This is a genomic window from Corynebacterium sp. BF-R-2, assembly GCF_024586525.1.
Classification (GTDB): domain Bacteria; phylum Actinomycetota; class Actinomycetes; order Mycobacteriales; family Mycobacteriaceae; genus Corynebacterium; species Corynebacterium singulare.
This window is the reverse complement of the sequence record NZ_JAMFTP010000003.1, coordinates 1-208,503: the sequence shown is the minus strand read 5'-3', so window position 1 is coordinate 208,503 and position 208,503 is coordinate 1. Positions and strand designations below refer to the sequence as shown.

Here is a 208,503-nt window from a genome sequence, read left to right as displayed (position 1 = left end):
GTCGATCGGATTAAAGGCCCGGCCGCTGGCCCCGACAAGGCCAGCTGCCCGGCCCTACCACCTAGTCGGAATCCAGCCCTACCACCGTTCCGCAACACCCCTACCAACAAGCCGCTCTCAGCACTTTGAACACCGAGGAACCCAGTTAGTTAAAAAGTTTTTCAATTTTCGGGAACCGAGAAACCATCGCCTCCGACTACTAGTGCAGTTGATATCAGCGCCTGTCCATCGCCCCTACTGAGCGTCCCGCGAACGTTTAGCAGGGGCCCTTTACCCCTAGACCCTGAAAGAGCACTACATATGAGTCGGACGGCTCTGCGATCCTTCATTCAGCGCATTCACTTTTATGGCGGCATGTTCGTCGGCCCCTTCATCCTCATCGCGGCCCTGACCGGCTGTCTTTATGCCGTGGCACCTTCCCTGGAGAAGGTGGTGTACCGCGACGTCATGACCGTTCCGGCGGTCGAGCACCCCGTGAGCTTGGAGGAGCAAATCCAGGCCGCACAGCACAAGCACCCAGACATGCCAGTCACGCAGGTATGGCCAGCCACGACACCGACAGATTCCACGCGCGTTCTGGTGTCCGATGACAGCATCGATGAGAGCCTCCAGCGCACCGTCTTCATCGACCCCGCAACCGCCAAGGTCATAGGGGACTACCCCACTTACTCCGGTCTGGGTGAGATGCCGCTGCGCCGCTGGATTTCCTCCCTGCACGAAAGCTTCCACCTGGGCAAGGTGGGTAAGCTCTACTCCGAGCTGGCCGCCTCCTGGCTGTGGGTCATGGCTTGCGGCGGGCTCTACATGTGGTGGATTCGCCGCCGCCCCAAGAACAAGGCAACCGCGAAGTCCACACCACAGCAGCCGAAGCGCTCCGCACGCTCGAAGGCTACGCGCCTACACTCCACCATCGGAGCCTGGATATTTATCGGTCTCATTGGTCTTTCCGCCACCGGTATCACGTGGTCGCAGCTGGCCGGCGACAATGTCAACTCCCTCGTGGAACGTATGCACTGGAAAGCCACCCCCATCGAGACCACCGTGCCCGGTACAACCCCCGAAGCACATGAGCACACCGGACACGAAGGTCATGAGGGACATGGCGGCCATGCGGGAGGGGCGTCGGAAAGCGCTGGCGTGGCTGCTGAAGCTGAGCGAGTCCTCCGCACCGGCCGTGCCGAAGGCCTCACCGGTCCGCTGCGCCTGTACCCACCGGAAGACGCCCACTCCGCCTGGCAGGTCAGCGAACGCTGGGTCGAGTGGCGCACAACCTCCGACGAGGTGTCCGTCGACGGCTCCACCGGTGAGGTCATCGACCGCCAGCCCTTCTCCAGCCTGCCGTTGTTTAGCAAGCTCAGCAGCTGGGGAATCTACCTGCACACGGGCATCATGTTCGGCCTGCCGCTGCAGATTGCATTGTTCGCGCTGGGGCTGGCTATCGCCGCCCTCGTGATCTTGGGCTATTACATGTGGTTCAAGCGCCGCCCACGCTTTGTTCCAACATCACACTTCTCCTGGGCCACCACGGCACTAGGTGCGCTGTTCGCAGCCACCGTCGGTGTCTTCCTGCCGCTGCTGGGTATCACGTTGGCCGCGTTCCTCGTTCTTGATGTCATCCTTATACATCGCAAGCCAGCGTCACGACACAGCGATTTAGTGAAAACCGTCACACGAGTGGGGTAGATTGGTCACTTATGACTAACCCACTTTTGAGCCCTTCCCCGCTGCCCTACCAACTGCCGCCCTTCGCGGACATCACCGTCGAGCACTACCGCCCGGCCTTCGACGAGGCGCTAGCGCGTCACCGCGCGGAAATCGCCGCCATCACCGACAACCCCGCCGACCCCACATGGGAGAATACCGTCGAGGCCCTCGAGCGCTCCGGCCAAGACTTGGACCGCGTCATGGCTGTCTTCGGCAACCTCTCCGGCACAGACGTCACAGAGGAGATGGAGGATATCGCTGCCGAGCTCTACCCGCGCCTCGCCGCGCACTATGACGCGATGTACCAGAACGAGGTGCTCTACGCGCGCATCAAGGAGGCAACGCCGCTTGCCGACGACCCCGAGGGCCACCACCTCCACGACCACCTCCTGCGCACCTTCAAACGCAAGGGAGCCGACCTCGACGCTGCCGGCAAGGCCCGCCTGTCCGAGATCAACCAGCGCCTGTCCGCGCTCTCGGAGGAATTTGGCCGCAACCTCATGGCGTCCACGCGCGAGCGCGCGGTGTCCTTCACCGAAGAAGAGCTGGAGGGCCTGCCCGCCGAGCGCATCGCCTCCGCCAAGGCCGATGCCGAAGCACTCGGACGCGACGGCTTTGTCATCCCACTGGAGCTGCCCACCGTCCAGTCGGAGCTCAGCCGCTTGGCACGGGAGGATGCGAGGGGGAGGTTGTATGGGGCGTCGGCAAGCAGGGGCTCTGAGAACAACATCCCGGGGCTCATCGAGGCCGTGCAGCTGCGCTCCGAGCGCGCCGAGCTTTTGGGATACGCCACACATGCCGACTACGTCATCGCTGAAGAGACCGCCGCGACTGCCGACGCCGCCCACTCCATGCTCCACGACCTCGCCCCCGCCGCCGCAGCCAACGCAGCCGGTGAACAGAAACTCCTCGCCGAAGAAGCCGAGCTCAACGGCCAAGGCTTCACCGCCGCCGACTGGCCCTATTGGGAATCCAAGGTCCGCGCCCGCGACTTCTCCCTCGATGAAGAGGAACTGCGCACGTACTTCCCCCTCGACCAGGTCCTGGAAAAAGGCGTCTTCGCCGCCGCCGAGCGCCTCTACGGCATCACCGTGACCCCGCGCGATGACCTCGACGGCTACGCGGAGGGCGTCCGCGTGTGGGAGGTGATTGACGGAAACGTCAATCACGGGGAAAAGGGGATTGGTCTCCTCCTCACCGACTACTTTGGCCGACCCACCAAGCGCGGTGGCGCCTGGATGAGCGAGTTCGTCGGCCAGTCCGGGCTGCTGGAGCGCAAGCCGGTCATTGTTAACGTCATGGGCATCACCAAGCCCGCCGACGGTTCGCAGCCGCTGCTCAGCATGGACGAGGTGCGCACCGTCTTCCACGAGTTCGGTCACGCTCTGCATGGCCTGCTTTCCGACGTCCGCTACCCCACCTTCGCCGGCACCAACGTCCCCCGTGACTGGGTGGAGTTCCCCTCGCAGATCAACGAGAACTGGGCCCTCGATCCTCAGTTGGTCAAGGAGTACGCGCGCCACGTAGAGACCGGCGAGCCCATCCCCGACGAGCTGCTCGATGCCATCACCGCGGCTTCCGAGTTCGGCCAAGGTTTTGCCACCACGGAGTACCTGGGTGCTTCCATCATCGACTTAGCCTGGCATTCGCTCAGCGCCGCCGAGGCCGCCAAGCTGGAGGCGACCCCGGAGGCTGTCGCCGAGTTCGAGGCTGAGGCTCTGCGCGCGGCTGGTTTGGACAACCCGCTCATCGCTCCGCGCTACCGGTCGACGTACTTTAATCACATCTTTGCGGGTGGTTATTCCGCGGGCTACTACTCCTATCTCTGGGCCGAGGCTCTCGACGCCGACGGTTTCGAATGGTTCAAGGAGCAGTCGGATATGCGCGCGGCAGGCCAGAAGTTCCGCGAGGTCATCCTGTCAAAGGGAGCCTCCCGCGACTTCACCGAGGCTTACCGCGAGTTCCGCGGCCGCGACAAGGATGTCACACCGCTGCTCAAGCGCCGCGGTCTGGCGGGCGCTTAGTCGGGACTAGTTATCCACAGTTTTCGCCACCGGCGGTAGCTAGCCCTTGTTGGCTCGGTGGAGCGCTTTTAGGCTGAGGTTCATGAGAGTTCAGACCTTCTTCGCCGCACTCGGCCGGGCCATTGACTTGGTGGCCGAGTGCGCGGGCCTGTCTGAATCCGACCTGGTTTCCTTCGGTGCCACGCCTGCCGACGCCTCCCTCCTCCTCTCCCTCCACCACACCTACTTCGGACACACTAACTCCACCCGCAAGCAGCGCATTGCCGCCGACGCCGCCCGCCGCCGCGGGCATGGCCTAGTGACCTTGCAACGCATCGAGTCTTTCGTGGCCAAAGTCCGGGACCACAATAAGGCTTGGGACCTGCGCGTGGAGCTGTGCCAGACCAGTGCGGAGCTGGTGGACAACGTTGCCCGCAAGCGCCTGCGCGAGATGCGTAAGCCCCGCACGTATGCCGAGCGCGCGAAGATTACCCAGCACGATAATGGCCTTGCCACGCTGACCGTGACGGCAGATTCACGCGAGCTTACGGACCTGTTTAAGGGCATCGACCAAGAGCGCCCCGGCGCGAGCTTCTTAGAACAACTCGAAGGCGGCGGCGTGAAAACTGAGGTGACTGCTATGGCGGTCATGCAGCTTGATGACTACGCCGAGCTGCTCAAGGGCAACACTGAGAAGGATGGCGAGGAATTTATCGTCCGCACCACCGATGGTGCGACGATGACCGGTTCGCAGTTAGTCGAGCAAGTCATGCTGGATAAAGGCATCATTGTGGCGGTCAGCCGCGAACACGGCCCGCTCGATGTCTTCCGTTCGCAGCGTTTCGCCACCGAGAAACAGCGCCTTGCGCTGGCCGCGGAGAATCCCTGCTGCGCGTGGAAGGGCTGCAAGGTGCCCTTCGAGAAGTGCCAGATTCACCATATTGTGGCCTGGGCCCGCGGCGGGCCGACCAACATCCTCAACCTGGTGCCGCTCTGCCCGTACCACAACGGCGTCAACGACGACGACCCCGATTCCCCGCCTACGCGCGGTCGGATGGATCGCATCGGTGGGCGCACCGCGTGGCTGCCGCCTTACGACGCCTCCCCCGTCTTCACCAGCCCCTTCAACTAACCCTCCCACCGCTCAACGCCGACGCCCCCGCAGGAACCTTCTCCTGACGGGGACATCGGCGCGCGTGATGAAAGCGGACGCGTTTGACCTGGGCGTGTTTACTCTGGGCTTGATCAAGTAGAACTAAGTCAAGCTGGGCTGGGTCAAGTTGGGCTTGGTTAGCCGGCGTTGCGCAGCGCGGTGGCTAGACCGTTCATCGTGACCTGGATGGTCTTGGACACGAGGAACTGGTCATCGCCGCGCCGGTAGCGGCGCAGCAGCTCGAGCTGGACCGCGTTGAGCGGCAGCAGGTACGGGTAGCGGCGCTTGAGCGAGCGCGCCTGGCGCTGGTTCTCACTAACCAGGTCCGCGTTGCCGGTAACCGTGAGATATACCTCGCGGGTGCGCTCGAATTCCTCCGAGATGAGGGCAAAAATGCGGTCGGCGGTGGCTTTATCATCGACGAGGTTGGCGTACAGGCGCGCCAGCTGCATCTCCGCCTTCGCCATGACCTGGGCCATGTTGGCGAACACGGATCGGAAGAAGGGCCATGTGCGATAGAGCTCGCGCAGTTCCTCCCAGCGTGCCTCCTCGTCACCCGTAACCCCGTCGCCCGCAACCTCGCCGTTAGCCGCTGTGCTGTCGCCGCCGGTGTTAGCAGCGCCTTGAGACACCCATGAGGTCACCGCACTGCCCACGCCGAACCATCCCGGAATGTTCGTGCGGGACTGCGACCACGACAGCACCCACGGAATCGCGCGCAGGTCCGTAATCGCGGTGGTCTGCTTGCGCGAGGTCGGGCGTGAGCCGAGGTTCAACTCGCCAATCTCATGCAGAGGCGTGGACTGGGTGAAATAGGAGATGAAGCCGGGGTCGTCGACAAGCTGGCGGTACGCCCCACCGCTCAGGCTCGCGAGCTCGCGCATGATCTCGTACGCTCGCTCCGGGTCTGCGATAGGTTCGGTGTCCAAAAGCGAGGCCTCCAGCGCACCGGAGACGAAAGCCTCAAGGTGGCGGCGCGCGGTCTCTGGCGCACCATACTTAGCCGAGATAACCTCGCCCTGCTCGGTGATGCGCACCGAGCCGGTCACCGCACCTTTGGGCTGCGCCAAAATCGCGTCATACGTCGGGCCACCACCGCGGCCGACCGCACCACCGCGACCGTGCGCCAGGCGCAGTTCCACACCGTGGCGTTGGCACACATCCACGAGGGCCAGTTCGGCGTCGTACAGCGCCCAGTTCGCCTGCAGGTAGCCGCCGTCCTTGTTGGAATCGGAGTAGCCCAGCATGACCTCCTGCACATCGCCCCGCGAGCGCAGGTGATCGCGGTACACCGGCACCGCCCACAGCTTCTCCAGGATGCCTGCGCCGGCCTTGAGGTCATCGATGGTCTCAAACAGCGGCACCACATCGACCTGCTTCAGCCCGACTTCCTTGAGCAGCACCATCGGCTCAAGAATGTCGGAGACCGTCCCCGTCATGGAGATGATGCAGTGCGACACCGACTCCGGCCCCAGGTCGCGCACAGCACGTGCGGCCGCACGGAAAATGCCAAGCTCTTTAGCGGTTTCCACGCTAAATTCCGCATCCGGGAAGAGCAGCGGGCGATTGGTCTGCAGCTCCTTGACCAACAGCGCAACCTTCTCTTCCTCTCCCAGCGCGCGGTACTCCCCAGCAATATTTGCCTCCGCGAAAATCTCCGTGAGCACGTTCTCAAAGGACTCCGAGTTCTGGCGCATGTCCAGCGAATACAGGTGGAAGCCGAACGTCGTTACGGCGGAGCGCAGGCGCGCGAGGCGGTCGTCGGCGATGATGTCATCATTGAATTGGCGCAGCGAGCGGTCAATGACGTCGAGGTCACGTGTGAGCTCGTCCGGTGAGGCATACGCGCTTGCCGACGTCTCCCCCTTCACCACCTTGAGCGTCTCCTTCACGCGGTGCCGGATGCCGTAGATGGCGCGGCGGTAAGGTTCGTCGACGCGGGATTGGTCGTTGTTATTTGCGGCGTCGGCAAGCGCGCCGAGCTCCTTCGAGCTCGAGGAATAGCGATCAGAGAGGGACAGCTCGCGCTCCAGCTCCGCGAGCTGCTCTTCGTAGTAGCGCAGGACGGTCTTCGCGGCCTTGCGGGTGGCGTAGGTGAGGGTGTGCTCGGTGACATAGGGATTGCCGTCGTGGTCGCCGCCGATCCAGGAACCGGGGCGCACGACCGGGGAGTCCGGCAGCTGCTGGCCGAAGGTCTCACGCATAGCGTGGCGGATGGCGCGGTTAAGCGCAGGGACCTGGTCCAGGAGGGAAAGCTTGTAGTAGCGCAGGCCGACGTCCACCTCGTCCTCCAAGGTCGGGCGCGCGATACGGATGAGCGCGGTCTGCCACAGCAGCGTCATGCGCAGGTACATCTCTTTTTCGATCGCCGCCATGTCCCCGCCGCGGTGCGATTCCTTCAACAGGTCCTTGATGCGGGTCTGGGTATCGAAAACGGTGCGGCGGCGGGTTTCGGTGGGGTGCGCGGTGAGCACGGGGGCGACGTGGGCGCCGCGGACGGTGGAAGCGGCGTCGGCAGCAGCGACGCCTTCGGCTTTGAGCTTGGCAAAGGTCTTTCGCAGCGAGACCGGCGCGTCGACGGACTCATCGTCCAAGTCTTCCGCCAGGTTGGCAATGAGCGCGAAGTAGCTGAAGGCGCGGGCCACAAGGTTGACCTTGGTGATATCGAGGTCGCGGAAGATGGCGACGAGGTCCTCCGGCTTGGCATCGCCGTGAGCGACGTCGAAGGCCATGCGGCGAGTCGATTCGACAAGATCAAAGACGTCCTCGCCCTCCTGCTGGGCGATGACCCGGCCGAGCACCCGGCCGAGGAAACGGATATCTTCGCGGACGACTTCTGGGGCGGGTGTGCTCACGGCGAGCCTTTCTGGGCGTGATCTGTTCAGCGTTCAGCCTTCAATGTAGCCCAGTTCACTTTTCCACGATAGTTAAATTGCGAAATCAGCTAACCACGCGGCGTGAAGGCGGCGGTCCCCATTCTCCTCCGGATGGAAGCTCAGGGCTGTAACGTTGCCCTGCTGTACGCCCACCACCGCCTCGCCATCTTCCCGCGGCACGGTGGCAATAACCTCCACGCCTTCACCCACGCGCGTAACGATGGGCGCGCGGATGAAGCTCGCCTCAACGTCGAGCGTCTGGCCACCCAGCGTCACGGGAACGGTACGCTCCTCGGAGAAACGTTGGTTGCCGAAGGCGTTGCGGCGCACGGTGACGTCGATAAGCGCAAGCGTCTGCTGCCCCGGCGCGGGGTTCTCCAGTTCGCGGGCACTGTAGATGAGCCCCGCACACGTGGCGAGCACCGGCAGCTCAGTCTGGCGCAGTGGCTCGGCCACCCCGAACGATCGCGCGAGCTTGTCAATGGCGCTCGATTCGCCGCCGGGCAAGACGAGCCCGTCGAGCCCGTCGAGGTCCTGGGGCAGGCGCACCCGGCGCGTGGCGACGCCAAGCTCGTCGAGGATACGCAGGTGCTCCTCGACCCCGCCCTGCAGCGCCAGGACGCCGATCGTTTTTACCATCCGCGCTCCGCCAGGCGGTGCGGTGCCGGCACGTCGTTGACGTTGATGCCCACCATGGCCTCACCCAGGCCACGGGAAATCTTGGCCAGCTCAGCCGGCTGATCGTAGAGGGTCGCTGCCTTCACAATGGCCTCCGCGCGCGCTGCCGGATTACCGGACTTGAAGATGCCGGAACCGACGAAGACACCTTCGGCGCCCATCTGGCGGACGAGGGCGGCGTCGGCAGGCGTGGCCACGCCGCCAGCAACAAAGAGGACGACCGGCAGCTTGCCGGTCTCCGCAACCTCAGCAACGAGGTCGTACGGCGCCTGCAGCTCCTTGGCTGCAACGTAGAGCTCATCGCGGTCGAGGTTCTTCAGGCGCGCGATTTCAGCATTAATGGTGCGCAGGTGCTTGACGGCCTCGGAGACGTCGCCAGTACCGGCCTCGCCCTTGGAACGGATCATGGCCGCGCCTTCGGTGATGCGGCGCAGGGCCTCACCGAGGTTGGTGGCACCGCAGACGAAGGGCACGTCGAAGTCCCACTTGTTGATGTGGTTGACGTAGTCGGCCGGGCTGAGCACCTCGGACTCGTCGATGAAGTCCACGCCGAGCTCGCCGAGGATCTGCGCCTCCACGAAGTGGCCGATGCGAGCCTTGGCCATGACCGGGATGTCGACGGCCTCGACGATGCCCTCGATAAGCTCCGGATCGGACATACGAGCCACACCACCTTGGGCGCGGATATCGGCCGGCACGCGCTCGAGCGCCATAACTGCCGACGCACCCGCATCCTCCGCAATTCGTGCCTGCTCCGGGGTGACAACGTCCATGATGACGCCACCCTTGAGCATGTCAGCCAGTCCACGCTTGACGCGCGTGGTGGCGCGTCCCTGTTCATTCTTCTGTTCAGTCATAGCTCACATCATGGCCCTAAAAATTGGTCCAAGACAAGAGCCATTTTCCGAGTGTTGGATTAGACCACTTATGATGGGTGGGTGTCTTTACGCCTCGACCCATCTGATACGCGTGCGCTCCCGGTGCAGATTGCCGAGGCCCTCCGCACCCAGGTTGCCGCCGGAATTCTGCTACCCGGGGAGCAGGTACCCTCAACGCGCGCGCTGGCCGCTGAACTCGGCATTTCCCGAGGCAGCGTGGTCACCGCCTACGAGCAGCTCACTGCGGAGGGCTACCTTACCGCGGCGGTGGGTTCGGGCACTGTCATCAACCCGCACCTGCCACATGCCCACGCTCCGCAGCCTCATTCTGCCCCGCGGCCGCAGCCGACGCCGCCCCGTGTCGAGCTCACGCCGGGTCTTCCCGACACCGCCGGCATCCTCACCCCCGAATGGAGGGCGGCATGGCGCAAGGCCGCGGTGGATCCCTCCGGCGATCTCCCCCGCGAGGTGGCTGCTCATCTGCGCCACATGCGCGGGCTCACCGTCGATCCTGCTTATGTCGTGGTGACCGCCGGCGCCCGCGATGGCCTGTCGGTGCTGTTGCGCGCGCTCGGCGGCCAGCTGCGCGTGGGCGTGGAATCGCCGGGTTATCCCAGCCTGCGCCGCGTGCCCCAGGCTTTGGGCCATACGCTTATCGACGTCCCTACCGACACCCACGGCGTCACCGTCCCCACCGAAGACCTCGACGTTCTCATCGTCACGCCGTCCCACCAGCACCCGTATGGCGGTTCCCTGCCGGCGGCTCGGCGCGGCGAGCTCGTCGAGTGGGCGCGAAGAAATGACGTGCTGATTGTCGAGGATGACTTTGATTCCGAGCTGCGCTACGTCGGCCAGCCCCTGCCCGCCCTAGCGGCGCTCGCCCCGGAGCACACGGTGCTGTTGGGCACATTTTCTTCGGTGATTTCACCGTCGATTGCTTGTGGCTATCTCGTCGTACCGCCGAGCTTGCGCTCGACGGTTGAGAGGGTGCGGGAGGTCTTTGGCCAACCCGTCGGCGCCATTCCGCAGGCGGCCTTGGCGAATTACCTGGCCAGCGGCGCGTTACGGCGCCACACGGGGCGAATGCGCCGCGCGTACAAGCGCCGCCGCGACCTAGTACAGGCAGCCCTGGCGGATTCCCCCGCTACGCTGCTGCCCATCCACGGCGGCCTCCACGCGGTCTTGCTGTGCGATAACGCCGTGGTCGAGCGTGCGGCGTCTCTGGGCCTTACGCTCACCCCACTACGCGACTATTGGGGCGGGGCCACCGCCGAGGAGGGCGTGGTCTTAGGTTTCGGCCATTTGAGCGACGTCGAATTGGCCGCCGCCCTAGAGCTCGTCAAGAAAGCTCTCGTGCCCTGATGCCTCGTGGCCCTAGCCGACGCTAGCCAAGATCACGGTGGCGAGTGTGCGGCCGGTGGGCTGCACGCTACCGCCGACGGGTTCCTCGGTGACCATAACCTTCACAGCAGCACCGTCGAAAGGCATCCACACCCCATCGTGCGGATCCTGCCCGATAACCCCCGCTGAGGCCATATCGCCGTCAGCACTGACAGCCCACACCTGAGCTCCCATGCCGTCAGCGAGATGGGGCTGGCCATCCACCATCGCACCGGATTGCGCCATCGAGGCGGAGGAAACGATATCCAGCTGCGCGCCCGATGCATCAGCGTTGCCCTGCATGAGGTCGTCGGCGCCCATGATCTCGTGCATCGATTTCTCGCCGGGCGATTCGGCTTCTACTCGCGCGCTGTCGGTGGTATCGGATGAGCTTGACTGCAGAAGTTGCGGCGCAGCAACCACGCCTACCACAAGCACCGCCGCAGCAGCAGGTACCGCTACGAAGGCCTTCCAGCGGCGGCGAGGAAGCTCGACGACCTCGGCATCGTCAGCACCAGCGGCGTCAATGTCTGCAAAGACAGCATCTTTCATTCGCGCCGGCGGTTCCACTTCGGGGAGGCAATCGAGGAAATCGTCAAAGGTCGAGTCGGAAAACTCGTGCGTATTACTCATTGCCCCTCCTTTCCGAGGACCGCTTTTAACTTCTTAATGCCATCGCGCACGCGCGTCTTTGCCGTGCCCAGTGGTACTCCCGTCGATTCTGCCAGTTCAGCATGCGTCAAGCCATCCAAAAACGTGAGGGCAACCGCGGTCGCGTGCGGTTCTCCAATCGCGCCAATAGCCGAGCGCAGCCGCTGCGCCTCAACGTTGCTCAGGGCTTGGTCTTCGAGGGAGGCAGCGGAGCCGCCGACAAGCCGGGCATCACGGTCATCGCGCTGTACTGCGGCAACGTGGCTACGCAGCTTATCGACGGCCCTCCCATGCGCCAACCTGCCCACCCACGAGCGAGCATTTCCCCGTTGCGGGTCAAATTTCGCCGCGGAAGTCCATACTTCAACGAAGATGTCTTGAGCGACTTCCTCCGCCAGCGCATGATTGCGCAGAACGCTCAGGCACACGCTGTACACGGTGGGCGAGAGGGCGTCGTACAGCGCGCTGAAGGCATGCTTGTTTGCGGCGGCGGTCTGAACGAGTAGGTGGTTCAGCCGCGCATGTTCATCAGGTGACAACGCAGGCACAGGTGTAGAGCTTACCTCCAGCAGCGGGGCGGGCATGGCAGTTTTACTTGCTCATTTCTTCGCTCATCATGGCGTCAGAGCTGGGAGCCATCATCTCCGAGCTGGGCCTCATGTCTATCTCTTCCTTTTTATCGTTGCAGGCAACCAGCCCACTGGCAGCAACGGCAAGTGCAGCGGCTGCAGTAACAAGCTTCTTCATTTCGGTGCTCCTTTTCAAGCGTTCGGGTCCGGCCTTTCCGGGCCCTGTATCTCACCATTCGGAGCCACCCGAGCGAGTGGATTGGATGGATCTAAAAAAGTTTGTGCCAATCCGTTTATCGCTTGTGTTCCGAACTGGTTGCATACCCGCACCGCACCACAAGCGAAGGAGTACAGCATGTTATCAACGCTATTCATCGGGTTTACCGGTGGTCTTATCACCGGCATTTCGCCCTGCATTCTGCCGGTCTTACCCCTCGTCCTCGCAGTCAGCGGCGGCTCACGGTGGAGACCGTGGCAGGTCGTGGGCGGGCTGGTGACGAGCTTTAGCCTCGTCACGCTCTTTGCCACAACGTTAATCAGTGCTCTCGGTCTGCCTGCCGACATCGTGTGGAAAGTAGGAATCGCACTGCTAGTTCTCGTTGGCTTGGGCATGGTGTTCCCGCGCATGCAAGAAATCCTCGAGTGGCCTTTCCAGAAACTCCCAAAGGCGGGACGCTTGCAAGCCCACACCCGCGACAAAGGCGGCTTCGTCGTCGGCCTCGTCATGGGCGTCGTCTTCGTGCCCTGCGCAGGCCCCGTATTGGCGGCGATTTCGGTGGCGGGCGCCACCGGGACTATCGACGCCCACATCCTCACCCTCTGCTTGTCCTTCGCCCTTGGAGTGGCGATCCCGCTGCTGGCTTTCGCTCTAGGCGGCAACGAAGTGGGCAACCGCGTCGATGCCTTCCGCTCCCACCAGCGCGGCGTGCGCATCACCGCCGGAATTGTGGTGATCGCCATGGCCGGCGCTATCTCCCTCGGCGTGCCCTCGTGGCTGCAACAAAAACTCCCCAGCATCAACGTCGATGCCACCCCCGTTGAGCAGGCAGCCCTCACTGCGGATGGGACCCCAGTGCCCGCATTCGCCGGGTTGACGGGCTGGTTCAACACGGATGCCCCCATCGATCCGCGCACCTCCGGCAAGGTCACACTCATTGACTTCTGGGCCTACGCCTGTATCAATTGCCTGCGCAACAACACGCACCTGACCAAGCTTTATGCGCACTACAAGGACTACGGCTTTGACATCATCGGCATCCATGCACCGGAGTATGCCTTCGAGCACGAGGCCGACAATGTACGCCGTGCAGCCCGCGAACAGGGAATCGACTATCCGGTGGCGCAGGACAATGTTTTCGCTACGTGGAAAAACTTTGAGAATCGGTACTGGCCGGCGCACTATCTCGTCGATAAGCACGGTACGGTACGTCAGTCCCACCACGGCGAGGGTGGCTACGCCGAGACCGAGCGCCTCATTCGGGAGCTTCTCATCGAGCGCGATCCCTCCGTGGCTCTACCCGAACCGATTGAGGCTGCCGATGCTCACAACGCGCCGCGCTCACCGGAGACCTACCTCGGTACCGCCCGTGCGCAATTCTTCGCCCATGCCGACTACCGCAACGGCACGCACCAGTTCACCCTGGGTAATCCTCTGCTGGAACAGTATTCACTGGGCGGCACATGGACACTGGCTGAGCAGCCCATTATTGCCGGCCCCAACGCACGCCTGCGCCTCAACTACCGCGCCGCATGGGTACAGCTGGTCACTTCTGGGCGCGGAACCATCCGCCTGCATCGCGCCGATGGTTCGGTTCGTACCTTCGACGTCACCCACGACGGCACGGTAGATCTCATCCGGGATCCCGAGAACCACACCGAAACCATCGAGCTGGAGGTTAGCGAAGGGCTCTCGCTGTATTCCTTTACTTCTGTCTAGCGTGGGCAGCATCGTCATCGACCCGTGGCCCTTCTCCGACCTGAGCTGCCTCGAGGGCGCCGGGACGGTGTTGCTCAAGCACGCGCACGGAGAGCATCGCGACGTCGATGCCGCGCGCGCCACGGGCCTGCCGGCGTGGGGCACGCAGGAAACTATGGCCATCCTCGGCGCCGGCACCGCAGTTCACACCGAAGAAGAATTCGAGGTACTGGGCCTGAAAATCCTCGCGGTCGGCGAGCCCATTCCGGTGTAGCCAAATTTAGGCTCGCCGGCGGCTGGCAAGCCCGCCGAGAAGGGTACCGACCAAAGTGCCTGGCAGGTAAATGGCGAACCAATAAAGAACAAAGGCCACCGCGTCCAATCCGGTTCCATCGCCCTTGTCAGCTACCGAATAAATGACGAGCCCTGCGACAACCACCGCCGAGGCAGCGCAGGTCTCCACCATCGAATGTGCTATAGAAGGACGACGTAGCGCACCCACCAAAGCCGCAATCATCACAAGGAAAAGCGGTACTAGGTATTCCCACCAGGAACCGCTCACAGATTCGGGAGCAAATACAATCCACAACGCAATCCCTAGCCCTGCTAAGGCTCCAATCCAGGGGATTCGGAGCGCAAAGTTCTGTGAATTAGCCACAACGAACCATGTCAGCCCGATTACAGCGCATAGTGGCAAAACTCCAAAAAGCAGGCCTAGCATTGTCACACTCCTCTTTACTTCATCGCTCTTAACTTTTTAGCAGCCCGGCCGACAGACTCGGGCTCCCTTAATTGCCAGAATTGCAGCTTCAATATATACGCGATCAGCGCCGCGGTAGCTTCCCTTGACCTTGTTCATCCCGTCAATGAATTGGTTATCACACGCGATCTCTGCTGCCCTCTGATTTCCTGCATTAGCTAGGCATAAATCGTGACGCTTACACACTCCATCCGCACTATTTAGTACGTTCCCTCCAGTCCGGTACTTTCCACACCAGTTCCACCTATCGGCTAGAGAAGCACGGTCTCTGGGCCCGCTACCGTAATCATGCGAGACGATATCGTTGTAATAGATTGCTACTTGAATTGCCTCGCTAGATAGCCCATCTTCTTTTGCTCTCTCCACATCGATCAGGGGCATCTCTGCGCCAATCGAATACTTGTAAGGCTCAAGCTCAGCTTCAAAATTGGACTCGTACCCATTGCCATTGACCTGCAGCAGCTGCTCAACGGAAACTTCGTGAGGTCGCTCCTGCGCAACTGCGACTGACTGCTGCATGGCGATCACCCCACTAAACACGACAGCGCCCAAGGCAAGCTTCTTCATTTCAGGATTCCCTTCTTTCGATAACTGACAGGCACAGTATCTGTGGCGCCATTAACTCCCTGCAAGAGTTTTCGTCCTTTCACCGACGAAAGTAGGCAATTCGGCCGAGGGGCTTGATAACCTCCGCCGGAGGAAGAAAAATAGGAAAAGGCCCTAAATCAGAACAAGGGTCCCACCCACTGCCGCTTCGGGACCAAGAATCCCCAACCCTCAGCGCAAAAGTCCAAGAGGGACACCCTGGAGCCGGGCAATAAGTTTGGTTCTCGAGGTCACACCAAAGTGATCGAACAGCACGCGTACCTTTTGTTTAATCGTTGATTCCGCGTAGTGGAGCTGATGAGCAATTTCGGAGTTTGAGTGCCCCTCTACCAGCAGGCGTAGAACCCTCTGATCTTCGGTTTTTAATCGTCGAACCATTTTTTGAGTATGTTGCACTCTCGGTGAGCCAAAACTGTTCGCAAGAATCCGCTGTGCCACATCGGCCTCGATGGTCTTTTTACCCACAGCCGCATTAACAACGCTAGAAACGAAAGCTTCGGGGCCAGCCGTCTTGGGAACATATCCCATTGCCCCAAGTGAATAGCTTTCAAGCAGCGCTTCATCGGTGTCAAAGGAGGTCATTACGACGAACGGAGGCGCCTTCTCGCTCTTGTCTTGAGAGCACATCAATTCAAAGCCATCAGCCCCTGGAAGGCGAAAATCTGTAAGCACAACGTCGTAGGTTGACTCCCTCAGCTTTTCGGCGGCAGTCTCAGCATCATGGACTGTCTCTACATGTGAAATATCGGGGTGGTTCCAAAAAATCGACTGGAGAAGCGCAGCGTACTTCTTTTCATCTTCCACGATAAGCAGTGATATTCCCATACCCGATTTCACCGCTTTCTTCATGTTCAAGCCGGATCTCACTGACCCATTGATGTGCTTCCCTCTTCACTACCATTGTTCCGCCGTGCGCGCGTACAACCTTCTCGAGATTGTCTAAGCCAATTCCCATCCCACTGACACCCGCAGGGTGCCCCAATGATGAAAGCTCGTTAGAGACAGTTAAAGCATGGGTCGACCGATTCGATTCAAGCCTGAGTGAAACTACGGCTCCCTTTTCGGAATTCCTTATCACGTTAGAGCACAGCTCATCCATTGCTCTGAGAAGAACTGCTTTGTGCACTTCAGAAATTCCCGCGCTACTCTCCACCGACACTGACGGGGACAATCCACATGCTTGCATCTTGTCAGCCCATTCCATCGCCGCGCCTCGAACAGTGCGTCTACGGCCTTTCCCCGCTTGGCTTGCGACATGTGATAATGCCTCAGCAGCCCGTTGAACTTCCTGCATAACAAGATTTAACTGCCCCGAATCACCATGCTGAGCTGCCGCCAATTGCGCACCCAACGTGGCAATGCTTAATGGATTACCCACATTGTCATGCAAGTACTCCCGCAGTGATTCCTCTTGTTCACGCCGGACATCGGTGCTTCGTTTCACCGTTGCCTGCAAGCCAAATCCTAGTACCCATAAGAGCCCAGCAATTCCCATCACTGTTGTTGACGCCGCAAAAAGGGACGTAGAAAATGGTTCTCCTGGTTCTGCCCAGGAAGGAAAAAGAACAAACACCAGCGGAACATATCCAACGAGAAAGATTCCTACAAGCCCCGTTCGCACAAAACCGAGAACAGCTAAGCAACAAATGAACAATGCACTGACCGCGTTCAACGCGTATCCATTGAGTCCTTGAGCGTTAAGGATAAGAAACAGAGCAAAAACAATCGCTATGGAAACTCGTGGACGAATACTAGAGATAGCCATCCCCAAGGCCAGCAGCAGCCAAAGAAAACTCATGGCACTCCACTCGGCAAGCGCCGCCCCGCAGGACACTATGACTGCCAAGCCGACCACGAACCTATGTATCAGCAGCACTCCGCGATCAACAGTAGACACCATAAAGACGCTCCTCCGGTTTTCTAGATTTTATCGCCTACGTGCTTATCCGACCACGAAACTGGAAAAGATCTATCAACTCCGTTAGGGTGCTTCGAACACGATGAGACGATCATCAACCAACCGCTCGGTCTATTTTTATTCCGCCGCTCGCCTGCATTTTCCGGTAGGCCACTTACAGTTCTGAACCGCTTGGTCTACCGTTGCCAAGCATGAGCACCAAATACGACAATTCCGCAGTAAACGAGTGGTCTTTTGCCACCCGCTCCCTCCATGCCGGCCAGAACCTGGATGGCTCCACCAACGCACGTAACGTGCCGATTTACCAGACCACGTCGTACGTCTTCAACGATGCCGAGCACGCCGCCAACCGCTTCAACCTCTCGGATGCCGGCCCGATTTATACCCGCCTGACCAACCCCACCCAGGATGCCTTGGAGGCCCGCCTGGCATCGCTGGAGGGCGGTGTTGCCGCCGTAGCTTTTGCTTCCGGCCAGGCCGCCGAGACCGCCGCCATTTTTAATCTGGCCTCCGCGGGCGACCACATCGTCACCTCCCCGCGCCTCTACGGCGGAACCTCTACCCTATTCACCGTCACTCTCAAGCGCCTCGGCATCGACGTCACCCTTGTGGAGAACCCGGATGACCCAGCCTCGTGGCAGGACGCCGTTCAGCCGAACACCAAAGCCTTCTACGGCGAGACCTTTGGCAACCCGGTCGCTGACGTCCTCGATATCCCAGCCATCGCCGAGGTCGCCCACGCAAACCAGATTCCGCTCATCGTGGACAACACCATCGCCACCGGCGCCCTGGCCCGCCCGCTGGAGCTGGGCGCAGACATCGTCGTGGTCTCCACCACGAAGTTCTACACCGGCAATGGTTCCGCCATCGGCGGCGCGATTATTGACGGCGGCTCCTTCGACTGGACCGTCACCCGCGACGGCGAGCCGGTCTTCCCCTACTTCGTCACCCCGGACGAGGCCTACCACGGCCTCAAGTACGCCGACCTCGGCGCACCGGCCTTCGCCGTCAAAGCCCGCGCGGGCCTCCTGCGCGATACGGGTGCCGCCATTTCCCCGTTTAATGCCTGGCTGACGTTGAATGGCATTGAGACGTTGCAGTTGCGCGTCGATAAGCACAATGCCAACGCCCAGGCCGTGGCTGAGTACCTGGAGGGCCACGCCAAGGTCACGAAGGTCAACTACGCGGGCCTGGATTCCTCGCCGTACAAGGCCACCAAGGAGAAGCTGGGTTATGCCTACACCGGTTCCGTGCTCTCCTTCGACATCGACGGCGGCCGTGAGGAGGCCTGGGCGTTTATCGACGCCCTGAAGCTGCACTCCAACCTGGCCAACATCGGTGACACGCGTTCCCTCGTGGTGCACCCGGCCACCACGACGCACTCCCAGTCCGACGAGGCAGCGCTGAAGGCTGCGGGCATTACCCAGGCCACGGTGCGTTTGTCCGTGGGCATCGAGGATGTCCAGGACATCATTGCTGACCTCGAGCGCGGGTTCCAGGCCATTGGCTAGCACCGTTCCCGAACTCGCGCCCGAGGGCGAGCTGGCCCAGGTCCCCATCGGAGATTTCACCACCGAGGCGGGCGCCGTGCTTGCCGACGCCTCCCTGGCCTACCAACGCTGGGGCGCCTTCGCCGGCGACCCCGACGGGGTTAACAACGTGCTGCTGGTGGAACATGCCCTCACCGGAGACTCCAACGTGGCGGAGTGGTGGTCTGACCTGGTCGGCCCCGGCAAGGCCCTGGACACCACGCGGTGGTGCGTTATCGCTACCAACGCCCTGGGCGGTTGCAATGGCTCCACGGGTCCAAGCAGCCTGCACCCGGATGGCGAGCCGTGGGGCGGACGCTTCCCCGCGTTGTCCATCAGGGATTTGGTTGAGGCGGAACACGCCTGCTTGAAGGAGCTGGGCATCTCGCGCGTCCATGCCGTGCTAGGCGGCTCGATGGGAGGGGCTCGCACGCTGGAGTGGAGCCTCATGCACCCGGAGAGCGTGTCAGCGGTGTGCGTGATTGCGGTCTCAGCCCGAGCGTCGGGCTGGCAGATCGGCATTCAGACCGCCCAGATTTCCGCGATTGAGCGCGATCCGTTCTGGCACGGCGGCAATTACTACCTCACGGACAAGACCCCGCGCGATGGCCTAGCCGCCGCGCGCCGCATCGCGCACCTGACGTACCGCGGCGAGCAGGAAATCGACGAACGTTTTGGTGCCTCACCGCAGCAGGGCGAAAACCCCTTGGGTCCGTACCGCCGACTCAACCAGCGCTTCGCGGTGAACTCCTACCTGGACTACCAGGGCGGCAGGCTTACTGATCGTTTCGATGCCGGTTCCTACGTCGTGCTTACCGAGGCCCTCAACCGTCACGACGTCGGCCGCGGACGTGGCGGGCTTATCAAGGCGCTGGCCGCCTCGCAGGTGCCGACAATGGTCGTGGGCGTGGACACGGACATCCTGTATCCCTATCACCAGCAGGAGCACATCTCCCGCAACGTCAACCAGTTACTGGCCATGGCCAAGATTGTCTCCCCCGTCGGCCACGATGCCTTCCTCACCGAAACACGCCAAATGAACCGCATCCTGCGCAACTTCTTGTTGCTCTCCGCCCCGAACGGCCTCGACGTCGGCCCAGCCTACGTGGGAGATGAGTATTACATCTAGGAGCCGAGCGCGTCGATGGAAAAGGCCATAAACGCCATCGCCGCGCCGAGGATGCCGGTGAAACAGGCGTCGAAGCGCCGCGAGCGCACGGCCAACACGCCGACCCGCGAGGAGTCACAGGTCAGGCGCACCACGGTGAGCCACATCAGTGCCCCTCCCAGCAGCATGGTGGCGCGGCGCCAGTGCTCGGAAATCGCATAGACGCCCGATACCGCCACCGCCGCCACGAACAACCCGATGGCTACCCACTGCACCGCCGGCGGCAGCGGCGAGGGCTTGAGGTGGGCATCATGTGGGTTCGCCAACGACACCGGCGGCTTGGCCGGTGCTGCTGGCGCTATCTGCGGACGCTCCCGGGGGCTCTGCGTGGGCATGGAACTGCTGCTAGCTACTGAGCTGCCAGCTTCTCGGCGCGCTCAACGATGTTGCTCACCAGGAACGCGCGCGTCAACGGGCCCACACCACCCGGGTTCGGGGAGACGAAGCCGGCCTTCTCCCACACGTCCTCAGCCACGTCGCCGGCGAGCTTGCCATCGACGCGGGAGACGCCGACGTCGAGAACCGCGGCGCCTTCCTTAACCATATCGGCGGTGAGCATGTGCGCCTTGCCGGCGGCAGCGATGATGACGTCGGCCGCACGAGTCTCCGCGGCCAGATCCTTGGTGCCGGTGTGACACAGCGTCACCGTGGAATTCTCGCTGCGGCGGGTGAGCATGAGGCCAATCGGGCGGCCCACGGTCACACCGCGGCCGATAACCACGACCTTCGCACCGTTCAGCTCCACACCGAAGCGACGCAGCAGGTGGATGCAACCGTTCGGGGTGCACGGAAGCGGGGCGTCCTCGTTGAGCACCAGCTTGCCCAGGTTAATCGGGTGCAGGCCGTCGGCGTCCTTAGCTGGGTCGATAAGCTCCAGCACGCGGTTTTCATCCAGGTGCTTCGGCAGCGGCAACTGAACGATGTAGCCAGTGCAGGCCTCATCATTGTTGAGTTCCGTGATGACGCGCTCGAGTTCCTCCTGGCTAACGTCAGCAGGCAGGTCTTTGCGAATCGAATTGATGCCGAGCTTCTCGCAGTCGCGGTGCTTCATCTTCACATAGGAGTGCGAGCCCGGGTCATCACCCACCAGGACCGTGGCCAGGCCCGGGGTAATCCCCTTCTCTTTGAGGGCGGCCACGCGCTGGGCCAGGTCCTCAAAAATCTCGTCGCGGTACAGGTTTCCATCTAGTTTGGTAGCGCTCATGCCCACCATCCTAGACTGATGCCTATGAGCAGCCTGCACATCGTCTTCGACAACCCCGTGATCCCCACCAACACCGGCAACGCCATCCGCACCGCCGCCGTCACGGGCGCGAGCCTGCACCTCATCGAGCCACTCGGCTTCAACTTCGAGGACAAGCACCTCAAGCGCGCCGGCCTGGACTACCACGACCTGGCAGATCTCAAGATCCACAAAGATTTCGACACCTGTATGGAGGCCCTCCCCGGCGCGCGGGTCTTCGCCTTCACCACCCACACGGATAAGTGGTTCACGGACGTCGAATACCAGGAGGGTGACGTCCTCCTCTTCGGCACCGAACCGACCGGACTGCCGGAGGAACACGCCTTCCACCCGCGCGTGACTGAACGGGTGCGCATTCCCATGATGCCGGCGCGGCGCTCGATGAATTTGTCCAACGCGGCGTCGACAGCCGTGTACGAGGCCTGGCGGCAGCTCGGCTTCCGTGGCGCGATCTAAACGGTCGCAAGGAACATGGAGCGTGCCGTACACTGCCATTAGCTGTGAACAGCCTGCTTGTATCCTGTCCTCGCTACCGAAAGTGTCTGTATGGCTCTCCACACCACCACTGCTTCTCTGGGCCGCAACCGTCTTCTCGCGGCCCTCAGCGCCGCGGTACTGCTTACTAGTTGTTCTAACACCGATGCCGGGTCCGCATCTGACTCCCAAACCACCACTGAAAACTCGGCTGGGGCCGAAATTTCGGAGATTCTCGCTGCCCCCACAACGCCTACTGCGACGTTGAAAAACACAACTTCGGCCAGCACTTCAACGAATCGCCAGCAGCAAAACTCAGCTGAGCCGCCAGTGAGGCGGTCCGTAATCGACCCAGGAAACGATGCTTCCGGCCAAAGGGGGCGCGACGACAACCGAGGCATCTACTATCACAACTCTGTTGACTGGGAATGGCTAAAACAGCCAGGTGGAATCGTCCCTGGCGGAAGAATTGTCAACGAGACCAGAAATGGCACGTGCTCAACAGGTTTTCTCGCTTCCAAGGGAGAGCGCTTATTCATCATTATCGCAGGCCATTGCGGTGATCGCGGGGACCAGTTTTATGTGAGCGATGCACAGAACAATTGGTCTTACGTGGGAGAGATGGTCGAGTCTTACCTTCAAGAGTCTGCCGACGGAGGCATCTACGGCACTGATATCGGCCTCATCGAAATTACGGGCGACGCCCGCTATAGATCTACCCTCCCGCTCGATCTGCCCATGCAGGGATGGATCACACCGCAGGAAGCACAGCAAAGAAACATGATGATTTGTCGGCTCGGTGCAACGACCGGGTACTCGTGCGGTGAGTTTGAAAGTATTGGCAACGGCGGCCTTTTCTACTTTCGAAATATCTCTGATCGCGGCGATTCGGGCGGCGCGATCTTCGCGGTGGATGACTCCGGAGTGTGGGCGCTAGGAGTCAGTTCCAACGTCTCCGATAGCAACAAGACTCTTCTCGGTGCCATGGAGATCGGCAGCGCCATTAATCACTGGGGGCTGACCATCCACGGATAGCTCTAGCGCTTCCGTGGCGCGATCTAGTAAGTAGCGGCACAATAAGGGTGATATCCACCAGGAAGGAGCCCACCATGTCGAGTTTGCGCCCGCGTCTTGATGCCCTGATTGACCGCGTCGAGAAGGCCACCGCCGAATACACCGAACCTATTGCCAAGGTTGCGCCCAATCACCGCCCCGGCGCGGTCAACTTGGTGCGCTATATGGCACTGCGTTCCCAGGATGCGGTGGAGGTCCAAGAAGGCCTCAGTGCGCTGGGCGCGACGAGCCTGAGCCACCCGGAGCCGGCGGTGCTGGAGCGCCTGCATGCGGCGCGCAACGTGCTCGATGCTTTCGACGGCCAGGCTCCGACCTACCCCATGCAGGCCATCGCCACCGCCTATGCGGATGCTGACGACATCCTCGACGCGAACACCGAGGCGCTCCTCGGCCCGACACAGGAGGGCACCCATGCCCGCATCATGGTGACTCTTCCGTCCGAAGCCGCCGAGGATTACGACCTTGTTCTGGGGTTTGCCCGCGCGGGCATGGAGCTGGCCCGCATCAACTGTGCCCACGACGGTGAGGCCGCCTGGGAGAAGATGGTCGAGCACGTCCACCGCGCCGCCGCGGAGGTGGGTCGCGAGATTCTCATTTCCTGCGATATTGCCGGCCCCAAGGTGCGCACCGGCGCCATCGAGCCGGGGCCGCGAGTGGTTCGGGTGCGCGGCGAGCGCTCCGCGGCGGGTGAATTGTTATCCCCGCCGACGCTGGTGCTTTACGACGTCCCCCAGGCCGAGAAAGCCCAGGAGGTGGCGAAGGGGGCGTCGGCAAGCGTGGCTCGCCCGGCCATCGCCGTAGAGGTTGACGGCGCGTGGCTGACCGATCTGGAACCGGGCAGCGAGGTGCGTTTTACCGAGGCTCGCGGCCGTTCGCGGTCCTTCACCGTGGAGTCTGTAGAGGAGGACGTGGCGGTGCTGCGCGGCGAGCGCAATTGCTACCTAGCGGAGGGTACGGTGCTCAGCCACGGTGCCGAGACGACACAGGTGCGCGGGGTTCCCGCACTAGAGCAGAAAATTCGCCTCCACCGCGGCGATGAACTGGTGCTAAGCACCTCGCAGGAGCCGGCGCGGATTGCGGAAGGCGAAGTGACAACGATTGGCTGCACCATCCCGGAGGTCGTCACCGCGCTCGAGGTGGGGCATGCCGTGATTTTCGATGACGGCGCCATTTCGGGCCGCGTTACCGAAATCCGCACTCAGGGCGAGGACCGCGAGGCCGTCATTGCTATTGAGCACGCTGGGCCTAACGGCACCAACCTGGCAGCGTATAAGGGCATCAACCTTCCGGAGACCGACATCCCGCTGCCCAGCCTCACCGAGGAGGACATTGCGGCGCTGCGTTTCGTCGCCACGCACTGCGACATCGCAGCGGTGTCCTTCATCCGCACACCTGCTGACGTTTCCTTCCTCTACGACACCCTCGACGACATCGCCGCCGCACAGGAGTCCGAGGACATGGCGCAACGCGTGCGCAACCTGGGCGTCGTGCTCAAGATCGAGACGGTGCCCGCATATGAACAGCTGGGTACTGTGCTGCTGGAGGGCATGCGCCACGAGAAGTTCGGCATCATGATTGCGCGCGGTGACCTCGCCGTGGAGCTGGGCTTTGAGCGCATGGTGCAGGTTCCGGGGCGCATCATGAAGCTTGCTGAGGCCGCGCACATCCCGGTCATCATGGCCACGCAGGTGCTGGAGACCTTGGCTAAGACCGGCCTTCCCTCACGTGCCGAAATCACCGACGCCGGCTACGCCCTGCGTGCGGAGTGCGTCATGCTCAACAAGGGCCCGCACATCACGGAGGCCATCCAAATTCTTGACCGGATGTCTCGCAAGCTCGGCCGCTCGCGTCTGAAGAACCGCCAGATGCTGCGCCAGGTGGGCAGCTGGACTAACTAGTGCAACGCCACGCGGCACAGTCGCGCCGCGTGGTGAGGATCACCTAAGAAGTGCACTTCAGGAGTAGGTAGTTTCTTCTTTACTTAGGGTAACCTATATAGGAATACACGATAGGAAGAGAGCCGACCATATGTTGTCTGGGTGCCCACGGCAGACTGCCGACGCCATCCCCACCGGATGCACCGTAACCTTGGGTAGCGAATGTATTTCCTGCACGTGCGATGCCGCTTTGGCGGTGCGCCTTGGCGAGCTGGGGATCCGTCCCGGCGCCACGCTGACAATGGGTCCACGCGTGGCCGGTGGCGCGCGAGTTGTATCGGTGGGCAACTGCCGCTACGCCATCGATAAAGCAACGCTTAAGGCCATCGAGGTCTAGCTTATCCATGGCCTCCTCCCCTAGCTGCCACGGCGATCCGGGCGGCGCGCTCGCCCCTGCTGGCGCACCCATCCTCGCCCTTGTCGGCTCCCCCAACTCTGGTAAATCCACCCTGTTCAACGCCCTGACCGGTGCGAAAGCGCAGACCGGCAACTGGCCGGGAACCACGGTGGAGGTCAGCCGCGGCGCATGGAAACTTGGTGAGTCTACCGCCGATCTCATTGATTTTCCCGGCACCTATTCGCTCGATCCGCTCAGCCCGGATGAGGCGCTGACCCGCGCCATGCTCATTGAGTGTGCTGAGGACGAGCGCCCCGACGCCGTCGTGGTGGTCGTCGATGCCACCGCGGTGGCCCGCGGCCTCAACGTCGCGCTCCAGCTGGCAGAGCAGCCGTACCGCCTCATCATCGCCCTGACCAAGACCGACGTGGCCCTTAACCAAGGCCAGGCGGTTGATGCCGCAGCGCTCGCCGAGGCGACCTCCATCCCGGTGGTGGTGGTTGATGGGCGTAGGAGGGAAGGCGTCGAGAAGCTGCGCGAGGTCGTGCTCGAGTCTTTGGCTCACCACCCGGTGCAGCTGCGTGAGGATACCGGGCTGGAGGGGCGCTTCGCGGAGCTTGATGCGGCGGCGAAGGCCTCGGTGAGCGAGGTCGAGCACGCCACTCCGCTTTCGCACCGACTCGATGCCGTGGCACTCCACCCGGTTGTAGGACCCCTACTGTTTTTGGCCGTGATGTGGCTGGTTTTCCAGATCACCACGACGGTGGCAGCGCCCCTGCAGGACGGATTGGAGGCGTTGGTCTCTGGGCCGCTGAGCGATTGGGCCTGGGCGGGGCTTGAGGCCATCGGCCTGGGTCACCCGCTCATTACGGGCCTGCTTGTCGACGGCCTCATTGGCGGCGTCGGCATGGTCCTCACCTTTGCCCCGCTCATGGCGCTGATGTTCTTGTGCCTGGCGGTGCTGGAAGATTCCGGCTACATGGCACGCGCGGCGGTGGTGACGGATCGCCTGATGCGGGCCATTGGCCTGCCGGGCAAGGCCTTTATCCCGATCGTCGTGGGCTTTGGCTGTAATGTGCCGGCGATTTCGGCCACGCGCGTGCTGGGCAGCCCGCGCCACCGCATCATGACTGCGCTGCTCATCCCGTTTACGTCATGCTCGGCACGCTTGGTGGTGTTCGTGATGCTCTCGGCCACGTTCTTCCCCGACCATGCCGGCAGCGTGGTGTTTCTTATGTACGTCATCTCGATTGCGCTACTCGTACTCGTGGGCTTGGCGCTGCGCAAGACTCTGTGGCGCGCGGTTCCGGAGGAAGCGCTGGTCATTGACTTGCCGACATATCAGCTGCCCACCGCGCGGTTGGCGCTGAGCGTCATGTGGACGCGCTTGAAGGGGTTCTTGAACACTGCCGGCGGCATCATCGTGAGCACGGTGGTCGTGGTGTGGCTACTCATGGCCATCCCCGTCGGCGCGGCCGTACACGACACCACCTTGGGCGAGCCCCCGGCCCCGGAGGATTCTGCTTACGGCGCAGTTGCCCACGCCATCGCTCCGGCCTTTGCTCCGGCAGGCTTCGATTCCTGGTCCCTGGCCGGCCCGCTGGTCACCGGTTTCGTGGCCAAGGAGGCACTGATTTCGACATGGGCACAGACTTACGCCGTCGACGATGTCACCGATGCTTCCGCCGAAGAGCAATCCCACAGCGCGCTCAGTGACCACGTGCGTCAAGATTTCGAGCAGGCGTCCGGCGGCCATACCCTGGCAGCGGTGTGGGCGTACATGCTCTTCCTACTGGCCTACACGCCGTGCGTGGCCACGATTGCGGCGCAGCGTCGTGAGATTGGCTGGCGGTGGACGCTCTTCGGGTTCGGCATGCAGCTAGTCACCGCGTGGGTACTGGCCGTAGCGGCCTTCCAGATTCTGAAGGTGTTTGTGCAGTGAAGGTGTTTATCTAATGCCCGCCTCCCCCATTCAGGCCGTGCAAGGAGCTATCGAATCTGGCGTGCGCTCGCGTGCCGCCATCGCCGCGAAGACGGGGCTGGAGCCCGGCACGGTGGATCTCATCCTTGACCATCTCACCGCTTCCGGTGTGCTCGACATGGAGCCGCTGGGCTCGTGCCCCGCGGGCGGGTGCGGGTCCTGTTCCGCGGCCTCTGCCTGCGCGGGCCCCAGCAGCACCCGCGGGCCGGTGCTGCTTAAGCTTCGCCGCCCTGCGGACCGCTAATCGGCCCCTCCAGAGCCGGCAAGCGGCGGGTGCGCAGGCGTGTGAGAAGCTCGGAAGCGTCGGCAGGTGTGAGGTCCTGACCCGCCATCCTGACTGGGCCCGCGACGAGGTCAAAGCGCACGGTGCGCACGCCGGCGAGGTGGCTCAACGGCCCCACTTTCAGCGTGAGCTCCTGGATATGCGGGGTGCCAATCACCATGACGCGGCGGTTGATGCGTCCGCGGTGGACGATGGCGACCGGCTGGGGTTCATCCACCAACGTCACCGACTGCTGCGCGCGGTCAACGGGGCTGACCCACGTCGCGCGCCGCGGCGAGGTGTACGTGGGCTGCGTGTGTCCTTCGGGTCGGGCGTAGTCCTCAATCTGTGTGCGGTCCAAATCAGAAACGAGCGCCAGCAGCTCCAGTGCCTGCTCGCGGGTACCTACCGGCAGGATGCGCGTAGAACCTGACTGTTTGCCGCTGCTCTTCGCGCCATAGCCTGCGACCGACACGTGCACCTCGTACCAGCCAAACATTCGCCACAACAAAGGCTGGCTGACCCGAACACCGTGGATGCGATTGATGCGGATGGTCTGACGGCGACGATCCGCTAAGCCATAGGAGATGTTGAGGGAGTTAGAGGGGGCGTCGTGAAGCGCGGTGAACGTCCACGAGGAATCCACCAGGCTCCACACGCGGCCTAGGTAGCCCACGATGACCGGCAGAAGCGCCGTCCACATGCCAGGAATGAAGAGCAACCCACCGATGAAGATCGCGGTCACGAGCGTGGGAAGACGAAACAGCTCCGCAAGAAGCGTGCGCAGGATAGGAATCTCCGGAATCAAGGCATCCGCGGCGGGTTCTTCCTCTACCTCCACGCTCGGTGCAGTTGCCGAGCCCCCTCCGTGCGTGCGGCGCAGCAATTCTTCACGCAGCTCTTCCGCCTTCGCCTTGGACAGGTACTCGATCTTGATGACGGATGACCTACCGCCAGCGGTCTCCACGCGCACCGTAGCCAATCCCAGCAAGCGTGCAATGACGGATTCCACCACATCCACAGCCTGAATGCGCTCATAGCGCGCGGAGCGGAATGACGTGGAAATAACACCATGCCGTAGTGCAATTTCATCCTCGGTGAGCTTGTAGCCCAACTTGCGCCACCAGATGCTGGACACCAGCCAGATGACCGCGCACAATAGCACGAAGCCACCGATACCGAGCAGCGTTCCGCGTCCAACCTCGCCTAGGTGACCACCTTGCAGGTAGGACAGAACGTCGGAGAGCATCGAGGCGTTGATATTGAGAACAAAGACGGCCACCAGGGCTAGAATCAGCGACCAAAAGCGCAGCAGCGGGGTGAGGCGATGGACGCGGGTGTAGCCGTCGACGTCGACAAGCGCGCGATCCTTCACAGTCCGCTCATCCTCTCACGTGCCTTGATGGCGAGGCGTTCGCGCAATGCGTCGGCGTCAACTGCGGGTAGGCCGGGGATGGTGGCATCGCTGCTTGGCGACGCCGTATGCAGCTTCACCTTTTTCAGTCCCATCGCCCGTTCCACGGGGCCGGCGGTGACGTCGACGAACTGGATACGGCCATAGGGAACGACGGTGAAGGTGTGCCAGATTTTGCCGCGGGTGACTAAGAGTTCGTCTGCGGTCTCCTGCCAACCTAGGTTTTTCACCTGCGCGGGAATGAGCCAGAGCTCATACAGCGCCCACACAACGAGTGCGCCGGCCACCCAGTAGAGCCAGTCCCAGAAGAAATATGCAGCGGCTGCTGCGAGGGCGGCGAGGATAATATCCCAGCTCAAATTCGTGATGTAGCGGGCCTTGGTGAGCTTAGGCGATACCGGATTCATGCCACCATTTTAACACGGACCCTTGACAAGTCGTTGGGTTTATACAACACTGTGATGCATGTCCCCAAAGAAAAAGCCCACACGCCCATTATTTAACCGGGTGCGCGTGCTCCGCGTTGAACGGGACATGACGCGTGCGCAGCTTGCCGAGATGATTGGGGTCAACCCCCAAACCATCGGCGCGCTCGAACGCGGCGACCACTCCCCCAGTTTGGATCTCGCTTTCAACATCTGCGAAGTCTTCAACCTGCCTGTGGAAGCCGTGTTCTCCCGGACCGAATTCACCCCTATGTCCTCCGAAATCTATCGCAAAGGATAAACCACACATGTCCGCCTCTATTCCCGATTCCGTAAAGACCCGCAAGCGCTACATCACCCTGGCCGACTTATCCGCCGGCCTCATCATCCTTTCCCTCCCCCTGCAGTTCTGGGACCTGTTCACCTCACTGATGGTGGCCGCCCTCGGAACGCTGCTGTGCGCACTGATGACCGCGCGCCTGCGCACAACTATCAACTCGGCAGACCTGCCCACAGCGGAGCTCGATGAGTACCAGATGCAGCAGCACGTCGAAGCGCGCGACGACGGCCTCAAGTACTCCCTCGCCGCACTTGTCATTCTGCTGCTGCTCACGGGCATCATTAGCTGGGGAGCAAGGACCATGCCCATCATGGATGGCGTGTTCGTATCCCTGCTCTACTTCAAGCTCATCCTGCTCTTGCTGGTGTGGCTGCCCTTCTCGGTGGCGCGCTCCCTCGCCGGAAAGATGAACCGCGACGAGCTCATCTCAAAGGAGTAGACCACTTAGCGGAAGTCCCGCGAGCCGCGCGAGAGTGCCTCACCAAAGGCCAGCGGCTCCAGCTGGTCCGCGGCAATGGTGACCGCGCCAGAGGCATTCTGCACGATGCCACGCACGATGAGCGCGGGCGCGGTACGGGCGGTGACCTTGTCCCGGGCCCACAAACCGGGCGTGACCATGACGTTCATCAACCCGGTCTCATCCTCCAATCCAAAGAACACCACACCGCCTGCAGTCTGCGGGCGCTGGCGGTGCGTGACCACCCCGGCAATGCGCACGCGAGTGCCGTCCTCCACGCCTGGCAAGTCCGCGGCACACAGTATCCCGCGGTCTCGCAGCGCCCCGCGCGCCTGCTCCATCGGCTGCTGGTTGTGGGTCACGCCGGTGCTCGCCACATCCGCCGCCATGAGCTCAAACGCACTCATCCCGGGAAGCGCGGGCGCCGCGATGGCCGACAGCCCCGGCAGCATCCCCTCTCGCTCCGTCGCGGCAACCCCCGCTTGCCACAGCGCTTGACGCCGCTCCACCCCAAAGACATCCAGGGCCCCCGCCACCGCGAGGGCCTCCACGTGATCGACGGTGAGGTCGGCGCGGCGGGAGAGATCCGGGACGCTAGCAAACGGCGCGGCCGCCTCAATGCGATCGGCGGCCTTATCGCCCAACCCCTTGATGAGGTTGAGCCCCAAACGAATACGCACCTGGCCATCCTCCCCCACCACGGCGCGGGCCTCACGGCCTGAATCATTGACGGTGGCCGGTAGCACCTTCACGCCGTGGCGGCGGGCATCCTGGATAAGAGACTGCGGCGAGTAGAAACCCATCGGCTGCGCACGCAACAGGCCCACACAAAACTGCGCCGGGTAGTAGCGTTTAAACCACGCCGAAAAGTACACCAAGGAGGCAAAGGACTGCGAGTGAGACTCCGGGAAACCATAGGCGGCAAAAGCCACGATCTTGGCCCACAGCTTGTCCGCGATTTCCCCGGTAATCCCGTTGGTTTCCTTGAGGCCGTCGTAGAAGCGCTGCTTGAGCGCGGCCATCCTCTCCGGGGAGCGCTTCGACCCCATCGCACGGCGCAGGTCATCAGCCTCCGCGCCGCTGAACCCAGCCGCATCGACCGCAATCTGCATGAGCTGCTCCTGAAAGAGCGGAATGCCCAGCGTCTTGCCTAAGGACTTCTCCAGCACCGGGTGGTCATACTCCACCGGCTCTTTACCATCGCGGCGGCGCAGGTACGGGTGCACCGACCCACCTTGAATGGGGCCCGGCCGGATGAGCGCGACTTCCACGACGAGGTCGAAGAAGACTCGCGGCTTCAGCCTGGGCAGCGTACTCAGCTGCGCGCGCGATTCCACCTGGAACACGCCCACCGCATCCGCGCGGCAGAGCATGTCGTAGACTTCCGGATCCGCCAGGTCCAGCTCCCACAGGTTGACCTTCCGGCCCGTGGTCTCTTCCACCAAATCCATCATGTGATGCAGGGCCTCGAGCATGCCCAAGCCCAGCATGTCGAACTTCACCAGGCCAGCTGCAGCACAATCGTCCTTATCCCACTGCAGCACCGAACGGTTCTCCATGCGCGCCCATTCCACGGGCACGACATCCGCAATCGGCCGGTCACACAGCACCATGCCACCAGAGTGAATACCCAGGTGGCGCGGCTGGCCGAGGAACTGCTCGGCTAAGGATTCGACGTCGCCAGGCGCGGGCGCAATCCCCTTCGACCACGCATCGGCCGAGCCTTGCGGATAGCCCAACGCACGGGCAGCATCCCGCAGCGCGCCTTTGCGACGGTAGGTGATCACGTTGGCCACCTGCGCGGCACGCTCGCGGCCATGCTTGGCGTAGACGTACTGGATAACCTCCTCGCGCCGCCCGGATTCAATATCGATATCAATATCCGGCGGGCCATCACGGTCCGGGGACAAGAAGCGCTCAAAAAGCAGGCCGGCGGAGATCGGCTCCGCGTTCGTAATCCCCAGCGCGAAACACACCGCCGAATTCGCCGCCGAGCCGCGCCCCTGGCACAGGATGTTCTCCCGCCGGCAAAAATCCACGAAGTCACACACAATAAGGAAGTAACCCGGAAAACCAAGCTGCTTGATAACGCCCAGCTCGTACCTCATCTGCTCCCAGGCCCTGCGCCGAATTTCCTCGGGACGCGAGGCATAGCGCGCCGCCGCGCGCTCGAAGGTGAGATGCTCGAGCCACGACATCTCGCTGTGCCCCTCCGGCACGTCGAAATCCGGCAGGTTGGGCGCCAAAGCCTCCCACGTGAAGCTGCACTCTTCGAGGACCCGTATGGTTTCCGCGATGAGTTCTGGCCCGTCTGGAAGCAATTGCGCCATCTGCTCCCCAGAGCGCAGCCAGGGAGCACCCATGGGGTGGGAGTTGGGGGAGGCGTCGGCAAGCGCGAGGCGCCGGGACAAGGCGTGTTTGGCTCCGGCCAGCCTGGCACGGTCCCGCGTAGCCGCAGCCGGGCGGGCCGTGACGATAGCTCGCGGAACGGGGAGATTATCCAGCGCCGCGTGGTGGTCGGCGTCCTCCGGAGTTTGGGTACAGGAGTACTCCAAAACCATGCTGTCTATTTTAATTCTTTCGATCAAAAGATCGAAATTCTCCGCCCATTCCCACCCCACAAGGAAGAGACAGTCATCCTGAAGTTCCGCGGCAACCTCCGCCAACGGCGGATAGGACACCGCGCCCTTCTCCCCCGCCTCCATGCGCGCGCGGGAGATAAGCCGCGACAAACGGCGATAGCCCTCCGGGGTGCGCGCTAGGACGGTCAGCGGAGCCGGTTCAAGACTCAGCTCCGCGCCGAAAACTGCGGGCAAGCCAACCTTGGCGGCAGCCTCCGCAAACTTCATAAGCCCATAGAAGCCATCCCTATCTACCAGCGCCATTCCCTGCAAACCCAGCTCGACGGCGCGCGCTACAAGCTCTTCCGGCTCGGACGCGCCCCGCAGGAAGCTATAGGAGCTCACCGCATGCAACTCCGCGAAGGGCACAGTAGAGTGCCCCACCCTCGGCTCATCCGTGGGCTGCGGCAGATGGTCCACCGACACCGGAATGGGCCCCGGGCGGCCGGACAGAATCCGCTCCACGCGGGACCACGGCAGCGCTGCACCCCCGTTGAACCTCATAGCCCCACACCCTAAATTAGAACAATAGTTCGCGTCAAGGTTTTCGTTGAACAATCACCGAAATAGACAAAGCGGTTCAATCATTGCTAGTTTTCGAGCAGTGTAATCACCTGCGGCATCCCTGCATGCCGCACAAACAATGAAGAAGGGACACTAGACCCATCATGAGCATCCGTCGCGCACTCGCTGCCACCTCCGCAGCCGTCATCGCCGCCACCGGCCTGGTTGCCTGCTCCTCCGACTCCTCGGACTCCGCTGAGTCCAAGGACTCCGGCGAGGCCATCACCAAGGACTCCACCATCACCATCGGCACCACCGATGCCAACATGGAAGAGTGGGCTGTCTTCCAGGACCTGGCCAAGGAGGCCGGCTACGACGTAAAGCTGGAGAACTTCGCGGACTACAACACCCCGAACCAGGCTCTGGATCAGGGTCAGCTGACCGCTAACAAGTTCCAGCACCTGCAGTTCCTCGCTAAGTACAACCAGGGCAACGGCACCGACCTCGTTCCGCTGGCATCCACCGAGATTTACCCGCTGGCCATCTACTGGAAGGACCACGAGGATCTCTCTGACGCCGAGGGCCAGGAAGTTGCCATCCCGAATGACTCCACCAACCAGGGCCGCGCTATCGGCCTGCTGGCTCAGGAGGGACTGGTTACCCTCAAGGAGGACAGCCCGCTGATCCCGACTCCGCTCGACATCGACGAGAAGAAGTCCAAGGTCACCGTCACCCCGGTCGACGCCGCCCAGACTCCGGCCGCGTACGGCGAGGGCAAGCCGGCCGTCATCAATAACTCCTTCCTGGAGCGCGCCGGCATTGACCCGAAGTCCGCTGTTGCGCAGGATGACCCGAACTCCACCGAGGCCGAGCCGTACATCAACGTATGGGCCGTACGTGCAGAGGACGCAGACAACGAGACCCTCCACGAGCTGGCCAAGCTGTGGAAGGATCCGAAGGTCACCGAAGCTGTCCTGAAGTCCTCCGGTGAGACCGCCGTGGCTGTGGACCGCCCGCAGGAGGAGCTCCAGGAGATTCTGGACCGCCTCGAAGAAGAAGCCTAAGCTCCCCGCTACTCCACATGTCCCCCCGCGTTCACGCTGAAGTGCGTGGCCGGGGGATTTGGCCGTTACACACGATTCACATAACCCCACAAGGACACCCACGTGACTGACTACTCTGGCGCCCACCGCGGCACCCGGATTGAGTTCCACAACATCACCAAGGTCTTTAAGAACAAAAAGACCACTACTAAAGCACTCGACAATGTCTCCCTGACCGTCGAGTCCGGCGAAATTGTCGGTATCATCGGCTTCTCCGGCGCAGGTAAGTCCACGCTGGTGCGCATGATCAACGGCCTCGATACCCCAACGTCGGGAGAGCTGCTTCTCGACGGCACCAATGTCGTCGGTATGCCCGAAAAGCAACTGCGCGGCATCCGCCGCAACATCGGCATGATCTTTCAGCAGTTCAACCTCATGTCCTCACGCACCGCGGCGGGCAATATTGAATACCCGTTGAAGCTGCAGGGCGTCGACAAGCAGGAGCGTAAAAAGCGCGTCCAGGAGCTGCTCGACTTCGTCGGCTTGTCCGACAAGGGCGATAACTACCCGGAGCAGCTCTCCGGTGGCCAGAAGCAGCGTGTTGGCATTGCCCGCGCATTGGCGACGCAGCCTTCGCTGTTGCTTGCGGACGAAGCCACCTCCGCCCTCGACCCCACTACCACACACGAGGTTCTCGACTTGCTGCGCAAGGTCAACCGCGACCTCGGCATCACCATCGTGGTCATTACCCACGAGATGGACGTCGTGCGTTCCATCGCCGACAAGGTCGCCGTGATGGAAAATGGCCGCGTCATTGAGGACGGCAGCGTCTACGAGGTCTTCTCTCACCCGAAGACGAGCGTGGCCGAGAAGTTCGTGGCGACGTCGCTGCGCAACACTCCGGACATCGTCGAGGCCGATGACCTCCTCGCCCACGAGGGCCGACTGTTCACCATCAACCTGACCGAGAAGTCCGGCTTCTTCGACGCTGCCGGCAAGCTCAGCGACAAGGGCGTATCCATCGCCGTCGTCCACGGCGGTATTACGACCCTGCAGAAGCATTCCTTCGGCAAGCTCACCGTGCGCCTCAACGGCCCGGCAGAGGCCATCGAAGAATTCTACGCCCACATGCAACGCACCACCGAGATTGAGGAGATTCAACGATGACCGTCACTTACCTCGCGGAGGCCAACTGGGACCGTCTAAGTGGCACGCTTGTCGACGCCATCAAAGACACCCTCATCATGGTCGCCACCACCATGGTGCTCGCCGGCCTCATCGGCCTCGTTCTGGGTATCTTGCTCTACACCACCCGCCCAGGCGGCATCCTGCAGAACAAGGTTATTTACTTCATCATCAATATCCTGGTGAACTTCATCCGCCCGATTCCGTTCATTATCTTGCTGGCCTTCGTCCAGCCCCTCACGGTGGCAGCGTTGGGCAGTTCCATTGGCCGCGGACCAGCAACGTTCGTCATGGTTATCGCGGCAACCTTTGCGGTGGCGCGCATCGTGGAGCAAAACCTCGTGGCGCTGGATCCGGGCGTCATTGAGGCGGCCCGCGCCATGGGCGCCTCACCGTGGAAGATCATCACCACAGTCATCGTGCCCGAGGCTCTCGGACCGCTGGTGTTGGGCTACACCTTCCTGTTCATCGGCATCGTCGATATGTCCGCCATGGCCGGTTACGTCGGCGGCGGCGGCTTGGGTGACTTCGCCATCGTTTACGGTTACCGCGCCTTCGAGTGGGAAGTCACCGTGGTGGCTACCCTCATCATCATCGTGCTCGTGCAGGCAGCTCAGTTCTTCGGCAACTGGCTGTCAGCGAAGATTATGCGCCGCTAGCCGCGCGCCAGTTACGCGCCGCGTCCTACCTACGTGTCGCGTCTTTCGACGCGACACGCGACATAAAAGCGAGAGGTCTTCGGCTCGTCTCCACAGGAGGAGACGACGCCGGAGGCCTCTTTTTCTTCCAGCTCCACAACCCACGCGCGGCCATCAGCATGCCGCACGGTGATGCAATCCCCCGCAGCAGCCTCAGCTGCTGCGTCGACATGGAGGTCGCCGTAGTGGAGGGTTTCGGAGGCGTCGAGAAGCTCACGCGCCACGGCGAGTTCCGCCACCTGACCCTTCGGCGTGTGCAGGCCCGAGCCGCGGTTGGCCGGGTAGAAATACTCGCCGCGCAGGGCCTTGCCCACGAGCTCGCGGCCGGCCTCCACGTTGAGGCGGCCGAAGGAATAGCCCCACGGCATGAGCAGCACCGAGGGTGCGAAGCGGTGGCCCTTGGTGTGGGAGGTCTCCCACACCGTCTCCTCGTATTCACAGGCCAGCGAGGCTGCCAGCGGGCGGCCCTTCACCGCGCAGCAGGCATCGCGTTTAGCGTGCGTGCACACCAGTACCAGCGGCAGGCACGTGCCGCGCGGGTGCTCCAAGTCGAGGTCGAGGATTTCCTCCGGGCCGTTGAGGATGTAATCCTGCACCAGACCCTCGCGAGCCCAGACCACGAAGCAGCGGAAATGACCCGTTCCGCGCTCCCGCCCGGCGCGTCCAGGGCGGCGGATGAGCTGCAGGCCGGCCACGCCCTTAAGCTTGGCCTTGAGCTTTTCGGTCAAGCCGGGGCCGAACGTGTGGCCGTCAAGCACATCGCGGGACCAGGCCGCGGGCCACTCGAAGAGAACATAGACGGATTCTTGCTTAGCGGTACCAGCCAGGGGTTCGACCTGGATGTCAGAGCAGAAGGTCATGGCGCCAGTTTAACTGTCATCACTTCTTTCACAACAATGTGGTTACGATGTTCACTTCGGTGCTAGGAATTTCTCTACCGGCAGCTACGCTCGGGGGTATGCCGAAACACACTCTCTCGCGCGCAGCTGCCTCCGTGGCAGCACTCGCTGTATCGAGTGCGCTCGTGCTGCAGGGCTGCTCCGCGTCCTCTGACGACGCCTCCGCCCCCACCGCCACGCTCGACGCCTCCTTGTCTGGAGCCTCCACCTCAACCGCCACCGTCACCGCCGCTCCAGCCCAGAACGCCACGGCCCCAGCCGGACTAACCCCACTGGGCGATGCCAACTTGGAGATGAAAACCCTCCGCCCGCCGGCACCCTCCGAGCTGGTCGTGACGGATGTGCGCGTGGGCAAGCACGATAACTTTGAGCGCGTCGTCTTCGAATTCGTCGGCAATGGCTCACCGGGCTGGCACATCGATTACACCGACTCCCCCGCCCAGCAGGGATCTGGCAACCCCATCTCGTATGAGGGCTCAACGGCTCTCGACGTCAGCATCGACGGCACCGCGTACCCATTCCAGCTCGACATGGAAGACCCGAACATCGGCACCGTCAAGGGCGCTGGCGGCATGGTCACCCAAGTTGTCAGCGGCGGCACCTTTGAGGCGCGTTCGCAGTTCGTCGTCGGGCTCGACGGGCGCCACCCCTACTCCGTCCAGGTGCTCAAGGCGCCAACACGTCTGGTTATCGATATCCAGAATTAGGTATACGTCGCCTCCACGGACCAGCGCCCGCCTGCCCACACAAGAAGCCAGGCGCGCTGGCCGTTCTCGTTGTCACCGACCACTTGCAGGCGCGCGCAGCGCTGCGCCTCGTTGGGGTCCCACCACCCGGTGTCCACTGGCCAAGGCCCGGCCCACCCGGTGACGCGGTAGCGGTTTCGTCCCCAGCCCAGGCCCGCGGGCTCGCCGGAGAGGAGGGCCTCGGCGGTGACGATGATGTCGCGCGCGGAGGCGTCGATAAGCCGAATGCGCGCGGCTGGGTGCGCCAGGCTCGCCGGCAGCGGTGCGGGGATGCGCCCTGGCCACGTTCCCTCCGGGGCAGGGTCACGCTGCTCGCCGTAGGGCACCAGCTCGATGCGCTCGGCCACCCCGCGCCCGGCCGCCGGCCGCGGCTGCAGCACACGGTCCACCCCCAGCTGGGACTGCACCCGCGCAATGACCCGCTTTGCCTGCTCAGTCGATTCACCCGCGCCCCACAGCACGCCATCCCCGGGCGGGGCGACTTCCACCGGCTCCAGCACCAGCTTCTCCACACCCCCACCCTCGCCCGCCCGCGCACTACTCAACCACCCATCGAGCTGCCAGCGCACGCGGTCTGCCGTGGCGGCTTCACTCAGCGCTTCCTGGGTGCGCCAGATACGCTCCAGGCGCGTGCCGCCCTCGAATTCGGCGATGACCCGCAGACGCACACAGATAAGCCCCGCATCATCCAATGCCGCGTGCAGTCGCGCCGCCAGCTGGCGCGCGGCGAAGGCCGCGGCATCCACGCGCTCAAGCGGTTCCTCGAAGGCCTGCTCCACGCCGAGGTCAGGCCGCTGAAGCTCCGGAGCTACTCGCCTATCCGGCGCGGCGGAGGCCACCGCGTGGCAGCGCCGCCCCGCCTCACCGAAACGCGTGGTGACCTGCCGCAGTGGCAGGCGCGCCAGATCACCCAACGTGCGCACGCCGAGACGATGAAGAGTATGGACCACCTCGGGCGGGCAGCCGAGCGAGACTTCCGCAGCCAGCAACCCCACCGGTTGCTCCGCCAGAAACTCCCGCGACCCACCTTCCGGCACCACCGCACCGAGGTTCTCGTGGCGCGCGGCAATGAGCGCGGTGGCAATCTCGTCGGCGACGCCGACGGTGACGTCGAGGTGGGCTCTGGAGGAGGCGTCGACAAGCATCTCCACTGCCCTATCTTCGCTTCCGTGGAAACGCCCCGCCGCGCACGCATCCACAATAACCAGGCCGGGGCGCAGGACCTCCACCGAGGACGCCACCGCATCAAGCCCCGCGGCAATCCCTGCGAAGACTGCGCCATCGCGGTCCGGGTTAGCCTCCTCCACGCGCACATCCGGCAGCACCGCCTGGGCCTGGCGCACGCGCATGCCGCGGCGCACCCCGGCCCGGCGCGCCGCCGCGTTACACACCGCCACGTGGTACTGGGAGGCAATCACACACGCTGCCCTGTCGGCGTCCTGCAGCGCCTGGATGGGCCAATCCGGGAACCACAGGGCCGCGACTCTCATACCACCTCCAAGCGTGGCCGCTCAGCGCGTTCGCCGCAGGTGAGGATCCCACGACGCGGGCGCGTGCTTTTCGACGCCACCCGCACCTCAATGTCCACTCCCCTAATACGCCCCACGCCGCGGCCCACGCCGCGCACCGCCACGACGTCCGCACCAATCTCCGTGGCCGTGCCCGGCAGCCGCACCCCGACGGTCAGCAGCGCCGCCTGCCCGCCGCGCACCTTGGCCAGCACTGGGCGTGCCCGCGTGGGGCTCAGCTCGCCGAGACCTTTGTGCACGACGAGGTCCAACCCCTCACACAACACACCGGTCACCGCCCACGGCTCCGCCCCCGGATCGGGCACAACGATGACCCGGGAGGCATCCCCTTCCTCGGCCACCTGTGCGAGTGAAAGGTCTGGCCAGCCGACGACGCCGACATGTCCGCCCGCCGCACTAACATGACTTACGAGATCCACCACTAGGGCCGCGCATTCCGCGCATGCCGTAGCCTGCTTTCGAGGAAGCCCACCCCCTGGGAGCAGCTCAGATAGACCTTCAGGGACATTGAGAATGTCCACGTCCGGCTGGACATCCGCCGCCACGTCTGGCGTTTCTAGGCGCTGAATCTGGGCGCGCAAAGCCGCAACCTGGTCAGCCCGTGACCCACCCGCTAAGCGAACACCTGTTTGATTCATGGCTCCATTATGAACCTCCCACCGGACACGCGCAATTGCGCTGGTAGCGTTAGGCGGCATGAACCCCCTCCACGCGCACACCACCCCCATCCCCACTCCGCTGTGGGTACGCCTCGGCGCCTCGCTGCTGGCCGGTGCCGCCGTGGCGGTCGGTACAAGCCGCATCCACTTCGGCCTCGCGCTGGGGCTGAGCTTGGTCTTCATCCTCGCTGCCTGCGCGCTGACGATTCTGCACCCCTACCGCGTGCGCATGCGCGAGTTCGCCGAGGACCACAACGTCACCATGGTGCCTTCCATAGCGCAGCTTCTACCACTCATGGTGCTGTGGTTAGCCATCATGGTCGCCCCGCTCATCGCCTTGCCGGTGTGGGGCAGCGTGCTCGTGGGAGTCCTTGTCGGCGGGGCCGCGTTCGTGCTTTTCCCGCACGTGGACGGCTCTCGCAAGCTCGCTTATGCGCCCCCGGCTTAGACTCGCCCTGCCGCCGAAACCAGTCTCTATCTAGCCGTACTAACCGAGGACGTTGATTGACCTAGGGAGACCTCTATGTGTTGTGCAGTTATTCCTGCACGATTATAGTGCAGGTATTACTGCACGACTATTGGAGGTTCGATGACACCCCGCACATATGAGCACCCCCCTGCCGCCGACATAAGCTTGCCCCGGGTTTTGGCAGCGTTGAGCGATCCGACGCGGCTGGAGATGGTCCGTCGGCTGGCTGACGGCGAGGAGCATGACAGCCTGGAACTGGCGGAAGACCTGCCTCGCTCAACGCTCACGTACCACACCCGAATGCTGCGCGAAGCAGGCGTGACGTGGACCCGAGGCGAAGGCCGAGCGTGTCTGATTCGGTTGCGCCACGATGACCTTGAGTCCCTATTTCCGGGGGTCCTGGGCGCTGTGATTGCGAATGCCGCACCACAGGAGCACTCGTGATCCGGCGTCTGTGGCCCTTCATTATGGGCAGTGTCGCTTTGGGGCTCGACGCCTACGTGATCGCTGGCCTTCTGCCAGCGATCTCTACGTCTCTGGCATCCCGGGAAGCGACCGTCGGATTGGGTGTGGCTGCCTTCACGGGCGCCTATGCGCTCGTTGGCCCAGTCTTGGCGGGGAGTGCAGGGCGCCATCCCTCGCGGAGTCTCGCGATCGCCTTGACGATCTTCACGGTGGCAAACATCGCCACGGCACTGTCGCCCACGGTGTGGGTATTCCTCGTGGCTCGGGTGGTCGCTGGGGCCGCGGCCGGGGTGTACTCCCCGCTGTCCTCGGCTGTCGCTGCTGCTCTGGTCGGTGCGGAGCAGCGTGGCCGGGCTTTGTCGCTCGTCCTGGCTGGGCTAGCTGGAGGCACCGTGTTCGGTGTGCCAGTCGGGCTCATGCTGTCCGAGCGGTGGGGCTGGAGATCGGCAATCACCCTCATCGTCATCACGGGAGCCTTGGCCATGGTAGGCATCGTGTGTCGAGACAGGAATCTGCCGGAGGTGCCAGCGTCCAGTCTGCGGCAACGCCTTAGGGCTATCACGCGTACCGACAATCTCGTCACGGTCACCGTCACGTTGTTGACCGGTGTCGCGTCGCTGGGTCTGTACACCTACCTCGCGCTCGTGCTCGGCCAGTCGAGTCTGTCCTCTCATCAGACGTTGGCGATCTGGGTGTGGGGCATCGGTGGGGCGATCGGGGCGTTGGGTATCGGGCGAGTCGTGGACCGCGGCCACCCGCTGAGGCTCAGCCTCATCCTGCTGGTCGGTTTGGCGTGTGCGCTGGCTGGCATGACCGCCAGCGAGATGCCTGCCGTGTTGCTGGTCAGCTTGCTCATCTGGGGGGTGTGTGGCTGGGCTTCACTGACACCGCAGCAGCACATTCTAATTGCCTCCAACCCGGAGGACGGAGCCACGGCTGTGGCCGCCAATGCATCGGCTAACTACCTCGGCTCAGCCCTCGGGGCAGTCTGCGGGTCCGTTCTGGTCGGGCAGGACTGGTCGGCTGGCGCCCTCTGCCTCGCAGCAGCCGCGGTCGCCGCCGGCGCTGTGCTCCTTCAGTTGGCACGCACGCGTATGGACCACCGCCTTGGGTAGCCCATCCGAACGCCGCGCTGACGCCCCGCCACCGGCTGATCGTGGCGCACCTAGTCGTCGAGGACGGTTGTCCGGTCAGCAAGGTCGCCACACGGTTTCAGGTCTCCTGGCCCATGGTTAAGCGCTGAGCCGACCGCTCATGCACGGGTCAGTCCATGCATAACCACTCCTCGCGGCCGCACCACTCTCCGAATAAGACCGCTGCGAAGACGGCCAAGCGTTGCATCCAGCTACGGCTTTGCCTTCGCGAGGGCCCAGTGCGACTCGCATGCCGGCTCGGCGTTGCACCGTCAACGGTTCATCGGAGCCTGACTGACGCGCATATGAACCGGCTGTCCCACGTTGACCGAACGTCAGGAGAGCCGGTTCGCCGCTACGAGCATGACCATCCTGGCGCGATGCTGCACGTCGATGTGAAGAAGCTCCGCAACATCCCTGACGGCGGAGACTGGCGCTATGTCGGCTGACGGCAGGGCGAGAAGAACAGCGCCGCCACACCCCGACAGGCCCAGAGACAAATACCGGGATCCGTTGATGGGCAAGGCCTATGTCCACACCATCTTTAACGACCATTCCCGCGTCGCCTACCCCGAGATCCATGACGACGAAACCGCGATCACCGCCACCGCTGTCCGGGTGAGGGTGGTCGAGTGGCTCAACGCCTGCGGCGAGCTCGAGGGCTGGTTGCACTACTACAACCACCAACGTCCCCGGTCAGCACATCTAGCCGGCTCCCGCCTCCATCGGTAACTTGTCACCGCCGCCCCCTAACTGGCCGACGTCCTCTCTAATCTAGGTCATGCGAAGCGGCCCAGCGGGTGAGCTGGTGGCGGTTGGATTGCTGCGTCTTGCGCAGAATGTTGGACGCGTGCGTTTCCACCGTCTTCACCGAAATGAACAGCTGCTTGCCAATTTCGCGGTACGTATAGCCGCGAGCGAGCAGCCTCAAGACCTCCAGCTCGCGCCGCGTGAGCGCATCCACTGCTGGATCCTGCCCCTCCTCAGGCTCTGGCGCAGGAGCACCGGAAGCAAAAGCGTCGAGGACAAAGCCCGCCAGCCGCGGAGAGAAATACGCGTCCCCGCTGTTGACCTGCACTATTGCTCGGGCCAGGTCCGAGCCGGAAATATTTTTGGTGACATAGCCACGCGCGCCCGCCCGAATCAGCGCAATCACATCCTCCGCCGCATCCGACACACTCAGCGCCAGATACACCGGCCCCGAGGGCTGGTTGGCCGTCGCGTTAATGACGGCAAGGCCGCCGCCGTCGGGCATGTGGACGTCGAGAAGCACCACGTCCGGGGCAGTGCGTGCAATGCCCTCCAGCGCCTCGGCGACGGTCCCGGCGTCGCCCACGATCTCAATCTCCTCCGACGCCGCCAACTCGGCGCGCACGCCCGCACGGAAAACGGAGTGATCATCAACCAGAAAGACCTTCACCATGCTCATAACGCTACCGCCAGCTCCACCTCGGTGCCTTCCCCCGGGGTCGAGGAAATCCGCACGCGCCCACCGACGCTCTCTACGCGCGCGCGAATACTGTCACGAATGCCGTGTCTATCAGCGGGAATCTCCTCTACGTCAAAACCCACCCCGCGGTCGCGCACAAAGATGCTCAGCTCGCCCGCCAGCAGCTCCGCATACACATCCACCGCATTCACCCCAGCGTGTTTCCCGGCGTTGACCATCGCCTCGCGTGCTGCCTGAATAAGCAGCTTCGCAGACTCCGTCAGCTCCGCATCCTCGCCCACCGTCACGGGAGAGACCCGCAGGTCGAAAAGGTCCTCTACCTCCCCACACGCCGCCTCGAGGGCGCCGAAGCAAGTGGTGGGGGCGGCGGAGGGGGCGTCGAAAAGCCAGGCCCGCAGCTCGCGTTCTTGGGCACGTGCCAAGCGAGTCACCTCACGAGGTTCCTCCGCCCGCTTCTGAATCAGCGCCAGCGTCTGCAGCACCGAGTCGTGCAAGCGGGCGGCAATCTCCGCGCGCTCTTCCGATACCGCCTTCGCCGCCTGTTCCTGCGACAGCGACCGCCACAGCTTCAGCACCAGCGGCACCACCAGCGCGCCAAAGCCCACCAGCGTCAGCGCCGTGGCCACAATCGCCGAGCCCGATCCGCTCTCCCACGTCACCGCCGCCACCACGACGCCACCGAGCACCAAGGCGGCACCGGCTGCCACGGCGACCAACCCCACCGGTGTGTTCAGCCCTCGGTCGTAGGCCAACCACGCCAACACCGCGCCGATGGCCACCACCGCCAACGGCACCGCCGCGCTTGGCGACGCCCCCGACACCCCCAGCACGCCCACCGCACTGCCCGCCAGCGCCAGGGCCACCAACCCGAGGGAGAGGGGGCTGCGGCGGGAGGAGGGGGCGTCGTCAAGCGCGGGCGTGAATATCCACAGCCCCGCATAGGCCAACGCCCCTACCCCACCCAGCAGGGACAACGCAGTCAAGGCGATGCGTACGGAGAGCACCGGAACCTGCAGATGCCGCGCAAGCCCCGCAGCCACGCCGGCCACCACGCGGCCAGACTGGGGGCGCGCCATCACGGGATAGGGCGCCGCGTTCTCTGCGGGCACATAGGGCGAAGTCATACTAGCTATAGTCCCACGCTCCACCCCTCGGGCACATCGGGGACAACCCTGAGGTCGAAAAATCAGGGCGATTACCGATACCGCCGCGAGGCCCCACGCGGCACCATAAAAGTATGACGAAGAACAACACACTCAACCAGATGTGGGCGACCCGCCCCGTCCGCCTTCCCAAAAAGCAGGGCGGCGACGCTCACATCGCGGGTGTCTGCGAAGGCATCGCGGTGCGCTACCAGGTCGATCCCACGCTCGTGCGCGTGGCCTTCGTGGTCGCCGCGCTCGCCTTCGGCGGTGGCATCGCCGCCTACCTCACCGCGTGGGCGCTCATGCCGCGCTTTGGCTCACCCTACTGCCCGCTCGATGCGGCCCTGGGCAAGGACGGCGTTAAGGAGGAGCAAGAGCTCGGCTGGATCCTCATCGTCGGTGTCCTTCTTACTTTTAGCTCCGGCCCGCTGCTCCTCAGCGGACAATCCCTCGCAGGCCTTCCACCCGCTGTGCTGACCTTCGGGCTGCTGGCGCTGGCATGGTACGCCCTTCATCAGCGCGAACCGCTACCGCCCGGCGGGCTGTTAGCCACTGAGCAGCCGGTGCGCGAGGAGCCAGTCGACCTCACGTCTTATACTCCGGCAGACGGCCACCCCTTCCCGCCAGGCCGCGCGGCCCCGCCGTCGTGGGATCCTCTCGGCGTGGTACCCGAAGCTTGGGACCTGCCGGAGCCGGGCCCGCGGGAGGAACCGACAAAGAAGCGCGGTTCACAGTGGGCTGAGGGCGCAATTGCGCTAGGTGCCGTCGGCGTCGCTTTGATGATTGCTTTCCTGGGAGTCACCTTCGTCACCGAGGCTGACGACGAATCCGGTTTCAGCGCCCGCTTCAACGTCGGTTCTCAACACATCGCGCCCACCCATGAAGATGAGCTCGAGGACTACTACGACCTGGGTATTGGCACCTCAACAGTGGATTTGAGCCAGATTAAAGAGCTTAAGACCAAGCATGATGTCACCATCGATATCGGCATCGGCAGCGTCGAGGTCATCCTCCCGAAGGACATCCCCGTCGCGCTGACCTGTGATAACGGCTTGGGAGAAAGCAACTGCACCGACCGCCATGACCCCGGCGCGCTGCTGAATATCCGCATCGACCAGGGCATCGGCGAGCTCACGGTCACTGGCTAGACTTGCCTGCATGATTCACTTCGGCACCCTGCGTTCTGACGTCAGCACGAGGTAGTGAAAGCCACAAGGTGTGTACTGCGATTTCTTCTCTTAAGTAGCGGGGTTTGCCAAACTGGTTTAGGCTGTGGGCTATGCAACTGGGGGGTTACATTCAGGCACTAGCGCGCGGACTCGACGTGGTCGAGCAGTGCGCCGATGTCTCGCGCGCGCAGCTGGTGCAGATGGGCGCGCGGCCGGACTTCGCGGAGAAGCTGCTGCACCTGCACGCGGTGTATTTCGGCGACACTATGTTCCGCTCTCGGCAACGCAAGGCGCGCCGCACGCGGCACGACGTCTTCACGCTGCTCGATATTGAGCGCTATTGTTCTCGCCTCAAGGCGCGCAAGGCCTGGGAGCTGCGCCAGCTGCTCGCCGCTACCCCGCGGGAGAAAATCCCCATGGTGGCGAAGGCAAAGCTCAAGGAATGGCGCCCGCCGAAGGACCCGGAACCGGGCGTGCGGGTGACGCGCCGGGAGGGTCGCAACCACACGCTAAGCATTACGGATTCCTCGTTGAGCATCTCCAGGATGCTGGCCGTGCTCAAAACCACCGATAAGGATTTGCTTACCGCGGCGCATACGGTCTTCCGCGGCGGGGGCGGTTCGGGCCAGAAGCTCCAGTCCAACGTCATCGTGCGCCTCGATGAGCTGGACCGCATCGTCGACGGCGATGGCGAGGAGATTGAGCTGCAGCTCACCAACGGCGCCACGATGACCGGCGCGGACTTTGTGCGCGAGGCGCTTGCCGACGTCGGCCTCATCACCCTCGTCCATCCCCACGCCGGCCCCGTCAACTTGTACATGGCGAGCCGCTTCGCCAGCCCGAAGCAGCGACTTGCCTTGTCCGCGGAGCATCCCACGTGCGCGTGGCCGGGATGTAACGCGCCTGCTGACGAGTCCCAGATCCACCACCTCATCCGCTTCCAGGACGGCGGGCCGACCAATATGGCCAATATGGTGCCGCTGTGTGCGTATCACAATGCGGTCAATGACGATGACCCCGAGCGCCCCACCGGCCGCGGACGCCTCGATCGCATTGACGGCCGCGTGCACTACCTGCCGCCGTGGGCCGGACCGCCGATCCCGATTCCCAGCCCCGCGCATCCGCCTCCCGACTCTTCGCCTGAAGCTATGGCTAGCTCGCGGCCGCATGACAGTGGGGCGCCCCCTGACCCGCCGCCGGATTCAGGAGAACCGCCCACGGGCTAGCCGCCCCGTTCCCCGTAGTGTCGAGCCCCGCGGTGTTAACCTGCGCTGGACTCCAGCCGCTCGCTGAGAAATCTTCTCGGCGTGCGGCTACTCGTGCGCGCCTTCAACGCGGGTATGCCTGCACACTGGCCCGCCTCAGGCTGCCGAGTGCCCTAGTGTGGGGAAGCATGACCCGTTTATCGTTGTTTCCTTGGCTCCTGCACGTCGCGATGTTGACCGCATGCACCACGCCGGTGCCCGAAACACCGAAAGACTCTACCGCGGCGTGTGAGACGGAGAATGCGTTTTACCACCAGCGCTACGGCCTCGGCGCGGAAGGCGTCACGGCACTGCGAAGCAACGCCGTACCGCGCTTCTACTTCACCGTCACCGAAGGCGGTTTTGACCCCTGTGCACCGCTGAGTTACTCGGTGCTCACCGGTTCCTATGGCGACCTCGAGAAACCGAACGGGATTGTGGCGTCAACAGCCCAGGGTCTCATCGTCTGGGATGGCCCAAACCCCTTGGCTAACACGGGCGTAACAGCAGCAAGCATCGAAGATGTACAGGTGATTGGCGCCGACACCCTCCGCGCCACCTTCGGCCGCCGCGCCGGCGCTACCGCTGAAGGTGTCACCGAGCGCGCCACCGTGCAGCTCCGCATTCAGGGCGACCAGCTCGTCCCTGTCGGTGGTGATGTCGAACTCTATGTCAGCATCATCGCTGAGACCCCCACCATCATCCCCTAACAAAGGAACGAAAACGCACAACGCGGCCGAGCCCCATTCCTCAAGGGCCCGGCCGCGCACCGTCGCGAGGGAGTTTTACTCCCGCGCGTTTACTCCCACTCGATAGTTCCCGGCGGCTTCGAGGTCACATCGAGCACCACTCGGTTAACGTCCTTGACCTCGTTGGTGATGCGGGTGGAGATCTTCTCCAGCACATCATATGGCAGGCGGGTCCAGTCCGCGGTCATGGCGTCCTCAGAAGACACTGGGCGCAGCACGATTGGGTGGCCGTAGGTGCGGCCATCGCCTTGGACGCCGACGGAGTGGACGTCGGCAAGCAGCACCACCGGGCACTGCCAAATCTCGCCATCCAAACCGGCATTGGTCAGCTCGGTACGCGCGATGAGGTCCGCCTGGCGCAGGGTCTCGAGGCGTTCCTCGGTCACCTCACCGATGATGCGGATACCCAGGCCCGGGCCCGGGAAAGGCTGGCGCCCCACGATTTCCTCCGGCAGGCCGAGTTCGCGGCCAACGGCGCGAACCTCGTCCTTGAAGAGCAGGCGCAGCGGCTCGACGAGCTCAAATTCGACGTCGTCAGGCAGGCCGCCCACGTTGTGGTGGGACTTAATGTTGGCGGTGCCGTCGCCGCCGCCGGACTCCACCACGTCCGGGTAGAGCGTGCCCTGCACCAGGAAGGCGGCATCCTGGCCGTCCAGCGCTTGGTCGACAACGCGCTCGAAGGAGCGGATAAACTCCGCACCGATAGCCTTGCGCTTGGCCTCCGGCTCGGTCACGCCGGCCAGCTTGTTAAGGAAGGCCTCGCGTTCGTCAGCGGTGATGAGCTTCGCGCCCGTCGACGCCACGAAGTCCTTCTCCACCTGCTCGCGCTCCCCCGCGCGTAGCAGGCCGTGGTCCACGAAGACACACGTCAAGCGTTCACCGATAGCGCGCTGCACCAGGGCTGCAGCCACCGCGGAATCCACGCCGCCGGACAAGGCACAGATAGCGCGGCCGTCCTCGCCGATTTGCTCACGCACATCCTCGATGAGGCGCTCCGCAATGTTCTCCGCGGTCCAGTTCTGCTCCAGGCCAGCCACCTCGGTGAGGAAGCGGGTCAGCACTTCCTGACCGTGTGGGGAGTGCAGAACCTCCGGGTGGTACTGCACGCCGGCCATCTTCTTGGACAGACACTCAAAGGCCGCGACAGGCGCGCCGTCGGAGGAGGCCGTCACCTCGAAGCCCTCCGGGGCCTCGGAGACGGAATCGCCGTGGGACATCCACACCTTGTGGGTTTCCTCTAGGCCCTTATGCAGCACGCCGCCGGACACGGTCATGTCCGTGCGGCCGTACTCACGAGCACCAGTGGCAGCCACGGTGCCGCCGAGGACGCGAGTCATGGACTGGAAGCCATAGCAGATGCCGAAGACCGGGATGCCAAGTTCGAGCAGTTCAGGCTTGAGCTCCGGGGCTCCGTCAGCGTACACAGAAGACGGTCCACCGGAGAGGATCAGAGCGGCCGGGTTCTTGGCCTTAATCTCCTCGACCGACGCAGAGTTGGGGACGACCTCGGAGTAGATGTTGGCCTCACGCACGCGGCGGGCAATGAGCTGCGCGTACTGGGCGCCAAAGTCCACCACGAGGACAGGACGCGGGGTTGTATTTGGGGTAGTCACGGCCACCAGTTTAACGCAGTACCCCCGTGCCAGTGAATGTTGGACAATAGTCCGCATGACCAATCCGCTCGCCATTCTTTGTGTCATCGGCTCGTGCATCTCGCTCCAGCTCGGCGCAAGCCTGGCCATCCAGCTATTTCCCCACGCGGGCACGTGGGGCACGGCATCGATGCGTTTGCTTGTGGCCTCGGCAATCCTGCTTCTCATCTCGCGCCCGAAGGTCCACACATGGGGACGCGAGAAGTGGATGTCAGCCACCATTTTTGGTGTGTCACTGGGGTTGATGAACGGCTTCTTCTACGCGGGCATCGACCTCGTTCCGCTGGGTCCGGCGGTCACCATCGAGTTCCTCGGTCCGTTGCTGTTGGCGGCGGTGTTATCGCGCTCGCTTCGCGACGCCACCTGCGTCACCCTCGCCCTTATCGGTATGGCCCTACTGGGCGTGGACTCGCTGACCGGAGAACCACTTGCCCCGCGCGGCGTAGTTTTTCTGATACTCGCGGGCGCGTGCTGGGCGGCCTATATCTTGGCCAGTAAGAAGGCCGGGGCGCTGTTCAGTGGGCAAGACGGCCTCGCAGTGGCGCTGTGTATCGGAGGGATCACGCTCCTCCCCCTCGGCGGCAGCGGCGCGGCGAAGCTGGTGAGCGATCCGCAGCTGTTCGCCTTGGCCTGCGGCACGGGCGTGCTGGCCTCGCTTATCCCCTACTCGCTCGAGTTCATCGCCCTCAAGCGCCTTGCCCCCAATGTCTTTTCCATCCTCATCGCATTGGAGCCGGTGTTCGCAGCCTTCTTCGGCTGGCTGCTCCTAGCCCAAGGCGTGACCGCGCTCAAGCTCACGGCCATTGCCTTGGTCGTTGCAGCGTCGGTCGTTCAGACGATGGTGCCGGCACGCGGGCGCATTATCTTCCGCAAAATTGCACTGCGCCCGCGCCGGACCCGAACCCCATGGCGTTTCCGCTGCCCTAAAAGCTAGCGGACGGCTAGGCCGACCTTCTGGAAGGACTTCAAGTCCGTGTAGCCGCACTTAGCCATGGCCCGCTTGAGGCCACCCACGAGGTTAAGCTCACCCAGCGGCTCGTTCGACGGGCCGTGGAGAACCACTTCGAGGGAGGGGACCTCGCCCAGCTCGGCGTCGATAACGCCAACCGGCTCAATGATGCCGCGCGGGAAACGCGGGTGGCCAGCGGTGGACGGCCAGTACCAGCCCTTGCCGCCAGCCTCCGCTGCGCGTGCGAGGACCGGTCCCAGCACGACGCCATCAGCGCCGCACGCGATGGCCTTGGCGATGTCTGCGGAGGTGTGAATGTCGCCGTCGGCAAGCACATGCACGTAGCGGCCCCCAGTCTCATCAAGGTAATCGCGACGTGCGGCCGCAACATCCGCGATGGTCGTCGCCATCGGGATATCAATGCCCAGCGTCTCCGGGTTCGTGTTCACGCCCGAGCCGACGATGATGCCTGCCGCACCCGCACGCATGAGGTGCAGGGCCGTCGTATAGTCCGCCACACCACCAGCGATGACCGGGGTATCGAGCGAACCGATGAACTCCTTGAGATTCAGCGGCTCGCCACCAGTCTGCACGTGCTCAGCAGAAATGAGCGTGCCGTGGATAAACAGCAGCTCCGCACCGGCCTTGATGACCACCGGAGCCAGCTCGCGGGCATGCTGCGGCGACACGCGCACGGCCACGGTCACACCGGAATCGCGGACCTGGGCGATGCGCTCAGCCAGCAGCTCCTCGTTGAGCGGCGCCGCATGCAGTTCCTGCAGCGTAGACAGATCCCCGAAGTTCTCCGTCACGCGGGCAATCGCGCCCTCGAGATCCTCGTGGCGGCCCCACAGGCCCTCAGCGTTAATGACGCCAAGGCCGCCCTGCTTGCCCATCTCGATGACAAACTCCGGGGTTGCCAGTGCATCGGTGGGTTGAGAGACCAGCGGAACGTCGAAGGTATACGCGTCAATGTTCCACGAGGTGTCGACGTCCTTGGAGGAACGCGTACGGCGGGTCGGCACCAGGGAAACCTGGTTGAGGTCATAAGTACGGCGAGCCTCACGGCCGACGCCGATTTCTACGTAATCGCGCATGATGAGTCCTTAGCGGTAGTTCGGAGCTTCGACGATCTGCTGCAGGTGGTGCGGGTGAGACTCCTTAAGCCCCGCAGCGGTGATCTGGACAAACTGCTTGGTCTTCAGCTCAGCCAAGGTGGCGGAACCGGTATAGCCCATGGAGGCGCGCAGGCCGCCGACAATCTGGTGGACGATGGCGTCGATATCGCCGCGGAAAGGCACGCGGCCTTCTACGCCTTCCGGCACGAGCTTGTCTTCGCTGCGCACATCCGCCTGGAAGTAGCGGTCCTTGGAGTAGGAGCGCTTCTCGCCCGACAGGCCACGGCCCTGCATAGCCCCCATGGAGCCCATGCCGCGGTAGCGCTTGTACTGCTTGCCCTGGACCACAACGATGTCACCGGGCGACTCCGTGGTGCCCGCCAGCATCGAGCCCAGCATGACGGCGTCCGCGCCGGCTGCCAGCGCCTTGGCGATGTCACCGGAGTACTGCATGCCGCCGTCACCAATGACAGGCACGCCAGCGGGGCCAGCGACGGAAGCTGCTTCCATGATGGCGGTAATCTGCGGCGCGCCCACACCGGCCACGACACGAGTGGTGCAGATGGAGCCCGGACCAATACCCACCTTGATGGCATCCGCGCCGGCCTCAATCATGTCGCGTGCGGCCTGACGGGTGGCCAGGTTGCCGCCGATCACGTCGATGCGGTCGCCGAAGTCCTTCTGGACGCGGGAAACCATCTCCAGCACGCGGTTGTTGTGGGCGTGGGCGGAGTCGACGACGAGGACATCCACGCCGGCGTCGACAAGCATGCCTGCGCGCTCGTAGGACTCCTCACCCGTACCGATACCCGCGGCCACGAGCAGACGTCCGGAGGAATCCTTGGACGCGTTAGGGAACTGCTCAGTCTTCACAAAGTCCTTGACGGTGATGAGGCCGACGAGCTTGTTCTCGTCATCAACAATAGGCAGCTTCTCCACCTTGTTGGCGGACAGCAGCGCCAGCGCCTCCTCCTTGCTGACGCCTTCCTTGGCCACGACCAGCGGCATCGGGGTCATGATCTCAGAAACCTTGCGGGAGAAATCCGGCTCGAAGCGCATGTCACGGTTGGTGCAGATACCCACGAGGACGCCCTGCTTATCGACGACCGGCAGGCCCGAAATCCTAAACCGCGCGCACAGCGTATCAACTTCATCGATGGTCATGTCCGGGGTGGCGGTGACCGGGTCGGTGACCATGCCGGACTCAGAGCGCTTCACAATCTCAACCTGCTGGGCTTGATCCTCGGCGGACAGGTTGCGATGCAGCACGCCGATGCCGCCTTGGCGGGCCATGCCGATGGCCATGCGGGCCTCGGTCACCGTGTCCATCGCGGCGGACGCCAGCGGCACGCCGAGGCGAATGTTGCGGGTGAACTGCGCCGAGGTGTCCACCTCGGAGGGAACGACGTTGGATTCTGCTGGCAATAGCAGAACATCATCAAACGTGAGGCCGTACAGTGCAATCTTGTCGGGGTTGTCTCCGCCGGTGTGGACGTGGCTCATGAGGGTAAAGCTCTCCTAAACTGACCGAATAGTTGTATGCGGTGATCCTCACTGTAGTGCGTGAGCAGCCCCTAGTGGTAGCCGTGGGTAGGCTCAATAAAATTGCCATGTGAGCGCGGAGTCAATAGGCTCGCAGGCGTGAACTTTTTCGCCAACATGCCCCGCGATCCCTTCGCGGACGATCCGAACGACCCGGCTTCCTTCCTCGGGGAGGAGGAACACGTCGATCCGCTGTCCGAGGAGGACCGCCTCGGCGTTATTCATGACCTCGCCATGGTCCAGGAGTTTGCGCGCGTGCTGAGCCCGCGCGGCATCGACGGAATATTCTTCTTCTGCGAGGACTGCGAGGAAAACCACTTCTATGAGTGGCACATCCTGGCCGCCAATATGCAGGCCACTCTGCAGGGCCAATTGGCGCCGGTCCATGAGCCAGGCGCCGAACCGGATCCCGCGCGCTATGTGCCGTGGGATTATGCCGTGGGCTACCTCGATGGCATGGATTCACGCTACTAGCGCACGGCCAACGTGCTGCACCTCAAAAAAGAACCTCTCCCTGGGATTCAGGGAGAGGTTCTTTCTTGTAGTACTACTGCTGGAACTGCGCCGGCGCAAGGCCGTTATTCTCCGCAGCGCCCTCTGTGTCGCCGTTCGGAGCTGGGGCTGGCTGCTGCGGAACCTGCTCGCCGCCACCTTGTTCAACGGGCTCAGGGTAGTTCTGCACCGGCGGACTCAGCGGGTTACCAACCGAGACGGTGCTCGTCACCACAACGGTGGACACTGCAGTCTCGAACTGCGTCACGGTGACCGGCTCCCGCGGTTGCTGCTCTTCTTCTTTCGCTGGGGCGGGCTTCTCCACGGTCTGGGTCTGCGTCACGGTGGTACGGGTCTGCTGCTTTGCTGGGCGCTCAGCCTGCTCTGCGCGGTCCTTCTTGGCCTGATCCACCATCTTTCGGGCTTCCTCAAGCAGCTGGCGGGTACCATCCATGTCCCCCTGTGCCGAGCGCTTTTCCATCTCCTCCAGCGTGCCGGCCAGCTCAACCACGGAGACGTCTTGGTCATCGGCACCGAAGAGAGACTGGTTGAGGCCGTACAGCGGGGAGCCGGGGCCCGCGTTGACGATCACGGCGCCGGAGCCTGCAATGAGCAACGTGGCCGCGGCAGCACCAATAAGGCCGTGCATGAGCGGCTTACCGCGACGGCGACGACGTGCCGCCGCCAAGGAAATAACCTCAGGTTCCTCGTCTGCGCCTTCAATGAGCGGAGCCGGGGGCATGTGCTGTTCAACATCCCTGCGAAGCTCCAACAGGAGACCCGCTAGCTCATCACCGCCATCAGAGGGGTCAGTGCCTTCGGAGAGACTGGTGAGGAATGCATCATCGTCAACCAAAGGCTGCAGCTGCTCAGCGACGCTCGGCTGAGCCTGATCCTTTTGTGCCATGATGTCCTCCCTTCCTTGATAGAGAATGCTTTAAATTATCCGTGCCAAGTGCCGATGACTTACTGAGTCTCGGTCGCGCGCGAATCGAGAGACTTACGCAGTTGCGCCAGCGCACGATGCTGTGCCACGCGGACTGCGCCAGGGGTAGACTCCACAATCTCCGCAGTCTCCTCTGCCGACAGCCCCACGAATACACGCAAGATGATGATGTCCCGGGCCTTGTCACTTAACGTATCGAGCAACGCACGTACTCTGTTACTACCGTCCATGACCAGCGCAGATTCTTCGGGAGTGACGTCGTCAGCAGCGTCCTCCGGAACCTCATCTGTGGGATGGGTCTGGTCACGGCTGAGCGCACGGTGCGCGTCGGTAACCTTGTGGGAGGCAATACCGTAGACATAGGCCATGAAGGGGCGGCCCTTGTCCTTGTACGTGCTTATCGACGTCGCCACCGCCAAGCAAATCTCCTGCGCCACATCCTCGGCCGTGGGTTGGCGATTGCCGCCAATACGGGCACGGCAATAGCGCAGCACCTGTGGGTGGATGATGCGCATGATGTTCTGAAGGGCACGGCGGCTACCGTCGGCAGCCAGCGGAACGAGGTCCGCTAATTCCTTATCACTGTCACGCTTCGACGCCATTGCATCGCCGCCCGTGCCTGTAGCTTGAGTAGCCACTGCCATCCTTGCTCTGCTTGCCCTAATTTCTTCACATTCTGCACAGACATCATGTCACACCCTTCTCACGAAACCCGAAACGACGGGGCCTATTCCCAGCCCTTAAGCCAGTCTGGGAAAAGTTCATACATAGTTCACCTTCGACATAAAGGCAGGTCACTACCGCTAAAAGCGGCAGATTTCGGGCAGTTACACCTGAATGTCAGCAGTGCGTAACGTGCCGTTTACCCAGGGGGGACACACTTCAATCTCGTCTCACCACGCCTCGGCGCTCGTGATGCCTGTCGTACTGGCCTCACACTCGCTAGGGCGCTCTATCTTCGACGAAGGAGAATCGAACGTGTCTCAGTCTTTCCTGCTCCCCGGGCCGAATGCGGACTTATGGGATTGGCAGCTCCAGGGCGCATGCCGTGGAGAAAACTCTGACGTGTTCTATCACCCAGACGGCGAGCGCGGGCGCGCCCGCGCCCAGCGCGAGAACCGCGCCAAGGCCATCTGCCACACCTGCCCGGTCATCGAGCTCTGCCGCGAGCATGCCCTAGCATCTGGCGAGCCCTACGGCGTGTGGGGTGGCATGAGCGAATCTGAGCGCGTCGTCGCCCTGCGCTCGCGTCGCACCCACGCGACCGTCAGCGCTTAAGACTCCTCCGCTTCGGTGCTCTCACGCTCGGTGCGCCCCTCCACCACCTGCGCCAGGTAGCGGGCCGTGAGGGTCTCCGTGTTGAGGAGCTCGCGCGGCGAACACGCCGCCACGACCTCACCACCAGCAGAGCCCGCGCCGGGTCCCATATCGATAACGTGATCGGCGTGTGCCACGACAGCGCGGTTGTGCTCGACGCAGATGAGGGTGAGGGAGGAGTCCACGAGAACGTCGAAAAGCGCCAGCAGCGTGTCGACGTCCTTTCGGTGCAGCCCCACCGTCGGCTCATCCAGCACGAGGATGTCCGTCTTAGCCTTGCGGTCACTCAAGCGCACCGCCAGCTTCAGGCGCTGGCGCTCACCACCCGACAAAGTAGAAAGCGGCTGCCCCAGCGTGAGGTAGCCCAGCCCCACCGCAACGAGCTGCTCACAGACGCGCTTCGCCGCGGCAACTTTGGCGCTCTTGCAATATTCGACGGCCTCTGCAGCCGGCAGTGCCAGCACCTCCGCAATGTTCTTCCCCGCCAGCTTGTAGCCTAGAACGTCGGCGGCGAAACGGCGACCTTCACAGACCTCGCAGGGCACATCCGCGCTATCCATTGCGCCGAACTCCACCGTCACCACGCCCGCACCGGAACACACCGGACAGGCCCCGTCCGAGTTGAAGGAAAACATGCCGGGGGTCGCGCCCTCGTTGGCCTTAGCGAAGGCCTTGCGCAACGCATCCATCGCGCCAGTGTAGGTAGCAGGGTTGGAACGCCGCGAGCCCGACAGCGGAGACTGGTCGACCATGAGGATGCGGTCACTGTCCGGCACACAGTCTATGAGCGAGGACTTACCCGACCCCGCCACGCCGGTAATCACCGTGAGCACACCCAAGGGGATATCCACGTCGATGTTCTTCAGGTTATTGCGGCTCGCCCCGCGGATTTCCAGCACACCGGTGGGCTCGCGCACCTCCTCTCGGAGCTGAGCCGTCCCGCGGTCGATGCTTCCAGTGGAGACAATCTCACCACCCGCCACGCCTGCGCCTGGGCCAAGTTCCACAACACAGTCCGCGATGGCCATCGTTTCCGGGTTGTGCTCCACCACGAGCACCGTGTTGCCTTTATCGCGCAGCTGCAACAGCAGATCGTTCATCCGCGTGACATCGTACGGATGCAGGCCAGCAGTCGGCTCGTCGAAGATGTACGTGACGTCCGTAAGCGCCGAGCCGATGTGCCGCACCATGCGCGTGCGCTGCGCCTCCCCGCCGCTCAACGTTCCAGTGGCGCGGTCGAGAGTCAGGTAGCCCAGTCCGAGTTCCAAGGCGGCTTCCAGCCCGCGCAGCGGGGCGGCAGCTAGCGGTGAGGAGAGAGCGCGGAGCCAGGAGGTGGCGTCGGCAAGCTCCATGGCACACACATCCGCGATGGAGACGCCATCGATGAAGGACTCACGCGCGTGCTGTGCCAAGCGCGTGCCCTGGCACTCCGGGCAGTCGATGAAGACCACCGCACGCTCGACGAAGGCGCGCATGTGCTTCTGGAGGGACTCCACCGGCTTGCTCAGCACGTTGTTCTTCAACCGCGTGACCAGCCCCATGTAGCTCATGTTGACGCCGCCGACCTTAACTTTGGTCTCGGTTTCATACAGGTCGCGTTTTTGTTCCTCCGTGAACTCCGTGACAGGCACGTCCGCCGGGTACAGCCCGGAATCGGCGTAGGCGCGCCACATCCACGAGTCCACTTTCATGCCGGGGTAGATGATGGCGCCGTCGTTGAGGGACAGGGACTCATCGACGAGCTGGCGCTTATCTACGTCCCCCACCTCTCCCCTTCCCTCACAGCGCGGGCACATGCCTCCGGTGCGTTCAAAGCGACGTACCTCCTTGACCCCATTGACTTCAATTGCGCCCTGGCCCGAAGCGGAGGGCACGTTGAAGGAGTAGGCGGCGGGCCCGCCGGCGCGAGGCTCGGCGAGGCGGGAAAAGAGCACACGCAGGTGCCCCGTGATGTCGGTGGCGGTGCCGAATGTGGAGCGCGCGGAGGCCGCCATGGGCTCCTGCCCCACCACGATGGCGGCGGTAAGACCCTCCAGACTTTCCACGTCGGGACGCGGCGGGGCCTGCATAAACCCCTGTACAAAGCCAGGGTAGGTTTCATTGATGAGCCGTTGGGATTCAGCGGCGATGGTATCGAAAACCAGCGACGTCTTGCCGGAGCCGGACACTCCGGTAAAGACGGTGAGCGCATGCTTGGGGATGCGCACGTTGACGTTTTTGAGGTTATTTTCGCGAGCACCAGTGACCGTGATGAATTCCTGTTTCACGGCTGCACAGTCTAGTAACGGGGCTGTCACCATGCCCCGGACACGGCGAAGACCCGCCAAGCCCCGCAGGGTGTGCGGGGAGGCGGGCCTTCCTTACGGCAACGTGGGAAGCTCCTGCTTCCCACGCGCACGTTTAGTGCGCGTGCGCGTGGCCGGACTGCTCCGGTTCTTCCTCGGCGGGCTTCTCCACAACGGAAGCCTCGGTGGTAAGAACCATACGGGCAACAGAGGCAGCGTTGACGACGGCGGAGTGGGTCACCTTCACCGGGTCGATGATGCCCTGCTCGAGCAGGTTGCCATACTCCAGGGTGGCAGCGTTGAAGCCCTCACCGTTGCCCAGCTCGGCAACATGGGCGACGACAACGGAGCCGTCCAGGCCGGCGTTCTCGGCGATCCAGAAGGCCGGGCGGGTCAGCGCGCGGGACACGGCGAGCACGCCAATCTTGGCCTCGCCCTCGAAGCCTTCAGCGAACTCCTCGAGCTCCTTGGAGATCTGAACCAGCGCGGAACCGCCGCCGGCGATAACGCCCTCTTCGACGGCCGCGCGGGCGGCGTTGATGGCGTCCTCGACGCGCAGCTTGCGCTCGTTGACCTCGGTCTCGGTCGCAGCGCCGACGCGGATGACGGCGACACCGCCGGACAGCTTGGCCAGGCGCTCCTCGAGCTTCTCCTTGTCCCAGGTGGAGTCGGTGCGCTCGATTTCGCGACGGATCTGCTCGCGGCGCTCCTCGACGGCCTCCGCCGTACCAGCACCGTCCACGATCACAGTGTCTTCCTTGGACACAGTGACGCGACGAGCGGAACCGAGAACCTCCGGGCCAACTTCCTTGAGGTTGATGCCTACCTCCGGGTCCACGACGGTGGCTCCGGTGACAACGGCAAGGTCATCCATGAAGCCCTTGCGGCGCTCGCCGAAGTACGGGGACTTCACGGCGGCGACCTTGAGGACCTTGCGGATGGAGTTCACGACGAGTGCCTGCAGCGGTTCACCCTCGATGTCCTCAGCGATAATCAGCGTCGGGCGCGAGGACTCTGCGATCTTCTCCAGCAGCGGCAGGAAATCCGGCAGGGAGGAGATCTTGTTGCGGACGAGGAGAATTGCGGCGTCGTCAAGCACAGCGTTGTAGGTCTCCTCCTCCGTAGCGAAGTACGGGGAGAGGTAGCCCTTGTCGAAGGAAATGCCTTCAGTAACGTCCACGGTGGACTCGATGGTCTGGGACTCTTCGACGGTCACGACGCCGTCCTTGCCCACCTTGTCCATCGCACCGGCGACCATCTCGCCGACCTCCGCATCACGGGAGGACACGGTGGCCACCTGAGAAATCTCCGCAGAAGAGTTCACCGGGGTCGCGCGCTTCTTCAGCTCCTCGACGACCTTCTCGGCCGCCGCCGCGATGCCCTTGTTGAGCTCCACCGGGTTAGCGCCGGCAGCAACGTTGCGCAGGCCCTCGAAGACGATAGCCTGGGCCAGCAAGGTAGCGGTGGTGGTGCCGTCACCGGCGATGTCGTTGGTCTTGACGGCCACCGACTTCACCAGCTGGGCACCGAGGTTCTCAAACGGGTCATCAAGGTCGATGTCGCGAGCAATGGTGACGCCGTCATTGGTGACGGTCGGTCCACCGAAGGCCTTGGACAGCACGACATTGCGGCCGCGGGGGCCGAGGGTGACCTTGACGGCGTCGGCAAGCGTGTCCACACCGCGCTGGATGCCCTCGCGGGCCTCCTGGTCAAATGCAATCAGCTTTGGCATAAGGTTATTCGCCTACTTCTCGATGACAGCGAGCAGGTCACGGGCGGACAGCAGGAGGTACTCCTGGCCGTCGTACTTCAGCTCAGTGCCGCCGTACTTGGAGAAGATGACGGTGTCGCCCTCGTTGACGCCAACCGGGACAACCTCGCCCTTGTCGTTGGTGCGGCCCGGGCCAACAGCCACGACGGTGGCCTCCTGCGGCTTCTCCTGAGCAGAGTCCGGGATAACCAGGCCGGATGCGGTGGTGGTTTCAGCTTCAACGATCTGGACGAGGACCTTGTCCTCCAGCGGCTTGATGTTTGCCATGATGATTTCCTCCGAATTGTTCCTAATGCGCGCCCACATGAGCGCGCGCGTGCCGGTTGTGGGTGTCCAGCACAGCCGTCGTCGCGGGTGAACAACTGTGGGTCAAAACAACCTGACTAGCACTCTACCCGCGCGACTGCTAGCCCTCAACGTTCCGGGGCGCTAACACGTTCGCCCAGCGCGAACGGCACCCCTAGCGCGCGAGAGTTGTCATTTTTCGGGCGCTGATCTGCACCGGGCCGGCCTCCCCCTCGCGCGCGTACGAAGCCAGCGAGCGCCAGCTTGACGACGCACAAGGCACTAAACATTGCCCCGAAAACTACGCCGAAGGACAGCCACCACAGCTGCTCCACCAACGTCCGGCTGAAAGGGACCTGTGGGCTAAGCAGGTGGTGGAGCGGGAGGAGCGCAGCCAAGCACAGTGCACATACCACTCCAACCGCGGTCAGGGTCAGACAAGCCGCCTCTCCCACTTGTATGCGCGCCCAAGCTGAAGGAGCTGCGCCTGCCAGGCTAAGGCCACGAATATCGGCTGCGATGCGGCCGTGCATCAGCAGCGAGGTAAGCACGGCGCCCACGATGCTAGGGGCAAAGACAGGCCCTAAAAGGGCGACGAAGACTTGCCAGGAGGACAAGGTGCCGCCGGCGCCTGCGTCGTTCCCAAAGCGCAGGCCCGAGCCGACGGAGACGATAAAGCCACCGACGAGCACCCACGGCACGATGTGCGGGGTGGAAAAAGACCGGCGCACGCGCACATTAGCCCCAGCGATGCCGACCGCGCGGGTCCATTGATCCAGAACAGGCATAAGCCAGGGCAAAAAGAGCGCGACGAGGATGACCAAGCCCATCTCGGCCGAAAGGAGGTCACCGGGATCATCGATGTGCAGGCATCCATAGACCGTGCCGCCGATGGCCGCGGATGCGAGCAGGAATTTCACCATGAGCCACGACGGGTGTGCGGTGGCGCGCGGGCGAAAGACTCGGCGCAGTGGAGGGAGCGCGCCAACTAGGGCCGCGGACATGCAGACGGCTACCGCAATGACAACAACCTGGCCGGTTATGGCAATATCTGGCATGGGGATGCCGTCACTGCGCAGGGCACGCACACACGGTGCGAGCAGCGGACGGGCCGGCAGCACACCGAGTAATCCGGCAGCCGCGCTGACCACCGCGACTTGGCCCAGAATGAAAAACAGGATCATCCATCCCGGCATGCCCACCATGCGCCAGGAGCGGTAGACCGGCTCGCGCTCGGCAATGATAAGGCGCATCTGAGACAGTGTCACCAGCACCACCACGCACAGTGACATTGCCAGCACCGTGCCGCCCAGAGGCCCAGCGGGGTTTTCTTCGGCCCCGGAGGAAGCCACCAGCATGGCTAGTGCCAGGGTGCAGGAACCAGAGGACACCACCAGGGTCAGCGCCACGGCCAGCCACGATAGCCAATTGGCCTGTAAGTCCTTAAGCCACACCAGCATGGGCCACCTCCTCCAAGGAAATGACCCGGTCGGCCGCCTCGGCGGCAAGGTGCGAGTGAGTCACCATGATCACGCTGGCTCCATCGCGGGCGACGGCACGAAGGTGGGAAAGGACGGTGGAAGCGGTGGCGTCGTCAAGCGCGCCCGTAGGCTCGTCAGCGAAGATATAGGGCGCTTGGGCCAGCAATGCCCGGGCGACGGCCACGCGTTGCTGCTGCCCACCAGACAGCTGCGCGGGCAGGCGACTCTCCAATCCAGCGAGACCGAGCGAGTCGAAGACCTCTGCCACCCGGCCGCGTGTAGGGCGCCGTCCGGAAAAACGCGCCGTCAAGGTAGCATTGCGTTGCGCGTTGAGGGATTCCAGCAGGTTGTAGTCCTGGAATACAAATGCACGCTGCTTGCGCCCCGGTGCGTTGACTCGGCCGGACGTGGGCTTATCTAGCCCGGATAGCAGGTTCAGGAGCGTGGTTTTGCCGCTTCCGGAGGGCCCCATGATGGCCACGAATTCGCCTGGGGCGATGGACACACTGACGCGATTGAGCACGGTGCGGCGGCCGTAGCGCTTACTAAGGTTTTCTGCTTTTAACATGCCTCTGATTCCACTCGGCCACGCAAAGCAATGACATGGGGCTGGCTACCCGGAAAATGGTGGAGCTAGCTCCACTGCCCTTCCACCGGCATGGCGGATAGGGTCGAAGACTATGCGAACCCTCAAAGCCTGTGCGTGGAGCCTCCTCCTTGGCGTGCTGTGTATCCCAACCTTGGTGATTTCGGTGTTGATGCTGCCGTGGATCCCATTGGTGGGTCGCGCCGCGGAGTTTGTCGGCCGGTTGGGGGCACAGTGGATGGGCGTGGAAATTCCACCCCGGCGCGCAGATCGATGGTTTGATTGGCAGCAGTTCTATCACCTCGTGTTGCAGTTATTGATTTCAGCTGCGTGTTTTACCGCGTGGACGGCCCTGGGTTTCACAGCGGGTGTGCTAGTGATAGCGCCATTCGTGCCTAAGGCTGAGTTCTCCGTTGGCGAGTGGTCCACCTCCAACCGTCCGCTGATTTTCTTCACCTGCTGGCTGGCCGCGGCAGTGCTGGTGGCTCTATTGGTAGGCCTCAACCGCCTCTTGGTCTTGGCGTCGACCACGCTAACGCGGCTGGCATTGAGTCCTTCGGCTGAGGAATTGGCAGCTTCGCGTACCACACTCATTGATGCCTTCTCCGGCGAGCGCCGCCGCATCGAACGCGAACTGCACGATGGCCCGCAGCAGTACCTCACCGCGCTGAAGCTCAACTTGGCCGCGGCAAAACTACAAGCCCCTTCCCAAGCACAGCAGGCCTTGACTGACGCAGAACATAATGCCTCTTTGGCCCTGGCTTCATTGCGGGCGACAGTGCGTGGCATTGCGCCGCAGGTGCTTTTCGATGACGGACTTATCCCCGCCCTCGACGAGTTACTCGCCCATTCCGGACTTGAGACCACACTTCGCGTAGAGGGCGCTGAGAGCTCGATTGACGAGACCACAGCACTGCTGGCCTACCATGCAGTCGCCGAGGCGCTCACAAACGCCTCTAAGCACGGCGCAGCCACCGAAGCCGCGGTAACGATCGCTTTTAGGGATATGCTGCGCCTAGAAATCGTAGATAATGGCACGGGACCCACGGACAAAGAGCCGGACGGTGAGAGTGCATCTGTGGGTTCGGGCACGGGCCTCGCCGGGCTGCGCGAGCGTGCTGCTGCACTCGGCGGCACGGTGACCTTTGATGCTGCTAGCGCCAATGCTACGGGTGAAGGCGGCGGCCAGCTGCTGGTCAAACTACCGCTGAGGGAGGCGAAATGAAGCTATTACTCGCAGAAGATTCCGCGCTCCTGCGCGCGGGGCTGGAGCAACTACTCAGTGCGTTAGGCCATAGCGTCACGGCAATCACAGATGCCGAAGCACTGCGCGCCATCGCAGGGCAGGAAGACTTCGACCTCATTATCAGCGATGTGCGCATGCCGCCCACGATGACCGATGACGGGCTTCAAGCCGTGCATGATCTGCGAGCAGCCAACCCCGCCCAACCCGTAGTGGTGCTCAGCCAATACGTAGCGGCAAGCTATCTCGACCGCCTCCTGGAGCACGGCGGATTCGGGTACCTACTCAAGGAGCGCGTTTCTGATGTTGAGGAATTCGTGCGCACGCTTAACGATGTCGCCCGCGGCGGCACCGTGGTAGACCCAGAGGTGGTCACGGCGCTGCTTTCCGCAAGGCACACTGGTTTAGCCCGGCTCACCCCTCGCGAGCGGGAGGTACTGGGGCTTATGGCCCAAGGATTGAGCAATAAAGACATTGAGGACACGCTCGTCCTTACCTCCGGAGCAGTAAGCAAGCACGTCTCCAATGTATTTATAAAGCTCGGGTTTCGACCCGAGGACTCCAACCGACGGGTGAAGGCCGTATTAACATGGCTGCGGCACACCGAGCGCTAGAAAAGCGATCAGGCCCTACAAACAACGGCTGGAATTAGACCTGCTTGTCAGAGTTGAGCACGGCCGCGCGCCAGAGGTTGTACTCCTCCGGGTTGTCCTCGCGGTAGTTTTTCACCGCACGGATGCCGTGCTCAACGGCTTCGATGACCTCGTCAATGTTCTTGTCATCGCCGTCGGCGGCAACGAAAATCACCGGGCCGCAGATGGAGCGGATCGGGTCCTGCAGGAAGGCGGAGTTGCCGGTATCAGCAGCGTTGCGAGCCAGGGAAGCCACCGGGTTCGGGTCAGCGCCCTCGGCCTTGGCGTTTGGGTTGAAGAGGGCGGCGTAGGTCTGGCCATCGTCCTGGAAGGCCACGGAGACGCGGTCTTCGGTGGTGCCGCCGAGGAACTGATTAGCCTGTTCCAGCTCGAACTCGATGGTGCGGCGGGACAGGTCCGGGTTGACGAGGAATCCAGTGGTCATAGCGGTGAGAGCTCCTTGATAGCCAGCGGGGCAGTATGCAGCCCCAAGACTACCGGTGGGCTGGGGTTTCCGCATCCGCTAGAAGCGGGATTTCCACCTCCAGTTGGGTATCGGTACCGCAGGCCAGCCCGGAAGGCTCGGCGCCTTCGTGAATCAGCTGGGCGGCAACGGCCGCAATCATAAGACCATTATCGGTACACAGGGAAAAGCGCGGCACGCGCAGCTCAATTCCTGCGGACTCGCAGCGCTTGGCGGCCAGCGCACGCAAGCGCGAGTTCGCCGCCACGCCACCGCCGAGCAGCAGCACCTGTGCCCCGGTGTCCTGGCACGCACGCACGGCCTTGGCGGTGAGCACGTCCGCCACGGCTTCCTGGAAGGAGGCGCAGAGGTCCTCGACGCGAATTGTTTGCCCTTCGCGCTCGGCCTTTTCCACATGGCGCGCCACTGCGGTCTTGAGGCCAGAGAAGGAGAAGTTGTGGCGGTTGGGGCCACGCAGATCCTCGGCGCGGGAGAGACCGCGCGGCAGGTCGATGATGGGTTCACCCTGGGCGGCCAGCTTATCGATGACCGGCCCTCCCGGATACCCCAACCCCAGGAGACGGGAGACTTTGTCGTAGGCTTCGCCGGCGGCGTCGTCAAGCGTGGTGCCCAGTTCCTTCATGGGTTTGCCCACGGCCTCAACCTCCAGCAGCTGGGTGTGCCCGCCGGAGACGAGCAAGGCGACCGAGTGCGGCAGCTCCTCGCCCTCGAGGTTGGCCACCGCCACGTGCCCACCGAGGTGATTGACGCCATAGAAAGGCACGCCCCACGCGGAAGCGAAGGCCTTGGCGGCGGAGGCACCCACGAGAAGCGCGCCGGCCAGGCCCGGCCCCACGGTGGCGGCTACCGCATCAGGCTTCTCGACGCCCGCCTCCTCCAACGCCGCCTCCATCACCTGCGGCATGGCCTCAAGGTGGGCGCGGGAGGCAATTTCAGGAACCACGCCGCCGAAACGCGCGTGCTGGTCCATGGAGGAGGCCACAACGTTAGCGAGGATCTCCATGTGGCCGTCGTCCGACAGCTGGATGATTCCCACGCCGGTTTCGTCGCAGGAGGACTCGATTCCGAGGATGATCATCTCTCACTCTTTCGTGGTCGGTACATAGTGTGGGCGTCGGCGCCGGACGGCTGGTAGTAGTTGCGACGCAGCCCGTTGATCACAAAATCATAGGCCTCGTAGAGGCGGATGGCAGGCTCGTTGCCCACGCGGACTTCGAGGAAGATGGGCGCATCGTGGGCATCTGCCAACTCGACGAGAGCATCCATCATCATGCGCGCGATGCCGCGGCGCTGCGCCTCGGGCGCCACGCCGATGGTGCGGATTTCATAGTCCGGCCACGCGGCAGGACCCATCCGCCCCACGCCGGCGTAGCCCAGAGCTTCCCAAGGTTCATCATCCTGCTCCGCCTCATCCACTGCCCAGTAGGTGGTGTGTCCGGCGGCGATCTCCTGTTCAAAGGCACGCGCGGGCCAGGGACTTTCGCCCGGGAAGAGGATTTTTTCCAGCTCAGCGCAGCGCGGGGCGTCAGCAGGAGTGAGCGGGCGCAACCTCATGATTCGGTCAGTTCAGCGCCGCCGACGAGCGCGGTTGAGCGTGGCTTAGCCTGCGGAACCTTCGCATCAGGGCGGCGCAGATAAAGCGGGACGAGCGGCGCGGGTTCGGCCGTAAAATCTGCGCAGGCGACAAGGCCGGCCGCGCGCGGGGTCGCCCACTCACGGGGAAGCCCGGAAAGGGCTTCCGGCAGGCGCGGGGCGATGGATTCAGGGAAGATGAGCCGCGCGGAGTCCGTCGGCATTTCAAGCGTTTCCGGCTTGGACACCTCAGGGCCGCTCACCCGGCGCCCATCGGCATAGGTGCCCCAGTACACCTCTTTGCGGCGCGCATCGATGGCCACCAGCCACTCCCCTGCTCGACCATGCGCGATGGCATCGAGCGTGCACACGCCATACACCGGCAGGTTCAACGCCACGCCCAGGGCGGACGCCGTAGCCATGCCAACGCGCAACCCCGTGAAGGGACCCGGCCCCGTGCCCACGACGAGGGCGGAGAGGTCGGGGTAGGTGAGGGAGGCGTCGACAAGCAGCTCCTCAATCGTGGGGATGAGCTGCTCATTGTGCGCACGAGTATCGGTGATGACGCGATCGATGCTCTCGCCCGTGTCCGTGTCGACGATTCCCGTGACAAGGTCAGTCGTGGCGGTGTCGAGTGCGAGAACCTTCATTAGCCCACGAAGTGCCAGTTGGTGCTGTCGTCATCCTTCTCGGCGCGGAGGAACTGCATCGGCGTGTTCGGCTGGACCGGGTACACAGCCGGCAGGTCCTGCCCCTGCTGCTTCGCAGCTTCAGTCTGCTTGAGCAGCTCGTCACACAGATCAACGTTGGAGCGCTGAAGCTTCTCCGCGTGATACTCCTGCTCGGTGGAGACGGTGACGAAGTAGTTCACGTCATCGGCCACCTTGCCGTCCTCGAATTCAATGTCAGCGGTATCCACCTGGGCTTCGCTAAGGTCCTTTTCCGTCGTGCCCGGGCACACCACGAGGCCGCCAATCTGGTCGGAACCGTAGACGTCCGGAACGAGGAGCGCTGCAAAGTTGAGGTTCTTCGGGTAGTCCGTCAGAGTCTCAGACAGCGTCGACGTGATCTCGCCATCAGCGGAGTCTTTATTCATCGATAATGCGATGAGGGCCGCAAGGAAAATGGCGAAGCCGCCGATAACAACGGTGGTGATGAATTGGCCGAGCTTGTTCATAAAGTTTATTCGCTCCTAAAAAAGGGAGGTACAGTACGCGTTCATCCTACGCGACTGCCCTCCCATGCTCCTGCACTACCCAGCGCAGGCGCGTGTTAGACGATGATCAGCGCCAGCATCTGACACATGAGGATCTTTCCGATAATCGTGGTCGGATAAACCGTGGCATAGCCACGCTCCGCCAACTGAGTTCCGGTCTGCGAGTTAAGGTATGCCATGACCGCAGGGTTGGTGGTCATGCCGGCGGCTACGCCCATGGCCTCATCAAACTTGAGACGCAGCACCAAGGTGCACACGAGACCGATGCCGATGGCAGAAACGAGGGACAGCACAACGCCCACACCCATGTACTTCAGTGACGTCGGATCCGACAAGGCGTCACGGAACTGACCACCGGCAGAGGTACCCACGCCCGCCAAGAACAAGGTCAGGCCCAAGGTCGAGATGGTCTGCTTAGCGTGGAATGGCATCTGCCAGTGAATGGGGCCCGTTCGGCCAAGCGCACCGAGGATGAGGCCCACGACGATGGGGCCGCCACCGAAACCGAAGGACAGGGTGGTACCGCCTGGTAGCGGAATCGGGATAGCACCGAAGAGTAGGCCGATGAGCAAGCCAAGGGCAAAGGGGAACAAGTCAACGTTGCCGAGCTTGGATTCGGAATCACCGAGGAAGTTACGGACGCTATCAAGACGGCCCGGTGCAGTGACAACACGGACACGGTCGGAGTAGTAGAGCACGGTGTTCTCATTCGGCACGATTTGAGTATCACCGCGGCGGATACGGGCGATGAGGAAGCCATGGCTCAAGGTGTCCAATTCCCCAATCGTGCGGCCGGCGACCTTCGGATTCGACACCGTGAGGCGGCGGTAAATAAGGCCATCTTCCTCATGAAGATGCAGTTGTATCTCTTCGCCCAAGATAGCGATCGCGCGCTCTAGCGCTGGGATGGTGCCGTTGAGCAGAAGCTCCATACCGGCACGCAGCTCCATGTTCGGATCAGCAAGGACGTGATCATTCGACGTGCGGAGGCAGCGGGTAGCGATGACCGCCTCACCCGTGTATTCCGCAAGCTCGCCCACGGTAATGCCGTGGTCTTTGGTCAGGCGCACTGCCTTCCACTTGAGAGGCTCGGACAGCATGCCTTCTTCTTTGGCATCCTTGACGTGGTTGATACCGAAGAGCGGGGCGCCGATTGCGGCTACCAGGATGGTGGCGATGATGCAGCCAGGGTAGGCCAGGGAGTAGCCAACGACGGGGGCACTGTTTCCACCCAATGTCTCAACCACAGCAGCCATACCCGGCGTGGAGCTCTGGGAACCGGCCAGCATACCGACGGCCTGGGCCGGGTCGAGATCGAAAAAGCGCACCGCCGCAGTGGTCAGGCCAGCCAAAACGAAGAACAGAATGATGACGACCAACGACATCTTCCAGCCGCGTCGACGGAAATCCTCAAAGAAGCTACGACCAAAGTTCAAACCAATGACGTAGACGAAGATGGCCAGACCAAACTGGTAGACAAACGGGGGAACCACAATGTCCGGGTTAGCTGCGGACAAGCCCAAAGCCACGAACATTGCAGCTGCGGCACCGAGGGAAATTCCAAAAAAGTTGATTTTACCGACGGCCAAACCGACCGCCATGATCAAAAAGAGTGTTAAGAGGGGTTGTTCAGCCAAAAAGGCCAGCACATCACATCACCCAATTCCAAGTAAAGACGCGGACATCATCCTCTGAGTCGCGGTTGATTGATACAGCAAGATAGGAATCCGATAGACGCTCCATGAAGCCGCCACCCCACTCAGCAACAACCACAGCGTCTTCGAGATCGGTGTCTAAGTCTAGACTGTCGAGCTCCCCCAATGGATCATCGGAATGGTCAAGGAGCCGGTAGGCATCGACGTGCACCAACGTCGGCCCACCCACGGTTGAGGGGTGCTCGCGGGCGATGACAAAGGTGGGTGAGGTGACCCGCCCTTTCACCCGCATTCCCCGAGCAATGCCCTGGGTAAAGGTGGTTTTTCCGGCACCCAGAGGGCCATCAAGAATGACAAGATCCCCGGCTTCGAGCGCGGCTCCCAATTCTTCGCCGAAAACCTGCGCGTCCTCCGCAGTGGCGGCCTCGCGGGTTCCAGAGTGTGGAAAATCACTAAGCATTAGAAGTTCCTTCACAATAAATTCGGGTGGTACGGCCGGTGGGACGGCACACGATTTCATAGTTGATGGTTCCGGCGGCGTCGGCAAGCTCCGTCGCGCTCATTCCGCCAGGGCCAAACAGGACAGCAGTGTCCCCCGCCTCCACGCCGTGCGGGTTGGAACCGAGATCAACGATGATCTGGTCCATGCACACGCGCCCCACCTGCAGGTATAGCTCACCACCAAGCCCCACGTGGAGCGCCCCTTGGACGTCGCGCGGAAGACCGTCAGCATAGCCAACAGCCACAGTGGCGAGGTAGCGGTCACTCTCCGCGGTCCACGTAAGTCCATAACTCGTGGACTCACCTGCCGAAATCGGCTTCACTGCCACGACGGAACTTTCCCAGCTCATGGCAGGTATGAGTCCATGCTCGCGGCCGGCGACGGGCTCCAGCCCGTAGAGAGCCACGCCCACGCGCACCTGGTCAAAGCGCGCGGAGGGCCGCGTCAGCGCCGCCGGAGAGTTCGCCAGATGGTTAATGGGACACTCCAGTCCCACCTCACGGGCACAGGAAAGGGCCTCCCGGAATTCCGCTTCCTGGTGGTCATTGTGGGGATGCGTAGGATCATCTGCGCACGCAAAGTGGGACATGAGGCCGAGGACGGTGATCGTGGGGGCGTCGCGAAGCACTGCGAACGTTTCGGACCACTCGTGCTTATCGACGCCCGACCGGTGCATCCCCGTCTCCACCATCACGAAAGCCTCAGTGTGGCGCCCAGTCGCAATCAGTGCACGAGCGTGCTCGAGGGAAGGAATGCCTATCTGAATGCCGGCATCCAGCGCCGGTGTGAGATCCTCGTGCGGGTCCCACAACCAACCGGCGATTGGAGCGGTGGGGATGACCTGACGCAGCGCCACGGCTTCGGACAGTGTGGCGACACCGAAAGCATCCGCTCCCGCCTCCTCCATGACTGGAGCCACACGCTCGATGCCGTGGCCGTAGGCATCCGCCTTAACCACGCACATAAGACGGGCTGGGGCCACCGCCTCCTTAACAACAGCGACGTTGTGGGCAATAGCGGCGAGGTCAACGGTGGTTCTCAACATGCCCTCATTGTGCCACGAGCGGGCAGGAGCTCCATGCTCGCTGCCCGCTCGTTGGTACTGGGGATGGATTTACTCCACGGTGACGGACTTGGCCAGGTTACGTGGCTGATCCACGTCATAACCCTTAGCCGTGGCCACGCCGCAGGCAAAGATCTGCAGCGGCACGGTGGCCAACAGCGGCTGCATGAGGGTCGGCGCCTGCGGGATGCGAATGATGTGGTTGGCGTAGGCCTCCACAGCCTCATCTCCTTCTTCCGCAATAACGATGGTGATGGCACCACGGGCGCGGATCTCCTGGATGTTGGAGACCACCTTGGAGTGAAGGGAATCGCGGCCACGCGGGGACGGCACAATGACGAAGACCGGCTGGCCTTCCTCAATCAGTGCGATGGGGCCGTGCTTGAGCTCACCAGCAGCGAAGCCCTCAGCGTGGAGGTACGCAATCTCCTTAAGCTTGAGCGCTCCTTCAAGCGCTACCGGGAAGCCCACGTGGCGGCCCAGGAAGAGCACCGACTTGGCGTTCTCCATAGCGTTGGCCAGGTCATAGACCTGCTGCTCATTGGCGATAACCTTTCCAACCTTGTCGGGCATCGCACGCAGCTCGTTGAGGACAGCGTTGACCTCATCGGAGAACATGTTGCCGCGCAAGCGCGCCAAGTACAGGCCCAGCAGATAGGTTGCGGTGATCTGCGCCAGGAAGGCCTTGGTGGAGGCCACAGCAATTTCCGGACCGGCGTGGGTGTACAGGGCAGCGTCGGACTCGCGAGGAATGGAGGAACCCTGGGTGTTGCAAATGGCGATAACCTTGGCGCCCTGCTGACGTGCGTGGCGCACGGCCATGAGAGTATCCATGGTCTCGCCGGACTGCGACAGAGCCACCACGAGGGTCTTCTCATTCACGATTGGGTCGCGGTAGCGGAACTCGTGGGCGAGCTCAACCTCGCACGGGATTCGGCACCAGTGCTCAATGGCATAGCGCGCGACGTGGCCGGCATAAGCTGCCGTACCGCAGGCGATGACGATGATCTTGTCGATGGACTTCAGCACTGACTCGTCAATACGAATCTCATCGAGAACCAGGTTGCCGTTCTCATCGAGGCGACCAAGCAGCGTATCGCGCACGGCAGCAGGCTGGTCGTGGATCTCCTTCTCCATGAAGGAGTTGTAGCCGCCCTTCTCAGCTGCAGCAGCATCCCACTTAATCTCGAAAGGCTTGCCCTCGGCAGGGTTGCCATCGTAGTCAGTGATCTCAATGTCGTCAGCGGTGATGGTCACAACCTGGTCGTTATCCATCTCGACGGCGGACTTCGTGTAGTCGATGAAGCCCGAAACATCTGAGCCAAGGAAGTTCTCCCCTTCGCCCAGACCAATGACCAGCGGCGAATCGCGGCGTGCCGCCACGATGCGGTCAGCCTGGTCAGCATGAATAGCCAGGAGAGTGAAGGCACCCTCGAGGCGGGCAGCGGTCAGCTGCATAGCCTTGGTGAGGTCTTCACCAGCTTCGTCGTGGAAGATATCGCCCAACAGGGTGGCAGCTACTTCGGTATCAGTTTCGGAGACGAAGTTGTGGCCCTTGGACTCCAGCTCGTGCTTAAGTTCGGCGAAGTTCTCAATGATGCCGTTGTGAACGACGGCAAGCTTGCCTTCATCAACCACATGCGGGTGGGCGTTGAGATCCGTCGGGCCACCATGAGTGGCCCAACGGGTGTGACCAATGCCCAGGACGGAATCCTTCAGCGGGCGGGCTTCGATTTCCGCCTCAAGTGCCGCTACCTTACCGGCTTTCTTGCGCCAGCCAATCTCACCATCGGTGTACATGGCAACGCCCGCGGAGTCATACCCGCGGTATTCGAGACGGCGCAGGCCTTCCAGCACCACGTCCAGGGCAAAGTAGTCACGACCATCAGTGTTATGGCCTACATATCCAACGATTCCACACATAAAACGGGATCCTACAGCACGGATCCCCTCCACCGAAGGTCAGGGACGGGACTTTCACTGCAGAGGACGCCACCTTCATCGTCGTCTTTAAAGACCCCTCTACACGACGCATTCCACCTGTGCGGGCAGTCTTTCCTCTATTCTGTAAAGCGTGTCTGCGAATTTGAAGAAGCATCTCGGTACGTTGTCCAAGCGCGGCCCGCACCGCGTCCTCGTTGGTGACCTGTCCTATGCAGGTCTGGAGGGCAAGGTCTACACCCCCGCTGAGGGTAAAGGCTTGCCGGCCGTGGCCTTTGCCCACGACTGGACGAAGAACGTGAAGGACTATCACGCCACCCTGCGCCACCTGGCCAGCTGGGGCATCGTCGTCGTGGCCCCAGATACGGAAACCGGCGCTTTTGCCAATCACCGCAACTTGGTTGCTGACGTCGAAAGCGCCCTGCAGATCGCCACAGGTGTCAAGATGGGCGCCGGTAAGATTTCGGTTTCTCCTTCGAAGCTGGGCATTGTCGGCCACGGCATGGGCGGCGGCGTCGCTACGTTAGCTGCAGTGGATAACTCCAAGGTCCGCGCGGTGGCCGCACTTTACCCTGCTGATACGTCACCGTCCGCAATCCAAGCCGCACGTGCTGTGAAGGCACGTGGCCTCATCATTGGCTCGGGCCAGGATGATATTTTCCGCGCTGGCAACCCTTCCAAGCTGGCCAACGCGTGGGCCGGCCCAGTGGCGTACCGCGAGATTGCTAAGGGCACGCAGTCCGGTTTTAGCGAGGACAAGTTCTTCAAGCTAGCGCTCGGCTCCGGCTTTTTCCAGGGCTCTGCGGTGGAGACCGCCCGCGGTCTCGTCACCGGCTTCCTCCTCAGCCAGCTTGCCGGCGAGTCTAAGTATGACGATTTCGCGGCTGCCGACGCTTCCGCGAAGGGCGTCGAAAGCTTCACCGGTGAGGCACTGGCTCAGCGCGCTGGCTTCGAACGCGACTAAATACGTATCAACTAGAAGGCGCCGCAAGGCGCAACTCTTCCTTCAGCTACAGCAGGACGGTCAGTTATCCGTCCTGCTGTAGCCTTTTTAGTCGAGGGACCTCAATAAGGCACCAGGCGATAAGTCCAATGCCTGGAAGAAGCAACTGAGCGGCCGTCCACAGCTTTATGTGCGCCATATCTCTGTCGTATTTAATCTCAACGCCAAGCACAACAAAAGCCACCAAGAGGTACAGCATGGGAAGAACGCCCCACAGGACGTCATAAAGCCAAGGCACTGACATGCGGCATTCTCCTCACCCTGGTTGATACATGCAGTAGTCAGGCACCTCACAGTATCACCTGTGACTGCGAGGAACCAGACTTGTTTCTCGCTGCTGCATCAGCTGCGCCTGAGCACCGATTGCACTTGACCACGCGGGCGGTTCTGGCCCTGTCCCTGGCTTTGTCCATGCATAACGCCTCTAGAAGCTGGGCTTCGTCCCTGTCTTTCTGCGTGCGTTTGGGCTTGGGTAGCGCGCTGCGCAGACTTTTCTAGGTCTTCCTGCGCTTTGGCCATCACCTTTTCAAACTCCAGTAACCGAGCTGCGGTGCGCTCACGGAACCCGCGGGCGAATTCATCAAAATCGTTATGCGGCATTACCACTGCCCTGCCTTTCGTGCGTGTACGGACGGGGAATCTGGTTGCGGTGCCTCAGGACCATCGTGCTGTTCAGTCCCCGGGGCTGCTTCAGGCGACGGCGGCGGAGCAGGCATCGGATCTGCAGGAACTGAAGCTCCAGCTGCTTGTACATGTGCAAGTTTCTCCGCCGGGGGCGCAGGTTCTGGCACCGCGCTCAATTCCGGAGGTGGTGCAATCACACCATCGCTTCCTGCAGGTTCCGGAGTTGGTTCAGGCTCAGGTTCGGGGGCCGGCATGTCCTCGGGCTCCGGCGCAATCTCCGGTTCCGGAACATTTTCCAGAAAATCCATAGCTGCATCAGCGAGGAGGCCAATCCCGACCAGCGCAACCCCCACGCCGAGGATGCCCAGGATTCCGCTGCACGACACCTCCGGAGTGCACTCCTCCGTCGGGGCGGGTGGTTCCACGTCCTCGCTATCTTCCGACTCATCCGGGGTGCCAGCATCGTCCGGTTCGTGGGTTTCATCGGTACCGTTTGAGTCTTCAGTTGGCTGTGGGTCCGCAGGAGGGACCATCTCCGTCGAAGCGTCAGAACCCGCATCAGCTGGCGTAGTGGGTGTGTCGTCGCGAACGCCTTTGGCTTCTTCGCAATCGCAGGAAGAGTCCTCAAAGGTCTCGGGACAGCCACATGGTTCGGGAGCGTTGTTCTCGCATTCTATCTCCGGAACGGTCGTCATAGGCTCCGGAGCAGCGACGCTTTGTGGCTGGGTCTTCGGGACAATCTCCTCGGCTGGAGCAACCTTCTGCGCTGTTTCAGGCTCAACTGGTGGTGCCGGCTTCGGTGAAGACTCGGGCTGCGGGCACTCCCGAGGCTCTACGGCCGCAGGTTCGGTCTCTTCCTTCGGTGGTGTCTCCTGCTCACCCGGAGCTTCAGGCGCGGAGGGCTGGCTTGGAGCCGAAGGCCCTGACGGCTGCGTAGGTGAATCTGGCGTGGCAGGAGCTGCCGGGGAGGCAGGTTGGGTCGGCGGTGCTGGTTGCTCAGGTGAAGTCGGCTCACACGGTTCAGGGCTGGGCTGCGGGCAGGGCTGCGAATTGTCGTCGCGGCCGCACTCAGGCGCAGGTGGAGTTTCGGGCAATTCGCGTTCGCAGACGTCACTACAACGTTGTTCAAACTCGCAGTAGCAGTTCTCAATAGCGGTATCGCGATCCCGGCACGTCTGCGAAATTGTGTCATTCGTTTGCTCGATGAGGTCACCACCGATGGATGAAATCACTGGAATGATGAGCTTGCCCAGGGGATGACGCTGCAGCAGCATGGTCAAAATGTTGAGTAGCGGGATTACTGCCGTAATGAGCTCTACCAAAGCAGAGTCAGAGATGTGAACAACATCCTCAATGGCATCCGAGCATTGTTGCGCTGACTCCACGAGGTCATCGGCCTCCCGACGTTCCTCTTCAAAGTCATCCTGGACGCCACGTAAGCGGTCCATAATCGCGCCTCCAGCCAGAGACAGTACCGTGCCGAACAAGAACTCTTTCAAGCCCTTACCACCGCCCAACGGACGCCGCGCGCCCATCGCGGACGCAGTGTTCATGACTAGGTCACCTGGGTTGATGCCTTCGACCGATCCCACCATGTCCCCCAGCAAGCCGATAGGCGTGCTGGGGCCGGCATAGCTGCCCATACTGGCAGCCTGAAACTGGGATACCGCCTGTGAATAATCCCCCAGAAGGGATTTGACCACCGTCGACACTAGTTCACCCCCGTGGTTTGCGCGCCGAGTTGACCTGCAAGACCACGATCGACATCACCGTAGGCGCGGATCTGCGCGCGGGCGGCGTCAGCGGTGGCAGATATGTTGTCCAAACGCCAGGCGCCACGCTCATGCAAGCGACTCAACAGTGCTTGAATCTGTGCTCCATGACCCCCAAAATCCCTGCCTGCTGAGGATTGAGGGAAATCGGGGGCATCGCCCCGGTGGGCATCGCTTTGCACGGCAGTCTGGTCAATGACGTTGCTCAGAAGCCGCATGGCTTCGTCTTCATCAAAAAATACGTCGGGCATACAAGCGCCCTCCTTCTCGTCCACAATGAACAGTTATTCCTGCTCTTATTGGACTGAGAAAGCCCCCTCTCGGTTCCCCGTCATCCCAAATTTTCCGGGGAACCGCTGAACACGTGATTTACACTGCGGAAACGGCCGCGGCAAGGCGTCCTGCTACCTTGCGTGCCTGCTCCTTCTCAGAGGCCTCCACCATGACGCGGAAAAGCTCCTCGGTACCGGACGGACGCAGCAGTACGCGGCCAGTGTCACCCAGCTCCGCCTCGGCGGCGGCGATGGCTTCCTTGACCTCGGGGGCGTCGAGAATCACGGCTTTGTCAGACACCGGAACATTAATGAGGACCTGTGGCAGCACGGTCATGACGGAAGCCAGCTCCTTGAGGGACTTCCCGGATTTGGCCATGCGCGCCATGATGGACAGGCCGGTCAGCGTACCGTCACCGGTGGTGCAATCATCCGGAAGAACGACGTGACCGGATTGCTCACCGCCCAACGAGAAATCACCACGGTTGAGCTCCTCAAGCACGTAGCGGTCACCCACCGCAGTTTCCTTGACCTCAATGCCCTGCTCCTTCATCGCGATCTTGAGACCCAGGTTGGACATGACAGTAGCTACGAGCGTGTTGAAACGGAGGTCATTCTCCTCCTTCATCCCCACGGCCAGCAGCGCCATAATCTGGTCACCGTCGACGACAGTGCCTTCGGCGTCAACGGCCAAGCAGCGGTCGGCGTCACCGTCATGCGCCAGGCCCAGGTCTGCGCCGTGCTCCACGACGGCCGCCTGTGCCTTGTCAATGTGGGTCGAACCGCAGTCCTCATTGATGTTGAAGGCATTCGGCTTGTTGTGGATAGCAAAAACCTCAGCACCAGCTGCCTCATACGCAATTGGAGCCACCTTAGACGCAGCACCATTGGCGGTATCGACAACAACCTTGATGCCGGTCAGGTCAGTGGTGACAACTTCAGCGAGGTGCTTGAGGTAACGCTCGCGGCCATCGGGAGCCTCAGAAATAATGCGGCCGATTTTCGTGCCTGTTGGACCGCCCTCCGTGATGGTGTCCATGGTGTCTTGGATGCGGTCTTCGACCTCATCCGGGAGTTTCTTGCCGCCCGCGGAGAAGAACTTAATGCCGTTGTCCGGCATCGGGTTGTGCGACGCCGAAATCATCACGCCGAGATCGGCCCCAAAGTCATCGGTAAGGAACGCGATGGCCGGGGTCGGCAGCACGCCAACACGGACGACGTCGACGCCACGCGAGGCCAAACCCGATGCGATGGCTGCATCCAGCATCTCACCGGATACGCGGGGGTCACGGCCGATAATGGCGAGCGGGCGGCGCTCGTAGGACTCACGGTCCGAGGTCAAAACCTCTGCCGCAGCCTGTCCCAGGCGCAGCGCCAGAATCGGGGTGAGCTTCTTGTTCGCGAGACCGCGAACTCCGTCGGTTCCAAAAATACGAGTCATAGCCCCCAATTATGCCTGCTGCACCCCACCCTCCGCAGGTTGGGATACTTTCCATGTTTGAGAACCTCAATCCGATGCCACGGCTCAGAAGAAGCCTCCCGATATGTAAGCGAATTGCGACGGCTTCTGCTTGAATAAACGACATGAGGGAAGCAAGAAACTTTCACCGCCGGCTAGGCTCAAAAGGAGTTTCACTTTTCAAGACCCTTTCCCCAGAAATCTCGACCAAGTTCAAGGCAGCTATTCTCGCGCTTGGTGGTGGGTTGTTAGCGATTGGAAATACCGAAACAGCCGAGTCCGCCGTACCACCACTTGTGCAACCAGACGAAATCGTTCATCTTCAGCAAGCAGATGTTGTTATCTCCGATCTGCAAACCGAAGATGGAACAGTTTCCTTTCAAGCTACCTTCATGAATACGAGCGACTACCCATTCAACTGGTTTATGTACAGAAAAATGTTCACACTAGAAAGCAATGGGGAGAAAATTTCATCTACCGAATACGACATATCAATGTCACCAGATCAGAAAGGAATAACAAGGGCAAACCCGGGTATCCCATTTACGCTAATCTTTGACATTCAAGCCCTTCCCAATCTCACAATGACGCTGAACAACCTCTCATTCCGGAAGTCAAACCTGGACATGTCCTACGACTGGTTCGATCCTGTTCCGCATTCACGCCTGAAACTATCATGACCAGACCACCCTCCCATCGGCCAAAAGTACCCCAATCACGTAAGCTTCTGAACGTTACTCTCGGTTTAGCAATCACGTCCATCGGAATGGCCATCAACGATCAATTGCCCGACGCAAAGGAATCTCTATACTCCCCTTTAGAGTATGACGACAACGTTCCACGCCACGCGACAATCTCCAACCTTCAGATTGAAACGAGGCCACTCCCCCAAGACGAAACACCCGCGTTTCCCTCCAGGGCAACAGTAGCCCTAGAAGGACAACCTTCAAGATCAACAGCACATACAAAAGTTTATAGAGCAAATGTTTCCTACACCGTTACACGTTCGCAAGGAGATTACCACCCCACTTTCTACATGGAAGACGCCAGCCAACGAGTTTTTTGGGCAAAAATGGAAACATGCGAACCCGAGATTCTTGCCGAACCAGTCCGATGCATGACTCCAATCGACTTTCCCGAAGATGCTCTCGGCCATGCAACGCTATATTTCCGAATTGGACATGGCATCGGAGGCGGTTTTTACGAACAAAAAGTACCGATGGAAAAATACATTAGATTCCCCGTTGAATTGAAACCATGACAAAGCCCACACCCAAACCCTGGTACTGGTTAGGCGCCATCATCGCATGCATCATCATGCTGGGCGCCTCATCTTCACTACTAATTCACGGATACAGGCCAACAACCTTTCACTCTGAGACTGTAGGCACGCTTGGACAACCTATAGACTTCCATTTCGCAGAAAACGTGGATGGGGAACGCTTTACGCGAGAAGCCATCGTTAAACTAGATAGCTTTGGCGAAGTATCCCAGGAAGAAGTCGCCGAGGCTTTCAATGCCGCTCGAGACAAACAATTTCCGACCTATTCCAACGTTGGCTCATTTTATAAGGCCACTTTCATATGGAACGCTCCGCCAGATAGTCCTCTCAATTCTTGCTATGTAAAGTTAGCCGACCGTGAGGAATTAATGCATCCCTCTATTCTCAGCACTTCACCCGAGGACGATCCAACCCAGTTTCTCGAAAACGATGCCTGTCAACCGAATGGCCGAAAAGGCCCCGACGGCTACACCGTCATTGAATACGAATCCAGTATTAATCAAAGGTCGGAAAAACGCCCTCAAACGTGGAAAACATCGCATTATTTTGCCACAAACCGTGGATTTACACCTACCAATATCTTCATCTATTGGCTTCCCCCATCTCGGATTCGAATCGATCTTGAGGCCTATTAGTTCCTGTAATCACTGTGAGCGAGTCTGTTTTCTTAACTGGCGTTCCTCGAATCTTTCCCCCAAGGATCGTATTCGAAACAGCCTTACCCAGAATGGATGCAACAAGGACGAAAACGACCGGACCGTTCCGAACCAAGGCAGCAAGATTAAAAGTCTTTTGGGCTCACGAACCTTGATTCTTTTCGGACGTTCTTTCCGCGGCATTACCAGTCCTTTTGTTCTCCTGATCAGGCACCACAATACTTTCTGAAATCGGAAGTGCCTTAGTTGAATCAGGCTGTTTGGAAGACTCAGATCTGGTAACGAGGAATCGGTCCACGGCAGCAATCACGAGAGGAATCGCAACCAAAAAGTATGCGGTGCGTGCTACGGCCATGATGTACGGTTCAATCGCAGCAGTCAGTGTGTCCAAAGCCAATGGCTTCAGTGCAGCTCTAGCGATTTGGACTACTCCTAGTTCCACCGAGGCTGTAGCCATGAATGCAAAACAAAAGATTAACATTGGAATTGCACCGGCAGGTGTCAGAGTCTTGAAATTCCGCCAAGCATTGCGAAAAGGCCCCAATACTGGTTGAGCCGCATAATCCAATAATTCCTTGGTTGATCCATAGGCCGCCCTCGTATAGCGACGGCCATACTGCGCCCAGAGGCGCCTTCCATCCTCTGGGGTGGCTGATTTATTCGCTAACTGAGGCACCGAGATCGCCTTAGCCCGAGATGAATCATCATGACGCTCGATCGTCAAACTCGTATTGAAAACGACTGCGCAAATCGTCAACCACGAAAATGGAACGATAACGAAATTCGCTAGGGCCCCCGCATGATCCCAAATCCATCCTAGAAAATCACCAATTATCCAGGTATGGCTCACTACCCAATCACGAAATTCGTTGAATCGTTCCCAGAGGTCTCCCACACCTTTTCGCGTGAGAACCCACGACTTGATACTCGTGTACGTGAGCTTTAGGTTCACGCTTGCCGACGACATCCATAGAACTTCAAAGTATGCTGCTAACATTGCAGCGCTGAAAAACTTCTCGCTGATCTTCGCAACGCTAATTATTTTCCGTAATGCAATTACGGTGATAACGAATCCGAATGCGAGCCAACCATCCTCCAGAAAGACTCGGCTAAAGTTATAATCCTTCGCTGTAGTAGCTGCTTCTACTGTGACAGCAGCATAATGCAAGCTGGAAAGGTCATCTCGAAGGAGTCCATGAGAGACGTAGACTGCCAAAAAGGGGACGAACAAGCTACCAATAGTTAGAAGAGTTACTCTGTCCAGCCTTTTAAAACGCGATTCACCTCCGAAAAACTCCATTGAGGGCTGCAGTATCCAGAAACACATTATGATTCCCACCATCACCGATAGCGGGGCTAACGGGAAAAACAAAGTCGCCGCCAATGACGAGTACTCCGACAGCAGTAACGCTCCCCAGAGCACAGCAGCTCGTGCTGCCAGCGCTAGGCATATCACCGTCAACAGCTGGGGCAAGTACCACCACAGAAGTTTTGCAGCATTGACTGGGATCGACAAGGCTTCTCGAGCGTCTTGTTTCAAGACATTCACAACGCTAAGTATAGAATGATTTAGCAATTCTGAGCTACGTTTACCAGACCGACCAAAGGTCGACTCGGTTTTTCCTCACTTACCCCAGCACGATGCAGTGCGCTGGGGAAACTCCCCGATTGACGCGCGCAGCGTGCCAACTTCTGCTTGAATGTTGGACATGGCGGACGCAAAAGGCGTGATGAGCCGCACAGGCTCAAAGGGATTTCGAGCCCTGAAGACACTGACAGACGGTGTGATCACCAAGTTCAACATGGTGGCGCTCGCTGTCGCTGCCGTCTTTCTCGTGCTTGGCAACACCGAACCAGCGAAGACTGCAGATCCAACAACCATCACTCCAGGTGAGACGGTGGAATTAACACAGGCCCATGTGGTCTTCGACAAGCCGCGCATTGAGGACGGCCAAGTCCATGTCACCGCCACCTTACTCAATACTCAGGACGCAGCATTTTCGGACTTCCAACAGACGTTTACGCTGACCAAGAATGGTGAGCCTCTACCGTTTGACCAGTTTTCCATTTCACCGTCACTGCACAATGGTCCGGTAACGAATGCCAACCCTGGGGTCCCTTTTGCTCTCGACATCATCGTGGATGACGTTCCCGGGACGGTGCTTACCCTCAATGACTTAACGGTACGCAAATCTAGCTTGGACATGTCCTACCGCTGGTTTGACCCCACGCCCGTAGCAGAGATGGAGTTAGCATGACGCATCGCAGGTCTTCCGCTCGGCCCCTGCTCAACCGTAAGAAGGTACCGATGGTCGCCGTCGCCGCAGCGATCACCTCCCTTGGCATTTTCATTAGTGACCAAATGCCAAAGCCACGTGATGTTGAGTTCGCCCACTTTGAATACACGGACGAAATCCCTGGGCACACGCGTATCAGCCAGGTAGAAGCCCATACCCGCCCACTGGCTGCAGCGGAATACGCAGAATTTACCGGCACGCTACCCGAAGGCGAAGAGCTCAACGAGCTATATGAAGTTGCCATTGATTTCACGTTGGAACGCACGCACACATACCCGTTGATTCCCAAGCTGGAAGACTCCCAAGGGCGTGTTTTCCGCACGTCTTCACCGCAATGTGACACTGAAGTGACCTCTTTACCCATGACGTGTACCAGTATCTTTGTACTTCCCAAAGACTCACTGGGGCCGGCCACGCTGGAGCTAGAGGTAGAAAACGTCCTCGGTGATTTCCACCAGCAGCCAGTGCCTATGGGCAAGGAGCTTCACACCGCCGTGGAGGTTAAAGCGTGACGCAACAGGACACAGCACCAAAAAAGCACTCGAAAGCGTGGTGGTGGGCAGCAACAATCCCAGCGCTCGCTGTGATGGTGGCGGCTTCATCCTCAGTCATGGTGCACGGCTATCGCCCACTGTCAGTGCATTCGATTGCTCAAGCAGGCACGCAGGAACCGGTTGAGTTCAGTTTTGATTACCAAGTGGATAAAGATAACGTTCAGCGCTCCGCAACAGTCGAACTCACCAGCCTTGAAAAAGCTGAGCCTGCGGAATTCGGCACCGCGTATGCGGAGAAAAACCTCATGGATCCACCTCAGCTTCCAACAGGCTTAGAGTTTTACAAAGCCACCGTGGCATGGCACGCAGATCCGGAAAACCCACTCGAAAGCTGCGAGGTGGGACTTCGGAATTCCCAGGGAATAGAGCAGCCTGTCCTCCTCGTGTTATCTCCAGAAGATGCCCCCGTCGACGTACCCACTATGTTCCCTAATTTGTGTGAGCCTGAGGGCGCTGAGGGCCCTCAGGCGATCAATCCTTTTGAACTGGATGCCAACATTCTCCCCGAACCCAGCAACCGCCCAAATGATTGGGAGATGACTTATTACTTCATCACTAACCCGGGATTCGCCCCCACAGAATTATTCATCACCTGGGGTGCCCCGCACGAAGTTCGTTTGGGCACGGGCTCTTAGAAGCCTTCCCCGCTCACGACCGCCTCGACGTCCTGTGCACCTGGTTCTGTCTTGTTCCAGGGCCAGGACACCAAAATCTTTTCTTGCGGGTAGTAAACAAAGATGTCACCGCCACCAAATCCGTCTTTGCCCCATTCATTGACAAGGACCTCCGGCTGCGTGCCATTCGCTTCACGAACAATCCGAGTTGATGTTTGGAAGGTCTCATCGTGGAAGTCGGGCAGGGCGCGGTAAATTTTCTCTGCCTCCTCCCCCATGACGACGCTCCGCGAGCTGTGGAACGTCATGAGACCTTGTTCATCTTGTTCTTTGGTAAGCCAAGGCTTACAGGAATAGCCATGGGCACCTTCGAGCAAAGCATTCGTTGACATAAGCGCGGTTTCAGTACACAACGCAACCTTTTCAATAAAGGTCTCTGGTAGTACGTCTTCGGTCTCAGGGCGCAGGTTCACAATGTGGTCTTCGCGCAGGTCTGAGCGTACCAGCTCATCACCAGATTCATGCCGTTTGATCTGTTCCACGGTGATTCCACCAACGACCAGAACCGCTGCAATTACCACAGTGAGAATATTGAGTTTCCGTGAGCTCATCTGCCCGGAAGAATCAGTAGTCGCCTCCGCGCGGTCCACCTCGGCGGATTGAGAGTTATCCGTAGTCTGCGTCACCTGTTCCACCTACTTCTCTCCTGCCGGAGCTGCGGCTGATTCGGTTTCTGCTTCCGGCGCTTCAAATACATCGCCATCGGCTTCTTCATTCAGTTCTTCCTCTGTGGCGTATTCCGCGTTGAGGAAGCGATCCAGCGCGGCAACAACGAGGGGTAGCGCCACGATGAAATAGACTGCGCGCGCCAAAACCAGTACATAAGGCTCCAGGCCAATCGTGATGATCCCTAACGCCATTGGTTTAATGATGGCGCGCAGGGCATAAATCACGCCCAGCTCTGCGGCGGATGCCAGAACAAAGACGAAGCAGAATGTCAGCATGGGGACTACTCCTGCAACGGTCAGCGTCTTGAAGTTGCGCCACGCACTGCGGAAGGGACCTACCACTGGCTGCGCAGCGTTGTCGAGCATGTCACGAGTCGTGCGGAATGCTGCTTCAGAGTAGCGGCGGCCGTACTCGGCCCACATCTTTTGCTCGGCATGCGGGGAGAGCCTGCCTCTTTCAGCGGGGCCTTCAATGGGGGCATCAGCCACCGTCTGCTCTGGAGGAACCGTGTCCTCCGAGGGGGGCTTCTTGTCTTCTTCCCTAGTCAGACTCGTGTTGTACACCACCGCACCTAAGGTCAACCAGGCAAAAGGAACGACGATGAAGTTGCCCATTTGCGCCGCGTTGCTCCACAACCATCCGATCGGAGCGCCAATGAGCCCTGTGTGCTCAACTATCCAATCCTTGGCGCTCACAATTGCATCCCAGACTGGGCCGATGCCTTGGCGGGTAAGAATCCAAGTACGGACCTTGTCTAGGTTGCTGCTGATGCTGAGCGACGCCGTGGCCATCCACAGAATCTCAAGGTAGGCCGCGGCAGTAGCCATGCCGAAAGCGCGCTCGCCTAACTTGAGCGCTCCAATAAGCTTGCGCAGCACAAGGATGGAAAGGATAAAGCCGGCAAAAAGCCATCCAGTACTAATGAGTGAGCGCCCGAAGTCATAATCCACAAAGCTAGTGGCCACCTCAATGGTAATGCTGTCATACACAAATGTGCGTCCGTCATCGCGCAGCAGTCCGTGGGACGAATACACGGTGAGGAACGGAATGAGCAGGCCACCGACGGTGAGAAGCGTGGTTTTATCCAGTTTGGTAAAGCGGGTCTCGCCGCCGAAAAACTCCATCGACGGCTGCATGATCCAAAAACATATGATGACACCTGTCATCACAGACAGCGGCGCAAAGGGGAAGATCAGGGTTGCCGCTAGGGGCGAAACTGAAGAAACAACAACTGCCAGCCACAGCACCGCAGCGCGCGACGCCAACGATAATGCAATCACGGTGACCAGCTGCGGCAGGTAGCGCCACAGCAGCTTCGCGGCATCGACAGGAACTGCCAGTGCGTCCCTTACGCTTTCCTCAATCACATTCACGCCGCTTAGTATAAGGAGAATCACACAGCTGCGCTGCACGACCGGGAAACTTACCGGGTTACTCCCCATGGGAGTAAGACCAAGACAGGCAGCATGTTAATGGCATGTAGTCAAGTAGCGCCCCGAGAATTTGCGGAGAGAACGTACTCTCCACCAACGGCGAAAGCCGCCGCCTCCTGTGCAAGGAAGCAGCGGCTTTCGGGAAATGCAGTAAGCGAAGAATTAACGCTTGGAGTACTGCGGGGCACGACGTGCCTTGTGCAGACCAGCCTTCTTACGCTCAACGGCACGAGCGTCACGGGTGAGCAGGCCAGCCTTCTTGAGGGCCGGGCGGTCAGCCGGGTTGTAGACGTTCAGTGCGCGGGCGATGGCCAGGCGCAGAGCGCCGGCCTGACCGGTCGGGCCACCACCGTTGACGGTGACCTTGATGTCGAACTGGCCATCGCGCTCGAGGATGGTCAGCGGCTGCAGGATGTCCTGCTGGTGCAGCTTGTTCGGGAAGTAATCGTCGAACTCGCGGCCGTTGACGGAGATCTTGCCGGAGCCAGCAACGAGGCGAACGCGAGCGATGGCGCGCTTACGGCGACCAACGGTCTGAATCGGGCCCTCGTGGATGGCCGGAGCAGCGGTCTCAGCCTCTGCGTCGGTTTCCGGTGCCAGGGAATCACCAATGGTGTTGGTGAACTCCTCGGTAGCGGCGGTTGCTGCAGCGATGTCGGCAGCGTCGGCTACATTGTTGTCGATGTTCTGCTCGGTCATTACTGTGCCACCTGCTTAAACTCAAAGGTTTCCGGCTTCTGGCCGGCGTACGGGTGCTCCTCGCCCACGAAAACGTGCAGCTTCTTGATGGAGGCGTTGGAAAGCTTGTTGTGCGGCATCATGCCCTTCACAGCTTCCTCGATAACGCGAACCGGGTTGGCGTCCAGGGACTGACCAAGAGTCATGGACTTCAGGCCGCCCGGGTAACCGGAGTGGCGGTAGCGCATTTCGCGCTCGCGCTTGTTAGAGGAAACGTGGATCTTGTCCGCATTAAGGATGATGATGTGGTCGCCGCAATCAACGTTCGGTGCGTACTGGGGCTTGTGCTTGCCACGCAGCATGTCTGCCACGGTGGAAGCGAGCTTGCCCAGAACCACGTCGGTAGCGTCGATGACGTACCACTTGCGGGTGATGTCACCGCTCTTCGGGTGGAAAGTAGACAAAATGACTCCTTGAAAGTCTGTCTCGGAACTGCCGGCCAACGCTATGTAAGCCCCTACGCGGTACATACAGCGGCCGGTGGAGACCTGCAGTACGCGCGCACCTCAATAAAAGGTGCGGACACATAGGTGATTCACCTTAGTACGCAGCAGGTCAAAACCCAAAACGCCGATATCGCCCCCCGCCAACTTTTCTACTCCCGGTGAATGGGGGTGGGGGAAGCGGGAGAAGAATTGTTGACGAGAAGCGATACCGGCGCCTTCCGCAGGCGGGAGGTACTTCGAGCACACAGGTGATGGTTGATGGTGCGTCCAGCCTCTCCTTATCTCTTGTCCAGCGCCATTCACCGCTCACAAGTGTGAATGGATACGGAAAAAGAGTGCTCGGGTGGCCCGCTGTGGAAGGACGGTGAGCGTTTAGCCCCAGCTCGCAGCGGCGCGACGGTTGACGTCACTCATGTTGTCGTTGCCCTGAGAGACGGTGGTGGAAATGGTAGCGAGCACCGTGTTGAGCTCGGCGGCGGCCTTATCCCACTTAGCCTGCGCGGCGTTGTAGGCAGAGGCAGATTCGCCTTCCCAGCTGGACACCATGGGCTGCAGGGTGGCCTTGAGGTCACCGAGGAGACCGTTGATGCGGCCGGAGGTTGAGTTGATATCGGCGGCGGCGCCGGCGATGGCGCCAAACTGGTACTTGATTCCAGACATTGTGTGTTCCTTGATCTGTGGGTTAGTGGAGTCGTGATAGCTGACGTGGGTGGTTACAGGGCGAGGCCGGCGCCACCGACGTTGTCGAAGGACTGGGCGTTATCTGCCTCGACAGAATCGAAATTGCGGGCGTTATCGCGGATATTGTCACTGATGGCGGTGAGTGCCTCACGCAGCTGTTGCGCAGAGGAGTTGTAGCGCTGCATGAGGTTGTCGAAGGACACCTGTGCGCGGCCCGACCAGCTTGCGCGGACGGAATCCACCACGCCCTGCAGGCGGGTGAGTTCTCCCTGTACTTCATCGTTGGTGGAGTCGACGCGGCCGGCGGTGGCCACCATAACGTCGGCTTCAGTGCGGAAAGTCTGAGTCATAATCTTTGGTCTCTTTCTGTGTCCCTTGCTGGGGCATGTCCCTTCGGTACAAAGGGCTTCAAGCTAGTGAATAGTTCCCCCGAGAAGCACCCTGTGTCCTTCTCACCCTTATTGGACTGAAGCAGCACCCAATCGGTTCCCGCCGATCCGAAAGTTTTCAATTTTTCTCAAGCACCCGGCACTAGTCTTTCTTGACCAGCGATTCTGCTGCCATGCGGCACGCGGCTTTCTGGACCACGTTGGGCTCAAACTTGGTGTGACAGCCCACGGACATCTGGTGGCCTTTGTCCTCCCACATCATCCACGACACGCGAGAACCATCTCCGGGCTCCTCGGTGTAGCTCAGTCGCCCGTTGTGTTCCGACGGTTCCTTCAGCGTTGGGTCGGAGTCAATTTGTTGTGTGATTTCGGCAAAGAGGGCCTCCACCGGAACATTGAAGAGTGGGTCGGCAGCGAGAAGGATACGGAGGTTAGGATCTTCGCCGGCTGCGGTGACAAGGCCATCCTCCACACTGGTGCGAAACCCTTGCGGCAACACAAGGGACATCCCTTCCACGTCGATAGCTTGTTGGCCCGGACGCAGCTGCCGGCTACCAGCCTCCGCGGTTCCACCACCCTTCGTGTCAGCCGTGGCCACGACCGGGGTATCCACCGAGGGGTCAGTCTCAGAGGAAGGGGTGGCCGCGGCACTGGTGGTGGACTCTGCAGCTGTGGGGTTTACGGCTAAGGCCGTATCTTTGCGCCCCACCGCCCACCACGACACCCCGGCCACGAGCAACACCATGACGGCAATCGCGATGTAAAAAGGGTCGATGCCAAACGGCACAGCGGGAGTTTTCGCGCGGTGCGAGCGGCGTGGCCGAGGTGAGAGGGTTCGCACCGAGGTAAGTTCCTCTTCGGGGTTGGACTCCTCCGCCTCTACGGCAGAGGTACGTCGTGCCACGGGTGGCGAGGCGGGAGCCGCCGGTGGTTCTGGTTCGATCACCGAGGCACCCGTGGCGCTGAGTTGGCGCCGAAGAATCGCCACGGCCTCGGTGGTCACGTCGGTACCGGAAGGATCGGCCACGACGTCGACGGTGACATCCGGCCAGTCTGCCCCACAGATTTTCTCCACTTGGTCAAGGACGGTGTCAAGGGCCCAGCCCTCGGCAATGCCGGTACCGGGCAGGTCATAGCGGTAGACGGTCTCTGGGCCTTCATAGATGGTGGCGGCGTCGAGAACCGTGATCGTGAGCGTGGTGGTCGGGGTGGTGCGCAGGGCATGGGCTGCGGTCATGAGTTTTCTCCTGAATCAGTAGTGGTGTGAACGTGCGGGACATAGACCTGAGCCAATCCCTGGGCAGCACCGCGGACGACCCATTGGCCACGGCCGGGCGGCAAAGCGGTGGGTTTGATGCCAAAGATGGCGCCTTCGTCGCGGTCGGCGTCGAGAAGCAGCAGCGCCGGCTGCAGGTCACGCACCGCCGAGAGGAACTGCCCAAAGAGCGCGCGGCCAATGCCACCTGACTTGCGCGCCACGATTAGGTGGAGGCCAACGTCGCGGGTATGCGGGAGCAGCTCCAACAGGGGTGCGAGCGCGATTTCACTGACAAGGTCAAGGTCATCAATAACGAGGTAGATCTCCGGCCCTTCCCACCAGCTGCGAGCGGCAAGCTGCGCAGGCGTCACATCGGGGCCGGGAAGGCGCTGTTTCAGCGTGCGCACGGTGTCGATGATGGTCTGGGTTGCCGCGCTTGCCGACGCCCCATACGCCGCCACCATCTCCTCCTTCAACGTCCCCAAATGTGCGCGGCGCTCATCGATGACAACCAAGCGCGCTGCCTGCCTGTCCAACCGGCTGATGCCGGCCATGATGACGCTGAGGAACTGGGATTTTCCGGCTCCGTGCGAGCCGATGCATACAAGGTGATGCTGCGTCGCTGGATCCCACGTGAGGACGTCGAGGTCAGGGCCGCCGACTCCCCAGGCAATGCCGCGCGGTTCCGCAGCATCGGCGGCACGAGGAAGATCGGTGAGCACCGCAGGCAACATTTTGAGCGCAGGAACAGGATCCGCTTCAGCATGGACTCCGCAAATGTGCGCGATGTCTTGGGGTGAGGTCGACGCAAACAGCAGGTTCTCCCCTGCCACCGTGATGCCACGACCAGGTGCGGCGGGAAGTTTCTGCTGAGCTTTGCGGTCAATGAGGGAATCCATGGCCTCGCCCAGGCGCAGTTCAAGGCGCGCGGAAATCAGGTCACGAATAGACGGCCGCAGACTGGTCCATCGCGCCGCAGCGATGAGCACATGGACGCGGGCAGAGGCACCGTCGGCCACCAACTGGGTGATGGGCTCGGACAGGTCCTCGAAGTCTGCGCCTGAGGTGCCAATGTGGTGCCACCCATCGACGATGAGGAAAGTGTGGCGTTCTTCCGGTCGGCGAACAAATCCTGCGACTTCGTCGACGATGCGCCGTACCTTTTCGGGCTCGTCGCGCCCCGCCACCCCAGCCACGTGCGGCAGACGTTCCAACACGCGGAGCTGCCCACCACCCAGATCGATGACATAGAAGCGAATCTCCTGTGGCGAGTGATTCAGAGCCAGACCGGCGACGATGCTGCGTAATGCCATCGATTTTCCTGACTGCGGCCCACCGCACAGCGCCAGGTGTCCACCGCCCGTGGTGAAATCCACAGTGAGTGGGTCCTGACGCTGGTGGTACGGGCGATCGATGAGCCCGACCTCTGCTCGCAGCCCGGCGCGGTCTTCGCTGTCTAGTGCCGCCACCGCGGACAGTTCAACGACCGGAGGAAGTGGCGGCAGCCAGATTCGCCTCGCAGATTGACCTCGCACCACAGCCTCGTCCCGCGCCGCGGCCACCACGGTTGACGCCAGTGTGGTTGAGGAGTCCACGAGCACCGAATACTCCGATTCTTCCTCCTCTGCCTGCCACCCGGTAAAAAGCTCCACGCGCGGGGCTCGGCGGCTGCTGTGCTCAGCGTTGGGGTCTGAGCCTGGCAGGGCTGCAGCCTCGCGAGCAACCCGGCGCGTGACCGGACCGGACACATAGGAGGCTTGGAAACGCGTAGGCGCATCCGCGTCCGTCTTGAGGTAGCCAGCGCCAGGCTGGGCAGGCAAGTGATAGGCGTCCGTCACACCCAACACTTGGCGGGATTCGCCCGCAGAGAAGGTCTTCAGCCCAATGCGATAGGACAGGTGCGAGTCCAACCCGCGCAGGCGGCCTTCCTCCAATCGTTGGGAGGCCAGGAGCAGATGGACGTGCAGTGAACGCCCGAGGCGTCCTACTGCGACGAAGAGCTCGGCAAAGTCTGGGTGCTGTCCCAGCAGCTCAGAGAACTCATCCACGACGATGACGAGGGCCGGCAGCGGACCGTACTCACGTATAGCCTCTTCGGAAGCGTTGAACTCCCCCACGTTGGCAAAGTTGCCGGCCTTACGGAGCAGCTCTTGGCGGCGGTTCATTTCCCCGGAAATCGCGTCATACATGCGCTCCACCAGGGTGGATTCCTCCTCCAGGTTGGTAATGACGGCGGAGGTGTGCGGCAGCTCATCACAGCCCAAAAAGGTTGCGCCACCCTTGAAGTCCACGAGGACGAGGTTGAGCTCATCCGGGCTATGCGTGGCAGCAAGGGCGATGACGAGTGTTCTCAAGAGCTCCGATTTTCCACTACCGGTGGCGCCAATGCACAGGCCGTGTGGGCCCATTCCGCCCTGGGCGGACTCCTTAAGATCGAGCAGCACTGGCTGCCCAGATTCGTCCACGCCGATGGGCACGCGCAGCCGGTCTGAGGGCGTGCGGCCATGCCACATTCCAGAATCCACGAGCTCATCCACATCGCGGTACCCCACAAGCGCGGGCAGGTCAGCATCGCGCCCATGCCGTGGGGTGGAGCCAGCCTCACTACCCAGCGGCCGGTGATACGGGGCAAGGGTGCGCGCCCACAGAAGCGCGCTGGCTGCCTCGATTGTTTCGCAGCGCCCTAGGTTCTCATCACCCGCTGCCGTCACCACGGACAAGGTCCCCTCGGCGCGTAGGTAGATCCCTTCCTCCTCAGCGCGGCGGCCGAGCGGAGAATGGGGCGTCACTCCCACAGCGAGGGTGACGGTGGGGTGGTTCGCGGGGACGTCACCAAGCGCAGCATGATAAGCCCCCGGATCCTCCTCGACGACACAGATCCGGAACTGGGCCTGCTCCGGATCGCGGGTGTGCGGCAGCCACTTGAGCCACTCCCACCCCTTCCCCGGGTACTCAATCCCCACGGTCTCTGGACCGTGGAGCACGGCCAGATGCAGCAGCATCGCCCGGGCCGCCCCGTGAGCATCCTCCCCAGCTAGGCCCACGATGGGGAAAGCCTGCAATTGGATGACCACGGGCATATCTGCCAGAGTTCCGACTGCCCGCACGGTCTGGCGCAAACTCACCGCGCACACCGGATCGAGATCCTCCGCCGCACCCGAGTCCGGCACGTTGATGGGCGTACACAGCGCCATCGGGCCCGACCCCACGCGCACCTCCAACGCATCTGGGGCATCTGGGCCGCGCTCCCACAAACGCGATGTGCCAATGAGCGCGGCTGCCTGCCGTGGGGTGGGATTGCGGTGTTCCTCGTGCGCGCGCTGCGCTGCTCCCCTGTCCAGTGCCTGCTCGCGCAGCGCCTTGAGGTGGCGCAGGTAGGTTCTCCGCGTCTCATCTGGGTCTTGGCCACCACTTTGTGGATTAAACATCATGGCCATACTGGCCAGCATCATGAGCGGAAACATGAGGCTCATGGGGCTAATCCGGCGTGTATCTCCTGCGCCCAGCACCATGAGCGCCACCATGCCGAGCATTGCCGCCACCATGACCAGCGGCATGAGCAGGCGCACGAGAGGCACCGGCTGGGCACGGGCAGCCTCCGGTACGGCCTCGGCTTCGATACTGCCCTGCGGCAGCGGCGGCGCCGGCTCCCGATAAGCCAACGATCCGGAATCAACGACGCGTGTAGGTACGCGCATGTCTGAAAGTCCTTCCCCCCGAAGTACTCCACCGCCTCCCTGTGCGGTGGACAGCGTGCCACCAGTAAGCCACAATGAACGGCAATGGGCAAGGGGTAGCCCAGAAAATTTTCTCGGGGGAGGTATTTTCCATGACCCGCGCACTCGCGCATTCCATGCACGTCACCGTCCGTATTCACGCAGGCCAGACACGCAAAGAGGCAGATGTATCCCTGCCATTATCATCGAGCGTTGGGGAGGTGTTGGGAGAGCTTCTGCTGCTTGTCGACGTCTCCCCCGCCCCCATCCTCTGGCGCGCTACCACCGCCGGGGGCAAGGCCGTATCGATGACCGCACCGCTCGACCGCACTCCGCTCGAGGATGGCTCCGTGCTCGTACTTAGCCCTGATGCCGCACCACCCGCGCCCATCGTGCGGGATGCGGCAGAAGCTCTCGCAGCCGATGCCCCATCGACCACGCTCGATGGACTCGCAGGCATCTGGGGCAGCGCAGGGCTGCTCGCCACCGGCGGCCTCCTTGCCGCTGCACTATCCCCTGCGATTGGCTGCGCCACGGCCGCAGTCCTTGCGCTCATTCTCGCCGTCTGGACACGGCGCGGTTCGATTCTTGCTGCCGCTCACATCGCCGCGGGGCTGGCTGGCTGGTTTTTTACCGGGGGTTCTGCAGCCCCAACAGCCTCGTGTGCGGGAGCAGCCGCAGCCGTGGCAATCGTGGCGGCACTCGCCCACCTGATGCGCGTGGGTGGGGTTCGGGCGCGAGCAAGCGCCGTAACGTGGTGCTTCCTCATTGTGATTGGGCTTCTCGGCCCAGCCTCGCTCTTGGCAGGCCTCGTTGGCCTGATGGCTGGGGCGCCTTTGCTGACCACCCGGCTAGCGGGACTGCGAGTGCCACACGTGCCTACTGCCGGGCAAGATTTGAGCGTCTCCGACGAGGTGCCCACCGATAACGCGGTTTCTGCCCGGCGCGCCGGGCAGGTCTACGAGGGTATCGCGGTGGGATGCGCACTCGCCGGCATTCCGGCACTTGCCTTCGTGGCGATGAACGCTCACACGGAGCAAGTGGTGGGTGCTTCCTTAGCGCTGTGCTTGTGCATCGCAGGCGGGGTCATTGTGCATGCTGCACGACATGCACGCACTGTTGCTGCGTGGGCCCTCGGACTCGTCGGCATTGCGGCAGCTTGTGCCGCGGTGACTGTGGTGATTCGGGAATGGCAGCTGGTATCCGTGCCGGGGACTGCGACATGGATACTCAGTGCCTTAGCTGGGTGCATCGTCGTGACTATGCTCTCAGCGCCCTTGTGGGCTGACAAACTCGCACACGTGGAGCCCACAACCATCGTGTGGTTCGAGCGGGCCGAGGCCCTCGCTCTAGCCGCGTGCTTGCCGCTAGCAGCACACCTGGCTGGGTTTTTCGAGTTCATTCGGGGGCTCGGCTCATGAAGTCTAGAAAACGCACCGAGGCCGTGCTTCTCATCGTGGCACTGGCCTGGGGTACATTACCTCCTGCTCCGCCGGAGGCTGCCGCCCGAGAACCGGACACTGCCTGCGCGGAGCCCACTCTCGCGGCGGCTGGACCGCAGCCTTCCGCGCAGTATGCGGAGTATCGCTCGCGCCTTCGTTCGTTCGCAACGGGTGCCGGGGTGAAAGTCGCAGTCATCGACACAGGGGTGGCCGCCCACCCGCAACTGCGTGTCACACCGGGAGCGGACTTCGTCACCCCGGAGGAGCCCGATCCACTGCGGGATTGCGACGTACACGGCACGGTTGTTGCTGGTGTTATCGCTGGGCACGAACTCGGTGTGGCTCCGGATGCTGAGATTTATTCGATCCGGCAGACCAGCTCGCATTATCGGGCATTACCAGGTGAAGGCTCAGATGGTCACGATAGCTCGGGCACGCTGGCGAGCCTTGCGGCAGCCATCGAAGACGCCGTGGATGCGGGAGCACGGGTTATCAACGTGTCCGTCGTGTCGTGCGTTCCACCAGAAGCTGCCGAACGCGTTGATCGCTCGGGGTTGAACGCGGCCCTTCGACGAGCTGAGGATGCCGGTGCGGTGGTGGTGGCAGCGTCGGGCAATGCGACCTCCGGCGGCTGCGACAAAACGGATGTAGTCTTCCCCGCCGTGGCCGACACCGTTGTGGCCGTCGGTGCCTTGACCTCTCCACATGAGCTGGCGGAGTACTCCATCGAGGCACCGCTCAGTGCGGAGGGAAATGTCCCTCTCGCGCTTGAGCCCGGCGGTGGATGGGCCACAGCCAAAGGGGATACGCTCTTTCAGGGCACTTCTTTCGCTGCGCCCGTGGTGAGCGGAACAATCGCGCTCCTCATGCAGCGCTATCCTTCTGATTCACCGGCGCAGCTGCGCCAACGCATCACCGAATCCGCCCAACCGGGTCATGGTGTGGTCGACCCGCTCACTGCGGTGACGTATCAGATGAGTGACGATTTCCATGAGCAGCGCGAGTACACTGCGGTTCCCATCGCTCAGCCCGCATCAACCAGCTGGCCGAACGTCCGCCAGCTGCTCGCGCTCCTTGCTTTCATCATGATACTGACGGCCCTCAGTGCTCGTGTTTCACGGCCTCCGCGCGGCTCAACGGGGAGCCTTCGGGAAGCAGGCGAAGGATCTCCCACGGAACCGACTCCGGCTCGCCCAACCCTAAGGCTTTAAGCTCTGCGGCACTCGCCAGCTCGTGGCGCCTGCCGGTGGCGGAGACCACGTGATAGCCGTGCCCGCTATCCACACCGACCCCAGCATTGAGGCCAGCGAAACATGCGGCTACTGAATCACCGGGAAGATCCACCGTTGCTGCTTCCGGACGAGTGCTACCCGCACCCTGCTGATGCGTCGCGCACAACCAGCCCTGTTCAGGCGAGAGGAAGTCGACACGGGTAGTGGGAAGGTTGAAGGTCGGTGGGACGTCGCCAAGCGCGGCGACCTCCTGTGCCTGTGCGGGCAGGCGCTGTGCACCGACGCCCACCAGCATCTCTGCTTGCATCGGAGTGATAGCGAAAACGCCTTGCTCAGTGCGCGCCCACAGTTGCTCACCGGTGTCCAGAATCTGTGGTGGTACAGCAGGGAAACTCAGCGGCTCCAACTCCCGAAAGGCGTTGAGCAACTCCGCTGGAACACTCCACACCGCAGTGTCCGCAGTCATCCCCAAAGCACGACGCAGCACGCGGCCCTGCGTACTGGTGGTCTCAGGTAGAACGACGCGGCCTTGCCCCGTCAACAACCACTGCATACCCGCGGACTCCGCCACAGCTGCGTGCCCATCATCGAACCCAGTAGCAGCATGGTGTGCGAGGACAGTCACGGTACCCACGCGACTGCTGGACTGCCAGTTCTCACCCTGCGTAGATTCCTCCAAGCACGCTGACCAGCCAGGCTCCTCCCCCGTGGTGGCGGTGAGGAGATTTGGGGCATCGACAATGCCCAACGGCGTGCCTAGACTCGCCTGTTCCACGAAGCTCTCGCCTGCCGCGGCAGGCTCGACAGGTTCGTTTGCTATCAGCCTGGCGGAAGCAAGGTTGACCACCGGATGGTATGTCCCATTGACCAGCACGAGCAGCTGACCTTCGGCAGACCGCACGACGGGGGCATTGCCCGGCTGTGGGTCCGGCTGCATCCACGCAATGAGCCCCGACCCTAGGCTTAAGAAGGCCACCGCAGCTACCCCGCCGAGCAGCGCTCGTCGACGCCTCTTCAATGGATCATGAATCATCCTGATATCACCGAACACAAGCCCGTGCTCCACACGGCGCAGTAAGAACTTGTGACCGGAGACCTGTGCTTTGGTCGTAGGCAACGCGCGTGCCATGAAGAATCCTCCCCCTGAGTGAGTGCGCCGCCCTCCCTGGCGCAGTGGGTTCTAGATTAACCCACCTCAGTCTCCTCCGCAGCGCGACGTTCTCGAGTCATCTCCGCGCGAGCCGCCAGCTGGTCCGGCGCAGGGTAGTCCACGCCGACGAGGCTTAAACCTTCGGCCGGCGCGAGCGGAATTTGGGAAGACCGGCTGGTTTCCTGGAGCAGTTGCTCCGCAAACTCACTGCCGCGCGAGCCCTCCCCCACCCGCAGGCAACAACCAACGAGGGAACGCACCATGGACCAACAGAAGGCATCCGCGGTCACGTGTGCCTCATACAGCTGCGGTTCATCTGCCGTCGACACGTCCTTCCACTCGAAAGAGAGAAGTTCCCGAATAGTGGTGGCATGCGGCTTGGCCTTGCAAAAAGCAACGAAGTCATTGAGCCCCACCAGACTATCGGCGGCCTGCTGCATCAAGTCAAGGTCTACTTGCTTGAACCACGTTGCGGTATCACGAGCCCTCGTCGGCAGGGCACCGCGTGGATGGGTAGTGATGCGGTAGACGTAATGGCGGCGTAAAGCAGAAAAGCGTGCATCGAAGTCTGGGGACACTTGCGTGCAGGAGTGCACGCGAACGTCGAGAGGCAGAAGCTTAGCCAGACGCCGAACCAGCTTGCCGGGGTCACCGTCGATGCTGCGCTGGCTCAGCGCCTCCCTGGTGGTGTCGACGTGCGCCACCTGCCCGCTGGCATGCACGCCCGCATCCGTGCGCCCAGCCACGGTGAGCTCCACCGGGTGGCGCAGGATCATGGTGAGTTTCTCCTCCACGGTCTGCTGCACCGTGCGTAGACCGCCCTTTTGCTTGGCCCACCCGTGGAAGTCGGTGCCGTCATAAGCCAAGTCCAGTCGTAGGCGAACTCTGTCAGTCATGTTCGTTGATGTTACCGGTCCTTGTCACCGCGGAGGAGGCGGCCTCTGCAGGTACCGTTTTTACAAATAAGGGAGCAAAGAACTGAGTTTTCGGGGCGCTATTTGTAAAAACGGTACTCCGCGTGCTCGATTCGCCGCATCCCTTCACTGCATGCCCCGGAAACCCTCTTGCATCGCAAAAGGCCCGCGCCCCACCATCTGATTGGTGAGCACGGGCCTATCAGCTCAGAGCTCGAGGAAAATTACTTCTCCTCGGTGGTCTCCTCAGCTGCGGTCTCCTCGGCCGAAGCCTCGGTAGCCTCTTCTGCCGGAGCCTCAGCCTCTGCGGACTCAGCCTCTGCGGACTCAGCCTCGGCCTCTTCAGCCTTAGCTTCCTCAGCCTCAGCAGCCTTCTTGGAAGCAGCTGCGCGGGTAGCGCGGTTAGCCTCGGAGGTCACGGTCTCCTCGAGAACGAGGGAGATCTGGGACATCGGGGCGTTGTCACCGGTGCGGTTCTCCAGCTTGATGGTGCGGGTGTAGCCACCCGCGCGGTTCTCAAACTTCGGAGCCAGCTCGTCAAAGAGGTGGGCAACAACATCCTTGTGCGGGATGAGCTTCAGAACAGCGCGGCGGTCAGCAACGGTGCCGGACTTAGCCTTGGTGATGATCTTCTCGATGTACGGACGAAGAACCTTCGCCTTGGCATCGGTGGTCTTGATTGCGCCGTGCTCGATCAGGCTAGCTGCCAAGTTGCTCAGCAGGTGAGCCTGCTGCTTGGCGGAGCCGCCGAGACGGGCACCCTTCTTAGGGGTTGGCATTGTGTACTCCTCGTGTGCGGATTAATTGAGCGCGCAACGAACGCTGTACGCGTCGTTACGATTCAGCGGAATTCTTTACTCGGAATCCTCAGCAGCCGGGTCCTTGAAGTCACCGGTTTCTGCGTCGTAGCCTTCGAGCTGGGTCGGGTCAAAGTCCTCAGGGGTGTCCTTGAGAGCCAGGCCCAGGTTAGCCAGCTTGATCTTTACCTCGTTGATCGACTTCTGACCGAAGTTGCGGATATCCAACAGGTCCGACTCGGTGCACTCAGCGAGCTCACCAACGGTGTGGATTTCCTGACGCTTCAGGCAGTTGTAGGAGCGGACGGAGAAGTTCAGATCCTCGATCGGCATGCTGTACGCAGCGATGTACTCCGTCTCCTGCGGGGACGGGCCAATTTCGATGCCTTCAGCTGCGGTGTTCAGCTCGCGGGCCAAGCCGAAGAGCTCAACCAGGGTGCCACCGGCAGAGGCCAGGGCATCGCGGGCGGAAATCGAGTTCTTGGTCTCGACGTCGATGATCAGCTTGTCAAAGTCAGTACGCTGCTCAACACGAGTAGCTTCGACCTTGTACGAAACCTTCAGTACCGGGGAGTAAATCTGATCGACCGGGATGCGGCCGATTTCCCCAGAGGTAGCGGCAGCCGGGACGTAGCCACGGCCGCGCTCGACGACGAGTTCCATTTCCAGCTTGGCGGACTCGTTCAGGGATGCGATGTGCAGATCCGAGTTGTGGATCTCCACGCCAGCCGGCGGCTGGATATCGCCTGCGGTCACCTCGCCAGGGCCCTCTTTGCTCAGGTACATGACAACCGGCTCATCAGAGTCGGAGGACAGAACCAGACCCTTAACGTTAAGGATGATCTCAGAGACGTCTTCCTTCACACCGTTAATGGTGGTGAACTCGTGGAGAACACCATCAATCTTGATGGAGGTGACTGCTGCGCCCGGAATGGAAGACAGCAGGGTGCGACGAAGCGAGTTACCAAGGGTGTAACCAAAGCCCGGCTCGAGCGGTTCGATGACGAACTTGGAGCGAGACGAGTCGATGAATTCCTCGGTGAGCTGAGGACGCTGGGAAATAAGCATGGATTTTCTCCTTGTCGGCGCCCGCTATTTGACGCCGGTAGAAGGGGTAAAGAATCAGATATCGAAAGTTTACTTCGAGTAAAGCTCGACGATGAGCTGCTCCTGCAGCGGAATGTCGATCTGAGCGCGCTCGGGCAGCTGGTGCACGAGGATGCGCAGGGTGTCCGGAACGACCTGCAGCCAAGCCGGGACGTTAGCGTCGGCGAGGCGATCCTGGGCGTCTTCGAACCATTCCATCTTCTGGGAACGCTCACGAACATCGATGATGTCGTACTGCGTAACGCGGAAGGACGGAACGTTGATCTTCTTGCCGTTCACGGTGAAGTGACCGTGGGAGACAAGCTGGCGAGCCTGGCGGCGGGTATTGGCCAGACCAGCGCGGTAGATCACGTTGTCGAGACGGGACTCGAGCAGGACGACCAGGTTGTCACCGGTCTTGCCCGGGAGGCGGTTAGCCTCGGCGTAGTAACGACGGAACTGACGCTCCAGCACACCGTAGGTGTACTTTGCCTTCTGCTTCTCCTGGAGCTGCAGAAGGTACTCAGATTCCTTGATGCGGTTACGGCCAGCCTGTCCCGGGGGGTACGGGCGGCGCTCAAATGCCATGTCGCCGCCGACCAGGTCGACGCGCAGACGGCGGGATACGCGGGTAGCGGGGCCAGTATAACGAGCCATTGTTTTACCTCTTCCTTTCCCTTAAACCTTGCGGCGCTTGGTCGGACGGCAGCCGTTGTGCGGCTGTGGGGTGGCATCCGTAATCGAGTTGACCTCGAGGCCTGCTGCCTGCAGGGAACGGATGGCGGTCTCGCGGCCGGAGCCCGGACCCTTGACGAAAACGTCAACCTTCTTCATTCCGTGGTCCATTGCCTTGCGGGCAGCGTTCTCTGCGGCCATCTGGGCAGCGAACGGGGTGGACTTACGGGAACCCTTAAAGCCAACGTGGCCGGAGGATGCCCAGGAGATGACAGCACCGGACGGGTCCGTGATGGACACGATGGTGTTGTTGAAGGTGGACTTGATGTATGCGTGGCCAGCGGCCACGTTCTTCTTTACGACGCGACGACCACCACGGCGCGCGCCGGAACGAGTCTTCGGTGGCATGTTTTACTTCTTCTTTCCTGCGATCGTCTTCTTCGGACCCTTGCGCGTACGAGCGTTGGTCTTGGTGCGCTGACCACGTACGGGCAGGCCACGGCGGTGGCGGATACCCTGGTAGCAGCCGATTTCAATCTTGCGACGGATGTCAGCCTGAACCTGGCGGCGGAGGTCACCCTCGACCTTCCAGGTAGCTTCAATGACGTCACGCAGCGCCGACAGCTGATCATCATCCAGGTTGTCGGTGCGCAGGTCGGGAGAAATGCCGGTCTTTTCCAGCAGTTCCTTGGCACGGGAAGGCCCGATGCCGTAGATGTAGGTGAGAGCAACCTCCATGCGCTTGTTGCGCGGGAGGTCAACACCAGCTAGACGTGCCATATGGCTAGTCCTTTCGGGTTGTTACGATGGTTTTCTCCTCATCCGTCCCCCACCACGCACGCGCTTCGCCCCGGGCCGAGCCGGGGATTCAGTGGGCATGCTTAGCAGTGCGGGCTCAGGCCATCGCAGCCTGAGGTAAAAAGGGACGCATCAAGTGCGTCCCGTGGATAAGGAGGCTTACTGTCTTTACTTGTAGCGGTAGACGATGCGTCCGCGGGTCAGGTCATAAGGAGACAGCTCCACAACCACGCGATCCTCCGGGAGGATGCGGATGTAGTGCTGACGCATCTTGCCGGAAATGTGTGCAAGAACCTTGTGTCCGTTGTCGAGCTCGACGCGGAACATTGCGTTGGGCAGGGGTTCGACGATGCGACCCTCAACCTCGATTGCGCCTTCCTTAGCCATAACCTCTACTTTTCTGGTGAGACGGGAATTGTGCCGCGCTTGGCGACGCCCCTCATCACCTGCATGTTTAGTGTCTACTGCCTGGTGCCGCCCGCAGTCTCATCCGTGAATAGAAGAGCCGCGTGTGGACACCAGCACTCAAGCATACGCTGCGACCACCTCTTTTCCAAATGCGCCTAGCGCAGCTCACTGATTTCAGCCGTGAAGACACGCCGAAGCCCACCACCTCAATGAGGCGGCGGGCTTCAGATTGGTAGTGCGATGGCCTGAGCCATCACGCGGTCTTAGTAGATGAAGACCTTGGAACCCATAGGCACGTCATTCCAGAAACGGACAGCATCCTGGTGTGGCAGGCGAACGCAACCGGCAGACTCGTAGGCCGGGGAGCCCTCGTGGAAGGCGTGGCCATTGTTGGTGAAGTACATCGCGTACGGCATCGGTGCGTTGCCGAACTCGTGGGAGACTTCGTCCTTGATCTTGCGGTTAATGTAGAAGGTGCCGGCCGGGGTCTCCTCCCCCGGCTTGCCGCTTGACATACCAGTAGCAACGTAAGTGACGTGACCGTTGCCGTCCTGGAGCCAGGTACGGCGGCCACCACGATCAACACACACGCGGGCATCTGTCGGGCATGGGCCAGTATCGAACCTCTGGGCCTGACGCTCGGCCTCAGCCTTGCGGGCGGCTTCCTCAGCAGCGGCCTTCTCTCGGGCAATCTCGGCGGCGTGAGCACGTTCCTCAGCCTCGCGAGCAGCACGAATCTCGGCGTTCTTCTGAGCGATCAGACCCGGGAACACCAACTCGATGGCGCCGTCAATGACCGGCTGGAGGGCATCTGCGGCCTGCGGATTAGCAGCCTTGAGGGAAGTAAGAATGTCGTTGCGGGACGTCCACGCGTTCTCGCGAGTCTGGCCCACGAAACCGTCAATCTGGGACTGAACGTCGGAGGACAGGGATTCGATGGAAGGGACAGGCTGCGCCTGTGCAGCCGGGGCAGTCGCGAGTGAGACGGTCACGAGTCCCGCTGCGGCAACTCGGCGTAGGGAACGAGCGCCAGCGAAGGAGGAAATTTTAGACATGGCAAGAAGTATAGACTGTCCTGCCATGATTTCCTACCTATGAGTATCGGCGAGTGAGAATACGGGGACCGTTCTCCGTGGCCGCTACAGTGTGCTCCCAGTGTGCGGCGAGGGAGTTATCGAGGGTAACGACAGTCCAGTCGTCGTCAAGCACGGCGTTGTCCTCCGTGCCCAACGTCAGCATCGGCTCGATTGCCAGGACCGAGCCTTCCTGAATGATGGGGCCGCGGCCGGCTTTGCCTTCATTGGCCAGGTAGGGTTCCTCGTGCATCTCACGGCCAATGCCGTGGCCGCCATATCCGTCAACGATGTAGAGTTCGACGCCGAACTTGTCCTCGGCGCGGTACGTGGCCTGCTCGAGGGCGGCCGAAACGTCCGTGAGGCGGTTGCCAGGCACCATAGCCTTGAGCCCTTCGTGCAGGACCCATTCGGTGGCGTCAGACAGCGCCTGAGCTTCAGGGCTGAGCTTTCCGACGCCAAACGTCCAAGCACTATCCCCTACCCATCCATCGAGCGTTGCACCGCAATCGATGGAGATGAGGTCACCGTCAGCAAGGACGACGTCACTACTGGGAATCCCGTGAACAATGACGTCATTGACAGACGCACAGATAGACCCAGGGAAGCCGCCATAGCCCTTGAATGTAGGCACGGCTCCGGCATCCCGGATGGTGTGCTCCGCAACCTCGTCGAGCTCGAGTGTGCTCACGCCAACCGCGGCGGCGGCGCGCACGGCCTGCAGCGCACGGCCGACGATCTCGCCGGCCGCCTGCATGGCGTCGAGCTCTCCCGGGGTACGGGCAGGCATGGCCCTTGTGCGACGTCGAAAAGCCATAGGAACAGGGTTTACTTACCCATCGCCTTGAGGGCGCGTTCGTTGATTTCCTCAACGGAGCCCTCTGCCTGGACCGGAATGATGGCCTCGCCGTAGTGCTCGATGAGGGGGAAGGTCTCATCGCGGTACACACCAAGGCGGGTGCGGATGGTCTCTTCGGTATCGTCAGCGCGGCCGCGAGCAAGCATGCGCTCGACGACGACATCTTCAGACACCTCAAAGTTCAGAACGCCATCAAGCTTCAGGCCCTTGTCCGCGAGGAGCTTCTCCAGGATGTCGGCCTGCTCCACAGTGCGGGGGAAGCCATCGAGAAGGAAGCCGTCCTTGGCATCATCCTGGTTGAGGCGATCCTCCACCATGCGTGCGGTCACGTCGGTCGGGACCAGCTTGCCGGCGTCGATGTAGGACTTGGCCTCAACACCAAGCGGGGTGCCCTCGCCGATATTGGCGCGGAAGAGGTCACCGGTGGAGATGTGCGGGACGCCGAGCTTCTCGCTGAGGAGAGCGGCTTGGGTGCCCTTGCCGGCACCGGGAGGGCCAAGGAGTACGTAACGCATTACTTAAGCAGTCCTTCGTAGTTGGATTGTAGGAGCTGGGACTCGATCTGCTTGACCGTGGTCAGCGCGACCGAGACCATAATGAGGATAGCGGTACCACCAAACGCGGAGGTGCCGCTAGCACCTGCCCGACCGACGCCCAGATCCAGAAGAATATTCGGGAGGACGGCGATGAGCGCGAGGTAGATCGAGCCGACGAAGAGAAGGCGGTTCATGACGAAGCCCAAGTATTCGGCGGTCGGTCGGCCCGGGCGGATACCCGGGATAAATCCACCATACTTCTTCATGTTGTCTGCCTGCTCGGCTGGGTCGTACTGAACCGACACGTAGAAGTAGGAGAAGAAGATGGTGAGAACAAAGTACAGGACGATGTACTGCCAGGAGCTCGGCGCCTGAAGGTGGGCAATGACATTGCGCTGCCACCAGTTGTCTGACACGCCCGGGGATCCGGAGTTCACAATCTGGGTGATGAGCACCGGCATGTAGATCAGGGAGGAAGCGAAGATGACCGGGATAACGCCGGCCTGGTTAACCTTCAATGGCAGGTAGGTGGAGGAGCCACCGTACTGGCGGCGACCCACCATACGCTTAGCGTACTGGACCGGGATGCGGCGCTGGCCCTGCTCGATGAAGGTAATGCCGACAACCAAGACGATGAGGCCGGCAAGAACCATGGCGAAGACAAGGCCGCCGTTGTTCTGCATGATGCTGAGGCCATCGGTAGGAAGGCGGGTAGCAATACCGGCGAAGATCATGAGAGACATGCCGTTGCCAATGCCCTTCTCCGTGATGAGCTCACCCATCCACATGACGAGGATGGCACCAGCGGTCATGGTGATAACCAAGACCACGAGGGTGAAGAAGTTACGATCCTCCGCTAGGACGCGCACGCCTTGGCCAAGCAGCTGCTCGCGGTCTGCCAAGGCCACAATGCCGGAGGACTGCAGAAGAGCCAGGGCCAAAGTGAGGTAACGCGTGTACTGCGTCATCTTGGCTTGACCAGACTGGCCCTCCTTCTTCAGCTGCTCAAAGTGCGGGATGACCACGGTCAGCAGCTGCACGATAATCGACGCCGTAATGTACGGCATGATGCCGATGGCAAAGATAGACAGCTGCAGCAGCGCACCACCGGAGAATAGGTTGATCACTGAGTAGAGATTGCCGGATTCTTCCGTCAGCTCGCGAAGACGGCCAGCGATGGTGGCGTAATCGACGCCCGGGGACGGGATCTGCGCGCCAACGCGGTAAAGGATAATCATCACGAGGGTGAAGATGATCTTCTTTCGCAGGTCGGCGTCTTTGAAAGCCTGGAAAATGGCGGACACTACTAAATCCTCCTGGCCTACCGCGCTTAAACTACGGGCCGAAACTGCCGCGCACGGAGGTGGAACTCATCTGTTCCTACTGGATGAGAGCCCTTTCAGGCACTCCATAGAAACGGTTGAACACTTTTGACCCCATTACCCTACCAGCCAAACAACATTTCTCCACATCAGCCCCTCCGAAAGTGCTTCAGCGCCCGTACCGGCTCCACTGTGCGCCACTTCCCAGATGCCTCGTGCGCTAACGGAATACCCACACACTAGGGCTTGCACACGCGGATCCTTAGCGCGACTGCGTCGATGCGCCTACCATAGCGAATATTGCTTTCCAGCAATGTCCTTACAAGGTACCTACACCTCTTCGACCTCTCACGTGACGCCAAGAGCGCCTCGGAGTACGGCCGTACTATATCTGCCTGCCGACGAAGCGAAAGAAGTATGTAGTTTTATGAGTAAGCGATTCACTCCCATGACCGTGGCGGAGATCATCGACGCCTTCGTCCCCACTCCCAATCCCTTCCGGTGGGAGGCCTTCGATGGTTCCTCCACCGGCCCAACGGACTCACAGTTCACGGTCAGAATCAACAGCTTGCAAGGCTTGGCCTACATCGCAACGCACCCAGGCGACGTAGGCTTCGCGCGCGCCTACGTCACGGATGGAATTACAGTCGACGGCGAGCACCCGGCGCATCCTTACGGCATCTTTGACGCCCTCCACGCCATGTATGACAAGTTCTGCCGTCCAGATGCCGTCACGCTTGCTCGCGTTGTGCGCTCGCTCGCCGCCATGGGCGCCTTCCGCGTCCAGCCTGTCCCGGAGGTAGAGCGCGCTTCCTGGTTGCGCCGCAAGCTGCATGAAGGACTATCCAAGCACTCCAAGGAACGCGACGCCGATGTCATTTCTGATCACTATGACGTAGGAAATGACTTTTATGAGCTCTTCCTGGGCGATTCCATGACCTACACCTGCGCTTACTACCCTTCCCCTGAGGCCACGCTCGACGAAGCACAGGAGAATAAATACCGCCTTATCTTCGACAAGCTGAGGCTCAAGGAGGGGGATCGCCACCTCGACGTCGGGTGCGGCTGGGGAGGCATGGTCCGTTACGCTGCCAAACGCGGCGTTAGATCACTCGGAGTGACGCTCTCGAAGGAGCAGGCCGAATGGGGCCAAGCCAAAATTAAAGAAGAAGGCCTTGAAGACTACGCGGAGATCCGGTTCATGGATTATCGCGACGTCACCGAGGAAGGATTCGACGCAATCTCCGCCATTGGCTTGCTAGAGCACATCGGCGTAAAGAATTACCCTGACTTCTTCAGCTTCCTCCACGGAAAGCTCAAGCCCGGCGGGCTGATGCTCAACCACTGCATCACCTACCCGGACAACCACAAAACGCCGAAAGGCGGATTCATCGACCGCTACATCTTCCCTGACGGTGAGCTTTCTGGTTCCGGCACCATCACCAAGTGCATGCAGGATGCCGGTTTTGAGGTATTCCACACAGAGTCATTGCGCTTTGATTACATGCGGACGCTTCATGACTGGTGCGAGAACCTCAAGGAGACGTGGGAGGAAGCCTGCTCCCTCGTCGGACTTCCCACTGCACGTCTATGGGCGATTTACATGGCAGGTTCTGAGTGGGGATTCGAGCACAACATCATCAATCTGTATCACTTCCTCGGTGTCAAAGTAGGCAACGCCGGTTCCCGCGCCGGAGTGCCGGAGCGCCGCTGGTGGGACGATTCGCGCTTCTAAAGGAGGACTATGATCTCGCGTGTCATTAACCGTTTGAGAACTCAACGCAGCGTTGACGCTATTGAGATAGCACCGGTGGGCTGGGCGGAGCATCAGGAGGGCGTCGATAAGCTCCTGCGAAGTTTCTACGCGGTACCGAAAGATAAACGTGTGCGCCTGGCCAAGAAGACGTCCAATCTCTTCCGTGGACGCAGCGGGGAGCAAGTCGGCCTCGATGTTTCCGGGTTGGGCGGGGTCATTGAGATAGATCCCATCGCGAAGACTGCTGAAGTGCAAGGCATGTGCACCTATGAAGACCTCGTTGACGCCACGCTGCCGCACGGCCTTATGCCCTTTGTGGTTCCGCAGTTGAAGACAATCACGCTGGGCGGGGCCGTCACGGGCATGGGCGTGGAATCGACAAGTTTCCGCGATGGACTACCCCACGAGTCCGTACTCGAGATGGATATCTTGACCGGCACCGGAGAGATCATCCTGTGCTCGCGCGAGAAAAACGTGGACCTCTTTCGTCTCTTTCCAAACTCCTATGGCTCGCTAGGGTACGCGGTACGCCTCAGAATCGAACTTCGCGCGGTCAAACCATATGTGGAACTCAGGGAGGTGAGATTCGACGACGTCGAGGAGCTCAGCACTGTACTTGCCCGCGTTTCCGAAACCCAGACCTACGACGGCGTGGAGGTCCACGGGCTGGATGGCGTCGTCTTTTCCCCGGAAGAAGCTTATCTGGTTATGGCCCGTTTTACGGATGACGAAGGGCCTACCTCCGACTACACGCGCGAGAAGATCTTCTACCGCAGCCTCCAGCACCCGCGCGGAATTCGACATGATCGCCTCACGGTCCGTGATTACATTTGGCGCTGGGATACAGACTGGTTCTGGTGCTCCCGCGCCTTCGGTGCACAAAACCCTCGCGTGCGCCGAATCTGGCCGCGCCAACTGCGCCGTAGCTCCTTCTACTGGAAGCTCGTTCGTCTCGACCGCACATACGAGCTGGAATATCACTTCATCAAGAAACCCAAGGGCTTGCCCCGCGGCGAACGCGTTGTCCAAGACATCGAAGTAACCCCGGACAAACTGCCAGAGTTTTTACGCTGGTTCTTCACCGCCTCTGACATCCAGCCGGTATGGCTGTGCCCGATTCGTCTCCGCGAGGGCGTCGAGGAGCTTATCGGCCGGGGCGACATCGCCGCGGACTCGCCGGCTCCGTGGCCGTTGTACCCCCTCCGTCCCAGCCAGACGTGGATCAACGTTGGATTCTGGTCCGGCGTGGAAGGCAACCACGTCGATCCCTCCGCCCCCGGCAACGGCGCATTCAACCGCGTTATCGAGTCAAAGATCAACGAACTGGGTGGGCACAAGTCCCTCTATTCAGAAGCCTTCTACTCCCCCGAGAAATTCGCTGAACTCTACGGTGGCGACCTTCCCGAACGCATTAAGGCCGTTACCGACCCGTCCGACCGCTTCCCAAGCCTCTTTGAGAAGACGGTCAACGACGCCTAGATCCGGCACCGGCGACAACAGGAGAAGCCCCCACAGTCAGGCTCGTTTTCCTGACTGCGGGGGCTTCTCGCGTGCAAGGTCCTACGCGACGGCGTCGACGCGGACAAAGCCGTTGTCCGCCAGAGACGTCATCATACGGTCAACCGCGGCTTGGTCGGTGTCCGGGTTATAAGACTCAAGGAAAACGATGTGGGCGGTCGTGGTGCCCTCGAAACGGATGGTCATGAACTCATGGCCCAGCTCCTCAGTGACAAGGAAAAGGTCACGCTCCACAGCCTTCTGAGGAGTAAGGTTCTCACCCGGCTGCACAACAGATGCGTCTTCACCCGCAGGGGCAGCCGCATTCTCCACGTGCGCGGCTGCGTGGGTAGGTGCACCAGTGTTATCAAGCGGCGCTGCCAGGCCGAACAACGACAACACTGCGGCCATAACGCCGGCCACGAACTGATTAATAATGGTCATGATATTTCCTTAGACTGACTTGCAGTAACCCTGTGCAAAAAAATATATCACCCCGCGCGTTTATAAGCTACTTGCGATCAATCTATGAGATCTAAAAGACACCCCATGCCCTGCAGGTTCATTCTCATCCGGAGAAAAATTCGGGTCCAATCCACTTAAGTTGCTCGCTATCATCCTGCAAAATGCAGGTTTTCTTCTCAGCTTTAAGCTCATGCGATGGCACAACGCAAGAACCCTCCCGCAGGACACCTTAACGGTGACTTGCGGGAGGGTTCCCTGACTCTCACAGAGTCTGGTGAGAATTACTTGGTGGTGGCGGAGCCGCCAGCAGCCTCAATCTTCTCGACAGCAGACTTGGAGAACTTATCAGCGGTGACATTCAGCTTGACGTTGATGTCGCCGTTGCCCAGAACCTTAACCGGCTGGTTAGCGCGGACGAGGCCGGCAGCTGCGATGTCAGCAACGGTGATGTCGCCGCCATCTGCGAACTTCTCAGCCAGGTCAGCAACGTTGACTACCTGGTACTCAACGTGGTTCGGGTTCTTGAAGCCCTTGAGCTTCGGCAGACGCATGTGCAGCGGCATCTGGCCACCCTCGAAAGCAGCGGAAACCTGCTTACGAGCGCCGGTGCCCTTGGTACCGCGACCAGCGGTCTTACCCTTGGATGCCTCACCGCGGCCGACGCGGGTCTTGGGCTTGTTGGAGCCTGCGGCCGGGCGCAGGTCGTGGAGCTTGATGATATCAGCCATGGTTTACTCCCCTGCCACTTCTTCGACGGTGACCAGGTGACGCACCTTCTGAACCATGCCGCGAATGATCGGGGTGTCCTGCTTAACAACAGTGTGACCGATGCGCTTGAGGCCGAGCGCCTCAATGTTCTTGCGGTGGTTCGGCTTGGTGCCCACAAGGCCCTTTACCTGAGTAATCTTCAGAGCCATTGCTTATGCCTCCTGACCTGCGCGCTTGCGCAGCATCTGGGCCGGTGCGATCTCCTCGAGGGACTTGCCACGGCGTGCGGCAACTTCCTCCGGGCGAACCAGCTGCTTGAGGCCGTCCACGGTAGCGCGGACGACGTTGAGTGCATTGTCGGAGCCCAGGGACTTCGACAGAATGTCCTGCACGCCAGCGCACTCAAGCACCGGACGAGCAGCACCACCGGCGATGACACCAGTACCCGGAGCGGCCGGCTTCATCATGACGATGCCAGCTGCGTCGCGACCCTCAACCGGGTGGGTAATGGTGCCGGCAATCATCGGGACGCGGAAGAAGTTCTTACGAGCTTCCTCAGCACCCTTCTGGATTGCGGCCGGGACTTCCTTGGCCTTGCCGTAGCCGACGCCAACCATGCCCTGGCCGTCGCCGACGACGACGAGAGCGGTGAAGGACATGTTGCGGCCACCCTTAACGGTCTTGGAGACGCGGTTGATGGTCACAACGCGCTCGATGTACTTATCGCGCTCGTTGTCCTGCTGGTTGCGGCGGTCATTACGACGGCCGTTGTTGCGACCCTTGCGGTCGTTGTTGTTCTCGGCGGAGCGTCCGCCGTCACGCTGTTCACGGTCCGACATTAGGCGTTCCTTCCGTTGATGTTTCCGTATGCCTTAATCATTAGAACTGCAGACCACCTTCGCGGGCGGCGTCGGCCAGCGCAGCAACGCGGCCGTGGTACTTGTAGCCTGCACGGTCAAAGACGACCTTCTCGATGCCAGCGGCCTTGGCACGCTCAGCAATGAGCTCGCCTACCTTGGCAGCCTTGGCCTTCTTGTCGCCCTCGAGTGCGCGCACGTCTGCTTCCATGGAGGAAGCAGCAGCCAGGGTGTGGCCGGCAAGGTCGTCGATGACCTGGACGTGCATGTGGCGGGAGGAGCGGTGAAGGACCAGACGCGGTGCCTCAGGGGTGCCGCGGAGGGTCTTACGGATGCGGAAGTGGCGGCGTGCGCGTGCTTCACGACGACGCGAGGAAATGTCCTTGCCAACCGGGGTGCGCTTTGCGTTTTCAGTGTTAGCCATTGCTTACTTACCCGTCTTTCCGACCTTGCGGCGGACCTGCTCGCCGTCGTAGCGAATACCCTTGCCCTTGTAAGGATCGTCCTTACGCAGGCGGCGGATGTACGCGGCGACCTGTCCAACCAGTTGCTTGTCAATACCAGATACGGAGAGCTTGGTTGCGCCATCCACAGCGAAGGTGATGCCCTCCGGAGCCTCAATGAGGATCGGGTGGGAGTAACCCAGAGAGAACTCCAGGTTCTTGCCCTTCTGCTGGACACGGTAACCAACACCGAAGATTTCCATCTTCTTGGTGTAGCCCTCGGTCACGCCAACAACGGCGTTGTTGACCAGGGAACGGGCCAGACCGTGCAGAGCGCGGTTCTTGCGGTCGTCATCCGGACGGGAGACCTTGATCTCATCGTCCTCGACGGCAACGGTGATCGGCTCCGGCAGCTCAACGTCGAGAGCACCCTTAGGGCCCTTAACGTTGACAACCTGGTCGTTGATGGTGATGTCGACGCCCTTCGGGAGGGCGATAGGTGCTAGACCGATACGAGACATGTGTCAATCCTCCCTTACCAGACGTAGGCGAGAACTTCTCCGCCTACACCCTTCTCCTGAGCCTGACGGTCGGTGAGCAGACCCTGAGACGTGGAGATGATCGCCACGCCCAGGCCACCCAGAACCTGCGGCAGTTCGGTGGACTTTGCGTACACACGCAGACCCGGCTTAGACACGCGACGCAGACCCGACAGGGAACGCTCACGGTTGTTGTACTTAAGCTCGAGGGACAGCTCGCGACCCTCGACGGAGTAGTCAGCGATGTAGCCTTCCTGCTTCAAGATCTCGGCAATGTTGGCCTTGATCTTGGAGGTCGGCATCGACACGGAGTCGTGGTGCGCATTACTTGCGTTGCGCACGCGCGACAGCATGTCGGCAATAGGATCAGTCATAGTCATATGAGTGACCTGTAACCTTTCTCGTTGCGGTTCCCATGCTCACCAAAGCGTTCTCCGTGTGATTTCGGGCTACTCACGCTCCCCACGGTCAATACCGTGAGGCGCTCGCCACCCTTTGATACAGACAACGGTCCGCTGTCTACGGCGAGGGGCCTACAACAAAGTAGATGTGTTCAATTCTTCCGGCTTGGCACATTTCCGCTGTTCGCGCACCATTTTCTCGGCGCGAGATGAGGAAAAATGCAAGTCCGTCGGCTTACTCTACCCGTTGACGTGCTGTTTTCCAAAACGCGTTAGCATTGATCGTTATGAATGAAGAACAAGACCCCATCCGCACGGCCCACCAATGGCTCGAGGAAGCCGCTGAACTTATCGGCGTCGCACCCGCGGACGCCACTGCCCTCGTGAAGGAGCTGCTTGACCTCACCAAGGACGTGGCGCATACGCAATCCCGCCCGGCTGCTCCCCTGACAGCCTACCTCGTGGGCTTGGCATCCAAGGACATCGACGAGGCTCGTGCTCACATCACCACACTGAAGGAGGCCCTCAACCGATGAGCGGGCGCATCAACGCCACCTTTGCCGTGACCAAGGTGCGCCTCGACGAGGACGGCCACGTCACCCAGGTCGATACCCGCGGCGATACCGTCGCCGGCGAGGAGCCGCTGGAGATTCGCGTTGGTGGCCAAACGCTCACCACAACAATGCGCACTCCCGGCCACGATGTCGAACTCACCCATGGTTTTCTCCACTCCGAGGGACACATTGACAAGGCCAGCGATATCCAGGAAGCACGCTACTGCGCCGGCGCCTCCGTGGATGGTCGCAACCCCTACAATCTGCTGGACGTGGAATTCACCAATCCCCACCCGATCGCACTCACGGACCTGCGCCTGACCACCACGACCTCCGCCTGCGGAGTATGCGGTACCTCCTCTATTGAGGCCCTCATGAAGCAGACCCGCTATGAGATTCCGCGGGTGCCGGTGGATCCGGGGGTCGTCGCCAAGCTGCCTGACGCCCTCAAGCGGGAGCAGAAGCAGTTCCGAAAAACCGGTGGCATCCACGCCGCTGGAGCCTTTACTCTCGACGGCGAACCCGTCGTCGTCCGCGAAGATGTGGGCCGCCACAACGCCGCCGACAAGGTTATTGGCCATTTGCTCATGGAAGACATGCTGCCCGCCAGCGACCTCATCCTCGTGATGAGCTCGCGCGCCAGCTTCGAGCTTGTCAATAAGGCCGCGATGGCCGGTTTCGGCATGCTCGTCGCGGTCTCCGCCGCCTCCTCGCTCGCAGTCGAAACCGCCCGCGAGACCGGCATGGCGCTCGTCGGCTTCGCCCGCGGCGACCGCTTCAACCTCTATTCGGGCGAGCTTAGTCGCGATACGCGTCCGGGCCGGAGTTAAGCCAGGCGTACACGCCACCAATAAGGAAGCCGCCGCCAATGAGGTTTCCGACCCAGACGATGGACCAGTTGGTCAGCACCGCACCGAGGGTAAAGCCCTCCGGCAGCGGGCTGGCACAGAAGAAGGTCAGCACCATGAGGCAGAAGTTCGCAATAACGTGCTCGAGACCCAAGCCCACGAAGCAGGCGATGATGGGCACGATGACGAAGAACTTGGACACGATGTCCTTGGCAAAGACCGCTCCCACAATGGCCATGTTGACCACGAAGTTAGCCAGGATGGCCTCGACGAACATACCGCCGGGGCCCTTCTCCAACTTGCCCATCGACAGTGTGGCGATGAGGTGGTTCGGGTCAATATCGCCCAGCTTCGCCGACATACCCATAGCCGCTGCAAAGAGCGCTACGCCCACCAAGTTGAACACCGTAGTGACCACGAGCAGCCACAGGCCCTTGCCCCAGCCGACCTTCTTGTTCACTGCACCGTAAACCATGTACATCATGTTGCCGGTGGCTAGTTCCGCGCCAAGGACGACGATGGCAAACAGGCCCAGGCCGAACAAGCAGGCAAAGACCAGTGAGCCCATGCCTTCCATATGCTTCTCGACGCCCATTCCCAGCACCGCCGCAAACGCCGTACCGATGGCCAGGTACACGCCGGCCAATGTAGAACGCACCGCAAAGCGGGAAAAGGATTCATCGAGCAACGTGATCTTTTTCGTTACCGCCGCTGCCGCAGCATCATTCAAGGACATCAAGTACCTCGCGCGATAGAGATTTCAGAGACCTTTGTATCGTACTCCTCCGCACGCGCCGCAGCTCAATCACTGACCTACAGTGAACAATTGCAATCATTTTTCACTTATGGAATCCTTGTGGGATGGCATCCTTCCTGTCTGTCCAGCACCTCAGTTACGGCTACTCCGCCCGCGCTGAGGTTGTTCGCGATATATCCTTCGACCTCGCCCCAGGGCTCACCGTCCTTCTCGGCGCAAATGGCGCGGGGAAAAGCACGCTCATGCAGCTCATCGCCGGTGAGCTACGCCCGCCGACAGGAACCATCTTCCTGGGCAGTAAAGACGTCCGCCGTTCCGACTCGTGGCGGCAACGTGTCGGCTGGGTTCCGCAACGCAATGCCTTTGATCCGGCGCAACGCGCAGTGGATTTCGTAGCAGACGTTGGCTGGCTGCGCGGACTAGACCGCGCGACAGCACGCCAGCACGCGGTCAATGCCTTGCGGATAATTGGCTTGGAGGACCACAGCACTACTCGCCTGCGCGCGATGTCCGGTGGAATGCAGCGCCGCGCCATGGTCGCGGCGGGCATTGTCCACGAGCCAGATGTACTGCTTCTCGACGAACCCACCGCGGGCCTCGACCCACACCACCGCTCCTCGCTTATCCGCGCACTGCGTGACATGGCCTCGAACGGCACCACTGTCCTCATGTCTACTCACGTCGCGGCTGATATGGACTCCGCCGATCGCGCGCTCATTCTTCATCGTGGGGGCATCGCAGCCGATTCTTCTGTTGCAGATTTCATCGAAAGGTACGGCTCCGTAGAACAAGGATTCTGCGCCGTCACCGAACAAGCTACCGATGGTACACAGGGAGGGGCTGCTTTGTGAGACACGTTCGCTTCATTCCTGTTGTACTCTTCACCGCACTGCTGAGTTTTGCCTCTGCGCGGGGCAGTAACGTCGCCGGTTCCTGGCCGGAGGCCACCGCAATCTGTGCGGTTGTCGCCGCGGCTACGGGCGTACTTCTCGCAAGTATTACTGCATGGGACGCAGGAAGCCAGGACGCTACGTTTCTGCGCTCCACATCCACCTCGCGCGCTCGCACAGCAGTACTCCTCGTCGGACTGGCGCTAGCGTGGGGACTGGCCAGCATTCTTATCGGCTTCATGATCCTGGCAGGGTTTGTCTATACCGCACCCGTGGGCGGCTCGCCATGGCTCCTCGTCATCATCAGCAGCCTTGTGTGGGTTGTGCTGTGTGCGGTTCTCGGTGCGGGCTTGGGCGTCCTTGTCCGGCGCCGGATTCTCGCCGCGTTACTCGCAGCACTGCTCACGCTAGCTTTGTGCGTGGTATCGGCGTGTGCGGATTCCACGCCGGCTTCCCTACGCTTTCTTTTCTTCCCCGGCAATGGGTACGAGCTGATCGCACGGCAGCCACGGGTGGCTTCGGTCGCAATTTCTGCCGTCATGGTAGCGGCCTTAAGCGCCTGTGTCCTTGCCGCACTGACACGCCACCACCCTGCCCCGCGTTACACCGCGCTGACTCTCCTCGCCATCATCACCGTCGCCGCTGTTGGCTCCGCCGCAGTGGGGCCCCAAGGTACGCGGGCACGGGACACCACGGAGGCGTCGGCAAGCTGCACCCGGGATGCGAACAAACAGCGATACTGCAGTTGGCCAGAAGACCACGCACTCGTCGTGGCTGCCGATGCGCACTGGCAGGAATTCACGCAGGTGCTTGTCGACGCCGGCCTTCCTCCCCTCACCGGCACATACGGTCAACCTGGCTCCGAGCACGCGACGGAGTTATCCCACACAGTGGCCAGCCCAGCGGCCCTGTACACGCGGGTTTATGAGGCTCAAGCTGCGGCGCTGCGCTCTCAGCGCCCCTGCGAAGAAACTTCTGCCTCTCGCAACGCACACCAGGTACTTTCGGACTGGGCCACGTATGCGTTCAGAACGGGGGACGACAGGTTTTCTACCCTCAGCGCACAGGGCACAACTACTCCTGCGCGCGCCTGGATTGAAAACGAGCTTTCGCACCGTTCGCCCGCAGAGCAAGCCGTGGCCCTGGCTCCCTTTGTTCACACCATGCAGACGTGCGGCTCCGAGCTACCACCGCTGGGGGTTGCACAATGAGTCCTTACCTGAGACTTCGCCGTTGGCCGGAGTTCTTCTTAATCCTCAGCCTTGGCGTGGTAGCGCAGTTCCTGGATAACCTGGCCGTTCCGCAACTCTTCGGAGCGCCACTGAACCGTCCCGTATTCGTTTTTAATCTGCTGCCACTGCTCGTCGCGGGCTCCATACTGGCGTTGCTGAATAGTTCATGGGACGAGAAATACGAAGCCACCAGCACCGCCCGTTCGCTGCACAAGGAGAAAGTTACCTTGTTGAGCTCGGCTGCCGCAGCGTGGGCCGCTGTGTTCGGATTCGGATTGTTCATTGGGGTGGTGCCGATTCATTCAGCATCCACGATTCTTTTCTGTCTCGCCGCGGTTGGCGTCGCGTTAACGCTGCGTAGCGCACTGGACTCGAAGGCATCTGCGGGAATTGCGCTCCCCCTGTCGATGCTGGCGCCCCTTTTTCCCTGGTACGTGGGCGAAACCACGCCGTTGGGCAATTCCCTCGGCCAAGGTATGTCTGCCATCATTGCCATCGTGTGCGCCACTATCTTCCTTGTAGGCGCGGCTGCGTGGGTTCACCGACGGCACTAAAACCAAAAAATTCCCCCGGTCTCCTTTCGGAGTGCCGGGGGAATTCCTCAAACGCTATTTACTTGAACGGGAAGCCGAGCTCGCGCAGGAGCTTGCGGCCCTCCTCGTCGTTGGTAGCGGAGGTGACAACGGTGATGTCCATACCGCGCGGGCGGTCGACCTTGTCGATGTCGATCTCGTAGAACATGGTCTGCTCGGTGAGGCCGAAGGTGTAGTTGCCGTGGCCGTCGAACTGCTGGTCGGAGAGACCGCGGAAGTCGCGAATACGCGGCAGCGCGATGGTCAGCAGGCGGTCAAGGAACTCCCACATGCGGTCGCCGCGCAGGGTAACGCGTGCGCCGATGGGCATGCCCTCGCGGAGCTTGAAGTTAGCAATGGACTTCTTAGCGCGACGCAGCTGCGGCTTCTGGCCGGTGATCGCGGTGAGGTCCTCGAGTGCGCCGTTGATCAGCTTGGAGTCGCGGGCAGCGTCGCCCACACCCATATTGACAACGACCTTGGTGACGCCCGGAATCTGCATCACATTGTCGTACTTGAACTCTTCGTTGAGAGCCTTCTTGATTTCCTCGCGGTAGCGGGTCTTCAGACGCGGAGTGTAGTTCTCGCTCATGTTAGATGTCCTTCCCGTTGCTACGTGCGATGCGGACCTTCTTGCCGTTTTCATCGAAACGGTAGCCCACGCGGGTCGGGTTGCCCTCGGAGTCGACGATCGCAACGTTGGACACGTGGATCGGAGCTTCCTGGGTCACGATTCCGCCGGACTCGGCGCCACGCTCGGTAGCGGAGTTAGCAACGTGCTTCTTAACGCGGTTGACGCCCTCAACGAGGACCTTCTCACGCTTCGGGTATGCCTCGATGACCTTGCCCTTCGCGCCCTTGTCCGGGCCCGAAATAACAATCACCATATCGCCCTTATGAATCTTCATAAGACTAGATCACCTCCGGTGCGAGAGAAACGATCTTCATGAAGCGCTTGTCACGAAGCTCGCGAGCAACCGGGCCGAAGATGCGGGTACCGCGCGGCTCACTGTCGCCCTTAAGGATAACTGCGGCGTTTTCATCGAAAGCGATGTAGGAGCCGTCCGGACGACGGGTCTCCTTCTTGGCACGGACGATGACGGCCTTGACGACATCGCCTTCCTTCACGTTGCCACCCGGGGTGGCTTCCTTGACAGTGGCGACAACAATGTCACCAATGCCAGCGAAACGTCGTACGGAGCCGCCGAGAACGCGGATAACGAGGAGCTCTCGTGCACCGGAGTTGTCGGCGACGCGCAGACGCGATTCTTGCTGAATCACTATGGGTCTCCTGACCTGGATTAACGTGCGTCAAGATTTCCGTCCTTGACACACCTGGTCTACTTGCTTACGTGGCATAGGTTGTGCAACGAACACGCTGTTCACAGCGGTCGAAGGGTCTCGGTGTGGCGATTCGGAAACGCATCGCCCCGCACCGACCGGCCATATGCAACCCATACATTCAACCACGCCCTACCCCACTTCCCCAAATCACGCGGCACCGACACAACACTTCTTCAGGCGGCCCTCACCCCCTCCCACCGCGCACGTATCGAGCCCCATTGACAAGAGGCCAGACCTGCAAGGCGACTCACGCAGGGCGTCGCCAAGCAGTGCACATGCGCTTGGCGACGCCCACCTGCACCGTTCGGTTTTCACCTCTGCACTTTTAGCGCCTCGGGCCGCGCTGGAGATGCTCCCCGATTACCTTTTGAAAATATTCTGGGCGCGAGTTCAGTTGCTCCGGACTGAAGCGCAGGACAACAAAGCCCTTATTGAGAATGTCTTGCTGGCGGCGATGCTCAGCGAGAATCACTTCATCAATATCGCGGCGATATTTCACGTTGCCATCGATTTCGACGACGAGCCACCCATTAATAACAAGGTCTGCGCGATAGGTCCCGATCTCGTACTGGGCTTTCACCGAGCGCAGGCTTGGATAATCGGCTGCGATAATCAGGGCACGCGCATAAGATTCCCACGGCGACTCCGCGGTATTGATACTCGCCGCCACCGCCTGACGCGCCGCAGCGACGCCTTTGACCCTGCCCATCGCGCCCAACTCTTCATCGATCCAGACTTTCCCAACGTTTCGCCCCCGCACCGCATCAACGGCAACAAGGCCCTCCTCGAATCCGTGGAAGCGCGCTATGTCCAGTGCAGTTCGCTCAAGGGACGTGACACGAATCCCATGAACAACGCTTTCTTTCCCACGCAGATCCGTGCGTCGGTAGCGCACATTCCTCGACTTAGCTCTTTGTGGCACAGAATTCGAGGGAAGCGTTGCCTCCCATTCTTGGGGAGGGACAATGAGGGGAATGCCGTGGATGAGGGCTGCCGTTTTCCCCACTAGCGTCGCCTTCGGCAGGGTTAGCCCTAGCGCATACGCCCGTGCAGCCTGCTGCTGCCAAGACTTGAGTTGCCTCCACTGAACCATCGGCAGTACGTAACACCAGGCGAGTTTCGCCACCTTGTCGGCATGCACTTTCTTCCACAGCGGATCACTGTTGGGCAAGGCGCGAAGATCAATAAGGTTCTGATCGAGGTACGTAAAGAGTTGTTCATTGTTCATGCACAACTTTTAACCTACTCCCTGCACTTTCGCCACAGATGCACACGTGATGCATATGTGCAGACCTGGAAGCCGAACGGTGCAGGTGGGCTTCATCGCGCGGTGACGCAGCGCTTGACGACGACCTGCATGAGTCGACTTCCAGGTCTGGACACATGGAAATCCTTGCTGGACTGACAAGGCCCCGACGTATGCCGGGGCCGCGTGGCGATAACAGTTTAGGCGTTCGAGGCTGGGACGGCGGAGCTGCCCGCAGCTGAACCGGAGCCAGCCGACTCAGCAGCAGAAGCCGGTCGGGGGTCGACGGTGAGCAGGGCATCTCCGAAGGTGATGTCCTCCCCTGGGCGATACGCCGGCAGTACCGGTCCGGTTTTCTTGGAGTTGGACACCACAATCGGGGTGGTCACCGGATAGTCGGCGGCCTTGATGGCCTCGACATCGAACTCGCAGAGAAGATCACCAGCCTTGACTTCATCGCCCTTGGAGACATGCGCGGTGAAGTGCTCGCCTTTGAGGTTTACCGTGTCAAAGCCAATGTGCATGAGGATGTCCACGTTATTGCCATCAGCGTCCTTGCCGCGAACGGCATAAGCGTGCTTGGAGGGGAAGGTGACGGTGACCTTGCCATCAATCGGGGAGACGAGGCGCCCCTCGGTGGGCTCAATCGCCGCACCCGCGCCGAGCTTCCCAGCAGCAAACATCGGGTCTGAGACTGACTCCAAAGCGATGGCCTTTCCAGCCATCGGGGAGGCCACACGGTAGGCATTCGGGTCCGCGGTGACGGCAGGAGCCGCGCTTGCCGACGCCCCACCAGCCCCCACCTCATCCGGATCAATCGAGCCGTTCTTGCCCCTGAGGTAATGGCCGTAGGCAAAGGCCACGCCGAAGGAGAGGATCAGGGAGACAAAGGCGCAGATGAAGAACTGCGTGTAATCCTCCGGGCGCATGGACACGAAGCCGATGAAGCCGGCGGCGCCGAGTGCGGTGGCTTTGACGTCGAAAAGCGCAATGAGCGTCGAGGCAATGGCTGAGGCTCCCATGCCAATGTAGAACGGCCAGCGTAGGCGCAAGTTCACGCCGAAGATGGCGGGTTCAGTAATACCGAAGAGCGCGGAGACACCCGAGGCGCCGGAAAGGCCCTTGAGCTTCTCCGAGCGGGTGAGGAAGTACACCGCGAGGGCCACGCCGCCCTGTGCGATGTTGGCCATGGAGGCCACTGCAAAGATGAAGGAGCCGCCCTCGTTCCACAGCATCGTCTCAATCGGCGGGAAGGACTGGTGAAGACCAGTGATGACGATGGGTGAGTAGAACAGACCGAAGATGAAACCGCCGACCGGTCCGGCAAAGGTGTAGAGGTCATTGAGGCCAGCACCGAGCATATCGCCGGCCGTGCGCAGCACCGGGCCTACCGCCATGAAGGTGATAAAACCGGTCACCAGGAGCGTGAGCAGCGGGGTGAGCATAAAGTCCACGGTGCCCTTGAGGTGCTTGTGCAGGAATTTCTCAATCGTGGCCAGGATCCACGCGATGACCAAGATGGGCAGGATGGAGCCTTGGTAGCCTGCCTGCGCGACGTCGAGGCCGAAGATGTTCCAGTAGGACATCTCCCCTGCCTCGATGGTGGCAGCCACTTGGTAGCCGTTGACCAGGTCCGGCATGACCATCGCCATGGCCATACCTGCGCCGAGGAACTCGTTACCGCCAAAGCGCTTGGTAGCGGTGAAGCCGACGAGAATGGGCAGGAAGGCAAAGGGCGCTGAGGCAAGCAGGTTAATAAGCCCGGCAACGTCCGCCATGGCAGGGAACATCTCGATGACTGACTGTTCGCCGAACAGCCCGTTGGCGGTCAACACGTTGTTGAGCGCCATAAGCAGACCGCCACCGACCAGAATCGGGATGAGCGGCACGAAGATGTCTGCAAGGATCTTCACCGCACGGGAGAACCAGTTGCCAGAATCCGCCGCGATATCCTTGAGCTTGTCCGTTGAGACCGCTATGTCCTTGGTGGTCATCTTGTTGAGCTGGTCGAAGACTATGTTGACATCGCCCGGCCCAACGATGACCTGGAACATTCCCCCGGCCTCAAAGATGCCTTTGAGGTCCGGATCGTTTTCCAACGCGGCCGTGTCGACCTTCTTGCTGTCTTTGAGCACCATGCGCAGGCGGGTGGCGCAATGGGCGAGCGCCACAATGTTGTCTTCGCCACCGATGGCTGCGAGTGTCCGCGCCGCGACCTGTGAGTGATCCATAACGGCGTGCCTCCTACTGTGAAATGGATTAAATAGCTTCAGACTCCATTAGACACGCCATACCAACATAAAGCCAAGTAATCGGGCAAAAATGTAGGAAAATTCACCGTCCTACCGGACTTCCCAGCCTCGCCAGCGACTGTCCTCCGCACCAAAGACCGCAGACGCCGCCGCAATCCTTCCATCACCCGCAAAAACCTCCACCGCACAACCATCCGCAATAAGTTCCAGCGAACCAGCCGGACAGGGCACGACACGTTCGTCATCCCCCAAGGTCAACCGCAGCTCGCCAGAGCCATACTCAACACGGAAAGACTCGGCACCAGAGGAATCAACGAGTACGTACGTCCCCTCACCCCCAGTCAGCGTAGCCACCGAGCCGAACCCCTCACGTGCCGTCTTCTGTGGCACAGAAGCAAGGTCCCACAGCGGCTCCTGACGCAGCCACCCCTCTTCCAGCCAGACGCGCCGCGGCAGCGTCAGCGTGTGAACCCACCCCTCGGCAACCGTCGGAGTCTCATCCTGCGCGGGCAAGCCCATCCAGCCCAGCATAATGGCTTCGCCCTCCCTTTCCACCAGCTGCGGCGCGTAAAACTGGTGGCCATAGTCCAGCTCGCTGAAGCCACGCTCAACGTGGAACACCGTGCCCTCTAGGCGTCCCACGAGGTAGCCGCACTGGTCGGAGGAGGCGTAATGGGTGGCGTCGTCAAGCACAGGCTCCAAACCCTGCGGGCAGATGACGAGGACGTCTTTGTCTTCCCCCGTGGCGCGGTCCTGCAGCGTAACAAGGTTAGGACACTCCCACATGTACCCACCCGGCACGAGGTCAGGGCTCAAGCCCAGCTCGGCCCTGGAAACATCGAAGGTGATAGGCCCCTGGTAGGACCACACACCCAGATCCGTGGAACGGTAGAGCACCACGTGGCCAGTCTCATCGGAGGCCTGCGCACCGAGCACCATGCGCCAGCCCTGCGCATCACGAGTAATCTGCGGGTCGCGGTAGTGCCCCGTGAAGCCTTCAGCCGGACCATCGATAAGGGGGTTCGCCTCATCGCGCTGGTAGATACCGCCTTCCGGGCCACCGGCCTCCACCACACGCACCCGATTCTGCGAGGGAATGCGCACGCCTCCGCGCTTGAGGTTGCCGGTATAGAACAGCCACACATCCTCGCCATCAACAACAGCGCCACCCGAATAGCAGCCATGCGCGTCATACTCACGCACCGGGTACAGCGCATCCGGGGCATGACGCCACGGCTGCGGGCTACTCACCAACCCCACTGCGTGCCCCCAACCGGTCTGTTTTGCCGCGTGCGGGAAATAGGGGTCGTGCTGGTAATAGACGTGCAGTGTATCGCCATCGAGGAAAAGCCCGTTCGGGTCATTAAGGCGGCCGCTCGGCGGAGAGACGTGGAAATGCGGACGGTAATTCATGTCCTCGATACTATGGCGATTATGGACATTATGGTGTGTGGCGAAGGCCTCGTGGACCTTGTACCGCGCGAGCCTGGACGGCTGGCGGATTTACAACCGGCGTTGGGAGGCGGCCCCTTCAACGTCGCGGTAGCGGCGGGGCGTCTGGGCGCTGACGTGGGCTTCCAGTCGCGGTTGTCCACCGACGCCTTCGGGTGTGCGCTGGTGGATCATCTCACTAACCAAGGAGTTGATACTTCCCTCGTGCAGCGCAGCGACGAGCCCACAACCTTGGCGGTCTGCAGCATCGCGGAGGATGGCTCGGCCGCCTACTCCTTCTATACGGAGGGCACAGCGGACCGTGCCGTGGAGCCTGTGCTTGTCGACGTCCCCTGGGCCTGCTTCGGCACCGTCTCCCTCGCCCTCGAGCCGGGCGCGTCCCGCTACGCGGCGCTGCTCAAGGAACTCGCGCAGCGTGGCACAAAGGTAGCGCTGGACCCTAATATTCGCCCCTTCTTCGCCACCGAGAAGCACCGCGAATTTCTCCTGTCGCTGCTCCCGCACGTGACTCTGCTCAAGCTCAGCGAGGAGGAAGTCGAATTCCTCGGGGCCGAGGCCCTCGAGGAGGTGCCAGTTGTGGTTACTACGCGCGGCGGTGAGGGCCTGAGCGTACGCACAAGCTCGGTGTCGGTGCAGGCTCCGCCGGTAGCCGTCGACGTGGCCGATACCATCGGCGCTGGGGACACCGTCATGGCCGCGTTGCTCTCGCAGTTGGTTGACAAGGATCCGGCGGCGTTGACGGAAGCGGAATGGCAGAGCGTGCTCCACTTTGCGGCCACTGCCGCTGCCATCACTGTCTCCCGCACCGGCGCGCAGCCGCCCACCCGCACCGAGGTGGAGGCGAAACTGTGACTTATCCGCTGCGCACAGGCGCGCTCCACGGCCTGCTCTTCATCCTGTCTATTGGGTGTTTCGTGCTTCCCGTCATTGCCGGCACAGGGGCGCTGCTTAGCGTGCCGATTGCCGCAGGGCTATCGGCACTACTGGCGGTGCTCATGCTTATCGATTCCTCCTACCACGCCTTCTCCCCCGCCCAGCGCGCCACCCGCGGACTGCGGATGGTGTCTGCGCTCGCAGCAGTGGCACTCATCGCGGGTTGGGTGCTGTGGCTGATGATTTACAACACCTTTGACAAGCCCATGGGCACCGAATATCGGCTTGGCACCTTCCTGCTGACGGTGGGTACGGTGCTTACTGCCTTTGGTGCCGCCATTGCGCTCACCCACCACCGAGCGCGCGACGCTGGGCGCTAGAGAACGTCACCAGATTTCTTCGCTAGCACACCGACGCGCGCCCCACCCCCGGAGGCCGCGCCGCACCACAAGCTCGGGGACATCATCGCCCGTGGCTTCCACGCTTGCGTACTGGAACCCGGACTTGGGCCCCGGCGTTCCAGTGTCTGGGCCGCGATCCTCATGGGGATAGTTAAACTCGATATGCTCTGGATCCGAGAGGACCTCTGTGTAGAGTTCACGGGCCTGCTCCGCCGGGTCGAGAGAACTGGCCTCCTGGGTCGTCGTCGTGGGGGCGGCATCACGCGATGGCTCAGGGTCCTGGCTAGAGCAACCGACAAGGGACACCACGGCCGCCGTCGAGAGAGCGAGGGATGCGCGAGAGAGCATAACAGAGAGCGCCTTTCTCATAGCCAACCCTATGAACGGGAGCAGTACGCGGCGCGGCCATGACAGCCCACGGGAAGCATTCTTGGCATAAAAATAACCCCCACGCGCTGCGTGGGGGTTACCTGTGGCGGGAAAGCTAGATTTTACTTAGCCTTCTCCACGATCTCGACGAGACGGAAGTGCTTGTCCTTGGACAGCGGGCGGGTCTCGGCGATGAGAACGCGGTCGCCGATGCCGGCGGTGTTCTCCTCATCGTGCGCCTTAACCTTCTTGTTAGAACGCATGATCTTGCCGTAGAGGGCGTGCTGCTTGCGGTCCTCGAGCTCGACAACGATGGTCTTGTCCATCTTGTCGGAGACAACGATGCCGGTGCGGGTCTTGCGAGCGCCCTTTTCCTTCTTAGTGTTCACGTTTGCCTCACTCATGATTAAGCCTCAGCTCCCGGAGCAACGGACAGGCCCAGCTCGCGCTCGCGCAGAACGGTGTAGATGCGGGCAATGTCGCGCTTAACCGTGCCGATGCGGCGGTTGTTGGTCAGCTGGCCGGTGGCCTTCTGGAAACGAAGGTTGAAGAGCTCTTCCTTCGCGTCCTTCAGGCGGGTTTCCAGCTCAGCGTTGTCGAGCTCACGGAACTCGTGGGCGGGGGTACCGGTAGCCATTAGAACTGGTCCTCCTTCTTGATGATGCGGACCTTGCACGGAAGCTTCTGACCAGCGCGGCGCAGGGCCTCGATGGCGGTTTCCTCGTTCGGGTAGGTCATCTCGAAGAGGACGCGGCCCGGCTTGACGTTGGCAACCCACTTCTCGACGGGGCCCTTACCGGAACCCATACGAACACCGAGAGGCTTCTGGGTCAGCGGACGGTCCGGGAAAATGTTAATCCAGACCTTACCGCCACGCTTGACGTGGCGGTTGATGGCAATACGTGCGGCCTCAATCTGGCGGTTGGTGATGTACGCCGGCTCGAGAGCCTGGATGGCGTAGTCACCGAAGTTGATGCGGTTACCGCCCTTGGACACACCCGAGCGGCTCGGGCGGTGCTGACGGCGGTACTTAACACGCTTAGGAATCAGCATGGATTAGCCCTCCTGCTTCTGCTGTGCGCGCTGGCGACGCTGGCCACCGCGGCGGGAGCGACCATTGCGGTCACGGCCACGGCCCTGCGCCGGAGCGTTCAGTTCGGACTCACGCACGCCACCGACGACGTCACCCTTGTAGATCCACACCTTGATGCCAATGCGGCCAAAGGTGGTGTGGGCCTCTGCGGTGCCGTAATCGATTTCGGCGCGAAGGGTGTGCAGCGGAACGCGACCTTCGTGGTAGCGCTCAACGCGGGACATTTCAGCACCACCCAGGCGGCCGGACAGCAAAATCTTGATGCCCTTAACCTGTGGCTGGCGCATAGCGGACTGGATAGCCTTGCGCATTGCACGACGGAATGCGACACGGTTAACCAGCTGCTCCGCGATGGACTGAGCAACCAGGGTTGCGTTAGCGTCGACCTGCTTGACCTCGAGAATGTTGAGGGCAACCATCTTGCCGGTGAGCTTCTCCAGCTCACGGCGGATGCGGTCGGCCTCAGCGCCGCGGCGGCCGATCACGATGCCCGGGCGGGCAGTGTGAATGTCGACGCGGACGCGGTCGCGGGTGCGCTCGATGACGACGTCGGCGATGCCGGCGCGGTCGAGGCCCTTCTCCAGGTACTGGCGGATCTTGATGTCTTCGGCTACGTAGTTGGCGTAGTCCTTATCGGCGTACCAGTGGGTCTTCCAGTCGGAAGTGATGCCCAAACGTAGGCCGTGAGGATGGATCTTCTGGCCCATTACTTGGCCCCTTCCTTCTGGCTCTCGACAACCACGGTGATGTGGCTGGTGCGCTTACGAATCATGAATGCGCGGCCCTGTGCGCGCGGCTGGAAACGACGCATGGTCGGGCCCTCGTTGGCGTATGCCTCGGAGATGACCAGGGTGCGCGGATCCAGGCCGAAGTTGTTCTCTGCGTTGGCAGCTGCGGATGCAACAACCTTGGCTACCGGCTTAGCGGCGCCCTGCGGAGCGTACTTCAGGATTGCAAGTGCCTCGGCTACGGACTTACCGCGGACCAGGTCGATGACGCGGCGTGCCTTCATCGGGGTAACGCGGACGTAGCGAGCCGTTGCGGATGCGGAGGTGATGGTGTCACTCATCGCTTATCGACGTCCCTTCTTGTCGTCCTTGACGTGACCCTTAAAGGTCTTGGTGGGTGCGAACTCGCCGAGCTTGTGACCAACCATGGAATCCTCGACGAACACCGGCACATGCTTACGACCGTCGTGGACGGCGAAGGTGTGACCGATGAAGTCAGGAAGGATGGTGGAACGGCGAGACCAGGTCTTGATGACCTGCTTGGTGCCGGCCTCGTTCTGAGCATCTACCTTGTTGAGGAGGTGCTCATCGACGAACGGGCCCTTCTTCAGGCTGCGTGGCATTGTTTACCTCCTCTTAGCGCTTCTTGTTCGGGCGACGACGGCGCACGATCATGTTGTTCGAGTAACGGTTCGGGTTGCGGGTGCGGCCTTCCTTGTGGCCCCACGGCGACACCGGGTGGCGACCACCCGAGGTCTTACCCTCACCACCACCGTGCGGGTGGTCGACCGGGTTCATGACGACACCACGGACGGTCGGGCGGACGCCCTTCCAGCGCATACGGCCGGCCTTACCCCAGCGGATGTTCATCTGGTCAGCGTTGCCGACCTCACCCACGGTGGCGCGGCAACGGATGTCGACGCGACGGATTTCGGAGGACGGCATACGCAGAACCGCGTACTTGCCTTCCTTACCCAGCAGCTGGATGGAAGCACCAGCGGAGCGGGCCAGCTTAGCGCCAGCGCCCGGCTTGAGTTCCACAGCGTGGATGGTGGTACCGGTCGGGATGTTACGCAGCGGCAGGTTGTTACCCACCTTGATATCTGCGTTCGGGCCGGACTCGACGACGGTGCCCTGCTTCAGGCCCTTCGGGGCGATGATGTAGCGCTTCTCGCCATCTGCGTAGTGCAGGAGAGCGATGTTAGCGGTACGGTTCGGGTCGTACTCGATGTGAGCGACCTTTGCAGGGATGCCGTCCTTGTCGGTACGACGGAAGTCGATCAGACGGTAACGGCGCTTGTGGCCACCGCCGATGTGGCGGGTGGTGATGCGGCCGTAGTTGTTACGACCACCGGTCTTGGTCAGCGGGCGCAGCAGGGACTTCTCCGGAGTGGAACGAGTGATCTCCTCGAACTGGGACACGGAGGATGCGCGGCGACCCGGAGTTGTCGGCTTGTACTTACGAATAGCCATAATTCTTCCTTTTCCTTATCGGCTCTTGGAGCCGTTCTGCTAGCTAGCAGAACCGCCGAAGACGTCGATGGAGTCGCTGCCTTCACGGAGCGTCACGTAGGCGCGCTTGGTGGACTTACGCTGACCGAAGCCGGTGCGGGTGCGCTTACGCTTACCTGCACGGTTCACGGTGTTGACGGAAGCAACCTTCACGCCGAAGATCTGCTCGACGGCATCTTTAATCTGGGTCTTGTTGGAGTCCGTGGAGACGTAGAACGTGTACACGTTCTGCTCCATCAGGCCGTAGGACTTCTCGGACACAACCGGTGCGATGATGACGTCGCGCGGGTTAGCGAGCTTAGCCATTACTTCTCCTCCTTAGCTTCCTCGGCAGCGCCGGTGGCGCGCTCGACGAAGGTGTGCAGAGCCTCAACGGAGAACACAACATCGTCCGAGTAGAGGACGTCGTAGGTGTTCAGCTGGCCGGCGTCCAGGATCTGGACGTTCGGCAGGTTGTTGGCGCTGCGGCGAGCATTGATGTCCTCGCGGCCGACGACCAGAAGAACGTTCTTGCGGTCGGTGAGGCGCTCGATGAAGGCCTTGGCCTGCTTGGTGGACGGGGTCTGACCCGGGACGAGCTCCTCGATGACGTGGATGCGCTCGTTGCGTGCACGGTCAGACAGTGCACCGTAGAGAGCAGCCTTGATCATGCGCTTCGGGGTGCGCTGGGAGTAGTCGCGCGGAACCGGGCCATGCACGGTGCCACCGCCGGTGTAGTGCGGTGCACGGATGGAGCCCTGGCGGGCGCGACCGGTGCCCTTCTGGCGGAACGGCTTACGGCCACCGCCGCGGACCTCGCCGCGAGTCTTGGTCTTGTGGGTGCCCTGGCGAGCAGCAGCAAGCTGAGCGTTGACAACCTGGTGCATCAAAGCGATGGATGCTTCGGTGTCAAAGAGCTCGGCCGGCAGCTCAACAGAGCCGTTGGTCTTACCGTCAGCGGTCTGGACGTCTAGCTTGAGGTTGCTCATGCGTGTGCACCGCCCTTCACTGCGGTCTTAACGGTGACGAGGCCACCGCGCGCACCCGGGATAGCACCCTTGATGAGCAGCAGGTTGGACTCGGCATCAATCTTCTGAATCTTCAGGTTCTGGGTGGTCACGCGGTCCTGGCCCATGCGGCCAGCCATGCGCTTACCCTTGAAGACGCGGCCCGGGAACGAAGCGCCACCAATACCACCAACGCGGCGGTGAGCGGCCTGGTTACCGTGGGCAGCGCCCTGGCCTGCGAAGCCGTGGCGCTTCATGGCGCCGGCGTAGCCGTGGCCCTTGGTGGTGCCGGTGACGTCAACGAAGGTTACACCCTCGAAGATGTCCACCTTGACCTCCTGGCCAACCTCATATGCAGAGGTGTCATCCATGCGGATTTCAGCAACGTGGCGACGCGGGGTCACGCCAGCCTTCTTGAAGTGACCAGCGGCCGGCTTGTTGGCCTTGCGCGGGTCCTTCTCGCCGAAGGCAATCTGGATGGCGTTGTAGCCATCGGTTTCTGCGGTACGAATCTGGGTAACCACGCACGGCCCAGCTTCGACGACGGTGACCGGCACAACGCGGTTCTCCTCGTCGAAGACCTGGGTCATGCCGAGCTTGGTGCCCAGAATGCCCTTGATCTCGTTTTCACTCATAATTAGTTCTCCACCAAATACGTTGTGTCGATCGCTTACTGGATATTCACGTCGACGCTTGCCGGAAGGTCGATGCGCATAAGAGCGTCAACGGTCTTCGGGGTCGGGTCGAGAATGTCGATGAGGCGCTTGTGAGTGCGCATCTCGAAGTGCTCGCGAGAGTCCTTGTACTTGTGCGGAGAACGAATAACGGCGTATACGTTCTTCTCGGTTGGGAGCGGCACCGGACCAACTACACGGGCACCCGTACGGGTAACGGTCTCAACGATCTTCTTAGCAGAAGCGTCGATAGCCTCGTGGTCGTAGGCCTTCAGCCGAATGCGGATCTTTTGTCCCGCCACGCTTATCCTCTTCCTCGCTTCCCCACTTTCACATTCCCGGCGTATCCGGGGCGTGAAGCGGTGGGAAATTGCTTCTCGATTTCTCTATAACGTTGTCCGGGCTTGGAGCCTTGGCGCAACGCCAGTTGTCTGACTGTCATGACGACCACGAGGTGCAGCAGAAGGCAAATGCCCACCGTGCAGTGCTCATGACGGGGCACAAGACCCGTAGTCAAAGTCAATAGGAAGAAGACTGGGGCGTTCGATCAGAGATCTGCAACCAAAATCTTATTCATATACTGCCGCTGTTTATTTGCCATGCTCCTTCTCCGGTCCATCGTCTCGGGGGTGTCTCTACTCAAACGCGGACCTAGCCCGATCGGATGACCTTCGAGTGCGGCCCTCACGAGCCTCACAACAAAGGTGTCATGTTCGCTTTACCAGCAACAACGCCCTACAAGCTCCTGCCTGCGGCCACGTTGCTGTGTTAAAGCAACCCCTGTATTTAAGCATGTAACCTCCCGTTTTCCAAACCGCTACGGAAACCGTGCCGAAAATCACGTTTTGGCTAAAGTTTTTGCTCTGCACCCCACGACTCAACTATTCGCCTCTAGACTCGGTGTATGGCGAGCGTGCGACGCTCGAATGACTAACCCCCGATTCGAACTGAGAAGGTTTCACCATGGCTGACAACACCACACCGAAGGACGTCGCAGAGAACACCAAGGCAGCTACCCCGGCTGCTCAGGCAGAGCGCAACGAGAATTTGGAAACCGACTTCGGCACTACCAGCATTGATGACGTCGTCGTCTCCAAGATTGCTGGCATTGCCGCCCGCGAAGTCTCTGGCGTCGCTGCACTCGGCGGCGGCGGTGCTCGCATGATGGGCTCAATTCGTGAGTCCTTTGGCGCTTCTGAGGACGTTCGTCAGGGTGTCACGGTCGAGGTTGCCAATGGATCCGCCAACATCGATATCGCCATCATCGCTGAGTACGGTGTGGCCATCCACGAGCTGGCTGAGGCAATCCGCCGCAACATCATGAATGCCGTGGAGCGCATGACTGGCCTGTCCGTCAACCGTGTCGACGTCGTTGTCCACGACGTCAAGCTGCCGAAGGACGAGAACGAGCAGGAGGACACCACCCCGGCAATCTCCCAGGGACAGGCCTAAGTGAGTCAGCAGCCCCCACAACTCACGGCGGAGGATGCCCACGCTATTGAGGAAGCGGTGACGGGCCTGCGGGGCGTCGCCAAGCTCAGCGGCGGACGCTTCGGCGAAGTCGCACTGCTCTTCCCAGGCGAGCGCATCTACGGAATCTCACGCCCCTCGCCGCGGGACGATACGCGCCTCGAAGTACACATCGTTGTTGACGTCAGCGCGGGCGAGCCTTTAGCGGCGCTCGGCGCCGCCATTCGTGACACCGTCCGCAGCACCTGGCCCGGCGCACGCACCGTCGACGTTGTCTTCGCGGATGCCGTTGAGTCCGCCAGCTCCCCACAGAACTAAGGAAAACCATGAAGAACTACACCTCCCTCGGCGTCCTCGCCGGCTTGGTTCTCGCCTTTTTCATCTACCTCGGCGTCTGGTACGTCGTACTCGCGGTCCTCTTGGCCGCGATTGGCGGCGTTGTCGGCGCACACTTCGACGGCCGCATCGACCTCACCGCCGTGTGGAAAGGCGTGGTCGGCCAGGATAGAGGCCAAGGCTAGTGACGACTCCGTTCGACGAGATCCCCACGGCGCAGGGCCGCACTCAGTTCTCGCTGCGGGCGATGGAAAAGGTTATTCATGCCGCCATCGCCAGTGTCCCGGGAACTGCGGCTGTCGACGCCAAACTGGCCGGCCTTGCTGGACGCGCTTTCCCGCGCGTCATGGCGCAGATGGATCCGGACGCGAAGGTCGTCGCGGTTGATGCCGATATCGCCGTGTATTGGCCCTCCCCGGTGACCGACGTGGCGTCGGCTGTACGCTCCGCCATTTCAGATACCGTCCGTGATTTCACCGGCTTTCGCACGACGCGCGTCAACGTGACGGTGGGCGGTGCAGTCGCTGGTGAACGGACCTCTGCGCTGGCCGTATCGACGCGCACTCCGCTTGTCGCGCAGATTCCAGCAATTGTGCCTGCGCAGGAGCTCAAGGAGATTAAAACATCACAAGGTGTGGCGGTCCGCCAGATCGCTGTCCCCGTAGCTCCCGCCGTACGTGGGGTGGCGACTCCCCAGGCAGTACAGGTTCGCACCTCTGGTTTCGGGCCTTCCCCGCAGCGCTATGACGAGTTGCGTGACATCACCACGGCACCAGAGCAGCCTTTACGACACACCCGCGATCCGCAGCCAGCTACTGTGCGGTCGGTGACCATGCCAAGCGAATTCCGCCCACGTTCGGTCGACGTCCCCCGTCCGCTGCAACCACGACCAGTATCCGCACCGCACCCCATGGCCCTGCGCAAGGTCGACGTTCCACGCCCGGTAGAGCCGCACCACGTTACGGCCCCGCGCGCCACAGCGCTACGCACGCCGCAAGTCGCGCCGAGCGCTACGTCGCGCAACCTCCGCCCGATTGAAATCCGGCCCTCGGCGGATTTCACCCGCCGCGTCGACATACCTCGCCCTACGCCACTGCGCGCAATTACCATCACCCCGTTTGCCGAAGGAGCCCACCATGAGTGATTCGACTCTGCCCGTCGGCTTAGGCCAACGTCCCAAGGCCTCACCGCCCGCACGTACGTGGACCGTTATCCTTGGCATCGTGCTCATCGCTGGTGCCGCCGTAGCAGGTCGCGAGGCCTGGGTTGTCGGCGCCGATGAGGGCGGTCAGTCATGGCTGCAACCGTTCATTGATGTCATGTCAAAGCCAGACATCGAGACGTGGATGCTGATTGGTGGCGGCCTCGGCATCCTTGTTGGCCTTATCCTGCTGTGGGCGGCCTGTGCGCCGCGTAAGACTACCCACGTCACTATCGCCTCGGAGGATGCGTCGATGTGGTTGCGTGCTGTTGATATTGCGCGCGTGGCGTCGGCGTCTGCTCGTCGAGTACCGGGTGCCAGCGCCGCGCGCAGCCGCGCGAAGATTTCCTCGAACCGCGCCCAGGTTACTGTCACTGCAACGGGCGATCTCGAGGACTCCCAGCTCAAGGAGCGCGTGACGGATGCAGTTACCGCTGCGCTCGCCGCCGTCTCCCCCACCCCCGAGCTCACCGTTCAGATCGAGAACGACCAAGAGGAGATCGCCAATGTCTAAGACACTCGCCGGCGTGGACCGGGTTATTCTCGCCATTCTTGGGCTCTTACTCATCGCGTTGGGTGCGTGGCCGATTCTCATTCACTTCGACGTCGGATTCGCTACGTACCTGGCCGATTGGGTCGACCACGAGACGTGGGCAGGACTTCCGAAGCAGTCGTGGTGGGTCTATGCCCTCGCTGCTGCCACTGTGGTAATGGCATTGGTAGGCCTGTGGCTTATCATCGCGAATCTGCGCCACCGCCGCTTCAACGTGGTGCATTCCGACGCCTCCAATGAAGACGGCGCCATCAAAACCAGCATGAATGCCATCGCTGGTGCTGTCGCCGACACGTTAGCCAACGTCGAAGGCGTTGAGAAGGTCTCACGGCTCGTCGCCTACGACCGCGCACGCCCCACACTCCAGTACGAAATCCTCGCAGACCCGGACACCCCGATTCTGCGCATTAAGGATGCCATCGAAGTCAATGACCAGGACTTCCGTGCAGCGTTTCCTGATGCGGATGTGGACACGACGTACAAGGTACATTTCACCAAGGTGCGCAGCTCCGTCGTCTAGTTAGCTCGCTCTACTGGGGACTCCCCATAACCGCGCCACCTGACTCACGACCGAAAAGTCACGAGGCCACAGGCGCGGGCTTGATGCCCGCCAACCACACCACGGTTGGCGGGCATCTCGGCGATCCGGGAAACAGTTAGCGCGGGCACCCCGGCTCCGATTCCACGAGGGTCACCTCTACCACCTCGCCGAAAGAGTGCTGTGTTCCGCGGGAAAGGTCGACCGTCAAGGGCACCCCGACAGCGCACTCGTCGATGCGATGCCATGAAAAATCTCTGCGGACTAACTCGCGGTTCTTTCGCTCCGTGACGTGAAGGCCATGGTCGAGAATGATCGTCTCCTCTGCGGTACGGATGAACCACACTCTGTCACCAACGCTGCGGCGCGTGAGACCACTAAGCGAACGATTGTCTTCGCGAAGGCGCGTCACCGACTCGACGACGCCATAGCGGTGCTCAAATCCTTCGCTATCGGACAGGACGAGCGGACGGCCAGGGCCAACCGGCCGCAGCGCAGACACCTTCCACGCGACGGGCTGCCCCCTCTCCCCTTCCTTGGTCACAGGCCGCACAACCACCTGAGAGGACCCCTCGGTGGCTGCCAGCGTAACTCTGTGGGAATCGGTGACGGCGAGCCAGAGGCCATGGGTGATGAGGGAGGCGTCGGAAAGCGGGATGAGCGGAGGATGCACCTGTGCCATCGCCTCCAGCCGGGCAGTGAGCTCGTCGTCGGACACACCCCAGCCATATCCTTCCGCCGCGAGCATGCCGAAGAGAGTACCTAGGGGCAGATCAGGCTGACCCTCCCAGGCGGAGCGAAGAGCCCCTAAAGTGCGGTCGATGCGAGTCGGATCAAACATGATACCCCAGCCTAGTCTTTCGTCGATCGCAAAAGCCGCCCAACCCCACTGGGATTGGGCGGCTCAAGGATGCTACTACATCCCGCTAATCAGCTGATTAGGCGATGATCTTGGTAACACGGCCAGCGCCGACGGTACGGGAGCCCTCGCGGATAGCGAAGCGCAGGCCCTCGTCCATAGCGACCGGCTGGATCAGCTCAACGGTCATCTCAACGTTGTCGCCCGGCATGACCATCTCGGTGCCCTCCGGCAGCTTGATGACGCCGGTAACGTCGGTGGTGCGGAAGTAGAACTGCGGACGGTAGTTGTCCATGAACGGGGTGTGGCGGCCGCCCTCTTCCTTCTTCAGGACGTAGACGGAACCCTCGAACTTGGTGTGCGGGGTGTAAGCGCCCGGCTTGATGCAGACCTGGCCACGCTCAACCTCTTCACGCTTGGTACCACGCAGAAGCAGACCACAGTTGTCGCCAGCCTCGGTGTAGTCCATCATCTTGCGGAACATCTCGATACCGGTAACGGTGGTGGACATGGACTTGTCCTTGATACCGATGATCTCGATGTCTTCGTTAACGTTCAGGGAGCCACGCTCAACACGGCCGGTAACAACGGTACCGCGGCCGGTGATGGTGAAGATGTCCTCGATCGGCATCAGGAACGGCTTGTCCAGCTCGCGCTCCGGATCCGGAATGGAGTCATCGCAAGCCTGCATCAGGTCGACGACGGACTGTACCCACTTCTCGTCGCCCTCAAGAGCCTTCAGAGCGGAGATGTGAACGATCGGAGCGTCCTCATCGTAGTCCTGCTCAGCGAGCAGCTCGCGGATCTCCATCTCGACGAGCTCGATGATTTCCTCATCGTCAACCATGTCGCACTTGTTCAGTGCAACGAGGATGTACGGAACGCCAACCTGGCGAGCGAGCAGAACGTGCTCACGAGTCTGCGGCATCGGGCCATCGGTTGCAGCAACAACCAGGATCGCGCCGTCCATCTGAGCAGCACCGGTAATCATGTTCTTGATGTAGTCGGCGTGGCCCGGGGCGTCCACGTGTGCGTAGTGGCGCTTCGGGGTGGAGTACTCAACGTGGGAGATGTTGATGGTAATACCGCGCTCCTTCTCCTCAGGAGCCTTATCGATCATGTCGAAGGCGAAAGCGGTGTTCTCCTCCGGGTAAGCGTCAGCCAGAACCTTGGTGATCGCTGCGGTGGTGGTGGTCTTGCCGTGGTCGACGTGTCCGATGGTGCCGATGTTCACATGCGGCTTCGTACGCTCGAACTTCTCCTTTGCCACTGTTTGTCCTCCTGGACTCTATGGCGGCTACGTATTTCGCAGCCACGTGGTTTGTATTGCCATTGGCACTTCGGGCCGGGCCCATAAGCGCTAATGACGCTTTCTTTACGTGCCAGTTACACGATCCTAGATTTATGCCGCAGTTTTTTCAAACTGCCTCTTTAGGAGGTAACCCCGCGCATAACGTGCGGTCGTTGACCCTCGACAAGAATCAATTAGCAGGATCCTGGGAGGGTAACGGCCGGCTCAACACACACAGCCTTTGGTGCGCACTCAGCCGACCGCTACCCCCAGTGCAGAGAGCTGGCGGTCTACTGGCGAAGACTACCAGCCCTGCAATGCGGGCTAAACGGCGGGGCCGCTTAGGCCTTGCTGCCGGTGCGCTCCTCAATGATCTCCTGTGCCACGGAGGACGGAACCTCTGCGTAGGAATCGAAGACCATGGTGAAGTTTGCACGGCCGGCGGTGGAGGAACGCAGGTCACCGATGTAACCGAACATCTCGGACAGCGGAACCTTTGCCTTCACGACCTTGGCGCCGGAGCGGTCCTCCATGGAGAAGACCTGGCCACGACGGGAGGAGATGTCACCGTTCACGGTACCCATGTACTCCTCCGGGGTCACGACCTCGACGGCCATAACCGGCTCGAGCAGAACCGGCTTCGCCTTGGCCACGGCCTCCTTGAGGACCTGGGAGCCAGCGAGCTTGAAGGCCATCTCAGAGGAGTCAACATCGTGGTAAGCGCCATCCTCGAGGGTGGCCTTGATGTTCACCAGCGGGAAGCCAGCGAGGTAGCCGTACTGCATAGCATCCTGGATACCAGCGTCGACGGACGGGATGTACTCCTTCGGCACGCGGCCACCGGTGACGGCATTCTCGAACTTGTAGGTTGCGGACTCGCCCTCTTCCAGGGTCTCCGGGTCCGGGTTGTACGGCTCGATGGTGCAGATGACCTTTGCGAACTGACCAGAACCACCGGTCTGCTTCTTGTGGGTGTAGTCCAGGGACTCGACCTTCTTGCGGATGGTCTCGCGGTAAGCAACCTGCGGGTTACCGATGTTTGCCTCGACCTTGAACTCGCGCTTCATGCGGTCCACCATGACGTCGAGGTGCAGCTCGCCCATACCGCCGATGACGGTCTGGCCGGTCTCCTCGTCGAGCTCGACGGTGAACGTCGGGTCCTCGGCAGCCAGCTTCTGAATAGCGGTACCCAGCTTCTCCTGGTCAGCCTTGGTCTTCGGCTCGATGGAGACCTTGATAACCGGGTCCGGGAAGTCCATGGACTCGAGGATGATCTGGTCATCCTTGTCACACAGGGTGTCACCGGTAGTGGTTTCCTTCAGACCAATGACGGCGTAGATGTTGCCGGCATCTGCCTGCTCAACCGGGTTCTCCTTGTTGGCGTGCATCTGGAAGAGCTTGCCGATGCGCTCCTTCTTACCCTTGGTGGAGTTCATAACCTCGGTACCCGGAACAACCTGGCCGGAGTACACGCGGGTGAAGGTCAGCTGACCGAAGAACGGGTGAGCGGCAATCTTGAAGGCCAGTGCGGAGAACGGGGACTCCACGGACGGCTTACGGGTGAGGACCTCGTCCTCGTTGCCCACAGCGTGGCCGGTGATCTCGCCGATGTCCAGCGGGTTCGGCAGGTAGTCCACAACAGCGTCGAGCAGCGGCTGAACACCCTTGTTGCGGTATGCGGTACCACACAGAACCGGGAAGACCTCGGTGCTGATGGTCATCTTGCGGATGGCAGCCTGGATCTCTTCCTTGGTGAGCTCCTCGCCACCGAAGTACTTCTCCATGAGCTCTTCGTCGGACTCAGCGACGTCCTCGAGCAGCTTCTCGCGGTATTCCTCTGCCTTCTCCTTGAGGTCCTCCGGGATCTCCTCAATGGTCGGCTCAGCGCCGGTCTCGACCTTGCCGCGCCAGGTGATGGCCTTCATGTCGATCAGGTCGACAACACCGTCGAAGTCGTCCTCAGCGCCGATCGGCAGCTGCAGAACCAGCGGCTTAGCGCCGAGGCGCTCGATGATGGTGTCCACGGTGAAGTAGAAGTCCGCACCCATCTTGTCCATCTTGTTGATGAAGCAGATACGCGGAACGTCGTACTTGGCGGCCTGGCGCCACACCTGCTCGGACTGCGGCTCCACGCCCTCCTTGCCGTCGAAGACGGCAACGGCGCCATCGAGAACACGCAGGGAACGCTCAACCTCAATGGTGAAGTCCACGTGGCCCGGGGTGTCGATGATGTTGATCTGGTTGTTGTCCCAGAAACAGGTCACAGCAGCGGACGTAATGGTGATGCCGCGTTCCTTCTCCTGCTCCATCCAGTCAGTGGTGGAAGCACCGTCGTGGGTCTCGCCGACCTTACGGTTGATACCGGTGTAGAAGAGAATACGCTCGGTCGTGGTGGTCTTACCAGCATCGATGTGAGCCATGATGCCGATGTTGCGGACCTTGTGCAGATCCTTAAGCACTTGTTGTGCCACGGTTTATACCCCAACTTAATGTGTCGTCGACGCCGCATTTCCTCACTCATCAACTTCCACGTCAATGAGGCAAGTCCGACGTCTTCATGGATAGGTCTTGGTCTATTTTGCCACGTCTGGGCTAGCGCGGCAGCGCGAGGCGCCTAATACACCTCACTTGTGGGCTGCCACTGTCCCGTTGTGCATGTTACTGCATCCACTATGTGGCCGTGCATGCAGGGCGTTCAATTCCCAGATACAAAAATGGCCCGAACAACGCTATTAAAGTTTGTGGTCCGCACTGTGTGCGCCGCCATACCCCATTAAAGGGCGCCGGCGCGCACTGTTAGTGCAGGTAAACGATGATGTCGTTGTTCGGGCCATGATGCCATATGGCGAATTTTCCGCAGGGATTACCAGCGGTAGTGGGCGAAGGCACGGTTAGCCTCAGCCATCTTGTGAGTATCCTCACGGCGCTTGACGGAAGCACCCAGGCCGTTGGAAGCATCCAGGATCTCGTTAGCGAGACGCTCGATCATGGTGTTCTCACGACGCTGACGGGTGAAGGTCACCAGCCAACGCAGAGCCAGGGTGTTAGCGCGAGCCGGCTTAACCTCAACCGGCACCTGGTAGGTAGCGCCACCCACGCGGCGGGAGCGAACCTCGAGGTCCGGGCGGATGTTGCCCAGAGCCTTCTCCAGGGTGCCAACCGGATCGGTACCGGTCTTCTCGCGGCAAGCCTCGAGAGCACCGTAGACGATGCGCTCGGCGGTGGACTTCTTGCCGTCCAGCAGGATCTTGTTCACGAGCATGGTGACCTGCTCGGAGTTGTAAACCGGGTCCTTAACTACAGGACGCTTCGGTGCAGCATTCTTACGCATTGTTGATTACTGTCCCTTCTTTGCGCCGTAGCGGGAACGAGCCTGCTTACGGTCCTTCACGCCCTGGGTATCCAGTGCGCCACGGATAATCTTGTAACGAACACCCGGGAGGTCCCTCACACGACCACCGCGGACGAGCACCATGGAGTGCTCCTGAAGGTTGTGACCCTCACCCGGAATGTAGGCAGAAACCTCGATACCGGAGGTCAGGCGCACACGGGCAACCTTACGGAGTGCCGAGTTCGGCTTCTTCGGGGTGGTGGTGTACACGCGGGTGCACACGCCGCGGCGCTGCGGGGAGCCCTTGAGGGCGGCCGTAGCAACCTTGGCCTTCTTGTCGTGGCGGCCCTTGCGGACCAGCTGCTGAATAGTTGGCATAGATCTTGTCTTTCTGTATGACTTCGGCTTCTACTGATCAAGGAAGGCGGTCAAACATGCAAAAATAGGGGCTCTTCTCCGGGGCCCTTCCGCATGTCCAGAACTTCCCTCGACCACGAACGGCCGAGAAACTGATCAGACTTTTCATCTCACCAAAGATGAAACCGTTGGTTAGAGTACCACCAGCCCCCTGATCTGCCCAAATCCCAGAGTCGCTAGCTCCATTCCCAGGTCAGGTCGGCCTCAGCGGCCAGCTCGGCGAAGTAATTTTTCTCCTGGTTTTCCCACGTCTCAAACCACTCTTCATAGTCTGGGTCGCGCTCCAGCGCACGCTGGCGGCGCTGCTCGCGGGGGCCATCGATACGCACGGTCACCACAGAACCACGCTGCTGCGCTGCCGCGATGTTCTCCGCAGTGACGCAGCCAACGCCTTCAACGATAAGGTCGTCTCGCACGTCAAGGCTCGCCCAATCCCTAGGTGCGTTGGCCTCCCAATCCCAGCGCCAGTAGCCAGGATTATTCTCTCGCAGGACCTGCTCGGCCACCATGACGGAGCCAGCCTCGAGGCCGTGCCAGCCTGGATAGAACTCGTCGAGGTGCACCACTCGCCACCCAGTGCGCTCGGCTAGGGCCACTGAGGCCCAGGTCTTGCCGGCTCCGGAGGGGCCGTCGATCAACACGGTCACTGGTTTCAGCGGACGTTTTCGCGAGTCGGAGAGCTTGACGACGTCCTCCAACAGCCGTTCCATCTGACTGTTGTAGTCAGCATCTTGCGTGTCCTGCATGTGTTTGTTTTCACCACTTCTGGGTTTGCGCGTGCAGACAAGGTACCGCGGAGGCCTACAGACCGAAGAACCTCCACGAACCACTCAGCACCGAAACTACCACCGGTAGTGCGGCGAGGATCACACCCAGCACCATGACCAGCCAATCTCGTTGGACGAGACGAGAAGGGCGCGCCCATGTGCGTTGGCCGCCTCCCGGCGGGGTTCGGCCAAATCCACGGGCTTCCATCGCGGTAGCCAGTTTTCCGCCTCGGCGCAGCGCTAAGACGAGCAGACCGAAGGACATGGTGATGAGGTGCTTGACACGGCCTTCATCGGTAAGCCCGCGGGCCCGACGCGCCATGCCGAGGTACTGCCAGTCCGACTTAAATAGCGTCATCATGCGCACTCCGGCCACGGCCCCAATGACGAAGCGGGAGGGAAGTTTGAGAATCTGCGAGAGGGCATCTCCCAGTTCCGTGGGATCGATGTCCCGCGCGAGCACCACCATCGGCAGCGCCACTGCCAGCACTCGCAGCGTCATAGCTATGGCCAACTCTATCGAGTTGTCCGTGACCGTGATCAGCCACCAGCTGGCGTACTCCCGCCCGCCAGGAGCGCCGTAGAGCAGCATCGAGATACCGGATAGCGGAGCTATCAGGAACAGGAACCAGCCGGCCTTAATGAGGCGCGGCCAGGACACCCCGCACAACGGGGCGAAAAGCAAGGTCATGCCCAACGAAACCGCCGCCGATACCCAGTCCACAGAGAGCAGCAGCGGGGTGACCCACACGAACATGAGGAAGATGCGTGTCAGCGGATTAACTCCGGACAGCAGCCCAGCAGACCACGTGTTCTGACCAGTTTGCGTCTCAGTCACGGGTCACCTCCACGCGGTGATCACCAAGAGCAGAAATAAATAGTGGGTCGTGGGTAACGGAGGCAATGGTCGTGCCTTCATCGGCCATGCGACGTAGCAGCCCCACCAGCTCGCTAAAGGTGTGGGGATCTTGGCCGAACGTGGGTTCGTCGAGAAGCAGCACGTCCGGAGCACTCACCAGTGCCGTCGCCACGGACAACCGGCGCTTCTCCCCTCCTGACAAAGTGAAAGGATTGGTGTTGAGGAGGTGGCCTAAACGGAGGACTTCGACAAGCTCAGCGATACGCTCTTCCGGGATCTCACGGCGCATGACTTTCGGACCCACGCGCAGCTCCTCCGCCACCGTACGGGCAACGAATTGGTGTTCCGGGTTCTGGAACACGAACCCGATGCGATCCGCAAGTTCCCGAGACTTCCACGTCAGTGGCGAGCCTTTCAATCCCCGCCGCACGAAGTCCGCAACACCAATGTCGCCCGATTGGGCAGGCAGGAGCCCTGCCACTGTCATCATCCATGTCGTCTTGCCCGCGCCATTCGGCCCGGTCAGCACCGTCGATGCACCCTGGGGCAGCGCATAAGAGCGCGGCGGCCCGAAGCGTGTCACCAAGTCCATGCTCCACAGGGCAGGCTCGCTGTGCTTGTCGACGCCCCTCGCCGACGGCAAGTCAGTAACGATACGGTCCGAGACGACGTCATCAAGCTGCCCATCCGCCACGATCCGCCCATCCTTGAGCTCGATGGCCCGATCGAGTACGCCTTTCCACGCGGCATGCTGATGCTCGACCACAACGAGTGTGGCACCCGTGCGCTCCACCATCGTGGCGACGGCTTCGATAACGTCGCGCGCACCTTCCGGATCTAGGTTCGCCGTGGGCTCATCCAGCAACACCACGCCAGCGCCCATTGCGATGACACCGGCGAGCGCCAAGCGCTGCTTCTGTCCACCGGACAGCTGCGCGGTGGGAAAATCGAGGCTGACATAAGGACCCACCATTTCCAGCGCGGAGCGAACACGCTGCCAGATTTTTTCACGTGGGTAGGCAAGATTTTCACAGCCAAATGCCGCGTCATCGCCCACTCGTGCCGCAATTACCTGGGAGTCCGGATCTTGGAGCACCAAGCCCACCGGGATGGTGCGGCCGGGCTGCTCAACATTTCCATCAGCACCCTCGAGAAGGATCTCCCCCACACGAGTTCCTTCATCATCCCCGCCGAGGACGCCTGCAATAGCAGCAAGCAGCGTGGATTTGCCCGAACCGGAATCGCCGCACAGCAGCACCTTCTCCCCCGGTTCAATGACAAAGTCAATATCCGCTAGGGCTGCCGCGGTGCGGCCCGCGTGGGTCCAGCCATAGCCGCGGGCGGTCACCTTCGTGGCGCCCGGCCCTGCTACATCTTGTGTGTCACGCATGCGTAGTGTTTTACGCAGAATGCTGTTCACGGCCGACCGCAAAGCGATCGAGTGCGCCGGTCTTGGCCAGTGCCTTCACCACGATGTAGCCCACCGCACCGGCCAAAATAGCGCCGGAGATACTCAGGGTAACCAAGTAGATGAGGTTGAACTGCAGGGTCTTGCCCAGGTTTCCCGAGGTAAACAGCTCCAGCACGAAGGCACCCCAACCAGCCGCCATGCCACCAAGCATCGCAATGCCCAGGCTGAAGCGTCGGTACAGGAAGATAGCTAACACAATCTCCACTCCTATGCCTTGCGCGAGACCGGAGTACACCGTGCTAGGGCCCCATTGGGAGCCCAACACCGCGGACACAATGGCCGCCAGCAGCTCCACGTAGAGCGCCGCGCCCGGCTTGCGGATAATCAAGCCACCGATGACGCCACCGATGAGCCAGATACCGGTGGCTATACCACCCAGGCCCGGCGTGAGCGCATCCATGGCTTGGAACCAGGCATACCCCACCGTGTTCCATGCCAAGAAGATGACACCACAGGCCACACCCAATACGGATGCCACCACGATGTCAACGATGCGCCAGTTCAGGCTCCGCTGAGGCGCCGCGGCCGACGATGCACCACTAGTAGATACAGAACTCATTTTTCCTCCCTCTCGCCGGCATTACCCGGATCAGGTTCGACGGTTCGCCGCCCCTCGGCGGCATCTCAGCCTCCTCCCGTGCGCTGGGAAGCACGTGCGGACAGGAAGCACCCGTGACGTTGTGTAGTTAAAAGCGGCCAGCACCTCACAGCGCCGACCCAGAAAGCTCAAAAGCACTGACAGCTTAGCAAGCAGCCCCGATAAGGGCACATCCAGCACCTTCAGCACTTCCACGCAATACAATGGAGATAGCGGCACATGTCACATCAGGCAGTAAAGGAGACATTTGCCATGCGAGCTATCAAAGTTGTTCTCACGATCTTAGGGATTCTTCTCCTATGCTTGGTCCTCCTGATCGCTGGTGTATGGATTGTCCGTTCCATCAACGTCAATCGTTACGCAATCCCGGAAAACCCCGAGGGCGGGGATGAACGAATTCTCAGCGAGAACGGCGTGGAGAAAATCAACGGCGACTACATGAAGGGGTTCCACCTCTCGCCGCTTGGTGACGCCCACCCCGGCACGGTCGTCGTCTTCGGTGGCTCCGACGGCGGCGCCAACGTGGAACAGGCTCAACTCCTCCGCGATAACGGCTACGATGTGCTCGACCTCTACTTCTTTGGACAACCCGGCCAAAAGGAGTTTATTGATGAAGTCCCACTCGAATTCTTTGATGAGGTCATTGCCTATGCCAACGAGAAGGGCAATGGTGTTCAACCGCTGACCGTCATCGGCACCTCAAAGGGCGCGGAGCTCACTGCAAACTTGGCGGCACGCTACCCAGAGATCAGCAACATTGTGCTCTACGCCCCTGGGGATCACACGTACGGCAACCTCAACTACCAGCGTGATACCGGCACACGGAGCAGCTTTACATGGAAGGGCGAACCCGTCCCCTTTGCTGCTGAGCAGGGAGCCGAGTTTGGCAAATTTGCTGCTGAGCAGGGAGCCGAGTTTGGCAAACTCATGACACGCTTGGCCCTTGGTCTGCCGGTGTCCTATCGCGCTAGCTATGAAGCCATCGCCGTCGCTGCCGGCCCAGAAACCGTCATTGACCTCAGCCAGTTCGATGGCCATGGCCTCCTCTTCGCCGGGACGGAGGACGCAATGTGGCAAGCCGATGTTGCCGCCAAGGCTCTGAACGAGCAGAACGACGACCTTGAACCTCACATCTACGAGGGCGCCGGCCACCTTTTTCACGAGAATATTGATGAGCTTGTCGGCCCCTCCTGGGAAACCATGATGGGCGGGACCGTGGAGGCCAACCGTGAGGCAAAGCTGGAGTCTGACAAGATTTTGCTCGAACGCCTCGAAGAATGGCATGAGAGCTAAAAGTCGCGTCCGCTAGCCTCTCCCCCACCCCCGCTTACTCACATCGGCCCTAAAACTGCGCAGTACCCCGTCGCGTCCTCTGACCTACGCGACGGGGTACATGAAGCCGGCTCTTAGTGCACCGACCACCATGGGAACTCTCGTTGAGTGCTTAAGGAAAGGAGAAAGCTTCTCGGGAGTACCCAAGTCTTTTGGGGAACATCTCTGCGCCACTTCAGCGCATTCAATTACATACTTAGTATTGATTTTTAACTGATCGTTTGCTGAGAATAGTCCCCCGCTACCACGGACGCAAGTAATAAAGGTATTCCCTGCTCATGGACTGAACTACGAGCGGAACATGCCACCCTACGCCGGCAAGTACATTCGATCCGCTTCTCGCACACGTGCACGAAATAATGTTTCCGGTGTTATCCCTACCGTCGTCGCGTTCTCCGCTTGAGACACTAACCCCACAAATCCCAATCCCGGGCATAGAGCACCCCTCAGAGTTGCTAAGCAACGCTGAGTACGGGGCAACGTCTCCCTTCCTCCCCCATATACCCAGTTTCGCCCCTGAGTAAAAGGGCTTATCGACAAATTAGCAATCAATTATGGCAGCTCATGCCATAAATTTCTGTTAATGGTATTAACATTGCTGATGGCATTGAGTGGCTCTACGCACCACGCAAAAATACCCCCGCCCGCCCAAGTTAGGGCGAACGGGGGCATTTCTCTCGTGCGCTAATCACGAACTACGCACAGTAACTGCTCATCACCTTAGAAGGTGTAATCCTCCTCCAGCGGCACGGAGGCGCCGGTGAACTCACCGAAGCCATCGTCGCCGTAGATGGAATCACCGTAGGTCGGAATGGAGTACGCAGCATTGCGTGCAGCCTCGGTCGGCTTAACGCTGATGTTGCGGTAGCGGGAAATACCGGTACCGGCCGGAATCAGCTTACCGATGATGACATTCTCCTTCAGACCGATGAGCTGATCCGAGCGCTTGTTGATGGCGGCGTCGGTAAGCACGCGCGTGGTCTCCTGGAAGGAAGCCGCAGACAGCCAGGACTCCGTAGCCAGCGAGGCCTTGGTGATACCCATGATCTCACTGCGCAGCTGAGCCGGCTGACCACCCTCAGCAACCTGAGCGGCGTTGACCTGCTTGGCCTCCGAAAGGTCAATGAGGTTACCCGGCAGCAGGTCGGTGGTACCAGCGTCGATGACGGTACCGCGACGCAGCATCTGACGGATGATGATCTCAATGTGCTTGTCGTGGATGGCCACACCCTGTGCACGGTAGACAGCCTGGACCTCATCAATGAGGTGCTTCTCCACACCACGGCGGCCGAGAACCTCAAGCACATCGTGCGGATCAGCGGCACCGCGCATGAGACGGTCACCGGTGGTTACGTGGTCACCATCGCGCAAAGAACGCTCGATCATGGCATCCGGGTTCGACTCCATCGGGCGACGGACCTGAGCCAGTCCCTGACGCTTCGAGAGCTTCTCATAAACCACGTTGTCGGAACCGTCATCCGGAGTGATGGTCAGAGTCCAGAAGTTGCCCTCATCGGACAGGGACACGGTGCCGTCGACGGATGCAATCGGGGCGCGGTTCTTCGGGTTACGAGCCTCGAAGAGCTCCTGAACACGCGGCAAACCACCGGTAATATCGCCACCGACACCACCTTGGTGGAAGGTACGCATGGTCAGCTGGGTACCCGGCTCACCAATGGACTGGGCGGCCACAATACCGACAGCCTCGCCGATATCAACGAGCTGACCAGAAGCCATGGACTTGCCGTAGCACTTCGCACAAACGCCGGCTGGGGTCTGGCAGGTCAGCACGGAGCGAACCTTAATCTCGGTAACACCAGCGCGCAGGATCTCTGCGGTGAGCTCCTCAGTCAGGTCGGTGCCAGCCTCAGCAACAACGGTGCCGTCCTCAGCCTTGACGTCAGAAGCGACAACACGACCAGAAGCGGAGGTCTCCCACAGCTCATCGAATACCGGGGTGCCGTTAACCAGCTCGCCCAGCGGAACGCGGACGCCCTGGCGGGTGCCACAATCCTTTTCGCGGACGATGACATCTTGTGCCACGTCGACAAGACGACGGGTGAGGTAACCAGAGTCGGCGGTACGCAGTGCGGTATCCGCCAGACCCTTACGGGAGCCGTGGGAGTTGTTGAAGTACTCCAGAACCGACAGACCTTCACGGAAGGAGGTCTTAATCGGACGGGTGATGTAGTCACCCTTGGAGTTCACAACCATGCCCTTCATACCGGCCAGGGTCCAGATCTGACGCATGTTACCGGCTGCACCGGACTTCACGATCATCGGAATCGGGTTGTCATCCGGGTACATGTTCTCGACGGCCTCACCGACGGTGTCGGTAGCGTCCTTCCAGAGCTCAACCAGGCGGTCGTAGCGCTCGCGCTCGGTCAGAGCACCCTGCTCCCAGTACTTGCGCTCGATGCGCTCTGCTTCCTTCTCATAGGACTCGAGAACCTCGGTCTTGTTCGGGAGGACCAGAACGTCGTGCATGGTGATGGTCACGCCAGAACGGGTAGCCCAGTAGAAGCCAGCGTCCTTCATCTTGTCCAGAACCTGGGCAACGGTGATCATCGGGTACTTCGCAGCAAGGTCATTAATGACATCACCGAGGAGCATCTTGTTGGCGGAACCGCCCTTACGGACCATGACGCCCTCAAGGTACGGGTAGTTCCACGGCAGCAAGTCATTGAACATGATGCGGCCAAGGGTGGTCTCCGCCATCCAGGCCTGCCCCTTCTGCCAGCCATCGGGGAACTGCTCTGCCTCGATGTCTGCCGGCGGACGCAGGTGAGAAATACGGACCTTGATCGGAGCCTGCAGGCCCAGTACGCCACGGTCACGAGCCATGATGGCCTCTGCGTAGGAGGAGTACACGCCCTGTGCCGGTCCGTTCTCGTTTGCGGGAGCGTAAGCTCCCGCGCCACCGATCTCGTCCTCACCCTTGTCCATGGTGAGGTAGTACAGGCCGGTCACCATATCCAGACGCGGCATAGCAAGCGGCTTACCGGATGCTGGAGACAGAATGTTGTTGGACGCCAGCATGAGAACGCGGGCCTCAGCCTGTGCCTCAGCGGACAGTGGCAGGTGGACTGCCATCTGGTCACCGTCGAAGTCGGCGTTGAAGGCCTCGCAGGCCAGCGGGTGCAGCTGAATTGCCTTACCCTCAACGAGCTTCGGCTCGAAGGCCTGAATACCCAGGCGGTGCAGGGTTGGAGCACGGTTCAGCATGACAGGGTGCTCAGAAATAGCTTCTTCAAGGACGTCCCACACCTCAGGGCGCTGACGCTCCACCATGCGCTTGGCGGACTTGATGTTCTGAGCGTAGTCGTTCTCCACCAGACGCTTCATGACGAATGGCTTGAACAGCTCCAGCGCCATGAGCTTCGGCAGACCACACTCGTGCAGCTTGAGCTGTGGACCGACGATAATAACGGAACGGCCAGAGTAGTCAACACGCTTACCCAGCAGGTTCTGACGGAATCGGCCCTGCTTACCCTTGAGCAAGTCAGACAGCGACTTCAGCGGGCGGTTGCCCGGGCCGGTGACCGGACGGCCGCGACGGCCGTTGTCGAAGAGCGCGTCGACGGACTCCTGCAGCATGCGCTTCTCGTTGTTCACGATGATCTCGGGGGCGCCGAGGTCGATCATGCGCTTGAGGCGGTTGTTGCGGTTGATCACACGGCGGTACAGGTCATTGAGGTCGGAGGTGGCGAAGCGGCCACCGTCCAGCTGCACCATCGGGCGCAGCTCCGGCGGGATCACCGGGATAGCATCAAGCACCATGCCAGCCGGGTCGTTACCCGAGCGCAGGAAGGCCGCGACGACCTTGAGGCGCTTCAGGGCACGCATCTTCTTCTGACCCTTGCCGTTGTTGATGATTTCCTTGAGCTCCTTGGCCTCAGACTCGAGGTCGAAGTTGCGGATGAGGGTCTGGATGGCCTCAGCACCCATACCGCCGGTGAAGTAATCCTCGTAGCGGTCAACGAGCTCTTCGTAGATGGTCTCATCGATGATCATCTGCTTCGGAGCAAGCTTGATGAAGGTGTTCCAGATTTCGTCGAGGCGAGCGACCTCGCGCTCACCGCGCTCGCGGATGTGCTGCATCTCCTTGTCGGCAGCGTTCTGGACCTTGCGGCGGGCGTCGGCCTTGGCGCCGGCGGCTTCGAGCTCAGCCAGATCCTGCTCGAGCTTGGCAGCGCGCTCAGCGATCTCGGACTCGACGTCATCCTCCACGTCCTTCTTCTCCAGAAGCATTTCTGCCTCAAGAGTGGACTGATCATTGTGGCGAGCTTCCTCGTCCACGGAGGTGATGATGTTGGCAGCGAAGTAAATGATGCGCTCAAGATCCTTCGGAGCCAGGTCCAGCAGGTAGCCCAAGCGGGACGGAACGCCCTTGAAGTACCAGATGTGGGTAACCGGCGCGGCCAGCTCGATGTGGCCCATGCGCTCACGGCGAACCTTGGACTTGGTCACCTCGACGCCGCAGCGCTCACAGATGATGCCCTTGTAGCGGACACGCTTGTACTTACCGCAGGAGCACTCCCAGTCGCGGGTCGGACCGAAGATGCGCTCGCAGAAGAGGCCGTCCTTCTCTGGCTTGAGGGTTCGGTAGTTAATGGTCTCAGGCTTCTTAACCTCGCCCTTAGACCAGCGGCGGATGTCCTCGGCGGTGGCCAGACCGATACGGAGCTCGTCGAAGAGATTTACGTCAAACACGTAATGTCTCCCTTTCATCCCCCTGGCGGGGGAAGTTGATGGCTTTTATGAGTTAGTGATTCGTTATGCCCGCCTAGCGGCGGACCGAGAAGCTAGGCGATATCGGCGTCGGAGCGCTCGTCGCGAGACAGGTTAATGCCCAGGGACGGAGCGCCGTCCATGTCGTCATCGTCGGAACCAGACAGTTCCATCGGAGTACCGTCCGTGGAGAGAACCTCCACGTTGAGGCACAAGGACTGCAGCTCCTTGAGGAGGACCTTGAAGGACTCCGGAATACCCGGATCCGGGATGTTATCGCCCTTGACGATTGCCTCGTAGACCTTGACGCGGCCGACGACGTCATCGGACTTGATGGTCAGGAGCTCCTGCAGGGTGTAGGCAGCGCCATAAGCCTGCATTGCCCACACCTCCATCTCACCGAAGCGCTGGCCACCGAACTGTGCCTTACCACCCAGCGGCTGCTGGGTAATCATGGAGTACGGGCCGGTGGAACGAGCGTGAATCTTCTCGTCGACGAGGTGGTGCAGCTTGAGCATGTACATGTAGCCCACGGAAACCGGGTACATGTACGGCTCGCCGGAGCGACCATCGAAGAGACGGGCCTTACCGTGCTCATCCACCATGACGTCACCATCGCGGTTCGGCTTGGAGGACGCCAGCAGGCGAGAGATTTCCTCGTTGGTGGCGCCGTCGAAGACCGGGGTTGCGGTGAGGGACTCCGGCGGGACGTCGTACAGCTCTTCCGGCAGCTTCTTCAGCAGATCGGCGTTGGCCGGATCCTCGGTATCAATCTTCCAACCAGCGTGAGCCAGCCAGCCGAGGTGAACCTCAAGAACCTGACCAATGTTCATACGACGCGGCACACCGTGGGTGTTGAGGATGATGTCCACCGGGGTGCCATCCTCCATGAACGGCATATCCTCCGGCGGGAGAATCTTGCCCACAACACCCTTGTTGCCGTGGCGGCCGGCCAGCTTATCGCCGTCCTGGATCTTGCGCTTCTGAGCCACGTAAACGCGGATCATCTCGTTGACGCCCGGGGCCAGATCGTCGTCATCCTCGCGGGAGAAGCGGGACACGCCGATAACCTTACCGGTCTCACCGTGCGGAACCTTCATGGAGGTATCGCGGACCTCACGGGCCTTCTCACCGAAGATGGCGCGCAGCAGGCGCTCCTCCGGGGTCAACTCGGTCTCACCCTTCGGGGTGACCTTACCCACCAGGATGTCGCCGGCGCGGACATCAGCACCGATGCGGACGATGCCGCGCTCGTCGAGGTCACGCAGGACGTCATCGGAGACGTTCGGGATCTCGCGGGTGATCTCCTCCGGGCCCAGCTTGGTATCGCGAGCATCAATCTCGTGCTCCTCGATGTGGATCGAGGTGAGGATATCCTCCTCCACGATGCGCTGGTTGAGGATGATGGCGTCCTCGTAGTTGTGGCCTTCCCACGGCATGAAGGCAACCAGGAGGTTGCGGCCGAGGGACATCTCACCGTTGTGGGTACCGGGGCCGTCAGCAAGCACCTGGCCCGCCTCCACACGGTCACCCAGGGACACCAGCGGGGTCTGGTTGTAGTTGGTGTTCTGGTTGGTGCGCTCGAACTTGCGCAACATGTAAGTATCGCGCTGGCCTTCATCATCCATGATGGTGATGAGGTCGGCGGTGACGTTCTCCACCACACCGGCCTTCGGAGTGATGATGAGGTCACCGGCGTCGTACGCAGCGCGCTGCTCCATACCGGTACCCACGTACGGGGCCTCGGAACGCACCAGCGGCACAGCCTGACGCTGCATGTTCGCGCCCATGAGGGCACGGTTAGCATCGTCGTGCTCGAGGAACGGAATCATGGCGGTTGCCACGGACACCATCTGGCGCGGGGAAACGTCAACGTAGTCCACGCCCGCGGCGTCGGTCACGCCGATGTCACCGTCCTTGAGACGGACCTCGATACGGTCGCCGGTCAGGGTGCCGTCGGCATCCTTCTCGACCTCAGCCTGGGCGATGGCAAAGCGATCCTCTTCATCAGCGGTGAGGTACTCGACCTGGTCGGTGACCTTACCGTCCACGACCTTGCGGTACGGGGTCTCGATGAAGCCAAAGGCGTTGACGCGTGCGTAGGACGCCAGCGAGCCGATCAGACCAATGTTCGGACCCTCAGGAGTCTCAATCGGGCACATGCGGCCGTAGTGCGAGGCGTGAACGTCTCGCACCTCAATGCCGGCGCGCTCACGAGACAGACCGCCCGGGCCCAGCGCAGACAGGCGGCGCTTGTGGGTCAAGCCGGACAGGGAGTTGTTCTGGTCCATGAACTGCGAGAGCTGGGAGGTACCGAAGAACTCGCGGATGGCAGCAGAAACCGGACGGACATTAATCAGGGAAGTCGGGGTAATCGACTCAGCATCCTGAGTGGTCATGCGCTCGCGGACAACACGCTCCATGCGGGACAGGCCGACGCGGACCTGGTTTTGGATGAGCTCGCCCACGGTGCGCAGGCGGCGGTTGCCAAAGTGGTCGATGTCGTCGGTGTGGATGGAGATGGTCTCACCGTTCGGGGCCTTCATCTCACGCTCGCCTGCATGCAGGCGCACGAGATACTCGAGGGTGACAGCGATGTCTTCCTCAGTCAGGGTCATCAGACCCTCGTGGTCGCCGCCGAGACCCAGCTTGCGGTTGACCTTGTAACGGCCGACCTTAGCCAAGTCATAGCGCTTGGCGCGGAAGAAGGAGTTGTCCAGCAGGGCCTGCGCGAGGTCACGGGTGGGCTGCTCGCCCGGGCGCTGCTTACGGTAGATCTCCAGGAGAGCCTCATCGGTGTTAGCCACGCCATCGGACTCGAGGGTGGACATCATGAGCTCGGAGAAGCCGAAGCGCTCCTTGATCTGCTCCTCGCTCCAGCCGAGCGCCTTGAGCAGCACGGTGACCGGCTGGCGGCGCTTGCGGTCAATACGAACGCCGACGGTGTCGCGCTTGTCGACGTCGAACTCGAGCCATGCACCGCGGGAAGGAATGACCTTCACAGAGTGCAGCGGGCGCTCAGTGGACTTGTCGATGGTCTGATCAAAGTAGACGCCCGGGGAACGCACGAGCTGCGAGACAATAACGCGCTCGGTTCCGTTCACGATGAAGGTGCCCTTATCAGTCATCATCGGGAAGTCACCGATGAAGACGGTCTGGGACTTAATCTCCTGGGTGTCGTTGTTAATGAATTCTGCGGTGACGTACAGTGGCGCCGAGTAGTTGATGTCCTTCTCTTTACACTCGTCCACGGTGTTCTTCACCGGCTCGAAGCGAGGCTCCGACAGGGACAGGGACATGTTGCCCGAGTAGTCCTGGATCGGAGAAAGCTCCTCGAGGATATCCTCAAGGCCGCTCGTCACGCGTGCATCATCGCCGCGCTCTGCCTGCTCGCGTTCGCGCCATTCGGGGGTACCGATGAGCCACGCGTAAGAATCGAGTTGTAGATCGAGGAGGCCCGGGACGGCGATGGGTTCGCTGATTTTAGCGAAGGAGTATCGCTTCGGGGCTCCAGGGATGTTGGCCACTGACTTGGTCTGGCGGGAGACTGCCAAGATGGGTCCTTCCAGTACCTCTGGCGGATTGCGTCCCCACCCTGGCCGGTGAGGTGCAAAACCGCTGGTAGATTTAGCATTCGGTCTGCTGTGGAATAGCTGGGTTTAGAATGCACAAAATCACCTTGTCAAGTCGGTTTTTCCATCACCGCTCGAAAGGCTAAATGTGCACTAAAGATCCAGATTCCAGCGCAACGAAATAGCCTATAGCATAATGGCAGCCTTGTAAAGGCGAAACGCACTTCTGGCGTGTCGCTACACCGATTCGCGCGTCCGGAAGGTTAGCGGGAGTGGCGCTGTGCGGGACGTCGGAAAGCACCCAGCGCCCCGAACAACACCAGAATCGCGCCACTGCCGACGCCACCCCAGCGCACCCACTGCCCCACCGCACTGCGCGGGAATCGCTCTGCCTGCTGGAGCAACTCCGTGCGGGATTGCTCGTCGGTGGCACCGTTAAAGGCAAACTGCACCTCGCGCTCGTTGCCTTCGCGGTCGGCCCAGTAGTCACGCACGTCGACGTCCATGCCCACGACGAGTCCAGTGGCCTGGTCCACGAAGAGGTCCCGTGTTGCGGCGTGGAAGAGGTAACCCTGCTCTGTGGAGCCATCCTCGTTGCTCAAAGTAGTGGTCGTGTTGCCCGCATAAAGAGTAGCCACGTTGGTGGGCTCGATCTCTTGGCGGTAGCGGTAGACGGTGCGGCCGTCGATGTCGAGGGACTCCTCAAACACTGCGTCCGCTGCTGTGCGCAGTACCGGGTCAAACACTGGATAGGTGGTCTGCTCGGCATCGGCTGGCAGCTTGAGCCAATAGCCTTCGACTGGGACCTCCGCCGTGGGCGAGCCCATAGTGTGGGAAAGCGCCGCCGGACCCGTCGCCTCACCACTAAGGCGATCGACGGGATAGGCCCACACGCGGGCAAAGCTCAAATCCTCCACGTTTCCCGTGCCCCCGCGGATGGCGGACTCCCCCACCCGAAGTGTTGCGGTGTCCTTGTCCGCCGGCTCCTGAATGTCCATGTTGAGCTGATAGGTCATGGGCCCCTCATACTGCGAGACGCCCTCCGCGGACAGCGCCTGCGCAGTGGCGTTCTCATCGTGCATCGTCCACGTAGTGCCCTCGATATCCAGCGGCAGCCGCGGACTAAAACTCAAGAAGCTCGACGCCGCCAGGCCAGCAGCAATCAGCGCAACGCCGAGGCCGAGCAGGAGGACGGAGAAGATGCGGGACTTGGGCAGCATGGTGGCTTATCCTACCGATTCATTTGCTCAACACACACTTCCAGAAACAAGAACTTAAAACTTTTGTAGGATACCTGGATCCAAAGTGATCATGTAAATTCGAATTACCGCAAGTAATGCGCATCACATTATTAGGAGGTTTTACGGCCTTCTCTCTTTCGGGAGAACATCATCGCTGACAACGCGGGACTAGATTGGTGATCTTTCCCCTGGGGCATGCTAATTGAAATAGGGCCTAGAGACGTCTGAGATCGCTTTTTGGAGGAACATTGAATACCAATAAAGTCGATCGCACCAACCTAAGTGATTTTAGACTATTCCTGTGGTCAGACCTTGTGGCTCAGATAGCTGGGGTAGGAGCCGGGCTTGCTATTCCGGCGGTCACTCTACGTTTGAGCGATAGTCTTACCCTTGCCGGCCTGTATGGAACCATCACTGGAATTGCGGCACTAGCGGGCGGCATCATTGGCGGCTCTCTTGCGGATATGTGGCGCCGCAAGCCACTCATCATTGTGACCAACGCGCTGGCTGGGGTACTCAACCTCGCGTTAGCGGGTCTCATCCTCTCCGGAGGCTTCTCCCCCATCCTCTTCGGCATGCTTCTCGGGAGCATGATGCTCTTTTACCGAATTGGTCAAGCTTGTGCCGACCCTTGCCTGCCCCAGCTGGTTGAGGAAGAACAACTCGCCGCCAAACAAGGGCTCATCCAAGCGCGCCTGCAATTTGCGGGACTCATCGGCCCCACCGTGGGCGGCGCACTTCTAGAAGTCAATCTGGCGCTGCCCTTTGTGTTTGTAGGCCTGGCAAATTTCCTCACCATTGTCTTCTTCCTCTTTATCAAGGCTAGCCTAGACCCCGCAAAGAAGGCAGGGAACAAGCTCCTACGCACGACGAAGGAAGGCTTAGCCATTGTCGCTCGCTCGCCCCTACTTCGCGGGCTCATTGCCATGCAAACGCTGTCAAACTGCGCAATTAACGGCTCACTATTCATGGCTGTCCTCATACTGGAGGAGGGGAACAACCCTGGATGGGTAACGGGTCTAGCCCGCACGTCCATTGGCCTCATCGGGATTGTGGGTGCTTTGTCGACGGGCTGGCTGCAGAAGAAGTTCTCCTTCGCAGCCCTTCAGGTAGGCACGTGTGTCTGGGTTGCTGCGTCAATCGCCTGTGGCGCCCTGCTCAGCTCCAGCCTGTTGATGATCATCCCGCTAGGACTATCCGTTCTTACAGCCCCAGCCGCCGGCGCGGTAACCTATGCCGCACTCCACAGGCTTATGGCTGAAGAAACATTTGGCCGAGTCACCAATATCCAAATGAGCACCGTTGTCTCACTCTCCAGTGTATGGTCGACCCCTCTGGCCGCGCTGTCTCATCGCTGGTCATTGACCACTGGATTATGGGCCAATGCGCTTGCCGGGATCCTCGCTATCGGGCCCGCCCTCATCTTTGTGCGCAGAGCCGATCGCGCCCTTGCACAAGCAGACGCGAAGGAGAAAAAGGACTCCCCTAGCCACTCATGAGCGCAAGTCAACTGTTTCTATGAGTGAGAGTCGTCTTCTTCTTTGTGATCCCACGGGACGATGGCGCTGATATCCGTGGTCTGGCGAGCTTTCCAGAGATCGTATTCCTCTTGAAGTCCGAGCCAGAACTCCGCGGAGTTCCCAAAGTAGGCCGACAAACGCAACGCCATATCGGCACTGATACCGAGCGCGCCGCGGGTAATTTTGGAGACTTGGGAACGGGTAGTGCCAATGTCACTGGCCAGACGATACTGGGTGATACCACAGGGTTTGAGGAATTCTAGGAGAAGGATTTCCCCAGGATGCGGAACGGGAACCACATCAATATGAGTATGCGCTTCAGTGGTAGTCGATAAAGTCAACGTCAACAGCTCCTTCGTGCGTCCATTTGAATATGATGCGCCACTGCGAATTGACGCGAATTGAGTAGTAGCCCTCTAGGTCACCTTTTAGCTTCTCCAACCGATTTGCCGGAGGTATCCGAAGGTCCGTGACGCTTACGGATCGCCCGATCATGAGCAACTTGCGTCGTACTACTGAGCGTAACTCCGATGGGATATATCGCGGCGGAACGCCATCCTGATGAAATCGCTCGAGACTTCGCCGACGAAATTGCACATCCCCATAGTGTCATCTATTGATACTAGTGTCAATAGATGACACTAGAGGCATAAAACCGGGGTTTCCACCAAAACGGGAACAACCCCGCTCCGCGCAGTGCGGAACGGGGTTGTGGGTACGCAGCACGTGTGCCGCGCGGAAAAGCTGAAGTAATTCAGGTGAATTACTTGAGCTCGACGGAAGCGCCAGCCTCTTCGAGCTTAGCCTTAGCAGCCTCAGCGTCGTCCTTGGAAGCGCCCTCGAGGATAGCCTTCGGAGCACCCTCAACCATTTCCTTGGCTTCCTTCAGGCCCAGGCCGGACACGATCTCGCGGACAGCCTTAATAACGCCGATCTTCTTAGCGCCAGCGTCGGTCAGAACGACGTCGAACTCGGTCTTCTCTTCCTCAGCAGCACCGCCGGCAGCCGGGGCACCAGCAGCAACGGCAGCAACCGGAGCAGCAGCCTCAACGTCGAAGACCTCCTCGAATTCCTTAACGAACTCGGAGAGCTCGATGAGGGTCATTTCCTTGAAAGCTTCAATGAGCTCGTCCTTGGTGAGCTTAGCCATGATTGGCATCCTTTCTCAGTGTTCCTGGCCGCCCTAGGCAGCCAGATGAATTTGTGTGTGTGTAATTGTGCGCCGTTAATCGGCGTCTTAAGCTTCCGCAGCCTTCTTGTCCTGCAGGGCCGCAGCGGTGCGGACCATCTTGGTTGCAGGAGCGTTGAATACGGCGGCAGCCTTTGCCATAGAACCCTTCATGGCGCCAGCCAGCTTGGCGAGAGTGGTCTCGCGGTTGTCCAGCTTGGAGATGGCCTCAACCTGGTCGGCAGACAGTGCGTTGCCGTCCATGTAGCCACCCTTGATAACGAGTGCCTTGTTGTCATCAGCGAACTTGGTGATGACCTTCGCAGCATCCACTGCCTCGCCCTTGATGAACGCAATAGCGGTTGGGCCAGTCAGGTGCTCGTCAAGACCCTCGATGCCAGCTTCGTTGGCAGCGATCTTGAAAAGGGTGTTCTTGGCGACGGAGTACTCAACGTCAAAGCCGAGGTTGTTACGCAGCTCCTGGAGCTGACCCACGGTCAGGCCGCGGTACTCAGTGAGCACGATGGAGTGAGCACCATCGAGCTTCTCCTTTAGCTTTGCCAGGTCTGCAGTGTTCTTCGGGTTTGCCATTTTCTACTTCGCCTCCTTTCGAAACATTTATTGTGTTTTCCGCCGGGACTCTTCCTGCCCCAGCCGCCGGAGATGGCGACCGAAACAACAAAAGCCCCGTGCAAGAGCACAGGGCGCGCGCGGAAATCCGCGGTAATTCGCAAAGTGTCTCCTGCGTGGGCCGCCCTCGTGGATGAGGAACCTTCGATCCGTAAATCCGGATGACCGACGGTCTTCGGTGAACTTTGACTCGACCTCCGTGGGCCGTTCAAACTTCGCTAGGTACTTTACAACCCGAGCTGGGCAAACTCCAAATCGCTCCCCTGAGGGCTTTGTACTCGGGTTTCTTTATGGGGTTGTTGGCGTGCCGAGCACTCCACGCGGAACGATGACGGGGGCGTCGCTTCGCGGGTCATCCCAGATTTCAACGCCGATGCCATACGCGGCCGCCAGCACTTCTTTCGTCAACGCCTGGCGGGGAGTTCCCTGCGCGATGACCTCACCGTTGTTCATGACCACCATGGTGTCAGAGTACTGACCGGCCAACATAAGATCGTGCAACACGACGACGACCGTTTTCCCTGCATTGGCTTGTTTGCGCACAAGCTCTAAAACGCTAATGGCGTGGGCTGGGTCGAGGAAGGTGGTGGGTTCGTCAAGAAGCAGCACTGGCGTGTCCTGCGCCAAAGCAAGCGCTAGCCACACGCGCTGGCGTTGGCCGCCCGACAGTGCCGCGATGTCACGGTCGATGAAGTCCATAATACCCGTCTCCACGCAAGCCTGCGCGATGATGTCGCGGTCTTTCGCGGACAGTCCCCGCCCGCGGCCCAGGTGCGGGTAGCGGCCGCGCGCGACGAGCTCGCCCACCCGCAGCCCGTCCGGTGCCGTCGGCTGCTGCGGAAGAAGCGCCACGTGGGCAGCTGCTTCTTTCGGGCTCATGGCGTGCACGTCTAGCTCGCCGATGCGCACGCGCCCCTGCCGCGGGCGAAGAATCTTAGACAAGGTCTTCAGCAGCGTGGACTTGCCGCAGCCATTGGGGCCAATGAGCGTGGTGATTTCACCCGGGCGGGCCACTAGGTCAACGCCGGACAGGATGTCTTCCCCGTCCTTATAGCCGGCATGAATACCGGTAGCTGTAATTTCTCTGTCTTTCACAAGCTTTTTATCCTCTCCGCCGTGCGGCGTTCCACACCAAGATGACCAGGGCGCCCCCTCCGATGATGGAGGAGACAGCGCCTACGGGAGCGTCCATCGGCAGCAATCCAGCAATGACAGCGCATACACTCAACAAGGCGGCGCCGGCAGCGCAGGAGACCAGGGGCACCGGCGTGGGTGTTCGGGCAACAATGCGCCCCACGTGCGGGGCCAGAAGCGCGATGAAACCAATGGGACCGGCCACGGATACGGTCACCGCGCAGATGCCCGTAGCTGCCACCAGCAGGAGCGTGCGTGTTCGCGTGATGTTGACCCCAAGGGAAAGGGCCGAGAGATCATCGTGTGCAAGGAGCGGCAGCTCCCGAGCACACCACACGCCGAGAACTACGAATGGTGCCAACCCCACGAGCAGAGGAATGATGACATCCATCCGTACAAACCCTGTGGTTCCCGCCAACCAGAGCTGGGACTGCGCCGCACGGAGGAGCTGGGCAGCGCGCAACAGATATGCCACGAGGGCTTGGAACAGAAGTGACAGCGCGATTCCGACGATGACGATGCGGTTGCTCGTACCGATTCCCCCAAGTGCCACGAGCAGGATGGCTGCTAGCACCGCGCCCAGCAGCGCGAGTGCCGCCCGCCACCAGAACATGGAGAGCCCCTCAGCGAGGAGAGGCCGGGAGAGTACCGTTCCGATGATCACCATGACCGACGCGCCACCAGTCACGCCAAGGATATCGGGCGAGGCCAGCGGATTGCGAGACATAGACTGCGTCCACGAGCCCGCCAGCCCGAGCGCGGCGCCCACGATGAGGGTCGCTAGCGCTACCGGCATACGCAGGTCCCAAACAACGCGAATTTCACTTCGGCTTCCCCCGCCGTTGAGAATCTCCAAAACCCGCCCCGGGCTCAAGTCCATGGGGCCTTGGCCCAGCAGGAGAACATAGGAGCTTGCTGCGACCAGAATAAAGAAGCAGGTGGCCATCCATATCCCTGTCCGGCGCTGTCGTTCTTGAGAACGCAAGTGCTTGACGACGTCCCCCTTCACCCGCCCACTCATAGCGTGTGCTCCCCACGGTGTACGGCCCAGATGAGAAATGGTGCACCCACAAAGGCCAAGACAATGGACATCTCTAACTCTGATGGACCCGCGATCAGCCGGCCGAGGATATCCGCAGCAAGTACGAAGCAACCACCGAGTAATGCGGCCGGAGCAATCATAGCGGTAACTTCTGGTCCCGTGAACCGGCGCAGCAGATGCGGAATGGCAAACCCGACGAAGGCAATGGGCCCCGTCGCCGCAGTAGCACATCCCGCTAAGACAACGATGCTCAAGGCAGCGCCGCGTCGCGCCAATGTGGGAGAACCACCTAGAGCAACCGAGGATTCCTTCCCCATTGCCAAGAGATCGAGCGGGCGCGCCACACGTGCGGCGATGATAAAACCGACAAGCAGTCCGGCACCTGCGATGGCGACATCTTCTGGGCCGCGCCCAAACGTGGAGCCGATGGTCCACCGACGCATGCTGTCGAGAACATCCGTGGAATATAGGCCGATCAGCATGGCGCCAGAGCTCAAGGCAGCAGCAACACCTGCGCCGACTAAGACCAGCGTCAAAGGATCCTGAAACCTGCGGGACACACCCAGCACTAATGCCGTGGCCAAGCCAGCGCCGAGGAGGGCGAGCGCTGTCCGCATCCCGGTTGAGGTCGCGATTCCTAGTGTTGTCCCGAGAGCTACAAGGAACGAGGCTCCCGCAGTGATACCGATGAAGCCCGGATCAGCCAGGGGATTTCTAGTCCAGGACTGGGCGATTACACCCGATACTGCGATGGCAGCACCCGCAAAGTAGGCCACGAACGTGCGGGGGATACGCAAATCCCACACGATATTCTCGATGTCTGCTTCGCCCCCGTGAAGAAGTACAGAGAACAGATCAGGCAACGGGATAGTCCTGGACCCCACTACTAGCGAGCACAGGAAAAGGAGAAGGGTCGCAATAACGAGTGCCGTGGTCAGCCGCGCGCGGCTCCTCCCCCGCGAGTCCAGTGTGGCTGCCTTGTCGCCGTGGTGTGTGCCCGCAGCACCGTGGATAGCGTCAGCCTTCCTCGGTAGTGCGAGCACTTAGAGCTTCTCTTCGAACTTGTTGACGGCCCACGGGATCGTCAGCGGATTTGGCATGCTCATCGCATTGCCGGTGTCCGTGTCCAGGTAGCGAACACGGCCATCCTTGACCACGTCGAGGCCCTGGAACGTGGAGTCCTTCTTGAGTTCATCGGCCGCGCCGTTGTAATCCAAGACGAACAGGTAGTCCACGTTGTTGAGCTGGGAGTAGTTTTCTGGGGCATAGTCCACGAAAAAGCTGGAGCCATCACCCTGCAGTTCCTGCGGAATGTCAAAGCCGAGAGATTCGATGAACTGGCCGCGGCCGTCCTCTGCTGTGTAGAGGCCCAGCTTCCCTTCATAGGGCATGACGATGGCTGCTCGTTTGCCCTGCAGCTCCGGGTGAGAGTTCTTGAACTGCTCTAAGGCGTCCTCCGCTTGGTCAATGAGCTTCTCCCCCTCCTCTTCCTTGTCCACGGCGGAGGCGATGGTCTTAACTTGCTCCTCCCAGGGAATCTGCCAGTCTTCGAAACCTTCGGGCTTCACGGTCAGCGGGGCGATATCCTCGAGGGATTTCTTCGCCTCCTGATCCACAGCTTGGTTCACGGCGATGATCTGTGTGGGATCCGAGGCCGTGACCTGTTCAAGAACCTCTGCCGTGAAACCGGAAGCGGTGTTATAAATCACCTCGGGCTGGGCATCACCCAAAAGTTCCTTCGCCCAGGGGCCAACGCCGGAGCCATCACCGTCGCCTTGCGAACCCCACGGCGCCACGGCAATCGGAGTGATTCCGAGTGCCAGCACGGTATCGGCATCACCGAGCCCCAGGCTGGCAACGCGCACCTCCTCGGCACTGTCCGCACCCGCGCTGTCCTCGCCACTTCCGCGCGAGCACCCCGCTAAAGCAATCGCTGCCGCTGAGACAATAGCGAGCACGGTTTTCGCGCGCCGGTTGATAGCAACCATGGATTAAACCTTTCCTTCACAGGGAAGGAGCACGCACATTAACGGGCTCCTAACTTATTTGAGGCTAGCCTAACTTCTTCTCTATAATGGTGACAAATTTCCCTCCCACCTAGGAACGCTTCCCTTGACGCATCACCGCCTATTGCCCGTCACCCTCACCGGGAACACCCGCCTCAAGCCGCGGCTGCACCGTTTAACTTTTCACTCGCCGGCTTTTGGTGACTACCTCTTAGCCGGGCCTGACGAGTATTTTGGGCTCCTCATGCCCCAAGACAAGCAGGAATTTTCACCCTTCCCGGTCGACGATGCCAATGTTCGCGCCGCCGTCACCCGATTGCCCGACGACATTCGCCCAGCATTGCGCTGGTACACAATTCGCAAGCTCAACCAGAAAGCGTGCACCATCGATGTCGACGTGGTGACTCACGGCGATAATGGCCCGGGCTCACGCTGGATCCTCAACGCCCAACCCGGGGATAGCGCTGGAATATATACCGGGCAAGCACGATGGCAGGCGCCTAAGAAGTCACAGCTGTTGCTTGCGGACGCCTCCGCCCTACCGGCCCTGCGGCATATCTTGGAGCACTACGAAGCCTGTTCACCGGAAACCTTGGACAGCGTCGACGTCGTTGCCATGATCGCCGACGATGCCGAAGTTGAAGACGGCTTTGAAGAAGCGTGGCGCGACAAAGTTCGCTCGCTCACCATGGTCCTGGCTCCACACGGCGAACACTGCACACGCGCCAGACAACTTCTCGGCTCCCGCTTCACCGCGGATACTGCACCGGATTCGGTATGGGTGTCCGGTGAAGGGGATCTCGCCAAAGCTGTGCGCTCACTAGCCGTGCACTACTGGGGCGTTCCGCGCGAAGACGTCATCTGGTCCGTCTACTGGATTCAAGGAAAGCCGCGGCCTTAACCCCCTCTGCACGCGCCATAACACGAGGACGGCCCTCCTCCAGCCCGCCACATATCCGTATGCCGAGCCTGCATGAGGGCTGAGACGGCATGAGGGCCGAGTCCACCGCAGAACAAAAGACCGCGTGCACTAATTGGCAGTGGACTAAAAGCAGCACAATGCGTTTCCAGATGGTTCCCATCAGAAGGTTTCATTCGAAAGGCTCACCTGACCCCAAACGAACCGTCATCGCTACTCCAGATGGTTTGTTTGCCCCCAAGAAAACCATCTGACTAAAACCTTTTAGCTAGAACCATCGTGCACCACGGTTCTGTCCCCAGAACCGCTACCCCGCTATCCTTACCCCCTCAGCACCGCTGCCCCACCATCCGGTCCAACGAACTTGGCTCAGTTCAGGCTTCAGCCCCACCCAGGGCCGAGGGCTTAAGGGACATTTCGTGTGGATAAATCGATACGGATTCCTGAAACAGCCTGGGATAATGCGGCGATCTTGCTTTGTAATCGGTTCCAACAGCCCGATCGGTGAAATCAACACCGGATAGTCCTAGGTCTGTGGTAGGAGGGCTGCTGCTGGTGAGGTAAGGCCAATTCCTATGGCTAATAGGAATCGGCCGTCGTGTGACATGTGCGGCCACTTACTGGTTAAGAACGGCAAAACCGCGGCAGGAACCCAACGCTGGCTATGCCCTCAGTGCAACGCATCATCGATTAATCCCCGGGTACACACCAGCGAGATTCGACACTTCAAAATCTTTATCGACTGGATTCTTTCCGGCGAATCCGCAGACCATTTAGCTAAACGGCTTGGGGTGACCAGACGAACTTTGACCCGGTGGTTCAAGCTTTTGTGGTTTATCACCGTGCCCACGTCTACTGACCCCTATCGTGTCTACGACCAGGTCTTTATCGACGGCACCTACTTTCACAAGAAATGCCTGCTGGTAGCCTGCACCGATACACACGTCATCGCCTGGCATTGGTGCCTGCGTGAAACCTCATACGAGTACTTAAAACTGCTCGACAAAATCGCTCAACCACTCATCGTGACCACCGACGGGGCAGGCGGAGCATTAAAAGCACTGCGCATTAAATGGCCCGACGTTGCCATCCAGCGCTGTCTTGTTCACGTCCAGCGCAACACCTTTGCTGATATCAGCCGCAACCCGATTCACCCAGCCCATAAAGCAATCCGAAAGCTGGGCTACATGCTCGTCCAGGTACGCAATCCCGAAGATGCTGCACGGTTTACAGCTGCAGTCCACCACACCCGCATCACCTTTGCTGATTGGCTTAAACAGCGCACCTACCGCAGTGCTATACCGGCAGGCCAAGTACCGAAATGGGTCAGCCCCAACCAGAAATGGTGGTACACCCACCGCAACGCCCGCAGGGCTCTAAAGCGGCTAGAAAAGCTCATCCACGCCGGACACCTATTTGCCTTCCTGACCCCGCCTGATGGCCTCACCCAGGACTTAAAAGCCACCACAAACCTGCTGGAAGGCGGCATCAACAAACAGCTCAAAGACTTAGCGGGCAATCATCGCGGCATGTTCGATGAGCATCAGCGCATCACCATGGACTGGTGGCTCTACACCCACACCGAAGACCCCGTGCCGCCACTGGAAATAGCCAAGCAACAAGACTTCGGACGCCAAGGAGAAAAAGCAGCGCGCGCAGCCTGGACGAAAGAAGAACTTAAACGCCGTGGCCACCCAGACGGGCGACCCGCCACATACGACACCGGCATCGACAACGAATGGAACCCCAGCTTAGGAGTAAGAAAAGGCTGGGCCGGACGCGCCTAAATCCACACGAAATGCCCCTTAACGCGACACGCCGAGCCAGACACACATTTTGACCCTTAACCCTTTAAATGGATATAATTAGACCCATGTTGATTTCAGGTACCGCTTTCTTGCGGTTGCGCACCAACCGCTAAGGCGGTTTCCTACCCCGTAGGTTAAAAACCGCTCCGGTCCTTTAGCCGGGCGGCTATTTGTCATGCCCGGCTCCCTTTCAAATCCAAGGAGCACACCTGATGTCTGCATACGGACACGGCCGTCACGAGCATGGCCAAAATTTTCTCACCAACCACAAGATCATCAACTCCATCATCGACCTTGTGAAACAAACCTCCGGCCCCATCATTGAGATCGGACCAGGAAGCGGTGCCCTCACTCACCCGATGGCCCACTTGGGGAGGGCGATAACGGCAGTTGAAGTGGACGCAAAACTAGCTGCCAAAATCACACAAGAAACCTCCTCGGCGGCGGTCGAAGTGGTCCATGATGATTTCCTTAACTTCCGGTTACCCGCCACTCCCTGCGTCATTGTGGGAAACATTCCCTTTCACCTCACCACTGCCATTCTTCGAAAGTTGCTGCATGCGCCAGCATGGACTGACGCTGTACTCCTCATGCAGTGGGAAGTCGCTCGCCGCCGGGCCGGGGTAGGCGCAAGCACGATGATGACGGCTCAGTGGTCCCCATGGTTCACATTTCACCTGGGTTCTCGGGTACCAAGGCCTGCTTTCCGGCCACAGCCAAACGTTGACGGGGGGATCTTAGTGATCCGCCGGGTGGGTGACCCGAAGATTCCGATAGAGCAGCGCAAAGCCTTTCAGGCGATGGTGCACACCGTTTTCACTGCCCGGGGACGCGGGATAGGGGAAATTCTCCGAAGGGCAGGGTTGTTTTCATCACGTTCAGAAACACAATCATGGTTGCGCTCGCGAGGAATCGACCCCGCGACCCTACCTCCCAGATTGCACACCAACGACTGGATCGATCTCTTCCAGGTGACTGGTTCCTCTCTACCTCACCATCGACCCATTTCACCATCGGGAAGTAGTCAACGACCTCCTCAACGGAAAAACCGAAGCCGGCGGCGTTAATCCCCACCAAAACCGAAATCCACCAGTAGTACTAAAAGGGCTCTTCCGGTTTTAGAGTGCATTGATTAGTTCGCCGGGGGTTCGGGCGTGGCACAAGATATTGGGGTCCTTGGCTTTGTAGGAAAAAGGTATCTAATCCATCCGTACAAAACTAAGGACCTACTGTGCAGCCTAACGGAAATGTCATCGTCGATACCATCTGCCGCACCGCAAAACTAGGAACTACTATCACCGGTGCCACAGAAAACGGTGACGTCACTGTTATTGAAGCCGAACCCGTCGAGCCGATCAATGAATGCCCTACCTGCGGGCAGCCTGGAGTATTCCGCGACCACGTCATCCGCAGCCTGGTCGATCTGCCCATCGTCGGCCACCCAACAACTTCATGTGCGCCTTCCACGCTACCGGTGCACCAACAAGCGTTGCTTGCAGAAGATCTTCCGTGCTGGCCTTGCCTGCGCGCCCGACAATTCAAAGACCACGGACCAGGTGACCCACTGGATCCTGCAACGACTCTGCCTAAATCGGATGAGCGTTGCCGCTGCACCCAAGTCATTAGGCCTGGGGTGGGATATGAAGTGTCCCAGGTTTTGTTCCGTTTGATGAAACCCGTTTTTGAAACAACGTACGGAGCACAACGCACGCCGATGCCAAAGCTTCCGCAACATCGACTACCTCATCAAACCCACGACAGTGGGATTCACACCCTCAATCCCCACGCGTGCAAATCCACACGAAATGTCCCTTAAGCCGGGCCGAGACTGAGACAGCACAACGCGGGCCCCGGAAAACCGGGACCCGCGTTGCAAGGGGTCTTGGTTATCAGGCGGTTTCTCACGCCGCCCGCCCTGCAAGACTCAGGGTGTTCTCTCTATCTCTCATGCGCCTCTCTCAAACGCACAGGATTATTATGCGGCACGTTCCTTGTAATGCCATACCACCAACCTGCCAATTGCCTGTTAGTGAAAAAAGTGCCTTTACCCTGTGCAAATCCAGCACTAGAAACGGGAAAGACCCCCGCTCGCAAGCGAGCGGAGGCCTTGACGCCGTTAACACTGATAGCACAACCGCGTGCGCATGGTGGTGGGCTCGTTCCTCCCGGAGAACCTGGGCATTCACTGGCGCCTATGCGAGGAATGGTTTTGGGACACCTTGGTGGATGCCGATGCCGCCTCCAACCCCTTTAATTGGCAGTGAGTTGCCGGCTGCGGCGATGATGCCGCGCCCTTCTTTCGCATCTTCAACCCCGAAACGCAGGCCAAGCGCTTTGTTCCCGACGGCGACTATGTTCGCCGCTGGGTACCCGCATTGTCCGCGCCGCCAATTATGGATCTCAAGGAATCGCGCAAAGCTGCGCTCGATGCCTATGCATAGATCAAAGAACAAGCCGGCAACAAAAGCCGCAGGCAGAGGTCTACCATGGTATTAATGATGAGCCCACGGATTCATTCTCAAGCCCAACCACCTATTGGCCATACCCCGCTGATGCGCGTGGATGCCATTAATCCCCGTACCGATGTGCACCTCTACCTCAAGCTAGAGCAATTCAACCTGGGCGGATCCGCCAAGGACCGCACCGCACGCGCACTCATCCAAGCCGCGCTTGGCGCCGGCGACATAGGCCCCGGATCCACCCTGGTGGAGTCTTCCTCGGGCAACCTTGGCATGGCGCTGGCCCGCCAGGCCCCACTTGCGGGTATGAAATTCCACTGCGTGGTCGATCCTCGCGTCAATTCCTCCACCGTGGCCACGATGCGGGCCTACGGCGCCCACGTAGAATTACTGGATCACCCGGACCCGGAAACCGGCGATTGGCTCACCGCTCGCCGCACCCGCGTGGCCGAGCTTCTAGAAGAGATCCCCGATTCTTTCAATCTCAACCAGTACTCCAACGAGGCCGCCTTTTACGCCCACGCCGAAGGCACGATGACGGAAATCATGTACCAGCTCGGACAGGCGCCCACCCACTTGCTCGTCGCTATGAGCACCACCGGCACTCTCGGCGGCTGCGTCCGCAAGCTCACTGAGCTTGGTGCTGATACGGAGACCATCGGTGTCGATGCCGAAGGCTCCGTGCTGTTTGGGGGCCAGCGCGGCACCCGCATGCTGCCGGGCTATGGCGCTGGCATTGTCACCGATCTATCCACCAAATTCTCGCCGTCCTCAGTCGAGCGTGTGCCCGATCTGGATGCCATTGTGGCAGCCCGTCGCCTCGCCCAGGCCGAAGGCCTTCTGCCTGGGGCCTCCGGCGGCGCGGTCATCGCAGCATTCCAGCGTCTCGCGCCTACCCTTCCGGCCGGTGCGGAGGTCGTGGCTGTACTCCACGACGGTGGCCAGCCTTACCTCGATACCATCTACAACGATTCCTGGGTCTGCGAGCATTTCGATATCTCTCCTCCCGAGCTCGCCGCGCGCGTCGAAGAGGATTCAGAGTGAGCTCGCAGGAACCTTCCCGCCGCATCGCCATCATCGGCGGCGGCCCACGCGGGCTGTGGGCCGTAGAAGAGCTCATCGGGCGCGCCGGCATCCCCGTGGATATCACCGTCTTTGATCCCTACCCCGCCGGCGCCGGCGCGGTGTATCGCCCGCAGCAGCCGCCGCAGTGGCGCCTTAACGTCAATTGCGCCATCGTCACCACCGCACACGATAGCTTCAACGCTTGGCGTACCCGCCGCGGGGAATCCACCACCGATGCCTTCCCGCCACGCGCGCAGGTGGGGCAATTCTTGGCCGATACGTGGGCTGCTGCCCTGCACCGCGCCCCGCAGCACGTGCGCATTCGACACCTACCCCAGTGTGTGAGTTCGGTGTCTGCCGCTGACGGCGGGTTCATCGTCGATGGCTCGCCCTTCGACGAAGTCCTCGTCTGCACCGGCCACGATCACCTCCACCCCGGTGCCTTAGTCCACGAGCCTTCCCGCGTTCCGGTCACCGGACTCTACTTCGGCGCCGATTTGCCCAGTGCCCCGCGACGGATTGGGGTGCGCGGTGCTGCCTTGAGCTTCATCGATGTTTGCCTGCTGTACGGCGATACCTCCGAGGTCATCTTCCCAGTAAGCCGCAGCGGGCGTTTTATGGAGGTCAAACCCGCGCCGGGCACGCCGCAGCCCGAGATCCCGGCCCATGTAAGGCGCGCCTGTGCCGGCGTGCACAATGCCGATGAATTGCGCGACATCCTCCTGGCAGCCGCCGGATCGATGGGTGAGTTTTCCACCGGGGACCTGGCTGCAGTGCTCGACGGCCACGATTTTTCCGGTGATGCCGTCGCAGAACTGGACGCCTCCCTCCGAGCCGCTGAGGGCACAGGGCCCCTTACCCCGGCGGCGGCTGTGGGTGCGGCGTTTCGGGGGCTCTTTCAAGAATGCGTGGACTGGCACAAGGCTCATGGCCCCATGCCCGGCTTCCGTGAGCTCTCGCGCACTCTCGAGCGCGTGGCGTTTGGCCCACCCCCAGTCACCGCGCGGCGCCTGCTCGAGCTCATCCGCACAGGCGTGGTAGATACCCGCTACCTCGCCGCCCCGGACCAAATTGACCTTTGGCGCACACAAGGTGACATTGACCTGCTTATCGATGCCACCGTAGCTCCCCAAGCCACCCCCTCCCCTTTCCACGATGTCCCCGGCGTCGTGGAAATCGGCCGCATGAATGAGCTGGAGCTTCCCGGCCATGACTCGTTGAACCGTTCCATGCACGATGACATCCCCCGCTGGGCAGAGAAAGTAGGAAATCCATGACCCACTACACCACCCCGCTACCCGTTCATGGCACCGTTGCGCTGCGCGCCCGGTGGGAAGAATGGATGTCAAAATTGGTGGGTGACCCACAGCAAGTTTCCCGCCTCACCTCCGAATATGGTTCGCCCGTTAATGTGCTCAACCCTGCACCGTTACACCGCAACGCCCAAGAGCTCCTCGATGCCGGCGCCTCTCATGGCGTGGACACCCAGGTATTTTTCGCTCGTAAAGCCAATAAAGCCTTGTGCTTCGTCGACGCCGCCCGCGAGGCTGGCCTGGGCGTGGACGTCGCCAGTGAAAATGAGCTGCGCCAAGTGCTTAACCGTGGTGTTGCACCCGATCGGATTATCCTCAGCGCAGCTATTAAGACCGACGCGCTGCTTCGCCTAGCTATCGACCGCGGAGTCACCATTTCCTGCGATTCGCGCGCGGAGGCTATGCGCATCGCTGCCCTTGCCAAGGCCCTCCACCACACCGCACACGTAGCACCGCGCCTTGCTCCCAACCCGGATAACCTCCCGCCGACGCGCTTCGGTGAACTCCTCCACGCATGGCAAAGCCATGCCTGGCCCGAAACCATCCACGCTGACGGCGTCCACGTACACCTGCATGGCTATAGCGAATCGGACCGCCGCACCGCGCTCGCGGAGGCCATCGCCCTCATCGAGCACCTCCGCGCGGCCGGCCAGCCTGCTTCCTTCATCGATATCGGCGGCGGTGTTCCCATGAGCTACCTCGAATCCCGCGGGCAATGGGAGTATTACCAGGAGCGCATCGCAGCCCAGCGCGCCGGCACCGGTGAGCCGTTCACCTGGAAGTCCGACCCGCTCTCAAATACCTACCCCTTCTGGCAGACACCCACCCGCGGCCAGTGGTTAGACCAACTCCTTTCTGGTGAGGTGGCCGGGTTTGGCCCTGCCGGCCGCGCCTTGGGCGAGCGAAAAATTTCTCTTCACTTGGAGCCGGGACGCAGCCTGCTCGATGGCTGCGGCATCATTCTCGCTGAGGTCAGCTTCCTCAAAGAGCGCTCCGACGGCCTGCCCCTCATCGGCGCCGCCATGAACCGCACCCAGTGCCGTACCGCGGCGGATGATATCTTGCTCGACCCGCTCCTCGTACCCACTGCCGGAGACCTCGGTGCGGTGGGCCGGGAACCGCGCACCGGGTTCGTGGTGGGGGCCTATTGCATCGAAGATGAAGTCATCTTGCGCCGCGAGCTCGATTTCCCCAAGGGCATTGCGGTGGGCGATACCCTCGCTATCCCTAACACCGCCGGTTACTTCATGCATATTTTGGAGTCTGCCTCTCACCAGATTCCGTTAGCACGCAATGTCTACCTGGACGCAGACGGCCGGGGCTGGGCGCCGGACGATATCGACGCCTAGAGATCGCAGCCGCTATCTCCACGGGACTGGCTGGGCAAAGGAAAAGGGCTCCGAGGGTAAACCTCGAAGCCCTTTGTCAATTAGCGCGATGCGCCAGACCGATTTACTCGGTGTAGTTCTTCTCCACGGAAGCGTCGACCGGGATGCCCGGACCGGAAGTGGTGGAGATGGTGATCTTCTTGGCGTAGATGCCCTTGGCGGAGGCCGGCTTGAGACGAATGATCTCGTCGTACAGCGCGCCGTAGTTCTCAGCCAGCTTCTCAGCGTCGAAGGAAGCCTTACCGATGATGGCGTGCAGGTTGGAAGCCTTGTCCACGCGGAACGAGATCTTACCGCCCTTGACGTCAGCAACAGCCTTGGTCACGTCAGCGGTGACGGTGCCGGTCTTCGGGTTCGGCATGAGACCACGCGGGCCCAAGACGCGGGCAACGCGGCCAACCTTGGCCATCTGGTCCGGGGTAGCGATAGCAACGTCGAAATCGATGTTGCCCTCGTTGATGGCGGTGATCAGCTCGTCGGTACCAACGATGTCGGCGCCAGCAGCCTTAGCTTCCTCAGCCTTGTCGCCCTCAGCGAAGACGGCGACGCGGACGTCCTTACCGGTGCCGTTCGGCAGGGAAACGGTACCGCGAACCAGCTGGTCAGCCTTACGCGGGTCAACGCCGAGACGGAAGACAACGTCTACGGTGGCGTCGAAGTTCTTGGAGGCGGTCTCCTTGGCCAGCTTGGCGGCCTCGATCGGGCGGTAGAGGCGGGAGCGGTCTACCAGCTCAGCGGCAGCCTTGTATGCCTTGGACTTGGTGCTCATATGATGCAATTCCTTTTCTTGGATTGATGTGGTCGAAGCGGGCCGTAGCTGGCCCTACCACGCGCACTACGGGGACGTAGTGCGCATTAAAAGCGATATTTACTTAGCCGGGATGCCGTCAACGGTGATGCCCATGGAGCGAGCGGTACCAGCGATGATGCGGGCGCCGTTGTCGATGTCACGAGCGTTGAGGTCCTCGAACTTGGTCTGTGCAATCTCCTTGCACTGATCCCAGGTCACGGAGCCGACCTTGTCGGTGTGCGGAACGCCGGAGCCCTTCTTGATGCCCGCAGCCTTGAGCAGGAGCTTCGCTGCCGGCGGGGTCTTCAGCTTGAAGTCGAAGGAACGGTCCTCGTAGACGGTGATTTCCACCGGCACGACGTTGCCGCGCTGGGACTCGGTCGCAGCGTTGTAGGCCTTGCAGAACTCCATGATGTTGACGCCGTGGGCACCGAGTGCCGGACCAACCGGCGGAGCCGGGTTAGCAGCGCCTGCCTCGATCTGGAGCTTGATCAGGCCGGTAACCTTCTTCTTGGGAGCCATCGAATTACCTCTTTCCTCGTGGTACCGAGGTGCCGCCACGATGAATAACAGCACCCCGTCCGGATGCCCACGCAGCGTGGGCCACCGGAGGATGAACGTTTAAACATGCACAAAAGCGCACGGCGTTCAAGTTTAGAACACCGTGCGCCCAGCACAAAATCGCTTTTTAGGAGATGCGCTCGATCTCCGTCGGGGACAACTCCACCGGGGTCTCGCGGCCAAAGATGGACACCAAGCCCTGCATCTTGCCGGTTTCCGGGTCGATTTCTGAAATAGTGGCGGACACCGACGCCAGCGGACCAGACAGGATGGTGACTGCCTCGCCCACCTCGAAGTCGTGGGCGTACGCCTTAGCGGCCTCCTTCTCCGGCATAGCGACGACCTGCTCGCCTTCGGAATCAGCAGCCGAGCTCTCGGGATCCACGGTGGCATCGTTCGGCATGAGGAACTTGGCCACATCGCGGATCTTCACCGGAGTAGCATTGCCTTCGTTGCCCACGAAGGAGGTTACGCCCGGGGTATCGCGGACGACGGACCACGCGGCGTCGTTAAGCTCCATGCGCACAAGCACGTAACCCGGCAGCAGCTTACGCTTCACAACCTTCTTCTTGCCGTCCTTCTTTTCAATCACCTGCTCGACTGGCACGACGACGTCGAAGATGGAGTCCTCTACCTCGAGGGTCTGGGCACGCATGTCCAGGTTGGTCTTCACTTTGTTTTCATAGCCGGAGTAGCACTGAATGATGTACCACTGGCCCGGCTGCTTCTTCAGCTCGCGGGTAAAGGCACGCAGGCGGGTCTTGTACTCAGCATCTGCTGCGGCGGTATCCGCAGATGCGCTTTCCGACGTCTCCTCGCCCTCACCGCTGCCTCCCAACGCGGCCTCCGCTGCCTTCGTCGCAGCCTCCTTCTCGGCAGCCTCCTTCTCCTCAGGGGACAGCTCATCCTGCTGTTCCTGAGGCTCCTCAGCAGCAGCGTCAGTAACCTCAGAGGCGCCAGCGGCCTCGGAGGTGGCTACAGCGTCAGTGGGTTCCTCAGCATTAACCTCGGCTGCTTCCACAGCCTCGGAGGCCTGGTCTTGGACGTTGTCGATCATGGCCTGCTCAAGGGAAGTGCCGGTGGTTTCGTCGCTCATTGTCTGCTCCATCTTCATGTTAATCCGTCTAGTCACCACCAGGGTACTCGGCGTGGCTAGGGCAAAAAGTATCCCGCCGTTCCCCAGGTGGGATTCGGCGGGATGAAAGTATGTAGGTGATTCTACTAAGGCGCGAGGACTGCTTCAACTCCGAGGCCGGTAAGCGTGTCCACGCCCCACACCAACGCGGTGAGAATAATGAGGAAGGCGAAGGTCACGAGAACGTACTGGACCATTTCCTTACCGGTGGGCCAGACAACCTTCTTGATTTCAGAAGCGACCTCGCCCGGGAAGGACGCCACAGAGCCGCCAGCAGATTCTTGCTTCTTATCCTCGACACGCACGACGCGCTTGTCGTTGTAGGACTCAGTAGAGGTGGTTGCTGCGCCAGAGAGCTGACGCTTGCCGGTTGGGCGCGCGGACCCGGTGCTCGGCTGCTTTTCATCGCTCACGGCGAGAACCTCCTTGGAAATGATGTGGCAGGGGCGACAGGACTCGAACCTGCAACCTACGGTTTTGGAGACCGTTGCGCTACCAATTGCGCCACGCCCCTTTGCGTGTCCCCTTTGGGACAACGCACAACCCTACCAGAACGGTGATCCTTCATGGAAACCACCTGCCGTGTAAGGCTGGGAGTCGGTAGTAAAAAAGCGCCCACGGGGCGGGCGCTTTTCTTTCCCGGTAGCGATGGCGAGAATTGAACTCGCGACACAGCGATTATGAGTCGCTTGCTCTACCACTGAGCTACACCGCCATATTCACTTCCCAGACATGTCTGGAAACATGAATGGAGCCCCCTGACAGAATCGAACTGTCGACCTTTTCCTTACCATGGAAACGCTCTGCCGACTGAGCTAAGGGGGCACAGCCTCTTTGAGTCACGGATTATCTCCGCTGTGCTCTCGTTGAAGCCTTGAAAAGATTAACCCGAAACGCTCAAACAACACAAATCGCCAGCGCACCCGATGTTTTTAAGCCCTTACAGCCTGTAAGCGTTGCGTCATCACGACCACTAGACCCCGCCCCGCACACACTAAGCCCATCTCCCCAAGGTCGAGGCCAGATTGAGGCTGAGAATTCGCCCCAAGTCCGCAACGCAAAAATCCCGCAGACGCTTTCTAACGTCTGCGGGACTCATTCTGTGCCAGGTAGAAGATTCGAACTTCTGAAGGCAATGCCGGCGGATTTACAGTCCGCTCCCTTTGGCCGCTCGGGCAACCTGGCATGCACTCTTGAGTGCGGTTATGTACTTTACTACGAAGCCCCGCCCTCGATGCAAATCAGCTGGCAGGAAGCCTATTTAACCCACGCGCTGCACGGTGTAATCCGCGAGCTGACGCAGCGCTTCACTCGCCGTGCATTCCGGTAACAGCGACAGCTGGTCCTCCACCACGCGCAGGTAGGCGTTGACATCAGCCATGGCCTTGTCCCGACCGGTCGACTTCCAGAGAAGTTCGATCGCACGCTCAACGGCGGCATCCTCAGTCAGTGGGCCTGTCAGCAGGCCACGCAGCTCGTCCCCCACGTCACCTTCTTCCTCCAAGGCATAGAGAACCGGAAGGGTGAACACGCCCTCACGCAGGTCGGTTCCCGGGGTCTTTCCGGATTCTTCGGGGTCGGAGAAGATGTCAATGATGTCATCGACAATCTGGAAAATCATGCCCACGGCAGCGCCGATCTGACGCAGCGCCTCGCACTGCTCTGGGCCAGCACCCGCGTGGTAGGCACCCAGGTAACCGGCGGACGCGATGAGCACCGCGGTCTTTTCCCGAATGACCGCCGTGTAGTGTTCCACTGCGTTCGCCTCACCAGCGCCAATGGTTTCGCGCATTTGGCCGGTGACGAGTTCTTCGAAGGTTTCCGCAAAATGCTCAACGGTATGCGTATCGAGCTGGCTCATCAGACGCGAGGAGTGCGCCAACAGCGCATCGCCGGCCAAGATAGCCACCGAGTTGGTCCACCGAAAATTAGCAGATTCCACACCGCGACGGCGGTCTGCTTCATCCATGACATCGTCGTGGTAGAGCGTGGCTACATGAACCATCTCCACGGCTGTGGCTGCCTTAACCACGTCTGGTGATTCCGGGCGCTCACCAAACTCAGAGGCCAGCAGCGCCATCATCGGGCGGAAACGCTTACCACCGGCTAAGGAGAGGTGACGCACCTTCTCCTTCAGGAAATCCTGCCCGCGATCGAGCTCTACGCTCAGCAGATCCTCAACAGCAGCCATCCCGGCGTTGATACGCTCGGTGAGCTGCGCATCCCCCAAGTCCACGTGCTTGGCGTGAGTTTGGCCGTGTGACATTAAACGCGTTCCTTTTAACTCAAAAATCCTAGTGTTTACTTACCGTAGCCCATAGCACGGCCCTCAACACACTCAAGGCCAGTATCCCGTGCAATGATAGTCCCCATGTCGGAGCAGATCGATTCCACCCTTGTAGACGTTGCCGTTGTTGGCGCGGGCCCCGCTGGCGCTGCCGCCGCGATCCATGCCGCGCATGCAGGTTTTGACACGCTGCTGATCGATTCCTCCCCCTTCCCCCGCGATAAAACCTGCGGCGATGGCCTCACCCCGCGTGCTGTGCACCAGTTGGATCTTCTGGGTGTTGAAGTCAACGCCACCTACCGCAATCGGGGGCTCAAGCTACACGGATTTGGCGGGACAGTAACCGCACCTTGGCCGGCAACCTATCCTTCACGGGAAGGCACAGCGCTGCCTCGCTATGAGTTTGATGCACTGCTTGTCGCCGTTGCCCGGGACGCCGGCGCACGCCTCCTCACAGGCACAGCGACAACCCCGGTACTGGAAGGAAACCGTCTCGTTTCCTTTGACGTCGACAAGCAGCGCATCACCGCACAGTGGGTCATCGTGGCCGACGGCGTGCGCTCCACGTTTGGCAAGCAGCTGGGACGCACGTGGCACCGCGACGAGGTGTATGGCATTGCTGCCCGCGCCTATGCAGCCTCCCCACACGATGGCGAGGAGTGGGTGCATTCCCATGTCGAGCTCAAGGATCCTGACGGCGTTGTGCAGCCAGGCTACGGGTGGATCTTCCCCTTGGGCCAGCACGTCAATATCGGTCTCGGCGCGCTGTCAACGGCCACGCGTCCCGCCCATCTCAACACGAAGAAGGCCCTTCACTTCTATGCCGAGCAGCAGCGAAGCGAGTGGGGGTTGGGCGAGCTTAGCAACGTCACGTCCGCGATGCTGCCCATGGGAGGAGCCGTGTCCGGCGTCGCCGGCGCCAATTGGATGCTTATCGGTGATGCAGCTGCCTGCGTCAACCCACTCAACGGTGAAGGCATTGACTATGGGCTCGAAACAGCCGCCATGGCCGTGGAGATGCTGGGGACGAAGGACGTCACATTAGCCTGGCCGGATCGACTCCGTGCGGAATACGGCGAGGCTTTCCTCTTAGCGCGCACAGCCGCACGCCTGCTCACCTACCCGCAATTCCTTCCACTCGCCGGACCTGTAGCGATGCGCGGTCCTGTCGGCCGCATGCTCATGCCCGCTGCCGCACGACTCATGGGCAATCTCATCACCGACGAAGACCGGGACCTCGTCGCCCGCGCCTGGCGCCTAGCCGGGGGTGCAGTGTCGGCGCTGCGCCGCGACACTCCCCTCTGGGATGCTTAAGCAGGTTTGACGGCGGAGTGCAAAGCCACGATGCCGAAGGTCAAGTTGCGCCAGCCTGCCTGCGTCCAGCCGTTGCGATTAATCGCCGCTGCAAGCTCGTGCTGCTCTGGCCACGCACGAATGGACTCCGCCAGGTAAATGTAGGCCTCCGGGTTGGAGGAGACGACCTGTGCAATCGGCGGCAGCAGGCGAGTCAAGTATTCCTTGTACACGGTGCCGAATACCGGGATGACTGGCTTGGAAAACTCCGCCACGGCGAGGCGCCCACCGGGCTTGGTCACGCGTGCCATCTCACGCAGACCTAGCTCGAAGTCGTGGATATTGCGCAGGCCATAGGAGATGGTCACCGCATCAAAGGTGTTGTCCGCAAAAGGCAGACGCATGCCGTCGCCAGCAACCTTGGGCACATCACGGCCTTCACCTGCTGCAAGCATGCCGCGAGAGAAATCACAGGCCACGCACCACGCACCGGACTTGGCCAGTTCGACGGTAGACACCGCCGTTCCGGCGGCAAGGTCCAGGACCTTCTCCCCCGGCTTCAGGTCAAGCCTCTCGCGGGTCAGGCGGCGCCACCGCGCGTCTTGGCCAAAAGACAGCACCGTGTTGGTGATGTCATACTTCTTGCCCACCGCGTCAAACATGCGCGCAACATCGAAGGGCTTTTTCTCCAGATCTGCCTTAGACACAAAAGCCAAGTCTAGGCTACGCGCGCGCCCAAAGCGCGAGCGGCCCAGCGCGGTAGCTCAGGCCGCTGGCCAAAGATGGTCAGCGGCACCTCGCGAACATCCTCCAAGACTTCCTCGTAGTAGCCCACCAGCTGCTCACACAGCGCCGGCCAGGTCTTGGAAGAAATGGACTCGCGGGCATTCTCACGCAGTTCCTGGTGGATCTCTGGGTTGAGTAGAGCATCGACGGCAGTGGGGAGGTCGTCGACGAACGTTGGAACGTCGAGAAGCAGCCCGTTGTAGCCTTCCTCAATAAGATCCACCGGTCCGCCCGCGCGGGGCCCAATGGTGGGTACACCCGAGGCCTGCGCCTCCTGGATAGCCTGGCAGAACGTCTCAAACTCTCCCGCATGAACAAACACATCGAGGGAGGCATACGCCGCAGCCAACTCCTCACCGCTCAAGGCTCCAGTGAAGACCGCAGTGGGAAGCTGGGCCTCGAGCAGCGGACGCTCCGGACCATCCCCCACAATGACGAGCTGGATATCATCACGCCCGTTCAGCGCGGATAGACGGTGCACGCCTTTCTCGGCGGCGAGGCGGCCAACGAAGCCCACGATTTTCCTGCGGCCAGTCGGATCCCACTCGCGGCGCAGCGCAGCCGAGCGCTTCGAAGGGTGGAAGCGCTCCGAATCGACACCACGGCCCCAGTGGCGCACGTTCTTGATGTGGTGCTTTTCCAAGTCAGCGATGGTGAGCGAGGAGGGGGCAAGCGTCATCTGGCAGGCGTTGTGAATGGTGCGCAGCCACTCCCACACGCCATAGGCCAACGCGGAGGCGTGATACTTGGTGGCAAATCCCGCTACATCAGTCTGGTAGAGCGCCACGGCCGGAATCCGTTGCTGGCGGGCAGAGAACGCTCCCGCCGCGCCGAGGACGAATGGGCTGGCCAAGTGGATAATGTCCGGCTTGAATTCACGAAGGGCCTCATCCACAGCAGTGGTGGGCACCCCAACAGGTAAAGAATCCACCAGTGGCACTCGCACGGTAGGGACACGAACAATGCTAAACCCCAGGTAATCAGGGATCTCCTCCTGGCCATCACGGGCGCCAGGAGCAATAACGATGGCCTCATGACCGTGCTCGTGAAGGTACTCGAGCACGCGCAGCACGGAGTTCGTTACTCCATTGACGTTAGGCAGGAAGGATTCTGCGACGATGGCTACACGCATGCGCCCCATCATTCCTTGTCTTTGTTCTCCTCTGGTAACGCCCGTGCAAAGTTTCGGTTAATTTTTCCGCTTCCCCACCAGCATGCACCCGCGATGAGGGTCGCCACAGCCGCTGAGGACAGGGCCGGAATCACCGATAGCGTCCACTCGCGGCCTTCGACTTTCACGAGGTCAGGGTTATTTTTAGCGTAGAGCACCCATACCTGTTGACCCTCGCCCAACCCGGTGGGATAAAGCAGACCGGTCGTCGGGGTGTGGTAGATGCCCTCACCATCTTGGAAGTCGACGAAGGTGCGCAAGCGGCCCACATCCGTCACCGTGGCCAGCGCTCGCCCGGGATTCGCGGTAATGGTGCGGTCATTGAGAAAAGGCCCAAGGACCATGCCGGCCATCCCCACCAGGGCGGCAGCATAGAGCATCAGGATGAGCTGGCGCACCCGCCGTCGCGTCACGTTACTGACCCACCTTGGCCGCCAGTGCCTCCTGCAGCGCACGCCGCGAGGAGCGCGTGGTGTGGGCCTCAACCACGGTGATACCGGTGGAGTATTCCTTGAGCTCCGCGAGGACGTCGAGAAGCTCCTGCGCCGTGCTCACCTCACGATGCTCAGCACCGCAGGCTTCTGCAAGCTTAGCGACGCCCACCCCATGCGGCGTCCCAAACGCCTTCTCAAAGGAGGGGCGCAGCGCCTCACTGCCTTGCTCAAGCAGCTCGAAAATACCGCCGCCGTTGTCATTGGCCACGACGATGGTGAGGTTCTCCGGGCGAGGATTGTCTTCGGGGAGGATGAGGGAGGTGGCGTCGTGGAGGAAGGTGACATCACCCATGAGCGCCACGGTGCGCGGTGCGCGGGGCGCATCTGCCTCACGAGATTGCGTGGCCACGGCGATGCCGATGGCCTGCGCAACGGTGCCATCAATACCGGCAGCACCACGCGGCGAATAGGTCTCCACACCATCAAAAGGAAGGCCGATAAGCGAGGCATCCCGAACGGGGTTCGACGCCCCCAACACCAGAATGTCTCCGACGGACAAGGTATCCCCCACCGCAGCCGCAACGTGCAGACCAGTGAAGCCAATCTCAGAGTCCGTGACCTCCTCACCCGTGGTCTCCGCAAGCACCTCGCGGACCGCGTCTGCTGCCATCTGGGCCGCGCCTTCACAAATCTTCATCCACTCACGCGTAGGCTCGCCGCTGGTCTTGACTGTGGTGCCTAACTGTGCGGACTCACCGCGCGGGTTGGTGAAATCCTCCGTGCGGGACAGGCAAATGAGGTCGATATCGGGATCACTGAGCAATGCCACAACCCCGCGATGCAAGGTGGGATGCCCCACGACGATGACCTGCTCCACCTTGGTGTTGACCACGTAGTCATTGGCGGAGACCTGCGCACGGCGGAAAAGGTGCGCCGCGGCGGGATGCACTGGGTGGTAAGGCGCGGGGGCGGTGGGTTCAGCAATCGTCGGCACGTCTTCGAGGCCCTCAACCTCCCAGGCCTCGTCGCCCGCGACGACCAGCGTGTTGCGGCTCAGATCCACAGCCACCTCGCCATGGTTAGACCAGCGCGGGGTACGCGCGCGGTGCTGCGTGACATCGTTCGGCTCACCCGGAAGCTCCTCGCCTACCAGAGGCACGTCAAGCGCCACGTTGATGTGCACCTGCCGGTCAGCGAGGAAACGCTCCGCGATGAGTGGAACATCAGCAGCACTGTCCACCTGGGTGGTCTGTGCGTATACGCCGAAGATGCCCTGCTGTTCAATGGTCTGGGACGCTCCCGTGCCCACCATACGAGCAGGACGGTCCGCGCTGATGACGGCAAACGGCGTGTGCGAGTAATGTGCTTCCACCATCGCCGGTAGAGCGTTGGCCACCGCGGTGCCCGAGGTCATGACTATGCCGACGTGGCGACGCTGCACCCGCGCCAACCCCAGAGCAGCGAAGGCAGCGGAACGCTCATCCAGACGGGTGTGCACACGCACATCAGACCGTGCGAGGAGCGCCAGCGACAACGGCGCGTTGCGCGAGCCTGGGCACAGGACCACGTCCGTGAGGTGGCGCGACAGCTGCGCGGCAAGAACTTGAGCAAGCTCCATCGATTCAGGGTTAGACACTATCCGCCCCGCTGTTTGTCTCGAGCCCACCAAAGAGCTCATTGAGCAGATCTTCCAAGTCATCGCCGCCCTGATCCAGCTGGTCCTGCAGCTCCGGCGGAAGGTCGGTGGGCAAATCCGTCGGGAGCTCCGGCGGCATCTCGTCGCGCGGTGCATCCTCCGTGGTGGTCACCGTTGTGGGAACCTCCGTAGTCACGGTCTGCGTGTGGGTTACCGGCTCTGGGGCAGGCTTATTGGCCTCCTCGGCTGCACCGCGCCACAGGAAGAAAAGCACACCGGCGATGACGACGGCAATGGCTGCGATGGCTGCGAAGACATAGGCCAATGCTCCGCTGCCGCCCTTCTTCGGTTCCTCGACGGTGTAGCTGGAAGGAACCGGATCGTACTGCGCCTGCTGGTAGGGCTGCTCGTATTCCGATGAGTTCTGTGAACCAGGCTCTGGGAAGTACTGCTGGGGGCGCTGCGGTGGTTGCTGGCGGGGCTGCTGATGGTTGCTACCCGCCTGAGGTGCGCCAAATTGGCGCGTTTCGTTGTCACCGGTGACGCGGCCAAACTGGCGCGTCTCGTTCTCACCATTGTTGTTGGTCATGGAATTCACCTTATCGTGCGTTCCTGCCGCGTGCCTACGCCGCTCAGTACCGCGCCCGTCGGTGTGTCACCCGCGGAGACCTCGGCCGGCGCGCCGTCCGCCACAATCTCACCGCCCTCAACACCGGAGCCTGGGCCCATCTCGATGACGCGGTCCGCTCCGGCGATGAGGCCGAGGTCATGGTCCACGGCAACAACGGTGTGGGAAGCATCCACCAGAGAGTGCAGCTCCGTGATCAGCAGCTCGATATCGGCCGGGTGGAGGCCGGTCGTTGGCTCGTCCAGCAGGTAAACGGTGTGCCCACGGCGGGAATTGCGAGAGCGTTGCAGCTCCGTGGCGAGCTTGATGCGCTGCGCTTCACCACCGGAGAGCTCCGGGGCACCTTGGCCTAGGCGCAGGTAACCCAATCCGACTGCGTCAAGGGTCTGCACAGCGTGGAGGATCGGCGCCTCATCAGCAAAGACGTCGAGGGCTTCTTCCACGGTGAGGTCAAGGATGTCCGCGATGGTGTAGCCATTCCAGCGGATGGACAGGGTGTCCTCGTTATAGCGCTTGCCGTGGCAGTCCGGGCACTGGGTGTAGGAGCCGGGGAGGAAGACGAGCTCAACCTCGATTTGTCCGGCGCCTCCACACGTAGGGCACTGGCCCTGCTTGACGTTGTAGGAAAAGCGGGAGACGGTCCACTTCTTTTCCTTGGCCTCAGGCGTGGACGCAAAAAGCTTGCGCACATTGTCAAAAAGGTTGGTGTACGTCGCCACCGTGGAGCGTGGCGTGCGGCCGATGGGCTTTTGCGTAATGGATACCACGCGCTTGACGGCCTTCGGACTGTCATCTCCTGCAAGGGTGTCATCGAGCACGTGCAGCAGAGTCGACTTACCGGAGCCAGAAAGGCCGGTCAGTACTGTGAATTGGCCCAGGCCAAAGTTCACATCGAGGCCATCGATGTTGTTCGAGCGTACGTTGCGAAGTTCGACTGCGCCATGCGCTTCACGCGGCTCACCGTTGGGATCTGGGTGCGGGCGTGCCAAGGCGCGGGCTGTGGGGGTGTCTGCGTCGTAATCCGCAACGGGACCTGAATAGACCACTTCGCCGCCGCGCTCCCCGGCGCGCGGTCCAACGTCAATGAGCCAATCTGCATGCTTCACCAGGTTCATATCGTGCTCTACCAGCAGGACGGAGTTACCTTCATCGATGAAACGGCGGCAGATATCCAGCACTGCATCACGCTCTGCCGGGTGGAGGCCCGCGGACGGCTCATCGAGCACATACGTGACACCAAAGAGACCGGAGCGCAGCTGCGCCGCTAGGCGTAGACGCTGCACTTCGCCTGCAGACAACGTGTCTGTGGGACGATCCAGGCTGAGGTGTCCTAGGCCCAGCTCAAGGGCGGACTCCAAGGCCGGGCGAATGGTCTTGAGCAACAGGTCCTCAGCATCATTCGGTTGTGGGGAGCGCGTGGTGAGGAGTTCGAGGGCATCCGCTAGCGGAAGGCTATTGAAGGCGTCGATAGGCAAGCCCGCATACGTCACCTTGAGGGCCCGCGGGTTAAGACGGCGGCCATCACACGTGGTGCATTTATGGGATTCCATGTAGCTGAGCGTGCGGGCGCGAAGAGTGTCGGAGTTCGTCTCCGCGAAGGTTTTACGCAGGTAGGACGCTACCGACCGCCATGTTCCTTTGTAGTTACGCTGGATCTGATCCTCACCGCGGTGGGGCTTGACCGTGACAACTGGACGCTCCTCCGTAAAAAGGATCCAGTCGCGATCTTTCTGTGGCAGGTCTTCCCACGGCGAGTCGAGGTCGTAGCCTAGTTCTTCCAGGATGTCGTGGAAGTTCTTACCGGCCCAGGCGCCGGGCCAGGCGGCAATGGCGCCATCTTCAATACTCAAGCTGGGGTCCGGCACCATGGATGCTTCCGTGGGCTCGTGTACTACACCGGTACCTTGGCACTCGGGGCACATACCCTCCGGAGTATTCGGGGAGAAGGAATCAGAATAAAGGCCCTCAGGGTTCTCGCCGCAGCGCGAATACAGCAAGCGCACCGAGTTGGAGATAGCGGAAATCGTACCCACGGTGGAGCGAGCACCACCCGTCGAGGCTGACTGCTGCAACGCCACTGTTGGCGGCAGACCATCGATGCGTCCGACCTGCGGATCGACGGCCGAAGCAATAAGACGCCGGGCAAAAGGCGCCACGGACTCTAGGTAGCGCCGCTGGCCCTCGCCGTGGATGGTGCCGAAAGCAAGGGAGGACTTACCTGAACCGGACACACCGGTGACAGCTACGAGCTTGCCGCGTGGCAGGTCCACATCAACGTTACGGAGGTTGTGCAGGTGTGCATCTCTCACAGAAACGGTCATGTCAACCAGCCTACGCCCCGGCCCAGACATCGACCGTGAGGTGCGAGTTTATAAGTATGACCAGCACTGTCGTACGCGTTCAAACCACCAGTCACGCCGATCATCCGGTGCGGCCAACGCCGCAAGACGAGCTGGGTCGGGGGTGAGAGCTTCGGCGCGGAGGTGGCCGTCGATAAGCTCGCGCGGCGCGGTGACATCTTCTAGGAACAATGACCCCGTGGCTAGCCCCGCGGCAGCTGGGGTGACGTCAATGTCCTCATCATCATAAATCTGCGGCAGGGCGGCGACGGCGGCAAGACCCATGGAAATCCCCACAGAGGTATCCAAAGCAGAAGCCACCGTGATGTCCATATGGCGCTCCCGCAGGTGCTTAGCCACCTCGAGGACCTTGCGCACGCCGCCGAGAGGCGCGGGCTTGACCACCGCAACGTCTGCTGCCTGCAGCTCCGCGACACGGTACGGGTCACTGGCCTTGCGGATGGACTCATCGGCCGCAACCCGTACGAAAATCCCTGCGCGCATGAGCTGGCGGCGCACCTCCGCCAGCTCCTCGACGCTCGCGCACGGCTGCTCCATGTAATCCAGAGGCATGAGTTCCTTCGCCGCAGTAACAGCTTCCTCGACGCTCCAGCCACAGTTGGCGTCCACGCGCAGGACGGGGACACGGCCCTGAGCCTCAATGTGGGCACGCACCGCAGCGACGCGCGCGATGTCATCCTCCAGTGTCTGACCTTTCTCAGCGACCTTGATCTTAAACGTACGGCAGCCGGGGTAGCGCGCCATCACGTCGGGCACCTGCTCCGCGGGGATAGCGGGGATAGTGCCGTTGACCTCGATCAGCTCACGCACGGGTTCGGGGAAGCCCTCGTAGGCAGCTTCGATACCAGCCGCGAGCCATCGCGCGGACTCCTCTGGTCCGTACTCAAGGAAGGGAGCGAATTCACCCCAGCCGTGAGGGCCTTCGATAAGCAGTGCTTCCCGCGTGGTGATGCCGCGGAATTTCACGGCGAGCGGCAAGGACACCACGTGGGCGCGGTCGAGGAGATCATCAATCTGCATGGCGCCCATCGTACGTGCGGGGTTAAATGCGACAGATGGCACGGGTGGTGTTAGGTTAGAAAAGTAATTGGTTATAACCAGAAGAAAGATCTTCAGATGCTTTATCTTCTCATCGCACTGTTGGCCATCGCCGCAGTTGTTTATCTTATTTACAAGAAGGTCCACGCAGCGGCCTCCATCTTTGCCGTCGGCGTTGTTCTGCTCATGCTCGCTGCACTTACCGGACGCGCGGAATTCCGCACCACCGAGATTGAAGCGACTGGCAACGCCTTCTATGACCAGCTGCTTGTTGTTGACGCACTGTTTAAGTCGCGTTTCTCTGGCATCGGCATGGCCATTATGGTGCTCTTCGGCTTCGTCTCCTACATGCGACACATCGGTGCCGACGCGAAAACCGTCGTTGTACTTTCCGCCCCACTGAAGCGCTTCAAAGGCTCCTACTGGCTCGTACCTGTGGGCTTTATCCTGGGCACCCTCCTCTCGCTGGTGATCCCTTCAGCCGCCGCGCTCTCCCTACTCCTCGTGGCTACTCTCCTCCCGGCACTCATCGCCGCCGGGCTAACCCCGCTGACCGTGGGTGCCATCGTGGTCACCTCCTCCACCATCGTGCCTACCCCGCTGGAGGCCGGCCTTATTCAAGGCGCAGATTTGACGAACATGACCCCCACGGAGTTCGTATACGGCGCCGTCGCACACGCCACGGTGCCCACGCTCCTTATCACGGCTTTTGTCCACATGTGGTGGCAGCGCCGCTGTGACAAGGTGGACGCTCGCAAGGCCATTGATTCCGGCGCAGTCAGCGCTGACTCCCTGAGTGATAAAGCCACGGAGGAAGCCATCGCGCGTGCTGCCGCCCTGCCAGGTTTCTACGCAATCCTGCCGCTCATGCCGCTGCTGCTCATCATCATCTCTGCCATCCTCAAGCAGATGGGCATCATCCCGTTTGAGGGCGGCATCCTCCCTGTCACCGTGGTCTCCCTCTTCATCGCGATGATCATCGAGTCCATCCGCAACCGCACCGTCACCGGCGCCGTGGACTCCATGGCCACCTTCTTCAAGGGCATGGGTGAGGGCGCAGCAGGCGTTGTGGCCCTGCTGGTCGCCGCCGCAGTCCTCGTGGAGGGCATCACGCAGATGGGTGTGATCGACATGCTTATCGACGCCACCGAGGGCTCCTCCGGTGCAGCCGTCCTCATCGTCCTTATCTTCGTGGCCTCCACGGCCGCAATGGCCGCCCTGACCGGTTCCGGTACCGCACCCTACTTCGCCTTCTCTGAGGTGGTACCGAACCTGGCCTCGCAAACCTCCATCCATGCCCCGCAGATGCTCACCGCTATTTGGGGTACCTCCAACCTCATGCGCCAGGTCTCCCCGGTGAACGCCGCCGTGCTCATCGTCTCCGGCGCCATCAAGGTCAACCCCATCCAACTGGTTAAGCGCACCTCCGTGCCGATGATCGTGGCAACCATCCTCAACACGCTGTTTGCGTTCATGTTTATTGGGTAGTGACTTCCCTCTTTGTTCGGGCCCAGCGACAACCGCTGGGTCTCGGTACGTTTTGGTAAATAGGGCTCCCCAAACCCGAACATTTCCGAGCTTATTTACGAAAACGTACCAACCAATCTGGCACAACGTACACAACGATCAAATAAGGCCCTGGGTTTTCGCAATTTTGGGGCACTATTTGTTAAAACCGTCACGGCTCCAAGGTGCAGCCTCCTGTCTGCCGTACAATTGCTGAGACAAACAATTCCATTAAGGGAAAAGGAGGGACCATGCTACTTGCTGAAGCCTTGGCTGAGCGCGCCCAAGCGCAGGAGCGCCTCAACTCTTTGAAGGACCGCCTCGCGGCGACTGTCCGCGTGCAGGAGGGTGACGAGCCTGATGAGAACCCCACGGATCTTCTCCGCGAGCTCGAGGGCGTGACCACCCGCATTGATGAGCTCGTCATCGCCATTAACGCCACCAACACGGCCACGGCTTTCGATGAGGAGCGCTCGCTCATGGAGGCGCTGGCACTTCGTGATGGCCTTCTGCGCAAACGCCGCATTTACCAGGGCCTGGCCGAGCAGGCCGGGGCACGCCACGACCGTTACTCCCGCTCGGAGATCAAGTTCGTGGCCACCGTTCCGGTACCGAGGCTGCGCGAGCGCGCCGACGACCTGGCCCGCCAGTACCGCGAGCTGGATACCCGCATCCAGCAGCTGAACTGGAATACCGAACTCATAACTAAATAAGGTCTGCCGCTTATGTGCGCCGCACTCTAGCGGCACATAGTCATGTCGCGTACTTCGCACGCGACGGTAGCCCACACTTTCCGCAGCGAGCGCAACCCTTCTGGGCAGGGAAAGCCCAGTGCTTCTCAGGCGCCTTTATAGCGCACGAAGGCAGGGAGGTTCGACTCCGTCCCACTGTATGGTGTACCGCGCTTGTACGGATTACACGTGTACATTGCCGGGAATTGCCCGCAGTATTGAGTATTGTTTATCACCGCCGCGCTGGGCGGAGAGTGTGGGTGAGGGTTGGGAATGGGGACTATACTTCCGGCGCGCTGCTTTCCAATTAAGCTGGTGTGCCATGAGCGAGCAGAAAAATTACAGCACCGATAATCCTTTCAAGCCGGAACTCTGGCGGACTGTAGAGGGCTTTGAGGACCTCACGGATATCACCTACCACCGACTCATCAGTGATGGGCCGCAGCCTAAGCGCAAGGACGGCATCGTCCGCATCGCTTTCGACCGTCCGGAAGTCCGCAATGCCTTCCGCCCGCACACGGTGGATGAGCTCTACCGCGCGCTCGACCATGCGCGCCGCACCCCGGACGTCGGCACGGTGCTGCTCACCGGCAACGGCCCATCGGAGAAGGACGGCGGCTGGGCATTTTGTTCCGGTGGTGACCAGCGTATCCGCGGTCGCTCCGGGTACCGCTACGCCACCGAGCATGCACACGATGACGCTACTGCAGACGAATCCACGGTGGACACCGCCCGCGAGAAGGTCGAAGGCGGGCGCCTACACATCCTGGAGGTCCAGCGCCTCATCCGTACCATGCCCAAGGTTGTCATCGCCGTGGTGAACGGATGGGCCGCTGGTGGCGGACACTCGCTGCACGTGGTGTGCGATATGACCATTGCCTCCCGCCAGGAAGCTCGCTTTAAGCAGACTGACGCCGACGTCGGATCCTTCGATGCCGGCTATGGCTCCGCCTACCTGGCCAAGATGGTGGGCCAGAAGTACGCCCGCGAGATTTTCTTCTTGGGCCGCACCTACGACGCGCAGCGCATGTATGAGATGGGCGCGGTCAACGAAGTAGTTGATCACACCGAGCTGGAGGACGCCGCCATCCAGATGGGGCGCGAGATCAACATGAAGTCCCCCACCGCCCAGCGCATGCTCAAGTTCGCGTTCAACCTCACCGATGACGGCCTCATGGGTCAGCAGGTCTTCGCCGGTGAAGCCACACGCTTGGCCTACATGACCGACGAAGCCGTCGAGGGCAAGGAGTCCTTCCTGGAAAAGCGCGAACCCAACTGGGATGACTTCCCGTACTACTACTAGGTCTCCATCGAGAGCTCGTGCCTTCTCTTCCACCCGAAAGATAAAACGAGGGTAATATCCGGGACAGTTAACACCAGTAACTATAGCTCCCACGGAGGCAACCTTGACCACGGAGAAAATCAATCAGATAACCCGCCCAATCGGACTTGTCCTCTGCCTAATCCTCTTGGTTTCCCTGCGGCACTTTACCGAATGGTCATGGCTGCTACGGGCGGGCGTCGCCGTTGGCGCAACCATCGCCGCCATGCTGGTGCTGATTTTTGTCCTAGGTTGCTTCTCCACGGAAGAAGACACCCCCGAGACACACGAGGCCACTTCTTAAAGCTCAAGCCAGTAGGGAGGGCAGGTAGGTACCTGCCAGCTATCCTAATTACCACCAATCACCTTCACCCAGGGAGAGCCTGAAGTGATGTATTTCGCCATTGTCCTCGCGGCCATCGCACTCATTGCTGTCATTGCATCACGCGTGTGGATGCTCCGCCGCATCCAGCAAGCCCAGAGGGACGGCGAGCGCCCCTTCGATCAGGAGGATGAGCTCATCAACCCTTACGAGCACCGCGGTTAAGTAGCCCTTAGTGTCCAGGTGTAGACACTTTCACTCTTCTGAGTTCAGCGTATTGAACTTTTCAATTCATAGCGTTAGTCTCTTTGTGATGCATCGTTGAATTTTATTTACTTCGACCTCTAAGGAGACCTCTCGTGTCTATTCATCGCCGCACCAAGCGCGCCGCGCTCATCGCTCTTGCCGGGGGCACCGCGGTGGCGTTGTCAGCCTGCAGCACTTCTGCTAACTCTGCCGACAACTCCGCCAACGCCGCTGACTCTGACACCATCACGGCCGTTGCCACCACCACCCAGATCTGTGACTACCTCACCCACATCGCCGAAGGTGGTCTCACTCTGGAAAAGACGGATGCCCAAGGAGAGAAAACCACCTCGGGCGACGGTGATACCACCCTGGATCTCACCTGCTTGCTCGCCCCGAATGCCAGCGCCCACGAGCACGAGATGACTCCGAACCAGATGCAGGCTCTCGCCCAGGCGGACTACCTCTTTACCAACGGCGTTGACCTCGAGCACTTCCTGGATCAAGCCATTGCCTCCTCCGGGTTCCACGGCACTATGGCTGTGACCTCCGGTGTGAAAAACTCCGGTGACGCCCCCGAAGGTATCAAGGTGAAGGAAGGCTCCCACCGCATCGACGTCAAGCCCTGGCCGTTTGCTGGAGAGGACGGCGAAGAACCAGAATTTAGCCACGATCCACACGTGTGGACCTCCCCTAAGCAGGCAAAAATCCAGGTAGAGAATATCGTCGAAGAGCTGGCCACGAAGGCTCCGTCTGTGAAGGAAGCCGGCGCAAGTTACGAAAAACAGCTGGACGATCTGGATGCGTGGGCCGCTCAGTCCCTGGCTGACATTCCGCGCGAGGATCGCGTTTTGTTCACCTCACACGATGCCTTCGGCTACTTTGCCAACGCCTACGATGTCACTTTCATCGGTTCGGCGTTGAGTGACTTCAACAACCAACAAGACGCCACCGCCTCCCACATCGATGAGGCAGCGCGCACCGTGCGTGAATCTGGCGCCAAGGCCATCTTCGCGGAGAACTCTAATAACTCTAAGTCCATCGAGGCTATTGCGCGCGCCGCTGGCGTGAAGGCCATTACCGCCGAGGATGCCTTGTACGGAGACTCCCTGGGTATTCCGGGCAGCGCGGGCGAGACCTACATTGGTTCCCTCATCCACAACGTCTCCACCCTGGTCACCGCCTGGGGCGGCAAGCCGGCTGAGCTGCCGGAATCCCTTTCTGAGTTCGACTCCGCCCTCGCGCAGTAATGGATTCCATACTGAGGCTTCACAACGCCTCCTGTTCTTATGGCTCTGTCCAGATCCTCAGCGGGGTCAACCTGGACGTTAAGGCGGGGCAGGCAGTTGCGCTCCTAGGTTCCAATGGCGCAGGTAAGTCCACCCTGTTCAAATCCATCGTGGGTCTGGCCTCATTGCGCGGACTTGAAACTCCGCGCCCACGTTTGGGTTATGTGCCGCAGCACCAAGACACCGATCCCACTTTTCCCGTCACCGCGTATCACGTGGTGGAGATGGGCATGCTGAGAAGCGCTTCTTGGTGGCAGCGCGCGCTATCCATGCGCAAATTCCGCCCCCAGATCATGGAAGCACTCGAGCAGGTGGGGCTGGCGGATATCGCCACCACTCGCTTTGGTGAGCTCTCCGGCGGTCAACGCCAACGCGTCCTCATCGCTCGCGCGCTGGTATCAGATCCGCAGCTGCTGCTTTTGGACGAACCTTTCAACGGCCTCGACCAAACCAGCCGCGAGGTTTTGCTCGACACCATCACGAGATTGAAAAAGCACGGCGTGGCCCTGCTGATCTCCACGCACGATCCGATTTTGGCCCAGCGCACCTGCGATTGGGCTGGGCTCATTGCTGATGGCACGCTCATCCGCATGAATACCGAGGACGCCGTGGAGAGCTACGCCCAAGCCACGTCGTTCCTGCGGGAGGAGATTAGCCAATGATGCTGTTACTCACCGCACCTTATCTCCAGCGTGCGCTCGTCTTCCTCCTTATTTTGTCCATCGCGGGTGCAGTGGTCAGTGTGGTGGTCAACCTGCGCCGTATGGAGTTCACTGTCGAGGCCACCGTGCACTCGATTTTCCCTGGAATCGTCGTTGGCCTTGCCCTCGGCGGTATTGCCGGCATTCTTCCTGGTGCAGCTCTAGTGGGCGCGGTAACCGTCGCTGTTTTCGTGGCACTGAATGCGCGCCAGGGCGGGAGCTCGGATGCCGGCACAGCGGTAGTGCTGACCTCGATGTATGGGCTTGGCGTGGTGATCAGCTTGCGGCACGGTGATACGTCCGGGCAGCTCGAGGCCCTCATGTTTGGCCGCTTGCTCGACCTCACTGCGACCCGCCTCTACCCTGCTGCTGCCTTCTGTATTCTTGCTGCTTTGATCCTGGCGGTAACGTGGCGCTACCAGGTTGCCGTGGCCTTTGACCCCGTCGCAGCCGCCGCCCACGGCATTCCAGTCACTGCGGTCACGGTGGCAGCTCACGCGGCTGTGGCCATGGTGGTGGTCGCGGCGTCAGCGGCCGTTGGTGTCTTGCTGGTCTTAAGCTTCCTCGTTATTCCTGGTCTTGCCGCGCGGCTTGTAGCTCGCGGGCCCGGAAGCATGTGCTTGATCGCTGCCGTACTTTCGACTGTGGCGGTACTAGCCGGCTTTCTGGCGATGCTCTCGCAGACCTCCCACCAGCTCTCCCCGCAGGCTATGGTGAGCCTCGCCCTGACGCTCACGCTGATTCCTGCGCTGATTATGCAGAGGAGGGTGCAGTGACGCTAGCAGATCCCAGCATCCTCGCCCTACCCGTGGCCGAGGCACTCGCCGTGGGCTGCTTGGCTGGGCTTGTGGGGGCCTTCGTGGTGCTCGACCGCCGAGTATTTTTTGCGGAAAGCCTCTCGCACGGCATCTTCCCCGGCGCGGTGCTTGGCGTTGTGGGAGCAACCTTCCTGGGCGCGCATGCCACCTCCGGACTCATGGTGGGTGCTGCGTTGGGATGTATCCCGCTTATAGTGCTCACACGAGCCCTCAGCGGGGTGCGGGGCGTTAGCGCCTCGGCCGCCGCGGGAGTCACACTGACCGTGGGTTATGCCTTAGGTATTGTCCTACTCCGGTGGTTCCAGCCCCTGCCCATTCGCGTGGATACCTTCTTGGTCGGCTCCCTAACCACGGTGGATTCCCGCGATGTCACAGTGGCAGTAGCGCTGCTCATTGCCTGCCTGGTCATTTTGGTGCCGTTGCGGCGCCAGCTCATCGCCACCGCCTTCGACGCTGATTCGGTTCGTGCTTCGAACGGGCCAGCGCGGCTGTGCGAGTACGTGGTGCTCGGGGCGGCTACCGCCACCATGGTGGCGCTTGTTCCCGCGGTGGGTACCATTTTGTCCCTCGCGCTGCTCGTGGCACCGGCGGCAGGCTTGCGCTGCTGGGTTGCCAGCCCAGGACACCTCCTCGCAGGCTCGGCACTGGTGGGAGTGGTTCTCGCTACAGGTGGTCTGGCCGCGGCGGTCATCTTTGATCTTTCCGCCGGCGGCACCATCGCCGTATTGGCGGGCGTGTTCTACGTGGGAAGTGCCGTGTTCCGCACGCTACGCTAGCTACCTGTGACTCACATCCTCGCCCCTCTCGCCGTCAACAAGCGCAACCCCGCCGCCATCCTCCCCGATTTGGAAGCGGCCATCGCCGGGCAGTCCACCTTCCTGCCCGTTCCGGCGGAGGACCGTACCCGCACGGAGCTGCTTCGCAACCACATGCGGTCTGGCGCGCCAATTGATTCCTCCATTGCCCTCGTTGTCGCCACCTCCGGATCCACGGGCACGCCGAAGGGCGCACAGCTGACCGCGGCGAACCTCGTGGCCAGCGCGGATGCCACCCACCAGGTGCTCGGCGGTACCGGCCAGTGGTTGCTCGCCATGCCGGCCCACCACATCGCCGGTATCCAGGTATTGGTGCGTTCCCTGGTCGCGGGCGTCGATCCGCTCTGCCTGGACCTGTCAGATGGTTTCTCCATCCCCGCCTTCGCCCGCGCGGCCCACAAGCTCGCCGCCACCGGGGACCGCTCCTATACGGGCCTGACCCCGATGCAGTTGGCCAAGGCCATGGACTCTCTCGAGGGCATCGAGGCCCTGCGCACCTTCGATGCCATCCTCGTCGGCGGTGCCGCCACGCACCCGCAGCTTCTCGACGCCGCCGTGAAGCTCCGCATCACCGTGGTCACCACCTACGGGTCCTCGGAAACCGCCGGCGGCTGCGTCTACAGCGGCACGCCCATTCCGGGCGCCCGCGTGCGTATCGGGGAGGACGGCCGCATCCTCCTGGGCGGCCCCATGATTGCGCAGGGCTACCGCAATGTGGATTCCTCGGCCTTTAGTGTCGATGATTCCGGTACCTCGTGGTTCGCCACCTCAGACGCCGGGGCGTTTGTCGGAAACACGCTGAACGTCACCGGGCGCCTCGACGCCATCATCAACTCCGGCGGCCTCAAGCTCCACCCGGAGCAGCTCGAGCAGCACATCCTGCGCGTCCCCGGTGTGGAGGCCGCCTGCGTCGTGGGCATTCCGGATCCGCGTCTGGGCCAGATGATTGTCGCCGCCTACAGCGGCTGGGCCTCCCGTGCCGATATCCTCGAAGCGCTCGATGATCTCCCCCGCTGGCAGGTACCGAAGGATCTGCGCCGCCTGGATGCGCTTCCCACCATCGGTCCGGGCAAGGTGGACCGCCAGGCGGTGGCCGGCCTATTTAGCTAGGCACCGGGGGCTGTGCGAACGGTGACATCCCGCGCGGCGACCTCCGCTAGCGAGAACTCGTCCGCGCCGTGGCGGACTTCCACCAGGCCCGCGATGCGTGCGGTGACGACGACCTCATCACCCACGTCGACGCCGCACCGATCGAGATAGCGCAGAAGCTCCGGGTCCTCGTCGCAGACGCGCTCGATGATCAGGGGAACACCGACAGGCGCGCGATCAAGCGTGTCTCCCTCCAACACATCGATGACACCCTGGGCATTCGGGATGGGATCGCCGTGCGGATCGCGGGTAGGCGAGCCCAAGTGCGCGTCGAGGCGCTCGATGAAGAGATCGGAGCACGCATGCTCCAACAAATCCGCGTCCGCGTGAACCTCATCCCACGAATATCCCAGCTCCTGCACCAGGAAGGTCTCCAGCAGCCGGTGACGGCGTACCATGCCCATGGCCAGGGCCGTGCCTTCCTCAGTCAACGTCACGCCGGCGTAGCGCTCGTGGTTAACCAGCCCCTGGGTTGCCAGGCGCTTGATCGCCTCGGAGGCCGTGGGCACCTTCTGCCCTGTTCGCTGCGCAATCTGCTTGAGCGGAACCGCCTCCCCGCCCAGATGCTCGGACAGATCCCACAGGACCTTGAGGTAGTCCTGGGTGCGCTCGGGCAGGTCGTGGAGAAGCATGTCCACCATTCTATCCGGCCCTATAAAGCGCGTGGCACAATACTAGCTATGCCGAATTCTGCGTATCCCGCCACCGCCTCCGACTGGCTCCAGGGCGCTCGCCCGCACACCTGGGCCAATGCCTTCGCCCCCGTCATCGCTGGTACCGGCGCCGCGGCCGCGGCGCACGGCCTGCACTGGGGCCGGGCCTTCTTGGCGCTTGTCGTGGCGTGGGCGCTCATCATCGGTGTCAACTACGCCAACGACTACTCCGACGGCATCCGTGGCACCGACGATGACCGCACCGGCCCCCAGCGCCTCACCGGCGGCGGGCTGGCCAAGCCGCAGCACGTGAAGTGTGCGGCCTTCGCCGCCTTCGGCGTGGCCGCCATCGCAGGCATCTCCCTGTCACTGGCCGCGAACGCAGCCTGGTTCATTCTCGTGGGCGCCGTGTGCATCGCCGGCGCCTGGTTTTACACCGGCGGCAAGAACCCGTACGGCTACCGCGGGCTGGGCGAAATTGCCATCTTCATCTTCTTCGGCCTCGTCGCCGTGCTGGGCACCGAGTACACGCAGGCCGGCCGCGTCACGTGGACGGGGCTGGCGCTGGCCGTCGGCATCGGCGGCATGAGCTCCGCGGTAAACCTGGCCAACAACATCCGCGATATCCCCTCAGACAAGGAAGCCGGCAAGATCACCCTTGCCGTGCGCCTGGGCGATAGGCCCTCGCGCACCCTGTTCATGATCCTGCTCCTGCTCCCGGTGCTGCTCACCGTGGGCCTGGTCTTTGATTCCTGGGCGGCGGTGGCCTCCCTGCTCTACTTCCCCCTCGCGCTGGGCGCTATCCGCACCGTCAACCGCGGTGCCCGAGGGCCCAAGCTCATCCCGGTGCTCGGCATGACTGGGCGCGCGATGCTGGTGTGGGCGGTCATCAACGCCCTGGCGTTGGCCTTTATTTAACTCGTCGCTTTAGCGTCCGGCCAGCTCCGCCTGCACCCACTGCTTGTGGGCCTTGCGCTGCGCGGAGTACTCCGCCAGGGTCTGAGTGGCCTCCACCCGCCACGCGGAAAAGATCAGCATGGACAGCGGCAGCGCCACGAACAGGGCCAGCAGCGCGGAGACCAGCACCGGGATGGCCACGCCGACGGCCATCGCCAGTAGCTGAATCACCACGGTCAGCACGATGAAGAGCACCACGCGGGCCGCGCCATACTTCCACAGCGCCACGCGGGAGCGGCGCTTGAGCGCCGGGTCCGGCTGGGGCGGCTCGGGGGTCAGGGAATCGTTCGGGGTGTTTTTAGTCTGGCTCATCATTCTCACTTTTGCTTCGCGGGCATTCCGTAGAATACAACGCATGGGTCGATTGATACTACTACTGTTGTTTGTCCTCGCGGCAGTCCTAGTGTGGAAGGCATTTGGGCCGTCGAGCTGGAAAAAGGTGCAGCAGCCCCACACGCCGCAGCGCCGGGAAATCAAGGGCCCCGATGACGACGAAGAGTTCCTGTGGAACCTGGAAAAGCAGCGCTTCAAGGAGCGCCGCGCGAAGGAACGCGAGGAACAGCGCAGGGAGGAAGAGCGCCGCCGGCGCGCGCCCAAGCCCACAGAGCCCACCGAGCCCACAGAGAGCTCAGAGCCCACAGACCCCACCGACGACAAGGACGCGGGCGAAGAGCGCTAATCCCGGGGCGTGAACGACATCTCGAGGCCCAGGGCGTCCGCCACCGCGGCGACCTTCTCCCAGCGCACGCCGGTGCCGCCGTGCTCGATGGTGTGCAGGGTAGAGCGCGAAATGCCGGCCTTCTCCGCCAGCTCCTGTTGCAGGATGCCCAGCTCGCGGCGGCGTTCCGCAAATCCGTCGCCAAGGGCGATGAGCTGCGGGTTATCACCGGCGGGCTTGCCCAGCTTGTGGCGTGGCTTGTGCGTATCAGACATTTAGTTCAGCCCCGCATAAGAGTGCAGGCCGGAGACAACCATGTTGATGAAGAACAGGTTGAAGACCATGAGCGCCATCGCCGCGATGTTGATGTACGGCGCGGCCTTACGGAAGGCCGGGGTGGCGCGGGCATGCAGGTAGGCGGCATAGAGGATCCAGGTGGCAAAGGACACGGTCTCCTTCGGGTCCCAGCCCCAGTAGCGGCCCCACGTGGACTCCGCCCAGATGGCGCCGAGCACGATGCCCAGGCCCAGGGTCGGCAGCGTGACCACGCCGAGGCGGTAGGCCAGCTGGTCCAGCTTCTTGGCAGACGGCAGCGGGCGCGCCAGCGCTCCGAAGAAGCCGGTCTCCACGCCCTTCGGCTGGTGCACGCGCAGGATGCTCAGCAGCGAGGCGATGCCGGAGACGATGCCGATGGAGGCACCCAGCGACACCACGGTGACGTGGATGGGCAGCCAGTGGGACTGCAGCGCCGGCACCACGGGGGCGGACTCCGCGTACAGCTTGGTGGATCCGTAGAACATCAGCGCCAGGATCGGGGTCAGCAGCCACGGCCACAGGGTGCGCCATTCCTTGCGCTGCATGGCAAGGGTCGCCACCACCATCACGCCCGCGGTCACCATGAGCACGTACTCGTACAGGTTGCCAAACGGGAAGCGGCCGGTGGCAAGCCCGCGCAGCACGATGGCCGCGAGGTGCAGGGCGATGCCCAGCCACATGAGCATCTGCATCATGCCGCCGAGCTTGTCGACGTTCTGCTCTTTCTTCGCCACATCGGCGTCCTCGGCGGCGGTGGTGGCCGGGGGGACGTCGCCCAGCACGGCGTCGCCACCGCGCGCGCCCACGGCGGCGTACTCACGCTGCTGCGCCACTGCGTCGGAGCGGGAACGCAGGGCCTCGATGAGGCCTTGCATGCGGCCGTAGTAAATCAGGGACAGCACCAGTGCGAGCGCGTAGATGACGAACGCGGTCTGGACGGCGATGTCCGAGAAGTTGGACAGATTCTGATCAATCTGCATAGGTTTCTACCTTCACAATCTGGCAGGAATGGAGAGGATTTGCGGTGGCCCTTAGGGTACTCCCCCATGTGCAGCCTCTCCAACTTTTGACTGATAAATCCGGCGCCGATGCCGACGCCGCTAATCCTCGGCGTACAGGGTGTCTTCCTCCACCTCGTCCGGGTCCGGCAGCTCCAAGAGCTGGCGGTGGAGCGCGTAGAACTCCTCGGACCAGCCGGCGCGGTCGGTGCGGGCCAGGCCGCCCATCTCGATATCGGTGCCGCCCCCGGCAGCCGGGCGGAGGCGCACCCACACGCGGCGGCGCTTAATCACCAGCGAGCCCACGAGGGAGACCAGCATGGCCAGTGCGGAAACCAGCACCCACTTCTGGAAGGGATCGTAGGAAACCTGGTAGTTGGCGAACTCGGAGGCGCCGTCGAAGGTGACCTTCGTGCCGTCGTCCAGCGTCACCGACTCACCCTGGTTGAGGTTCACGCGGTCGATCTTCTGCAGCTGACCGGAGTGGACCAGGGAGGTATCCAGGCTAAACAGGGACTGCGGGGTGCCGGTGTCCAGGCCGGCGTCGCCGCGGTAGATGTCGATGGCCACGGCCGGATCCAGCATCGCCGGGTACGAAGACTGCAGCAGCTTGCCGTTCTCACCGGACCACTCGGCCGTCGGCGCGAAGAGGCCCTGGATGGCCAGCTGGTTCTGGCGGCGCTCAAACAGGTCCGGGTACATGCCCGCCGGCGGGTCGAAGCGCATGAGGCCCGAGGACAGGAAGAAGGTGGTGTCATTGGGCTGGAACTGGATGGTCTGCGTGCGCTTTTCACCGTCCGGCCACTCCACCGTCATCGTCGGCGCATAGCCGTGGCCCTGCAGGTAGACGCGGTTATTCTGCAGGCGCAGCGGGTGGTTGACCTGGAGCTGGTAGTCCTTCCACTCGGAGTCATCCTTATAGATGTCATCGCCCTCCGCGTAGGACACGTTGGAGCTAAACATCTCCGCCTGGCCGTTGGGAAGGTACTCCGCGGCGAAGTCATGGGCCTTGACGCAGAAGGGGTGCAGGCCGGTGCCGTCAAAGAGCGGGCCGGCGCGGAAGGAGTTGTAATTCGAGGTCGAGGTATTGCAGAACTCCGTGGACTGCGCCTGCTCCTGGGACTGGCCCTGGGAGTTCTTCTCCGTGACCACGATGACCTGGCCCTCGTAGGTGACCAGGCGGCCGGCCGCCATGGTGAGCAGGATGGCCACGAGTGCCACGTGGAAAATGAGGTTGCACAGCTCGCGGGCGTAACCGCGCTCCGCGGAGAAGGACTGCGCGCCGGCGCGGTCCTCGGCGGGCGAGACCTCCGAGACTCGCCACTTCTTGAGCATGCTCTGTGTCGCGGCCGCGATCTCCTCCGGGGATTTCTCCGAATGCCCAGTGGCGTTGAGCGGCATCTTGGACAAGTACTTCGGCGCGCGGGTGGGCGGGGTCTTCCACGCCTTGTAGTGATCCCAGGAGCGCGGGATGATGCAGCCCACCAGGGAAACCATGAGGAGGACGTAGATGGCCTGGAACCAGATGGAGGAGAAAACGTCGAAAAGCTGCAGCTTATCGTAGATCTCCGCCACCGTGCCGTTGGTCTCGATGAAGTCGTTGACGTTGGACTCGTTGAGCGAGCGCTGCGGCAGCAGGGAGCCGGGGATGGCCGCGATGGCCAGCAAGAACAGCAGCGCCAGGGCCGTGCGCATGCTGGTCAGCCAGTGCCAGGCCTTGCGGATGTACCTCACGAAAATGTCTCTCCTTCTAAATCAGCGTCGCGCCGTGGGAGACGGTCCACTGCCGGACGATAGTGATGAACTCGCCCCAGGCGCCGGTGAGCAGGGCAAGGCCTACGAGGATCATGGCGATTCCGCCCGCCATCTGAATGGCGCGGGAGTGCGCGCGCATCCACGACACGGTGCGCATGGCCTTGGCAGATCCCAGCGCCACGAGCAGGAAGGGCAGGCCCAGCCCCAGGCAGTAGCCGACGATAAGCAGCGTGCCGCGCACCGCAGTCATGCCCGCGGTGCCGGCGGAGACGGACAAGATGGCGGCCAGCGTGGGCCCCAGGCACGGCGTCCAGCCCAGGGCGAACACGCCGCCGAGCAGCGGCGCACCCAGCCAGGTGGTCCAGCGCCTCGGCGCCATGCGCGTGTCCTTCTGCAGCACCGGCACCACGCCCATGAACACCACACCCATGAGGATGGTGATGATGCCACCGGCGCGCATGAGGGTGTCCGCGTTGAGCCGCAGCGCCGAGATGGCGCCGAAGACCGAGACTGTGGCCAGCACGAAGATGACGGTAAAGCCCAGCACGAAGAGGGCTGCGGCACCGACGACGGCCCACTGCCGGCGCTTGCCCACGCCGACCCCGAGCTCCTCGTCGTAGGTGACCTCGCCGCCGACCACGGAGGCCAGGTAGGAGATGTAGCCGGGCACCAGCGGCACTACGCAGGGCGAGGCGAAAGATACCAGCCCGGCGGCGGCCGCGGCGAGGATTCCTAGCAGCAGCGGGCCGGCCGCGGCGGCGTCGGCAAAGCTCTGTCCCACACTGGCGCCCGTGACCATGGCCTCTGACAGGGACGCAGCCAGGCTCACTGCTCCTTCTCCAGCTCGTCCACGACGTCTAGGACGTCCTGCTCCGTGATCTCCGTGAGGAAGACCGCGGCCGGGCGGTGCTGCTTGTCCAGCACGATGGTGGTGGGCACCACGGAGGTGGGCACGCCGCCGAGCGCTGCGGCCGTCTTAAACGGCGGGTCGTAGATGGACGGGTACTCTAGGCCGTTATCGGTGAGGAAGTCCCGGGAAATCTCCGGATTAAAGTCCTGGACGTTAATGCCCAGCACGGTGCCGATCTCGCGTTTCTGCAGCTCCGCGTGGACGGCCTGCAGGTCGTCTGATTCCGAGCGGCACGGCGCGCACCACTGGCCCCAGGAGTTGAGGACGACGATCTGGTCCTTGTAATCCGAGAGGTGAATCGTTGCCGACTCGTCCCGCAGATCCTCGCCGGAGAAATCCTTGAGCGGCTTGCGGTCGGCCTCGTCGTAGCGGATGGTGGTCTGCCCGCCGGGCGAGATGAACTGGAACGTGTCTCCGGAGGACACCGCGTTCTGGGCGTTCTCCTCGCTCTGGGAGCAGCCGGCCACCGCGAGGGCCGGCACGAGGACGAGCGCCGCAGCGCTGCTTGTCAGTCGGCCCATTAGATGTCCTGCGCCGGGGAGGAATAGAAGATGTCCACGATGTCGCGGTCGCGGTAGACCAGGGAGGTCACCGAGGCCAGATCGCATTCGCGGTCCCACGGCGCGTGCGCCAGGCGCTTGCCCAGGACGGTGCGCTGCACCATGACGATGGGCAGCTGGTGGGAAACCACGATGGCCTCGTGGCCCTCGGCCTTGGCGCGGGCACGCTCGGCGGCGTCCATCATGCGCGCGGCGATCTCGGTGAAGGGCTCGCCCCACGAGGGCTGCAGCGGGTTGACCATGAGCGGCCAGCGCTGCGGGTTCCACAGCTGCGAGTTCCAGCCCTTGGTGCGCAGGCCCTCGAAGCGGTTGCCGGACTCGATAACGCCCTTATCGACGTCCACCTCCAGCCCCGTCACCCGCGAAATCGGCAGCGCCGTCTCCTGGGCGCGCTGCAGCGGCGAGGCCGCCAGGTACGTGACGTCGTGACCTTCGAAGGCCTGGGCGGTGCGCACGGCCATGGAGTGTCCGCGGGAGGACAGGTGGTAGCCCGGGATGCGTCCGTAGAGGATCTTGTCCGGGTTAAAAACCTCGCCGTGGCGGACGAAGTGGACGATGGTGGTGGACATAAGCCTGGTGGTATCCCCTCAAAGTGGTTGGTTTACTGCGGGCGCTGCGCGCTGGCGGCGGCCTGGGCGGCAGGCTTGAGCGCGGCCTCGATTACCTCAAAATCATTGTCCGTGAGTGCATCGGACACAAACCACGTCTCGAAAGCTGACGGCGGCACGTAGACCCCGCCCTCCAGCAGCGCGTGGAAGAAGGGGGCGAAACGCCAGGTTTCGGCCGCCTGCATGTCCGCAAAGTTGTGACCTTGGCCCTCCGCGAAGCGGATGGAGAACATCGACTCAGCGCGCTGGATGTGGTGCACCACGCCGGCGGCGTCGAGCGCCTGGGAGATGAGCCCCGTGAGGCGGTCGGCGTTGGCCTGCAGGCGCGGGTAAAGCTCTTCGTTCGCCAGTTCCAGGGACGCCAGGCCGGAGGCCATGGCCACCGGGTTTCCGGAGAGCGTGCCCGCCTGGTAGACGGGGCCGGCAGGGGCGAGGGAGGCCATGACGTCGGCGCGGCCGCCGAACGCCGCGGCGGGCAGTCCGCCGGAGACAACCTTGCCGAAGGTCACCAGGTCACCGGCCACGCCGTCGACGCCGAACCAACCCTGGTGGGAGGTGCGGAAGCCCGTCATGACCTCATCGAGGATGAGCAGGGCGCCGTCAGCATGCGCGATCTCCTTAAGCGCCGCGTTGAAGCCCTCCTGCGGGGCCACGGTGCCCATGTTGCCGGCGGCGGCCTCGGCGATGATGCAGGCAATCTCGCCCGGGTGCGCGGCGAAGGCCTCGCGCACCGCATCGAGGTCGTTGTAGGGCACCACGATGGTGTCCGCGGCGGAGGCGCCGGTCACGCCCGGGGAGTCCGGCAGCGCGAAGGTAGCCACGCCGGAGCCAGCCGACGCCAACAGCGCGTCCACGTGGCCGTGGTAGCAGCCCTCAAACTTGAGCACCTTGGCGCGGCCGGTGTAGCCGCGGGCCAGACGCACCGCGGACATCGTCGCCTCGGTGCCGGAGTTGACCAAGCGCACCTGCTCGGCAGCGGTGCGCTCCACGATGCGCTCCGCCAGGAGGGTCTCGGCCTCGGTGGGGGCGCCGAAGGAGAGGCCGTCGGCAGCCGCCTTCTGAACCGCGTCCACGATGGCTGGGTGAGCGTTGCCGTGGATCATCGGACCGTAGGAGCTGACCAGATCCACGTATTCGTTGCCGTCAATATCCCACAGACGGGAGCCTTCACCGCGAGCGATAACTCGGGCCTGGCCGCCGACGGATCCGAAAGCGCGGACCGGAGAATTCACGCCACCCGGGGTGACCTTCGTAGCGCGGTCAAACCACTGGGCGGACTTGTTCGTATTCTGCTGGCTAGAGATAGGCATACCCCACATTGTATCGGTTTTAGCCCTATACAAAAGTTTGAGTCCCTCCCTATGCCTCTCCCCCTGCCCCTCGGGCTTTGCCCTGCAGCTTTGCCGCAAGACCGCTATGCTGGCAACACAACCACATTCTTAGGGTCTGTGCTCGTGCGCGGGGGTGCGCTGGGACGGGCCACGTTACCAAGGGGGAACTCCTATGGCACCACGCCACACTCTTTTCATTCTTGCTTGCCTTCCGCTCGCATCCTGTGCTGCTACTCAGGCAGAAACCACAACACCGCTCCACCCCACTTCGACGGAACTCCACGCACCAGATGCCAGCACCGCACCATCGTCCTGGCAGCCCACCGCCGCACCACAGCCGGTCTCCCGTTTGGGCAAAACTACTTCCCTGGCCCCTAGCGCACCAGAAAAAGACGCACCTCAGCAAGTACCAGACCAGCCGCTAGCACCAACGCCAACACCAGCTCCGCCTATCCAGGTGGAAACTGTCACAGTCCACGCACCGGCACCACACCCAGTCCAGCCGCCGCACCAGCCCAAGCCCAAACCTAAGCCTGAGTTCCCCAAGCCCCCACGCGTGCCCACGTATATACCCATCCCGCAAGAAGTCGAGGACGGCTTGGACCAGCTGCCCAAGCTTCCGCCCCTGCCCAAGGCGGAAGACATCTATATTGATGTGCCCTTCTAAAAGTCAGATGCCGCATACGATTCGATCAAATAGTGGCAGAAAAACGCCCATTTTCGGGTCCCTATTTGATCAAAACGTCACCAGTCCTCATGGCCTCACGCCCTCTAGGGGTAGACCCTGATCTACTTCCGATATTCACCCTGAGTTGACTGACAACCTACATGCACGAGAGTTAACCTATACCCGGTTTACATTCACAGCTTTTCTGACAAGGCAAGGGATTCATGAACAAGAAAGCTCTCGGCATCACAGCAGGCGCCCTCGCGGCTGTTCTCCTCGCAGGCGGCGGTGGGTACTACGCACTCACCAGTGGTTCCTCCGATATCCAGCTAACCTCGGCTGACATCACCACGGCAGCCAAAGAGGATCTCATCAGCTCGGTATCCGCAACCGGCACGGTAGCTGCTGAACGCGAGCTTTCCCTGACGACTTCACTCACTGGACCTATCCAGTCCCTTGAGGCAAAAGTCGGTGATCGCGTCGATGCACAGCAACTTCTAGGCCGAATGGACACCACCGACACCGAGCGCGAGCTCGAGGCCCAGCGCACTGCACAGGAGGCAGGAAAGCTAGAGTCCGTCCATCAGATTGAGGACGCCCAGCTGCAACTGCGCCAACTTCAAGAATCCCTCGACCAAGGTCTTAATCCAGAGGTCAACAGCGCACAGTCTGCAGTCAACTCCGCTCAGAGTGAGTACACCGAAGCGCAGAAGAAACTCGATGAAGCCCTCGCTACCAAGGGAGACCGCCCCGAGGTTGCGGAAGCCCGCGCCGCCGTCGACCAAGCACGCAACGGAGTGCGCGACGCCGAGTCCAAGTCCTTCCAAGCAGCGCTTGCTTCCATCGGCACCGCCGCCGAAGACGTCTCTGGTGTGCAGACCGCCAGTGCCATCCTGAGCTACCTCGATTCCGATGAGGCGGTGTCGGATGCCGAACGCCAGCTCACGGAAACCGAGGACTCCTACAACCGCGTCCTCCGCGGCATCGACCGTGAGCTCGGCGAACAGCAGCGCGCTACTGCCGCCTCTTACCAGGCTGTTTCTGATGCCGAACGTGCGCTCCAGGCCAGCAACTTGGCCATCGAGCAACAAATCTCCGCCCAGTCCCAAGCGGTGAACCATGCGGTGGAAAGTGCGACGTCGGCAAGCGCAAACAGCGCCAAGGAGAACGGCCCACTCGAGTACACCCTGTCCCAGGCAGACCTGCGCTCCCCGCTAGCGGGCGTCATCACCGCCGTCAATGGCCAAGCCGGCATGCCTGCCGAAGGCCCCATCCTCACCGTGGCTGATGATTCCACGCTCCTGGTGAAATCCACCGTCAAGGAAGGCGATATCGCCAACATCAAGGTCGGCGACGAGGTCACGTTCACCACACCGTCGAGCCCGGGCAAGGAATACAAAGGCAAGGTCACCTTCATCTCCCCCACCGCTGAGCAGCCCATGTCCGCCGAATCCGGCTCGGGTTCCGGTGGCGGTTCCGGCTCCTCCAAGCCCGAATTCCCCGTGGACATCCGCGTCGAGGGCAACCGCGAAGGCCTCCGCCTAGGCTCCACCACCAAGGCCAAGATCATCACGGAACAGAACAAGAACGCCATCACCGTACCGCTGTCCGCCATTTTCGAGGACAACGGAAAGAAGTCCGTGCTCGTCGTTGAAGACGGAGAAATCCACGCCCGTACGGTCACCGTGGCCACCGAGTCAGCCTTTGCTGCCGCGATTGCCTCCGGTGTCAAGGAGGGCGATACCGTCATCACCCAAGCCGAAATGTACAAGGACATGGTTGGTCAAGCAGCCTCCGTCTCCGGCGCGGATGAGAACGCATGAGCCGCCTCATTGAGATGCGGGGCATTGTCAAACGCTTCAACGAGGGCCTCGATAGCGAGCTGACCGTCATCCCTGGCCTGGACTTTTCCGTGGACGAGGGCGAGTTCGTGGCTGTGGTAGGCCAGTCTGGCTCCGGCAAGTCCACGCTCATGAACATCATCGGCTTGCTCGACCGCCCCACTGCCGGCGAGTACCACCTGGCTGGCGTTGATGCGCTGGCGCTTGACGACGACCACCTCGCCCAACTCCGCGGCCAAAAAATCGGTTTCATTTTCCAGAACTTCAATCTTGTTGGGCGCATCAGCGCTCTCAAGAACGTGGAGATGCCCATGATCTACGCGGGCTTGTCCACCCGCGAGCGCACCCAGCGTGCAGAAAACCTTCTGACGATGGTCGGCATGGAGGACCGCATGAATCATCTGCCCAACGAGCTGTCGGGTGGTCAAAAGCAGCGCGTTGCCGTAGCCCGCGCCTTGGCCAATGAACCCGACATCCTGCTCGCGGATGAGCCCACTGGCGCCTTGGATTCGCAGACCGGACGCATGGTCATGGACCTGTTCCACGAGCTGCACCGCACGCACGGAAAGACCATCTTGTTCATTACTCACAACCCAGAGTTGGCCGAAGAATGCTCCCGCACGGTCACGATGGTGGATGGAGTCTTGTCATGAATTTCGCTGAGTCCACCAAGATGGCGCTGTCGAGCCTGCGCACCAACAAGATGCGCTCGGCGCTGACGCTGTTGGGCGTCATCATCGGCATTGCCGCCGTCATCGCCATCGTCACGCTGGGCCATTCACTGCAGACCTCTGTGCAGAATGACCTTGACAAGGTCGGCGCCAACAACTTTTCCGTCCAGGTGACAGAACGCCCTGAGGAGGGCGAGGAAGAAGAAGCTCAGGACACCTTCATGGGCGGTGGTCCCATCGACGATGAGAGTTCCCTCATCACCCCGGACATGCTCGACAGCATCGAGGACTCCATGGGGGATCAAATCACCGGCATCATCATCGGCGAGTACAACTCCTTCTCTGGGACAATGCTGGCCGATAGCGACGACCAGAATGAAAAATCCTCCAATCTGCTTCTTCGCCCCACCAACCCTGACTACGTCACCGCCTCACAATTCTCCATCGTGGCGGGCCGCTCGCTGAGCAACGATGACATCGACTCTTCTCGCCCCGCCACCATGATCACGGCAGAGACTGCCTCTGAGCTCTTCGGTAGCCCAGAGGCCGCCGTGGGCCAGTACGTCACCTTCGAGGACGGGGAGAACACCACGCTGGACTTGGCAGTCATCGGCGTCTACGAGGAACCACAAACTGGTCCCCTCATCGGAACAGGACCAAGCCAGACCGCCCTCGTGCCTTACACACTGGAATCTGAGTTATCTGACTACCCCGGCGCCGGCGAGGGGTTCTCCCAGGTCTCCATCAGCGGTAACCCCGATCTGGACAAAGCCACGGTGGCCAGCAACCTGCAGCGCGTCTTCGATAGCTACTATGCCGACAATCCTGACTACAAGGTTGAGGTGACAGACTTCAGTGAAGACCTAGCCTCCCTCAACCAGATCTTCACCACAATGAGCTTGGTGCTTGCGGCTATCGGCGGCATTTCGCTGCTCGTCGGCGGCATCGGCGTGATGAACATTATGCTCATCACGGTCACGGAACGTACCCGCGAAATCGGTATCCGCAAGGCCCTCGGCGCGCGCCGCCGCGATATCCGCATGCAGTTCATCACGGAGGCCGTCGTGGTCTGCCTCATCGGTGGTCTCATCGGCATTGCCATCGGCACCGCCGCTGGCATGGCGGGCGCCGCAGCCATTGGCGCACTCGTCCTCCCACCACTGTGGGCGGTCATCATGTCGATGCTGTTCTCACTCTCCATCGGACTTTTCTTTGGCTACTATCCCGCTGGAAAGGCCGCGAAGCTCGATCCGATCGAGGCGCTGCGCTACGAATGATCCCTCTTCTCCTCCCGACTTATCAGGTATTCTGAAGCCCAAAAGTTCGGGGGGACTCCATATTGGATAAGCGGTGCGTTTTTGAGTTCTTCGCACCTCAATCCCCTCTTGCCGATATTTCCACTATCAAGAGGCGTTTATGAAACTCATACAGCAAGAACTAGGCCTGAAGCGCTAAAGCAATTCCCAGCGAAATAAAAGATGGCCCCAGCATCGCTGGGGCCAGAGCCTATTTGCCTTGCGGCTTGATATCCAGAAGCTTACTACGCAAGTACACAGGCGTCCACCCACCGATATAATGATTCTTCTTCGTCGTGTGAAACGACGACGCCTCCTAGTGCACCACCTTCAGGCCCACGATCCCACCAATGATCATGGCGAGGAACAGCACCTTCCATACTGTTGCCGCCTCATGCCCTGCCGCAAAGGAATAGATGACGGTAACCACCGCACCCACGCCGGCCCACACCGCATAAGCCGTACCCACCGGAATGGACTTCATAGCCCAGCCCAGCCCGCCCATGGAAATGGCGCAGGCAACGACAAAAATCACCGAGGGCCACAACCGGCTAAAGCCCTCCGACTTATCCGGGGCTCGCATGAATCGCGGCGAGCCCGCCCACAATGATGGCACACTGGGCGGCATGAAGATTGCATTCCTAGGTACTGGCCGCATGGGCACCGAGCTCGCCCGACACCTCCTCGACCACCATGAGCTCACTGTGTGGAACCGCACCGCCGAGCGCGCGCAGCCGCTGGTCGACGCCGGCGCTACCCTCGCTGATTCCCCTACCGCCGCCGTGGAGGGCGCAGAGGTCATCATCACCTCGCTCTTTGGCCCGGATGACATCCGTGAACGTGTCATCGACACGGACCTCATCCCCGAGGGCGTGACATGGATTGACACCACGACTGTCTCCCCCAATTCCGCCCGCGAGTTCGCCGCTGCGGTGGACACTTATGTCCACGCACCCGTCGTCGGCTCGCTCGGCCCGGCGCGTGAGGGAAAACTCGGTGTCTACGTAGGCACGCCTGACGACGACCGCCGCGAGCTCGCCATGACCATTGTCGAGCCCTGGGCTGACGAGAACAAGCTCATCGGCGTGGAGTCTGCCGCCACCGCGGCAATCGGCAAACTCCTGGCCAACCTAGCCCTCGCCGTCACCGCCGAGGGTCTGCTCGAGGCACTCCACCTTGGTGAGGCGGAAGGCCTCGATTCCGAAGTCATCCTCGAAATGCTCGACATCACCGGCCTGGCCTTCATGAAGAACATGAAAGGTCCGTTCATCACCGGCGAGCGCAACACCACTCCGGGCGACTTCACCGTCGATGCCTTGTGCAAGGACGCCAAGCTCATGGAGATGACCGCCAACAAGCCGCTGCCTGCCGTCACCGCCGCCATTCAGCGCTTTGAGGAGCAGCAGGCCATGGGTCACGGCGACCAGGACTTCTCCTCCATCTTTGTCTTCCGCAATAAGGGATAACGGCTTAGTCCGTTCAAGGGGAGATAGGGAGTGAAAGTTGCGTTAATCGAAGACCTGGTGGGAAAGATATCGTTGCGACCCATAAGGTCTTTTAGTCGCTACAGCAGTAAGAAAAACCTGCGAGCGGAGATACCGCCAGCAGGTTTGAGGATTAGTCTGCCTCAAAAGCCACCAAGAAGGGGTTATCGGCGCACAGACTTTTTATTCTTACGGGCCCACATGAATGATCCAATGCCGACGAAAGGGGTACTTGCAAGAAGAAGATAGAAAAGGATTGTCATAGCACTCCTTAGTTACATACCTTAGGTGCGACAGTAACACAAGCGGCCATGGTAACGGCCATGATCTTTTTGCGAGAAAACATGATGCTCCTGGAAAAAGATAGCGGCGAAAAATGGGTGAACATGGCATAGCGTAGGCGATTACCGTGGCGAACCCCCAGACCTAAAGGCATGTTTTTGCCTTGTGGTAATAAAGAGTTCACTTTCTTGTCAGATGCGAGTTTTTGGTACCGGTGTTCTGGGGACTCGGTGTAAAGTGTCAGCACCTCGTGCACGGTGAGTGTCATCAGGTTGTGCACACTGGGTGTCAGGAGGTTGTGCACACTGTGTCCCATGGGTGTGTGCACAGTCCTGCGTGTTTAGTGGAGTAGTTTGTCTGGGCTTATGGTGGCGAATCGTTTTTGGGCTTTTTCGTGTTTGATACGCCATTGTTTGGGTGGATCCTTCATCCACACGCCTTTGATGTTGTAGGAGTTGATGTATGCCGTTGTCTTTGCGATAGCGACCACGGGAAGCGGGATCGACAAAGCGAGTTCACCGTCTTCGGCATCCCAAAAGCCAAGTTCGCTTTCTGTGACTGTGCGGTGGAAACTTCTGTTTCTCATCGATCGGGGAACAGCAATGCGCATCCCTTGGAAAAACACCATCTGATTAGCTTCAGTGAC

Annotated in this window: 214 protein-coding genes, 4 tRNA genes, 4 pseudogenes and 1 riboswitch; of the genes and pseudogenes, 85 read left to right on the top strand and 137 right to left on the bottom strand. The window is 61.3% G+C overall.

Annotated elements, in window-relative coordinates:
- Positions 1-300: 300 nt before the first annotated feature.
- The 3 genes from M5J09_RS03285 to M5J09_RS03275 all read left to right on the top strand — a co-directional run bounded on the left by M5J09_RS03285 (position 301) and on the right by M5J09_RS03275 (position 4,839).
- A complete protein-coding gene (locus tag M5J09_RS03285) occupies positions 301-1,683 on the top strand; it encodes a PepSY domain-containing protein (protein WP_257156943.1) in 1,383 nt (460 codons plus the stop codon).
- Between the two features lie 11 nt (positions 1,684-1,694).
- Complete coding sequence (locus tag M5J09_RS03280; RefSeq protein WP_257156942.1) at positions 1,695-3,728, top strand: M3 family metallopeptidase; 2,034 nt, start codon at positions 1,695-1,697, stop codon at positions 3,726-3,728.
- A gap of 82 nt (positions 3,729-3,810) precedes the next feature.
- Positions 3,811-4,839, top strand: a complete 1,029-nt coding sequence (locus M5J09_RS03275) for an HNH endonuclease signature motif containing protein (RefSeq protein WP_257156941.1) — start codon at positions 3,811-3,813, stop codon at positions 4,837-4,839.
- A 158-nt stretch (positions 4,840-4,997) separates the two neighbouring features.
- Here the strand turns inward: M5J09_RS03275 and ppc are convergent, their stop codons facing one another.
- The 3 genes from ppc to pdxS all read right to left on the bottom strand — a co-directional run bounded on the left by ppc (position 4,998) and on the right by pdxS (position 9,271).
- A complete protein-coding gene (gene ppc / locus M5J09_RS03270; protein ID WP_257156940.1) occupies positions 4,998-7,715 on the bottom strand; it encodes a phosphoenolpyruvate carboxylase in 2,718 nt (905 codons plus the stop codon).
- Between the two features lie 72 nt (positions 7,716-7,787).
- The gene (pdxT, locus tag M5J09_RS03265; RefSeq protein WP_257156939.1) at positions 7,788-8,375 is read right to left on the bottom strand and encodes a pyridoxal 5'-phosphate synthase glutaminase subunit PdxT; all 588 of its coding nucleotides are present in this window, start codon (positions 8,373-8,375) and stop codon (positions 7,788-7,790) included.
- Positions 8,369-9,271, bottom strand: a complete 903-nt coding sequence (gene pdxS / locus M5J09_RS03260; protein WP_257156938.1) for a pyridoxal 5'-phosphate synthase lyase subunit PdxS — start codon at positions 9,269-9,271, stop codon at positions 8,369-8,371. Before pdxS ends, pdxT begins: the two co-directional genes overlap by 7 nt.
- An 81-nt stretch (positions 9,272-9,352) precedes the next feature.
- Between pdxS and M5J09_RS03255 the strand changes: the two genes are divergently transcribed.
- Positions 9,353-10,654: a PLP-dependent aminotransferase family protein gene (locus M5J09_RS03255; protein WP_257156937.1), complete on the top strand. Its 1,302-nt coding sequence runs from the start codon at positions 9,353-9,355 to the stop codon at positions 10,652-10,654.
- Positions 10,655-10,666: 12 nt separating this feature from the next.
- Here M5J09_RS03255 and M5J09_RS03250 read toward each other — a convergent pair whose 3' ends face one another.
- From M5J09_RS03250 to M5J09_RS03240, 3 genes are read right to left on the bottom strand one after another with little or no spacing between them, the layout of a single operon-like run.
- Positions 10,667-11,305, bottom strand: coding sequence for an anti-sigma factor (locus tag M5J09_RS03250; protein WP_257156936.1), 639 nt, complete (start codon positions 11,303-11,305; stop codon positions 10,667-10,669).
- Positions 11,302-11,907, bottom strand: a complete 606-nt coding sequence (locus tag M5J09_RS03245) for a sigma-70 family RNA polymerase sigma factor (protein WP_257156935.1) — start codon at positions 11,905-11,907, stop codon at positions 11,302-11,304. The genes M5J09_RS03250 and M5J09_RS03245 overlap by 4 nt, the downstream gene beginning before the upstream one ends.
- A 7-nt stretch (positions 11,908-11,914) precedes the next feature.
- Entirely contained in the window at positions 11,915-12,070 is a 156-nt protein-coding gene (locus tag M5J09_RS03240) for a hypothetical protein (RefSeq protein ID WP_257156934.1), read from the bottom strand.
- A 177-nt stretch (positions 12,071-12,247) separates the two neighbouring features.
- On the opposite strand from M5J09_RS03240, the gene M5J09_RS03235 reads away from it, so the two are divergent.
- Both M5J09_RS03235 and M5J09_RS03230 read left to right on the top strand, forming a co-directional pair.
- A complete protein-coding gene (locus M5J09_RS03235; RefSeq protein WP_257156933.1) occupies positions 12,248-13,828 on the top strand; it encodes a cytochrome c biogenesis protein CcdA in 1,581 nt (526 codons plus the stop codon).
- Between the two features lie 67 nt (positions 13,829-13,895).
- Positions 13,896-14,081, top strand: coding sequence for a hypothetical protein (locus M5J09_RS03230; RefSeq protein ID WP_257156932.1), 186 nt, complete (start codon positions 13,896-13,898; stop codon positions 14,079-14,081).
- Between the two features lie 6 nt (positions 14,082-14,087).
- On the opposite strand, the gene M5J09_RS03225 is transcribed toward M5J09_RS03230, so the two are convergent.
- From M5J09_RS03225 to M5J09_RS03210, 4 genes are all read right to left on the bottom strand, one after another.
- Positions 14,088-14,273 (bottom strand): hypothetical protein, encoded by a 186-nt coding sequence (locus tag M5J09_RS03225; RefSeq protein WP_257156931.1) that lies wholly within the window; start codon positions 14,271-14,273, stop codon positions 14,088-14,090.
- Between the two features lie 291 nt (positions 14,274-14,564).
- Complete coding sequence (locus tag M5J09_RS03220) at positions 14,565-15,134, bottom strand: hypothetical protein (RefSeq protein WP_039673899.1); 570 nt, start codon at positions 15,132-15,134, stop codon at positions 14,565-14,567.
- A gap of 210 nt (positions 15,135-15,344) precedes the next feature.
- Entirely contained in the window at positions 15,345-16,022 is a 678-nt protein-coding gene (locus tag M5J09_RS03215; protein WP_257156949.1) for a response regulator transcription factor, read from the bottom strand.
- Positions 15,967-17,073, bottom strand: a complete 1,107-nt coding sequence (locus M5J09_RS03210; protein ID WP_257156930.1) for a hypothetical protein — start codon at positions 17,071-17,073, stop codon at positions 15,967-15,969. The genes M5J09_RS03215 and M5J09_RS03210 overlap by 56 nt, the downstream gene beginning before the upstream one ends.
- A 209-nt stretch (positions 17,074-17,282) precedes the next feature.
- Between M5J09_RS03210 and M5J09_RS03205 the strand changes: the two genes are divergently transcribed.
- Both M5J09_RS03205 and M5J09_RS03200 read left to right on the top strand, forming a co-directional pair.
- A complete protein-coding gene (locus M5J09_RS03205) occupies positions 17,283-18,602 on the top strand; it encodes an O-acetylhomoserine/O-acetylserine sulfhydrylase (protein WP_257156929.1) in 1,320 nt (439 codons plus the stop codon).
- Positions 18,550-19,749 (top strand): homoserine O-acetyltransferase, encoded by a 1,200-nt coding sequence (locus M5J09_RS03200; protein ID WP_257156928.1) that lies wholly within the window; start codon positions 18,550-18,552, stop codon positions 19,747-19,749. Before M5J09_RS03205 ends, M5J09_RS03200 begins: the two co-directional genes overlap by 53 nt.
- On the opposite strand, the gene M5J09_RS03195 is transcribed toward M5J09_RS03200, so the two are convergent.
- Positions 19,746-20,060, bottom strand: coding sequence for a DUF3017 domain-containing protein (locus M5J09_RS03195; protein WP_042529497.1), 315 nt, complete (start codon positions 20,058-20,060; stop codon positions 19,746-19,748). The two genes, M5J09_RS03200 and M5J09_RS03195, sit on opposite strands and share 4 nt — an antisense overlap.
- A 77-nt stretch (positions 20,061-20,137) precedes the next feature.
- Positions 20,138-20,992: a bifunctional methylenetetrahydrofolate dehydrogenase/methenyltetrahydrofolate cyclohydrolase gene (locus M5J09_RS03190; RefSeq protein WP_257156927.1), complete on the bottom strand. Its 855-nt coding sequence runs from the start codon at positions 20,990-20,992 to the stop codon at positions 20,138-20,140.
- A gap of 24 nt (positions 20,993-21,016) precedes the next feature.
- Between M5J09_RS03190 and M5J09_RS03185 the strand changes: the two genes are divergently transcribed.
- The 6 genes from M5J09_RS03185 (at position 21,017) to M5J09_RS03160 (ending at position 27,078) form a co-directional block, all read left to right on the top strand.
- Positions 21,017-21,487, top strand: coding sequence for a tRNA (cytidine(34)-2'-O)-methyltransferase (locus M5J09_RS03185; protein ID WP_042529493.1), 471 nt, complete (start codon positions 21,017-21,019; stop codon positions 21,485-21,487).
- Positions 21,488-22,087: 600 nt separating this feature from the next.
- The gene (locus M5J09_RS03180; protein ID WP_141741451.1) at positions 22,088-22,540 is read left to right on the top strand and encodes a hypothetical protein; all 453 of its coding nucleotides are present in this window, start codon (positions 22,088-22,090) and stop codon (positions 22,538-22,540) included.
- Positions 22,541-22,590: 50 nt separating this feature from the next.
- Positions 22,591-24,477, top strand: a complete 1,887-nt coding sequence (locus tag M5J09_RS03175; RefSeq protein ID WP_374982095.1) for a pyruvate kinase — start codon at positions 22,591-22,593, stop codon at positions 24,475-24,477.
- Between the two features lie 130 nt (positions 24,478-24,607).
- Positions 24,608-24,853, top strand: coding sequence for a FeoA family protein (locus M5J09_RS03170; RefSeq protein ID WP_070536889.1), 246 nt, complete (start codon positions 24,608-24,610; stop codon positions 24,851-24,853).
- Between the two features lie 7 nt (positions 24,854-24,860).
- Positions 24,861-26,795, top strand: a complete 1,935-nt coding sequence (gene feoB / locus M5J09_RS03165) for a ferrous iron transport protein B (RefSeq protein WP_257156925.1) — start codon at positions 24,861-24,863, stop codon at positions 26,793-26,795.
- A gap of 13 nt (positions 26,796-26,808) precedes the next feature.
- Positions 26,809-27,078 (top strand): FeoC-like transcriptional regulator, encoded by a 270-nt coding sequence (locus tag M5J09_RS03160; protein ID WP_257156924.1) that lies wholly within the window; start codon positions 26,809-26,811, stop codon positions 27,076-27,078.
- Here the strand turns inward: M5J09_RS03160 and M5J09_RS03155 are convergent.
- Entirely contained in the window at positions 27,050-28,471 is a 1,422-nt protein-coding gene (locus tag M5J09_RS03155; protein ID WP_257156923.1) for a PH domain-containing protein, read from the bottom strand. The genes M5J09_RS03160 and M5J09_RS03155 overlap by 29 nt on opposite strands.
- Entirely contained in the window at positions 28,468-28,917 is a 450-nt protein-coding gene (locus M5J09_RS03150; protein ID WP_042529479.1) for a PH domain-containing protein, read from the bottom strand. Before M5J09_RS03150 ends, M5J09_RS03155 begins: the two co-directional genes overlap by 4 nt.
- Before the next feature lie 58 nt (positions 28,918-28,975).
- On the opposite strand from M5J09_RS03150, the gene M5J09_RS03145 reads away from it, so the two are divergent.
- Complete coding sequence (locus M5J09_RS03145; RefSeq protein WP_042529477.1) at positions 28,976-29,236, top strand: helix-turn-helix transcriptional regulator; 261 nt, start codon at positions 28,976-28,978, stop codon at positions 29,234-29,236.
- 7 nt (positions 29,237-29,243) lie between these two features.
- A complete protein-coding gene (locus M5J09_RS03140) occupies positions 29,244-29,714 on the top strand; it encodes a hypothetical protein (RefSeq protein ID WP_257156922.1) in 471 nt (156 codons plus the stop codon).
- Between the two features lie 5 nt (positions 29,715-29,719).
- Here the strand turns inward: M5J09_RS03140 and M5J09_RS03135 are convergent, their stop codons facing one another.
- Positions 29,720-32,857, bottom strand: a complete 3,138-nt coding sequence (locus M5J09_RS03135; RefSeq protein ID WP_257156921.1) for an error-prone DNA polymerase — start codon at positions 32,855-32,857, stop codon at positions 29,720-29,722.
- Positions 32,858-33,021: 164 nt separating this feature from the next.
- Between M5J09_RS03135 and M5J09_RS03130 the strand changes: the two genes are divergently transcribed.
- From M5J09_RS03130 to M5J09_RS03120, 3 genes are all read left to right on the top strand, one after another.
- The gene (locus M5J09_RS03130) at positions 33,022-33,921 is read left to right on the top strand and encodes a MetQ/NlpA family ABC transporter substrate-binding protein (RefSeq protein WP_070536883.1); all 900 of its coding nucleotides are present in this window, start codon (positions 33,022-33,024) and stop codon (positions 33,919-33,921) included.
- A 102-nt stretch (positions 33,922-34,023) separates the two neighbouring features.
- Positions 34,024-35,067, top strand: coding sequence for a methionine ABC transporter ATP-binding protein (locus M5J09_RS03125; RefSeq protein WP_257156920.1), 1,044 nt, complete (start codon positions 34,024-34,026; stop codon positions 35,065-35,067).
- Positions 35,064-35,744 (top strand): methionine ABC transporter permease, encoded by a 681-nt coding sequence (locus M5J09_RS03120; RefSeq protein ID WP_144791293.1) that lies wholly within the window; start codon positions 35,064-35,066, stop codon positions 35,742-35,744. The genes M5J09_RS03125 and M5J09_RS03120 overlap by 4 nt, the downstream gene beginning before the upstream one ends.
- A gap of 29 nt (positions 35,745-35,773) precedes the next feature.
- On the opposite strand, the gene M5J09_RS03115 is transcribed toward M5J09_RS03120, so the two are convergent.
- Positions 35,774-36,643: a sucrase ferredoxin gene (locus tag M5J09_RS03115; RefSeq protein WP_257156919.1), complete on the bottom strand. Its 870-nt coding sequence runs from the start codon at positions 36,641-36,643 to the stop codon at positions 35,774-35,776.
- Positions 36,644-36,741: 98 nt separating this feature from the next.
- Here M5J09_RS03115 and M5J09_RS03110 point away from each other — a divergent pair, with 98 nt between their 5' ends.
- Complete coding sequence (locus M5J09_RS03110; RefSeq protein WP_042529463.1) at positions 36,742-37,389, top strand: hypothetical protein; 648 nt, start codon at positions 36,742-36,744, stop codon at positions 37,387-37,389.
- On the opposite strand, the gene M5J09_RS03105 is transcribed toward M5J09_RS03110, so the two are convergent.
- Positions 37,386-38,918: a DNA polymerase Y family protein gene (locus M5J09_RS03105; protein ID WP_257156918.1), complete on the bottom strand. Its 1,533-nt coding sequence runs from the start codon at positions 38,916-38,918 to the stop codon at positions 37,386-37,388. The two genes, M5J09_RS03110 and M5J09_RS03105, sit on opposite strands and share 4 nt — an antisense overlap.
- Positions 38,915-39,595, bottom strand: a complete 681-nt coding sequence (locus M5J09_RS03100) for a hypothetical protein (RefSeq protein ID WP_257156917.1) — start codon at positions 39,593-39,595, stop codon at positions 38,915-38,917. The genes M5J09_RS03105 and M5J09_RS03100 overlap by 4 nt, the downstream gene beginning before the upstream one ends.
- 58 nt (positions 39,596-39,653) lie before the next feature.
- On the opposite strand from M5J09_RS03100, the gene M5J09_RS03095 reads away from it, so the two are divergent.
- The 4 genes and pseudogenes from M5J09_RS03095 to M5J09_RS03080 form a co-directional block, all read left to right on the top strand.
- The gene (locus tag M5J09_RS03095; protein ID WP_257156916.1) at positions 39,654-40,064 is read left to right on the top strand and encodes a hypothetical protein; all 411 of its coding nucleotides are present in this window, start codon (positions 39,654-39,656) and stop codon (positions 40,062-40,064) included.
- A gap of 141 nt (positions 40,065-40,205) precedes the next feature.
- Positions 40,206-40,529: a helix-turn-helix transcriptional regulator gene (locus tag M5J09_RS03090; RefSeq protein ID WP_070536876.1), complete on the top strand. Its 324-nt coding sequence runs from the start codon at positions 40,206-40,208 to the stop codon at positions 40,527-40,529.
- Complete coding sequence (locus M5J09_RS03085) at positions 40,526-41,665, top strand: MFS transporter (protein WP_257156915.1); 1,140 nt, start codon at positions 40,526-40,528, stop codon at positions 41,663-41,665. The genes M5J09_RS03090 and M5J09_RS03085 overlap by 4 nt, the downstream gene beginning before the upstream one ends.
- Positions 41,666-41,682: 17 nt before the next feature.
- Positions 41,683-42,334, top strand: a pseudogene (locus M5J09_RS03080) (IS481 family transposase); the annotation flags it as partial.
- Between the two features lie 118 nt (positions 42,335-42,452).
- Here the strand turns inward: M5J09_RS03080 and M5J09_RS03075 are convergent.
- Together M5J09_RS03075 and M5J09_RS03070 are read right to left on the bottom strand one after the other, a co-directional pair.
- Positions 42,453-43,106, bottom strand: a complete 654-nt coding sequence (locus M5J09_RS03075; RefSeq protein ID WP_257156914.1) for a response regulator transcription factor — start codon at positions 43,104-43,106, stop codon at positions 42,453-42,455.
- Positions 43,107-43,108: 2 nt separating this feature from the next.
- On the bottom strand, positions 43,109-44,257 hold the full coding sequence (locus tag M5J09_RS03070; protein ID WP_257156913.1) for an ATP-binding protein: 1,149 nt from the start codon (positions 44,255-44,257) through the stop codon (positions 43,109-43,111).
- Positions 44,258-44,370: 113 nt separating this feature from the next.
- On the opposite strand from M5J09_RS03070, the gene M5J09_RS03065 reads away from it, so the two are divergent.
- From M5J09_RS03065 to M5J09_RS03055, 3 genes are all read left to right on the top strand, one after another.
- Positions 44,371-45,426, top strand: coding sequence for a PspC domain-containing protein (locus tag M5J09_RS03065; protein WP_257156912.1), 1,056 nt, complete (start codon positions 44,371-44,373; stop codon positions 45,424-45,426).
- Positions 45,427-45,557: 131 nt separating this feature from the next.
- Positions 45,558-46,673: an HNH endonuclease signature motif containing protein gene (locus tag M5J09_RS03060; protein ID WP_257156911.1), complete on the top strand. Its 1,116-nt coding sequence runs from the start codon at positions 45,558-45,560 to the stop codon at positions 46,671-46,673.
- Positions 46,674-46,840: 167 nt separating this feature from the next.
- Positions 46,841-47,401, top strand: coding sequence for a hypothetical protein (locus M5J09_RS03055; RefSeq protein ID WP_257156910.1), 561 nt, complete (start codon positions 46,841-46,843; stop codon positions 47,399-47,401).
- Positions 47,402-47,490: 89 nt separating this feature from the next.
- Here M5J09_RS03055 and guaA read toward each other — a convergent pair whose 3' ends face one another.
- Positions 47,491-49,110, bottom strand: coding sequence for a glutamine-hydrolyzing GMP synthase (guaA, locus tag M5J09_RS03050; protein ID WP_306558010.1), 1,620 nt, complete (start codon positions 49,108-49,110; stop codon positions 47,491-47,493).
- On the opposite strand from guaA, the gene M5J09_RS03045 reads away from it, so the two are divergent.
- Positions 49,109-50,026 carry a DMT family transporter gene (locus M5J09_RS03045; RefSeq protein ID WP_257156908.1) on the top strand — a complete coding sequence of 306 codons (918 nt, stop codon included), beginning with the start codon at positions 49,109-49,111 and terminating at the stop codon, positions 50,024-50,026. The genes guaA and M5J09_RS03045 overlap by 2 nt on opposite strands.
- Here M5J09_RS03045 and M5J09_RS03040 read toward each other — a convergent pair.
- Together M5J09_RS03040 and guaB are read right to left on the bottom strand one after the other, a co-directional pair.
- Positions 50,023-51,138 (bottom strand): GuaB3 family IMP dehydrogenase-related protein, encoded by a 1,116-nt coding sequence (locus tag M5J09_RS03040; RefSeq protein WP_042529442.1) that lies wholly within the window; start codon positions 51,136-51,138, stop codon positions 50,023-50,025. The genes M5J09_RS03045 and M5J09_RS03040 overlap by 4 nt on opposite strands.
- 9 nt (positions 51,139-51,147) lie before the next feature.
- On the bottom strand, positions 51,148-52,662 hold the full coding sequence (gene guaB / locus M5J09_RS03035) for an IMP dehydrogenase (protein WP_042529440.1): 1,515 nt from the start codon (positions 52,660-52,662) through the stop codon (positions 51,148-51,150).
- A 138-nt stretch (positions 52,663-52,800) separates the two neighbouring features.
- Here guaB and M5J09_RS03030 point away from each other — a divergent pair, with 138 nt between their 5' ends.
- On the top strand, positions 52,801-53,175 hold the full coding sequence (locus M5J09_RS03030) for a DUF5319 domain-containing protein (RefSeq protein ID WP_042529438.1): 375 nt from the start codon (positions 52,801-52,803) through the stop codon (positions 53,173-53,175).
- A gap of 73 nt (positions 53,176-53,248) precedes the next feature.
- On the opposite strand, the gene M5J09_RS03025 is transcribed toward M5J09_RS03030, so the two are convergent.
- Complete coding sequence (locus M5J09_RS03025) at positions 53,249-54,100, bottom strand: hypothetical protein (protein ID WP_257156907.1); 852 nt, start codon at positions 54,098-54,100, stop codon at positions 53,249-53,251.
- 59 nt (positions 54,101-54,159) lie between these two features.
- Positions 54,160-54,783, bottom strand: coding sequence for a sigma-70 family RNA polymerase sigma factor (locus tag M5J09_RS03020; RefSeq protein ID WP_083280772.1), 624 nt, complete (start codon positions 54,781-54,783; stop codon positions 54,160-54,162).
- A 334-nt stretch (positions 54,784-55,117) separates the two neighbouring features.
- On the opposite strand from M5J09_RS03020, the gene M5J09_RS03015 reads away from it, so the two are divergent.
- On the top strand, positions 55,118-55,417 hold the full coding sequence (locus M5J09_RS03015; protein ID WP_042529434.1) for a WhiB family transcriptional regulator: 300 nt from the start codon (positions 55,118-55,120) through the stop codon (positions 55,415-55,417).
- On the opposite strand, the gene M5J09_RS03010 is transcribed toward M5J09_RS03015, so the two are convergent.
- The 5 genes from M5J09_RS03010 to M5J09_RS02990 all read right to left on the bottom strand — a co-directional run bounded on the left by M5J09_RS03010 (position 55,414) and on the right by M5J09_RS02990 (position 61,846).
- Positions 55,414-57,756, bottom strand: coding sequence for an excinuclease ABC subunit UvrA (locus tag M5J09_RS03010; RefSeq protein WP_374982093.1), 2,343 nt, complete (start codon positions 57,754-57,756; stop codon positions 55,414-55,416). The genes M5J09_RS03015 and M5J09_RS03010 overlap by 4 nt on opposite strands.
- A gap of 100 nt (positions 57,757-57,856) precedes the next feature.
- Positions 57,857-59,473 (bottom strand): chaperonin GroEL, encoded by a 1,617-nt coding sequence (gene groL, locus M5J09_RS03005; protein WP_042529430.1) that lies wholly within the window; start codon positions 59,471-59,473, stop codon positions 57,857-57,859.
- A gap of 12 nt (positions 59,474-59,485) precedes the next feature.
- Entirely contained in the window at positions 59,486-59,785 is a 300-nt protein-coding gene (groES, locus tag M5J09_RS03000) for a co-chaperone GroES (RefSeq protein WP_296131649.1), read from the bottom strand.
- Between the two features lie 140 nt (positions 59,786-59,925).
- Complete coding sequence (locus tag M5J09_RS02995) at positions 59,926-61,257, bottom strand: FtsX-like permease family protein (RefSeq protein WP_257156905.1); 1,332 nt, start codon at positions 61,255-61,257, stop codon at positions 59,926-59,928.
- Positions 61,241-61,846, bottom strand: a complete 606-nt coding sequence (locus tag M5J09_RS02990; protein WP_257156904.1) for an ABC transporter ATP-binding protein — start codon at positions 61,844-61,846, stop codon at positions 61,241-61,243. The genes M5J09_RS02995 and M5J09_RS02990 overlap by 17 nt, the downstream gene beginning before the upstream one ends.
- Before the next feature lie 112 nt (positions 61,847-61,958).
- Between M5J09_RS02990 and M5J09_RS02985 the strand changes: the two genes are divergently transcribed.
- Both M5J09_RS02985 and M5J09_RS02980 read left to right on the top strand, forming a co-directional pair.
- A complete protein-coding gene (locus tag M5J09_RS02985; protein WP_257156903.1) occupies positions 61,959-63,089 on the top strand; it encodes a sensor histidine kinase in 1,131 nt (376 codons plus the stop codon).
- Positions 63,086-63,721 (top strand): response regulator transcription factor, encoded by a 636-nt coding sequence (locus M5J09_RS02980; RefSeq protein WP_257156902.1) that lies wholly within the window; start codon positions 63,086-63,088, stop codon positions 63,719-63,721. The genes M5J09_RS02985 and M5J09_RS02980 overlap by 4 nt, the downstream gene beginning before the upstream one ends.
- Positions 63,722-63,755: 34 nt before the next feature.
- Here M5J09_RS02980 and M5J09_RS02975 read toward each other — a convergent pair whose 3' ends face one another.
- The 9 genes from M5J09_RS02975 to glmS form a co-directional block, all read right to left on the bottom strand.
- On the bottom strand, positions 63,756-64,184 hold the full coding sequence (locus tag M5J09_RS02975; protein WP_257156901.1) for a hypothetical protein: 429 nt from the start codon (positions 64,182-64,184) through the stop codon (positions 63,756-63,758).
- A gap of 49 nt (positions 64,185-64,233) precedes the next feature.
- The gene (gene tsaD, locus M5J09_RS02970; protein ID WP_257156900.1) at positions 64,234-65,301 is read right to left on the bottom strand and encodes a tRNA (adenosine(37)-N6)-threonylcarbamoyltransferase complex transferase subunit TsaD; all 1,068 of its coding nucleotides are present in this window, start codon (positions 65,299-65,301) and stop codon (positions 64,234-64,236) included.
- Positions 65,298-65,777, bottom strand: a complete 480-nt coding sequence (gene rimI / locus M5J09_RS02965) for a ribosomal protein S18-alanine N-acetyltransferase (RefSeq protein WP_257156899.1) — start codon at positions 65,775-65,777, stop codon at positions 65,298-65,300. The genes tsaD and rimI overlap by 4 nt, the downstream gene beginning before the upstream one ends.
- A complete protein-coding gene (gene tsaB / locus M5J09_RS02960) occupies positions 65,774-66,445 on the bottom strand; it encodes a tRNA (adenosine(37)-N6)-threonylcarbamoyltransferase complex dimerization subunit type 1 TsaB (protein WP_144791339.1) in 672 nt (223 codons plus the stop codon). Before tsaB ends, rimI begins: the two co-directional genes overlap by 4 nt.
- Entirely contained in the window at positions 66,445-66,972 is a 528-nt protein-coding gene (locus tag M5J09_RS02955) for a hypothetical protein (protein WP_257156898.1), read from the bottom strand. The genes tsaB and M5J09_RS02955 overlap by 1 nt, the downstream gene beginning before the upstream one ends.
- A 95-nt stretch (positions 66,973-67,067) precedes the next feature.
- Entirely contained in the window at positions 67,068-68,660 is a 1,593-nt protein-coding gene (locus M5J09_RS02950; protein WP_042529418.1) for an aspartate:alanine exchanger family transporter, read from the bottom strand.
- Position 68,661: 1 nt separating this feature from the next.
- A complete protein-coding gene (gene tsaE / locus M5J09_RS02945) occupies positions 68,662-69,126 on the bottom strand; it encodes a tRNA (adenosine(37)-N6)-threonylcarbamoyltransferase complex ATPase subunit type 1 TsaE (RefSeq protein WP_070537429.1) in 465 nt (154 codons plus the stop codon).
- Positions 69,119-70,213, bottom strand: a complete 1,095-nt coding sequence (alr, locus tag M5J09_RS02940) for an alanine racemase (protein ID WP_257156897.1) — start codon at positions 70,211-70,213, stop codon at positions 69,119-69,121. The genes tsaE and alr overlap by 8 nt, the downstream gene beginning before the upstream one ends.
- Before the next feature lie 69 nt (positions 70,214-70,282).
- Entirely contained in the window at positions 70,283-72,154 is a 1,872-nt protein-coding gene (gene glmS / locus M5J09_RS02935; RefSeq protein ID WP_257156896.1) for a glutamine--fructose-6-phosphate transaminase (isomerizing), read from the bottom strand.
- 151 nt (positions 72,155-72,305) lie between these two features.
- On the opposite strand from glmS, the gene M5J09_RS02930 reads away from it, so the two are divergent.
- On the top strand, positions 72,306-73,136 hold the full coding sequence (locus tag M5J09_RS02930; protein WP_257156895.1) for a dienelactone hydrolase family protein: 831 nt from the start codon (positions 72,306-72,308) through the stop codon (positions 73,134-73,136).
- Positions 73,137-73,200: 64 nt separating this feature from the next.
- Here M5J09_RS02930 and M5J09_RS02925 read toward each other — a convergent pair whose 3' ends face one another.
- The 4 genes from M5J09_RS02925 to glmM form a co-directional block, all read right to left on the bottom strand.
- Positions 73,201-73,419: a hypothetical protein gene (locus tag M5J09_RS02925; protein ID WP_257156894.1), complete on the bottom strand. Its 219-nt coding sequence runs from the start codon at positions 73,417-73,419 to the stop codon at positions 73,201-73,203.
- A 355-nt stretch (positions 73,420-73,774) separates the two neighbouring features.
- On the bottom strand, positions 73,775-75,442 hold the full coding sequence (locus M5J09_RS02920) for a zinc metalloprotease (RefSeq protein WP_257156893.1): 1,668 nt from the start codon (positions 75,440-75,442) through the stop codon (positions 73,775-73,777).
- Between the two features lie 68 nt (positions 75,443-75,510).
- Positions 75,511-75,822 (bottom strand): hypothetical protein, encoded by a 312-nt coding sequence (locus M5J09_RS02915; protein WP_144791354.1) that lies wholly within the window; start codon positions 75,820-75,822, stop codon positions 75,511-75,513.
- A 118-nt stretch (positions 75,823-75,940) separates the two neighbouring features.
- On the bottom strand, positions 75,941-77,284 hold the full coding sequence (gene glmM / locus M5J09_RS02910; RefSeq protein ID WP_257156892.1) for a phosphoglucosamine mutase: 1,344 nt from the start codon (positions 77,282-77,284) through the stop codon (positions 75,941-75,943).
- 143 nt (positions 77,285-77,427) lie between these two features.
- On the opposite strand from glmM, the gene M5J09_RS02905 reads away from it, so the two are divergent.
- From M5J09_RS02905 to M5J09_RS02895, 3 genes are all read left to right on the top strand, one after another.
- Positions 77,428-77,982, top strand: a complete 555-nt coding sequence (locus tag M5J09_RS02905) for a hypothetical protein (protein ID WP_257156891.1) — start codon at positions 77,428-77,430, stop codon at positions 77,980-77,982.
- 86 nt (positions 77,983-78,068) lie between these two features.
- Entirely contained in the window at positions 78,069-78,563 is a 495-nt protein-coding gene (locus tag M5J09_RS02900; RefSeq protein WP_257156890.1) for a hypothetical protein, read from the top strand.
- Positions 78,560-79,219, top strand: a complete 660-nt coding sequence (locus tag M5J09_RS02895; RefSeq protein ID WP_257156889.1) for a hypothetical protein — start codon at positions 78,560-78,562, stop codon at positions 79,217-79,219. Before M5J09_RS02900 ends, M5J09_RS02895 begins: the two co-directional genes overlap by 4 nt.
- A 163-nt stretch (positions 79,220-79,382) precedes the next feature.
- Here the strand turns inward: M5J09_RS02895 and M5J09_RS02890 are convergent, their stop codons facing one another.
- A complete protein-coding gene (locus M5J09_RS02890; protein WP_257156888.1) occupies positions 79,383-80,789 on the bottom strand; it encodes a hypothetical protein in 1,407 nt (468 codons plus the stop codon).
- 160 nt (positions 80,790-80,949) lie between these two features.
- Between M5J09_RS02890 and M5J09_RS02885 the strand changes: the two genes are divergently transcribed.
- From M5J09_RS02885 to M5J09_RS02875, 3 genes are read left to right on the top strand one after another with little or no spacing between them, the layout of a single operon-like run.
- Positions 80,950-81,498, top strand: a complete 549-nt coding sequence (locus tag M5J09_RS02885; protein WP_257156887.1) for a hypothetical protein — start codon at positions 80,950-80,952, stop codon at positions 81,496-81,498.
- A 50-nt stretch (positions 81,499-81,548) separates the two neighbouring features.
- Positions 81,549-82,049 (top strand): hypothetical protein, encoded by a 501-nt coding sequence (locus M5J09_RS02880; protein ID WP_070673515.1) that lies wholly within the window; start codon positions 81,549-81,551, stop codon positions 82,047-82,049.
- A complete protein-coding gene (locus M5J09_RS02875) occupies positions 82,046-82,726 on the top strand; it encodes a hypothetical protein (protein ID WP_257156886.1) in 681 nt (226 codons plus the stop codon). Before M5J09_RS02880 ends, M5J09_RS02875 begins: the two co-directional genes overlap by 4 nt.
- Here M5J09_RS02875 and M5J09_RS02870 read toward each other — a convergent pair.
- From M5J09_RS02870 to eccCa, 8 genes are all read right to left on the bottom strand, one after another.
- Positions 82,723-83,391, bottom strand: a complete 669-nt coding sequence (locus tag M5J09_RS02870) for a hypothetical protein (protein WP_257156885.1) — start codon at positions 83,389-83,391, stop codon at positions 82,723-82,725. The genes M5J09_RS02875 and M5J09_RS02870 overlap by 4 nt on opposite strands.
- Before the next feature lie 9 nt (positions 83,392-83,400).
- Complete coding sequence (locus tag M5J09_RS02865) at positions 83,401-84,807, bottom strand: hypothetical protein (protein WP_257156884.1); 1,407 nt, start codon at positions 84,805-84,807, stop codon at positions 83,401-83,403.
- A gap of 222 nt (positions 84,808-85,029) precedes the next feature.
- Positions 85,030-85,566, bottom strand: coding sequence for a 30S ribosomal protein S9 (gene rpsI / locus M5J09_RS02860; protein ID WP_042529389.1), 537 nt, complete (start codon positions 85,564-85,566; stop codon positions 85,030-85,032).
- On the bottom strand, positions 85,566-86,009 hold the full coding sequence (rplM, locus tag M5J09_RS02855) for a 50S ribosomal protein L13 (protein ID WP_070537443.1): 444 nt from the start codon (positions 86,007-86,009) through the stop codon (positions 85,566-85,568). The genes rpsI and rplM overlap by 1 nt, the downstream gene beginning before the upstream one ends.
- Before the next feature lie 414 nt (positions 86,010-86,423).
- Complete coding sequence (locus M5J09_RS02850) at positions 86,424-86,711, bottom strand: WXG100 family type VII secretion target (RefSeq protein WP_042529385.1); 288 nt, start codon at positions 86,709-86,711, stop codon at positions 86,424-86,426.
- A gap of 53 nt (positions 86,712-86,764) precedes the next feature.
- The gene (locus M5J09_RS02845; RefSeq protein ID WP_070537444.1) at positions 86,765-87,082 is read right to left on the bottom strand and encodes a WXG100 family type VII secretion target; all 318 of its coding nucleotides are present in this window, start codon (positions 87,080-87,082) and stop codon (positions 86,765-86,767) included.
- Between the two features lie 181 nt (positions 87,083-87,263).
- Positions 87,264-88,358, bottom strand: coding sequence for a type VII secretion-associated protein (locus tag M5J09_RS02840; protein WP_257156883.1), 1,095 nt, complete (start codon positions 88,356-88,358; stop codon positions 87,264-87,266).
- Complete coding sequence (eccCa, locus tag M5J09_RS02835; protein ID WP_257156882.1) at positions 88,355-92,077, bottom strand: type VII secretion protein EccCa; 3,723 nt, start codon at positions 92,075-92,077, stop codon at positions 88,355-88,357. Before eccCa ends, M5J09_RS02840 begins: the two co-directional genes overlap by 4 nt.
- A gap of 131 nt (positions 92,078-92,208) precedes the next feature.
- Here eccCa and eccD point away from each other — a divergent pair, with 131 nt between their 5' ends.
- Positions 92,209-93,516: a type VII secretion integral membrane protein EccD gene (eccD, locus tag M5J09_RS02830; protein ID WP_257156881.1), complete on the top strand. Its 1,308-nt coding sequence runs from the start codon at positions 92,209-92,211 to the stop codon at positions 93,514-93,516.
- Positions 93,513-94,748 (top strand): S8 family serine peptidase, encoded by a 1,236-nt coding sequence (locus M5J09_RS02825; protein ID WP_257156880.1) that lies wholly within the window; start codon positions 93,513-93,515, stop codon positions 94,746-94,748. Before eccD ends, M5J09_RS02825 begins: the two co-directional genes overlap by 4 nt.
- On the opposite strand, the gene eccB is transcribed toward M5J09_RS02825, so the two are convergent.
- From eccB to secY, 12 genes are all read right to left on the bottom strand, one after another.
- Complete coding sequence (eccB, locus tag M5J09_RS02820) at positions 94,639-95,898, bottom strand: type VII secretion protein EccB (protein ID WP_257156879.1); 1,260 nt, start codon at positions 95,896-95,898, stop codon at positions 94,639-94,641. The two genes, M5J09_RS02825 and eccB, sit on opposite strands and share 110 nt — an antisense overlap.
- A gap of 56 nt (positions 95,899-95,954) precedes the next feature.
- Entirely contained in the window at positions 95,955-96,815 is an 861-nt protein-coding gene (truA, locus tag M5J09_RS02815) for a tRNA pseudouridine(38-40) synthase TruA (RefSeq protein WP_257156878.1), read from the bottom strand.
- A 242-nt stretch (positions 96,816-97,057) separates the two neighbouring features.
- Complete coding sequence (gene rplQ, locus M5J09_RS02810) at positions 97,058-97,612, bottom strand: 50S ribosomal protein L17 (RefSeq protein ID WP_257156877.1); 555 nt, start codon at positions 97,610-97,612, stop codon at positions 97,058-97,060.
- Positions 97,613-97,687: 75 nt separating this feature from the next.
- Complete coding sequence (locus M5J09_RS02805; RefSeq protein ID WP_042529360.1) at positions 97,688-98,698, bottom strand: DNA-directed RNA polymerase subunit alpha; 1,011 nt, start codon at positions 98,696-98,698, stop codon at positions 97,688-97,690.
- Positions 98,699-98,767: 69 nt separating this feature from the next.
- Positions 98,768-99,373 (bottom strand): 30S ribosomal protein S4, encoded by a 606-nt coding sequence (rpsD, locus tag M5J09_RS02800; RefSeq protein WP_042529358.1) that lies wholly within the window; start codon positions 99,371-99,373, stop codon positions 98,768-98,770.
- Between the two features lie 21 nt (positions 99,374-99,394).
- A complete protein-coding gene (rpsK, locus tag M5J09_RS02795; RefSeq protein WP_042529356.1) occupies positions 99,395-99,799 on the bottom strand; it encodes a 30S ribosomal protein S11 in 405 nt (134 codons plus the stop codon).
- Positions 99,800-99,802: 3 nt separating this feature from the next.
- Positions 99,803-100,171, bottom strand: a complete 369-nt coding sequence (gene rpsM / locus M5J09_RS02790) for a 30S ribosomal protein S13 (protein WP_039673764.1) — start codon at positions 100,169-100,171, stop codon at positions 99,803-99,805.
- 186 nt (positions 100,172-100,357) lie between these two features.
- Complete coding sequence (gene infA / locus M5J09_RS02785) at positions 100,358-100,576, bottom strand: translation initiation factor IF-1 (protein WP_003854422.1); 219 nt, start codon at positions 100,574-100,576, stop codon at positions 100,358-100,360.
- Positions 100,577-100,860: 284 nt separating this feature from the next.
- Entirely contained in the window at positions 100,861-101,652 is a 792-nt protein-coding gene (locus M5J09_RS02780) for a L,D-transpeptidase (RefSeq protein WP_257156876.1), read from the bottom strand.
- A 37-nt stretch (positions 101,653-101,689) separates the two neighbouring features.
- The gene (map, locus tag M5J09_RS02775; RefSeq protein WP_257156875.1) at positions 101,690-102,487 is read right to left on the bottom strand and encodes a type I methionyl aminopeptidase; all 798 of its coding nucleotides are present in this window, start codon (positions 102,485-102,487) and stop codon (positions 101,690-101,692) included.
- 11 nt (positions 102,488-102,498) lie between these two features.
- Positions 102,499-103,044: an adenylate kinase gene (locus M5J09_RS02770; protein WP_042529349.1), complete on the bottom strand. Its 546-nt coding sequence runs from the start codon at positions 103,042-103,044 to the stop codon at positions 102,499-102,501.
- Positions 103,044-104,369: a preprotein translocase subunit SecY gene (secY, locus tag M5J09_RS02765; RefSeq protein WP_042529347.1), complete on the bottom strand. Its 1,326-nt coding sequence runs from the start codon at positions 104,367-104,369 to the stop codon at positions 103,044-103,046. Before secY ends, M5J09_RS02770 begins: the two co-directional genes overlap by 1 nt.
- Positions 104,370-104,814: 445 nt before the next feature.
- On the opposite strand from secY, the gene M5J09_RS02760 reads away from it, so the two are divergent.
- Both M5J09_RS02760 and M5J09_RS02755 read left to right on the top strand, forming a co-directional pair.
- On the top strand, positions 104,815-106,122 hold the full coding sequence (locus tag M5J09_RS02760; RefSeq protein ID WP_257156874.1) for a class I SAM-dependent methyltransferase: 1,308 nt from the start codon (positions 104,815-104,817) through the stop codon (positions 106,120-106,122).
- Positions 106,123-106,131: 9 nt separating this feature from the next.
- Positions 106,132-107,622, top strand: a complete 1,491-nt coding sequence (locus M5J09_RS02755; protein WP_257156873.1) for an FAD-binding oxidoreductase — start codon at positions 106,132-106,134, stop codon at positions 107,620-107,622.
- 81 nt (positions 107,623-107,703) lie between these two features.
- On the opposite strand, the gene M5J09_RS02750 is transcribed toward M5J09_RS02755, so the two are convergent.
- The 7 genes from M5J09_RS02750 to rpsH form a co-directional block, all read right to left on the bottom strand.
- Positions 107,704-108,084, bottom strand: a complete 381-nt coding sequence (locus M5J09_RS02750; RefSeq protein ID WP_257156872.1) for a hypothetical protein — start codon at positions 108,082-108,084, stop codon at positions 107,704-107,706.
- A gap of 302 nt (positions 108,085-108,386) precedes the next feature.
- Positions 108,387-108,833 carry a 50S ribosomal protein L15 gene (rplO, locus tag M5J09_RS02745; RefSeq protein ID WP_070537453.1) on the bottom strand — a complete coding sequence of 149 codons (447 nt, stop codon included), beginning with the start codon at positions 108,831-108,833 and terminating at the stop codon, positions 108,387-108,389.
- A gap of 3 nt (positions 108,834-108,836) precedes the next feature.
- Positions 108,837-109,022: a 50S ribosomal protein L30 gene (gene rpmD / locus M5J09_RS02740; RefSeq protein ID WP_042529338.1), complete on the bottom strand. Its 186-nt coding sequence runs from the start codon at positions 109,020-109,022 to the stop codon at positions 108,837-108,839.
- A 3-nt stretch (positions 109,023-109,025) separates the two neighbouring features.
- A complete protein-coding gene (rpsE, locus tag M5J09_RS02735) occupies positions 109,026-109,652 on the bottom strand; it encodes a 30S ribosomal protein S5 (protein WP_042529337.1) in 627 nt (208 codons plus the stop codon).
- A gap of 40 nt (positions 109,653-109,692) precedes the next feature.
- Positions 109,693-110,094, bottom strand: coding sequence for a 50S ribosomal protein L18 (gene rplR, locus M5J09_RS02730; protein ID WP_042529335.1), 402 nt, complete (start codon positions 110,092-110,094; stop codon positions 109,693-109,695).
- Between the two features lie 3 nt (positions 110,095-110,097).
- Positions 110,098-110,634, bottom strand: coding sequence for a 50S ribosomal protein L6 (gene rplF / locus M5J09_RS02725; protein ID WP_239180389.1), 537 nt, complete (start codon positions 110,632-110,634; stop codon positions 110,098-110,100).
- A 14-nt stretch (positions 110,635-110,648) separates the two neighbouring features.
- Complete coding sequence (gene rpsH, locus M5J09_RS02720) at positions 110,649-111,032, bottom strand: 30S ribosomal protein S8 (protein ID WP_042529331.1); 384 nt, start codon at positions 111,030-111,032, stop codon at positions 110,649-110,651.
- A 308-nt stretch (positions 111,033-111,340) separates the two neighbouring features.
- Here rpsH and M5J09_RS02715 point away from each other — a divergent pair, with 308 nt between their 5' ends.
- A complete protein-coding gene (locus tag M5J09_RS02715; protein ID WP_257156871.1) occupies positions 111,341-111,589 on the top strand; it encodes a DUF6457 domain-containing protein in 249 nt (82 codons plus the stop codon).
- On the top strand, positions 111,586-112,437 hold the full coding sequence (fdhD, locus tag M5J09_RS02710; RefSeq protein ID WP_257156870.1) for a formate dehydrogenase accessory sulfurtransferase FdhD: 852 nt from the start codon (positions 111,586-111,588) through the stop codon (positions 112,435-112,437). The genes M5J09_RS02715 and fdhD overlap by 4 nt, the downstream gene beginning before the upstream one ends.
- Here fdhD and M5J09_RS02705 read toward each other — a convergent pair.
- Entirely contained in the window at positions 112,406-113,191 is a 786-nt protein-coding gene (locus tag M5J09_RS02705; protein WP_144791392.1) for a formate/nitrite transporter family protein, read from the bottom strand. The two genes, fdhD and M5J09_RS02705, sit on opposite strands and share 32 nt — an antisense overlap.
- A 125-nt stretch (positions 113,192-113,316) precedes the next feature.
- On the opposite strand from M5J09_RS02705, the gene M5J09_RS02700 reads away from it, so the two are divergent.
- The 3 genes from M5J09_RS02700 to M5J09_RS02690 are packed head-to-tail and all read left to right on the top strand — an operon-like array spanning position 113,317 to position 115,888.
- Positions 113,317-114,063 carry an ABC transporter ATP-binding protein gene (locus M5J09_RS02700; protein WP_257156869.1) on the top strand — a complete coding sequence of 249 codons (747 nt, stop codon included), beginning with the start codon at positions 113,317-113,319 and terminating at the stop codon, positions 114,061-114,063.
- The gene (locus M5J09_RS02695) at positions 114,060-115,313 is read left to right on the top strand and encodes a hypothetical protein (protein ID WP_257156868.1); all 1,254 of its coding nucleotides are present in this window, start codon (positions 114,060-114,062) and stop codon (positions 115,311-115,313) included. Before M5J09_RS02700 ends, M5J09_RS02695 begins: the two co-directional genes overlap by 4 nt.
- Positions 115,310-115,888 carry a hypothetical protein gene (locus M5J09_RS02690; protein WP_257156867.1) on the top strand — a complete coding sequence of 193 codons (579 nt, stop codon included), beginning with the start codon at positions 115,310-115,312 and terminating at the stop codon, positions 115,886-115,888. The genes M5J09_RS02695 and M5J09_RS02690 overlap by 4 nt, the downstream gene beginning before the upstream one ends.
- A gap of 58 nt (positions 115,889-115,946) precedes the next feature.
- Here the strand turns inward: M5J09_RS02690 and rplE are convergent, their stop codons facing one another.
- The 6 genes from rplE to M5J09_RS02660 all read right to left on the bottom strand — a co-directional run bounded on the left by rplE (position 115,947) and on the right by M5J09_RS02660 (position 122,161).
- Positions 115,947-116,498 (bottom strand): 50S ribosomal protein L5, encoded by a 552-nt coding sequence (rplE, locus tag M5J09_RS02685; protein ID WP_042529318.1) that lies wholly within the window; start codon positions 116,496-116,498, stop codon positions 115,947-115,949.
- Between the two features lies 1 nt (position 116,499).
- Positions 116,500-116,814 (bottom strand): 50S ribosomal protein L24, encoded by a 315-nt coding sequence (rplX, locus tag M5J09_RS02680; RefSeq protein WP_042529316.1) that lies wholly within the window; start codon positions 116,812-116,814, stop codon positions 116,500-116,502.
- A gap of 4 nt (positions 116,815-116,818) precedes the next feature.
- Complete coding sequence (gene rplN / locus M5J09_RS02675; protein WP_042529314.1) at positions 116,819-117,187, bottom strand: 50S ribosomal protein L14; 369 nt, start codon at positions 117,185-117,187, stop codon at positions 116,819-116,821.
- Between the two features lie 388 nt (positions 117,188-117,575).
- Positions 117,576-118,478 carry an endonuclease domain-containing protein gene (locus M5J09_RS02670; protein ID WP_257156866.1) on the bottom strand — a complete coding sequence of 301 codons (903 nt, stop codon included), beginning with the start codon at positions 118,476-118,478 and terminating at the stop codon, positions 117,576-117,578.
- A gap of 218 nt (positions 118,479-118,696) precedes the next feature.
- The gene (locus M5J09_RS02665; RefSeq protein WP_257156865.1) at positions 118,697-120,727 is read right to left on the bottom strand and encodes a sucrose-specific PTS transporter subunit IIBC; all 2,031 of its coding nucleotides are present in this window, start codon (positions 120,725-120,727) and stop codon (positions 118,697-118,699) included.
- A 111-nt stretch (positions 120,728-120,838) separates the two neighbouring features.
- The gene (locus M5J09_RS02660) at positions 120,839-122,161 is read right to left on the bottom strand and encodes a glycoside hydrolase family 32 protein (RefSeq protein ID WP_257156864.1); all 1,323 of its coding nucleotides are present in this window, start codon (positions 122,159-122,161) and stop codon (positions 120,839-120,841) included.
- Positions 122,162-122,182: 21 nt separating this feature from the next.
- Here M5J09_RS02660 and M5J09_RS02655 point away from each other — a divergent pair, with 21 nt between their 5' ends.
- Positions 122,183-123,052: a carbohydrate kinase gene (locus tag M5J09_RS02655; protein ID WP_257156863.1), complete on the top strand. Its 870-nt coding sequence runs from the start codon at positions 122,183-122,185 to the stop codon at positions 123,050-123,052.
- Entirely contained in the window at positions 123,049-123,453 is a 405-nt protein-coding gene (locus M5J09_RS02650; protein ID WP_257156862.1) for a hypothetical protein, read from the top strand. The genes M5J09_RS02655 and M5J09_RS02650 overlap by 4 nt, the downstream gene beginning before the upstream one ends.
- A 6-nt stretch (positions 123,454-123,459) precedes the next feature.
- Here M5J09_RS02650 and M5J09_RS02645 read toward each other — a convergent pair whose 3' ends face one another.
- From M5J09_RS02645 to rpsJ, 12 genes are all read right to left on the bottom strand, one after another.
- Positions 123,460-123,822 (bottom strand): hypothetical protein, encoded by a 363-nt coding sequence (locus M5J09_RS02645; RefSeq protein WP_257156861.1) that lies wholly within the window; start codon positions 123,820-123,822, stop codon positions 123,460-123,462.
- Positions 123,823-123,965: 143 nt separating this feature from the next.
- On the bottom strand, positions 123,966-124,247 hold the full coding sequence (gene rpsQ, locus M5J09_RS02640) for a 30S ribosomal protein S17 (RefSeq protein WP_042529302.1): 282 nt from the start codon (positions 124,245-124,247) through the stop codon (positions 123,966-123,968).
- A 2-nt stretch (positions 124,248-124,249) separates the two neighbouring features.
- On the bottom strand, positions 124,250-124,480 hold the full coding sequence (gene rpmC / locus M5J09_RS02635) for a 50S ribosomal protein L29 (protein ID WP_005276944.1): 231 nt from the start codon (positions 124,478-124,480) through the stop codon (positions 124,250-124,252).
- The gene (rplP, locus tag M5J09_RS02630; protein WP_039673713.1) at positions 124,480-124,896 is read right to left on the bottom strand and encodes a 50S ribosomal protein L16; all 417 of its coding nucleotides are present in this window, start codon (positions 124,894-124,896) and stop codon (positions 124,480-124,482) included. Before rplP ends, rpmC begins: the two co-directional genes overlap by 1 nt.
- 3 nt (positions 124,897-124,899) lie before the next feature.
- Positions 124,900-125,643, bottom strand: coding sequence for a 30S ribosomal protein S3 (gene rpsC / locus M5J09_RS02625; protein WP_042529299.1), 744 nt, complete (start codon positions 125,641-125,643; stop codon positions 124,900-124,902).
- Positions 125,643-126,005 carry a 50S ribosomal protein L22 gene (gene rplV, locus M5J09_RS02620; protein WP_042529297.1) on the bottom strand — a complete coding sequence of 121 codons (363 nt, stop codon included), beginning with the start codon at positions 126,003-126,005 and terminating at the stop codon, positions 125,643-125,645. Before rplV ends, rpsC begins: the two co-directional genes overlap by 1 nt.
- Before the next feature lie 3 nt (positions 126,006-126,008).
- A complete protein-coding gene (gene rpsS / locus M5J09_RS02615) occupies positions 126,009-126,287 on the bottom strand; it encodes a 30S ribosomal protein S19 (protein ID WP_010189646.1) in 279 nt (92 codons plus the stop codon).
- A 13-nt stretch (positions 126,288-126,300) separates the two neighbouring features.
- Positions 126,301-127,137, bottom strand: a complete 837-nt coding sequence (gene rplB / locus M5J09_RS02610) for a 50S ribosomal protein L2 (RefSeq protein WP_042529295.1) — start codon at positions 127,135-127,137, stop codon at positions 126,301-126,303.
- Between the two features lie 39 nt (positions 127,138-127,176).
- Positions 127,177-127,482 carry a 50S ribosomal protein L23 gene (rplW, locus tag M5J09_RS02605; protein WP_042529293.1) on the bottom strand — a complete coding sequence of 102 codons (306 nt, stop codon included), beginning with the start codon at positions 127,480-127,482 and terminating at the stop codon, positions 127,177-127,179.
- The gene (gene rplD / locus M5J09_RS02600; protein ID WP_042529291.1) at positions 127,482-128,144 is read right to left on the bottom strand and encodes a 50S ribosomal protein L4; all 663 of its coding nucleotides are present in this window, start codon (positions 128,142-128,144) and stop codon (positions 127,482-127,484) included. Before rplD ends, rplW begins: the two co-directional genes overlap by 1 nt.
- Positions 128,141-128,797: a 50S ribosomal protein L3 gene (gene rplC, locus M5J09_RS02595; RefSeq protein ID WP_042529289.1), complete on the bottom strand. Its 657-nt coding sequence runs from the start codon at positions 128,795-128,797 to the stop codon at positions 128,141-128,143. Before rplC ends, rplD begins: the two co-directional genes overlap by 4 nt.
- A 35-nt stretch (positions 128,798-128,832) precedes the next feature.
- Positions 128,833-129,138: a 30S ribosomal protein S10 gene (gene rpsJ, locus M5J09_RS02590; protein WP_003848085.1), complete on the bottom strand. Its 306-nt coding sequence runs from the start codon at positions 129,136-129,138 to the stop codon at positions 128,833-128,835.
- Between the two features lie 661 nt (positions 129,139-129,799).
- On the opposite strand from rpsJ, the gene M5J09_RS02585 reads away from it, so the two are divergent.
- Genes M5J09_RS02585 through M5J09_RS02560 form a run of 6 tightly spaced genes read left to right on the top strand, consistent with a single transcriptional unit; the run spans position 129,800 to position 132,916 of the window.
- Positions 129,800-130,288: an Asp23/Gls24 family envelope stress response protein gene (locus tag M5J09_RS02585; protein ID WP_042529287.1), complete on the top strand. Its 489-nt coding sequence runs from the start codon at positions 129,800-129,802 to the stop codon at positions 130,286-130,288.
- Positions 130,289-130,624: a hypothetical protein gene (locus M5J09_RS02580; RefSeq protein WP_257156860.1), complete on the top strand. Its 336-nt coding sequence runs from the start codon at positions 130,289-130,291 to the stop codon at positions 130,622-130,624.
- Between the two features lie 8 nt (positions 130,625-130,632).
- Positions 130,633-130,827, top strand: a complete 195-nt coding sequence (locus M5J09_RS02575) for a hypothetical protein (protein ID WP_042529283.1) — start codon at positions 130,633-130,635, stop codon at positions 130,825-130,827.
- The gene (locus tag M5J09_RS02570; RefSeq protein ID WP_257156859.1) at positions 130,827-131,786 is read left to right on the top strand and encodes an Asp23/Gls24 family envelope stress response protein; all 960 of its coding nucleotides are present in this window, start codon (positions 130,827-130,829) and stop codon (positions 131,784-131,786) included. The genes M5J09_RS02575 and M5J09_RS02570 overlap by 1 nt, the downstream gene beginning before the upstream one ends.
- The gene (locus M5J09_RS02565; protein WP_257156858.1) at positions 131,779-132,357 is read left to right on the top strand and encodes a DUF6286 domain-containing protein; all 579 of its coding nucleotides are present in this window, start codon (positions 131,779-131,781) and stop codon (positions 132,355-132,357) included. Before M5J09_RS02570 ends, M5J09_RS02565 begins: the two co-directional genes overlap by 8 nt.
- Positions 132,350-132,916, top strand: a complete 567-nt coding sequence (locus M5J09_RS02560; RefSeq protein WP_144791411.1) for an alkaline shock response membrane anchor protein AmaP — start codon at positions 132,350-132,352, stop codon at positions 132,914-132,916. The genes M5J09_RS02565 and M5J09_RS02560 overlap by 8 nt, the downstream gene beginning before the upstream one ends.
- A 136-nt stretch (positions 132,917-133,052) precedes the next feature.
- Here M5J09_RS02560 and M5J09_RS02555 read toward each other — a convergent pair whose 3' ends face one another.
- From M5J09_RS02555 to M5J09_RS02515, 9 genes are all read right to left on the bottom strand, one after another.
- A complete protein-coding gene (locus tag M5J09_RS02555) occupies positions 133,053-133,775 on the bottom strand; it encodes a hypothetical protein (protein WP_257156857.1) in 723 nt (240 codons plus the stop codon).
- 97 nt (positions 133,776-133,872) lie between these two features.
- Positions 133,873-135,063, bottom strand: a complete 1,191-nt coding sequence (gene tuf / locus M5J09_RS02550; protein ID WP_042529275.1) for an elongation factor Tu — start codon at positions 135,061-135,063, stop codon at positions 133,873-133,875.
- Between the two features lie 362 nt (positions 135,064-135,425).
- On the bottom strand, positions 135,426-137,555 hold the full coding sequence (fusA, locus tag M5J09_RS02545) for an elongation factor G (protein WP_257156856.1): 2,130 nt from the start codon (positions 137,553-137,555) through the stop codon (positions 135,426-135,428).
- 392 nt (positions 137,556-137,947) lie between these two features.
- Positions 137,948-138,415, bottom strand: coding sequence for a 30S ribosomal protein S7 (gene rpsG / locus M5J09_RS02540; protein ID WP_042529270.1), 468 nt, complete (start codon positions 138,413-138,415; stop codon positions 137,948-137,950).
- 6 nt (positions 138,416-138,421) lie between these two features.
- A complete protein-coding gene (gene rpsL, locus M5J09_RS02535; RefSeq protein ID WP_046648492.1) occupies positions 138,422-138,793 on the bottom strand; it encodes a 30S ribosomal protein S12 in 372 nt (123 codons plus the stop codon).
- 215 nt (positions 138,794-139,008) lie between these two features.
- On the bottom strand, positions 139,009-139,578 hold the full coding sequence (locus tag M5J09_RS02530) for an isopentenyl transferase family protein (RefSeq protein WP_144791415.1): 570 nt from the start codon (positions 139,576-139,578) through the stop codon (positions 139,009-139,011).
- 55 nt (positions 139,579-139,633) lie between these two features.
- A complete protein-coding gene (locus M5J09_RS02525) occupies positions 139,634-140,356 on the bottom strand; it encodes an energy-coupling factor transporter transmembrane protein EcfT (protein WP_042533040.1) in 723 nt (240 codons plus the stop codon).
- A gap of 73 nt (positions 140,357-140,429) precedes the next feature.
- Positions 140,430-141,848: an ABC transporter ATP-binding protein gene (locus tag M5J09_RS02520; RefSeq protein ID WP_257156855.1), complete on the bottom strand. Its 1,419-nt coding sequence runs from the start codon at positions 141,846-141,848 to the stop codon at positions 140,430-140,432.
- 10 nt (positions 141,849-141,858) lie between these two features.
- Positions 141,859-142,488, bottom strand: a complete 630-nt coding sequence (locus M5J09_RS02515) for an ECF transporter S component (protein WP_257156854.1) — start codon at positions 142,486-142,488, stop codon at positions 141,859-141,861.
- Positions 142,477-142,613, bottom strand: a riboswitch (TPP riboswitch). It overlaps the preceding gene by 12 nt.
- A 166-nt stretch (positions 142,614-142,779) precedes the next feature.
- Here M5J09_RS02515 and M5J09_RS02510 point away from each other — a divergent pair.
- Positions 142,780-143,820, top strand: coding sequence for an acyl-CoA thioester hydrolase/BAAT C-terminal domain-containing protein (locus tag M5J09_RS02510; protein ID WP_257156853.1), 1,041 nt, complete (start codon positions 142,780-142,782; stop codon positions 143,818-143,820).
- Between the two features lie 759 nt (positions 143,821-144,579).
- Here the strand turns inward: M5J09_RS02510 and M5J09_RS02505 are convergent.
- The 3 genes from M5J09_RS02505 to M5J09_RS02495 form a co-directional block, all read right to left on the bottom strand.
- The gene (locus tag M5J09_RS02505) at positions 144,580-148,572 is read right to left on the bottom strand and encodes a DNA-directed RNA polymerase subunit beta' (RefSeq protein ID WP_257156852.1); all 3,993 of its coding nucleotides are present in this window, start codon (positions 148,570-148,572) and stop codon (positions 144,580-144,582) included.
- Between the two features lie 92 nt (positions 148,573-148,664).
- A complete protein-coding gene (locus M5J09_RS02500) occupies positions 148,665-152,144 on the bottom strand; it encodes a DNA-directed RNA polymerase subunit beta (RefSeq protein ID WP_042529257.1) in 3,480 nt (1,159 codons plus the stop codon).
- A gap of 281 nt (positions 152,145-152,425) precedes the next feature.
- A complete protein-coding gene (locus M5J09_RS02495) occupies positions 152,426-153,382 on the bottom strand; it encodes a DUF3068 domain-containing protein (RefSeq protein WP_257156851.1) in 957 nt (318 codons plus the stop codon).
- Positions 153,383-153,717: 335 nt separating this feature from the next.
- Between M5J09_RS02495 and M5J09_RS02490 the strand changes: the two genes are divergently transcribed.
- Positions 153,718-154,902 carry an MFS transporter gene (locus tag M5J09_RS02490; protein ID WP_257156850.1) on the top strand — a complete coding sequence of 395 codons (1,185 nt, stop codon included), beginning with the start codon at positions 153,718-153,720 and terminating at the stop codon, positions 154,900-154,902.
- Between the two features lie 17 nt (positions 154,903-154,919).
- On the opposite strand, the gene M5J09_RS02485 is transcribed toward M5J09_RS02490, so the two are convergent.
- The 8 genes from M5J09_RS02485 to M5J09_RS02450 form a co-directional block, all read right to left on the bottom strand.
- Positions 154,920-155,264: a HigA family addiction module antitoxin gene (locus M5J09_RS02485; RefSeq protein WP_306557999.1), complete on the bottom strand. Its 345-nt coding sequence runs from the start codon at positions 155,262-155,264 to the stop codon at positions 154,920-154,922.
- Positions 155,242-155,520: a type II toxin-antitoxin system RelE/ParE family toxin gene (locus M5J09_RS02480; RefSeq protein WP_042529249.1), complete on the bottom strand. Its 279-nt coding sequence runs from the start codon at positions 155,518-155,520 to the stop codon at positions 155,242-155,244. Before M5J09_RS02480 ends, M5J09_RS02485 begins: the two co-directional genes overlap by 23 nt.
- Positions 155,521-155,686: 166 nt before the next feature.
- Positions 155,687-156,073: a 50S ribosomal protein L7/L12 gene (gene rplL, locus M5J09_RS02475; RefSeq protein ID WP_039673587.1), complete on the bottom strand. Its 387-nt coding sequence runs from the start codon at positions 156,071-156,073 to the stop codon at positions 155,687-155,689.
- A gap of 87 nt (positions 156,074-156,160) precedes the next feature.
- Positions 156,161-156,682 carry a 50S ribosomal protein L10 gene (gene rplJ / locus M5J09_RS02470; RefSeq protein WP_042529246.1) on the bottom strand — a complete coding sequence of 174 codons (522 nt, stop codon included), beginning with the start codon at positions 156,680-156,682 and terminating at the stop codon, positions 156,161-156,163.
- 327 nt (positions 156,683-157,009) lie between these two features.
- Positions 157,010-157,816, bottom strand: a complete 807-nt coding sequence (locus M5J09_RS02465; protein ID WP_257156848.1) for an ABC transporter ATP-binding protein — start codon at positions 157,814-157,816, stop codon at positions 157,010-157,012.
- Positions 157,817-157,823: 7 nt separating this feature from the next.
- Complete coding sequence (locus tag M5J09_RS02460; RefSeq protein WP_257156847.1) at positions 157,824-158,876, bottom strand: iron chelate uptake ABC transporter family permease subunit; 1,053 nt, start codon at positions 158,874-158,876, stop codon at positions 157,824-157,826.
- Positions 158,873-159,940 (bottom strand): iron ABC transporter permease, encoded by a 1,068-nt coding sequence (locus tag M5J09_RS02455; RefSeq protein WP_257156846.1) that lies wholly within the window; start codon positions 159,938-159,940, stop codon positions 158,873-158,875. Before M5J09_RS02455 ends, M5J09_RS02460 begins: the two co-directional genes overlap by 4 nt.
- Positions 159,941-160,885 (bottom strand): ABC transporter substrate-binding protein, encoded by a 945-nt coding sequence (locus M5J09_RS02450; RefSeq protein ID WP_257156845.1) that lies wholly within the window; start codon positions 160,883-160,885, stop codon positions 159,941-159,943. It lies immediately after the preceding gene.
- A gap of 124 nt (positions 160,886-161,009) precedes the next feature.
- On the opposite strand from M5J09_RS02450, the gene M5J09_RS02445 reads away from it, so the two are divergent.
- The 9 genes and pseudogenes from M5J09_RS02445 (at position 161,010) to M5J09_RS02410 (ending at position 169,816) form a co-directional block, all read left to right on the top strand.
- Positions 161,010-161,804, top strand: coding sequence for a siderophore-interacting protein (locus M5J09_RS02445; protein WP_070537483.1), 795 nt, complete (start codon positions 161,010-161,012; stop codon positions 161,802-161,804).
- 593 nt (positions 161,805-162,397) lie between these two features.
- Positions 162,398-163,609, top strand: coding sequence for an IS1249 family transposase (locus M5J09_RS02440; RefSeq protein ID WP_257156844.1), 1,212 nt, complete (start codon positions 162,398-162,400; stop codon positions 163,607-163,609).
- Between the two features lie 68 nt (positions 163,610-163,677).
- Positions 163,678-163,743 (top strand): erythromycin resistance leader peptide, encoded by a 66-nt coding sequence (locus M5J09_RS13290; protein WP_071569110.1) that lies wholly within the window; start codon positions 163,678-163,680, stop codon positions 163,741-163,743.
- A 99-nt stretch (positions 163,744-163,842) separates the two neighbouring features.
- The gene (erm, locus tag M5J09_RS02435; RefSeq protein ID WP_016459102.1) at positions 163,843-164,697 is read left to right on the top strand and encodes a 23S ribosomal RNA methyltransferase Erm; all 855 of its coding nucleotides are present in this window, start codon (positions 163,843-163,845) and stop codon (positions 164,695-164,697) included.
- 164 nt (positions 164,698-164,861) lie between these two features.
- Positions 164,862-165,279: pseudogene (locus M5J09_RS02430) on the top strand (transposase family protein); the annotation flags it as partial.
- Positions 165,280-165,759: 480 nt separating this feature from the next.
- Positions 165,760-166,071 (top strand): annotated as a pseudogene (locus tag M5J09_RS02425) (FAD-binding domain-containing protein); the annotation flags it as partial.
- A gap of 54 nt (positions 166,072-166,125) precedes the next feature.
- A complete protein-coding gene (locus M5J09_RS02420) occupies positions 166,126-167,133 on the top strand; it encodes a pyridoxal-phosphate dependent enzyme (RefSeq protein WP_371440968.1) in 1,008 nt (335 codons plus the stop codon).
- Complete coding sequence (locus M5J09_RS02415; RefSeq protein ID WP_257156843.1) at positions 167,130-168,431, top strand: FAD/NAD(P)-binding domain-containing protein; 1,302 nt, start codon at positions 167,130-167,132, stop codon at positions 168,429-168,431. The genes M5J09_RS02420 and M5J09_RS02415 overlap by 4 nt, the downstream gene beginning before the upstream one ends.
- On the top strand, positions 168,428-169,816 hold the full coding sequence (locus tag M5J09_RS02410) for a Y4yA family PLP-dependent enzyme (RefSeq protein ID WP_257156842.1): 1,389 nt from the start codon (positions 168,428-168,430) through the stop codon (positions 169,814-169,816). The genes M5J09_RS02415 and M5J09_RS02410 overlap by 4 nt, the downstream gene beginning before the upstream one ends.
- 103 nt (positions 169,817-169,919) lie before the next feature.
- On the opposite strand, the gene rplA is transcribed toward M5J09_RS02410, so the two are convergent.
- The 9 genes from rplA to M5J09_RS02365 all read right to left on the bottom strand — a co-directional run bounded on the left by rplA (position 169,920) and on the right by M5J09_RS02365 (position 174,607).
- The gene (rplA, locus tag M5J09_RS02405) at positions 169,920-170,624 is read right to left on the bottom strand and encodes a 50S ribosomal protein L1 (RefSeq protein WP_239180451.1); all 705 of its coding nucleotides are present in this window, start codon (positions 170,622-170,624) and stop codon (positions 169,920-169,922) included.
- A gap of 99 nt (positions 170,625-170,723) precedes the next feature.
- Positions 170,724-171,167, bottom strand: coding sequence for a 50S ribosomal protein L11 (gene rplK, locus M5J09_RS02400; protein ID WP_042529226.1), 444 nt, complete (start codon positions 171,165-171,167; stop codon positions 170,724-170,726).
- A gap of 166 nt (positions 171,168-171,333) precedes the next feature.
- Positions 171,334-172,302, bottom strand: a complete 969-nt coding sequence (gene nusG, locus M5J09_RS02395) for a transcription termination/antitermination protein NusG (protein ID WP_257156948.1) — start codon at positions 172,300-172,302, stop codon at positions 171,334-171,336.
- 125 nt (positions 172,303-172,427) lie between these two features.
- Positions 172,428-172,754, bottom strand: a complete 327-nt coding sequence (gene secE / locus M5J09_RS02390; protein WP_257156841.1) for a preprotein translocase subunit SecE — start codon at positions 172,752-172,754, stop codon at positions 172,428-172,430.
- 25 nt (positions 172,755-172,779) lie between these two features.
- Positions 172,780-172,855: transfer RNA gene (locus M5J09_RS02385), tRNA-Trp, on the bottom strand.
- 129 nt (positions 172,856-172,984) lie between these two features.
- Positions 172,985-173,056 (bottom strand) — tRNA-Met (locus tag M5J09_RS02380).
- Positions 173,057-173,090: 34 nt separating this feature from the next.
- A tRNA-Thr gene (locus tag M5J09_RS02375) sits at positions 173,091-173,166 on the bottom strand.
- Between the two features lie 278 nt (positions 173,167-173,444).
- Positions 173,445-173,526 (bottom strand) — tRNA-Tyr (locus M5J09_RS02370).
- Positions 173,527-173,602: 76 nt separating this feature from the next.
- Positions 173,603-174,607 carry a polyprenyl synthetase family protein gene (locus M5J09_RS02365; RefSeq protein WP_042529217.1) on the bottom strand — a complete coding sequence of 335 codons (1,005 nt, stop codon included), beginning with the start codon at positions 174,605-174,607 and terminating at the stop codon, positions 173,603-173,605.
- A 93-nt stretch (positions 174,608-174,700) separates the two neighbouring features.
- On the opposite strand from M5J09_RS02365, the gene M5J09_RS02360 reads away from it, so the two are divergent.
- Entirely contained in the window at positions 174,701-175,942 is a 1,242-nt protein-coding gene (locus M5J09_RS02360; RefSeq protein ID WP_306557998.1) for a geranylgeranyl reductase family protein, read from the top strand.
- Here M5J09_RS02360 and M5J09_RS02355 read toward each other — a convergent pair.
- From M5J09_RS02355 to M5J09_RS02325, 7 genes are read right to left on the bottom strand one after another with little or no spacing between them, the layout of a single operon-like run.
- Positions 175,939-176,628 (bottom strand): demethylmenaquinone methyltransferase, encoded by a 690-nt coding sequence (locus M5J09_RS02355; RefSeq protein ID WP_042533029.1) that lies wholly within the window; start codon positions 176,626-176,628, stop codon positions 175,939-175,941. The genes M5J09_RS02360 and M5J09_RS02355 overlap by 4 nt on opposite strands.
- An 11-nt stretch (positions 176,629-176,639) precedes the next feature.
- Positions 176,640-177,839, bottom strand: coding sequence for a glycosyltransferase family 1 protein (locus tag M5J09_RS02350; RefSeq protein WP_239180455.1), 1,200 nt, complete (start codon positions 177,837-177,839; stop codon positions 176,640-176,642).
- Positions 177,840-177,847: 8 nt separating this feature from the next.
- Positions 177,848-178,258, bottom strand: a complete 411-nt coding sequence (locus tag M5J09_RS02345; RefSeq protein WP_257156947.1) for a DUF3592 domain-containing protein — start codon at positions 178,256-178,258, stop codon at positions 177,848-177,850.
- A gap of 34 nt (positions 178,259-178,292) precedes the next feature.
- Positions 178,293-179,930: a 2-succinyl-5-enolpyruvyl-6-hydroxy-3-cyclohexene-1-carboxylic-acid synthase gene (gene menD / locus M5J09_RS02340; RefSeq protein ID WP_257156946.1), complete on the bottom strand. Its 1,638-nt coding sequence runs from the start codon at positions 179,928-179,930 to the stop codon at positions 178,293-178,295.
- 10 nt (positions 179,931-179,940) lie between these two features.
- A complete protein-coding gene (locus M5J09_RS02335; RefSeq protein ID WP_257156839.1) occupies positions 179,941-180,537 on the bottom strand; it encodes a hypothetical protein in 597 nt (198 codons plus the stop codon).
- Positions 180,538-180,542: 5 nt separating this feature from the next.
- Positions 180,543-182,897: an excinuclease ABC subunit UvrA gene (locus M5J09_RS02330; protein ID WP_257156838.1), complete on the bottom strand. Its 2,355-nt coding sequence runs from the start codon at positions 182,895-182,897 to the stop codon at positions 180,543-180,545.
- Positions 182,898-182,945: 48 nt separating this feature from the next.
- Complete coding sequence (locus M5J09_RS02325; protein ID WP_374982094.1) at positions 182,946-183,965, bottom strand: o-succinylbenzoate synthase; 1,020 nt, start codon at positions 183,963-183,965, stop codon at positions 182,946-182,948.
- 87 nt (positions 183,966-184,052) lie between these two features.
- Here M5J09_RS02325 and dcuC point away from each other — a divergent pair, with 87 nt between their 5' ends.
- From dcuC to menE, 10 genes are all read left to right on the top strand, one after another.
- On the top strand, positions 184,053-185,462 hold the full coding sequence (gene dcuC, locus M5J09_RS02320; protein ID WP_042529203.1) for a C4-dicarboxylate transporter DcuC: 1,410 nt from the start codon (positions 184,053-184,055) through the stop codon (positions 185,460-185,462).
- A gap of 269 nt (positions 185,463-185,731) precedes the next feature.
- On the top strand, positions 185,732-186,193 hold the full coding sequence (locus M5J09_RS02315) for a DIP1984 family protein (RefSeq protein ID WP_042529201.1): 462 nt from the start codon (positions 185,732-185,734) through the stop codon (positions 186,191-186,193).
- A gap of 340 nt (positions 186,194-186,533) precedes the next feature.
- Entirely contained in the window at positions 186,534-187,514 is a 981-nt protein-coding gene (locus tag M5J09_RS02310; RefSeq protein WP_257156836.1) for a 1,4-dihydroxy-2-naphthoyl-CoA synthase, read from the top strand.
- A 103-nt stretch (positions 187,515-187,617) separates the two neighbouring features.
- The gene (locus M5J09_RS02305; protein WP_039673551.1) at positions 187,618-187,836 is read left to right on the top strand and encodes a hypothetical protein; all 219 of its coding nucleotides are present in this window, start codon (positions 187,618-187,620) and stop codon (positions 187,834-187,836) included.
- A gap of 84 nt (positions 187,837-187,920) precedes the next feature.
- Entirely contained in the window at positions 187,921-188,079 is a 159-nt protein-coding gene (locus tag M5J09_RS02300) for a hypothetical protein (protein ID WP_257156950.1), read from the top strand.
- Positions 188,080-188,213: 134 nt separating this feature from the next.
- The gene (locus M5J09_RS02295) at positions 188,214-189,350 is read left to right on the top strand and encodes a metal ABC transporter substrate-binding protein (RefSeq protein ID WP_374982092.1); all 1,137 of its coding nucleotides are present in this window, start codon (positions 188,214-188,216) and stop codon (positions 189,348-189,350) included.
- On the top strand, positions 189,350-190,051 hold the full coding sequence (locus M5J09_RS02290) for a metal ABC transporter ATP-binding protein (protein ID WP_257156835.1): 702 nt from the start codon (positions 189,350-189,352) through the stop codon (positions 190,049-190,051). The genes M5J09_RS02295 and M5J09_RS02290 overlap by 1 nt, the downstream gene beginning before the upstream one ends.
- Complete coding sequence (locus tag M5J09_RS02285) at positions 190,048-190,866, top strand: metal ABC transporter permease (protein WP_257156834.1); 819 nt, start codon at positions 190,048-190,050, stop codon at positions 190,864-190,866. Before M5J09_RS02290 ends, M5J09_RS02285 begins: the two co-directional genes overlap by 4 nt.
- Positions 190,863-191,684 (top strand): metal ABC transporter permease, encoded by an 822-nt coding sequence (locus tag M5J09_RS02280; protein ID WP_257156833.1) that lies wholly within the window; start codon positions 190,863-190,865, stop codon positions 191,682-191,684. The genes M5J09_RS02285 and M5J09_RS02280 overlap by 4 nt, the downstream gene beginning before the upstream one ends.
- Before the next feature lie 6 nt (positions 191,685-191,690).
- On the top strand, positions 191,691-192,833 hold the full coding sequence (gene menE, locus M5J09_RS02275) for an o-succinylbenzoate--CoA ligase (protein ID WP_257156832.1): 1,143 nt from the start codon (positions 191,691-191,693) through the stop codon (positions 192,831-192,833).
- Here the strand turns inward: menE and M5J09_RS02270 are convergent.
- Entirely contained in the window at positions 192,830-193,504 is a 675-nt protein-coding gene (locus M5J09_RS02270; protein ID WP_257156831.1) for a metal-dependent transcriptional regulator, read from the bottom strand. The two genes, menE and M5J09_RS02270, sit on opposite strands and share 4 nt — an antisense overlap.
- Before the next feature lie 48 nt (positions 193,505-193,552).
- On the opposite strand from M5J09_RS02270, the gene M5J09_RS02265 reads away from it, so the two are divergent.
- Positions 193,553-194,443, top strand: coding sequence for a 1,4-dihydroxy-2-naphthoate polyprenyltransferase (locus M5J09_RS02265; protein WP_257156830.1), 891 nt, complete (start codon positions 193,553-193,555; stop codon positions 194,441-194,443).
- Positions 194,444-194,452: 9 nt separating this feature from the next.
- Here M5J09_RS02265 and M5J09_RS02260 read toward each other — a convergent pair whose 3' ends face one another.
- Positions 194,453-194,794, bottom strand: coding sequence for a DUF4229 domain-containing protein (locus tag M5J09_RS02260; protein WP_257156829.1), 342 nt, complete (start codon positions 194,792-194,794; stop codon positions 194,453-194,455).
- 43 nt (positions 194,795-194,837) lie between these two features.
- On the opposite strand from M5J09_RS02260, the gene M5J09_RS02255 reads away from it, so the two are divergent.
- Positions 194,838-195,161: a hypothetical protein gene (locus M5J09_RS02255; protein WP_257156828.1), complete on the top strand. Its 324-nt coding sequence runs from the start codon at positions 194,838-194,840 to the stop codon at positions 195,159-195,161.
- Here M5J09_RS02255 and M5J09_RS02250 read toward each other — a convergent pair.
- From M5J09_RS02250 to hemL, 7 genes are all read right to left on the bottom strand, one after another.
- Complete coding sequence (locus M5J09_RS02250; RefSeq protein ID WP_257156827.1) at positions 195,158-195,415, bottom strand: helix-turn-helix domain-containing protein; 258 nt, start codon at positions 195,413-195,415, stop codon at positions 195,158-195,160. The genes M5J09_RS02255 and M5J09_RS02250 overlap by 4 nt on opposite strands.
- A complete protein-coding gene (ccsB, locus tag M5J09_RS02245; protein WP_257156826.1) occupies positions 195,416-196,435 on the bottom strand; it encodes a c-type cytochrome biogenesis protein CcsB in 1,020 nt (339 codons plus the stop codon). It lies immediately after the preceding gene.
- A 120-nt stretch (positions 196,436-196,555) separates the two neighbouring features.
- Positions 196,556-198,187: a cytochrome c biogenesis protein ResB gene (locus M5J09_RS02240; protein ID WP_257156825.1), complete on the bottom strand. Its 1,632-nt coding sequence runs from the start codon at positions 198,185-198,187 to the stop codon at positions 196,556-196,558.
- Between the two features lie 16 nt (positions 198,188-198,203).
- Complete coding sequence (locus M5J09_RS02235; RefSeq protein ID WP_257156944.1) at positions 198,204-199,007, bottom strand: cytochrome c biogenesis CcdA family protein; 804 nt, start codon at positions 199,005-199,007, stop codon at positions 198,204-198,206.
- A 26-nt stretch (positions 199,008-199,033) separates the two neighbouring features.
- Complete coding sequence (locus tag M5J09_RS02230; protein ID WP_257156824.1) at positions 199,034-199,639, bottom strand: TlpA disulfide reductase family protein; 606 nt, start codon at positions 199,637-199,639, stop codon at positions 199,034-199,036.
- Positions 199,639-200,247 carry a histidine phosphatase family protein gene (locus M5J09_RS02225; protein ID WP_257156823.1) on the bottom strand — a complete coding sequence of 203 codons (609 nt, stop codon included), beginning with the start codon at positions 200,245-200,247 and terminating at the stop codon, positions 199,639-199,641. The genes M5J09_RS02230 and M5J09_RS02225 overlap by 1 nt, the downstream gene beginning before the upstream one ends.
- Positions 200,248-200,279: 32 nt before the next feature.
- Positions 200,280-201,605, bottom strand: coding sequence for a glutamate-1-semialdehyde 2,1-aminomutase (hemL, locus tag M5J09_RS02220; protein ID WP_257156822.1), 1,326 nt, complete (start codon positions 201,603-201,605; stop codon positions 200,280-200,282).
- A gap of 184 nt (positions 201,606-201,789) precedes the next feature.
- Between hemL and M5J09_RS02215 the strand changes: the two genes are divergently transcribed.
- The 4 genes from M5J09_RS02215 (at position 201,790) to M5J09_RS02200 (ending at position 206,073) form a co-directional block, all read left to right on the top strand.
- Entirely contained in the window at positions 201,790-202,284 is a 495-nt protein-coding gene (locus M5J09_RS02215) for a hypothetical protein (RefSeq protein ID WP_257156821.1), read from the top strand.
- Positions 202,285-202,508: 224 nt separating this feature from the next.
- Complete coding sequence (locus tag M5J09_RS02210) at positions 202,509-204,107, top strand: efflux RND transporter periplasmic adaptor subunit (RefSeq protein ID WP_257156820.1); 1,599 nt, start codon at positions 202,509-202,511, stop codon at positions 204,105-204,107.
- A complete protein-coding gene (locus tag M5J09_RS02205; RefSeq protein WP_257156819.1) occupies positions 204,104-204,778 on the top strand; it encodes an ABC transporter ATP-binding protein in 675 nt (224 codons plus the stop codon). Before M5J09_RS02210 ends, M5J09_RS02205 begins: the two co-directional genes overlap by 4 nt.
- Positions 204,775-206,073 carry an ABC transporter permease gene (locus M5J09_RS02200; RefSeq protein ID WP_257156818.1) on the top strand — a complete coding sequence of 433 codons (1,299 nt, stop codon included), beginning with the start codon at positions 204,775-204,777 and terminating at the stop codon, positions 206,071-206,073. Before M5J09_RS02205 ends, M5J09_RS02200 begins: the two co-directional genes overlap by 4 nt.
- Before the next feature lie 334 nt (positions 206,074-206,407).
- Here M5J09_RS02200 and M5J09_RS02195 read toward each other — a convergent pair whose 3' ends face one another.
- Positions 206,408-206,719, bottom strand: coding sequence for a multidrug efflux SMR transporter (locus tag M5J09_RS02195; protein WP_257156817.1), 312 nt, complete (start codon positions 206,717-206,719; stop codon positions 206,408-206,410).
- On the opposite strand from M5J09_RS02195, the gene M5J09_RS02190 reads away from it, so the two are divergent.
- On the top strand, positions 206,718-207,557 hold the full coding sequence (locus M5J09_RS02190) for an NAD(P)-dependent oxidoreductase (protein WP_257156816.1): 840 nt from the start codon (positions 206,718-206,720) through the stop codon (positions 207,555-207,557). The two genes, M5J09_RS02195 and M5J09_RS02190, sit on opposite strands and share 2 nt — an antisense overlap.
- Before the next feature lie 640 nt (positions 207,558-208,197).
- On the opposite strand, the pseudogene M5J09_RS02185 reads toward M5J09_RS02190, so the two are convergent.
- Positions 208,198-208,503, bottom strand: a pseudogene (locus M5J09_RS02185) (transposase); the annotation flags it as partial.

Excerpts from the sequence above, each read along its gene's own strand:
- M5J09_RS03285 (WP_257156943.1), top strand. The coding sequence starts at position 301 with ATGAGTCGGACGGCTCTGCGATCCTTCATTCAGCGCATTCACTTTTAT.
- M5J09_RS03280 (WP_257156942.1), top strand. The coding sequence starts at position 1,695 with ATGACTAACCCACTTTTGAGCCCTTCCCCGCTGCCCTACCAACTGCCG.
- M5J09_RS03275 (WP_257156941.1), top strand. The coding sequence starts at position 3,811 with ATGAGAGTTCAGACCTTCTTCGCCGCACTCGGCCGGGCCATTGACTTG.
- pdxT (WP_257156939.1), bottom strand. The coding sequence starts at position 8,375 with ATGGTAAAAACGATCGGCGTCCTGGCGCTGCAGGGCGGGGTCGAGGAG.
- pdxS (WP_257156938.1), bottom strand. The coding sequence starts at position 9,271 with ATGACTGAACAGAAGAATGAACAGGGACGCGCCACCACGCGCGTCAAG.
- M5J09_RS03250 (WP_257156936.1), bottom strand. The coding sequence starts at position 11,305 with ATGAGTAATACGCACGAGTTTTCCGACTCGACCTTTGACGATTTCCTC.
- M5J09_RS03245 (WP_257156935.1), bottom strand. The coding sequence starts at position 11,907 with ATGCCCGCCCCGCTGCTGGAGGTAAGCTCTACACCTGTGCCTGCGTTG.
- M5J09_RS03240 (WP_257156934.1), bottom strand. The coding sequence starts at position 12,070 with ATGAAGAAGCTTGTTACTGCAGCCGCTGCACTTGCCGTTGCTGCCAGT.
- M5J09_RS03235 (WP_257156933.1), top strand. The coding sequence starts at position 12,248 with ATGTTATCAACGCTATTCATCGGGTTTACCGGTGGTCTTATCACCGGC.
- M5J09_RS03225 (WP_257156931.1), bottom strand. The coding sequence starts at position 14,273 with ATGGTGGAGACCTGCGCTGCCTCGGCGGTGGTTGTCGCAGGGCTCGTC.
- M5J09_RS03220 (WP_039673899.1), bottom strand. The coding sequence starts at position 15,134 with ATGAAGAAGCTTGCCTTGGGCGCTGTCGTGTTTAGTGGGGTGATCGCC.
- M5J09_RS03215 (WP_257156949.1), bottom strand. The coding sequence starts at position 16,022 with ATGAAGAAAGCGGTGAAATCGGGTATGGGAATATCACTGCTTATCGTG.
- M5J09_RS03210 (WP_257156930.1), bottom strand. The coding sequence starts at position 17,073 with ATGGTGTCTACTGTTGATCGCGGAGTGCTGCTGATACATAGGTTCGTG.
- M5J09_RS03205 (WP_257156929.1), top strand. The coding sequence starts at position 17,283 with ATGAGCACCAAATACGACAATTCCGCAGTAAACGAGTGGTCTTTTGCC.
- M5J09_RS03200 (WP_257156928.1), top strand. The coding sequence starts at position 18,550 with ATGTCCAGGACATCATTGCTGACCTCGAGCGCGGGTTCCAGGCCATTG.
- M5J09_RS03190 (WP_257156927.1), bottom strand. The coding sequence starts at position 20,992 with ATGAGCGCTACCAAACTAGATGGAAACCTGTACCGCGACGAGATTTTT.
- M5J09_RS03185 (WP_042529493.1), top strand. The coding sequence starts at position 21,017 with ATGAGCAGCCTGCACATCGTCTTCGACAACCCCGTGATCCCCACCAAC.
- M5J09_RS03170 (WP_070536889.1), top strand. The coding sequence starts at position 24,608 with ATGTTGTCTGGGTGCCCACGGCAGACTGCCGACGCCATCCCCACCGGA.
- feoB (WP_257156925.1), top strand. The coding sequence starts at position 24,861 with ATGGCCTCCTCCCCTAGCTGCCACGGCGATCCGGGCGGCGCGCTCGCC.
- M5J09_RS03160 (WP_257156924.1), top strand. The coding sequence starts at position 26,809 with ATGCCCGCCTCCCCCATTCAGGCCGTGCAAGGAGCTATCGAATCTGGC.
- M5J09_RS03150 (WP_042529479.1), bottom strand. The coding sequence starts at position 28,917 with ATGAATCCGGTATCGCCTAAGCTCACCAAGGCCCGCTACATCACGAAT.
- M5J09_RS03145 (WP_042529477.1), top strand. The coding sequence starts at position 28,976 with ATGTCCCCAAAGAAAAAGCCCACACGCCCATTATTTAACCGGGTGCGC.
- M5J09_RS03140 (WP_257156922.1), top strand. The coding sequence starts at position 29,244 with ATGTCCGCCTCTATTCCCGATTCCGTAAAGACCCGCAAGCGCTACATC.
- M5J09_RS03135 (WP_257156921.1), bottom strand. The coding sequence starts at position 32,857 with ATGAGGTTCAACGGGGGTGCAGCGCTGCCGTGGTCCCGCGTGGAGCGG.
- M5J09_RS03130 (WP_070536883.1), top strand. The coding sequence starts at position 33,022 with ATGAGCATCCGTCGCGCACTCGCTGCCACCTCCGCAGCCGTCATCGCC.
- M5J09_RS03120 (WP_144791293.1), top strand. The coding sequence starts at position 35,064 with ATGACCGTCACTTACCTCGCGGAGGCCAACTGGGACCGTCTAAGTGGC.
- M5J09_RS03115 (WP_257156919.1), bottom strand. The coding sequence starts at position 36,643 with ATGACCTTCTGCTCTGACATCCAGGTCGAACCCCTGGCTGGTACCGCT.
- M5J09_RS03110 (WP_042529463.1), top strand. The coding sequence starts at position 36,742 with ATGCCGAAACACACTCTCTCGCGCGCAGCTGCCTCCGTGGCAGCACTC.
- M5J09_RS03105 (WP_257156918.1), bottom strand. The coding sequence starts at position 38,918 with ATGAGAGTCGCGGCCCTGTGGTTCCCGGATTGGCCCATCCAGGCGCTG.
- M5J09_RS03100 (WP_257156917.1), bottom strand. The coding sequence starts at position 39,595 with ATGAATCAAACAGGTGTTCGCTTAGCGGGTGGGTCACGGGCTGACCAG.
- M5J09_RS03095 (WP_257156916.1), top strand. The coding sequence starts at position 39,654 with ATGAACCCCCTCCACGCGCACACCACCCCCATCCCCACTCCGCTGTGG.
- M5J09_RS03090 (WP_070536876.1), top strand. The coding sequence starts at position 40,206 with ATGACACCCCGCACATATGAGCACCCCCCTGCCGCCGACATAAGCTTG.
- M5J09_RS03075 (WP_257156914.1), bottom strand. The coding sequence starts at position 43,106 with ATGGTGAAGGTCTTTCTGGTTGATGATCACTCCGTTTTCCGTGCGGGC.
- M5J09_RS03070 (WP_257156913.1), bottom strand. The coding sequence starts at position 44,257 with ATGACTTCGCCCTATGTGCCCGCAGAGAACGCGGCGCCCTATCCCGTG.
- M5J09_RS03065 (WP_257156912.1), top strand. The coding sequence starts at position 44,371 with ATGACGAAGAACAACACACTCAACCAGATGTGGGCGACCCGCCCCGTC.
- M5J09_RS03060 (WP_257156911.1), top strand. The coding sequence starts at position 45,558 with ATGCAACTGGGGGGTTACATTCAGGCACTAGCGCGCGGACTCGACGTG.
- M5J09_RS03055 (WP_257156910.1), top strand. The coding sequence starts at position 46,841 with ATGACCCGTTTATCGTTGTTTCCTTGGCTCCTGCACGTCGCGATGTTG.
- M5J09_RS03045 (WP_257156908.1), top strand. The coding sequence starts at position 49,109 with ATGACCAATCCGCTCGCCATTCTTTGTGTCATCGGCTCGTGCATCTCG.
- guaA (WP_306558010.1), bottom strand. The coding sequence starts at position 49,110 with ATGCGGACTATTGTCCAACATTCACTGGCACGGGGGTACTGCGTTAAA.
- M5J09_RS03040 (WP_042529442.1), bottom strand. The coding sequence starts at position 51,138 with ATGCGCGATTACGTAGAAATCGGCGTCGGCCGTGAGGCTCGCCGTACT.
- guaB (WP_042529440.1), bottom strand. The coding sequence starts at position 52,662 with ATGAGCCACGTCCACACCGGCGGAGACAACCCCGACAAGATTGCACTG.
- M5J09_RS03025 (WP_257156907.1), bottom strand. The coding sequence starts at position 54,100 with ATGGCACAAAAGGATCAGGCTCAGCCGAGCGTCGCTGAGCAGCTGCAG.
- M5J09_RS03020 (WP_083280772.1), bottom strand. The coding sequence starts at position 54,783 with ATGGCAGTGGCTACTCAAGCTACAGGCACGGGCGGCGATGCAATGGCG.
- M5J09_RS03010 (WP_374982093.1), bottom strand. The coding sequence starts at position 57,756 with ATGGTGACAGCCCCGTTACTAGACTGTGCAGCCGTGAAACAGGAATTC.
- groL (WP_042529430.1), bottom strand. The coding sequence starts at position 59,473 with ATGCCAAAGCTGATTGCATTTGACCAGGAGGCCCGCGAGGGCATCCAG.
- M5J09_RS02995 (WP_257156905.1), bottom strand. The coding sequence starts at position 61,257 with ATGCTGGTGTGGCTTAAGGACTTACAGGCCAATTGGCTATCGTGGCTG.
- M5J09_RS02990 (WP_257156904.1), bottom strand. The coding sequence starts at position 61,846 with ATGTTAAAAGCAGAAAACCTTAGTAAGCGCTACGGCCGCCGCACCGTG.
- M5J09_RS02985 (WP_257156903.1), top strand. The coding sequence starts at position 61,959 with ATGCGAACCCTCAAAGCCTGTGCGTGGAGCCTCCTCCTTGGCGTGCTG.
- M5J09_RS02980 (WP_257156902.1), top strand. The coding sequence starts at position 63,086 with ATGAAGCTATTACTCGCAGAAGATTCCGCGCTCCTGCGCGCGGGGCTG.
- M5J09_RS02975 (WP_257156901.1), bottom strand. The coding sequence starts at position 64,184 with ATGACCACTGGATTCCTCGTCAACCCGGACCTGTCCCGCCGCACCATC.
- tsaD (WP_257156900.1), bottom strand. The coding sequence starts at position 65,301 with ATGATCATCCTCGGAATCGAGTCCTCCTGCGACGAAACCGGCGTGGGA.
- rimI (WP_257156899.1), bottom strand. The coding sequence starts at position 65,777 with ATGAGGTTGCGCCCGCTCACTCCTGCTGACGCCCCGCGCTGCGCTGAG.
- tsaB (WP_144791339.1), bottom strand. The coding sequence starts at position 66,445 with ATGAAGGTTCTCGCACTCGACACCGCCACGACTGACCTTGTCACGGGA.
- M5J09_RS02955 (WP_257156898.1), bottom strand. The coding sequence starts at position 66,972 with ATGAACAAGCTCGGCCAATTCATCACCACCGTTGTTATCGGCGGCTTC.
- tsaE (WP_070537429.1), bottom strand. The coding sequence starts at position 69,126 with ATGCTTAGTGATTTTCCACACTCTGGAACCCGCGAGGCCGCCACTGCG.
- alr (WP_257156897.1), bottom strand. The coding sequence starts at position 70,213 with ATGTTGAGAACCACCGTTGACCTCGCCGCTATTGCCCACAACGTCGCT.
- glmS (WP_257156896.1), bottom strand. The coding sequence starts at position 72,154 with ATGTGTGGAATCGTTGGATATGTAGGCCATAACACTGATGGTCGTGAC.
- M5J09_RS02925 (WP_257156894.1), bottom strand. The coding sequence starts at position 73,419 with ATGTCAGTGCCTTGGCTTTATGACGTCCTGTGGGGCGTTCTTCCCATG.
- M5J09_RS02920 (WP_257156893.1), bottom strand. The coding sequence starts at position 75,442 with ATGGGCAGCTATGCCGGCCCCAGCACGCCTATCGGCTTGCTGGGGGAC.
- M5J09_RS02915 (WP_144791354.1), bottom strand. The coding sequence starts at position 75,822 with ATGCCCGACGTATTTTTTGATGAAGACGAAGCCATGCGGCTTCTGAGC.
- glmM (WP_257156892.1), bottom strand. The coding sequence starts at position 77,284 with ATGACTCGTATTTTTGGAACCGACGGAGTTCGCGGTCTCGCGAACAAG.
- M5J09_RS02905 (WP_257156891.1), top strand. The coding sequence starts at position 77,428 with ATGAGGGAAGCAAGAAACTTTCACCGCCGGCTAGGCTCAAAAGGAGTT.
- M5J09_RS02900 (WP_257156890.1), top strand. The coding sequence starts at position 78,069 with ATGGCCATCAACGATCAATTGCCCGACGCAAAGGAATCTCTATACTCC.
- M5J09_RS02895 (WP_257156889.1), top strand. The coding sequence starts at position 78,560 with ATGACAAAGCCCACACCCAAACCCTGGTACTGGTTAGGCGCCATCATC.
- M5J09_RS02885 (WP_257156887.1), top strand. The coding sequence starts at position 80,950 with ATGGCGGACGCAAAAGGCGTGATGAGCCGCACAGGCTCAAAGGGATTT.
- M5J09_RS02880 (WP_070673515.1), top strand. The coding sequence starts at position 81,549 with ATGGTCGCCGTCGCCGCAGCGATCACCTCCCTTGGCATTTTCATTAGT.
- rpsI (WP_042529389.1), bottom strand. The coding sequence starts at position 85,566 with ATGACCGAGCAGAACATCGACAACAATGTAGCCGACGCTGCCGACATC.
- M5J09_RS02850 (WP_042529385.1), bottom strand. The coding sequence starts at position 86,711 with ATGTCTGGAATCAAGTACCAGTTTGGCGCCATCGCCGGCGCCGCCGCC.
- M5J09_RS02845 (WP_070537444.1), bottom strand. The coding sequence starts at position 87,082 with ATGACTCAGACTTTCCGCACTGAAGCCGACGTTATGGTGGCCACCGCC.
- M5J09_RS02840 (WP_257156883.1), bottom strand. The coding sequence starts at position 88,358 with ATGACCGCAGCCCATGCCCTGCGCACCACCCCGACCACCACGCTCACG.
- eccCa (WP_257156882.1), bottom strand. The coding sequence starts at position 92,077 with ATGCGCGTACCTACACGCGTCGTTGATTCCGGATCGTTGGCTTATCGG.
- eccD (WP_257156881.1), top strand. The coding sequence starts at position 92,209 with ATGACCCGCGCACTCGCGCATTCCATGCACGTCACCGTCCGTATTCAC.
- M5J09_RS02825 (WP_257156880.1), top strand. The coding sequence starts at position 93,513 with ATGAAGTCTAGAAAACGCACCGAGGCCGTGCTTCTCATCGTGGCACTG.
- eccB (WP_257156879.1), bottom strand. The coding sequence starts at position 95,898 with ATGGCACGCGCGTTGCCTACGACCAAAGCACAGGTCTCCGGTCACAAG.
- truA (WP_257156878.1), bottom strand. The coding sequence starts at position 96,815 with ATGACTGACAGAGTTCGCCTACGACTGGACTTGGCTTATGACGGCACC.
- rplQ (WP_257156877.1), bottom strand. The coding sequence starts at position 97,612 with ATGCCAACCCCTAAGAAGGGTGCCCGTCTCGGCGGCTCCGCCAAGCAG.
- M5J09_RS02805 (WP_042529360.1), bottom strand. The coding sequence starts at position 98,698 with ATGCTTATTTCCCAGCGTCCTCAGCTCACCGAGGAATTCATCGACTCG.
- rpsD (WP_042529358.1), bottom strand. The coding sequence starts at position 99,373 with ATGGCTCGTTATACTGGCCCCGCTACCCGCGTATCCCGCCGTCTGCGC.
- rpsK (WP_042529356.1), bottom strand. The coding sequence starts at position 99,799 with ATGCCACCGAAGACTCGTTCCGGCGCGCGCCGTGGTGGTCGTCGCGTC.
- rpsM (WP_039673764.1), bottom strand. The coding sequence starts at position 100,171 with ATGGCACGTCTAGCTGGTGTTGACCTCCCGCGCAACAAGCGCATGGAG.
- infA (WP_003854422.1), bottom strand. The coding sequence starts at position 100,576 with ATGGCTAAGGAAGGCGCAATCGAGGTTGAGGGTCGCATCGTCGAACCC.
- M5J09_RS02780 (WP_257156876.1), bottom strand. The coding sequence starts at position 101,652 with ATGTCTAAAATTTCCTCCTTCGCTGGCGCTCGTTCCCTACGCCGAGTT.
- map (WP_257156875.1), bottom strand. The coding sequence starts at position 102,487 with ATGGCTTTTCGACGTCGCACAAGGGCCATGCCTGCCCGTACCCCGGGA.
- M5J09_RS02770 (WP_042529349.1), bottom strand. The coding sequence starts at position 103,044 with ATGCGTTACGTACTCCTTGGCCCTCCCGGTGCCGGCAAGGGCACCCAA.
- M5J09_RS02760 (WP_257156874.1), top strand. The coding sequence starts at position 104,815 with ATGAGTAAGCGATTCACTCCCATGACCGTGGCGGAGATCATCGACGCC.
- M5J09_RS02755 (WP_257156873.1), top strand. The coding sequence starts at position 106,132 with ATGATCTCGCGTGTCATTAACCGTTTGAGAACTCAACGCAGCGTTGAC.
- M5J09_RS02750 (WP_257156872.1), bottom strand. The coding sequence starts at position 108,084 with ATGACCATTATTAATCAGTTCGTGGCCGGCGTTATGGCCGCAGTGTTG.
- rplO (WP_070537453.1), bottom strand. The coding sequence starts at position 108,833 with ATGGCTGATATCATCAAGCTCCACGACCTGCGCCCGGCCGCAGGCTCC.
- rpmD (WP_042529338.1), bottom strand. The coding sequence starts at position 109,022 with ATGGCTCTGAAGATTACTCAGGTAAAGGGCCTTGTGGGCACCAAGCCG.
- rpsE (WP_042529337.1), bottom strand. The coding sequence starts at position 109,652 with ATGTCGGACCGTGAACAGCGTGACGGCGGACGCTCCGCCGAGAACAAC.
- rplR (WP_042529335.1), bottom strand. The coding sequence starts at position 110,094 with ATGGCTAACACTGAAAACGCAAAGCGCACCCCGGTTGGCAAGGACATT.
- rplF (WP_239180389.1), bottom strand. The coding sequence starts at position 110,634 with ATGTCTCGTATCGGTCTAGCACCTATCGCCCTCCCGAAGGGCGTCGAC.
- rpsH (WP_042529331.1), bottom strand. The coding sequence starts at position 111,032 with ATGACTATGACTGATCCTATTGCCGACATGCTGTCGCGCGTGCGCAAC.
- M5J09_RS02715 (WP_257156871.1), top strand. The coding sequence starts at position 111,341 with ATGAATGAAGAACAAGACCCCATCCGCACGGCCCACCAATGGCTCGAG.
- fdhD (WP_257156870.1), top strand. The coding sequence starts at position 111,586 with ATGAGCGGGCGCATCAACGCCACCTTTGCCGTGACCAAGGTGCGCCTC.
- M5J09_RS02705 (WP_144791392.1), bottom strand. The coding sequence starts at position 113,191 with ATGTCCTTGAATGATGCTGCGGCAGCGGCGGTAACGAAAAAGATCACG.
- M5J09_RS02700 (WP_257156869.1), top strand. The coding sequence starts at position 113,317 with ATGGCATCCTTCCTGTCTGTCCAGCACCTCAGTTACGGCTACTCCGCC.
- M5J09_RS02690 (WP_257156867.1), top strand. The coding sequence starts at position 115,310 with ATGAGTCCTTACCTGAGACTTCGCCGTTGGCCGGAGTTCTTCTTAATC.
- rplE (WP_042529318.1), bottom strand. The coding sequence starts at position 116,498 with ATGAGCGAGAACTACACTCCGCGTCTGAAGACCCGCTACCGCGAGGAA.
- rplX (WP_042529316.1), bottom strand. The coding sequence starts at position 116,814 with ATGAAGATTCATAAGGGCGATATGGTGATTGTTATTTCGGGCCCGGAC.
- M5J09_RS02670 (WP_257156866.1), bottom strand. The coding sequence starts at position 118,478 with ATGAACAATGAACAACTCTTTACGTACCTCGATCAGAACCTTATTGAT.
- M5J09_RS02665 (WP_257156865.1), bottom strand. The coding sequence starts at position 120,727 with ATGGATCACTCACAGGTCGCGGCGCGGACACTCGCAGCCATCGGTGGC.
- M5J09_RS02660 (WP_257156864.1), bottom strand. The coding sequence starts at position 122,161 with ATGAATTACCGTCCGCATTTCCACGTCTCTCCGCCGAGCGGCCGCCTT.
- M5J09_RS02655 (WP_257156863.1), top strand. The coding sequence starts at position 122,183 with ATGGACATTATGGTGTGTGGCGAAGGCCTCGTGGACCTTGTACCGCGC.
- M5J09_RS02645 (WP_257156861.1), bottom strand. The coding sequence starts at position 123,822 with ATGCTCTCTCGCGCATCCCTCGCTCTCTCGACGGCGGCCGTGGTGTCC.
- rpsQ (WP_042529302.1), bottom strand. The coding sequence starts at position 124,247 with ATGAGTGAGGCAAACGTGAACACTAAGAAGGAAAAGGGCGCTCGCAAG.
- rpmC (WP_005276944.1), bottom strand. The coding sequence starts at position 124,480 with ATGGCTACCGGTACCCCCGCCCACGAGTTCCGTGAGCTCGACAACGCT.
- rplP (WP_039673713.1), bottom strand. The coding sequence starts at position 124,896 with ATGCTGATTCCTAAGCGTGTTAAGTACCGCCGTCAGCACCGCCCGAGC.
- rpsC (WP_042529299.1), bottom strand. The coding sequence starts at position 125,643 with ATGGGCCAGAAGATCCATCCTCACGGCCTACGTTTGGGCATCACTTCC.
- rplV (WP_042529297.1), bottom strand. The coding sequence starts at position 126,005 with ATGAGTGACACCATCACCTCCGCATCCGCAACGGCTCGCTACGTCCGC.
- rpsS (WP_010189646.1), bottom strand. The coding sequence starts at position 126,287 with ATGCCACGCAGCCTGAAGAAGGGCCCGTTCGTCGATGAGCACCTCCTC.
- rplB (WP_042529295.1), bottom strand. The coding sequence starts at position 127,137 with ATGGCTATTCGTAAGTACAAGCCGACAACTCCGGGTCGCCGCGCATCC.
- rplW (WP_042529293.1), bottom strand. The coding sequence starts at position 127,482 with ATGGCTAAGCTCGCTAACCCGCGCGACGTCATCATCGCACCGGTTGTG.
- rplD (WP_042529291.1), bottom strand. The coding sequence starts at position 128,144 with ATGAGCAACCTCAAGCTAGACGTCCAGACCGCTGACGGTAAGACCAAC.
- rplC (WP_042529289.1), bottom strand. The coding sequence starts at position 128,797 with ATGAGTGAAAACGAGATCAAGGGCATTCTGGGCACCAAGCTCGGCATG.
- M5J09_RS02585 (WP_042529287.1), top strand. The coding sequence starts at position 129,800 with ATGGCTGACAACACCACACCGAAGGACGTCGCAGAGAACACCAAGGCA.
- M5J09_RS02575 (WP_042529283.1), top strand. The coding sequence starts at position 130,633 with ATGAAGAACTACACCTCCCTCGGCGTCCTCGCCGGCTTGGTTCTCGCC.
- M5J09_RS02565 (WP_257156858.1), top strand. The coding sequence starts at position 131,779 with ATGAGTGATTCGACTCTGCCCGTCGGCTTAGGCCAACGTCCCAAGGCC.
- M5J09_RS02560 (WP_144791411.1), top strand. The coding sequence starts at position 132,350 with ATGTCTAAGACACTCGCCGGCGTGGACCGGGTTATTCTCGCCATTCTT.
- M5J09_RS02555 (WP_257156857.1), bottom strand. The coding sequence starts at position 133,775 with ATGTTTGATCCGACTCGCATCGACCGCACTTTAGGGGCTCTTCGCTCC.
- rpsG (WP_042529270.1), bottom strand. The coding sequence starts at position 138,415 with ATGCGTAAGAATGCTGCACCGAAGCGTCCTGTAGTTAAGGACCCGGTT.
- rpsL (WP_046648492.1), bottom strand. The coding sequence starts at position 138,793 with ATGCCAACTATTCAGCAGCTGGTCCGCAAGGGCCGCCACGACAAGAAG.
- M5J09_RS02530 (WP_144791415.1), bottom strand. The coding sequence starts at position 139,578 with ATGCAGGACACGCAAGATGCTGACTACAACAGTCAGATGGAACGGCTG.
- M5J09_RS02525 (WP_042533040.1), bottom strand. The coding sequence starts at position 140,356 with ATGTTCGTGTGGGTCACCCCGCTGCTGCTCTCTGTGGACTGGGTATCG.
- M5J09_RS02520 (WP_257156855.1), bottom strand. The coding sequence starts at position 141,848 with ATGCGTGACACACAAGATGTAGCAGGGCCGGGCGCCACGAAGGTGACC.
- M5J09_RS02515 (WP_257156854.1), bottom strand. The coding sequence starts at position 142,488 with ATGAGTTCTGTATCTACTAGTGGTGCATCGTCGGCCGCGGCGCCTCAG.
- M5J09_RS02510 (WP_257156853.1), top strand. The coding sequence starts at position 142,780 with ATGCGAGCTATCAAAGTTGTTCTCACGATCTTAGGGATTCTTCTCCTA.
- M5J09_RS02495 (WP_257156851.1), bottom strand. The coding sequence starts at position 153,382 with ATGCTGCCCAAGTCCCGCATCTTCTCCGTCCTCCTGCTCGGCCTCGGC.
- rplL (WP_039673587.1), bottom strand. The coding sequence starts at position 156,073 with ATGGCTAAGCTCACCAAGGACGAGCTCATTGAAGCTTTCAAGGAAATG.
- rplJ (WP_042529246.1), bottom strand. The coding sequence starts at position 156,682 with ATGGCAAACCCGAAGAACACTGCAGACCTGGCAAAGCTAAAGGAGAAG.
- M5J09_RS02460 (WP_257156847.1), bottom strand. The coding sequence starts at position 158,876 with ATGAGTGGGCGGGTGAAGGGGGACGTCGTCAAGCACTTGCGTTCTCAA.
- M5J09_RS02450 (WP_257156845.1), bottom strand. The coding sequence starts at position 160,885 with ATGGTTGCTATCAACCGGCGCGCGAAAACCGTGCTCGCTATTGTCTCA.
- M5J09_RS02440 (WP_257156844.1), top strand. The coding sequence starts at position 162,398 with ATGGCTAATAGGAATCGGCCGTCGTGTGACATGTGCGGCCACTTACTG.
- erm (WP_016459102.1), top strand. The coding sequence starts at position 163,843 with ATGTCTGCATACGGACACGGCCGTCACGAGCATGGCCAAAATTTTCTC.
- M5J09_RS02420 (WP_371440968.1), top strand. The coding sequence starts at position 166,126 with ATGATGAGCCCACGGATTCATTCTCAAGCCCAACCACCTATTGGCCAT.
- M5J09_RS02410 (WP_257156842.1), top strand. The coding sequence starts at position 168,428 with ATGACCCACTACACCACCCCGCTACCCGTTCATGGCACCGTTGCGCTG.
- rplA (WP_239180451.1), bottom strand. The coding sequence starts at position 170,624 with ATGAGCACCAAGTCCAAGGCATACAAGGCTGCCGCTGAGCTGGTAGAC.
- rplK (WP_042529226.1), bottom strand. The coding sequence starts at position 171,167 with ATGGCTCCCAAGAAGAAGGTTACCGGCCTGATCAAGCTCCAGATCGAG.
- nusG (WP_257156948.1), bottom strand. The coding sequence starts at position 172,302 with ATGAGCGACGAAACCACCGGCACTTCCCTTGAGCAGGCCATGATCGAC.
- M5J09_RS02365 (WP_042529217.1), bottom strand. The coding sequence starts at position 174,607 with ATGTCACACGGCCAAACTCACGCCAAGCACGTGGACTTGGGGGATGCG.
- M5J09_RS02360 (WP_306557998.1), top strand. The coding sequence starts at position 174,701 with ATGATAGTCCCCATGTCGGAGCAGATCGATTCCACCCTTGTAGACGTT.
- M5J09_RS02350 (WP_239180455.1), bottom strand. The coding sequence starts at position 177,839 with ATGCGTGTAGCCATCGTCGCAGAATCCTTCCTGCCTAACGTCAATGGA.
- M5J09_RS02345 (WP_257156947.1), bottom strand. The coding sequence starts at position 178,258 with ATGCTCTATGCTGCCGCCCTGGTGGGGATGGCCGGCATGGTCCTTGGG.
- menD (WP_257156946.1), bottom strand. The coding sequence starts at position 179,930 with ATGGAGCTTGCTCAAGTTCTTGCCGCGCAGCTGTCGCGCCACCTCACG.
- M5J09_RS02335 (WP_257156839.1), bottom strand. The coding sequence starts at position 180,537 with ATGACCAACAACAATGGTGAGAACGAGACGCGCCAGTTTGGCCGCGTC.
- M5J09_RS02330 (WP_257156838.1), bottom strand. The coding sequence starts at position 182,897 with ATGACCGTTTCTGTGAGAGATGCACACCTGCACAACCTCCGTAACGTT.
- M5J09_RS02325 (WP_374982094.1), bottom strand. The coding sequence starts at position 183,965 with ATGGGCGCCATGCAGATTGATGATCTCCTCGACCGCGCCCACGTGGTG.
- dcuC (WP_042529203.1), top strand. The coding sequence starts at position 184,053 with ATGCTTTATCTTCTCATCGCACTGTTGGCCATCGCCGCAGTTGTTTAT.
- M5J09_RS02315 (WP_042529201.1), top strand. The coding sequence starts at position 185,732 with ATGCTACTTGCTGAAGCCTTGGCTGAGCGCGCCCAAGCGCAGGAGCGC.
- M5J09_RS02310 (WP_257156836.1), top strand. The coding sequence starts at position 186,534 with ATGAGCGAGCAGAAAAATTACAGCACCGATAATCCTTTCAAGCCGGAA.
- M5J09_RS02290 (WP_257156835.1), top strand. The coding sequence starts at position 189,350 with ATGGATTCCATACTGAGGCTTCACAACGCCTCCTGTTCTTATGGCTCT.
- M5J09_RS02285 (WP_257156834.1), top strand. The coding sequence starts at position 190,048 with ATGATGCTGTTACTCACCGCACCTTATCTCCAGCGTGCGCTCGTCTTC.
- M5J09_RS02270 (WP_257156831.1), bottom strand. The coding sequence starts at position 193,504 with ATGCTTCTCCACGACCTGCCCGAGCGCACCCAGGACTACCTCAAGGTC.
- M5J09_RS02265 (WP_257156830.1), top strand. The coding sequence starts at position 193,553 with ATGCCGAATTCTGCGTATCCCGCCACCGCCTCCGACTGGCTCCAGGGC.
- M5J09_RS02260 (WP_257156829.1), bottom strand. The coding sequence starts at position 194,794 with ATGAGCCAGACTAAAAACACCCCGAACGATTCCCTGACCCCCGAGCCG.
- M5J09_RS02255 (WP_257156828.1), top strand. The coding sequence starts at position 194,838 with ATGGGTCGATTGATACTACTACTGTTGTTTGTCCTCGCGGCAGTCCTA.
- M5J09_RS02250 (WP_257156827.1), bottom strand. The coding sequence starts at position 195,415 with ATGTCTGATACGCACAAGCCACGCCACAAGCTGGGCAAGCCCGCCGGT.
- ccsB (WP_257156826.1), bottom strand. The coding sequence starts at position 196,435 with ATGCAGATTGATCAGAATCTGTCCAACTTCTCGGACATCGCCGTCCAG.
- M5J09_RS02235 (WP_257156944.1), bottom strand. The coding sequence starts at position 199,007 with ATGGTCACGGGCGCCAGTGTGGGACAGAGCTTTGCCGACGCCGCCGCG.
- M5J09_RS02230 (WP_257156824.1), bottom strand. The coding sequence starts at position 199,639 with ATGGGCCGACTGACAAGCAGCGCTGCGGCGCTCGTCCTCGTGCCGGCC.
- M5J09_RS02225 (WP_257156823.1), bottom strand. The coding sequence starts at position 200,247 with ATGTCCACCACCATCGTCCACTTCGTCCGCCACGGCGAGGTTTTTAAC.
- hemL (WP_257156822.1), bottom strand. The coding sequence starts at position 201,605 with ATGTGGGGTATGCCTATCTCTAGCCAGCAGAATACGAACAAGTCCGCC.
- M5J09_RS02215 (WP_257156821.1), top strand. The coding sequence starts at position 201,790 with ATGGCACCACGCCACACTCTTTTCATTCTTGCTTGCCTTCCGCTCGCA.
- M5J09_RS02210 (WP_257156820.1), top strand. The coding sequence starts at position 202,509 with ATGAACAAGAAAGCTCTCGGCATCACAGCAGGCGCCCTCGCGGCTGTT.
- M5J09_RS02205 (WP_257156819.1), top strand. The coding sequence starts at position 204,104 with ATGAGCCGCCTCATTGAGATGCGGGGCATTGTCAAACGCTTCAACGAG.
- M5J09_RS02200 (WP_257156818.1), top strand. The coding sequence starts at position 204,775 with ATGAATTTCGCTGAGTCCACCAAGATGGCGCTGTCGAGCCTGCGCACC.
- M5J09_RS02190 (WP_257156816.1), top strand. The coding sequence starts at position 206,718 with ATGAAGATTGCATTCCTAGGTACTGGCCGCATGGGCACCGAGCTCGCC.
- M5J09_RS02195 (WP_257156817.1), bottom strand. The coding sequence starts at position 206,719 with ATGCCGCCCAGTGTGCCATCATTGTGGGCGGGCTCGCCGCGATTCATG.